The organism is Agrobacterium bohemicum (genome assembly GCF_002896715.1).
GTDB classification, from domain to species: Bacteria; Pseudomonadota; Alphaproteobacteria; order Rhizobiales; family Rhizobiaceae; genus Agrobacterium; species Agrobacterium bohemicum.
In genome coordinates this window covers 1-209,685 of record NZ_PGEL01000017.1, presented here as the reverse complement: position 1 = coordinate 209,685, position 209,685 = coordinate 1, and the positions used below count along the sequence as shown (strand labels likewise).

Below are 209,685 nucleotides of genomic sequence, written 5' to 3'. Positions count from 1 at the left end.
GCCGCAAATGGTTATGGGCACTGAGAACAGATCAAGCCACGGGCAGGCGCTGCCGCGTGAACGGCGAAGCGTGCGTGCAAGGAAGCCACCCCTATGACCGATATTAACATTGTGCATCCGCCTCAAATTTTGCTAGCAGAGGCCAACCGAAANTCCATGACACCGGAAANTAGATATGCCTGATCTTCTGCTTGAACTCCGCTCCGAAGAAATTCCCGCGCGCATGCAGCGGAAAGCGGCTGGTGATCTGAAGAAACTCGTCACCGATGCGCTGGTGGAACGAGGGCTGACCTATGAGGGCGCGCGCGAATACTGGACGCCGCGCCGTCTGACCTTGGATATTCGCGGCCTCAATGCGCGCTCTGCCGATGTGCGCGAAGAGAAGAAAGGCCCACGTACCGATGCCAACGAAAAGGCCATCGAAGGCTTTTTGCGCGGCGCAGGCCTCAGCGATATTTCGCAGGCACAGATCGTCTCCGACCCGAAGAAGGGCGATTTCTACATCGCCATCGTCAACAAGCCCGGTCGTGCGGCGGAAGACATTATTGCAGAGGTGATGCCCGGAATCATCAGGGGCTTCGCATGGCCTAAATCCATGCGCTCCGGCCCGGCTTCCATGCCGAAAGGTTCGAGCTATGGCGGCATCGAGGGCAAGGGGTCTGAAAGCCTGCGCTGGGTGCGCCCGCTGCAATCCATCGTCTGCCTGTTCGGTCCCGAACATGATGAAACGAAAGTCATCCCCTTCGAGATCGACGGCATTGTGGCCGGAAACATCACCTATGGCCACCGCTTCCACGCGCCAGAGGCCATCACCGTGCGCCGGTTCGAGGATTATTCCGCCAATCTGGAAAAGGCCAAGGTCATTCTGGATGCCGAGCGCCGCAAGGACATCATCCTGCATGACGCCAAGGATCTGGCTTTCGCAAACGGTCTGGACCTTGTCGAAGATGAAGGCCTGCTGGAAGAGGTCTGCGGCCTCGTGGAATGGCCGCAGGTGCTGATCGGCACCTTCGAGGAAGATTACCTCGAAATCCCAGCCGAAATCATCCGCCTCACCATCAAGACCAACCAGAAGTGTTTCGTCACCCGCCCGCAAGGCGCGACCGAAGGCCTGTCGAACCGTTTCATTCTGGTTTCCAACATTGAAGCCAAGGATGGCGGCAAGGAAATCATGCACGGCAACGGCAAGGTCGTACGCGCCCGCCTGTCGGACGCCAAGCACTTCTGGACCCGCGACCAGGGTGATCTGCCGGACCTTGATACACTCAAGGACTCCGCTGCGAAATTCGACCTCGACCTGAAAAANCCGCTGGACCAGCGCATGGCCAAGCTCGATGCGCTGAACGTGACCTTCCACGCCAAGCTCGGCACGCAAGGCGAACGCGTGGAGCGCATCCGTGCATTGGCTACCGAGATCGCCCAGGTCACGGGTGCCGATGTCGCGCTGGTGGACCGCGCCGTGGTTCTCGCCAAGGCCGATCTGCGCACCGAGGCCGTCGGTGAATTCCCCGAACTGCAGGGCCTGATGGGCCGCAAATATGCGGCACTTCAAGGCGAAAACGAAAGCGTAGCCGCTGCCATCGAAGACCATTGGAAGCCCAATGGCCCCTCCGACCGTCTGCCGCAAGATAAGGTTGGTCTGACCGTCGCACTCGCCGACAAGCTCGACACCCTAGTGTGCTTCTGGGCCATCGACGAAAAGCCGACAGGTTCGAAAGACCCGTTTGCGCTTCGCCGCGCGGCATTGGGTGTTGTGCGGATGATTTTGGAGCGGAATGTTCGGGCTTCGCTGCGCGAAATCGTTTTGTTTGCACTAACTCGTGTTGAAGACCATATGCGCGATGCCGAAAGTGATGCAGATTTTGAAGCGGCCTCACGTTTGGATGCGGCGGGCGATTCTGAGGCTTTAGAGCGAGTAATAGAGAGAACTTACCTGTCTCGTCTTGATGGCAGCGTTGTCAGCCGAGACCTCCTCTCCTTCTTCCACGACCGCCTCAAAGTCTACCTCCGCGATCTCGGCGCGCGCTACGATCTCATCGAAGCCGTGCTCACGCCCGAATCCGACGATCTCCTGATGGTTGCTCGCCGCGTCGAAGCGCTGACGGCTTTCGTGACGGATCAGGATGGCATCAACCTTTTGGCTGGCACCAAGCGCGCCACCCAGCTTCTGGCTGCGGAAGAAAAGAAGGGTACCGTGGTGGCGAACAGCGTTTCGGAAGAGCTGCTGAAGCTCGATGCCGAAAAGGCGCTTTACGCCGCGATCAAGACCGCCTCTGCCGATGCCGCCAAGGCGGTCGAGGCGGAAGACTTCCGCTCCGCCATGCAGGCGCTCTCCACCCTTCGTGCGCCCGTTGACAAGTTCTTCGAAGACGTCCTCGTCAATGACGAAGACAACGCCATCCGCGCCAACCGTCTGGCCTTGCTCAAGGCCATCCGCGAAGCCACGGGAACGGTTGCGGATTTCTCGAAGATCAGCGGATGAAGTGACAGGGGGTGTCGCACACACCCTCAAACAAAAAACGCCGGAGATGTCTCCCCGGCGTTCTCAACTCCATGATGATGTGAGCGAAGCCTAGCTCGCCCGGCGCATCTGCTGTGCCATGCCGTGCAGGCTGCCATTCTGGGAGCCGGAGACGCGGAATGTGCGGATGAGGTCGAGCAGTTCTTCGGTATCCACGGACAGCGATTCCGCCGATGCCGTGGTTTCTTCCGCCATCGCCGCATTGTGCTGTGTCGCCAGATCCAGCTGGTTCAGCGACGACGAGATGGAGCGCAAGGTCGTGTCCTGCTCGGACGCCGAATGGGCGATCTTGCCGACGATGTCGTTTGCCGATTTGATCTGGCCGGAAATGCGCTTCAGCGCTTCGCCTGCCTCGCCAACCAGACGAACCCCGTTCTGCACCTGACCCGAAGAACGGGCGATCTGGTCCTTGATTTCCTTGGCGGCAGCGGCAGACCGCTGAGCCAGTTCGCGTACTTCCTGGGCCACCACGGCAAAGCCCTTGCCGGATTCCCCGGCGCGTGCGGCCTCCACACCGGCATTCAGCGCCAGAAGGTTGGTCTGGAAGGCAATTTCATCGATGACGCCGATGATCTTTGAAATTTCCGCAGAGGACTGCTCGATGCCGGTCATGGCGCCAATGGCTTCTTCCACCACACGGTCGCTGCGGGTCGCTTCGGTGCTGACCGCACTGACGCGCTTTGCCGCCTCAAGAGCGCCGTCCGCCGTCTGGCGTACGGCAACGGTCAGCTCGTCCAGCGCGGCAGACGTCTCTTCCAGATTGGCGGCCTGACGCTCCGTGCGTTGCGACAACTCGCTGGAAGCCTTGCGGATTTCATCCTTGGAGCCACCAATATCGATGCCCTTGGAATTGACACGGGCCATTGCGGCATCGAGATGCGCAAGCGCCTCGTTGAAATTGTCGCGCAGATCGGCGTAGCGAGTGCCAAGATCGCTGCAACGCACCGTCAGGTCGCCCTGCGCCAGCTTTTCCAGCGCTTCACCGATCGTGGCGACGACACGGGCCTGAAGGTCTGCCTCGTCACGCTGCATATCGAGATTGGTCTGGCGTTCGCCGTCCAACTGGTTCTGTTGCTCTTCCTGGCGGCGCTGCATGTCGTGGCGCTCGCGCACCTTGTGCTGAAGCGCTTCCGTAGCCTTGGCCATCAGGCCGACTTCGTTTCTCATGTCGGTATGCGGAATAGCCATCGCAACGTTCTCGTTGGCCACTTCGCCGAGTGCATTGTGAATCTCGCTCAGCGGTTTGGTGATGCCGCGAATGATGACGATAGCAGCTGCGATTGCGAAAATGAGAATGCCAAAGCCGATGCTGATCGCCTTCCAGATTGCGTTGTTCACTTCGGCTTCAAGGTCGTCCATATAGAGGCCGGTATTGATGATGACGCCCCAGGGCTTATACTCGGCCGCATAAGCGGTCTTGCGGAAAAATGCGTCCTTGTCCGCACCTGGTTTGCTGGCCATGAAGTCGACGCGTCCGCCGCCCTTCATTGCCAGATCGACCAGCTTTTCGCGGTAGAGATTGCCAGTCGGGTCTGGCTTGCCCTTGAAATTCTGACCGACACGCTTGGTGTCGTAGTGGAACAACATGTTGATGTCGCGGTCATAGGCGAAGAAGTAGCCGTCCGGCTCGTAGCGCAGGGAAACCAACAGGTCGAATGCCTGCTTGCGGGCTTCGTCCATCGTCAATTGACCAGCTTTTGCCTTGTCATCGTAAAGTTTCAGAACGGAAATCGCTGTTTCGGTCTCGGTGCGCAGCATCTCGTAACGCTGCTGATAAATCGTTTCGGACGATGACCGGATCTGGAAAAATGTGGCCATGGAAAAGGCAAGGACAAGACCTCCAACGAGGAGGGCAAGCTGCGTGGAAATCTTGAGACGCTTCATAAAGGACCTGCGAACTGCATCAACTAACCGCTGTCAACATCCTCCCGGGAATGCCTCGCATGACAGCAGGCGGTGCTCCGCCAATGCTTGATCGCATCTCGGGAAAATTAGCAGGTGTTTATTAAAAAACGGTACGTCTCTTAAAAGTTGAAGAATATAATGAAAAANTGCATCACAGGGCTGGTCGCAGAGGCACCCCTGCAAGCTGTGGTTCGTTCTGAGGTCCATCAGAATTTGGCGTTACCGGTGACACAGCGGAGGTCTTAACAGCATCAGTGCCTGGCAATGTGTTTTCTGCCGTGCTTGGGATCGATGGTTCTTGAGGCAGCCATACGGCGTTTGAACTCACGAACGTAACGGGCGACCCGCCAAGCCACGCTTCCGTGCGTTGGATTTGTTTTTNCCCATTCACCTCGCGAATGGAAATGTCCTGCGTACCAGCAGCCAAAGATGGGGTGGTTTGTTGCAGCTTTGCTTTTCCTTTAAGCGGCGGGCATGCCGCGCAGGAAACCGGGACGATACTGTCGTTTCCGGTGCGATTTCCTCGGACAACATCAATGGATGAGGCCATGGCGGAACCACTTGCGAGCACAATCGCCACTGTCAGCAAAGTCCTGCCCATGAAAACACCCGTTCCGTCGCTTGAATACAGGTGCGATTTTACTGCGACTTCCTTTCCATAGCGTCAGTAATTTTGGTAAATATTGAGCGAAGTCCGCAGTTTGTTTACCTTGCTTTTTCGCGTGCTACGGCCTGCCAGCCAATATCGCTGCGGCTGAAGCCATTGTCCCACTTCACCTCGGCAGCCATGGCATAGGCGCGGCTTTGCGCTTCCGTCACGGTTGCGCCGAAGGCAGTCACGTTCAGCACACGCCCGCCGGTGGCGACCAGCTTACCGTCTTTCAGCGCTGTGCCGGCATGAAACACCTTGGCGTCCTCACGGGCATCGGGAATATGGGCAATCGGCGTGTTTTTCTCATAGGAAGCAGGATAGCCCTTGGAGGCCAGAACGACGGTCAGCGCCGCATCGTCACGCCACTCCGCCGTCACCTGATCCAGCGTGCCGGTGGCCGTGGCATAGAGGATGGGCAGCAGGTCGCTTTTCAGCCGCATCATCAGCACCTGGCATTCGGGATCACCGAAGCGGACATTGTATTCGATCAGCTCCGGGCCTTTTTTCGTGATCATCAGGCCTGCGAAAAACACGCCGGAAAACGGATTGCCGTCCTTGGCCATGCCCTTGATCGTCGGCTCGATGATCTCTTTCATCGTCCGTTCGACCATATCAGGCGTCATGACCGGGNCAGGGGAGTAAGCACCCATGCCGCCGGTGTTGGGGCCGGTGTCGCCATCGCCCACGCGCTTGTGGTCCTGCGCGGTGGCCAGCGCTAACGCGGTTTTGCCATCGGAAAGGCAGAAGAAGCTCGCTTCCTCACCATCGAGAAACGCTTCCACCACGACTTCCGCACCCGCAGCGCCAAAAGCGCCATCGAAACAATCGTCGATGGCCGACAGCGCTTCGGCTTCGGTCATAGCGACGGTAACGCCTTTACCGGCTGCCAGACCATCCGCCTTGATGACGATGGGGGCGCCCTGTTCGCGGACATAAGCCTTGGCCGGTTCTGCTGACCTGAAGCGTTGGTAAGCCCCTGTTGGAATGTCATAACGGGCGCAGAGGTCCTTGGTAAAACCCTTGGAGCCCTCCAACTGCGCTGCCGCCTTGGAAGGGCCGAAGGTGGCGATGCCAGCTGCATGCAGGTCATCCGCCAAACCTGCCACCAGCGGTGCTTCCGGGCCGACGATGACGAAGTCGATGGCGTTTTCTTTCGTGAAGGCAATGACGGCATCGTGGTTTNCGACATCAAGCGTCACAAGCGTAGCGTGGTCTGCAATGCCGGGATTGCCGGGGGCGGCAAAAAGCTGGGTGAGGCGAGGGGACTGGGCGATTTTCCACGCCAGCGCATGTTCGCGCCCGCCGGAACCGATCAACAGAACTTTCATGGTCAATACCCCTGTCATCTCGCAGTTTACCTTGTTGTTGGGGCGTTAAGGGCCGGGGCGGGAAAGGTCAAGCTCAGCACATGCTTTTCTGTGGAATCGCGGAAGCTTCTTGTTGTCATGCCATAATCAGCATCTATGTTCGGGCAGATTTGAAAACAGCCAGAGAACCATATGTCCGCAGATAATGCCCGCCTTGCTCCCCTGATCGCTTCCGAAATCAACGCCCGCGCCGAGCAGGTGACGGCGGCGATTGCGCTGCTGGATGAGGGCGCAACCGTCCCCTTCATCTCCCGCTACCGTAAGGAGGTGACCGGTGGTCTTGATGACACCCAGCTTCGCACGCTGGCGGAGCGGCTGTCCTATCTGCGCGAACTCAATGCCCGTCGTGCTTCAATCACCGAATCCATCAACGGTCAGGGCAAGATGACCGATGACCTGCTGCGCAAGATCGTCTCGGCCACGACGAAAGCGGAACTGGAAGACCTCTATCTTCCATACAAGCCCAAGCGCCGCACCCGCGCCGAGATTGCCCGCGAGCGCGGTCTTGGACCGCTGGCGCAGGCTATCTGGGACAACCGCAGCGCTGATCCGACGACGCTGGCGCAGTCCTATGTGCAGGGCGAGGTGGCAGACGTGAAGGCAGCACTCGAGGGCGCGCGCGATATCGTGGCCGAAACCATGACTGAGAATGCCGATCTGCTGGGCCGTCTGCGCGATTACATGCGCCGCAACGCCACCTTCCGCGCCAAGGTGGTGGAAGGAAAGCAGGCAGCGGGCGAAAAATTTTCCGACTATTTCGACCATTCCGAAAANTGGGCGACGGTGCCGGGCCACCGTGCCTTGGCCATGCTGCGTGGTTGGAACGAGGAAGTTCTGACGCTGACCATCGATGTCGATGCGGATGATCCATCACCGGTCAAACCGGCGCAGCGCACCATCGCCAACGCCTTCGATATCCGCAGTGGCGGTCCGGCGGATGCGTGGTTGATGGAAGTCGCGGGCTGGACGTGGCGCGTGAAGCTCTCCATGTCGCTGTCGCTCGATCTGATGCGCGAATTGCGTGAGCGTTCGGAAGAAGAGGCAATCCACGTCTTTGCTCGCAACCTCAAGGATCTGCTGTTGGCGGCACCTGCCGGTTCCCGCGCCACCATGGGTCTCGATCCCGGCATTCGCACCGGCGTCAAGGTGGCGATCATCGATGGCACCGGCAAATTGCTGGAAACGACCACGGTCTATCCCTTCCCGCCGAAAAACGACATTCGCGGCACGCAGGCAGAGCTTGCAAGCCTCATCAAGAAACACAATGTCGAGCTGATTTCCATCGGCAACGGCACCGGGAGCCGCGAAACGGAACGACTGGTGGCAGACATGCTGGGGCAACTGACCGGCGCAAAGCCCACGAAGGTCATCGTGTCGGAAGCGGGAGCGTCGATCTATTCCGCTTCAGCGAGTGCTGCTGCAGAGTTCCCCAATCTCGACGTAACCTTGCGTGGCGCGGTTTCCATCGCCCGTCGTCTGCAAGACCCGCTTGCGGAACTGGTGAAGATTGAGCCGAAGTCCATCGGCGTCGGCCAATACCAGCACGATGTCGATCAGGGCAAGCTGTCTCGCTCGCTGGATGCTGTCGTGGAAGACGCGGTGAACGCGGTGGGTGTCGATCTCAACACGGCATCCGCTCCGCTTCTGTCGCGGGTTTCCGGCCTTGGCGCATCGATTGCGGACGCCATCGTGCTGCATCGCGACCAGACTGGACCGTTCGCAAGCCGCAAGGAACTGCTGAAAGTGCCGCGCTTGGGGCAGCGCACATTTGAACAATGCGCAGGCTTTTTGCGCATTCCCAACGGTAAGGAGCCGCTGGATTCGTCCTCTGTTCATCCCGAAGCTTACGGCGTTGCCAAAAAGATCGTCGCTGCCTGCGGTCGCGATCTGCGCTCTGTCATGGGCGATAGTGCTGCGCTGAAATCGCTGGACCCGAAACAATTCATCGATGAGCAGTTCGGCCTGCCGACCGTGAAAGACATTATTGCCGAACTGGAAAAGCCGGGCCGCGACCCACGCCCGAGCTTTAAGACCGCGACATTTGCCGATGGCGTCGATGAAATCACCGACCTGAAACCCGGTATGTTGCTGGAAGGCACAGTCACCAACGTTGCCGCCTTCGGCGCTTTCGTGGATATCGGCGTGCATCAGGATGGCCTTGTCCACGTCTCGCAGCTTGCAGACCGCTTCATCAAGGACCCGCACGAGGTGGTCAAAGCCGGTGACGTGGTAAAGGTGCGCGTGGTGGAAGTCGACGTGAAGCGCAAACGCATCGGCCTCACCATGCGCAAGGATGGCGGCGAGGTTGCCCCCNAGCCGATGCGCGAAAAGGGCAACGCCAATGCCATGCGCCACGCCAGTGCCAAACCCCAGACGCGCACCGAAACAGCGCAACCCGGCGGTGCATTGGCGGCAGCTTTGGCAGAGGCCATGAAAAAACGCTGATCCAAGATTGAAAGCAGTGCCTCCCTCTTGAGGGGAGACACTGCTGCGGCATGAAGTCGTTCAATTTATTTGAAAGTAGAGCCGCTTGAAACTTTGACTGAAAGCGGTAGCTTTACTCCGATTGATAAGTGAGACTTAGCTTGTTGGGGGTAAAATGGCCTCGTCTTTGCATGCTCTTCTTGGAAAANTAGTCAAAACCGGCAATCTTGTCGTGACCGGCCCGGGCGGGCTGCATGTCTATGGTGACGGCACCGGTAAAAAGGTCGCTCTAAACTTCACAGATGATGCGGCGATGGATGAGATTGCCGCCGATCCCGCGCTGAAGCTGGCGGAAATGTTCATGGAAGGCCGCATGGTTGTCGTTGAAGGCGACATCTATGACTTTCTGGCGCTGATCAAAAGCAATACGTTGAGTGAAGCTTTGACCTTCGGCATGGTCTGGCGGGGCATGGCGCGCATCATTGCGTCGCGTATCAAAATGCATCTGCCGGTCAACCACAACAAGGATAATGTCGCTCACCATTACGATCTGAGTGCCAAGCTGTTCGATCTGTTTCTGGACGAGGATTGGCAATATTCCTGCGCCTATTTCAATCCGCCGGGCATCAGCCTTTACGAAGCGCAGGTCGCGAAGAAGCGGCACATCGCGGCGAAGTTGATGCCGCAGCCAGGGCAGCGCATCCTTGAAATCGGCTCCGGCTGGGGCGGCATGGCCATGTATCTGGCCGAAAGCTCGGATGTTGACGTCACAGGCATTACGCTGAGCGAAGAGCAGTTGCGTGTCTCGCGTGACCGGGCGGAGAAGCGCGGGCTGGCGGGCAAGCTGCGCTTCGAATTGCAGGATTACCGTTATCTGCCAGCTTCCAGCAAATATGACCGCATCGTTTCGGTCGGCATGTTCGAACATGTCGGCCCCACGCATTACCGCGAATATTTCACCAAGGCGGCGGAGTTGCTGGACGATAACGGCGTGATGTTGATGCATTCCATCGGCCAGCCTTATCCGGCGCTCGCCACCAATCCTTTTATTGAAAANTATATTTTCCCTGGCGGGTACATTCCGTCGCTCGCGGAGGTTTTGCCCGCAGTGGAGAAATCCGGCCTGCTGGTGCGCGATATCGAGATACTGCCGATGCATTACGCCCATACGCTGCGTAAATGGCGAGAGCGTTTCGTCGCCAACAAGGCAGAGGCCGTTGCGATCTACGACGAGCGTTTCTTCCGCATGTGGGAGTTTTACCTCGCTGGTTCGGAAATGGCTTTCACGCATGAGAACTTCTATATTTTNCAGATACAGCTGGCAAAACGCGCCGATGTGGTGCCGGATAATCGCGACTACATCGCAAGGAACGAAGAACGATTGCTGGAATTCGAAAAAACACGGCCACCGTTGGAAAAAGTCCTGTTTTGAGAGAGTAGGGTGCTGTGCCGAGGTGTTTTGCTTGACGCTTCGTAAACGCCGAGCGTAGAACGCTGGCATGGTTGACCAAGGCGATCTTTCCGGCCGCGTTTCCGACGCGCCATCCAACAATTGGGTCTATCGGATTTTGCCGAGGACGCTTTGGCCCTATGCGCAACTGGCCCGCTGGGATCGCCCCATCGGCTGGGAGTTGCTGATGTGGCCGTGCTTCTGGTCAGCGGCGATGGCAGCCAATGCAGCGATGCATCTCGGCACATTCTCCTGGGGCACCTTGCTCTTTCATCTCTTCCTGTTTTTNGCCGGTTCGGTCGCCATGCGCGGCGCGGGCTGCACCTATAATGATCTGGTCGATCACAAGATCGACATGGCGGTGGCAAGAACTCGCTCGCGTCCTCTGCCATCCGGTCGCGTCAGTCGCAAACAGGCGAAGATTTTCATCGTCATTCAAGCGCTGGTCGGGCTGCTGGTGCTGTTGTGTTTCAACGGTTTTGCCATTGTCGTTGGCCTGTCATCGCTGATCTTCGTGGTGATCTATCCCTTCGCCAAGCGCTTCACCAACTGGCCGCAGTTTTTTCTGGGTCTCGCCTTTTCGTGGGGCGCGTTGATGGGTTGGGCGGGTCAATTCGGGTCACTGTCGATTTCGCCGGTGTTGCTTTATGTCGGCGCTATTACCTGGACGATCGGTTATGACACAATCTACGCCCATCAGGACAGGGAAGACGACACGGCGGCCGGTATCGGTTCGACCGCGCTGTTGTTCGGCGATAAGACACACGGCTGGCTGAGCGGGCTTTATAGCTCAGCGCTCGCCTTTATCTTTCTGGCATTCCTGACGGCGGGCGTTAACTGGCCTGGCTACCTCGGCCTCGCCATCGCGGCATTTTTGCTGTTCCGGCAGGTGACGGTGCTGGATATCAACAATGTCGAGCAGTGTCTTGCTCTGTTCAAATCCAACAATCGCGTCGGCGTGCTGATCTTCGCTGGCCTGCTATTGCCCTTGCTTATTCGCTGATACGAAAAACCCGGCTGCGTCTTTCGACGCGCCGGGTTTTCCATTCATCCGCAGCATGGTGGATCAGCTGCGGGCTATGATTTCCTTGCCCTGAATGCGCATCGTCATGCCCAGCGAACCGGTGCTGCGGCGGACGAGGAAACGCGGGCGGCGGTCTGCGAAATAGGAGTGGCGGCGGCGCGGGCGGGTGGCCTTTGTGCTGATATGGCCAAGATGATCTTCCAGCGGACGGGCGATGCCATCGGCTTCCACCATCAGCATGGGAATGCGATACTTTTCCGACCAGCTGCGCCAATCGGCAGCGATGTCGCACAGGTCGTGCGCCACCAGCAGCGGAATGCAGAGATCCGGATCGTCGTGGTGAAGTTCGAGCGTCACGGTGACCTGTCCATCACCATGGTCGATGGCGCGGGCGGCAACACCCTTGAAGGCGCGGGCCGGAAGGGCAAAGGACAGCGGAAGACCGCTGGAATGAAGAACCTTGCGAAGAACCGCGCCGCGCTCGTCGAGCGTGATAGCCACATCGGCTGAACCCTTGTCCTTGCCGTAGGTGATCTGCTGCGGGAACCGTGTCGGGTCGAGCCGGAGTGTCGCGCCTGCCCATTCGGGCTTCAGAACAGTGTTGGTCATCATGCTATCCTTGTTTNACCTGAGAGCCGTTTCATGGCCTCGTCCGGGACTTTTCGTCCTCTGATAGGGAGAAGATAGCGGCGGCATCTTCGTGACAGCTTAAAAATCGAGGTTAAGAAAACTTTGCATTCCCAAATGGTTAGCAAAACGCAGACCGATAGGGTTTCGAATTCCTGAATTGGCACGGCAGCCTATTCGCAAGCCCTTGTGCCGACATAAGATTTTTGGTTCCTGCCATCAGGAGAATGCGTGTTTGCCGTCCCCACGCGCATCGCCTTGAAAACAGCTAGCACAGAGAAAATCGCTTTCGACAATCGTCAAAGGTGGGAAAGCCAAAAATGGATGGGGATGACGTGCGCGTAGCCCAAAAANGAACAGCGACTTGAGCGCCTGCAGGTGATGCCGGGCGCTCTTTCCTGGGGCTGAAGCGATAAACTCGCCCTAAATTTTAACAACCTTGCCCGGGTTCATCACGCCCGCGGGGTCAAAGGCTGTCTTGATTCGGCGCATCAGTTCCATTTCGATACCGGGGCGGATATCGGCAAGCTCGTCACGCTTTAACTGACCAATCCCGTGCTCGGCGGAGATCGAGCCGCCATGCGACAGTACGATGCCGTGAACGATGTGGTTGATCTCGCGCCAGCGGGCAATGAACTCCGCCTTGTCGGCACCAACCGGCTGGGAGATGTTATAATGGATATTGCCATCGCCCAGATGACCAAAGGCGCAGATGCGCGCACCGGGGATGGCCTGCAGGACGCCTGCCTCCGCTTCGGCCATGAAGTCCGGGATTTTCGAAACCGGCACGGACACATCATGCTTGATGGAGCCGCCTTCCGGCTTTTGCGCATCCGACATGCTTTCGCGCATGTGCCATAGCGCCTGACGCTGCGCTTCAGAGGATGCGATGACCGCGTCCTGCACGATGCCAGCCTCGAAGCCTTGCTCCAGCAGGGTCTCGATCATGGTCTGCGCCGTCTCTGCTTTGTCGGATGTGGAGATGTCGATCAGCGCATACCACGGATGTGGTGTTTCCAAGGGGTCGCGGACGCCGGGAATGTGCTTTGCGGTGAATTCTATGCCGATGCGCGGCATCAGCTCGAAGCCGGTCAGCGCCGCGCCGCAGAGCGTCGAGGCACGGTCGAACAGCGTCAAAGCGTCTGCTGGCGAGTTGAGCCCGGCAAAGGCAACCTGATGTCCTTTAGGCTTGGGAAACAGTTTTAGCACTGCGCCGGTGATGATACCGAGTGTGCCTTCGGAACCGATGAACAGATCGCGCAGATCATAACCCGTATTGTCTTTCTTGAGACGGCGAAGGCCGTTCCAGATTTCGCCCGTTGGCAAAACGACCTCGAGCCCGAGGCACAGTTGACGCATATTGCCGTAGGCCAGAACGGCTGTGCCGCCAGCATTGGTGGCGAGGTTTCCGCCGATACGGCAGGAGCCTTGCGATCCCAGCGACAGCGGAAACATTCGCTCCACTTTCTCCGCCGCCTGATGGACCGTATCGAGAATGCAGCCACCGTCCACAACGATGACATTGGCAACGGGATCGATGTCGCGAACGCGGCTCATGCGTTCCAGAGACAGAATGACATCGCTTGCATCGCTGCGTGGCGTCTGCCCGCCCACAAGGCCGGTGTTGCCCGTCTGCGGCACGATGGCCGTGCCGGTTTCGCTGGCGATTTTCATGATGGCGGCGACCTCTTCCGTCGAGGCCGGTTTCAACAAAAGCGGCGAGGCACCTTTATAAAGGCCGCGATTCTCCACCAGATGAGGAGCTAAATCGGCCTGATCTCGCACGGCGTTCTTGTCTCCGACGATGGACACGAAACGCTGGATCAATTCGTCAGGCAAANTGGTCATCGGCATGAAGTCCTCGTAATGATATTATCAGCTGCGCGGTGCGGCAGCACGTGAGAGCCGGTCGTTGATGGCCTCGCCCAGCCCGGTATTAGGAATGGGCGTGATGGCGATGCTATCCGCACCGCTGGCATCGGCAGTCTTGAGGTGATCGAAANGATTGGTTGCCGCTTCTGCCATATCGCCACTGGCGCTGAGATCAAGAATGATTGCGGCATTGTGTTCATTGGCGACGGGTTGCCCTCCGAAGCGGATCAGCGCTTCGCCATTTTCGACGGAGACCGCGTTCAGTCGCACCGCCGCACCAGGCGCGTAATGGGACGCCATCATGCCGGGAGCCTCGATGGTAGCGGACGCCTTTTCCGGGCGAATAAGTTTGATGCCGATCACATGCTCTATATCTTCAGCAACGAGGCCGCCCGGCCGCAACAGTCGGACGGAGCCATCTTTTTCAACCTTGATAATAGTGGATTCCACACCGACATGTGCCGCGCCCCCATCCAGGATAAGGCCGATTTTCTCACCCAGATCGGCCTCCACATGGGCGGCACTGGTGGAGCTGATCTTGCCGGAACTGTTAGCGCTGGGCGCTGCCAACGGTTTGCCGAAGGTGGCGATCAGATCGCTGGCGAAACCTTCGGGAATACGGATTCCGACAGTATCGAGACCGGCCGTTGCCAGTGAATGGATCGGGCTGTCGGGCTTCAGGGGTAGAATGAGAGTAAGCGGTCCGGGCCAGAATGTTTCCGCCAGCTTTCGCGAAACAGGATCGAAGATCGCGTGATCTTCCGCCATCACGATGCTGGCCATATGGCAGATCAGCGGGTTGAACTGCGGGCGGCCCTTGGTTTCATAAATACGCGTTATGGCAGAAGGGTTGGTCGCATCTGCGGCAAGGCCGTAAACCGTCTCGGTTGGAATGGCGACGGGATAACCGGACGACAGAACCTGAACGGCCTCGCGAAGTGCCGTTTCCCTGTCTTGTTCGATGTGAATATGACGCGCCATGGATGCTTGAGCCTTTCAGGCGTGCCGCCTGAAGCGTCACCCTTTCGCGCGGCATGCTTTAGAGGTTTTCAGCTCGATTGGAAAGCCGTTTGCAGTATGGCTTTACAGGGTGCTGATGAACTTGCGCATTTCGTTGGAGCGAGTGCCCAGCATCAGGACGTTCTTGAGCGCAATCTTCGGATCATGCGTACGAAAAAGCAGGCCATCCCGGTGCATGGTCTTGTCGATCTTCACAGTTTTGTCGGCTGCCATATCCATGGCGACGGCGAAATACATGCGCGAATGGCGGGGATCAATGTTTTCGAAGAACTGTTCGTCGCCACATAGTTCCGAAAAGAAATTGGCGAAATAAAACGACCAGTTGACCTGCTTTTGCATGTCGAAACTGGTGCGCGACGCTGTCACGTGGCAATAGCCCAGATGCGGGCTTGCTTCGATAGTGCGGTGAAACACCATTNGTGGAAAACGGATGGAGCTGTGAAACGAATTCAGTCGCGAATGGGTCATTTCACCGGCGGTTTGCAACTTGCGACCGGTTATTTCCGCGACTTGATCATGCGTCAGATAGCGTGGCTCTCGGGGAACCCACTTTTCTTCATAGCGCGCTATTTTACCGGTGCGCAGAAAATCGGAGTGGGCAGTTTTCGAGCGTGAAGGCGCCGCGATACGGGCATTCGCATCGAAGTAACGAATCTGCGTTCCCTTCTCCATCGGAGAGCTCCTTTTGCCGGTCCACATATTTTTACGGGAAGGGGGTTAAGATTTTCTTGTTGCATGGTTGTGAGTGTTAACAACTGCGAGGACGGCGTTTGTGTCATATTGCGACGGATTTCCCCGGGAAACGACGAATAAGCTGCTGTTTTCGAAACGAAATTACTTGTTCTAGCATTTAATTGCCATGTCGCAATTTGTCGCCAATGCGGAAGCCGATGTCGCTGTATGTGGTGCTGAAGATCATCGCGAATGATTAGATAATTCAATGTAACGCGGCATATGCTTGAAGGCGGACCGCGACTTTTCGAGGACATGGCCATGGATTTGCGTGAAACCGTATTGCGCCAACTGAAAAACCGCCGTGAAGGCTTCACTTTGGAGCAGCCTTTCTACGTGGATCAGGAGTATTTCCAGCTTGATATGGAAANTATCTGGTATCGCGACTGGCTTTTCGTTGCCCATGATTGCGAAGTTCCGAAGGCTGGCAATTATCTCACCGTGCAGATCGGCGACTATGCTGTCGTCATCGTTCGCGGCAAGGATGGCGCCATTCGTGCGTTTCACAACTCCTGCCGTCATCGCGGGTCGCGCGTCTGCAACAGCCAGAAGGGGCAGTCGGCCCGCCTGGTCTGTCCTTATCACCAGTGGACCTATGATCTGGATGGCAAGCTTCTGTTCGCCCGCCACATGGGCGATGATTTCGACAAGGCCAATTTCAGTCTGAAGCCAATCGCTTGCGAATCCGTGGCCGGTTACGTCTTTATTTGTCTTGCAGAACAGCCGCTGGATTTCGCGCCGATGCGCGCCGAAGTCGAAGCCTATATGGCACCGCACCGCATATGGGAGGCCAAGGTCGCCCACGAAAGCACAATTATCGAAANGGGTAACTGGAAGCTCGTCTGGGAAANCAACCGCGAATGCTATCACTGCGCCGCCAACCACCCGGAGCTCTGCCGCACCTATCCTGAAANCCCCAGCGTGACGGGTACCGATGGCGGGGCTAGTGATCCTGAAATCGGTGGTCATTGGGCGCGCTGTGAAGCGGCGGGTCTACCCAGCCGTTTCAAGATCGATCCAATGGGTCAGTTCCGAGTGGCACGCATGCCGCTGATTGGAGAGGCCGAAAGCTATACGATGTCAGGCAAGCGTGCCGTGCGTCGTCCACTCTCCGATGATGTGGCCATCGACCACATCGGTGCGCTACTTCTGTTCCATTACCCCACGACCTGGAACCACTTCCTCGGCGACCACCTCATTTCCTTCCGGGTGCTGCCACTTGGGCCGCAGGAAACGCAGGTCACGACGAAATGGTTGGTGCACAAGGATGCGGTGGAGGGCGTCGATTACAATCTCGAAGACCTGACCCATGTCTGGAACGAGACCAATGATCAGGATCGACGGATTGTCGAGGAAAATGCCTTCGGTATCCGCTCGCCTGCCTATGAGCCCGGCCCCTATTCGATGGAAGACGAGGGTGGTGTCATGCAGTTCGTGAACTGGTATTCCGATTTCATGATCGGCCGTCTCTCAGGCGACAAGCAAAAACTCTCGGCTGTCGCATGACGGCAATGAACATGAAGACGACATACAAGCATATCGATGAGATGAAGCCGTGGAGCGACAAGCTTCACATGCTGGAATGCATTTCAGTCACGCCCGAAACGCCTGACGTGATGACATTCCTGTTTCGCTCGGAAGGCACCAACTGGTTTCGCTATCTGCCGGGCCAGTTTGTGACGCTGGAATTGCCGGTGGGGCCGGAGCCGTTGTTTCGCACCTACACGCTGTCATCCACTCCGTCGCGTCCCTATGCGGTGGCGGTGACTGTGAAGGCGCAGGCCACAAGCGTCGGTACACGCTGGATGTTCGATAACCTCAAGCCGGGCATGAAAATCCGGGCGCTGGGACCGCTTGGAGATTTCTCCTATGTGCGTCATCCCGGCGACAAATATCTGTTCATCTCGGCGGGTTCCGGCGTTACGCCAATGATGTCGATGGTGCGTGATATGAGCGACCGCGCACCGCAGAGCGATATTTCTTTCATCAACTGCTCGCGTTCGCCCTCCGATATCGTCTTCCGGCACGAGCTGGAATATCTCGCCCGCTTCATGCCCAACCTGTCGCTCGGTTTCATCGTCGAGAATTGCGGCCGTACCGATCTCTGGTCTGGGCTGAAGGGCATGGTGGACAAAGCCAAGATCGCGCTGCTGTCGCATGACTTCATGGATCGCACCGTTTTTTGTTGCGGGCCGGGGCCGTTTATGGCCGCGATCCAATCAATGCTGGAAGCCTCTGGCTTCGATATGGACCGCTACCATCAGGAGAGTTTTTCTCCGGCAGCGCCAGTAGTGGTTGGCGAAAGCGATTTGCCTGACGACGGCGAAGTATTGGCAAAAATCGGCTTTACACTGTCAGGCAAGGATGTGCCATGTCAGCCGGGACAAACGATCCTGATGACGGCTCGTGCCGCAGGCGTTCGTATCGGTGCTGCTTGCGAATCTGGCATATGCGGAACATGCCGCGTGCTGAAAATATCCGGCGAAGTGGAAATGAACCACAATGGCGGCATTCTCGATGAAGATATCGAGGAAGGTTACATCCTCGCCTGCTGCTCGCGACCTTTGACAGACGTGCAAGTAGAAGCCTGATTATACTTGGCTCCATTTCGCAGATTCTAACCGTTGAGGTGTCTTTNGTACGTCAAAAANGGCATGGGACGCTACAATGGAACCAATATCGAGTTTNCTCGTTAGTTGACCATCAAAGCGCGGTCTCGACGCGTAGTATCATAACGGAGGAAATCCATGTTGAATTTGCGCAAGACCAGTGTTGCGACAGCCTTTATCATGCTTTNGACGAGCTTTACGCCGTCTCAGGCATTCCAGGCCCCAGTTCCTATGGTAAAGCCTATTCAGTCAACAACGACGACAACGGATAATGTCGTGCAGGTGCAGTACGACGGGCAGCGTCGTATCTACCGCGATCGCAATTTCCGCAACCGCGACCGTGATTTCCGCCGCCCATCGTACCGTCAGGGCTATTACAATGGTCACCGCGGCTACCGTGACCGTCGCCCCGGCTATCGCCAGCACAATGGCATGTGGTTCCCGCTCGCAGCTTTTGCGACCGGTGCAATTATCGGCGGTGCAATGTCGCAGGGCCGTCCGGCTTACGGCAGCAGTCATCAGCAGGCATGTGCAAGCCGTTACCGTTCGTACCGCGCGTCTGACAACACATATCAGCCAAACAATGGTCCGCGCAGACAGTGCATTACCAACTAATCAGTGATTTCAGAAGAGCCCGGCGAGTGTCGGGCTTTNCCTGTTTTATTTATTGAGAGCCCATCAAGTGACTGTGAACGTACTGTTAATGCTGGGTTCAGCTAACAATTTATAATCTGAGTAATATATAAAANGCTCGCATTTCGTGGGTTGGAATACCGAAAGAAGAACATCGTTATTCACAATGCGCCGGCAGAGTAACCGGTCGTGGATGGAGGAAATCAGATGCAAANTTATGTAAAGACCGTTTGGGCTGCAGGCTTCTCGGCGTTGATCGCTGCGGGCTCGTTCGTGCCAGCACAGGCAATGCCGATCAATGTCGCTCCGCCTGTTGTCGACAAGGCTGATAGTGGTGTCGTGAATGTTCAGTACTGGCGTGATCGCGGTTATAGGCGAGATTACGGCGGCGGTTACTACAGAGGCCATCGTGGCTATCGCGACTACCGCCCTGGCTATCGCCACCACAATGGTTACTGGTTCCCGCTCGCAGCATTCGGTGCTGGCGCCATCATCGGCGGAGCGCTGTCTCAGCCGCGTGAAGTCTACCGTCCGGTGCCGGAATATCGTCCACGTCCGGTCTATCGTGCAGCGCCACGCGTCGGCGTGAGCCAGAGCCACGTCAACTGGTGCTTCGGTCGTTATCGCTCTTACGATGCCTATAGCAACACGTTCCAGCCTTATAATGGCCCACGTCAGACTTGCTATTCGCCTTACGGCTGATCGATTGACAGGTTGAAACGACAAACGCCGTCCGGCTCCATCCGGGCGGCGTTTTTGCGTCTAGAGAATACCGGCGCGGCGCAACACGACCCATGCAAAANGGATTGATGCGACGATGAAGCTAGCCGCATAGGTCGTACCGCTCGTGCCTTCGGTGAAGGGAAGGGCTCCGGTGTTCATTCCGAAAAAGCCCGTGACCAGCGTTGGCGGCAACAGAAACGCCGTCATCAGCGACAAAATGTAGAGGTGGCGGTTCGTCTCTGAAGACAATTTGGAATCGACTTCCTCATGCAGCAGGCGTGCGCGGTCCTGAAGTGCATAGACGTCGTGATCGACGGCTTCCAGCCGCCCCGTCAGGCGCGTTGCAACGTCTTCGAAACCGGCTGGCATATCTTCTTCATCGGCTGCGGATACCCTTCGCATCAATGTCAAAACCGTGCGCAGATGCCGATGCAGGCGCACGACGGTGCGCCGTACGGGCGCCAACCTGCGGCGCTCGTCGCGCGGGGTGCTGTCATAGACGATATCTTCGATGGCGTTGAGTTCTTCGGTGGTTTCCATCACGAGTGCAATCAGGCTTCGTTGAAACTCGGCGACCATGCCTTCGAAAACGTGAGAGGGCGTGGAAAACCGCTTGGGGTTTTTGTCGATCGCCGCCCGCAGTCTGTCCACGGAGCGCAGCGGCTGTAGCCGGGTGGTGATGATATAGCGTTCGGTGAGAGCAAAATGCAGCCAGCCAATATCACGTGTCTCTTTATCGAACTCGCGCTGGAAATCCACCAGCGTTCCATAGATCGCGCCATCATCCACGACGATGGACGGGTGGGTTTCATGCGTCGTTAGGCTAGCCTTTACACTCTCGTCAAGGCCCGGCATCGCCTCCAGAAAACCTGTGACGCGCGTGTCTGCCAGATTGAGATGCAGCCAGAAAAANCCGTCTTCAGCCTCCAGCTCGCTAAGCTTCACATCCGGGGATAGGCGGGTGCAAGGCCCGGTGGCTGGACGGAAACGATAGGCCCAGACGAGACCGGGTATGGCGGGAAANGGGATATCCATGGGCGTGATCCTGAAACGGCAATCGCGATGGGGAGCGGCGCAAGGCTCCGCTTATGCGACAGTCTATGCAGACCAGAGTTTTATGACAGTTTGATCACAGTCAGCTGATCCGGCCACGGGATTTTNCAAATTGACGTTTACGTAAAANTCAATTAGCCCCGAAGGTAATCGCATTGCAAGCTGACGCTTCGGGAGGAGGCAGGATGTATATCGCACCGGTAGACGATATTGCTTTNACGCTGAAACATGTGGCGGGTCTGAAATCCGCGCTCGACCAGGGAGCGTTTGGTGAGCTTGATGAAGACACCGTCGATGCCATTCTCCATGAAGCCGGTCGTTTNGCCACCGATGAGGTCGCACCGCTGGGCGATATCGGTGACAAACAAGGCTCCAAGATGGTGGATGGCGCGGTGCGCACACCCGATGGCTGGGCTGACCTTTATCGCCGCTGGGCCGAAGGCGGCTGGAACGGCCTGACCGCACCGGAAGAGTTCGGCGGACAGGCGCTGCCACATCTGTTGAATGTCGCAGCACTGGAAATGTGGAACTCCGGCTCCATGGCCTTTGCGCTCTGCCCGACACTGACGATGGGTGCGGTAGAAGCCATAGCCGCTCATGGCAGCGGAAACCTCAAGGCCGCCTATCTCGAAAAGCTGGTGTCCGGCGTCTGGACCGGCACGATGAACCTGACCGAACCGCAGGCTGGATCGGACCTTGCCGCGTTGAAGTCACGGGCCGAGCGCGTCGGTGATGGCAGCTACCGGATTTTCGGCCAGAAGATTTACATCACCTGGGGCGAGCACGACGCGGCCGAAAACATCATTCATCTGGTGCTGGCACGCCTGCCGGATGCGCCTGCCGGCACACGCGGCATCTCGCTGTTTCTTGTCCCGAAATTTTTGCCCGATGCGGCCGGTAATCCCGGTGAACGTAACGATCTGTTCTGCCACGCGCTTGAGCACAAGCTCGGCATCCACGGATCTCCTACCTGCACGATGATTTNCGGAGATGGCCGTTATGGTGCCGAAANGGGTGCCATCGGCTGGATTGTCGGCGAGGAAAACAAAGGCCTCGCCTGCATGTTCACGATGATGAATAATGCGCGTCTGGCCGTTGGCATGCAGGGTGTCGCGATCTGCGAAGCGGCGACGCAAANGGCAATTGCCTATGCCAAGGAGCGCACGCAGGGCAAGGCGCCGGGCGCCAAGGCGACCGGTATGAGCCCGATTATCGAGCATCCCGATATTGCCAGAACGCTTTTGACGATGAAGGCGCTGACGCAGGGGTCTCGCGCCATTTCCTTCTCTTGCGCCCATGCCATCGACATGAGCCACGCGACAAGCGATCCCGCCAAGGCTAGGTTCTGGCAGGAGCGTGCGGCCCTTTTGACTCCCATTGCCAAGTCCTTTTCCACTGATGCCGGTGTGGATGTTGCCTCGCTTGGCATTCAGGTTCACGGCGGCATGGGCTTCATCGAGGAAACCGGTGCGGCTCGCTACCTGCGCGACGCCCGTATCGCGCCGATCTACGAAGGCACGAACGGCATTCAGGCCATCGACCTCGTCACCCGCAAGCTGCCGCTCTCCGAGGGCGCGCAGGTACGCGGCTTCATTGCCGAGCTAAAAGAGCAGGCCGAGGCAGTGAGAGCGTCGAATACACCGGAGCTTGGCGAAACNGCGCGCTATCTTGACCGGAGCATCATCGATCTCGAAGAGGCAACCGAATGGCTGCTGGATGCCCTGGCAAAGGGCGAAACATCAGCAGCACTTGCCGGTGCTACGCCGTACCAGCGACTGTTTGGACTGGCGCTAACGGGTGCCTATCTCGCCAAGGGTGCTCTGGCATCTGTTGACGACGGGCAGGGGGCAAACCGCACGGCCCTATGCCGCTTTACCGCCGAAAACCTTCTAGCAGAAACCTCTGCCCTGAAGGATCGTGTGATTTCCGGCGCTGCGAGCCTTGAAGCGGCCCGCGCCGTGCTGGGTTGAGGAGTTCCCATGTCTGCCGACCATATTCTCGTTGAACGTCCGCAAGCCGCACCCGGCGTGCAGGTCATCCGATTCAACCGCCCGGATAAGAAGAACGCCATCACGGATGCGATGTACCGCACCATGATCGAGGCATTGCAAGCGGCAGATGCGGATGATGATATCCGTGTTGTCGCCTTTCTTGGCTCCAACGGCTGCTTTTCAGCGGGCAACGACATGGCCGATTTCATGGCTTTTGCCATGTCCGGTGGAAAGGGACGGTTGGCAGCGGGGGATTTCCTGCACGCACTGGTCAGCGTCGGCAAACCCATCGTCTCAGGTGTCGATGGCTTGGCCATTGGCATCGGCACGACACTCAACCTGCATTGCGACTTGACCGTCGCGTCGAGCCGCAGTCTGTTCAAGACACCCTTCGTTGATCTGGCGCTGGTGCCGGAAGCTGCCTCCAGCCTTCTCGTGCCGCGCATTATGGGCCACCAGCGTGCCTTTGCGCTTCTGGCCGCGGGCGAAGGGTTTTCTGCCGAACAGGCGCTTCAGGCCGGTCTGATCTGGAAGGTGGTTCCCGAAGCTGACGTCGAGGCGGAAACCTTGAAGATTGCTGCTTCGCTGGCAGCAAAGCCGCCACAAGCGCTGAAGATCGCCCGTGATCTGCTGCGGGGTGACGGTGCGGATGTGCGGGCGCGGATCGACGCGGAGATCGTGCATTTTGCAGCGCAGTTGCAAAGTGCCGAGGCGAGGGCGGCCTTTGAGGCGTTCATGCGCCGTTAAGCGTCGCTGAAGAAAACTGGCAGTCTTTACGGAACCGGAAGAGATGGCGGTTATTCCCTCGAATAATGTCCATCTCGTAGAAAGCCGCCGCCATGCGCAACCTCGTTTTCACAACGCTTGCCCTCATGTCTTTCGCTAGCTTCGCGGAAGCAGCAAGCTTCCAGCCGCCTCAGATGTCGCAGCCAGCGCAAAGCGATGTCATCGAGGTGCAGAATTTCAACAGCCAGGCTGGGCCGTCGAACCGAAACAACAATTCCGACCGTCGCCACCCGCGCTTCGTCTGCGTGGTAACGCCGCCGGAAAGCGCCAACCGCTCGCGTCCTTACGTCTGCCCCGTGCAGCAGGGCCGCGTCGGCGGACGCTGCCGCTGCAACGGCGTGGTTGGTAATGGCAACATTGATACGGCCTGGTAAGGCCTTACTTCTCCAAGGTCGCGACAGCTTCGACATGCGGCGACCATAAAAACTGGTCGATAGGTGTCACACTGGTAATGCGGTAGCCGCCCTCGACCAGAATGGAGAGATCACGTGCCAGTGACAGCGGATTGCAGCTGACGGCAACGATCTTCTTGACCGAGCTGCGAGCAAGCTCCTTGCACTGGGCTTCGGCACCCGCACGTGGCGGATCGAAGACTACGGCGTCGTAGTTCTTGAGGTCCTTGACGGTCAGTGCGTGGCGGAAAAGGTCGCGCTTTTCAATGGTGACGGGTTTGAGCCCCTGCGTGTTGCGGGCCGCCAGATCAAGCGCCTTCAGCGCTTTTTCTTCGGTTTCCACCGCATGCACTTTACCAAGGCGTGCAAGTCGCAGCGCAAATGTCCCGGACCCACTGAACAGGTCCGCAATGCGTTTTGATTTNCCAACATGGCCCAGCACCAGATCAGCCATGGCATCTTCGGCCTGCTTGGTGGCCTGCGCAAAACCGCCCGATGGCGGCGAGATATTGACGCCGTCAAATTCGATGACAGGTTTCTGCGGCTCGATCAGGATTTCACCTGCGAGTGAAACGCGGGCGATACCGCGCATCGACAGCACGATTTCCGTAACCGACCGTCTCTGTTTGTCACCGGCAGACTTTATGCCCTCGAAAGAAATATCAAGCCCGGACAGCGTCTCCATGACGGTGATACGAAACGGCTCGGCATTGGCGGCGAGTGGCGTAGCGATGGCGCGGATCGCATCCAGACGGGATACGATACCATCGGTCGTGACGGGACATTCCTCGATAGCCACGATGTGATGGCTGTTGGCCTGGCTGAAGCCCAGCAACAGGCCTTTTTCGGTCTTGCGGGCGGTGAAGATGACACGGCGTCTTTCGCCGGGACGACATTGCACGAGTGCGCCGACTTCCACATCCAGTCCCTTGGACTTTAGTGCTGAAACCACAAGGCTGCGCTTAAAGACGTGATAGGGCTCATCGGCAAAGTGCTGCAACGAACAACTGCCGCACGTGCCGTTCTTTCCATCCGGGCCGAAGTGACGGCAGGCTGGCGCGCGCCGCTCCGGTGCCGGGTCAGCAATCGACATGATGGTGCCCTGGTCCTTGACACGGGCAATCGCCACGGTCTCTCCGGGCAAAGCGAACGGCACGAAGACAGGACCATCGGCAGAGTGCACGATGCCGTCGCCCTGCGCCCCGAGGCTTTGTATCTTGACGGTTTGGGCGGTCATGGCTTCCGGCCTCCGAGAAGAAACTCTTCGTTTCCGTCACCGCCCGCGATCGGCGAGGGGATGAGGCCGAGGCTGATCCAGCCCATGTCTTCCACCAGCCAGCGCTCAAGCTCTGCGGCAACCGCAGGTGCAGTTTCCGGTTCCTTGAGGAGACCTGCCTTGCTGATGGCGTCCCGCCCAGCCTCGAATTGTGGCTTTACCAGCAATACGGCCAGTGCGTTTGGCTCTGCCAGTTGCAGGGCAGGTGCCAGCGCCAGCTTGAGCGAGATGAACGACACATCGGATACGATGAAGCTGATCGGGCGATTGTCGATATCGTCGCTGGTCAGAAAGCGTGCGTTGAAACCTTCGATGCTGGTGACGCGCCTGTCGTTTTCGATGCGAGGGTGAATCTGGCCATGGCCGACATCAATGGAAGTGACGTGGGACGCGCCGCGTTTCAGCAATACTTCGGTGAAGCCGCCCGTCGAGGCGCCGACGTCCAGACATTCGCGATTGCGTGGGTCAACCTGAAAATGGTCGAGCGCCGCAACCAGCTTCAAGGCTGCGCGCGAGACATAATCCTGCGCGGGATCGCTGACCTCGAAGACGACATTTCCGGGAAATGTCAGACTGGGTTTGGTGACGACCTTGCCGTTGACGCGCACGGTGCCGCGCGCAACAGCGTCGCGCGCACGGGAGCGGCTGGCGAACAGGCCGCGTGATACCAGAAGCTGGTCCAGCCGGTGATTTNCAGATGAATTAGACATGGCCGTGTCAATGACTGTCAAAAGCCCGGAAAGCAAGCGTTTTGTAAGGCTGCTCCCGTGAGTGGAGCATGAACGGTGATTTCAGCGACGTGTATCCATTATGGTCATTCCGCGCGTTTAAGCGAAAATAAACGGCTTGATGGCATGGTCTCGTAAAGCTGAGTTAAGGCTCAACATTGCCGCCATGAAGGCGGGCCTCCCCAATGCAGTAAGTGGTAGCACAGATCGTTTNACGATCGGTCACACCTGAAGCGTGTCGAAAGAGCTCTCGATGTCTTTGAAAAATCTACCCATCAACTTGAAGCTGGTTGCCACGTTCGTTGCCTTGATGGCGGTATGTCTGGTGGCGTCAGCGGTTGTTTTCCTGCAAACGATAGAAGCCAAGAAAGTTTCCGGGCAGCAGACGAACACAGCTAAGATCATTTCGAACGTCGATGACGCGAAGGCGGCGATGCTGGAGCAGGCGGTCAATCAGCGTGGCTACCTGCTGTTTCGCAGTGACAGCACGTATAATGACGTGTTTGCCCAGCGTGAGCTGATGCTGAAAAANCTGGATGAGGCTCGCGCTCTGGCCGTCGGTCAGCCGGAAATCCTGAAATCCATCGACGACATGCAGGCGACGGCAACCGTATTTTATACACAGCTCGGGCAGCCACAAATGGCGGCCCGAAAGACGACAGAAGCACCGATCTCGGAAATCATCGAAATTGGTCGCAATCAGGCCAAGGGTCAGTTGGACAGCTTTCGTTCTGCCGCTGCAAAGATCAAGGAACAGTTGACTGCGGCTTCAACTGTCCAGGTTGCTATTCAGGAAAACGCTCACCGTAATCTTGAACTGGCACTTCTGGGCGGCGGCGCTGCCGCTGGACTTGTCGCTGTACTGCTCATCTGGGCTTTGTCGCGCGCCATCGTGGCACCGATCGTCGGGATGACGGATGCGATGGGCCGCCTTGCCGGTGGCGATACGACTGTGGACGTTCCTGCGCTCGACCGTGGCGATGAAGTCGGCAAGATGGCCAAGGCCGTTCTGGTCTTCAAGGAAGCCAGTATCGAAAAATCCCGCCTTGCAGATGAAAGCGACCGCATGCGTTCTTCGACCGAAGCCGACCGCCGCCGCAACGAAACGGAAAAGGCACGGGCTGACGCCGAGCAGACTTTTGCCAGTGAAGAACTGGCGAAAGGCCTTCAGTCTCTCGCCGATGGCAATCTGGTCTACCGCATCGAGACGCCGTTTGCAGAATCCATGGAGCCTTTGCGCATCAACTTCAACACCTCGCTGGACAAGCTTCAGGAGGCTCTTCGAAACGTGGGTGAAAATGCATCTGCCATCAATGCTGGTGCTTCCGAAATGCTGTCATCCGCCGACGATCTCTCCCGCCGCACCGAACAGCAGGCGGCATCCATCGAAGAGACGGCCGCTGCGCTGGAGCAGGTCACGACGACTGTCCGAGACAGTGCAAAGGGCGCTGAAGAGGCGAGCGCTCTGGTTCAGCGCGCTCGCTCTGGCGCGGAAAACTCTGGCATCGTCGTTCGCAAGGCTGTGGCAGCCATGCAGGAAATCGAAAAGTCGTCCGGTGAGATTACCAATATCATCGGCGTTATCGATGACATCGCGTTCCAGACGAACCTTCTGGCGCTGAATGCCGGCGTTGAAGCGGCACGCGCCGGTGAAGCGGGCAAGGGCTTTGCAGTTGTGGCACAGGAAGTGCGTGAACTGGCACAGCGCTCTGCCAATGCTGCCAAGGAAATCAAGGCGTTGATCAGCGCATCCAGCACGCAGGTCGAAAACGGTGTGAACCTCGTGGGTGAAACCGGCAAAGCCTTGCAGGCGATTATTACCGAAGTCGAGGAAATCAACTCGCACGTCGCAACCATCGTCACAGCTGCCCGCGAACAGGCAACCGGCCTGCAGGAAATCAACACGGCGGTCAACACCATGGACCAAGGCACGCAGCAAAATGCCGCCATGGTGGAAGAACAGACTGCCGCCAGCCACGCCTTGGCACGGGAAGCCGAAAGCCTGAACGAACTCATCGGTCAGTTCAATCTCGGCAATGGTTCGCGCCCAGCCGCAGCATTCAGACCCGCACCGCATAGCGTACCGCGGTCTGCGTCCGTACCGGCACCAAAGCCAAACTACTCTGCTGCACCGCGTCCGGCCGCAAAGATTGCGCAGCCCACTGCGCGTCCAGTTTCGTCACCCGCGCGTGCACTTGGACAGAGCCTGGCAAAAGCCTTTTCGCCAAAAACCGAGGCCGCTGCCAAGCCGGTTGCTCAGGATTGGGAAGAGTTCTGAGACCAGTTACAGTCTGACAGACAAAACCCGCCGGGATCGCTCCGGCGGGTTTTTNGTTGTCTTGCAAGAAGCCAGAGACTTCATAAAAAGACAATTAACCGGCCACGCCAAGCCCAGCCTGCGTCTGACCCAGCGCATTGAAAACGGTGGAGACGATGCCTGCCCGGTCCAGCCCGGCGTTGGCATACATGATCTCAGGCTTGGCCTGCTCGACCCACTGGTCGGGAAGCGTAAGCGTGCGGACCTTCAGACCGGTATCGAGAAGACCGGCACTGGCCATGAAGTGCAGCACATGCGCGCCAAAACCGCCCGCCGAGCCCTCTTCAATAGTAACGAGCACCTCGTGGTGGCTGGCAAGCTGGCGAATGAGGTCGAGGTCCAGCGGCTTGGCAAANCGCGCATCGGCAACGGTCGTGGAAAGTCCAGCCGCGTCCAGATCTTCCGCAGCAGCCAAGCATTCCGCAAGGCGCGTGCCAAAGGACAGCAGTGCGATTTTTGTGCCCTCCTTGACGATGCGACCCTTGCCGATTTCCAGAATTTCGCCGCGCACAGGCATTTCGATGCCGACACCTTCACCGCGTGGGTAACGAAAGGAAATGGGACCTTCGTCATAGGTGGCTGCCGTGCGCACCATATGTTTCAGCTCCGCTTCGTCCGATGCGGCCATCACCACCATGCCCGGCAATGTGGCAAGGAAGGTCGTGTCGAAGGAGCCGGAATGGGTGGGTCCATCAGCGCCGACGAAACCGGCGCGATCTATCGGGAAGCGGACAGGCAGGCTCTGAATGGCAACATCATGCACCAGCTGGTCGTAACCGCGTTGCAGAAAGGTGGAATAGAGCGCGCAGAACGGCTTGTAGCCGTCGGCAGCAAGGCCCGCCGCGAAGGTCACCGCATGCTGTTCGGCAATTCCAACATCGAAGCTGCGTGTGGGGAAAAGCTCTGCCAGCTTGTCCAGTCCCGTGCCGTTGGGCATGGCGGCGCTGACGCCGACAATCTTGTCGTCAAGCGTCGCTTCCTGGATCAGCGCTTCGGCAAAGACGCTGGTATAGCTCGGTGCATTCGGCTTGGCTTTCGCCTGCGCGCCGGTGATCACATCGAATTTGTTGACGCCATGATATTTGTCGGCAGCGGCTTCGGCTGGCGCATAACCCTTGCCCTTCTGCGTCACGACATGGATCAGCACCGGGCCTTTCTGGTTGTCGCGCACATTGCGCAGCACGGGCAAAAGATGCTCGAACGAATGACCGTCTATGGGGCCAATATGATAAAAGCCAAGCTCCTCGAACAGCGTGCCACCGGTGACATAGCCACGTGCATGGGTCACGGCGCGAGTAATGGCACGATCGATGGTCTTGCCGAGATAGGCCGTCAGCTTCTTGCCGAAATCGCGGAAGCCCATATAGGTGCGACCGGATGCCAGACGCGCGAGATAGGCGCTCATGGCACCCGTCGGCGGCGCAATCGACATGTCGTTATCGTTGAGGATGACGATCAGGCGCGCATCCAGCGCACCGGCATTGTTCAACGCCTCGAACGCCATGCCAGCCGACATGGAGCCGTCGCCGATGACGGAAATCACCTTGCGGTCGCTGCCATCCAGTTCGGCGGCCACGGCCATGCCCAGACCGGCGGAAATGGAGGTGGAGGAGTGACCAGCACCGAAATCGTCATATTCGCTTTCCGCGCGGCGGGTGAAGCCGGAAAGGCCACCCTCTTGGCGTAAAGTGCGGATGCGATCGCGACGACCGGTGAGGATCTTGTGCGGATAGCACTGATGACCGACATCGAAAATTAGCCGATCCTCGGGTGTGTTGAACACCTTATGAATTGCAATCGTCAGTTCCACCACGCCGAGGCCTGCACCCAGATGCCCGCCGGTCGTTGACACGGCGTCGATCATCTCATCGCGCAATTCCCTTGCCAGCTGCGGCAGGTCGCGATCCTCGATCGACTTGAGATCGGATGGGAATTTCACCCGGTCAAGCAATGGTGTCTCTGGCATTCCGGTCAATCGTTCGGCCTTCGTATTTTGATGTTCGATCCGCGCCTCCAGATGGTGTGCACGCTGGACTTCGACAAGACTGAATTCGTTTTAACGAATTTCAACCCTGCGGCAAAGGGACAAACTCCTCTTCATCCCCCGGGACGATGTCGAAGCGTCCGGTTCTCCACTCTTCCTTGGCTTTTTCTATGCGTTCTTTTGATGACGACACGAAATTCCACCAGATATACCGCTTGGAATTGAGTGCCGCGCCGCCAAAAATCATGATGTGGCAGCCAGCTATGCCGCCTTTCAGGGTTATATCGTCACCAGCGCGAAACACGATCAGTTGATCAGCCGCAAACACATCGCCGGCCACTTCAAGGCAACCCGAGAGAATATAGATTGCCCGTTCCTCATGATCGGCGGCGAACGGAAATTTGACGCCCGCACCGAGCGTCAGGTCGACATAGAGTGTATCGGTAAGAGTCTTGACCGGAGACGATATCCCCGCAAATGAGCCTATGACGACACGGCCCGATGCACCTGTCTTATCGATGACAGGCATGGCATCCCGCCCGGTATGTGAAAANTCCGGCGCGATCTCTTCCTTGTTATCGGGCAAGGCAAGCCATGTTTGCAGGCCCGACATGGAAAGCGGATGACCGCGCAGGTTTTCCGGCGTTCGTTCCGAATGGACGATGCCGCGCCCCGCTGTCATCAGGTTGATATCGCCNGGCCGGATGGTAAGTTCGGTGCCGAGGCTGTCGCGGTGCTTGATTTCGCCATCGAACAGATAAGTGACTGTAGACAGCCCGATATGTGGATGCGGTTTCACATCCAGTGCTTCCCCGGCCTTGAGAATGGCAGGGCCCATGCGGTCGAAAAAANTGAACGGACCGACAAGTCGCCGGTCTCGTGTGGGCAATGCTCGTCTTACCGCAAAACCGCCAATATCGCTCGAACGCGGGATGATAAGGTTCTCGATGGCATCACAGGCGAAGGCATCGCCTACGGCGGGATCATTTCCGGGAAAAANCGACATGGTAATCTCCTGCGATGAGCCCGCATATTACCATGATCCGCAGCGTTCGTGAGGAAGCAATAATAAACGGTTTGTTCTAGTGCCGCAGCCACATGGAAGGGCAGGGGCCAGCGAGCTTACTCGCCGTCCAGTGGCTCCACGCCCACCGGCTTGCCCGCACGGTCCAGACGAATTTTCTCGATGCGCTTTNCAGCAGCCGTCAGCAGGGTTTCGCAATGTTTTTNCAGGGCTTCGCCGCGCTCGTAAATGGCGATGGATTCGTCCAGCGCTACGTCGCCGCGCTCCAGACGGGCGACAATGCTTTCCAGCTCGGCGACAGCCTTTTCGAAAGAATAACCGCTGACATCGGCTGTGTTGGCATTTTCCGTCATGTTCAACCCTTCATCATTCTCAAANTATGCATGGCTGCCGATTCCGCCAACCCTTCCAGATCATAGCCACCTTCAAGCAGGCTGACGACCCGGTTCGCGGCGAATTTGTCGGCCATCTCCAGAATTCGCCCCGTTGCCCAATCGAAATCATCGCCCACCAGATTGATCTGCGCCAGTGGATCGCGGTGGTGCGCATCAAAGCCTGCGGAGATAATAATGATATCCGGGGAAAAATCTGACAGCGCAGGCAGCACGCGCGATTTGAACGCTTCGCGAAAGTGGTCGCTACCGGTATTGGGCGAAAGCGGCGCGTTGACAACATTGTTTTTGATGCCGGTCTCTTTTTNATCACCACTCCACGGGTAAAGCGGCATTTGGTGGGTGGAGCAGAACAGAACAGATGTGTCGTTCCAGAAAATATCCTGCGTACCATTGCCGTGGTGGACATCCCAATCAACGATGGCGACACGTTCTGCGCCATGCACCTTCTGCGCATGGCGTGCGGCGATGGCGGCATTGTTGAACAGGCAGAAACCCATGGCCTTCTCGGTCTCTGCATGATGGCCGGGCGGGCGGCTGGCGACGAAGACGTTATCGGCCGCACCGGAAAACACGTCATCCACCGCCGCCATGGCAGCGCCGATGCCGGTCAGCGCCGCTTGCAGGCTTTTGGGTGAGGCATAGGTGTCGGCTTCGATGCGGTTGATCTCGCCGTCGTCCTCGGGAATTTGCCGCATGATCGAAATCAGATGACTCTCCGGGTGCGCCAGCAACACAGCATCTTCATTTGCCTGCGGTGCTTCTTTCCGCTCCAGCCGCTCGAAATTCGGATGCTCCAGCGCGATGTTGAGCGAGCGCAACCGGTCCGGTCGCTCCGGGTGCCCTGCAGGCGTTATGTGTTCCAGGAATATCGGGTGCTCGTAAAGCCGTGTGGCCATGGCGGTGACTCCTGAACTTGGGCAGTTGGCAGCGTTATGCGCGTTGCGGCAAAAGTGGATATCCGGCTATGACAGCGCGGCCAGCCAATGCTGCAAGAACGGCCTTGACGACGTCACCTGGAATGAAGGCCATGGAGCCAAGGAAGGCCTTGTTGAAACCGATACCCGCTGCAAAACCGAGATAGGTGATGCCGAATGCGTAAAGGACGATTACGCCACCGGCAACACTGGCCAGAAAGAAGCTGCCGACTTGTACGAGGCTGGATTGATCTCTGTTGACCAGACGCTCAGACAGATATCCGGTGGTGAAGGCCGCAGCGATCCAGCCGATCAGAAAGCCGGTCGTCGGAGTGTAAAAAATGGAAAGGCCACCGCGACCGCCCGACAGCACCGGCAGGCCGATAGCGGCGATAAGGATGGTGAGCAGCACTGCCAGCGTGCCACGCTTTGCGCCCAGCACCACACCGGCCAACATTACGCCGAGCGATTGGGCTGTGATCGGCACGGGAATGAAACCTAGTGGTATTGGTGGCAACAGGCCAAGCGCGATGATGATGGCTGAAAACAGCGAAATCAGAACGAGGTCACGGGTCTTCATGCAATGGTTTCCCTCTAAATATCCGGAGACGAGGTTTGGCCTCTGAAGCCGCGCGCGTCAATGGCGTCGGCAATGGCATCAGCATCCTTCAACGTCATAATGATGAGCGGCACCAGAATAGTATATGGCCGTACCCTCATCCCGCGAGCGCGATGCGCATCCTGCAACGTCTCGAAACGATTGATGACCTCTGGCACAAAACGAACGACGAGGCCAACCGCGAGGCCAACATCGGCAGCATTTGCGAGCCCCATTTTTNCCAGGGGGCGAAGCGCAAATGCGATCTCATCCATGAACTGCGAAATGCTGACGCTTGCCGTTATAGCCGTTGCTAGCAGCGTTAGCGCCGTCAACCGAAACAGGGCAATCGTCGCATCCAGCGCCGAGATCAGCAGGAAACTGAAAACGGCGATGATGGCGATGGTCAGCAAANCAGGACGCAGGCGCGCCACAGCTTCGCCAAAGCCCAGATGCGCTTGCCACAGTACAAGCCCCGCCAAGGCAACGGCTGCTGACAGGATGAGCGGATCGCGGGTGAGGAATAGAGCGATGCTGAAGAGCGCAAGGCCCGCAAGTTTGATGCGCGGCGAAAGCCGATAGAGCCTGCCTGTTCCTTCGACGTGAAGGCTTTTCATGTCAGCGCCAATTCGCGGTAAAGACGAATGGCGTCAGTGGGCGATGCATCGGCGTGAAGCCTGTTGCCATGGAACAGAAGCACGCGGTCAAAACTCTCCAGCAGCGGCAGATCGTGGGTAATGACGATCAAATCCTCCTCTAGGGCGGCCATGGTTCGCTCCACCAAAGCGCGGTTCTTCAGGTCCAACTGGTTGGTCGGCTCGTCCATAATGAGGATTTTCGGGCTGGTGATAGCCAGCGCGGCCAAGGCCGATAGCTGCAGTTCCCCACCGGAAAGCTCATGTGCGCGGCGCTTTGCCAGATGTTTGATATCGAAACGCAGCAAGGTGGCGTCTACCGCCGCATCGATGGCCGACGTGTTCAGCCCCTTGTTTTTCAGGCCAAAGGCGATGTCATCGCGAATGATAGGCAAGATGATCTGGTTCTGCGGGTTCTGGAAAATGAAGCCGACATCCTTGAGAACGGCTGGCCCGTCCTTGATCGTATCCAGCCCATTGACAGTTACATGGCCGCTGGTGGGCTTGGTCAGGCCGTTGATCATCCGCGCAAATGTAGTTTTGCCTGAACCGTTGAGGCCGATGATGCCGATGCGACTTTCGGTCAGCACAAGCGACAGCGGTTCGACAGCCGCTCTGCCTTCAAACGCCACGCCTGCCTCGTGAAAACGAATATCCAACTGCCGGTCCCCAAAATGCGCTTACCGTTCTATAAACGCAGGGNAGGGTAAACGAAATAAGGAACAAAAAANGAACATTGATTTTTCAGTCCCGCAACCCTAGGCTTTNGCCATGGCGATTCTGATTTCCAACGAAGCAGCACGACGTATTTTTCTGGCGCGACAGGGGCTTTCCGCATCGCCCAGTTGTGCCATGAGCAAAGCCGATCTGCTGAACTTGATCACGAACCTCGGCTTCGTGCAGTTGGACAGCATTGCAACGGTGGAGCGGGCGCACCACCAGATCATCTTTTCCCGCAACCAGACCTACAAACGTCAGCATCTTACAGACCTGTTGGAGAAGGATAGGGCGCTGTTCGAACACTGGACGCATGATGCCTCTATCCTGCCTTCGGCCTTCTACCCCTACTGGAAACATCGCTTCCGCCGTCGGGAGCCAGTTATTCTGGAACGCTGGCGCAGGTGGCAAGGGGAGGGNTTCGATGCGGCCTTCGAGGAAACCTATCGCCGCATTGCTGAAANTGGTCCTGTCATGTCACGGGATATGAAAGCCGAGGGCCATCAATCCGGTGGCTGGTGGAACTGGCACCCGTCCAAGACCGCGCTCGAATATCTCTGGCATACCGGTAAACTGGCCGTGGCTGGCCGGGTGAATTTTCAGAAGGTCTACGATCTCGCAGAACGCGTCATTCCGGCTGAACATCACGATAAAGAGGTCCACCATGACGAGTTCGTGGACTGGGCCTGCCGCCAAGCGCTGGCGCGGCTGGGCTTTGCGACATCAGGAGAAATCTCAGCCTTCTTCGATATCATCTCGCCGCAGGAAGCGAGGCAATGGATCGCAACCCATCGTGAAGAATTGTGCGAGGTTTCTCTGGCGTCCTCAGATGGCGGCAAAGACCGCATATCCTATGCTTTCGAAGGATTTGCCGTTGATGCCGAAGCAGAGATCGCGCCGCCCAACCGCATCCGCGTCCTCAGCCCGTTCGATCCGCTGCTGCGCAACCGCGCCCGAACCGAGCGGCTGTTCGGTTTCTACTACCGCATAGAAGTCTTCGTGCCGGAGCCGAAACGGCAATACGGCTATTACGTCTTCCCGCTTCTCGAAGGGGACAGGTTGATCGGTCGGATGGATATGAAAGCGGAGCGCAAAGGCGGAACGCTGGATGTAAGGCGCCTCTGGCTCGAAAAAGGTGTGCGTCCGTCTTCAGGTCGTCTTGCCAAGCTGGACGCGGAGCTGAACCGGCTGGCTAAGTTTACGGGTGTGGAGAGCGTGCGGTATCTGGATGGCTGGTTGGAGTGATATCGGTCAGCTTCCGCCTTTGGGCACCGGCGGCGCAAAACGGAGGGCCCCGGCAATCCTGTTCCAGGCGCTGATCTGACCAATGGCGACCGTCAGATGGGTCGTTTCGGCGTCGCTGAAGACGGTACAAAGCTCGGCATAGGCGTCCTGTGGAATGGGTTTNGCATCCATCCGCGCCAGATATTCGGCCCAAGCGAGCGCTGCTCTTTCACGGACCGAGAACAGACCGGCATCGCGCCACACGGCCAGCAGGTCGAGTTTGCTGGCGGCGACACCTATCTTTCGCGCTACGTTCAGATGAAGCTGGGTGCAGAAAGCGCAGCCGTTGATCTGGGAAACGCGCAGCTTGACCAGTTCTGTCAGTTCTTTTTCCAGTCCGCTATCATCAATAGCCTTCCCAAGCGCGGCGAGCGCTGCAACGGCGCTTGGAGCGGTTTTTTGAAATGTTTCATAGTTAAACGGAGCGGAATGGCGCGGGGCGGTCATGGTGGATTTCCTCTCGATTGTCTGTATTGTAAGAGTGCTGATAACATATAAGAGTTCTTACAATGAGTCGAAAAACCTTTCAACCGGATTTGCCGCAGCCCGGCGATGGAAAGCGCGGTAGCGACGGTTATCTAGGCTATCTTCTTCGGCAGGCGGCCCATGCCTATCGTGTTCAAGCCGAACAGGCTCTAGCTGATGTCGCTCTGACACTGCCACAGTTTTCAGTGCTGACCATGCTTGCCAGCTATCCTGGCCACTCCAATGCCGATCTTGCTCGTCTAGCTCTTCTGACGCCGCAGACCATGAGTGTCATTGTCGCCAATCTACTCAAGGCTGGATTGGTGGTGCGACAGGATCATGCCGTTCATGGCCGTATTCGCCACATCGTGTTGACGGAGAACGGTCTGACCGTGCTCACTCTCGCCAAGCAGCGGGTTTATGCGATTGAGAATGACATGCTGGAAGGCCTGAGCGACGCAGAGGAACAGACCGTGCGCGACTGGTTGGTCCGAACTGCGAAAGGCTGATCGAGAGGGGAACCGGCAGCCGGATCAGGAAATCCGACTGCCGCAAATGTTCGATTACCCAATATCGGTCGAGCTGATCTTGATACCAAAACCTTCGAGGCCGACATAGTGGCGCTCGCGCGTGGTGAGAAGCTTGATCGAGCTGATGCCGAGTTCCTTGAGGATCTGCGCGCCAAGGCCGATTTCCAGCCATTCGTCATCGCGGGAGCGAGCTTGAGCATGCGCTTCTTCCGGGTCACGGGACTTGCGGCGTCCGGCGACCTGTCCGACGCCGACGGAACCTTCACGCAGATAGATGATGACACCTCGGCCTTCGGCGGCGATCTTTTCCATGTAGTGCTGCACGGGCTGCTTTTTGCCGAAGACGTCGTCGGCCACGTTTNCCGGGTGCAAGCGCACGGGAATATCGACGCCATCACGGATATCGCCGAAAATGACCGCCATGTGCTCCATCGGGTCCCAGGGCAGGGAATAGGTTTGTGCCTTTGCAGGTCCGAATGGCGTATCGAGCGTGAACTCGCTTTCCTTCTCGACCAGCGTTTCCTTGCGCTGTCGATAGGCGATGAGATCGGCCACCGAAACCTGTTTCATGCCGTGCGTCTCGGCAAAGGCCGAAACCTGCGGCCCGCGCATGACGGTGCCGTCGTCATTTACCAACTCGCTGATGACGCCGATTGGTGGCAGGCCAGCCAGCTTGCACAAATCGACAGCCGCTTCGGTATGTCCAGAGCGCATCAACACGCCGCCTTCGCGCGAGACCAGCGGGAATATGTGGCCGGGGCGGGTAAAATCGGCAGCGCCCGCGTTGGGATTGGCCAGATTGCGAACCGTCACGTTGCGGTCGCTCGCGGAAATGCCAGTCGTTGTGCCGTGTTTGAAGTCTACCGAAACGGTAAAGGCAGTGGTGTGGGCGCTGTCGTTTTCCGCGACCATGGCGTTGAGGTTGAGGCGTTTCGCCTCTTCTTTCGGCATGGGGGCGCAAACGATGCCGGAGGTGTGGCGCACGATGAAGGCCATCTGTTCAGGCGTGCAATGCACGGCGGCAACGATGAGGTCGCCCTCGTTTTCGCGGTCGTCATCATCCATGACGACAACAATCTCACCGGCCTCGAAGGCACGAATAGCTTCAACGACACGCTTCTGATCATATGTCATGGTGGCTCATGTTCCTATTTCAGGCGGCCGGTCTGGCCGCGGTCTCTCAGATAATGGTCGGCAACCGTGCATGCCACCATCGCCTCGCCAATCGGCACGGCGCGGATGCCCACGCAGGGGTCGTGGCGACCCTTGGTGCGGACATCGACATTATTGCCATCGGTATCGATGGATTGTCGTTCCGTCAGAATGGACGAGGTCGGCTTGATCGCAAAGCGCGCAACAATGGGCTGGCCAGTCGCGATACCGCCCAGAATGCCGCCGGAATGATTGGAAAGGAAAAGTGGCTTGCCGTCATTGCCCATCCGCATTTCGTCGGCGTTTTCTTCGCCCGTCAGTTCGGCCGCGGCAAAACCTTCACCGATTTCCACGCCTTTGACGGCGTTGATCGACATGAGGTTGGAGGCGATGTCCTGATCGAGTTTGGCATAGATGGGTGCGCCAATACCGGCAGGCACGCCTTCGGCCACAACTTCAACGACAGCACCGATCGAAGAGCCAGCCTTGCGGATGCCGTCCAGATACTCCTCCCAGACAGGAACCATTGCGGCATCCGGGCAAAAGAAGGGGTTCTGATCGACCTGGTTCCAGTCCCAGTTGGCGCGGTTGATCTTGTGCTTGCCGATCTGCACCAACGCGCCGCGAACATCGAGACTCGGCACCACTTTGCGGGCCAGCGCACCGGCTGCAACACGCGCTGCCGTCTCACGCGCAGACGAGCGACCGCCACCACGATAATCGCGAATTCCGTATTTCAGATCATAGGTGAAGTCGGCGTGGCCAGGCCGGAAACTTTTGGCGATCTCGCCGTAATCCTTGGAACGCTGGTCGGTGTTTTCGATCATCATCGACACCGGCGTTCCGGTGGTGATCATCGTCTCACCGTCTTCATCCAACATCACGCCGGAGAGAACCTTGACGATGTCGTCTTCGCGGCGCTGGGTTACAAAGCGGCTCTGGCCGGGTTTGCGCTTGTCCATCCACTGCTGAACTTCCGCGAGCGTGAAGCGGATGCCGGGAGGGCAACCGTCGATGACGCAACCAAGCGCCGGACCATGGCTTTCACCCCAGGTGGAAACACGGAAGAGATAACCGAAGGTATTATGCGACATGTGATCAGACCGAGGCAGTGGCATTCCGCATGCGGAACGCATTTCTAAAAANGAGGCGGACTTTTCATAGTGTAAAAAACAGAGAAGGCAAAAGGCTTTCTTTTGCCATTTCCGTTCCCTTGAAACATGAAATGGCGCGTTTCACGAAACCATGCGCCATTCCTTGGCGGTCGCGAAAGCCGAGAACTCTTCCGGCGGAAGCGGCTTGGAGAAAGCGTATCCTTGCAGCATATCGCAACCCATCTGTCGCAATAAAACGGCGTGATCGTGCGTTTCCACACCTTCCGCGATGGTTTCGACACCCAGCGAGCGGGCAATATCGACGATGGAGCGGACGAGTGACCGTTCCTGCGGGGACGCGATGATGGGCATGACCAGCTGCCTGTCGATCTTCAGACGCTTGGGCTTGAGGCGCAACAGGCTGATGATCGACGTATGACCCGTGCCGAAGTCATCGATTTCGATGTCGATTCCCAGAGCTTTGATGCGCTCGATATTGCTCGTTGCAATATCTTCGTTTNCATCGAGGAAANTGGACTCGACCAGCTCGAATGTGATCTCGCCGGGTTTGATGGCAAGCTCCTTGAGACTGTCGATCAGGTGGTCGTCATGCAGGCGGCGAACCGAGACATTGACGGATATGCGAGGTACATCAATGCCCCTCAGACGCCAGATTTCCTTGTCTTGCAGGGCGTGTTGCAGAACGATCTGATCTATCGTGGACACGACGTTCAGCTCTTCTGCAATTTTCAGGAACTTGTCCGGGGTCAGAATGCCTTTGGCGGGATGGCGCCAGCGGACAAGCGCTTCCACACCGGTCAGTGCGTGTGTGTTGGCGCAAAACTGCGGCTGGTACCAGGCTTCGAATTCGCCTCTCTCCAGTCCAGCCAGAATTTCGTCTGCCGTTCGTTTGTGATTGACGATTTCAGCCTGAAGGTTCTGGGTGAAGAACTCGAAGCGGTTTCGCCCGGTTGCCTTGGCGCGGTAGAGTGCAAGATCGGCGTTGATCAACGTGCGGCGCGCATCCGCAGAACCGGATTCTGCAAATGCAATACCGATCGAAACGCCGCAGCGGCAGGTAAAACCTTCAAAATCGAAGGGGTAGCTGAAGGCCGAGATAATTTTCGTCGCTATCGATTTGACGTTGTCCTTTTCGCCCAACTGGGAGAGGAGGATCACGAACTCGTCACCGCCTATGCGCGCGACGATATCGCCCTCGCGCACGTTGCGGACCAGTGTTTTCGCCGCGTGGATGAGAACTGCATCGCCAGCGGCATGACCGAGCGTGTCGTTGATCTGCTTGAAGCGGTCGAGATCCAGATGGAGAATGGCAAAGCGTTTGCGCTCTCCGGAAGAGGGCGATGACAGGGCATCCAGATGCTGGTCAAGCTTGCGGCGGTTCGCAAGCCCGGTGAGTGGGTCATGGAGAGCATTATGCTCGATGCGGGTTTTCGCCTGTTCAAGTTCTGCGTTTCTGGCTTCCGCTTCGTCTTTGGCGGAGTTGAGTTGTTCCGAGAGCAGGACGTCTGCGGTAACATCGAAGGCGATGCCGACGACCTTTCTGGTGCCGTCGCGGCTGCTGTTAAGCCGCCCGACTGCCCTGACATATCGAAGGCTGCCGTCCGGCAATATGATGCGTTTGGTCGAGATGCGATCTGGACTTTCGCTATCTTTGGACACGCCACCGAAANCCATGGATCGTTCATCAGGGTGGAGACAGGCCAGATAGTCGTCCTTCGTCACATGCCTGCCCGCCTCGGGTGGCAAGCCGTGGAGCTCGCACATACGCTCGTTCCAGATCGCGTTGGAATAGTCGTGGGTCGCTTCCCAAATGCCGCAATTGTAGGAGTCCAGCGCAAGCGTTAGGCGTCCCGACAGTTCCTCCAGCTCATGTTCACGGCTCGATAGCTCGTGGAGAGCCAGTTCGAGTTCGGCGTTCTTGATATCGCTGTTATCTTTCGCTTCGCGCAGCTTTTGCGCCATGATCATGTCTGATGTGACGTCCCACAAAATACCGGTCGTCTGATATGATCCGTCCGGTTTGATGTAGCTGGAGCCGGCAGAACGCAGGTAACGAGTGGCTCCGCCCGGGAGCGGAACCCTGTAGACCTCTGACGAGGTCTGCTGATTGGATGAGCAGTTGAAGAAAAACCTTGCCGCTTTCGAGCGGTCCTCGATCACGAGTGCCGTCAACCACTCGGTCAGGAGCAGACGCCGTTCCAACATAGGGAAGCCATGCAGACCGGCTGCGCGTTCGTCCAGGTAGCAGCGTGATGTATCGTTTNCTATTTCCCAGATGCCGATGCTGGAGGAGTCCATCGCCAGCCTGAAGCGCTGGGAAAGCTCGAGAAGTTTCGTCTCGCGTAGACGAAGTGTTTTTATGTTGCGATTTCTCTCGGAGAGAAGCAGTCCCGCCACGAGAATGGGCAGAAGCATGGAGATCGCTGCGATGGCAAGGGTCGTTCGCAGAGATTTGTAATAGGGCTTGACCGCATCCCAGCCAGAAACAGGTGTGGCGCTTATTTCCCACCGCGATCCGGGCAAATCCACCGCCCTGATGACGGGATCCTCGTGCAATGGTTCCAGCACGCTGCCCACCACTTCATTCGTCAGCGTGTCGCGGATTTCGAACCTGATCTGGCCGGAACTGGCATCGAGCGGCGTCGTGGTGTCGTGGCCGATTGTCTCGAAAAGTTTTCTGCGATCGACGACGGCCAAGACCAGATCGTCTTTCTCGGCGCNGACCGACGAAGCTGGAGGAACGGTCACGATCACCATGATGGTGCCGCCTGCAGCAGGCTCGAAGACTTGCGTTTCCGGCAGGCGATCCTGTGGCGGAAGGGCTGCAAGTTTTGCCAGCCGGTCCCTCAGCATCGTTCCTATCTGGTCTCGGGGAAAATCGGGTACAGATTGCGACGTGTAGAGTTTTNCCAGGTGAAAATCGCGTGCGAACCCGATGGCGATGAAATGATGGGATTGCTGCAACTGGTAGTCGGCGATTTTGTCCAGTCCCGCCGAGGTTTCGCCCGGGGTCAGTGTCGCGTAGTGCCCAAGAGATGTCAGTGTGGAGACATCGTTGTTCAAACGCATGACAAGGCTGTCGTGCAGAACATCGAGCGCATATCGGGTGTGCGTTTCCAGGTCTTCGCGAAGCGACGCCGCGCCCCGGTGGTCGATGAGGTTGAACGCGCCAAGCATCATGCCAGCCATTGCCATCGCCAACAGGGCGGCGACGATCCTGCGTCTGACGATTTCGTTAAGGCGTCCCCCGATATCGGCCCAAGCAGTCACTCAATTTATCCTTTGGCAGTATCGCATTTTTCTCTGCTATACAGCCTAAANTACAATATAATCTGAATCGAAGACTACAGTTCTCATTTTAAATCACTCTAAAGCAACGTTGATGCGGATGAGGCGATCAAAAGGGGTGAGCTCTCTAAAGGCTTGATTAAAGGTTAAAATCCGTTCATCAATTGGATTGAAANTGTCATGCTTGCGGGCGAATTCCGCCACATTCGGGAGGCAAATCTTGTCGCATATGAAGTTTTTCAGCACCTTTAAGAAAGCCATAGCGATGCGTTTGATGATTGCCGCACTTTTGGCCACAGCCGGTCTGTTTGCTCCCTTCAATGCGTTCGCGCAGAGCGTGGATGTGGAATCGACGATCAGCAAGGTTGACGTCAAAGGGCTGACGATCACGCTCGAGGACGGCAAGAGTTACAAGGTGCCGGAAGAATTCAACTTCGATGGCTTGCAGGCGGGTGTGAAGGTTGTGGTGTTCTACACTGAAGTCGATGGCAAGCGCGTGGTTGATGACCTCGAGGTCATCCAGTAGCGATCACGCAGCGGCGTCGATCCACTCGGCAATACCCCGTTCCGTTTCCACTTTTAAAATACGGTCCTGTGGAATTGGAATTTCCGCGGCGATGTCTTTCTCAATGCCGGATACGAGGCGAAACATCGAACGTATCACGCCGCCATGGCAAACGCAGACCGTCTGACGATCAACCGAAGACAGCCAGGCACCGATACGCCACGAGAGAATTTCGTAGCTTTCAGCATCCTGCCCCGGCGGGATGAAATCCCATTTNGCGGCTTTGCGGGCTTTTACTTTCTCGGGTTCGGTGATCTTCAGTTCGGGAAGGGTTTGGCCCTCCCAGTCACCGAAGGAAATCTCCACAAGACGCTCATCCGTGCGGTAGGCTGTCGGGTCCAGTCCCATAGCCCCGCGCAGCAGTTCCATCGTTTCGCGTGTGCGGCCCAATGGACTGGCGACATAATCGAAATCGTTGACGGTCTTGCCAAGGATGCGGGAAAGGGTCTTGCCGTTTTCAGTGGCTTGCGAACGACCGAAGTCGTTGAGGGGAATATCCTTTTGACCTTGCAGTCTGCGGATTGCATTCCAGTCTGTCTGTCCGTGACGGATAACATAGACCAGCAATACTCAACCCCTGTCTTGGTCTTTCGACGATGCGCCGAAGCGCTGCATGTCGCTTTNCATTGCATATCCCGCGCAAAACGACTGTACACGTTTGCGCGAGATATCTGTCATTCAGTCTTTTACAACGGAGATATCAGGGGCGTCCACCGCCTTCATGCCAATCGTATGGTAACCGGAATCGACGTGGTGAATTTCACCCGTAACGCCCGTTGACAGATCGGAAAGCAGGTAGAGGGCGGACTTGCCGACTTCTTCGATGGAAACGGTGCGCTTGAGCGGTGCGTTATATTCGTTCCACTTGAGAATATAGCGGAAATCACCGATGCCTGAGGCAGCCAGCGTTTTGATCGGGCCTGCCGAAACAGCATTGACGCGAATGCCACGATTGCCGAGGTCTACGGCCAGGTAGCGTACGCTGGCTTCCAGAGCAGCCTTTGCAACACCCATGACATTGTAGTTCGGCATGACTTTTTCAGCGCCGTAATAGGTCAGCGTCAAAAGTGCGCCGCCATCGTTCATTACCGGTTCGGCGCGTTTTGCAACCGCAGCCAGAGAATAAACCGAGATATCCATAGTGCGATTGAAGTTGTCGCGGCTGGTATCGAGGTAACGGCCGGTCAACTCATCCTTGTCGGAAAAGGCGATGGCGTGAACGACGAAATCGATCTTGCCCCAATGCGCTTCGATGTTGGTGAAAACGCCATCGATCGTTCCAAGGTCAGTCACGTCGCAATGTCCAGCCATAAACGCGCCAAGTTCCTTGGCCAATGGCTCTACACGCTTCTTCAGCGCATCACCCTGCCAGGTGAAAGCGAGTTCAGCACCGGCATCGGCGCAGGCCTTTGCAATGCCCCATGCGATGGAACGATTGTTTGCGATGCCCATGATGAGGCCACGCTTGCCAGCCATGAGGCCAGATGTCTGAGCCATTCTGTGCTCCCTATTCTTAAATCGAACTTGCCTATGGCATAGGCAGAACGCCTGTTCAAGCAGGGCTGGATCATCTCATGTTAGGGAACGTAACAATGGGTGCGTTGTTCACGCCTTTCGTGAGCAACAAGGTCAAAAAACGCTGAATGCGCTCTACAGATAGAGCCCTTCGCGCATATGGCGCATGAGATCCATGACTTTTGCGTCCGGCGACTCCAGCAGAATGATGCGAAGTTCTACAACGAAATCACCGTAGCCGCCTGATCCGTCCTTCAACCCTTTGCCTTCGACGTGGATCGCGCGATCAGAACCAGACCATGCCGGAACGGTCACTTTCAGCTCGCCATGGGGAGACTGAACCGTAGCTTCACAACCGAGAACAGCGTCCGCCAGTGAGATCGGGAACGTTGTGTGGATGTCGAAATTCCTGATCGAGAATGTATCATTGCGCGAAGCCAAAAGCGTTACCACCAGATCGCCGCGTGCCGATTCGGGTAGTTTCAAGCCTTGCCCTTTCAGGCGAACGACATGACCGTCCGTCATGCCGGGTTCCAGCTGAAAGCGGACTTCACGATCTTCCGGCATGCCGACCGTCACCCATTTCTGCTCGATGAGATCGGAAACGGTTACGATGGCCTCGGCAGTGATATCGGGCGCCTTTTCGGGTACTGTAGTGGTGCCGCGAATGCGGCGCATAAGGGCGCTGAAAAANGCTGCTGGCCTGCGCTGCACGTGCTTCCATCTTCTCGGTTTGCGCAGCAGCACGCTCTTCGGTTGACATGTTCGGATCTTCGGAATTGCTCTCAGGTTTNGTGGAAGCTACCTTCGCCTTTGCGTCGGCGCCGAAAATACGCTCCAGCATGTCCTCGGCTGATTCCGGCTTCGCGTTGTCAGTGTTTGGGTCTGCTTTGCTGGTTCGAGCCTGCGCCTTCTCAAGCTCTTCCATCAGCTTTTCGGCAGCTTTGGCGCGTTGTGCGGCTTCTCTGGCGGCAGCGCGCTGCTGCATGATGGTCTGGTCGCGCTTTTTGGTTTCTGCCACGCGCCGGGCCTGATCGTACAGGCCGCGCTTTTGGGGGTCCTTCAAGAGATCATAGGCTTGGCCGATTTCTGCAAANCGTGCGGTTGCGTCCGGATCTGTCTGGTTGTGATCGGGATGCACGGCTTTCGCTTGCGAGCGCCAGGCTGCTTTTATTTCATCTGATCCGGCATCTCTTTGAACGCCCAGAATAGAGTAAGGATCACGCATCCGAACCACCAATCACCCCAACCGGTGCAGGCCGTATTTTTTCGTCATGAAAAGCCTGCAACATGAAGACCACCCGTCTTGAACGTGCACACAGACTTTGCGTTGCATCGTTCAGTTTGAAATCGGATTTGACTGTCGCAAGAACTTGCTAATCAGACCTTTACAGGGACGTGACTTGGCCGGTCGCCGGGCCTGTAATGATAGACAGGGTAAATGTTTTATTTCTGGCTGAAGCTGGTCATCAACCATTCGCCTGTCTCGGAAAGGCAAGCTTGCCNGCTGTAGCTGGCAACACCTTCAAAGGAATGGCGTGTGGTATTGAAGTTGCGGCAGACGAAACCGGTGTTTCTGTCTTCGCGAATGGCGGTTACAACGCCAGCACTTCCCGTTGCTGCGTTGGCCCATGGAAGGGGAGAATCCGAAATCTTGGCAAGATCGGCAGAGGTGACGGCGTTGCGGATGGTCGCATCATCTGAAAGTGTCTGGGTCGTCTGTTGGTTGGGGACGGAAGCGGTGGACAGGGATTTGTCGACCTTTTCGCCACCAAACAAATCCAGACTGACGCAACCGGTCAATATGACGAGCATGCAAGCAGCGGCGGAAACATCCACGACTGAAGACAAGAAGCTCTTTGTTCGACTGTTCGACTTTGCTATGACGATCACCATCTCTAGGCCAGAATACATTTCTGGTACGCAAATCAGCTCAGGAGCATTTTATTCAATATGTCGGAAAGTCGGTTAACATCCAGTGACTTTACAGAGGAAANTGAACCTTTTGCACTTTTTGCGGATTGGTTGCGGGATGCAACAGCCTCTGAAATCAACGATCCAAACGCCGTGGCGCTCGCCTCGGTGGACGAAGAAGGCATGCCGAGCGTTCGCATGGTTCTGCTGAAACATGCCGATGAACGGGGTTTTGTTTTCTACACGAACTTTGAAAGCCGCAAGGGGTTGGAACTGTTGGGTCAACAGAAGGGCGCCATGTGTTTTCACTGGAAAAGCCTGCGCCGGCAGGTGCGGGTTCGTGGTTCCGTCGCGGTTGTCAGCGACGAGGAGGCAGATGAATATTACACATCGCGTCCACGCGGCAGCCGCATCGGCGCTTGGGCATCCAAGCAGTCCCGTCCTCTGGAAAGCCGATTCGCGCTGGAAAAAGCCGTCGCGACCTACACCGCAAAATACGCGATAGGCGATATTCCCNGCCCCCNGCACTGGTCTGGTTTCCGCATTCAGCCTTTGACCATCGAGTTCTGGCAGGACGGCAAGTTCCGCCTGCACGACCGCGTCGAGTTTCGCCGCGAAACGCCGGAAGGTGAGTGGTCCAAGGTACGGATGTACCCTTGAACACACAAAATAATGCGACGCGGCCGAAACGCCGCGCCGCATTATCGGTATCGACACCCCATCGAAANTATGATCAACATTGCGCATGAACAAAGGAAGAACATATGCTTTCTCAACTCATGCAGCAATTCGAACTCGCCTCGCAAAAATATGCGCTCGCCAATGGTATCGAGCGAGATCCCGACTGGTATCTTCTCAAGCTTCAGGAGGAGGTCGGCGAGGTGACGCAAGCGTGGAACCGGCTGAGCGGACGTGGACGCCGTAAAGGCAAGACCGCAGAGGAAATGCGTCAGGATCTATCGGATGAAACCGCAGACCTTCTCGGTCACGTCTTGCTTCTCGCCCATAATAGCGGGCTTGATCTGGAGGCATCCATCCAACGAAAATGGCGCTTCGAACCGGCTATTTAGCCTCCGCGGATTTCAGAAGTCCCGCGACCTCGAAGAGGTTGTCGCAGATCGCCACGCATTTTTCCCGCATCGCATCCGTTGCTGGTGCGACGTCCGGAACCATAATTGTCTGTGTTCCGGCGCTCCATGCGGACTGGACGCCGTGATAGGAATCTTCAAGCGAAAGACAGTCCTGTGGCGAAAACCCCAGGCGTTTGGCGGCGCTGAGATAGGGATGGGGAGACGGCTTCGGCTCGGCATAGTCTCCACGCGCCAGTATATGATCGAAGCGTCGGGTCAGATCGAATGGCCCCAAGTGGCGGTTGACGGACTCATGGCCGGATGAGGTGGCAATAGCCCGTGGTATGTGCAGTTCATCCAGCAGATCGAGGATTTCGAGGACGCCGTCTTTTAGCGCCACACCATCCGCCATCTGGATTGCCAGGTGCCGAAGCCACGCATCGCGAAAATTATCCATTGGAAAATCTTCGCCATATTCAGAGCGAATGGTTTTCGTGATGACATCCCACGGACTGCCGCAAACCCGCTGATACACATCGACGGCCATGCCGTGCCCACCCTCATCGGAGGCGGCTAAAAACGAGTCCCGATAGTGCTTCTCGCTTTCGATCAGAAGGCCGTCCATATCGAAAATAACGGCTTTCGGCCTGAGCAAAACGTTCTCCATATCAACCGAATCGAAANGGGCGCTCGCCCAGGCTTTCGAAGGGCCGGATGAGATAACCATCAGGGTCCGCTACAATAAACTGCCGGTTGCCGACTTCCGTCTCGCCCCGTCGATACCATTTTTCCTCAAGTGGCAAAAACAACTCGATGCCCGCACGTTGCAAGCGCTCGAGAATGTTTTCCAATGATGGCACAATAAGCTGCAGGTTCATGCCGCGGCCGAAGGGGTATGTAACGGGAACGGTTTCATCCTCGAAGGTTCGCCCGGCACCCATCTGGTCGATCATCAGTTGCGCATCGCCGAGCGCGAGATAGGTGAAGCCTTCTTCCGGTCTTTCGTAAACCACATGAAANCCAATGAGATCACAATAAAAAGAGCGGCTCTTCGGCCAGTCGCTGACGGCCAGTTCGGGAACAAGAGCATTTGCTGTAAAAGTCATGTCGTCCTTGGAATTACCTGGGTGGGTTTTGCCGGGACGTACCAGCGTCGTGGATATTCTGATATCGGGTCAATATGTTGCGTATAAAATCTGTTTTCGCAACTGTGTATGCGTCACCATCGTGCGAGTGGCGTTCGGCCAGCATCTTTTTGAGTGCTGCATAGTCCTGCCTGATGTCATCGTGGAAACGTAAAATGTCACAAAAANGCAAACGTTGTCTGTGTGTTTCGTTTTTGGGCGGACATAGATAGATACGCTGGCCTGGAAGAGGGCTTCGGATCATGAAGGCCCAGACACCATCACCGTGCCTGCTGCCACGCGCTTCGTAACCGGCTTGCTCTAGCAATAAACGACAGGGNTCGATATCTATGATGTCTGAGAGCACAATATCGACATCTATAAAAGGATTTGCATCCAGACCCGGGACGNCAGTACTGCCGATATGGTGGATTTCGGCAATTTTTGAACCCAGCAGGTTTTTCAGTCGGCCCTCGATCATGACGTAGATCGAAGACCAAGAAGGATCGTGGGGGACGATCTTGACTGGTGTTCCCATGCTTGCCTTCAGGCCTTCGTCCCGCCCACCGTGATCTGATCCATGCGAAGGTGCGGTTGGCCCACGCCGACTGGTACCCACTGGCCGGCCTTGCCGCAATTGCCGATGCCGGTGTCGAGCTTCATGTCGTTGCCGATCATCGTCACACGCTTCATTGCATCCGGTCCATTGCCAATCAGCATCGCACCCTTGACCGGTGCGCCAATCTTGCCGTTTTCGATGAGATAGGCTTCCGTGCAGCCGAAGACGAATTTGCCGGAGGTAATATCCACCTGGCCGCCGCCGAACGAAACGGCATAGATGCCCTTCTTGACCGAAGCGATGATCTCTTCCGGCGTCTTGTCGCCACCGAGCATGTAGGTATTGGTCATGCGTGGCATGGGCACGTGCGAATATCCTTGGCGACGTCCGTTGCCGGTGGCTTTCATGCCCATCAATCGGGCGTTCTGCCGGTCCTGCATATAACCGACAAGCTTGCCGTTTTCGATTAGCACATTATAGGCGGAAGGCGTGCCTTCGTCGTCTACCGTCAGTGAGCCACGACGGTTGTCGATTGTGCCATCATCCACTACGGTGACGCCGGGAGCGGCGACCATCTCACCGAGAAGTCCCGCGAAGGCAGAGGTTTTCTTGCGGTTGAAGTCACCTTCCAGCCCGTGGCCGACGGCTTCGTGCAGCATGACGCCCGGCCAACCGGCACCCAGTACCACATCCATGGTGCCAGCGGGCGCATCGATGGCCGTGAGATTGACCAAGGCTTGCCGCAACGCCTCGTCGGCTCCGCGCTGCCAGTTTTCAGTTGTGATGAAATCGCCGAAACCGACGCGTCCGCCAATGCCGTAGGAACCGCTTTCCTGCCGGTCACCTTCCCCCGCAATCACGGAAATATTGATGCGGGTCATGGGGCGGATATCGCTGACACGATGACCATCGGCGCGAAGGATGTCCACGATCTGCCAGCTTGCCGCGACGCTTGCCGTGACCTGACGCACCTTCGGGTCCTTGTCACGCAGATAGGTGTCGATTTCGGTCAGAAGCTTGACTTTTTCCTCAAAACTTGGCGCCCNGATCGGGTTTTCATCACCGTAGAGCTTCTTGTTGGTGCGCTGTGGGGCCGCCGCATAGGAGCCTGCATAGCCCTTTGTGACTGCGCCGACAGCATCGGATGCGCGCCTCAGCGCCGCCAACGATAGCTCGCCCGCATGCGCGTAACCCACTGTCTCACCAGCGACGGCACGAAGCCCGAAGCCCTGGTCGGTATTGAAGCTTCCACCCTTGAGGCGGCCATTGTCAAAGGTAAGCGATTCCGCCTGTGCATGCTCAACGAACAACTCGCCATCGTCAGCACCTGAGAGAGCATCGGCGATCTGGGCGCGCAACCGTCCTTCGTCGCAATCGAAAAGGGTCAAAAGGTCTTGGGTCATCGCGGGCTCCAGTCGTGGCTGTTAACAGCGCATTTAAGTGCTGGAGACCTAAGGCGCAAGATTGATCAGGGAAGCGTGTCGTAGCCTTCGGCAAAGCCGCGCAATTCGATTGGAATGCCGACGCGGTCCTGATCGACGGATTCGCGCAGTGCAAACACGGCATTCTTACCGGCGCGCAGAACCTTCAGCAGCTCGTCATCGATGTCGACTTCCACGTAGCAACCCTCGGAAAAGCAGCGTGTGAAATAGGCACGACCGATATTGTTATTGTCGATATAGAGCTCCATGCCGTCCTTGAGGAGAACACCAAGTGGCGCGAGAATGCGCAGAATACGGGATTTGCGATCCGCCGTTTTCAAGATCACGACGGAAAGGCCGACCTCGGGCCTGTCGTCTGCAATCACGTTCTGCATCAAAGCGCATTGTTCTTCGGAGGCACCGGCAGGTTTGTCACAAATGACGGACCACGCGCCATGCGTCGATTTTGGCGTTCCCGGCTGCTGCGGCTGAACCGGTGCCGGTTGCTGCTGCGCAAAACCTGCGGCTGGAACGATAATGGAGAGACCGGCGGCGATAAAAAANGCGCGCGCAATCGGGGACAGACGCATGGATACCTCAGGATTCGAATCAGTGCGGCTATTTTGACGTCCCGACCGGGAAATGAAAGAGCCATCCTCCTCAATTCCAAGGGAGTGCGGCCAAAATAGGACTTTGCGCATGTGACGTTGCGCGAATGCTGTCTCGCAAGGGCCGCCTAGGGCCGACCGGAAGATGGGATAGGCTGAAAAATCAGACCGTTGCCAACCAAGGCGATATTGCGGCGAAAGACAAACTATGATTTGAGTCATTGATATAAGCATGGATTCTGCGTTTGAGAGTGATCATGATCAAACGCGTGAGGGAGAGGTACCGTGACTAACAGAATTTACGCAAGCTTGGTGGGCATGATCTGTCTACTCACGGCGGTCGGTGCTCGTGCCGATCAGCCGAGAGATTGGCAGATGGGATTGCAGGAGGCGGCAACGCCCATCATGCATGAAATTCGATGGTTCGAACAATATACGCTTTGGTTCATCGTTCCGGTCACGCTTTTCGTGCTTGTCCTGTTGATTGTGGTGGCGGTAAAGTTCCGCGCATCGAAAAGCCCGGTTGCATCCAAGACCAGTCATAACACCGCCATCGAAATCGTCTGGACGCTCGCTCCGGTTCTGATCCTGATGTTCCTGGCATTCCCTTCCTTCAACCTGCTCAACGCACAGCTGACTCAGCCGGAAANTCCGGATTTGACGCTGAAGGCGACCGCAACGCAGTGGCAGTGGAATTACGAGTACACGGCAGCCGAGGGTGTAGAAGCGCTGGCGTTCGACAGCTACATGCTGAAGGATGTTGACCGCGCAGCAGCCGGCAAAGACGATAAGGCTGTCTATCCGCGTCTTCTGGCCGTCGATAACGAAATGGTCGTTCCTGTCGGCAAGACTGTTCGCCTCCTGGTTACAGCGGCACCAACAGATGTCATTCACGCGTTTGCGATGCCAGCTTTCGGCGTCAAGATCGATGCCGTTCCTGGTCGTTTGAACGAAACATGGTTCAAGCCCGAAAAAGTAGGCCTTTATTATGGGCAATGTTCCGAGCTTTGCGGCAAGGATCACGCCTACATGCCAATCGCCATACGGGTGGTTTCCGAAGAGCAATACAAANCCTGGTACGCCGCTGCCGCCTCAGATTTGAGCGGTGCGAACCGGGCGCTCATGGCTTCGGTGGATGGTGCGCAAAGCACCGTTCAGGTCGCCGAAAACGAAACCAAATAACGTAAGGAGTGAGGACAATGGCTGGACATTCCACACACGACGATCATCACTCTGTCGAGCGCGAAGCGCATCATGATGATCACGCGCACCACGCGCACACACCGAGCTTCGCTCAGCGTTGGTTGTTTTCGACCAACCACAAAGACATCGGTACGCTCTACCTGATCTTTGCGATCATCGCAGGCATCATCGGTGGTGGCCTTTCGGTTGTCATGCGTATGGAGCTTCAGGAGCCGGGCATTCAGATTTTCCACGGCCTCGCTGCCATGGTTTATGGTTTTGAGGGTGATGCTGCCATCGATGGCGGCAAGCACATGTATAATGTGTTCACGACTGCACATGCGCTTATCATGATCTTCTTCATGGTCATGCCAGCCATGATCGGCGGCTTCGCCAACTGGATGGTGCCGATCATGATCGGCGCGCCGGATATGGCGTTCCCCCGCCTCAACAATATTTCGTTCTGGCTGATCGTACCGGCTTTCATCCTGCTGCTTCTGTCGCTCTTCGTTGAAGGACCGGCCGGTGCCTATGGTGTCGGCGGTGGCTGGACCATGTATCCGCCGCTTTCAACCAGCGGCATGCCAGGGCCCGCGGTGGATCTCGCAATCTTCGCGCTCCATATTGCCGGTGCGTCTTCCATTCTCGGTGCCATCAACTTCATCACCACAATTTTGAACATGCGCGCACCGGGCATGACCCTGCACAAGATGCCGCTGTTTGCGTGGTCGGTGCTGGTCACAGCGTTTCTTCTGCTCCTGTCTCTGCCTGTTCTGGCGGGCGGCATCACCATGCTTCTGACAGACCGCAACTTCGGGACGTCTTTCTTTGCGCCTGAAGGCGGCGGTGACCCGATCCTGTATCAGCACCTGTTCTGGTTCTTCGGTCACCCGGAAGTCTACATTCTGATCCTGCCCGGTTTCGGTATCATCAGCCACATCATTTCGACCTTCTCGAAAAAGCCGATCTTCGGTTATCTCGGAATGGCTTACGCCATGGTCGCCATCGGTGCGGTCGGCTTCATTGTGTGGGCGCACCACATGTATACCGTCGGTCTGTCGCTGGAAGCGCAGCGTTACTTCGTCTTCGCGACCATGGTCATCGCTGTGCCAACAGGCATCAAGATTTTCTCCTGGATCGCAACGATGTGGGGCGGTTCGCTGACCTTCACGACGCCAATGATCTGGGCGATCGGCTTCATCTTCCTGTTCACCGTCGGTGGCGTGACGGGCGTTCAGTTGGCCAATGCCGNTCTCGACCGTTCTCTGCATGACACCTACTATGTGGTCGCGCACTTCCATTACGTGCTGTCGCTGGGTGCGGTGTTTGCGATCTTTGCGGGCTGGTATTACTGGTTCCCGAAAATCACCGGCTACATGTACAGCCAGAAGATCGGCAATCTGCACTTCTGGGTGATGTTCGTCGGCGTCAACTTGATTTTCTTCCCGCAGCACTTCCTCGGATTGGCGGGTATGCCACGTCGTTACATCGACTATCCGGATGCCTATGCCGGTTGGAATGCGGTGTCGTCCTACGGGTCTTATATCTCCGCCGTGGCCGTCCTCATCTTCCTCGCCGGTGTGTGGGAAGCGTTTGCCAAGAAGCGTGTGGCTGGCGATAACCCATGGGGTGAAGGTGCGACAACACTGGAGTGGCAGCTGTCTTCGCCGCCGCCATATCACCAGTGGGAACAGCTTCCCCGGATCCGCTGAGGCATTTTGTCAGAGCGTGTGTCCCGGCTGAACATGATAGATGTCAGTTTCACGCTCAGACAAAAGACGTAAANGGAGCGCCGCATATATGCGCGGCGTTTCCTATGAAAGCAGGAAAAATGACTGTTATCGACAATCACGACGCGCTGGACATGGATAGCTTCAAGCTGTCCGAGGCGGGCGCGCGCGATTATTTCGAACTGCTGAAACCCCGCGTCATGTCGCTGGTGGTGTTCACCGGTTTTGCTGGCCTCGTCCTGGCACCTGGCAGCATCAACCCCGTATTGGCAGTGGTGGCCATCCTTTGCATCGCGGTGGGTGCTGGCGCGTCCGGCGCATTGAACATGTGGTATGACGCCGATATCGACGCGGTCATGAGCCGTACCGCCAAGCGCCCGATACCCTCCGGCCGCATCCAGCCGGGTGAGGCGCTTGCCTTTGGTCTGACGCTGTCCGTGTTTTCGGTTGCCATTCTTGGTCTGGCCGTGAACTGGTTTGCCGCCGGCCTGCTGGCTTTCACGATTTTCTTCTATGCCGTGGTTTACACGATGTGGCTGAAGCGCTCGACGCCGCAAAATATCGTCATCGGTGGTGCAGCTGGCGCGTTTCCACCCATGCTCGGCTGGGCTTGCGTCACCGGTGGTGTATCGCTGGACAGCACCATCCTGTTCCTCATCATCTTTCTTTGGACGCCAGCCCATTTCTGGGCTCTGGCACTCTTCAAGATGCGCGATTACGGCTCGGTTGGTATTCCCATGATGCCGAATGTTGCCGGTGAACGCTCCACCAAGAACCAGATGATCGCTTACGCAGTTCTGACAGCTTTCGTCGCAGTGGCACCTTACTTTACGGGCCTGGCAGGTGGCGGCTACGGTATCTTTGCAGCCGTTCTCAGCGCCATCTTCATCTACTGTTCCATCTCGGTCCGGCGCATGCCTGACGGAGATGAGCGGATGTTGCAGGCGAAAAAGATGTTTGCCTATTCCGTGTTCTATCTCTTCGCGATTTTCTCGGGGCTTCTTGCCGATCATCTCGCGCCGTCATTTCTGACATTGATTCAAGGGGTGGCATAATGGAAACGATCAAGCTGAACGATGCGCAGAAGCGATCGCGCCGTGGTCGTAACATCGCTCTTGGCGTCGTGCTGGCAGCACTGGTCGTTCTTTTCTACGTCATCACCATTATAAAAATCGGCGACTTTTAAACGCCGGACGGCACGAGGGGGAGGGATATGACAGCAACACAAACATCAGCAAAGAAANCGAGCAACAGCTCGATCCTAGTGCTGTGTCTGGTTTTTGTCTGCGGCATGGTGGGCATGGCCTATGCGTCGGTTCCGCTATATCGCCTTTTCTGCCAGGTCACCGGCTATAACGGCACGACACAGCGCGTCGAACAATATTCGGATGTCATTCTCAACAAGACGATGAAAGTGACGTTCGATTCGAATACCTCCAACGGTTTGAACTGGGATTTCCAGCCAGTTAGCAAATCCGTTGAACCAAAANTCGGTGAAACCGTACAGGTCATGTTCAGGGCGACGAACCGTTCACCGGTGGCTACCACCGGAAGTGCGGTCTTCAATGTGACGCCGATGGAGGCGGGTGCCTATTTCAACAAGGTGCAATGTTTCTGTTTTACGGAAACGACCTTGCAGGCGGGCGAAACGCTTGAGATGCCGGTCGTATTCTTCATCGACCCTGAGATCGTCACTGCTCGGGAAACGAAGAACATCCATACATTGACACTGTCCTACACATTTTATCCGTCGAAGACGGAAAAACCGGTTGCGTCCTTGCCGGTAAAGACTGAACGTGACGAAACGAAGCTTTGAGTGAGGGAGGTACGACCGGTTTTGGTCGTGCTGCATGAGTGGCATCTTAACGGATGCGACTATATTGAGTGACTAGGGAAGAGCCTGCGGGGATCGTTCACATGGCAGAGACACATCAGAAAAAACATGACTACCACATCATAGACCCCAGCCCCTGGCCGCTTTTGGCCTCGGTCGGTGCATTTTTCATTGCCTTTGGCGCCATCTGTTACATTCGTTACCTGAATGGTGGCTCGTTCAAGATGTTCGGTCTGGAATGGGCTAACCCTTGGCTGTTCTATGTCGGCTTGGCCATCATTCTTTACGTGATGTATGCTTGGTGGGCAGATACCGTGAAGGAAGGGCATGAGGGCCACCATACCCGCGTGGTAGCGCTGCATTTGCGCTATGGCATGATCATGTTCATCGCGTCGGAAGTCATGTTCTTCGTTGCATGGTTCTGGGCCTATTTCGATGCCAGCCTCTATCCACATGAGGCTATTCAGGCGTCGCGTCTGGAATTCACCGGCGGGCAATGGCCACCAAAGGGCATTGAAGTTCTCGACCCTTGGCATCTGCCGCTCTACAATACCGTCATTTTGTTGCTGTCCGGCACATGCGTAACATGGGCGCACCATGCGCTCTTGCACAATGACCGGAAGGGCCTGATTTCCGGCCTGGCATTGACGGTGGCCCTTGGAGCGTTCTTCTCCTTCGTGCAGGTCTACGAGTACATGCACGCGCCGTTCGACTTCAAGAATTCCATCTATGGCGCGACGTTCTTCATGTCGACAGGCTTCCACGGCTTCCACGTTTTCGTCGGTACCGTGTTCCTGCTGGTCTGCCTGCTGCGCGCCATGAAAGGAGATTTCACGTCCAAGAATCATTTCGGTTTCGAGGCCGCCGCCTGGTACTGGCATTTCGTGGACGTGGTCTGGCTGTTCCTGTTCTTCGCTATCTACGTATGGGGCGGCTGGGGCGCGCCTCTGGCGGGTTGAGACAGACGCATAGGTTTNGAAAAGGGCGGCGCGTGCCGCCCTTTGCTTTTCTGACACCCCGGGGCAGTGTGGAAACGAGACGACGATGCAAGATGATGACATGCTCTATCCACCTGTAGACCCCGTGAAAGTGGGTCTGCGCGGCTGTTGCCCCCGATGCGGCCACGGTCGGCTTTTCGATGGTTTCCTGAAGCTGAAGCCGCGTTGCAGCGCCTGCGGCCTAAATTATGCGTTTGCCGACGCGGGCGAGGGGCCTGCTGTTTNCGTCATGCTCATCGTCGGGTTTCTCATCATCGGTATGGCGCTGTGGCTCGATGCGCGTTTTGCGCCGCCCGTCTGGGTGCATGCGTTGATCTGGATACCCGCTGCGATTATCATCTCGCTGATTTTGCTGAAGAAGATGAAGGGCATCATGATCGCCTTGCAATATCGCAACAATGCACGCGAAGGCAGCCTTGATCGTGACTGATACGAAGACCACCACCTCCACTCAGCGTAGCCTTTGGTTTGCGGCGCCTTTCGTCCTTCTGGTTCTCGTACTCCTGCTGGCGCTCGGTACATGGCAGGTGAAACGCCTGTACTGGAAAGAAGCGCTGATGGCGGATATCCAGCAGCGTATTCATGCAGCACCCGTTCCGCTTTCAGATATCGAGACACTCGCTGCGTCGGGTGGCGATATCGAGTATCGCACCGTCGCGCTGTCGGGCACGTTCGACCACACGAAAGAACAGCATTTTTTCGCGACGTTTCAGGGGCAGAGCGGATATTACATCTACACACCTCTGCGCCTTAGCGATGGCCGCACGATTTTCGTCAACCGGGGTTTCGTGCCTTACGATATGAAAGAGCAGGCAAAACGGGCGGCGGGCGAAGTATCCGGTGTCGTTTCTCTCGAAGGACTGGCGCGGGCTCGTCTGGCGGCCAAGCCGTCCAGCCTGTTGCCAGACAATGACCGCGCGAAAAATATCTACTACTGGAAAGACCTGGCCGCGATGACCGACAGCGCGGGTATCGAGCCCGGCAACGTGCTGCCATTCTTCGTTGATGCCAATGACGCACCCAATCCAGGCGGTTGGCCGAAGGGCGGTGTGACGCTGATCGATCTGCCGAATAATCACCTTCAATATGCGATAACATGGTACGGATTGGCCGCCGCCCTTGTCATCGTGGCAGGTTTTGCCTATGTCCGGGGCGTAAGAAATTCCAGAGAATGAAGCACCGGGAGGCTGAAGGAGAAGGAATGAATATCGCCGTTTCCAAACCGCCTCTGACGATCAGGCTCTGCGGCCCGCGCGGTTTCTGCGCCGGTGTTGATCGTGCCATCCAGATCGTCGTGCTGGCGTTGAAAGCCTATGGCGCTCCTGTTTATGTGCGCCACGAGATCGTCCACAACCGTTATGTGGTCGAAGGTCTCGAAGCCAAAGGCGCCATTTTCGTTGAGGAACTGAACGAGATTCCCGCAGAGCATCGCCAGCAGCCGGTGGTATTTTCTGCCCATGGCGTGCCGAAATCCGTACCGGAGGATGCGCAGGCCAGAAACCTGTTTNATCTCGATGCGACATGCCCGCTGGTGTCGAAGGTTCATAAACAAGCCATGCGCCATCAGCGCCTCGGTCGCCACGTCGTCCTCATTGGCCATGCTGGCCACCCGGAAGTCATCGGTACCATGGGTCAGTTACCCGAAGGTGCGGTATCGCTGGTGGAGACGGTCGAGGATGCGGCGCGTTATCAGCCCGTCGATACGCGAAATCTGGGCTTCGTGACGCAGACGACCTTGTCGGTGGATGACACGGCTGGTGTCATCGCCAAGCTTCAGGAGCGCTTTCCAGCCATGCAGGCGCCGGCCGCAGACAGCATTTGTTATGCCACCACCAACCGTCAGGATGCGGTAAAGCAGGCGGCACCCGGTTGTGACCTGTTCATCGTCGTCGGCGCACCCAATTCATCCAATTCCAAGCGTCTTGTCGAGGTTGCCTTACGCGCAGGTGCCAAGCGTTCCGTGCTGGTTCAGCGCGCAGCCGAGATCGATTGGGATCAAATCGGTGACGTCCAGACTGTGGGTCTTTCCGCGGGCGCTTCCGCCCCGGAAGTCATCGTCGACGAGATCATCCAGGCTTTCAAGGCGCGTTTCGATACCACGCTGGATTTGGCCATCACGGTCGAAGAGACCGAGCATTTTCTGGTGAACCGCGAACTGCGCGAGATCGAACTGACCACGCAGGACATGGCCTTCGTCAATGGCACCGCAAGTGACGCTTTGCCGCCGAAGCCAGCGTCGGGCTTTTGATTTCAAATAATCCCACATTCTTCAAGAGATCAGACATTGGCAGTTTATACGGATATCAGCGAAGACGATCTGAAGCATTTCCTCGAGCAGTATGATGTTGGCGAGCTGACGTCCTATAAGGGCATTGCCGAGGGCGTGGAAAACACTAATTTCCTGCTGCACACGACCAAGGATCCGCTGATTCTGACGCTCTATGAGAAGCGCGTGGAGAAGTCGGACTTGCCATTTTTCTTAGGCTTGAAGCAGCATTTGTTCGCTAATGGCCTGTCCTGCCCGTTGCCGCTTCCCCGTCACGACGGTGAACTGCTGGGCGAACTGTCGCAGCGGCCTGCCGCCCTGATTTCGTTTCTGGAAGGCATGTGGCTGCGCAAGCCGGAAGCCAAACACTGCCGGGAAGTGGGCAAGGCTCTCGCCGCCATGCATTTGGCCGGTGAAGGGTTCGAGCTGAAACGTCCCAATGCGTTGTCGGTTGAGGGCTGGAAGGTTCTTTGGGATAAATCCGAAGCCCGCGCTGATGAAGTCGAGGCTGGTTTGCAGCAGGAAATCCGTGCCGATATCGATTTTCTCGCCGCCAACTGGCCGAAGGATTTGCCCGCAGGCGTCATCCATGCCGATCTGTTTCAGGACAACGTGTTTTTCCTGGGCGATGAACTGTCTGGCCTGATCGACTTCTACTTCGCCTGCAATGATCTGTTGGCCTATGACGTGTCGATCTGTCTTAACGCCTGGTGCTTTGAGAAGGATGGGTCTTATAACGTCACAAAGGGCAAAGCTCTTCTGGAAGGCTACCAGTCCGTACGGCCCATGAGTGGTGCCGAGCTTGACGCGCTGCCGCTTCTGGCGCGCGGCTCGGCACTACGCTTCTTCCTCACGCGTCTCTATGACTGGCTGACGACGCCGGAAGGTGCGCTGGTCGTCAAGAAAGATCCGCTGGAGTATCTCGGCAAGCTACGCTTTCATCGCAGCATTGAAAACTATGCCGAATACGGACTGGTGGGACGATGAAGCACGTCGAGATTTATACCGATGGTGCCTGTTCCGGCAACCCCGGGCCGGGCGGCTGGGGCGCTGTTCTTCGCTATGGCGAAACGGAGAAGGAACTGTGTGGTGGTGAGGCGGAGACGACCAACAACCGCATGGAACTGATGGCCGCCATCTCATCGCTCAATGCGCTGAAATCCCCCTGCGAAGTCGATCTCTATACCGACAGCGCCTATGTGAAGGACGGGATTACCAAGTGGATTTTCGGCTGGAAGAAAAAAGGCTGGAAGACCGCGGACAACAAGCCCGTCAAGAATGTGGAGCTGTGGCAGGCGCTGGAGTTGGCGCGAGAGCGACACAAGGTGACGCTGCACTGGGTCAAGGGCCATGCGGGCCACCCGGAAAATGAACGCGCCGACGAGCTTGCACGAAAAGGCATGGAGCCTTTCAAACGGCGGTAACAGACAGGTGCTTTACTGGGGTTTGAGGATTGCACTTCCCGGCCTATCTTCACCAAAAAACATAAAGCAGAAGAGGGACACCCCATGATCTTACATTGTGTTTTCGTACGCTTCAAATCCGCGACCGCGACGGCGGAAAAACAGGCGATCTACGAGGCCATCACCGCGCTGAAAGATGTCATTCCCGGGATCATCGACGTGAAGTGCGGACAGAATATTTCGTCCGAAGGCCTCAACGGCAATTTTCTGGATGGCTTTATCGTCACACTGGCAAGCCCGGAAGCACGCGACGAATATCTTGCCCACCCCCAGCATGTGGATGTCGGCGAACGCCTGATCGGATTGACCGATGGTGGCGCGGCGGGCCTTCTGGTTTNCGATATGGCCGTATAAGGTACGACTGCGGCGGTAAGCCGCCGCAGTCGTCGCATCTGTCAGCTTGATTTGCTGATGGCAGCCGCTATCTGTTCGACGTTGTAGCGGAACATCTTTTCGTAGGTCGATGCGGGGCCCTTGGCTTTGGAGAGCGCTTCGACATACAATTCGCCGCCCGGCTCTGCGCCGGTGGCCTTTGCCACCTGCTTCACCAATCGCGGGTCATTCGAGTTTTCGAAGAAATACGTCTTCACATGCTCGGCCTTGATCTGCTCGATCAGCTTGCCGACATCTCCGGCAGACGCTTCTGTCTCGGTGGACACCCCTAGTGGTGACAGGAACGTCACCTTGTATTCGCGCCCAAAATAACCGAATGCGTCATGGCTCGTGAGCACCTTGCGGCGGTCTTCCGGAATGGTGTCAAACTTCGCATGCGCGAAGGCGTCGAGACCATCCAGCGTCTTGAGATAGGCTTCTGCATTTGCCTTGAAATCTGCCTTGTCAGCCGGGTCTGCGGCGGAAAGCGTCGTTTCGATGTTCTTGACCCAGATTTTGACATTGATTGGGCTGTTCCACACATGCGGATCGGTCACCGTCTTGCCGTCCTCTTCCATGCTGCGCGTCTGAATGCCCTCGGAGACAGTGACGGGTGTGCCCTTGTAGCCGGAGGCGGAAATCAGGCGGTCCATCCATCCTTCGAGGCCAAGCCNGCTGACGAAAACGACGTCCGCCGCTTTCAGGCTTTTTGCATCGGCAGGCGATGGCTCGAATTCATGTGGATCGCCATCCGGCTTGACGAGGCTGGTCACGGTCACATGCTTGCCGCCCACTTGTTTGACGACATCGGCAAGCACGGTGAAGGAGGCGACGGCCTTCAGTTCTGCCGCGGATACGGGAGCTGAGAAGGCGATAAGTGCAGAGATGGCAGTAGAGAAAAGTAAAGTGCGGGATAACATTGGCACGTCTCCTGATTAGCCCTTTAGATGCGGGCGGGTGAAATAGCGTCCTGCAAGGCCTGCCGGTGCTGCGATGATGGACAGCCCGTAGAGGCAGGTTGCAGCCATGATGATGGTTGGGCCTGAAGCCAGTTCGAAATGGTATGAAACGACAAGGCCGACATAGCCGGAGATGGCAGCGCTCACGGCTGCAACCACCAGCATGGAGGGAAGATTGCGGGTCCATAGTTGCGCGATGGCTGCGGGTAGCATCATCAACCCCACCGCCATCAGCGTGCCGAGGGCCTGAAAGCTTGCCACCAGATTGATGACGACAAGCACCAGAAAGATGACGTGATACACCGGACCGCGTCCGCCCACGGCTCTCAAAAANCCGGGATCGAAACATTCGGTCACGAGAGGGCGATAGATGATGGCGAGGACAACGAGTGTCAGCGAGGTGATGGCGCCGATCTGATAGAGCGCTGGCGCGTCTATGGCGAGTATCGTTCCGAACAGCACATGCAGAAGATCGACATTCGACCCATGCAGCGAAACGATCAGAACTCCGAGCGCCAGCGAGGCAAGATAGAAACTCGCAAAGCTCGCATCTTCCTGCAACGGCGTGATGCGACTGACGATACCGGAGAGCAGCGCCACGGAGAGGCCAGCGACCAGTCCGCCAACGCCCATGGCGGTCAGTGACAGTGAACCGGCGATGAGATAGCCGATGGCCGCGCCCGGCAGAATGGCGTGGCTGAGCGCATCTCCCATCAGGCTCATGCGCCGCAACATCAGAAACACACCGATCGGGCTGGCACCGGCTGCAAGGCAGAAGCAAGCAATCAGAGCGCGCCGCATGAAGCCGTAGTCCTGAAACGGCGCAAGGAAAATGTCATAGGCCGTCATGCTGCGGGCTCGCAGACATCGCTGGCCTCATCCCAGCGTTCGGCCATGATACGCGCGCGTAACAGATTGACAGGCGACATGACCTGATGTGTCGGCCCCCAGGCGATCAGTTCGCGTGCGATCAGCAGGGTGTCAGGAAAGTGAGCACGCACCTGTTCGAAATCATGCAGAACGGCAACGACAGTGCGCCCCTCACCATGCCAATGTGTGACGATATCCAGAAGGTCGCGTGTCGTGCGCGCATCGATGGCGGTAAACGGCTCATCCAGCAGAATGACGCTGGCATCCTGCATCAGCAGGCGGGCGAAAAGAACACGCTGGAACTGCCCGGCAGACAGCGCCCCTATAGCCCTTTTTTCGAAACCCGAAAGGCCAACCGTTGCCAAGGCTTCTTCAGCCCGCTTTTCATCTTTTNGGGTAACACTTCCAAAGGCGCCTGCGGTCTTCCATGCGCCCAATATCACCGTCTCCAGAACAGAAATCGGAAAACGGCGGTTGATATCCGTCGCTTGCGGGAGGTAACCGAACTCCGCGCGCTTGAGCGCGTGATCGACAGAGCCCTGTGAGGCCTTGATATCGCCGATGATCGCCTTCAGCAGCGTCGATTTGCCCGCACCGTTTGGGCCTGCGATGGCCGTCAGGCTTCCCTTGGCAAAACTGCCAGAGATGTGGTGCACCGCCGGGTGGCGGTCGTACGCCACCGTCAGATTGTCAATTGTCAACACCGCAGCATCGCTCATGACAACACCACAGCCCAGAAGATGGCGAGCCAAAGCGGGACAAGAATACCGAGCACGATGAAAAGGCGTGTGGATATGGATTGTTGCAGGAGGCGCCGAAAAGAAAAGGAATGCAGCATTTGGATGCTCACAATAATGTTATATAATTACTGTGATAGTATAACAATTGCGGCGGAAGAATGACGTGAGAACATGCAACGGGGGGACAAAGGGTCCGGCCGTGGGTGGCGGCATCGAGCAATGCGCGTGGCGGTCTACGAGCGGGAAATACCGGCGTAATCCCGGACTAATGGTCCAAGATCACGCCGAACAGCAGATTAAAGTTGTTCGATCATTGTCGCCGCGGACGAAACCGTTGCCTGACCGGGATTTTCTTCAACATTCAACGACTTAACCACGCCATCTTCAACCAGCATGGAATAACGCTTGGATCGGACGCCGAGGCTGCCAGCGGAAAGGTCGGCATCGAGGCCGAGCGCCTTGGTGAAGGAAGCGTCCCAATCTGCGAGAAAGTGGATTTTGCCCTGTCCGCCAGATGACTGCGCCCAAGCGCCCATGACATGCCAGTCATTGACGGAAATGACGGCGATATCGTCAACGCCGCGCGCAAGAATGGTGTCGCGGTTTTCGAGATAACCGGGAAGGTGGTTCAGTGAACAGGTGGGGGTAAACGCGCCTGGAACGGCGAAAACGACGACCTTCTTGCCGCTGAAANGAGCATCTGTCGTTGTTTCAATCGGGCCGTCAGCCGTCTTTTCCTTGAAGGTCGCGGATGGAAGTTTGTCGCCGATCTTGATGGTCATGATGTCGCTCCTGTGGCAATGATCCGGCGCGACTATAGAGGATGATTTCGAAAAGTCGCCAGCGAATTCAGCGCAACTCACTGCGGAAAATCAAGCGGAGCTTCCATCACTTTCTGACCGGATTTTACCAGAATGGTCCAGCGCTGACCCTTGGGATTATAGGACTTCGGAAGTCCTTTTATGTTCATGTAGAAAGACAGCTTGCGCTTGTCGCGCACCATGTTCTGCGGCTCGAAATAGGCATAGCCGGATGGGCCGGCAACGAAGATTTCCGTTTCCTTCGGCGCATCCTCCGGCAGTCGCAAATCAACACCCAGCAAGGTCTTGTCGGGCGTGATGTGGAAACTCTGCACCCGGAAATCGTCGTTGGCCGGTTCCGGCAGGGCCATATTTGCGGTTTCCACGGCCTGCGTTTCTTCTTCCGTGGCCGCTTTTCCGTGATCCTTGCGGATGTCGAAATTGGCTTCGAATGGAATGCAGATATTGAGACAGACACCGATGAAAGCCGTCAGCCGCGCCTTGTCTTCATCGGAACCAGACTGAGACTGCAACGTGAAAGGCAGGCTGACCGGAGCGTCGTAACCGATATCGCTGATCTCGCCGTTTTCGATGAGTTTGGGCACCGGGAACGCCAGCGAAGTCAGGGCTGCGCCACCTGCGGGATCAAGCATTATTTTTGGCGGAATGCCGGCTTCTCCCGGCTCGCGCCAGTAGGTTATCCAACCGGGTTTGAGATCAATCTGCAAAACTGCATCGATGCGGCCCGTGGCATCGGCAGGCTTGCTGACGATGCGCATGCGCCCGCCTTCACTCGTTTCCCACGTCGTTACATCTGCCTGTGCGAACTTTGGGGGAGATGCCAATGCGAGCGTGAGAGCAAACAATGGCAGGGATGCGCGTAAGAAAAGAAAGAGCGTAGCGTTCATGTCTTCGGTCTAGCCTAACATCTATCAGGGGNCCAGTTACGATTTNCACCCCATCATCATTTNCGGTTGATTGATCGGCCTCTATGTCGCATCCTTCGCTTGAACCAACCCTCATGCCGTACCTCTTCCCACGAGAATAGAGCAGACCGGAGGCAGCCGTGACCTTTTCGACCCTGATGGACAAGAAAGAGCGTGGCTTTCTGGATGGCCATTTTCTCATCGCCATGCCGGGACTGGAAGGTGGTGCGTTCGAGCGTTCGGTCGTCTATATCTGCGCCCATTCCGATGCGGGAGCCATAGGCTTCATCATCAACCGGGCCCAGCAGATTACCTTTACCGATGTGCTTCTGCACCTGAAGATGATGGACCAGAACGATGCCATCATGCTGCCCGACCGCACCCGTCAATTTCCTATCCAGTGTGGCGGGCCCGTCGAGTCCGGGCGGGGCTTCGTGCTGCATTCGGACGACTATAGCAGCGAGTCCAGTATCCCTGTCAGCGACGATATTTCCCTGACGTCGACGCTTGATATCGTGCGTGCCATTTCCGGTGGGCGGGGGCCGGACAAGGCAACCATGCTGCTGGGCTATGCTGGCTGGGGGCCGGGACAGCTTGAAANCGAGATGGTCAACAACGGGTGGCTCAATTGCCCGGCATCGGAAGATCTGATCTTCGACCGCACTCTGGAAANCAAATACGAACGTGCTCTGGGTTTGATGGGTGTGGATCCTAGAATGTTGTCGGCGCAGGCGGGTCATGCTTGAGAGACTTAAATTTTAGCGGAACTAAAATTTGATCCTGACGTTTTTACCTCGGTCGCCAGCGCCACGTCTGGTTAAAAAACTAGGGAGAAATATCATGGGTAGCACATCCGATAAAGTCGCTGGCAAGGCCAACGAAATTGCAGGCAAGGTCAAGCAGGGCGTAGGCAAAGCAACGGACAACGACAGCCTGCGCGCCGAAGGTGCCGCACAGGAAACCAAAGGCAAGATTCAGTCCACAACGGGTAAAGCCAAGGACGCAGTCAAGGACGCGGTAGACCGGGCCTAATCTGCCTGCACGTCAGCAAGCTTGCTGACAGCAGTCCAAATAAAGCGCATGTGTTCTTGAAACACATGCGCTTTTTTATCTGTAATCTCTTATTCCTCTCAGCTCAGAGCCGATTTTACGGTTCGTTTCCAGGAGCGATACATGCGCCTATTCTCATGCGCTGCCTGCGGTCAGCCCGTCCATTTCGACAATCGATCATGTGTCAAATGCGGTCACCGCTTGGTCTTCGTGCCACAGACGCTTTCCATGGAGGCGATAGAGCCTGCCGGTGATCCGAACTGGTCGCTGGTGGCGCACCCGGAGCGTCAGGTCCGCTTCTGCGCCAACGAGGTGAACGACATCTGCAATTGGTCTGTGCCAGCAGAAAGCAACAGCAATTTTTGTCCGGCTTGCAGCCATAACAGGCTCGTGCCAGACGCCGCCACCGAAGAGGGCGTTGAACAATGGCGCAGGCTTAGCCAGGCGCAACGCCACCTTTTCTATTCAATGCTGCGTTTGAAGCTGCCGCATCCCAATCGCGACGTTGATCCCCAAGGCGGCCTCGTCTTCGACTTCCTTGTGGATGAGGTGGCACCTGACGGTTCCATCATTCCCGCCATGACGGGCCATGATGAAGGCCTCATCGCCATCCGCGCTGCCGAGTCTGACGATGCTACGCGCGAGCAGATCAAGAGCAACATGAACGAGCCTTACCGCACCATGCTCGGTCACTTCCGCCATGAAGTCGGTCACTTCATCTGGAACAAGTTGGTGCGTGACGCGGACCGGTTGGAGGCTTGCCGCGCCGTGTTTGGCGACGAGCGCGAGGATTACGGCGAAGCGCTGAAGCGCAATTATGAGCAGGGACCACGCCCCGGCTGGCAGGAAACATTCATCAGTTCCTATGCCTCGGTCCATCCATGGGAGGATTTCGCGGAGTGCTTTGCGCATTATCTGCATATCGTGGATACGCTGGAAACCGCGCATGCATTCGGCATCGCCATCGAGCCCGAAGGCCACCAAGAACTGGAGACAGATGTCGCCTTTGAGCCCTACAGCGCAAGAAGCGCGCAACAACTCGTGGATGCGTGGATACCCTTGACTGTCGCGCTCAACTCCATGCAACGCAGCATGGGCGAGGCGGATCTCTATCCCTTCGTGCTGGCCCCAGCAGTGGTGGAAANGCTGGAATTCATGCACAAGCTACTGCACGATAAAATTCCAGCGAACCAGCAGACCGGTTGGCAGCAGGGTTTTCAGCAGCAGGCGCACCAGAATCAGGCTCTTTTGACCACCTGAAAACGCTCCCGAAGCAGTTTTAGAGCAGCATCGGGTGTATCGGGCGTGCCGAACAGGAAGCTTTGCCCGTAATGACAATTCATGCGGGCAAGCTCAGCAGCATCCTCCGGCGTTTCGATACCTTCGGCAACAACCTGCATTTCGAGCGCACGCGCCATGGCAATAATGGAGCGCAGCAGCACGTTGCGCTTGTCACTGGTGTTGGCGACAAGCGCCTTGTCCAGCTTGATCGTGTCGAACGGGAACCGCGTCAGATAGGCAAGCGAGGAATAACCCGTTCCAAANTCATCGAGCGCAAGGCTCAGGCCGGTTTCCTTGAGCTTGGCCAGAACAAGCCGGGCCTGTTCCGGATTTTCCATGACGACGGATTCGGTCAGTTCCAGCTTCAATTGCTTCGGGTTACAGCGGGTCCGCTGCAACATGCTGCGCACATCCGTGTAAAGCTCGTTGTTGAGAAGCTGTGCGCTGGAAATATTGACAGAGATGAAGATCGGCAGCTTGTCGATGGCGTGCTGCCAGTCCATCAGGTCCGTCGCCGCACGCTCGAGAGCGAACATTCCCAAAGGTTCGATCAGGCCGGACGCTTCTGCCACCGGAATAAACTCACTTGGAGGAATGGTGCCGCGTTTGGGGTGTTCCCACCGCATCAGCGCTTCGAAGCCTGCCAGATCGCCATTATCAAGCTTNATGATGGGCTGATAGGCAAGCGACAGTTCCTTGCGCTCGATCGCGCGGCGCAGATCGCTTTCCATTTGCAGACGGTCGGTGCCGGAAGTGCGGAAGGCCGGGCGGAACGGCTCGACGCGGTTGCCGCCAGCGCGCTTGGCGCGGTACATGGCAAGCTCGGCATCGCTGAGCAGACCAGCCGCGTTTTCTTGCTGATCGATCCATGACACGAGCCCGATGGACGCCGTCAGAATGATTTCGCGATTGGCGAAATTGATCGGCACCATGATGGCTTTGTTCACGGCCTCGGCGAAATCTGCCACGCGCTGTGGGTCACGTTCCGACACCAGGATAAGACCGAATTCATCGCCTGAAAGGCGGGCCAGCGTGTCCTGCGGCTTCAACAAACGACGCAAGCGGCGCGTGAGCGCAATCAGGATGTTGTCACCGGCGGCAATGCCGAGCGTATCGTTGACCAGCTTGTAACGGTCGATATCGATGGCCATTACGGTCGGGCGCACCGTCTCACCCTCGGGTGCTAGGTTGAGGACCGATTGCAGACGGTCAAGGAAGACTTGGCGGTTGGGAAGACCGGTCAGATTGTCGCTCAGCGCATCCTGCAACAGCCGTTCGATGGAATTTTTCTGTTCGGTAATATCAGTAATCGTGCCGACGCAGCGAATGATTTCACCGTTCGAGCCAAGCACCGGCCGCGCCCGAATTTGCAGCCAGTGAAAATGGCCGTCCTCGGCGCGAATACGGAATTCGTGATTGAGACGCCCTTTGCGGTGATCGAGTAGAACGTCCAGCGTCGCCTTGAAGCGATCACGATCATCGGGATGCAGACGCGGAATCCAGTTTCGCGCAGCGCCATGCATCGTGCCGGGATTTAACCCGAGTTTGACCGAAACGTCAGGGGTGGTGACGATGCGGTCGCGTGTCACATCCCAGTCCCACACGGTATCACCGCTGCCTGTCAGAGCCAGCGATTGCCGCTCCAGATCGGAGAACAGCCCTTGCTGGTAAGCGCTACCTGCGAACGCATGCTGAATGACCGTAAAGCCGATCAGCAGCACGATCAGAACAAGGCCGCCCCCGAGGGCCGGCTGTACGATGTCGTTGTCCAGTTGGCCTGTCACCGTCAGCCAGCTTCCAAACAGCCATACGATGATCAGTGCCCATGATGGGACCAGGAGTATGGCGCGGTCGTAACGGTTAAAGCCGAGATAGATGATCAGCACGATTCCAGCGGTCGCCGTCAACGCAAAGGAAAGGCGGGCAATGCCCGATGCGATTGACGGATCATAGATCGCAACGCCAAAAAGCGCGCCAAGCCCGATAATCCACGCAAATGTCGCGTAACCTAGATGTGCGTGCCATCTGTTCAGATTGAGATAGGTGAACAGGAAGACAACGAAACTGGAAGCGAGCGCCACTTCGGCACCCGCGCGCCATATTCGCTCGTCGCTGGAGGTGACGGTGATCAGCTTTNCCAGAAAGCCAAAGTCGACGCAGATATAGGCCAGAACCGCCCACGATAATGCTGCGGACGCGGGCAGCACGGACGTGCCTTTGACGACGAAGAGAATGGTCAAAAGGACCGCCAGCAGACCCGCAATGCCCAGAACGATACCGCGATAAAGCGTGAAAGCGTTGATCGTGTCCTTGTAGGCCTCGGGCTCCCAAAGATAGATTTGCGGCAGTTGCGGCGTGGATAGTTCTGCCACAAAGGTAATCACCGCACCCGGATTGAGTGTGATACGGAACACATCCGCGTCGGCGCTCGGTTGCCGGTCCAGCGCAAAGCCTTCACTGGGCGTGATGGCAATGATGCGCTGCGAACCAAGGTCCGGCCAGAACAGCTTCGAGTTTACCAGACGGAAATGCGGCGCGACGATCACGCGCTCCAACTGTTCTTCGGAGACGTTGGCCAGCGCAAACACCGCCCAGTCGCCTTGATGCGCGGGGGAGGAAGCCCGCACCTCGATACGACGGCGTATGCCGTCAGGTCCGGGCGCGGTCGAAACCTGAAAAGCTTCGCCCTGATTGGCGTAGATATCCGTTGTTGCGGTCAAATCCAGCGCGGTATCGTCACGGGAAATCTTGACCGGCTCAAAGGCATGCGCCTGTGCGGCAAACAGCACATATAAAAACAGCAAGGGTGTAAAGCGCGCGACAGTCACAAGACGTCCAACGACGCGCGACGCAAGGCTAATATATTTCATCTATCCTACTGCGTCCCGGCGGTATTTTGCTTATCGGCAATCAGGGAGAACATAACGTGGTCCCGCCAAACGCCGTTTATTTTCAGATATTCCCGCAAGAGACCTTCCCGCTGAAATCCGGCGTTTTCAAGCAGCCGTATGCTTTTGAAGTTTTCTGGAATACAGGCTGCCTCAATACGGTGCAACTGCAGTCCATTGAAGATGTAGGGTATTACCAGCTTTAATGCGGCAGACATATGGCCTTGGGCCGCATAAGCCTCGCCTATCCAATAACCGATCATGCAACTTTGCGCGGCGCCGCGTCTGATATAACCAATGGTGATGCCGCCCAGAAGCGTTGCATCCTGAGTAAAGAGCAGCAGCGATATGGCCATGCCCGAAGAGAATTCCTGGCCGTTGCGGGTGACACGCACGCGAAACGAACTTTCCGTCAACTCGTCGGCCCGCCATGTCGGCTCCCACGGCTGCAGAAACTGCCTGCTTTCAGACCGCAGCTTGTACCACTGCTGGTAATCTGAATAGCGCGGCAACCTCAACAGATACTCAGCGTTACGAAGTTCCGGTGTATCGCTGTTGCGGGAAAGAAAACGCAGCATGTAAGGTCAGACCTCATCCCCACTTGCCGCGGACATATGCCTTGCCGTCAGCCGTTAGCCTGTATTTNGGTGGATGGCGTTGCCGAAAGCTCCGCCGTGATGTCCGAAAGCGGCAGCAGGTTTTCCAGCGGGCCGATGGCGGATAATGTTGGAACTGTATCGAAAAACAAGCGACCTGCAAGATCGGTCAGACGTTCGGTCGTGATATCGCCCAGACGCTGCATCATCTCGTCATTGGGAATAGGGCGGCCATAGAGCATCATCTGCCGGGCGATCTGTCCGGCACGCGCCGCAGGGCTCTCCTGACCCATCAAAAGCTGGGCGCGGATTTGCGCGCGGGCGCGGTCGATTTCTTCCTGATGGATCGCTTGCGACGATTTGCGGAGCTCATCGAGAATGACGGGAACCAGTTCTGCCAGATCGTTGCTACCAGTCGCAGCATGAATGCCAAAGATGCCGGTATCGGAAAAGCCCCAATGAAACGCATAGACCGAGTAGCAAAGGCCACGAAATTCACGCACTTCCTGAAACAGCCGCGAAGACATGCCGCCGCCGAGGATGTTGGCGAGGATTTGTGAACAGTAAAAATCCCGGGCGTGATAGGCCTTGCCTTCGAAACCCAGCAGCACCTGCGCATCCATCAGATCACGCGTCTCGCGGATTTCGCCACCGGTATAGATGGCTTTTTCCATGACGGGTGTCGCGATCGGAAGCTGTGGCAGACCGGCGAAACGCTCTTCAACCTGTTTGACGAAGCTCTCGTGGTCTACCGCACCCGCCGCCACGACAAACATGCGGTCAGTGGTGTAGTTGCGTGCCAGATAGTGGCGAATTTGACCCGTCGAGAAGGACTGCACCGTGTCAGGCGTGCCCAGAATTGGACGACCAATGGTCTGATCGCGATAGGCAACGCCGGAAAAATTATCGAAGAGCACGTCATCAGGCATGTCGGTCGCAGCACCGATTTCCTGCAGAATGACGTTCTTCTCACGCTCCAGTTCCGCCTCGTCGAAGGCGCTCTCCGTCAGAATATCGGCAAGGATATCGACGGCCAACGGCACGTGGTCTTTCAGGACGCGAGCATAATAGGAGGTGGTTTCGGTGGATGTCGCGGCGTTGACTTCGCCGCCGACATTCTCGATTTGCTCGGCAATCTGCCGCGCTGTGCGGCGGCCAGTGCCCTTGAAGGCCATATGTTCGAGGAGATGCGCGATGCCATGCTCGTCATCGGTCTCGTCGCGCGAACCGGATTTTATCCAGACCCNGAGAGCGACGCTTTCAAGGTGAGGCATTCTTTCGGTAACAACCGTCAACCCGGAAGAAAGCCGGGTTACATTCACACTCATATCAAGTCTTTCCGCGTCACTCACTCTTGGCGCGAGCATGTTTGCCGATGAATTTTTCTACGGCGTCCAGCTCAGCATCCAGAATGTCGAAACGCTCCTCCCGGTTCATCAGATCAGCAAGCCATACTGGAAGCGCCGGATCAATTTCGCAAGCGGATTTTACAGCTGCAGGAAATTTCGCTGGATGTGCGGTGGCCAAAGTTACCATCGGAGTGTTTGATTTTTCGTGCTTTTTCGCCACGAAAACAGCAGAAGCCGTGTGCGGATCAAGCAGGTAACCACTTTCCGAAAAAGTATCGCGAATAGTCGCAGCAACCTGTTTTTCGGTGGCGCGACCCGCACGGAAATCACGCTTGATGAACTTCATCGCCTTGTCGGAAATATCGAAAGCACCGGATTGTTTCAGGCCATCCATGGAGCGTTTTACGGCCCCGGCATCGCGATCATAGGCTTCAAACAGAAGCCGCTCGAAGTTGGACGAAATCTGAATATCCATGGACGGCGACGTCGTGGCGTGCACACCGCGCATTTCGTAACGACCGGTCTTCAGGGTACGCGCCAGAATGTCGTTGTCATTTGTGGCAATCACCAGCTTGTCGATAGGCAGGCCCATCTGCTTGGCAACGTAACCCGCAAAAATATCGCCAAAATTGCCTGTCGGAACCGTGAACGACACCTTGCGGTCTGGGCCACCCAGCGAAAGCGCTGCGGTAAAGTAATAGACAACCTGCGCCATAATGCGCGCCCAGTTGATGGAGTTCACGCCCGACAGTTTGACGCTGTCGCGGAACTTGCCGTCATTGAACATGTCTTTGACAAGGGTCTGGCAATCATCGAAATTGCCGTGAACGGCAATCGCATGCACGTTGGATGCCGTGGAGCTGGTCATCTGGCGCTGCTGCACCGGTGAAACCTTCCCATGTGGGAACAGAATGAAAATATCGGTGCGTTCGCGGCCCGCAAAGGCGTCGATGGCTGCGCCACCGGTATCACCCGATGTCGCACCGACAATGGTGGCGCGTTCGTTACGCTCCGTCAGCGTGTAATCCATCAGGCGGGCGATAAGCTGCATCGCCACGTCCTTGAAGGCGAGCGTCGTGCCGTGAAAAAGCTCCAGAATGAACGAATTAGGGCCAGTTTGTACCAAGGGAACGACCGCCGGGTGGCGGAACGTGGCGTAAGCGTCATCAATCATCGCGCGGAATGCATCGGCCGGAATCTCGCCGCCGGTAAANCGGTACAGAACCTCGAAGGCGACTTCCTGATAGGATTTNCCGCGAAGCGCGCGAATTTCCTTCTTCGACATGGTCGGCCATTTGCGGGGAACGTACAGCCCGCCGTCACGCGCCAAACCCGCCAGAAGCGCGTCGGAGAAACCAAGAGATGGGGCGCTGCCCCTGGTCGATACATATTCCACGAGATAGTCCCTTATCGTCAGCGGCGTCTGCCTGAAAACTTTAGTTTGGCGCGGTGGCGAAGGATTTTGTAAATTTAAAGCAAATCCGAACACAACCAATCGATTTTTTCCAGCGCCGCTGCTATAGACCATCGCCGACGGGCATGAAAGGCCAATAAACGGGTTCTATGGTCCTGCATCGGTATAGTTTTTGAAGGGTTGAACAGAGTGACAGGGAATATTTTGCGTTTGTCCGCCGCCATATCGCTTCTGGCTGTGCTGAGCGGTTGCAACTCTTCCAATCCATCGGACTCGATGGCCGTGAATGCGCCGACCGCCGAGGCGGTGTCCCCGGTCGTTCAGGCAAATTGCCCGGGGATTACCATTCTCGACGCCAACGCCGTCCACCGCGTTTATGCCGGTGGTGGCAATGATCCTGCGAAACTGGTTTATCAGGCGTCATTGTCCGACACGACGCGCTCCTGCAGCATGAGCAACGATACGCTGACCGTGAATGTTCTGGCGCAGGGTCGTCTCGTCCCAGGCCCGCTGTCAAAGCCCGGCCGCGTCAACCTTCCGATCCGCGTGACGGTGAAGGACGGCGACGGCGAAATCTTCTCTCAGGTTACGAATTTTGCTGTCGATGTTCCAGCAGGCGATGCGGGAACGCAATTTATTTNCAACAACCCCAACGTCGCCATTCCCAACGCACCAGGCGGCGCATCACGGCAGACAAATGTCTTTATCTCGTTTGATGAGGGCGGCGCGAAGGCTGGCACGAAGAGGGGTCGGCGCGGGTAGGGCTGGTCTTCGAGAGAAAACCGTTGAACTTAAAGCCCTGCGGCTTTGCGCAGGGCTTCCCCTAGACAGCTTTGCCAGCCTTCTCTGTGTGTCACGCCACGCCAGCCCATTCCGACAGCGCTTCAATTGTCGCGGGCAAGTCCTGCATTCGGGAAATAACCGTTTCCGCACCGGCATCCGTCAGGCGGTCTGCGTGGCTGGGGTACGTGTGTGACGCGCCGGTAAAGCCGATAACGCGCATGCCTGCGGCGCGTGCGCCTCTGATGCCGTGCACGGAATCTTCAATGACGACGGCGCGGTCCGGCGAGACGTTGAACTGTTTTGCGCCATGCAGGAAGATATCCGGCTTCGGCTTGACGCGGTCTGCACCCAGATCCTTGGCGGAATAGACATGGCCTTCGAAATAGGGCTTCAGACCGACCTTGGTCAGCATCATTTCCAGACGGGCGCTGGATGAGTTGGAGCAGATGCAGCGCGGCGTCGTCAGGCGCGATAGCGCAAGTTTGACGCCTTCTATGACCTTTACGTCCCGCTCAAGCCGGGCATCCAGAAGCTTCTCTGACTTTTCCAGCAACGATGCGGACAAAGGGATGCTCGCTTCGCGCTCGACTTCCAGCAGGATGTTTTTCCAGGTCATGCCCGAGAAGCGCTCGCCCATTTCTTCGGTCGAGATCGGATATCCGGCATCCGTCAACAGGCGGGACTCGACCTGTGCGGCGATGATTTCGGAATCGACCAGAACGCCGTCGCAGTCGAAAATAATGAGGTCGAAGCCACTCATGGGCTCTCCTTGACAATTGGGTATGGGAGGAACGGTTGATATTGGAAGAGTTGTGCGCTTTTAGACCATGTGAACCGCAAGCTCAACCAGTGGCACTGCAAACGAGCCCTGCAACAGGCGGCCTTGCTCGACAATGTTTACGCAGCGCTTTATGTCATGCCATGGCCAAGACTCCGAAAACCAAACCTGAAGATACCATCGCCTCGAAAATCAGCCGCATGCTGGCGGAGCGTATCGTGCGTGGTGAACTTGCGCCCGGCGCTCGCCTCCGTCAGGACCATGTCGCCGAGGAGTTTGGTGCGTCGCATGTGCCGGTGCGCGAGGCATTTCGTCGTCTGGAGGCGCAGGGGCTTGCCGTCAGCATCCCACGCCGTGGCGTGCGGGTGGCTGACTTCGGCCTCTCGGATGTGCAGGAAGTGGCGGAAATGCGTGCGGCGCTGGAAGTGCTGGCGCTGCGTCACGCCATTCCCAACATGACCGCGGCCATTCTGGACGAGGCGGAAGCGGCAACGCTGGCGGGTGACAGGGCTATGGATGTGCGCCAGTGGGAAGAGGCGAACCGTCGCTTTCACCGGCTCATCACCGCACCATGCGCCATGCCACGACTGATGGAGGCCATCGACGGACTTCATGCGGCGAGCGCGCGTTTTCTGTTTTCGGCGTGGCGGGCAGGGTGGGAGCGACGCACGGATACCGACCACCGCGCCATCATCGAAGCAATCAGGGAAAACCGTCACGACGAGGCAATTCGCATCCTGACCGGTCACGTACAATGGATCGGCCGCACCGCGATCCGCACGCCGATGGGCACAACGCGCGATGCATTCGCCATCGTCGGCTAAACCAGCGATAGGCTACATCGGCTTTTTGCGGAATATCAGTCTGTGATATTCAGTTCCGTGCGCTCGGCCGCAGTCACCGTCGCATTGACTTCCTTGGGCTCGCGCTTGGTTTTATCGTCGTACGTAATTTTGACCGAATAATTTCCCGGACGCAGGGTTTCCTGGTGCTTCGTGTCGTAACGCCCTGAAATCTCCTTCTGCGTGCCCTGAAGATCCTTGGTCGTTTCGAGAATATCGATGCGCTGTGCGTCTGGTGCCGAAACGGCCAGAACGCCAGCGTCGAGATTGACTGTCAGGTTCGTGCGCTGGCCTGCGGTCACTGTGAATGGTGTCTCCACGCTGACCTGGCCAAGGCGCGCCCGCATGATGAAGTTGCCAGCGGGCATCTGCATCAGCTTGCCGACGCCATAGGTACCGGTCAGCGTCTCGCGGGTTCCATCCAGTGTCTGGTCCGGAGAGACGGTCTCGAAGCGGATGTTGTCGGTCTCAACCGCACGCCCACCTTCCTTGTAGACCGCGCCTGTAACCACAACACCGCTTGGAATGATGAGATCATGGCTGACGATTTCGCCCGCCTTCACGCTGATCGTTGCTTCTGCATGCGCCGGGCCGATGCGGCCCGCCAGCTTCAACTCACCAGCGGGAACGAAAATCTGCTTCGATCCATAAATACTGTCGGTGAAGTTTGATCCCTGCGTTACCTCGACGCGGGCCAGTGGCTCGGCTTCCTTGCTGTCCTGGCTGCGCTTGGGAACGATGGTCAATTGCGCGGCATCGAAATCGGCCTTCACTTCAGCAACCGAACCATCTTTTATCTCGACGGGGATTTCATGGCTGATATTGCCAAGAGCAGCCACCGCCACGTATTTTCCAACCGGAATTTTCTCCTCGAACGTGGCATCGTAAGCGCCGCCAACATTCTCGTCGCTCCGCCCGCCCGTGCTGTCAGCCTTGTAGAAGTCCCAGCGTACCTTGTCGCTGTTGCCCAACGAAGGTCCACCCTTGACCAGAACCGCGTCCGTTTTGACGTTGATCTGCGGTGCGGGAGCAGGTGGCTTGGCGTTCTGCGCAAAGGCAGTGCTAGCGAGAAGTGTGGAAACGACAATGAGAGAAACGCGCATTCTAAATATACCCCTGCAACCCATACCCTTTGGCCCATCCATCTAGATGGCGCGCAAAATTCCGAAATCACAACGTTTAAAGTGAAATCTGGTTCCATTGCGCACCATTGATTATGGGTGAGGTGGCAAATGTGCCCGAAAGGTTCGATCGGCGTTATCGCCCCAACGACGCGTAGCGATCTTAAANCCCGGATTGCTTAACCGCGATAATTTCCCCCTTTNCCCCAGTTCGCGTATTTTTTNACGTACTTAGCGCGATTTAGCATCACTCGTTCAGTGTTTGATAACCAACTTCGGTAACCATAAGGGTCAGTTCAGTCGAGTAAGCGTATGGAGCGAGTACCCATGGCATCAGTGTTTCCGCTGGCCGATTTTCGGCGCGCCGGTTTTGATCTTGCAGGTGAAAGCGATGCCTGGAAAGACAGTATCATAAAGGGCGATTGCGTGGCCGCGCTCGAAGCGCTGCCAAGCCAGTCCGTCGATGCGATTTTTGCCGATCCGCCATATAACCTGCAGCTTGGTGGCACTCTTCACCGCCCGGACCAGTCGCTGGTGGACGCCGTCGACAATGATTGGGACCAGTTTGCATCCTTCGAAGCTTACGATGCCTTTACCCGCGCCTGGCTTCTGGCCTGCCGCCGCGTGCTCAAGCCCAATGGCACGATCTGGGTCATCGGCTCCTATCACAATATCTACCGCGTCGGCTCCATTCTTCAGGACATGAATTTCTGGATTTTGAACGACATCGTCTGGCGCAAGACCAACCCTATGCCGAACTTCAAGGGTCGCCGGTTCCAGAACGCGCATGAAACCATGATCTGGGCCAGCCGAGATGCCAAGGCAAAANGCTACACCTTCAATTATGAAGCGCTGAAGGCATCCAACGATGATGTTCAGATGCGCTCCGACTGGCTGTTTCCCATTTGCAGCGGCGGAGAGCGCCTGAAGGGCGATGACGGCAAGAAAGTCCATCCGACCCAGAAGCCGGAAGCCCTGCTGGCGCGCATCATCATGGCGTCCACCAAGCCCGGTGATGTCGTGCTTGACCCGTTCTTCGGCTCCGGCACCACGGGCGCGGTGGCGAAACGTCTCGGCCGTCATTTCGTCGGTATCGAGCGTGAGCAGGATTATATCGATGCGGCCTCTGCGCGCATCGCTGCTGTCGAGCCTCTGGGCAAGGCGGAACTCACCGTCATGACCGGCAAAANGGCAGAGCCGCGTGTTGCATTCAACGTGCTTCTCGAAAGCGGCCTCGTTCGCCCCGGCCAGGTTCTGACCGATGCAAAACGCCGCTATAGTGCCATCATTCGTGCCGATGGGACCGTAGCTTCCGGTGGCACCGCCGGTTCCATTCACCGTCTTGGCGCCAAAGTACAGGGNCTGGATGCGTGCAACGGCTGGACGTTCTGGCACTTCGAAGACGGAGAGGCTTTGAAGCCTATCGATGATCTGAGAACACTGATCCGTAATGAAATGGCAAAGGCGGGATAAAAGCGATCCACCGCTTTGCCCTTGCCACGAAAGGCGGTCTGACCGCCCTGCATACTTCATCCGGTTTNAGTACCTTCAGTCCCGGGTGAAGAGTAACAGACGCCCGGCGTTCCCTGAACGTCGGNCGTCTGTGTATCCGTTATTAATCATAACAGAATTTTCTTAAATATATCAATTGCATGGCAAGCTTCGAGCAAGTATGGCTCTGTAGCTAGTGCGTCCAAGGGAGCCACTAACAAGCCGCCAACGGGTCTGCCGGGGTGTCAGAAATGATATGCCGCAAAGGACGATCCGAAAATAACAAAGACGGCAATTTCCCGATTGTGAGATTTACAAATCTGGCCGTTCGCGGCCGGACTGGTGCAGGTAGAAGACCGCCATTTTCGCCTGCACCAGACATTCTCGCCTCAGATCTCGATGCCGTGTGCGGCAAGATCGGCTTTCAATTTCTCAGCACCCGTAAAATGCACCGCCTGCCATCCGGCAGCTTTTGCGCCTTCTACATTCGGCAATGAATCATCAATGAAAATACTGCTGGCAGGATCGAGGTCAAAAGTCTGGGCATGCAACTCGTAAATTGCTACATCGGGCTTGATCAGGCCGACATCACCGGACACGGTCACGCCGCGTGACAAGGTGAGGAATGGATACATCTTTNGAGCTTCGCGGAAGGTGTCGGAGGCGAAATTGGTCAGCATCGTAACGTCATAACCTGAGGCGATCAGGCCGTTCAGAATGGCAACCGAATCGTCATAGGAATGCGACACCATTTCGTGCCAGTGCAGGCGAAAAGCGCGGATCGTCTTTTCGTGGTCTGGATGGTCTTGCAAAAGCAGGGCTTCGGCTTCCTCCCATGTGCGGCCCCGGTCCTGCTCCAGGTTCCATTCATGGGTGCAGACGTTTTCGAAGAACCATGCCCGCTCTTCAGCATCGGGGATCAGGCGGCTATAGGGAAGGTTCGGGTCGTAGTGGATCAAAACCTTGCCGATGTCGAAAACGATGTGATTGATCTTGGTCATCAAGTATTCCTGCTTTNATCGAAGGCCAAAGGAATAGCCTGAGATATGGCTTTTTNCATCACCGTTGGCAGAGCTTGAGCATCAAGATTTGTGACCGGCTCCCACCATTCGTCATTGGCGCCGGGTTGCACGCTGCCGGAAATTCTGGCCCGGAAAATGGAAAGACGAAGCTCGAAATGCGTGAAGACATGGACGATTGAGCCTGCTGGCTCCCAATCCGCATCGAAAGGCGCATGGTCGGTGCCGGTGCCGCCATCGATCCGCGCCGTCCATGCCGTGGTCGGCACCTCGGTCATGCCACCGAGGAGCCCTGTTTCGATACGGCGGCGCAGCAGGATTTCGCCCTTGTTATTCACCACAACGAAGGCCGCTCCTACACGCACGGGCTTCTCCTTCTTGGCAGCCTTCACCGGAAAGCGCTCCGGCTCATCTTGAGCTAGCGCCAGACAGTGGCTGTTGTAAGGACAGAGTGCGCAGGCCGGACGTTTCGGCGTGCAGATCGTGGCGCCTAGATCCATCATCGCCTGCGCAAAATCACCAGGACGGTCGGCAGGTGTGATCTCGGCCACCTTTGCCCGCATCACACCCTTAGAGCCGGGCAGGGGAGCGTCGATGCAAAACAGGCGGGAAATCACCCGCTCGACATTGCCATCCAGCACCGCAGCTTGGCGGTTGAATGCAATGGCCGCAATGGCTGCCGCCGTATAATCGCCAATACCGGGGAGCTTCTTCAGGCCTTCTTCTGTATCGGGAAACACACCTTCGTGTTCATTGGCAACGGCTTCAGCGCATTTCTTCAGGTTGCGGGCGCGCGCATAATAACCAAGCCCTGCCCATGCAGCCATCATCTCATCGCTGGGTGCGGCGGCCAGATCCTCGACCCTTGGCCACAGCGCCAGAAACTTGGCAAAGTAGGGCTTCACCGCCTGGACAGTGGTCTGTTGCAGCATCACTTCCGATAGCCAGACGTGATACGGATTGGCCCGTAAACCCTTTGCTGTCATCGGCGGTGAGGTGCGCCACGGCAGGTCGCGGTGGTGCCGGTCGTACCATGTCAGCAGCATGTCCGCATAAGGCGGGTTTTCGATTTTATGAAGCATGGTTTGCTGTGGTCCTCGTATTGCGCCTATACTTGGTTCATCCGCTGGCGTCGATCAAGCCCATCACTTCCGCGCAAAAAAGAGTTCACGAGTAGACAATGAAAAAGCCCCGCAAAGGCGTTATCCAGATTGCCGAAATTGCAAACGGCATCATCGATCCGGTTCTGGCCAAGAGGGCCGGTATCAGCACTGCTTTGCTCGGGTCCTGGGATGAAATTGCGGGTAGCGATTTCGCAGATTGTACGCGCCCGGAAAAGATCACATGGCCGCGCCGTGACGAGGGACCGGACCGTGGCGGATATCAGGCTGGCGTTTTGACAATTGCCTGCGAAGGCGCGCGCGCCCTGTTTCTAACCCATGCGCAGGGCGAATTGATTGCCCGCATCAACGGCTTTTTCGGTTTNCCTGCAGTGCGACAGATCAGGATTGTGCAAAAACCTGTGTCGCAAACGCCCAATCGTCGCCCCAAGCCGCAGCCTTTACGCGGTGATGCCGCAAANCGCCTCGAAGGCATGATGGACGGCATTGAAAGCGAAGCCTTGCGCAAGGCAGTCGAACGCCTGGGGACCGCTGTTTTACAGAAGCGTACGCGTCGCGGCACGATTTGATGCAGCTTAAAGACGCACACTGTCCTTGACTGGTCACAATTCTTTGACAAGAAGAAAAGGAATGGCCGCTTGTTCTGAACACTTGGCCGCTATATCGCAATTGCAGACGATTCCAGTCTTTCACAAACAGGTGCTTGATGCATTTTCCCGAATTTAATATTACCCGCCGCAATCTTCTTGGTGGTGTCGCCCTTGCAGCCGTTGCCGTGGCCTTGCCATTTGCATTGACGCCGGGCGTCGCCTTTGCGCAGGGCTTGCCGGAATCTTCCGGTGACGTCGATATGGCAGCCGTCATGAAGCCAGGCCCGCTTCCAGACCGTGGCCTTGGAGACGTTAATGCACCGGTGAAGATCGTCGAATACATGTCGATGACATGCCCGCACTGCGCGCATTTCCACAACACGACCTTTGACGAGATCAAGAAGAAGTACATTGATACGGGCAAGGTCTATTTCGTGATCCGCGAATTCCCGTTCGATCCGCGCGCTGCCGCCGCCTTCATGCTGGCCCGTTGTGCGCCTGAACAGCAGTACTATCCATTTGTTTCCATGCTGTTCAAACAGCAGCAGAGCTGGGCAACGGCGCAGGACGCACGTGCCGCCCTGCTGCAAATGTCGAAAATGGCTGGTTTTTCACAGGAGACATTCGAGGCCTGCTTGACGAACCAGAAGCTTCTGNATGATGTGAACGCAACGATGCAACGCGGTGCGACGGAATTCGGCGTCAACTCGACCCCGACGTTCCTCATCAACGGAAAGCGCTACACTGGAGATATGTCTGTTGAAANCATGTCGGCTCTTGTCGACAGCCTTCTCTAAAAGACGTTACCGGATCAAAACGGGCGACGAATTTTTTCGTGCGCCCGTTTTTTATGACCGCAGGGCCGCAGCATGAAGTTCAACAAGCTGCGGCTGCTCGGCTTCAAATCTTTCGTCGAGCCATCCGAATTCCTCATCGAGCCGGGGCTGACAGGCGTGGTCGGGCCCAATGGCTGCGGCAAGTCCAACCTTGTCGAAGCGCTTCGCTGGGTGATGGGTGAGAACTCCTACAAGAACATGCGCGCATCCGGCATGGATGACGTGATCTTCTCCGGCTCCGGCAATCGGCCCGCCAGAAACACCGCCGAAGTCGGCCTCTACCTCGACAATTCCGATCGCACGGCGCCCGCTGCCTTCAACGACGCCGATGAAATTCAGGTCACGCGCCGCATTGAGCGCGAGAATGGCTCTGTCTATCGCATCAATGGGAAGGAAGCCCGCGCCAAGGACGTGCAGTTGCTGTTTGCCGATGCCTCCACCGGCGCACGCTCGCCGTCCATGGTCGGGCAGGGGCGGATCGGTGAGTTGATCAACGCCAAACCGCAGGCGCGTCGTCAGTTGCTGGAAGAGGCGGCCGGCATTTCCGGCCTGCATTCTCGCCGGCACGAAGCGGAACTTCGTCTGCGCGCCGCAGAAGCAAATCTGGAACGTCTGGAAGATGTTACGGCACAGCTGGAAAGCCAGATTGAAAGCCTGAAGAGACAGGCGAGACAGGCCAGCCGCTTCAAGATGCTGTCGGCGGATATCCGCGCCCGCGAGGCGACGTTGCTGCACATTCGCTGGGTGGAGGCCAAGCAGGCCGAAGGTGAGGCGGAAAGCGCGCTTAATCAGGCGACAAATGTCGTGGCCGAAAAGGCGCAGCGCCAGATGGAGGCTGCCAAGGCGCAAGGCATCGCCAGCTTCAAGCTGCCGGAACTGCGTGAAAACGAGGCCAAGGTCGCCGCTGCCCTACAACGCCTGCAAATTGCCCGCACACAATTGGATGAAGAGACCAACCGCATTCTTCGCCGCCGCGATGAGCTTGCCCGTCGTCTGACGCAATTGGGTGAGGACATCGAACGCGAAGAGCGCATGGTCTCCGACAATGCCGAAATCCTCGCGCGTCTCGATGCGGAAGAAGCCGAAATCCTCGAAATTCTTGCCGACTCGGGCCGCTACTCGGAAGAAACCCGTGAGGCTTTCGAAGAAGCTGCCGCCAAGCTTGCGGAGAGTGAGCGCGGTTTTGCAGCCCTAACCGCTGAGCGCGCCGAGGCTTCCGCCAACCGTACCCAGCTGGAACGCACCATCCGCGATCTGGCGGATCGGAAGGCGCGGCTGGATCGTCAGGCATCGGACGCCGCTGCCGAAATTGAAAACATCGACGAAAAGCTTTCCGGCCTGCCGGACCCTTCTGAAAAGCGCGAAAGCGTGGAAGCCGCCGAAATCTCCGTCGAAGACGCGTTGATCTTGGTGGAGGAAGCGGAATCGGCGGTGGCCGATGCGCGTTCCGCTGAAGCTTTGGCGCGCGGCCCGGTTGATGCTGCGCGAGGTCGCCTCAATGCGCTGGAAACCGAAGCGCGCACCATCTCCAAAATGCTTGCTGCCGGTGCCGTCTCCGGTTCGTTCACGCCGGTTGCAGAAGAGTTGAGGGTGGATCGCGGCTTTGAAGCGGCTCTTGGCGCTGCCTTGGGTGACGATCTCGAAAGCCCGCTCGACCCTGCTGCCCCGGCCTACTGGATAGCCAATGGCGATGGTGCCGCTGACCCGGCTCTGCCGGAAGGCGTTGCATCCTTGCTTACGCATGTCGTCGGGCCAGAAGCGCTGAAACGCACACTGCGTCAGACCGGTATCGTTGCTAACGTCGATGAAGCCAAACACCTGATGTCGGCGTTGAAACCTGGCCAACGCCTCGTCACCAGGGACGGCGCGCTTTTCCGCTGGGATGGCCATATCACCAGCGCAGATGCCCCCGGCAACGCCGCCCTGCGGCTTGCCCAGAAGAACCGCCTTGCTGAACTGGAAGGCGAGGTGGATGAGGCACGTTACGCCTTGGAGGAAGCTGAAGAGCATCTTGCCGCCAGCACCGATGAAATCCGCCTTGTGGAAAGCCGCCTTGCCGATGCGCGAGAGCGAAGCCGCCTTGCATCACGCCATCTGGTCGAAGCCCGTGATGCGCTCGCCATGGCCGAACGCGCTTCGGGTGATCTTCTGCGCCGTCGCGATATCGTGTCCGAAGCGATCAACCAGATCAGCGGGCAGATCGAAGACATCGCCGTTCAGGAAGAAAGCGCCCGCATCGAGTTGGAGGACGCTGCTGATCTGGCCGATCTCGATCTGCACCTGCGCGAAAGCCAGCTGGAGGTCGCAACCGACCGCAGCCTGCTGGCCGAAGCCCGCGCCAGCCACGAAGGTTTGAACCGTGAAGCAGAAGCCCACCAGCGCCGTATCAATGCCATCGCACAGGAACGCACCACATGGCAGGCGCGTGCAGCCAGCGCCAGTGGCCACATCGCCACGCTGCGTGAGCGCGAGGATGAGGCCCACGACGAGCTTGCCGAGCTCGATATCGCACCGGAGGAATTCGATGAAAAGCGCCGCAATCTTCTGACGCAACTACAAAAGACCGAGGAAGCACGGCGTCTGGCCGCCGACCAGCTGGTCGAAGCGGAAAGCCTTCAACGGGAGGCAGACCGTACGGCCACCATCGCACTGTCCGAACTGGCAGAAGCCCGTGAAAAGCGCGGACGCGCCGAAGAGCGCCTAGTTTCTGCCCGCGAAAAACGCCAGGAAGGCGAACACCGCATCCGTGAGGCGCTGAATGTCGAGCCGCATCTGGCGTTCAGGCTGACGGGTCTCGGCCCTGAAGCGTCGATGCCTGAAATCCGTGATGTCGAGCGTGATCTGGACAGACTGAAAGTCGAGCGTGAACGGTTGGGCGCAGTCAATCTGCGTGCCGAAGAAGAACAGGCAGAGCTTTCTGAAAAGCTCGCGGCGCTGATCAAGGAACGCGACGACATCATCGATGCAGTTCGCAAGCTCCGCGCGGGCATCCATAACCTCAACCGCGAAGGACGCGAGCGTCTGGTTGCCGCCTTCGATATCGTCAATACGCAGTTTCAGCGTCTGTTTACTCACCTCTTCGGTGGCGGCACGGCGGAACTGCAATTGATCGAATCCGACGATCCGCTGGAGGCTGGCCTTGAAATTCTCGCCCGTCCGCCGGGCAAGAAGCCGCAGACCATGACGCTGTTATCGGGCGGCGAACAGGCCTTGACCGCCATGGCGCTGATCTTTGCCGTCTTCCTTACCAACCCCGCACCTATCTGTGTGCTGGATGAGGTGGACGCACCACTGGATGACCACAATGTCGAGCGTTACTGCAACTTGATGGATGAGATGGCTGCTTCCACAGAAACACGCTTCGTCATCATCACCCATAACCCTATAACCATGGCCCGCATGGACCGCCTGTTTGGCGTTACCATGGCTGAGCAGGGCGTGTCGCAGCTCGTTTCCGTGGATTTGCAGATGGCAGAGCGGCTGATCGAGGCCGTCTGACCCGTCAAACGCGATTTTTNGCAGAAGAAAATATAGCCACGCTGGAACGCCGCCACCGGTTACGATCACTTGTCCCGCCACGCCACGCAGTCCGAGCGCCCGGTACAGTCTCCAGCCCGCGCGGTCGGGCCGCAATATTGCCTCAGCATTCAACGGTAACACCGCCTGCGCGTGTCGCGGGCGGTTTTTTGTTGCCGCTTGACGGGCCTGCGCCGCATTTATGCTGCACTGCGGTGACATGGTGGAACGGTGGCCGTTTCCAACACTGTTACAATGCTGTAAAGGGTTGAAAAATAGAACGCTTCTGGGTGGAGAGCGTAGAATGAAAAAATGGGTCTATACGTTCGGTGACGGAGCCGCCGAGGGGCGTGCGAGCGACATCGCCACATTGGGTGGCAAGGGTGCACATCTTGCCGAGATGGCAAGCCTTGGCCTGCCGGTTCCGCCGGGTCTGACGATTATCAGCGAGGCCTGCGCACGTTACCATCAGGGTGGACGGTGCCTCCCGGAAGACCTTAAATTGCAGGTTACCAGCGGCATTTCCGGCATGGAAGCCATTACCGGCTGCAAGTTTGGTTCCGGTTCTCAGCCTTTGCTTTTATCTGTCCGCTCGGGTGCCCGCGCCTCCATGCCGGGTATGATGGATACCGTTCTCAATCTCGGCCTGAATGACGAAACCGTGCAGGCACTGGCGCAAAATTCTGGTGATGCCCGTTTNGCGTGGGATAGCTATCGGCGTTTCATCCAGATGTATGCCGATGTGGTGATGGGGCTGGATCATGAAATCTTCGAGGAAATTCTCGAGGACGAGAAGGGGCGTCTGGGCCACGAATATGATACCGAGATTTCCGCCAGCGAATGGCAGCACATCGTCTCGCTCTACAAAGGCCTGATCGAAGAGGAGCTTGGCGACCCGTTTCCCCAGGACACGCAGGTTCAGTTGTGGGGCGCCATCGGTGCCGTCTTTGCAAGCTGGATGAACCCGCGCGCCGTTACCTATCGCCATCTGCATAATATTCCCGGAGACTGGGGCACGGCTGTGAATGTGCAGGCCATGGTCTTCGGCAATCTCGGCTCGTCCTCGGCAACGGGCGTCGCGTTTACGCGCAATCCCTCCACCGGCGAAAAAGAGCTGTACGGCGAGTTTCTTGTGAATGCTCAGGGTGAGGACGTGGTTGCGGGCATCCGCACCCCGCAATCCATCACCGAAGAGGCGCGCATCGCATCCGGCTCGGACAAGCCGTCGATGGAAAAACTGATGCCGGAGGCGTTTTCGGAGTTCATCAGCATTTGCGGTCAGTTGGAAACCCACTACCGCGACATGCAGGACATGGAATTCACCATCGAGCGCGGCAAGCTCTGGATGTTGCAGACCCGTTCAGGAAAGCGCACAACCCGTGCGGCCATGAAAATTGCCGTCGATCTGGTGGAGGAAGGCCTTATCACCACCGATGAGGCAATCTGCCGGATCGAGCCTTCATCGCTCGATCAGCTCCTCCATCCGACCATCGACCCTTCCATTGAGCGCCCGATCATCGGCTCGGGCCTTCCAGCCTCACCGGGGGCGGCATCCGGTGAGATCGTATTTACCTCCGAAGAGGCCGTCTCGGCGAAAGCCGAAGGCAGGCGCGTTATTCTCGTGAGGATGGAAACCAGCCCGGAAGATATTCACGGCATGCACGCTGCCGAAGGCATTCTGACGACACGCGGCGGCATGACCAGCCATGCGGCGGTCGTGGCGCGAGGCATGGGCATCCCCTGTGTTTCCGGCGCAGGCTCCATGCGGGTGGATATCCGCAGCGGCGTTCTGGTTGGCATGGGCTGCATGTTGAAAANGGGTGATATCATCACCATCGACGGCTCCTCCGGGCGCGTGATGCGTGGCGAAGTTCCCATGACCCAGCCCGCTCTGTCGGGCGATTTCGGCAAGCTGATGAAATGGGCCGATAGCACGCGGCGAATGAAGGTGCGCACGAACGCCGATACGCCAGCAGATGCCCGCGCTGCCCGTTCGTTTGGCGCCGAGGGCATAGGGCTATGCCGCACGGAACACATGTTCTTCGAGGGTGACCGCATTCAGGTGATGCGCGAAATGATCCTTGCCGAGCATGAGGAGGGAAGGCGCGCAGCACTCGATCAGTTGCTGCCCATGCAGCGGCAGGATTTCACCAAGCTGTTTTCCATCATGCATGGTCTGCCCGTCACCATTCGTCTGCTTGACCCGCCGTTGCACGAGTTCCTGCCCAAGACCGATGGTGAAATCGTGGAAGTTGCTGCTGCCATGGGGATGTCGCAAACGCTGTTCCGGCATCGGCTGGATGCTTTGCATGAATTCAACCCGATGCTCGGTCATCGCGGCTGTCGGCTGGCGATTTCCTATCCCGAAATTGCCGAAATGCAGGCCCGTGCCATTTTNGAAGCCGCAGTTGAGGCTGCCCGCCAGACGGGCTCCCCCGTGGTACCGGAAATCATGGTGCCACTGGTCGGCCTGCGCTCAGAGCTGGACTACGTGCGCGCTGTCATCGACAGGGTCGCCGCAGCGGTGGCGGAGGAGACCGGCGTTACCCTCGAATATCTCACGGGCACCATGATCGAGTTGCCGCGCGCGGCGTTGCGCGCCCATGTCATCGCCGAAGCTGCGGAGTTTTTCTCCTTCGGAACCAACGACCTGACGCAGACGACCTTCGGCATCTCCCGTGATGATGCCGCCCGCTTCATCGAAACCTATCAGCGCAAAGGCATTATCGAGCGCGATCCGTTCATCTCGCTGGATTTCGATGGCGTTGGCGAGTTGATCCGGATCGCGGCGGATCGTGGCCGTCAGACGCGCCCGGAACTCAAGCTCGGCATCTGCGGCGAACATGGCGGCGACCCGGCCTCCATTAATTTCTGTGAAGATGCGGGTCTGGATTACGTATCCTGCTCTCCGTTCCGTGTGCCGATTGCCAGATTGTCTGCGGCGCAGGCAACACTGGCTATGGCGGAAAAGCGCGACACGGTTGCCACTTCGAAGGTCGTTCCGCTCAGGGCGATCCCGGCGAAGTTCTAGCGGTTCTGGACGATGATGCGGCGTTCCACCACGACGGGGCGATAGAACATGTCGCGGCTGGACTGCGCTTGCCAGGCACGGGCATCTGCGCGGCGGTCGAGATCGAGATCCAGCAGGCAACCGGCCATCTGGTCCGTGTTGGGGCGGAAGCCATAACCACGGCAGGTCGTTTCGTCCCGCGCGCGCCGCTCCTCCGGCGAAAGTGTCTGGCAGGACGAAAGAGCCAGCATTGTCGCAACGGCGCCAAGAACGATTGAAACACGCATGATGTTAACTCCCTATGATGCCAGTTTGCACTGATCTTGCCGTGTGTTGATTACGCCGGTTTAGCTGTAGGGAAAAGCCTGCTCTGTGGCAAAGGTTGCACATACGGCACGCGCAATTTCTCTCGAACAGATTCCCTTCGACGCCGAAACCCATTATGACACAGTAATGAGCGATTCCCGCTTGTCGTGAACCTATCGGCGAAACGTCTTCGTTGCAAAAACTACAGCATCCGGGTGCCGCTTCATGACTGTGCGTTTCGTTCGACCCGTATCACACGCGGCATATCTTTCCCGATATCTCGGGATTGCCGCCCTGGCACTGTTCGTCATCGCAGCACCATTGCACCGCTTCGGCCCGCTGACGACCCCTGATTTCATTTCGCTGACGCTTCTCTCCGCCGCCATCGCAACCGTGTCGCTTCTGCTCGCCATCATTGGCTTGCAACGCCTCTGGTCCGTGGGCGCGAGAGGCGGAGTGTGGTCGCTTTCCGCACTGCTTTNCTGCGCAGTTCCGCTCGGAACCGTAGCGTTCGGCGCGTTTCTCTACTGGCAAANGCCACAGCTTTACGATGTCTCCACGGATGTTGCCGACGCGCCGAGCTGGTTGTCCATCCCCACCGCCAACCAGCAATGGCTGCCGCGCCCCGCTGTCGTTTCCAAAGCCGACCGCGATCTGCAGGCGGCAGCCTATCCAAGCCTTGCAGGTCACCGTTATGAAGGCGCAATCGACCGCGTTTATACGGCGGCCCGCAAGGTTGCTACAGCACAGCGTACTCGCATCGCCCATACGCAAGGCCTCATCGGTTCGCTACCGGATATACAGCCCGGCATGCCGCCCCAGGACCAGACCGAAGGTGTCACCGACACGCCCATCGAAGAGCTTCCCGCGAATGTGCCCGTACCACTGGCACGACCGGCAGACGCCCCCGCACCGACCTTTTTTGATGGCAGCAGTATCGTGATGTTGCAAGGCGAGACACGCACCCTCATATGGGGCCTGCGTTACGATATCCTCATCCGTCTTCGCGAAGACGCAGAAACCACGCTGGTAGATGTCCGCGTCGCCTCCCGCTTCGGCCCGCATGATCTGGGTATGGGTGCTGAGATCGCAGAGGCCTATCTCGATGCGCTGGATGCTGAGATGCAGGGCCTCAACGACAATTGACGGCTACCCGATAAAGCGCTCGCGTTCCTCGGGCGTTGGCATGCGGCACGCCTGATGCCGTCCTGCAATCGTCATGCGATTGCGTGCCACGAGATCGTAGACGCTGTCCCGAAGACTGCGCGGTACGACGCGTAAAAGTGCCGCAATGCTTACCGCGCCACCCAGAAGCTGGAGCACACGCAACACCCCATTGGAACGGGGATAGGCTATGCCGTTTTCAATCAACAGGCTGGTTTCGTAATTATCGGTTCGGTAGCCGTAGTGCCGCATCAGCGCCGTTCCGAGTTCAGATTGCGCGGGTGTGAAGCGAAACAGCTTTTTTNCATCGTGGCGCAACACGAAGTCGATATCGCGAGAGCAGAAACCGCATTCACCATCAAATACGATGAGCGGCCTGTCATCTGGAAAATTGGGAACAGACGGGTCGTTTCTATAGCTGTAGGCAGCAGGCATCGAAACAGTTCCTATGCAGGAAAATAGAGCCCACCCAGCGACGGCGGGCCGTCCGTCTGTACTTCACCCTTCTCAATCAGGTCTTCGATATGGGCGAGAACGGAAAGAGCCGCCGCTCCGTGCAGGCGCGGATCGGTACTTCTGTAAATGATTTTCACCATGTCCGGGATCGTCCGGTCTCCAGCCTTGATGCGGGCCAGCACCGCCTTTTCCCGCATGCGGCGATGGGTGCGAAGCCCTCGCATGAAAGCGGGCGGGTCGTTCACGCCGCCGCCGTGGCCGGGAAGGAACAGCCGGTCATCTCGGTGCAAAAGCTTTGACAGCGAAGCCATATAATCGCTCATCGAACCATCCGGCGGCGCAACGATGGTCGTTGCCCACGCCATGACGTGGTCGGCCGAAAAGACTATTCCGCTATCATCAAGGGCGAAGGCCGAGTGGTTGGCCGTATGGCCGGGTGTGTGAAGGGCGGTCAGCGTCCAGCCATCGCCGGACAGGCTTTNCCCATCACCAAGAATGACGTCAGGCACGAACCCGGTATCAGAGCTTTCAGCAAATGGATTGCGCTCACCTTCATGCAAAGGCCGTGCAGCACGATGTGGCCCTTCGGCTACGGTCAGCGCACCTGTTGCCTGCTTCAGGCGTGTCGCCAGTGGCGAGTGATCGCGATGCGTATGACTGACGAAGATATGCGTGACCTCGCGGCCTTCCAGTGCCGCCATCAGCGCCTGAAAATGCATGTCGTCCTCAGGGCCTGGATCGATGATGGCAACGGATGTGTCGCCCACGATGTAGCTGTTGGTGCCATGAAAGGTAAAGGCTGACGGGTTGTTGACGGTGATGCGCTGGACGTTTTGCGCCACAGGCACCGCAATGCCATAGGTCGGCTGAAANTCGCGATTGAATTCCGGGTCTTTCATCGGATCAGTCAACGCTCACTTGTATTCGATCTCAATGAACGACATCGGCTCGTTACCTGCATTGACCACATTGTGCGAAACCCCAGCCTCACGTCGGTAAGGCATGCCGCGCGCCGTATCCACCCTGCGGCTACCGCTCTCGTCTTCAATGAGAAATTGGCAATCGGTCATCGGCACCACGACATAACCCAGCCCGTGTGTGTGGTGGCCGGTATCGGCTCCCGGCTCGAAGTCCCAGCGAATGATCCGTACCACGTCGTCGTCCAGCAAAGTCGTTGGTATGGCAGGAGGGCGTGCGCTATATTTGCTCATCGTACTGTCACCGGGAAAAGACCTAAAAATCTGCCTGTTTCCTGACGTAACATGAAGCAATGGCCGGACACACAATAAATATTGCAAATCCGGCAACTTAATCATTGCCGCTGCCGTTCTGCTTTGATAATCAGGCGCCGTTCAGGCAGTGGCGTTTCGCCAATCTGCTCTGTTGGGNCGTCGCCAAGCGGTAAGGCACCGGTTTTTGGTACCGGCATCCCAGGTTCGAATCCTGGCGCCCCAGCCACACACTTTGCAAGTTAGTGATATGAGCGTGTGGCTTGGACGTGTCGGACTGTATTAAGCCGTTGCCGCAGCCTCTGGCAGCGTCAGGCGACCGTTCTCTTCGCCATCCCAATACTCGATCGATGCCGCCGAAACCTTGATGAGAACGATGTCGGGAGTCTCTATACCGTCTGGAAACCAGCGGTCCAGATCGCTGACCCAGTGCGCTTCGAACTGCGACTTGTCGCGGATCAGTAAGGCCTTGCCCTCCACCGAGATAAAGATACCCGGCTTTCCCAAAAGGCTTGGCGCAGCGGTGAAGGTCAGCGTGACGTGATCGTCGTGATCGATCTCTTTGATCTTTCGGGTGTTGTCATAGGTGAAGAACCACGAGTCGCCATCATATTCGACATCGCCGTTGTTGCTCATGGGCCGGGTGGAAATCTGGCCGGATTCGGTGTTGGTACACAGCATGCAGAAATCAATTTTTCTGAGCTGCTTGGACAGGTCTTCCAACGTCATCGATGTCATGAAAATCTCCCGGTTTTGATATGGCAAGCTAACCTTCGAGGTCGTCGTTTGTTCCGGCTTTGCGAGACGAGGGGAGACGGGCGAGATGCCGTTAAATCATGGTGGAGTGGTTCCTAACCGTCTAAAGGTAATGAGGAGCCCAATGATTCCCTATTTTTGATCGTCGATTGCATGGAAACCTCCCTCTACCTTCCCGTAAAAGCCTTTCTGGAGACCGCTGGTTACTCGGTTAAAGGTGAGATCGGCGGGTGCGATCTTGTCGGCATTAACGGCGATGATTCACCCGTCGTGGTCGTGTGCGAGCTGAAATTGACCTTCAATCTCGAACTGATCCTCCAGGCGGTCGACAGGGCTTCCATATCCGACGAAGTTTGGATTGCCGCGAAGGTCTCTGCCAAGGGCAGGGGGCGGGAATCGGACAAGCGCTATCGTGATCTCTGCCGTCGGCTGGGCATCGGTATGCTCGGCATTTCGGATCGCGGCGACGTCAGCGTTATCGTGGCCTCCGTAACGCCCATGCCGCGAACCAACCCCAAGCGGCGCTCCAGGCTGGTGCGTGAACACCAGAAAAGGCGGGGTGATCCCGTGCTTGGGGGCAGTACACGCACGCCCATGATGACGGCCTACCGCCAGCAGGCGCTGGGTTGCGCGGCACTCCTGTCCGCAGGGCCCTTGCGCGTCCGCGACGTGAGGGCGGGCGTTCCAGACGCCGGAAAGATACTGCTGTCGAACGTCTATGGCTGGTTCGAGCGTCTGGAAAAAGGCGTGTATGGGCTCACTGATGCCGGACGGGAAGCGCTCATCCGGTGGCCCCAACCATTACCATGACGTCTAGGATGCGACGGCAGGCGGCGCCATTTGCAGTCGCGGACGGCCCACTTTTCGCGCCACCACCACCAGCTCACGGGGTTTGGTTTGCGTCAGAGCCAGCTTCACAGCCTCGTTCAGCGATGTCGTAATGAAATCGGCGCTGATATCCGCGGCGTCTATTTGCGCGTAATTCTGGCCGTTCGCGGTGGGAATGAGGATGCCGACCCGCATCGCGGGTTTGATACGCTTTAAACGACGGATGATCTGACGTGCGTGAGATTTGGAATTACCGTTGAGGAACGAGACCACTGCGGTATCGATGCCATCAAGACTCACTCTTTGCGATGCTCTTCCCGCCAGGTCTCTATAACTTGCCGAGGAAACCGTGGCCCCCTGAATTTCGATGATCTGCGCCAGCATTGCGGATGCGGCGTCGTCTATGACGCCTCGCCCGCCCATACATAAGACCGATTGGCCTCTTCCATCCGGCAGATCTGTCTCATCGACAGATGTAATGAGCGCTTCCGTCGCCTCTGTTTCTTCCTCGTTTTCCTCTTCGTCGGCAATATCGGAAAGATTATCGACCAGCGTCAGCGAACTGGACGAAAAAAGTTCGATCTGTGATTCCGACATGACCCCGCGCTGCCTGTCCATTTCACCCAGCAAGAGAGCCGGAAGTCCGACCTTGTCATAATAATCAACGAGGTACTCCTCCCTCAGATATTCCTCCGCATTGTCGGTCGCCTCGTTCGGATCGCCAGCGAGCAGCCTTTGGTAGAGCTTTTCGTGCAGTTCCAGAACCGGCTCATTGCCTAGGAGAACGTCGAGGAAACCAAACTGCGGCACGTGGCGGCCCAGAACGACGAGGCAAACGGTGAGCGGCGTGGAAAGCATGAGGCCGATTGGCCCCCAGAGCCACGACCAGAAAATTGCCGAAACGATGATCGCCAGCGGAGACAATCCCGTATGCGATCCGTAAAGCCAGGGCTCGACAACATTGTTGCTGATGAGTTCCGTCGTCACGAAAAGCGCAGCCACCCAGGCAACGAGCGACCATCCCGGTGCAATCGCGAGCGCCAGAAACAGCGGGAGGATCATGCCGATGACAGGGCCGATATAGGGTACGAATCTCAGAACCAGCGTGAGCAAACCCCAAAGGATTGCATTGGGGATGCCAAGAACCCATAGGCCAATTGTGATCGGCAGCGCATAGAGGGCATTCACGACCAGTTGCATGAGCAGGTATTTGCCGACCCGCTTGCCAGCGTCCTGAAGCGCTGCGGTGGTGCGATGCAGGTCGCTGAGACCGACGAGGCGAATGAACCTGTCGCGCAGNTCCTCACGCTCCAGCAGCATGAAGACAACGAGAACGATCACGAGGCCCGCCGTCGCAAACGGGCTGATCAGGGGTAAGATCAGGTTACCGAGTGTCTGTAGCGGATTGGTGCGTGAGATAATTTCGACAGGCATCGGCTCCCGTGTCGGGATTTCCGGCGCGGCCGTATCCTGGCTTTCGGTTGCTCTCGTCTGTATTTCGGCACCCATCTTTTCCACCACCTTGCTCAGGTGTTCCAGCACGCCACTGCCAGAGCCTGCTTGGGCCAGAACCTGGACCTTACTGACGATGTTTCGCTGATAGGTGGGTATGTTCTCGGCCAGGTTCGCAACCTGGGTGGCGACGATGAAGCTGAAAACCGCGATTGCGCAGAATGCGGAGATAACGGCGAGGATCACCGCCAGAATCTTCGGCACCGACCGCTTGCGAAGGAAGGATACGATGGGGGCAAGCGTGAAGGACAGTAGCAGCGCAAGCGCAAGCGGAACGAATATTTCCTGTCCCACCCGAAGCAGAAATGCCACGCCGATGAGGATGAGCACCGTTCGTCCAGATAGCATGGTGTTCGAGGCGATATCCGGGTTCGGATAGCTCGCCCGCGCCGTCACAGGGCCGATTGATTTTGGAAGTTCCATGTTGTTTCCCGCCATATGCCCATCAGCTTCACTTCTGTGGACCGAGGCGACAAAGAGAATCAGCGGTTATGCTATTGCTTTGGCGGGCAGGTCGACCAAGTGACGTACAGTCAGCGTATGATCGCCGCATGCGACGCGGTGAACGCGCGTACTGATTTCCGGTTCCTTATATAAGCTGGCGAACAGCAATGAGCGCTGCCAGCGAAATCGCCGCCTCTACAAATCCCTAGCCCTGACCGGCCTTTCTCATTGGCATACGGTCAATCAGGTCAAATATTTCGACATCGCTGACAATATCCTTGCTGCGGAATTTGACGCCGCCGTCCTTGCCCACCAGAATGACTTGGAAGTCGTTGTCATCGATCTTTGCGTCTGTTCTCAGTTTGTCAGCATTCAGCGCGATTTCTGTCCCATAAACCGCACGCGCTTCATTGCCGGTAATGCGGATGACGATCAACGCCCGGTCAGCGAGTTCAGCTTGCTTCGCCTTCAGAGCGTCGATCTGCCTCTCGACTTTCCGGTCTGTGGCCTTACCGAAANCCAGAACAACGCGGTTTTTCCATTCGTAGTGTGAAAGACTCTCCATTGCAAAACCCTGACTGATGGACGTTAGCGCGACGACGAGCGAANGGATCAGCACTCTCATCTGTTTCTCCTCTTTGAACACGCTAAACGAAGGAGGAAGGCATCCGTTCGATCCTTGCTTAAACGATGTCGTGACCTCAGGATTGCCTGTCGATGTCCGCTCTCGAGGATCAAACCGTCTGTTTCGACCTTATACTTGCCAAGGTCCTCGCTTAGCAGACGCTTGTGTCCGCAAGGCGTCTTATGTCAGAGGATAATATTGCTTGGAGACTGACGCATGATGAAAACGATATTGGCCGGCNGGCTGTCGAAAACCCTGGTATTGGCCGCATCCCTTTCGGCACCTGCCAACGCCACGCCCGTGCTGGTTGTCGATACCGCAAATCATCAGATTCTCTATCAGGAAGATGCCGGTGTGCCTTGGTATCCGGCGTCCACCACCAAGCTCATGACGGCGCTGGTTGTTTTCGAAGCGCTTCGTGCGGGTGAGGTGACGCTGACGACGCCCGTCATGATGACGCGCAACGCGACAAAACAGGCTTTCCTCGAGTCGGGTCTGACCTTCGGGCGAACGATGACCTTGGAGGACGCGCTGTTTGCTGCGCTTACCGCCTCGGCAAACGATGTCGCCGTTGCCCTTGCAGAAACGGTTACATCCGATGAAGCCGTGTTCGTGCAGCGAATGAATGCGGAGGCCGCGCGCCTTGGCATGACAGGAACGCATTTTGCCAGCCCCAACGGCCTGTTTAACAAAAGCAATTATTCCACCGCCCGTGATCTTGCGATCCTCGGGATGGAAATCGACCGGGTGTTTCCGGACTATCAACGCTTCTTTCAAGGATCGGCTGTCAGAATCGACGGTAAAGAAATCAAATCCAACAATACGTTGCTGACCCGTTTCAACGGCACGGTTGGAATGAAGACGGGCTTTCTATGTGCATCTGGACGCAATTACGTCGGCCTTGCCACGCGTGATGGCAAGCGCGTGATGGTGGTGATACTGGGCGCAACGACAGAGCGGGAGCGTAACGAGCGATCTGCGCAATATTTGACGCAAGCGTTCGAGGGGCAGTTGAACCCATCCGGTGCTGTCGAAAATGTGCAAANCCGCACCGATGTCGCGCCGCAGGATATGCGCCTCAAGCTCTGCACCGACAAAAGCGTTGCCTATGAGGCGGAACGCGAAGCGCTTTATCCGATGGGGTTGCCGGGCCATGAAACGTTTCTGAAGGATCAGATCGAGGGCCAGATTCATGTGATAACCACATGGCCCAGCGACAATTCGGTGGATGTGCCGGTTCCAGCCAGCCGCCCCGCCCCGCCGCCCCCGCAAACCGGATCGGCTGGATAAAACGGTTTTGACAGGCCGCCGCCGGCGTCATTGGTCTCAATAAAAAGGCACGCCCTGAGCGTGCCTTTTCTGTTCGCGCTGAGGTTGTCCGGTCGCCTTAAGGTGCGAGATCGCCGACCGGCTTTGCCGGTGCATTCTCCGAAGCCGGTGCCGCAGGGGCGGCCACTGCCGCCGCTTTTGAAAGCGACGCCATATCGATCTGTGGCGGTGTGGGAAGCTGCAACAACTCGCTGGTATAGACCCACTCTTCATGTGCCTTTTGCGGATCGGCGTTCAGCTTGGTGCCGTAGCTTGGAACAATCTGGTGGATCTTGGCCTGCCATTCCGGGCTTGCCAGTTTTTCCGCAAACACCTTTTCCAGAACCTGCAGCATGATAGGTGCGGCCGTGGAAGCGCCCGGCGAAGCACCGAGCAGGGCTGCAATGCTGCCATCCTTGGCGCTGACGATTTCCGTGCCGAGTTTCAGAACGCCACCCTTGTCGGCGTCGCGCTTGATGATCTGCACGCGCTGGCCAGCCTGCCACAAGCGCCATTCATTCTGTTTGGCGCCGGGGAAGTATTCCTGCAAGGCTGCGAAACGGTCGTCATCAGACAGCATCAGCTGACCGGCCAGATATTCCACCAGTGGATATTCGTCCATGCCAACGCTCATCATCGGCCATGCATTGCTCATCGTCGTCGAGGTCAGCAGGTCGAAGTAGGAACCTTCCTTGAGGAACTTGGTAGAGAAGGTCGCGAACGGCCCAAACAGCACCACACGTTTGCCGCCGATGACGCGCGTGTCCAGATGTGGGACGGACATGGGTGGAGAGCCGACAGACGCCTTGCCGTAGGCTTTNGCCAGATGCAGCATCGTGACATCGGGGTTTTCGTTGACGAGGAAAGAACCACCGACGGGGAAGCCCGCGTAGTCGTCACCTTCGGGAATGCCGGACATTTGCAACAGATGGATGGCACCGCCGCCCGCACCCACGAAGACGAACTTGGCGTCGACCGTGCGCTCCGAATCGTCCTTGAGGTTGCTGTAGGTGACGCGCCATGTGCCGTCCGAATTACGGTCGATGGCAGTGACTTCACTGGAAACCTTAAGGTTGAAGTTCTCTTGGCTTTTCAGATGGGCCACGAACTGGCGTGTAATTTCGCCAAACTCCATGTCGGTGCCAAGCGGAGACCATGTCGCGCCGATCTTCTGGCCCGGGTCACGGCCTTCCATCATCAACGGAACCCATTTTTTGATCTGTTCCGGGTCGCTGGAATATTCCATGCCGGCAAACAGCGGGCTGGCTTTCAGCGCCTCGTAGCGCTTTTCCAGATAGGAAATGTTCTCATCGCCCCACACGAAGCTCATATGCGGCGTGTGGTTGATGAAGGAGCGCGGGTTCTTCAGCACGCCGTTGCGGACCTGCCACGCCCAGAACTGGCGCGAAATCTGGAACGCTTCGTTGATTTCGATGGCTTTGGAAATGTCGATGCCGCCATTGGCGGTCTCAGGCGTGTAGTTGAGTTCCGCCAGCGCCGAGTGGCCCGTGCCGGCATTGTTCCAGCCATTCGAGCTTTCCAGCGCTACGGCATCCAGACGCTCCAGCATTTCGATCGACCATGTCGGTTCCAGTTCATGCAGCCAGACGCCAAGCGTGGCACTCATGATGCCGCCGCCGATCAGAAGGACGTCGACTTTTTNATCGGCAGTCTGCGCCAGCGCGGGCGCACCCGGCACGGTAGCCGCGGCAAGGCCTGCGAGCGCCGTGCCCAGCACCTGGCGTCGGTTCATGGTAAAGGTATCGTGCGAAAATCCGTCGGTTGGGCCAGTGCCCTTGTCGTTTTTAATCACGTCTTTTCCTAAACTTTGATGATTTTCAAATTTGTGCGGCGCAATAACGTATGCACAGCTGTAAGACAACTCTTGCGGCACGCGCTCAACAGCCTCGGCAAAGAGTTTAGCCGTATGGACCTCGCTCTGGCGCCCGCCCAAATCCGGTCACAGAAAAACACCAACTGCGACATTTTGCCTTATTTTTCCGCGCGGTACGCTGTGGCCGATACTGAAATGGCACGAGGGNCTGAAGCCGATCTAATCGGTTATATCCACCGTTATGCGTGAAGTGCATAACAGATGTGCGGGCTGGAATTGAGCCATGCGCTGGGGTGTTGGCCAGCCAAATGAAGACCAGTGCTCAACAAAAAGCCCGCCGGGAGAATCTCGGCGGGCTTTTTAACATTGTCGATATCAGGTCTTATTCGCCGCCAAGAAACTCTGCGCAATAGCTCGGGCCGTTTACACCCGGGCGGTCGGAGACGGTGCGGATCGAGCGTATCTTGTAGTCGCCGCCAACGGTAATCTGCACGGTGCAGGAGAGATATACTTTGCGGGCAGACGACGTCTGGCGGCCACGCTTGCCATCCTTGGTCTCGTCATATTTCGCCGGGATAGTCGTGGTTCTGTAGCCACCGCGCCAGTTGTAAGTCGTCGTGCCGCCGGAATCGACATCGCTCAAGGGCGGACCGTATTTGGCAAAGAACACGCCAGCAGACTGACCCACCCAACGGGTTTCCACTGCGTTCTTGGGAGAAAGCGAAGGGGCCGTGGTGGTGCAAGCGGAAAGGGCAATCGCCAGCCCTGCCAATGTTACGCTGCGAAATCGCATGTCGAGATATCCTTGTTGTGCCGTTTCCGGTGTTTTNGCGGGAGATATGTTCCCCTAGCAGATTTGTGGCAAAGCGGCAGGGGCGGCAGACACTGGAATGCATATTTTCTGCCACAATTGCTTTTTNGTAACGATCCAGCGTATTTTGAACGTGGCGTTACGTGAATGGGAAGGGTCGTCGCAGGGGCGAATCTTCTCCACGCTGACTAAATTTAGCGGTCAGAACCCGGGCGTCGCCCATTTTTCACGGCAGATACTGCTGTAATATTTCTGCGAAACGCATATTCTTGCTGAAAACCCGCAGTTTGTTTGGGCGATTTACGAGACTTTTTTNGGTTTAAGCGCAAAGTCCATCACTTTTAACGCGAAAGTCGTGGGGGAACGTTGCTTAGAGGCTATAGTTTATTAGCAAAACTGATAGTGTCTCGGGTCTCGGTTCACTTCAAAAANTGCAGGCTGTAACGTTGTAGTCTATCCCTTTNCCCCGTTCGACAGGCCAAGGTGCAGGATGCCGCACACACGCAGACGGAAATCTATCGTAAAGGTCACTTTGCAGGATGTTGCAAGGGAAACAGGAGTGAGTGCAATCACGGTTTCCCGCGCTCTTCGAGAGCCGGACAAGGTATCAGATGCTTTGAGAGACCAGATTTTAAGCGTCGTGGACAAAATGGGTTACGTCCCCGACCTGAACGCCAGAGCCTTGGCCAGCGGTACCAGTACCTTCATCGGCGTTCTCCTGCCATCCCTGTCACATTCCGCTCTCAGCGCCGTGTTGAACGGTATCGAGGCGCGGATCAGAGGGTCAGATTACCGCATTCAATATTCGAATACACATTATGACGCCGGGGCAGAGGTCAAACAGGTGCGAGCCTTTACGGCGCACAGCCCGGCTGGCGTCATCGTTGCCGGCACGGAACGGCTGGAAANCCTGGAGGCAATCGTCAACGAGGCGGGCTGCCCTGTCGTCCAGACCATTGACGCAACCCTGCAAATGAGAGGGATTGCTGTTGCTATCGATCATAAAAAAGCGGCGATGGTCGCCACACGTCATATGCTGTCTCAAGGGTACCGCCGAATAGCCATATTGGGTTGCGGCCATGACATCAGGGTGCGCCTTCGTCAGGAAGGGTATTGCGAAGTGATGCAGCAGGCGGGTCTGTTGGATGAAAGCATGATTATCTGGCAGGACGCGCCACCCAGTATTCATGTGGGTTCTCGACTTATTCGCCGCCTTTTAGAAAAAAGGCCGGATATCGATGGAGTGTTTTGCCACAGCGATGATCTGGCTCTCGGCGTCATATTTGAATGTCAGAGATTGGGCATTCGCGTCCCCGAGGATTTTGGTATCTGCGGTTTCAATGACCTGGAATATGCAATGACGACCGAACCGCCCTTGACCACCATACACGTCCCGCGTTTCGACATAGGTTATACGGCGGCAGATATTCTGATCACCTTGGGNCAGGGCGGGGTTATCAAGGAGCGCAATCTGGATTTGGGGTTCGAACTGGTCGAACGCCAGACCACAAGGCGGTCCAAAGTTTCCGCCTCGACCGATAGTTCAGCACCACTCGCGGTCGCCGACCCGTAAAGCCTCGAACGATATTTTCCTCAAGGAACCTTTGCCACAAGCCAGCGTNAGGTGAGCAAGGTGAAAAGGAGAAAATTATGCTAAAAGCTGTGGTTTNATGGGCAATGGGTGTCCCTCTTGTCGTCGTTGTCCTGATCTGGATGTTCTTTTTTNAAAAGACAGAGGCAGCCAGTCTGAGATATTCGGATGAGGGTTCCGTTAGACAATGTCTGATACGCGTGTGGGGATGTCGATACGGTGTGGAACCGCAATCGATCATCCCNACAGGCATTTATAGAGTGCGGTCAGGTTTTGACGAGACTGTCCGAAACGCCGAAAAGCCACAGCATCGTGCTGGCATTCAGCCTCGGCGTCGCAGGACGCGGCAGAACCACGCTCCTGTTCTTGGCGCGACCCCCAAACAGAAAATCCGCATAGCTCTGCTCAAGATGGCGTTCATAGTCATCAACGAAANCATGCGTCGCGTTCGTGGCAACTAAGGCAGTCCACACCAGCGGCAGGGCGCGACCGGGGAGGTTCGGCAGATAACCCATCGGTCCATCCACCAGAATGACATCCCATGATCTTGATTTGACGCTTTCCGGAAGTTCGGCGCTGCGCACGAGCGCTGCCGGGTCGTCCATGGATTGTGCCACGGTCGTCGGATAATCCATATGCTCGACATTGAGGTCGGGATGCTGGCTTTTCACCTTCGCAATCCATTGCGGAGCATTTTCGAAGAAAAGTGTGTAGCCATCGTGGTTCAGGTTTGCCCAAAGCGGGCTGTCATTTCCAAGGCCAAAGACCAGCATGTTGCATTTGGGTCCGCGTGACCGGATGGCTGCCGAAACAGCCTCGATCTGGATATGCGACATCTGGGCGTCATGGCTGTAATTGTCGCGAAGCACGGCATTGAGAAAACTCTCGCGGTGTCCGTCTCCATGGTCTTCAACGTCATTCTGGCTGTCGAAACGAACTGGCATCGAAAATATCTGGTTCACGGTCTCTGCCTCATTTNCTCTTATGGTTAGACATGCTGCCAACGCGACGAACCTATTGTCCGCCCACAACCAGCAAGCCCGAGCCGCCGATGGCGTTCACGCAAAAGCGCAATCCGCTTCCGATAGCGCCCCATTTCGTTGCGGCAAGTGCTTCCGTGTTTTNGTCCGCAGCCAGGAGGCAAAGCGCAAAACCACGCGGTTCGAGGTTCGGCGCGAGCGCAGAAAGCGAAACGATGGCGCTGGTGTGAGGAACGGACTTGGAAAANTCGACAACGACCATATCGAATTTGGTGTCGGCATCCAGTTCACGCGTATCCGGGAAGCTGCCATTGACCTGATCGAAATTTATATTGACCGGCTCGGCAATCGTAATCGTCACCTCGTCGCGCGTTCCGCAAAGCCTCAGCCGCAGATCAAGCTCATCCGCTTCGGAACTGGACGCGCATAGGCATGTCAGTTGGCGTGCACTACCCGACATCAGGCATGCCAGTGCCAAGGCGGAACGCGTGCTGCCCACGTGCAGGACATTCGCGGCCTCCTGCCGGGTGGAAATGATGCCACGCAGCGCCCAGACCTGTTCAGGTGTCAGGCGTGTCGGACCGCAATATGCCATGGCGTTGATAATGCCAGGAGTGTCCGCAACGACGAGATTGCCGGTGATGTCACTCCAGGTCTGCGCAGAGTTTGGTGTTGTCATGGATGATGGCCCATTTGGAATATTGGCTTTTGGCTTTGCGGCAGCCGGTTCCGGTTGCTTGGATGGCGTTTCCACCAACGGACGTGTCAGAGGTAGCGGCGTTTTGCGCATCACGTCTTGTGCCGATTTTTGTTGGATGGTGGAATTCAGCCCAACCGACTGGCTATCGAGATTATGGTGCGATTGCGGGTTGGTTGCCGTGTAGAGATACGCATTGGCGGATAGAAACTGGTAGCGCCGCGTCTGATCGAGGATCGGCATGGCGATTGCAATATCGCAGGCCGCCTGCAGCCAAGCACCCTCGCTATCCTGAAAATACTCTTCCGGTACATTTCCGAATAGTTCGGCGCGGAAGCTGAAGAAATGGCTTGTTTTCCAACCCTGTTGGCGCGGCGAAATATTGGGGTCAAGCGCCGCGTTGCAGCCGACGTGACCATTGTCCATGGCAAANTTTGTCCAGACGACATCCTTGCCGGCATTGTAGAATGCCAGCAAGGCTTCGAGAACGCGCGGCTCTATCAACTGGTCGTCGGCATCGACCACGCCGATGAACTTGGCATTCGCGCTCAAGGGGCGGAGATGCTCCCAGGCATTGCGAGCCTTGCCAAAGCGCGTGTCGTTGGTAACGAGAGTATATTTNCCGGGAAANTGTTCTTCCAGAGCCTGATGCGCTGTATTGCCGGTTTCGTCATCGGACATGTCATCCACGAAGAGGATGTGAACGTCTTTCAGTGTCTGCTTTGCAATGCTTTGCACAGCGCGGGCGGTGTACTGGGCGCAGTTTCGGCCAGTCATGAATATCAGGGCTTCGACGGATTGCATTCTGGCCGACTCTCAAAANGATGTAATCTTCTTTCTGCTTAATCGTTGAAGCTGTTTCGAGCCTTGTCACAACGGCCTTCGCTTTGCAGCGCTTCGCCAAAAGCAAAAAGGCACCGGTGCTGACCGGTGCCTTTCATATTCATGTGGTCGACATTTTAATCCAGCCCATCCAGCAATCTCGATGCCGTCGCGGCACTTGTGCGGCGGATTTCGATTTCGTCTCTTCGGCTGGAAAGCTGTTCGCTGGCCAGAAGCGCTTCGGCCAGATCCGCTGGAAGCGAGATCAGCACCCGTTCGCCGCTTGAAATCTTGCCGGTATCTGCGCGCTTGCCAAGGATCATGCCGCCCGCAACGGTATTGTTGGTATCGGGGTCAATCAGAATGAAGGAGCCGGTGGAACGGTTTNGCTCATAGGGATCAAAGATCGCCAGTTCGTCGAAGGACAGGCGAACCTTGCCGATGGCGTTCATCGGAAGCGTGTCTGCATGGGCCAGCCACTGACCATTTTNCAGGTCGAGCTGTGTCGTTGGCTGAACGCTGACGCGCTGGCGGCGGCTGCCGCTTTTCAACCAGTAGCGCTTGCCCGACTCGATACCCCCCGGTTGAAGCGCCACGAGTTGCGCGTCGAAGGCGTGGCCCGTCTGCGGTTGCGCCTCGATCGACACGATCATGTCGCCGCGCGACACATCCACCTGACGGTCGAGAACCAGCGTGATGGCATCGCCGGAAACGGCGGCATTTCGGACCAGATCGAAGGTGACGATCTGCTTGACGTTGGCAACCATGCCCGATGGCAGGATAACAACGGAATCACCGGGTTTAACAGCGCCACCGGCGACTGTGCCCTGATAGCCGCGGAAGCTTTCGCCGGGGCGTGATACGCGCTGCACCGGTAGACGGAAGCCGCCAGTCTGCGTCGAGCGCGCGGTTGCCAGCTCCAGCGTTTCAGCCAGCGTTTGTCCTTCATACCACGGCATGGAAGACTTGCCCGAGAGAACGACGTTTTCACCCTTCAGGGCGGACATGGGGATGGCGGTAATCTGTTTGATGCCGAGCGACTGCGCAAACTCGCGGAAGTCGTGGGCAATCAGCTCGAAACCGGCCTTGTCGTAGTTGGTCAGATCGATCTTGTTGACGGCCAGCACGAACTGGCGAATGCCCATCAGGGCCGCAATCGTTGCGTGGCGGCGGGTCTGTTCGAGAATGCCGGTGCGGGCATCCACCAGCAGCACGGCGAGGTCGGCAGTGGAGGCGCCGGTCGCCATGTTGCGGGTATATTGCTCATGGCCGGGCGTGTCGGCAACGATGAAGGCGCGCTTGTCGGTGGCGAAATAGCGATAGGCGACATCGATGGTGATGCCCTGTTCGCGCTCGGCCTGAAGACCATCCAGCAACAGCGCGAAGTCGGGCAGGCCGAGATCGTTCTGCTTGCCGCTGTCGCGGTGCAACGTGGCTGCCTGATCTTCCTTGACCGCCTTGGTATCCCATAGCAGTCGGCCGATCAGTGTGGATTTNCCGTCATCGACACTGCCGCAGGTGATCAGTCGCAGCGGGCGGGTGTCTCGAACGAACTTTGTCGGCTCAACGAAAGGCAGAATGGTGGCGGATTGAGCTGTCGTGTTCTGGGTCATCAGAAATAGCCCTCACGCTTTTNCTTTTCCATGGAGCCGGACTGGTCGCGGTCGATAGCGCGGCCCTGACGTTCGGAAACAGTTGCAATTTCAAGCTCCGAAATCACCTCGTCCAGCGTCGTCGCCTGCGAGGTGATCGCGCCGGTCAGCGGGAAGCAGCCCAGCGTGCGGAAGCGGATCATGCCATGCTGGATCTCTTCGCCGGGCAGCAACTCCAGCCGATCGTCTTCAGCCAGAATCATCATACCGTCGCGTTCGACATAGGTGCGCTCTGCGGCGTAATAGAGCGGCACGAGCGGAATGTTTTCGGCCTGAATGTAACGCCAGACATCGACCTCGGTCCAGTTGGACATCGGGAAAGCGCGAACGCTCTCACCCTGACGAACCATGCCGTTATAGATGTTCCACAGTTCCGGGCGCTGGTTGCGCGGGTCCCATTTATGATCTGGCGTGCGGAAGGAATAAATGCGTTCCTTGGCGCGGCTGGCTTCCTCATCGCGGCGCGCACCACCGAAGGCAGCATCGAACTTGCCCGCGTCCAGTGCCTGGCGCAACGCTTCCGTCTTCATGATGTCGGTATAGAGCGCCGAACCATGCGTGAACGGCGTCACGTTTTCCGTCGCTCCGCGCGGGTTGGTGTAGGAAATAAGGTCGAGATCGTATTCCTTGACGATATTGTCGCGGAACGCGATCATCTCCTTGAACTTCCAGCCAGTGTTGACGTGGAGAAGCGGGAAGGGGATGCGACCGGGGAAGAATGCCTTGCGCGCCAGGTGCAACAGCACGGATGAGTCCTTGCCGATGGAATACAGCATCACCGGATTTTCGAATTCCGCCGCAACTTCACGGAAAATATGGATGGCTTCGTTTTCGAGGGCTTTCAGATGAGGATCAAGCGGCTGCTTTGGTGTGCTGACACTTGTGCTTTCCGTTTCCGGAACTGCATTGGACATTGTAAACTCCGGCAATCTATGGATTTNCAATTATCGTTGTGAGGCGGCTGGTAGGGGAGATGCTTGCGCTGCCTCGGCCACGTGCAGGCCGCATTCGCGCTTCTCGTCATTTTCCCACCACCATCGACCGGCGCGTTCTGGTTCGCCGGGCTTGATGGCGCGGGTACACGGCTCGCAGCCGATGGAGGGATACCCGCGGGCGTGGAGGGGATTGACGGGAATGTTTNCCGCTAGAACATGCGCCTTGATCACATCGATATCCCAATCCGCGATAGCATTGATCTTGATCAGATTGCGCTCAGCATCAAACTCGGCAAAGGGCGTCGTTGCCCGGTTGCCGGACTGGCCACGGCGAAGACCGGTGATCCAGAAACTTGCGCCATCCAGCGCCTTGGCCAGCGGCACCAGCTTGCGCACATGACAGCAGGCGTGGCGCGCTTCGACGCTATCGTAAAAGCCGTTGAGGCCGAATTTTTCGGCATAGGCGTCGATATCGTCCTGAGCAGGGTAGAAACGCTTGATAGCGATGTCGTAGCGTTCTTCTGTCTCGTGGATGAGATTGACCGTCTCCGCAAACAGACGTCCGGTCTCTAACGTGGCGACTTCGACGGGAAGACGATGTGTACCGATAGCGGCCGTAATGACCTGATCTTCGATACCAAGGCTCGTCGTGAACACCGCCCGCCCGCCCAAACCTGCGACAAATGCCAGACGCCCCGCCAGATCGAGACTGGCCAGCGTATCGTCTAGCGATGAAACATCGTGGCTGGAAAGGACATGCGAGGGGGTATTGAGGGTCATTCCATGGGTTCCGAATTCCTATATTCGGAATATCCCTGAAATCAGCGCTATTTTACAGGAATGGCTATGCTTGTGTGGATCGTCAGAGAGCAAATATCTCTCGTTGACGCACAATATGCGCAAAAGACACCCACAGACGCGGTAATGACGCATCGTCGTACCGACATAAAATCGGTTCGACGTCAAAAAGCAAGAACAATTTGCGATATATTCGCTAAATTTTGTAGATTTCTATTTTCCATGGACGGAAGGGTGATTGACGGAGGGTGTAGAGTGCCGCCTGTTAAGAAAAACATTCCGGTCATTCAAAAAATCTGCGTCTCCGTGGCTGAAATATGGTAAAAATACGAACTGGTTTTGCGTTTAACGCCGGTTTTCCACGCGTCCTGTTGCGTGTTCTGAGTGACTTGCGGCGTGTTTGTTGCTGTTCAGACAGCCGCAATGGAAACACTTTTGCGATTGGATTGCGCCTGATTGACCCACGGGCGGTTCCAAGTAGTGTTAAGCGCACTGCATCTAGGAGGGATACCGATGTCGAAACTTCTTTCCAGCCTCAGCGCTGTCGCGCTTAGTCTTTCTGTCACTCTGGGTGCTGTCGGAACGGCCACGGCAGATACGAAACTGCTGAACGTGTCCTATGATCCGACCCGCGAGCTTTATAAGGACGTCAACGAAGCCTTCGCGAAAAAATGGAAAGCCGATACGGGCGAGGATGTCACCATCCAGCAGTCGCATGGCGGTTCCGGTAAACAGGCCCGCTCGGTCATCGATGGTCTTGAAGCCGATGTCGTCACGCTGGCACTTCAGAGCGATATCGACGCCATCGTCAAGAATAGTGGCAAGATCAATGCCGATTGGCGCACGCGCCTTCCGAACAACTCCGCGCCTTACACGTCCACCATCGTCTTTCTGGTGCGCAAGGGTAATCCGAAGGGCATCCATAACTGGGGTGATCTCGTGAAGGGTGATATCCAGATCGTCACACCGAACCCCAAGACATCAGGCGGCGCACGCTGGAACTACCTCGCAGCCTGGGCATGGGCAAACGAGGAGTACAAGGGCGATCAGGCCAAGATTAAGGCCTATGTCGGCGAACTCTACAAACGTGCTCCAGTGCTCGATACCGGTGCACGTGGCTCGACTGTGACATTTGCACAGCGCCAGATTGGTGATGTGCTGCTGGCCTGGGAAANCGAGGCCTATCTGGCTGGCGAGGAATTCGGCAAGGACGAGTTCGAGATCGTCGTTCCGCCAATCTCCATCCTCGCAGAACCACCTGTCGCCGTCGTCGACAAGAACGTCGATGAGAAGGGCACGCGCAAGGCTGCCGAAGCCTATCTGCAATATCTCTATTCCGACGAGGGTCAGAACATTGCAGCCAAGCACTTCTACCGTCCGTCCAACCCTTCGGTCGTCTCCAAGGACTTGCTGAAGCAACTGCCTGATATCAAGCTCGTCACCATTGATGATCCCCAGTTCGGCGGTTGGGCAAAAGCGCAACCGGAACATTTCGGTGATGGCGGCATCTTTGATCAGATTTACAAGCCGGCCAAGTAAGTGGATGATGTAACACGCCAAACAGGCCGCAGCATCGCGTTCTGTTTGGATTGGAGACAAGATCGACCGGCCACGAGCCGGTCGATGGCGCATAAGAGGGCGGCTGACGATGGCCCCCGTTTTACCCGGAGCCTTGATGAGCAATACCCCATCGCCAACCAAGTGGAAGTGGCGTCAATCCAGCGTCCTGCCGGGATTCGGCCTGACGCTCGGCTACACCATCACCTACCTTTTNCTTATCATTCTCATCCCGCTGGCCGGTCTTGTGTGGTCCACTGCAAAACTCGGTTTTGCGGATTTTTNCGCNATCGCGATGGATAGCAGAACGCTCAATGCACTGCGGGTCAGCTTCGGAACAGCGTTCCTCGCCGCTTTGGTCAATGCCGTCTTTGGCGTTCTCATCGCCTGGGTGCTGGTGCGCTACCGCTTTCCCGGTCGACGGTTCGTGGATGCCATCGTGGACTTGCCCTTTGCGCTGCCAACGGCCGTTGCCGGTATTGCGCTGACGGCGCTCTATTCCAACCGTGGCTGGGTCGGGCAGTTTTTCGAGCCCTTCGGCATCAAGATCGCCTTCACACCGTCCGGCATCGTCATCGCGCTGATCTTTATCGGTCTACCCTTCGTCGTGCGTACCGTTCAGCCGGTCATGGAAGAGATCGACCGTCAGGTCGAGGAAGTCGCCGCGACGCTCGGCGCCAACAGATTCCAAACCATCACCCGCATTCTGCTGCCCGGCCTCACGCCCGCTATCCTCACCGGCTTCGCGCTGGCCTTTGCGCGCGGCGTCGGCGAATATGGTTCCGTCATCTTCATTGCTGGCAACATTCCCTACGTCTCTGAAATCGCACCGCTTTTGATCGTCATTCGGCTGGAAGAGTTCAACTACCCAGCCGCCACCGGCATTGCCACCATCATGCTGATCATCTCCTTTGCCATGCTGTTCATCATCAATCTCATTCAGGCCTGGAGCCGCAAGAGGTACGGTTATGCCTGATAACGCGCGCACCATATCATCCAGACCCTTTCGTGATCCCGCGAGCGAAACGCTGCCAGCCAAGCTGGTGCTGATCGGCCTTGCATTCCTGTTTCTGGCGCTGTTTCTTGTCCTGCCGCTGGTCGCGGTCTTTGTGGAGGCTTTCCGCAAGGGCGCTGAATCCTTTTGGGAAGCGATCATCGAGCCTGATGCGCTCTCCGCCATCCGCCTCACACTTCTCGTCGCCGCCATATCCGTGCCGCTCAACGTCGTCTTCGGCGTTGCTGCCGCATGGGCCATCGCGAAGTTCGAGTTCAAGGGCAAGGCGTTTCTGATCACCCTGATCGACCTGCCATTCTCCATCTCGCCGGTTATCTCTGGCCTCGTCTATGTTATCCTGTTTTCGTCCCACAGCGTGCTCGGACCGTTCCTGAAAAGCTACGGCATCGAAATTCTCTTCGCCGTGCCGGGCATCGTGCTCGCCACCATCTTCGTGACCTTCCCTTTCGTCGCGCGTGAATTGATCCCGCTGATGCAGGATCAGGGAACGGGCGATGAGGAGGCGGCGATTTCGCTTGGCGCATCCGGCTGGCAGACCTTCTGGTTCGTCACCCTGCCCAACATCAAATGGGGGCTGCTTTACGGCGTTCTGCTGTGCAACGCCCGCGCCATGGGCGAGTTCGGCGCGGTATCGGTGGTCTCAGGCCATATCCGCGGCGAAACCAACACCATGCCGCTGCATGTCGAGATCCTCTACAACGAATACAATATCGGTGCGGCCTTCGCGGTGGCAACATTGCTTGCCGGATTGGCGCTGGTAACGCTCGTTCTCAAAACCATTCTTGAAATACGCTTTGGCGCGGGCAACGCCGCCGGCAAGCATTGAAGGGCATGTCCATGGACGTCAAAGTCACCAACATCACCAAGCAGTTCGATCGCTTTCCCGCCTTGGACAATGTCTCGCTAGATATTCGTTCGGGTGAGTTGATCGCGTTGCTCGGGCCGTCCGGCTCCGGCAAGACGACACTTCTGCGCTTGATCGCAGGTTTGGAACAGCCCACAGGTGGCCAGATTTTCTTCGGCGATGAAGACGCTTCGCATCGCTCTGTGCAGGAGCGCAATGTCGGCTTCGTGTTTCAACACTATGCGCTGTTTCGCCATATGACGGTGGCCGATAATATCGGCTTCGGTCTGAAAGTCCGTCCATCTTCAAGCCGCCCGGCGAAATCCGAAATCCGCAAGCGCGTCTCCGATCTGCTGGATATGGTGCACCTCTCCGGTCTTGAAAGCCGCTATCCCAACCAACTCTCAGGCGGTCAGCGTCAGCGCGTGGCGCTTGCTCGCGCCGTTGCCATCGAGCCCAGGGTTCTGCTGCTGGATGAGCCCTTCGGCGCTCTGGATGCGAAGGTCCGCAAGGAACTGCGCCGCTGGCTGCGCGAGTTCCACGACCGTACCGGCCACACCACGGTGTTCGTCACCCATGATCAGGAAGAGGCGCTGGAACTGGCAGACCGTGTGGTGGTCATGAGCCAGGGCAAGATCGAACAGGTCGGCACCGCCGATGATGTCTACGATACCCCCAACTCGCCCTTCGTCTTCTCCTTCATCGGAGAATCATCGAACCTGCCGGTGACGATCCGCGATGGGCATATGCTGTTTCAGGGAGAAANCATCGGCATCCGCGATGCCTGCGAGGGTGACGGCGATCTGTTCTTCCGCCCGGAAGACGTTGTCCTGACCGATGACCGCGATGCGCTCTACGGCAAGGTCACCATCTGCCGCCGTCTGGCCGGGACGCGCATTGCCGAACTCGACATTGCCAACAACGGCCACGAACCGCATCACCTGGAAATCGAAGTTCCGCTGGATGCCACCGTTGCTGTTGGCAACGAAGTCCGCTTTCGCCCTACACGCTGGAAAGTCTTCCGTAAGTAAGACCGAGAATAGGAAAAGGGCCGCTTGTGGCGGCCCTTCCATGAGTTTGGTCTCGTTTCAGACCTGGAAACGTTTAGCAACGTCCCGCTGGAAGGCGGATCAAGCCGAGGGCTGCCTCGTCGAAATCAAATCCTTTCCATTGCCTGCTACGAAGACCGAAATCTCATTAGACATTGGATCACCTTCCTTTCACTACGTTGAACATGAGAAGAAGGTAATACGATTCGGCGAGATTGCAAGGGGTGGACTGCAGAGTTCGCTGCAAGCCATTACGCTTACGAAACCCGCATCACAATCTTGCCGATATGGCTGCTCGATTCCATCAGCCTGTGGCCATCTGCGACTTGGTCGAAATCGATGATATCGTGAATGACCGGCCCGATTTCGCCCGCTTCCAGCAGCGGCCACACCTCCGCTACCAGCTCATCGCGGATGGCGCGCTTTTCGTCGGCGGTGCGGGGGCGCATGGTGGAGCCGGTCACTGTCAGGCGCTTGACCATGATGGGGCGCAGATCAACCTTGTCGGCGATGTTGCCGCCAAGAAAAGCGATCATCGAGAGGCAGCCGTCCTTGGCAAGCAAGGACAGGTTTTTCTCGAAATAGGAGGCACCGATCATGTCGAGGATGACATCGACGCCCTTGCCGCCGGTCTCTGCCTTTATGACGTCGGCAAANTCTTCCTCACGGTAATTGATAGCTCTTTNGGCGCCAAGCTTTTCGCATGCCTCGCATTTTTCCTTGGACCCTGCTGTGGTGTAGACCTCGGCGCCGAACGCCTTTGCAAGCTGAATGGCCGTTGTGCCGATACCACTGCTACCGCCGTGTATCAGCACACTTTCGCCTTCCGTCAGTCCCGCCATCTGGAACAGATTGGCCCAGACAGTGAAGAAGGTTTCCGGCAAGGCCGCCGCTTTGACCGCGTCATATCCGTTTGGAAAGGGCAGGGCTTGTCCCGCAGGCACAACGCAATATTCCGCGTAACCGCCACCATTCGCCAGAGCACAGATATGGTTCCCAATTTCGAATTCACTGACCCCTTCGCCCAGTGCCACCACTTCCCCGGCAATCTCCAGGCCCAGCACAGGGCTCGCATCCTTGGGCGCTGGATAGGCGCCTTGGCGTTGTGCCACGTCTGGACGATTGATGCCCGCTGCCTGCACCTTGACGAGGATTTCGCCAGCCTTTGGCGTGGGTAAAGGCCCGGTCGCGAAGGTCATGACGTCAGCTGCGCCGAAGGTTGGCAGGTCAACGAATTTCATTGTTTCTGGCAAAGTCATGTGGGCCTCCGTCGGGTTTTCATTGCCCTGAACTTAGGTCACCTCTGTCGCACTTAAAAGAAGGCGCATTGTCGCTGATATCAAATAGTGTCGCCATAGGTCCGCAGGACGAGGCCTAAGTCGCTTTCCTTGGCAGCCTTTTTGATCGTAGCAATTTCGCCGCCGATCCGCTCCGGGTCGCCAATAATCAAGCCCTTGGAAAGTTGAAGAACGCCGATGGAGCAGCGCATCAGCGCAAAGTCCCGCTCATTGCCAAACCGGTCGTGGCCTTTGATCTGTCCTGCGGCACGGTCTTCTTCCGAATAAAGCCCGACGACATCATCATGGAAATCGCTGAGCAGCCTTCCTAGAATTTCCGTGACCTCGTCCATCGTCCAGCCACGCACGCCAATGAAGAAGTCATCGCCGCCGATATGGCCGAGGAAGCAATCGCCTGAGAAGAAATAGCGCTTCATCAATGCTGAAAACAGCGTGATGGCGTGGTCACCGACATGGAAGCCGTATTTATCGTTGAAGGGTTTGAAATTGTCGAAATCGCAATAGCAGAAAAAGCGGTTGTCGTCGCTATCGCTGCAACTGTCTTCGATAAAGCTGCTGATGGCGCGGTTGCCGGGCAGGGCCGTCAGCGGGTTTTGTTCTTGCGCTAGCTTCAATTGCTTTTCGTTGATGACCTTGATCAGCGATGCAGCGGAGACAACGCCGATATAGCGCATGTTTTCGGTCAGAATAACGCAGGCACTGCCGCCCGTATTGGCAAACACATTCATCAACTGGTCCGCGTCCGCATCCAGCCCGACGATGGGCGCTCCATCCACGAAATGGGAAATCGTTCGCTCATAGACTTTGTTTTNCAGCAGGTCGCGACCGAAGGGCTGGTAGATATATTCCTTAAGATGATGCTCGTTGATGACACCGCGCGGCTCGCCATTGGCGTTGAGAACCGGAAAAAACGCCTGCGCCGGGTTACGACGAAACAGCTCGAACACGCTGTCGATGCTGTCGTTTTCGTAAACCGTCGGCAGACGCTCGATCTGACGGCGGATGAGAATTTCATCCAGCGTCTGGCTGCTGCGGCGGGTCTCACCAAGATGCTGGAGATGTGGAAAGCCAGTCTGCAATTCGCTAACGAAGGTCGTTGGTCGCGAAATGAACCAGCCCTGCACCAGATCGACACCGTGTTCACGGCACGCCAGAAACTCGGCCTCGGTCTCGATGCCTTCTGCAATCACCCGAACGCCCAGAACATGGGCGATGTTGACGATGTTCTTCACCAGGTGGCGCTTGCGCGGATTGCGGTCCACACCTGAAATAAAGTAGCGATCGATCTTCAGATAATCGACCGGGAAGTCACATAGAAGCTTCATCTCGCCGTGGCCGACACCGAAGTCGTCGATGGCCAGCTTGAAGCCCTCCTTGCGCATGCGGGCAATCAACGCGTTGAACTCCGGCACGCTGGTATTGTCGAAACGTTCGGAAAGCTCGAAGCAGATGGATGATGGTGGAATAGACGCTTTGGCCAGATGTTCCAGCAGCTTGTCGAGAATGGTATTGCCGTGCGGGATGAGCCTGACGTCGAGATTGAGAAAGAGGGTGGCCGATGCAAATTCCGGCAATGTCGAGAATTTTGCCAGCGCCCGCCCGACCAGCATCTGCTCCACCGTCAGCAATTGCCCATCGGCTTCTATATGGTCCAGAAGGTCGAGAGGGCTGGAAAAGCCGATGCGGTCAAACCCGCGCATGAGAGACTCGTAACCAAATACGGTTCCGGTTGTTGCCTCGACAATGGGTTGAAATGCGGTTTCCAGCACGAGCTTCGCCATGGATGCCATTTGCCCGCTGGCAAACCGCCGTATGACATCTGGGTCGATCGCCGTCGACATGATAATCTTCTCCACCGACGCGCCCATTTCTGTGATTTGGCAGGCGCTTTTGGGTGGGACAATGGCGAATAGTCATCAACAAACACTTTATTGTTGATGAAGCTTTTTNGAAATTTTTATGACGCGAACGCGAAGTGCTAAAACAGCCATCGCAAAGGTGCTTCGGGGTGTCAGCCGTGTCGTCTTTTTGCGCTGTGTGCGGCGTAAAGTTCTGCAACGTTCAGATGCTCGCTCATTGGCGAGGAATGGTCCTGGCGCTTTGAAACGTCGCTTCTGACCGCAGTCTCCACCCAAAGGCGAAGGGCTGCACGAACGACTTCACTTCCGGAAGCATACTCCCCGCTATCGACCGCGTCGCGCATCTTCGCTGCCTGCTCTGGGGAAATGGATACAGTTACCATCGGCATCGTGTTTCTCCCTGTTTGACAGTTATCGCCCGGCAATCATGTCCGAGGCAAATCCATCATGGCCATCTTAAATGCTCGTCACTGGCCAGTCGTGAACGGGCTTTATTGTTTGTATATTAGCACAGATGTGTGGTGCACCCGAAGGAACGCCCATCTCCGTTTTAGGTTCCAGATGAATGTTCGTTTTGCGAAAGTAAAAAATACGGAAAAAACCGCCGTGTGACCAAAGGGCGTGCGCTGGTGTCACCGAATATCGAGCGAATGCCAAGGATCATGCTTGCGACCTATCATTNGCCAGTGATCGCAGACTAACACATTTGCAGTATCGGGCAAGTTTCAAGGAGACAATGAAATGGCGCAAAGAACACATTTGCGTGTCGCATTTATTATTGATTGATCAGTCAATCAATAATAAATTGCCACCAAAGGAGAGTGGTGATGCCGAAACTTGGAATGGAGCCTTTGCGCAAGAAGGCCCTGATGGATGCAGCATTACGCACCATCGGGCAGCAGGGTTCATTGAATGTGACAATGTCGGACATCGCACGCGAGGCGGGGGTATCTGCGGCACTCGCACATCACTATTTTGGCAGCAAGCAACAGCTTTTGCTCGAAACCATCCGCAGTCTGCTGCGCGCTCTTCACCACGATGCCGTTGCCGCGCTCGGCCAGTCCTCGGGGCCACGCGCACGGTTGAGCGCCATCGTGCGCGTGTCATTCCAAAGCAATCAGTTCACCAATGAAACGGTCGCGGCCTGGTTGGCCTTCTACGTGGAGGCGCAACGCTCCCACCAGATGCGCCGCCTGCTTGTCATCTATAACAGACGTTTGCGGTCCAACATTGTGGATAGTCTTAACCGACTCTGCCCACCTGATGATGCTGCCCGCATTGCAGAGGGAGCCGCAGCCCTGATCGACGGCCTCTATATTCGACACAGCCTTCAAGCTGCGCCACTTGGTATTTCCGCCGCACCTGCGCTGGTGGAGAATTACTTCGACACGCAGCTCAAACCTTTCGTTGACGCCAAGCCGTCCATTCGCATTTNGTAAGGATCCTATCATGACATTGAGAGCCCAGCCGAAAGCATCGCATTTCATCGATGGAGATTATGTCGAAGATGGCAATGGTGCGGTTTTCGACAGTCTCTATCCTGCGACAGGTGAGGTCATCGCAAGGCTGCACGCAGCCACTCCCGCCATCGTGGAGCGCGCCATCGCTTCCGCCAAGCGCGCGCAGAAGGAATGGGCAGCCATGAGCCCCACCGCGCGCGGCCGCATCCTGCGCCGGGCCGCCGATATCATCCGTGAGCGTAACCGCGCGCTGTCTGAGCTTGAAACGCTGGATACCGGCAAGCCCATTCAGGAAACAATCGTCGCGGATTCGACCTCCGGCGCAGATTGTTTCGAGTTTTNCGGCGGCATCGCGCCCTCGGCACTGAACGGCGATTACATTCCTTTGGGCGGCGATTTCGCCTATACAAAGCGCGTGCCGCTGGGCGTTTGCGTTGGTATCGGTGCATGGAACTACCCGCAGCAGATCGCCTGCTGGAAGGCGGCGCCTGCGCTGGTTGCCGGCAACGCCATGGTGTTCAAGCCTTCGGAAAACACGCCGCTTGGTGCGCTGAAAATCGCTGAAATTCTGGTGGAAGCCGGTTTGCCCAAGGGTCTGTTCAACGTCATTCAGGGCGACAGGGACACCGGCCCTCTGCTGGTCAATCACCCGGATGTCGCCAAGGTGTCGCTGACCGGTTCAGTTCCCACGGGCCGCAAAGTGGCCGCTGCGGCTGCCGGACATCTGAAGCACGTCACGATGGAACTCGGCGGTAAGTCTCCGCTGATTGTGTTCGATGATGCCGATATCGAAAGCGCCGTCGGCGGGGCGATGCTGGGCAATTTCTATTCGTCCGGCCAGGTCTGCTCCAACGGTACCCGCGTTTTCGTACAGCGGGGCGCAAAGCAGCGCTTTCTCGAAAACCTCAAANGCCGCACCGACGTGATGGTGATCGGCGATCCCATGGATGAGGCAACACAAATCGGCCCGCTGGTATCCAAGGCGCAGCAGGAAAAGGTGCTGGCCTATATGGAAAAGGGCAAGGCAGAGGGTGCCACGCTCATCACCGGTGGTGGCATTCCCAACAATGTTGCGGGTGAGGGTGCCTATGTGCAGCCCACGGTCTTNGCCGATGTGACCGACGACATGACCATCGCCCGCGAGGAAATCTTCGGGCCGGTCATGTGCGTTCTGGATTTCGATGATGAAGACGAGGTCATAGCCCGCGCCAACGCCACCGAGTTCGGCCTGGCCGGGGGCGTTTTCACCGCCGACATCACCCGCGCCCACCGCGTTGTCGATCAACTGGAGGCGGGCACGTTGTGGATCAATACCTACAATCTCTGCCCCGTTGAGATGCCTTTTGGCGGGTCCAAGCAATCAGGGTTCGGACGTGAAAATTCTGCGGCAGCGCTTAGTCATTATAGTGAATTGAAGACGGTTTACGTGGCGACGGGCAAGGTGGATGCGCCGTATTGATTTGGTTGTTGGAGGGGGTGAGCTTGCGCAGACCTTCGATTGTGGAAAGAACTTGAAATGCAAAACGCAGATTTCGTTATCGTCGGTTCCGGTTCCGCAGGCTCTGCGTTAGCCTATCGCCTGTCAGAAGACGGCAAATATTCGGTCATCGTCATTGAGGCGGGCGGTTCAGATTTCGGACCGTTTATTCAGATGCCAGCAGCCCTTGCATGGCCGATGAGCATGAAACGCTACAATTGGGGTTATTACTCGGAGCCGGAGCCGAACCTCAACAACCGCCGCATCACCGCGCCGCGTGGCAAGGTCATCGGTGGGTCGTCTTCCATCAACGGTCTTGTCTATGTTCGCGGCCACGCGGAGGATTTTAACCGGTGGGAAGAGCTTGGCGCCCACGGCTGGTCCTATGCGGATGTGTTGCCATACTTCAAACGCATGGAACACAGCCATGGCGGCGAAGAGGGCTGGCGTGGCACGGATGGACCGCTTCATGTGCAGCGCGGGCCAGTTACGAACCCGCTATTTCATGCCTTCGTACAAGCAGGGGCGCAGGCCGGTTTTGAACTGACGGAAGATTATAACGGCTCCAAGCAGGAGGGCTTTGGCCTGATGGAGCAGACCATCCACAATGGTCGCCGCTGGTCTGCCGCCAACGCCTATCTGCGGCCCGCACTGAAACGCGGCAATGTTACGCTGGTGCGTGGCTTTGCGCGCAAGGTGGTCATCGAAANTGGTCGTGCCACCGGTGTCGAGATCGAGCGCCGAGGCGTGGTGGAAACGATACGCGCGAACCGTGAGGCCATCGTTTCTGCCTCATCCTTCAACTCACCCAAGCTGCTGATGCTCTCGGGCATCGGCCCGGCGCAACATTTGCGGGATATGGGCATCGAAGTGAAGGCGGATCGCCCCGGCGTAGGGGCAAATCTTCAGGACCATATGGAGTTTTATTTCCAGCAGGTCTCCACCAAGCCAGTGTCGCTCTATTCTTGGTTGCCATGGTTCTGGCAGGGCGTTGCAGGTGCGCAATGGCTGGTGACGAAGGGTGGGCTGGGCGCTTCCAACCAGTTCGAGGCCTGCGCCTTTCTGCGCTCCGAACCGGGTTTGAAACAGCCAGATATCCAGTTCCACTTCCTGCCCGTCGCCATCTCCTATGATGGCAAGGCGGCCGCGAAAAGCCATGGTTTTCAGGTGCATGTCGGCTTCAACCTGTCGAAATCACGCGGCGATGTCACGCTGCGTTCGTCCGATCCGAAAGATGATCCAATCATCCGCTTCAACTATATGAGCCACGCCGAAGACTGGGAAAAATTCCGCCATTGCGTGCGCCTGACACGGGATATCTTTAGCCAGAAGGCGTTCGATGATTATCGCGGACCAGAGATCCAACCGGGAGAAGCTGTGCAGTCCGATGAAGACATCGACGCTTTTCTGCGAGAACATTTGGAAAGTGCCTATCACCCTTGTGGCACCTGCAGGATGGGCGACCGCAACGATCCGATGGCTGTGGTCGATCCCGAATGCCGGGTCATCGGCGTGGATGGCCTTCGAGTAGCAGACAGCTCGATTTTCCCGCATGTCACCTATGGCAACCTCAACGGCCCTTCGATCATGACCGGTGAGAAAGCAGCGGACCATATTTTGGGGAGACAGCCGCTGCCGCGCTCCAATCAGGAGCCGTGGGTTAATCCGCGTGCGGCGGTGAGCGACCGGTAGGACTTAGTAGTAATCGTCTTCGCGCTGGTGGCGAATGGTAAGGATGGAGACGGTTTCTGTGTCCTCGATTTCGATAAGGGCAATATAGCCTGATGAACCAAAGGGTATCAAAAGCTCTCGACGCCGCCCGTTGTCGCCAATAGTTTTTCGTGTCGCGAAAGGAAATTCCTTGAGGCTTTCTATGGTGCTGATTATTTTATCGAGGGCTTTTTCCGCTGTGGAGAAATCTTTTTCCAGAAGAAATTGATAGAGCCGCGTGATGTCGTCTCTGGCGGAGATCGTGTATCGAAGATTGAAACTCAACGGCCAAGCTCTGCCTTTTTAGCTGCAAGCATTGCCCGCAACTCCGCATGAACTTCATCTGCTGAATAATAAACGCCTGTTCGTTCGGCCTCTTCCAATGACGCAAGCCCGCGCGCGATGAACTCAGCCTGAGATTTCCGTATTTCGACCTGACGTCGTACCGAATCCTCCACGAACGACGAGAGCGTTTCACCCTCCTTCAAAACGCTTTCGGCTGCTTCGCGAAAATCCGAGGTTACCCTCAGTGACGGTATCGTTGAGCTTTTCATAGCTGGCTCCATGCATTGCAATTGCGATGCGTGATCCTGCGCTATTCCCGGGCGATTGTCAAAGACGAGGTTGCAATCGTGGTCTGTCAGTCCGATAAGTGAGCCCTCTCCCCGGACGACAGAAAAGTTGCCATGCCTTCCAAATACAAGAAAATGAAAATGTTTCGCCGCTCCCGCGTCATGTGGGGTTCGTGGCGTGTGTGGAAACCGCGTGCTGTGTTCTGGACCGGCGCTCTGGCCGTCGGTGTCATCAGCGTCGCTTTCGCGAAGATGGCGGATTGGGCGCAGCATCTGTTCTTTTCCGTCACCTCGTCGGGAGAGTGGGCCTTTCTTCTACCGCTGATCATCACGCCGCTCGGCTTTGCACTCTGTGCGTGGCTTGCGATCACAGTGTTTCCAAACTCCGGCGGCAGCGGCATTCCGCAGGCGATTGCGGCGCGGCACTTTCATGATGACGAGGACCGGTCACGACTGCTGTCTCTGAAACTCGCCGTTGGCAAANTCGTGCTGACGATTGCCGGGCTTCTCTCTGGCGCATCCATTGGGCGTGAGGGGCCAACCGTGCAGGTGGGCGCATCGATCATGCTTCAGGCGGCACGCATCGGCGGCATGGCGCAGGCGCGGGGATTGATCCTCGCCGGTTCCGCTGCGGGCATCGCCGCCGCGTTCAACACGCCCTTGGCTGGTATCGTTTTCGCCATCGAGGAAATGAGCCGGACCTATGAGGCGCGCTCCAACGGTCTGGTCCTGACCGCCGTCATCCTGTCCGGCTTGGCGTCGCTGGGTCTGGTCGGCACCTACACCTATTTCGGCACAAGCACCGTTGTAGCCCAGACGGCGGCGGATTGGGGGCTGGTGCTGGTCTGCGGCATCGGTGGCGGTGTGTTCGGCGCGCTGTTCAGCGCCGGTGCGCTGAAAGCATCACAACGGGTTCGTCGCTGGAGCCATAGCGTGCCGCTGAAGCGGATGTTGATCGTTGCCGCCGGTTGTGGCCTTGGCTCCGCCATCATCGGCGTGGCAACGGGTGGTGCGACCTTCGGCACCGGATACGAGCAGGCGCGTGCCGCAATCGAGGGGCAGGGCGCTCCAACTTTCTTCTTCCTCGAAAAGCTGGCTTCTACGTTTCTGGCCATGATGTCGGGCATTCCCGGCGGTATTTTCGCGCCCTCGCTATCCGTTGGGGCAGGTTTCGGCAGCACGGTCGCGTCCGTTCTCGGCACCAGTGTCGGGCTAGGAGCGATCCTCGGCATGGCCGGATATTTCGCCGGCGTCGTACAGGCACCGATGACGGCTTTTGTCATTATTCTTGAAATGACCGGCAATCATGAGGCCGTCATCCCGATCATGGCGGCATCGATGCTGGGGTATTTGACATCGCGGATGATCTCAGCAGAGCCACTTTATCACGGCCTGTCACGCATTTTNATCGCACAGGGCATCCGTGCCAAGCGCGCGCACCGCGCGGCAGAAGATCACACACCCAGCTGAGAACCCGTGCCGAAGTAGCCCAGCCCCGGTATTTTGATGCCGGGGTTTACGATGTCGATCCCTGCGACGAGGCCAAGGAAATTCACCTCAAGGCCGCTTCTGGCACCTGCGGAGACGCCGAAGAAACCGCCAAGCGAAATGCTGACGTCTTTCCAGTCGTCCGCGACGTGGATAAATTCTCCATTGGGCAGATAATCGCGCCCGACGGCATCGGGCGGCAGCACGACGCCCAGTTCCGGCACTTGGCGCAACACATGCGCCACGAAGGTGTTTGAGTTTGGACCCGGATAAATGCGGTAGCCGCCTGGCTTTCCATAGGGGTAATCGGCGATGGCCTGCTCGACTTTCGGGATCAGCCGTTCGGCTTCATCGCCGTGTAATTCCAGGACACGCCGCGGCATGTTGGAATACCAGTATGCATCGGGCGCATAAGCGTTGCGGCGTATCGGCGTGCCCCATCCAACCTTGTCGTAGCGCTCGTAGCTGGATGCCCCTTCTTTTTNCACCACGATCCAGGCATGGCTGGCAAGCGAGCCCTTAAGGCCGCCGGTCATTGCCGAATAGACGTAGATCGCAGCCGGTTTGTCCGCTGGCGCTTCCGGGAGAATACCCGCAGATGACCAGCGCGCGTTGCGATAGCCAGTCGGGTGCTCCTTCATGGCCCAAAGCCCGGCCGAGGCCAGCGCGGGCAGGAGGTAGATGACGAAAACAGCAATTAAAAAGCGTTTGGCGAATTTCAATGAGGCAACCTCGTGCATCGGTGCGGCGATTCATCTAAACAGCGATTTCAATTTCGTATTTTTTGAGGCCGAAGCCATGCACAACCCCGTTACCGTCGAAGTCCTCAGAGGAAATCTCGTTGAAAGCCGCCATCGCGGCATGGCCGTGGTGATGGATGGCGCAGGCGATGTCGTGTTCTCGGCAGGTGACGTGGATGGCGGCGTGTTTCCACGCTCTGCCTGCAAGGCGATGCAGGCGCTTCCTCTGGTAGAAAGCGGCGCGGCGGATGCCTATGGCTTCGGGGATAGAGAACTGGCGTTCGCCTGCGCGTCCCATTCGGGTGAAGATGCCCATGTGCAGCTTGCGGCAAGTATGTTGGCAAAGGCGGGTAAGGACGTGGAGACGCTGGAGTGCGGCGCGCATTGGTCTTCCGATCAGAAGACAATCATCCACCAGGCCCGCACGCTGGAAAAACCATCGGCACTTCACAACAATTGCTCGGGCAAGCATTCCGGCTTCATCTGCACCTGTGCCCACACAGGCATGGAAACGAAGGGCTATGTCGATTACGACCATCCCNTGCAGGCCGAAATACGCTCGACGATGGAAAGCCTGACGGGCGCCGCTATCGGTCATGACAATTGCGGGGTCGATGGCTGCTCTATTCCGACCTACGCCATTCCGCTGAAAGGTCTGGCACATGGCTTTGCCAAGATGGTGACGGGGCAGGGGCTGGAACAGGCGCGCGCAAAAGCCTCACGCCGGTTGATCGACGCTTGCATGGCCCAACCCTTTTACGTGGCTGGAACGGGTCGGACCTGCACGAAGCTGATGGAAATTGCTCCGGGTCAAATCTTCGCCAAAACCGGTGCTGAGGGCGTGTTCGTTGCCGCCCTGCCGCAGCAGGGCATCGCGATGGTGGTCAAATGCGAGGACGGTACGACGCGCGCGGCAGAAGCCATGATTGCGGCTTTGCTGGCGCGTTACTTTGAAANGGACAGCTCGGAACAGCAGGCGCTGTTGAGCATGGCAAACCGTTCCATGAAAAACTGGAACGGCATCCATGTCGGCGACATCAGAGTGACCACCCGCCTGTAGACGGGGTCAGGCTGCTTCGATGTTGCGAGCGTCCCACATGGCCCTGAAGGCGGGGCGGGACTGGCAGCGTTCCAGCCAGGCCTTGACCGATGGGTTGGCATCGAACAGGGCAGGATGCCCCTGCGCGTAGCGCACGACCTCGGCGGCATTGATATCGGCGACGCTGAACCGGTTGCCGACCAGATAGTCTGTGCTGGAAAGATGCTGCTCGAGAACCTTGAACGGTCGGCGCAACATGCGCGCTGCCACTTCGATCACGGTCTGGCCGGCTTCGCTGTTTGCCAGTCCTTCCGCAACCGTGGAAGAAATCTTCAGGGCGTTCGTCTCGATTTCGGTTGCTGAGAAGAAGGACCACTGCATCATTTGCGCGTCCTCGACCAAATCTGCCGGGGCAAGCGGTGTGCTATACTTGCGCGCCAGATACAGGTTGATCGCCATTGACTCGTAGAGAACCATCCCGTCATCGTCTATGCAGGGAATGGTGCCCATGGGGTTGATGGCAAGATAGGACGGCGTCAGCGTGTTGACCGGTGCATCCGTGGCGAGCGGATCGCTGAGGCGTCTGGCCTGAATGACCGGCATATGCTTGAACTCAAGCCCGAGTTCTCCAGCCAGCCACAGCGTGCGGGTGGCACGGGAGCGATAAACGCCATAGATCGTCAACATTCGCAATTTCCTCTTGTTTCTGAGGGTAACCTATTGCTGCGATTTGCAAAACGGAAGCTGGAATATCACGGCCTCGTGTGATTTTTNCTGATTACTTGATGCATCTTTNGATTGCATTTGAAGTAAAATAGAGTTATTTGCGGTTATATTGCACCCATGTTGTTCAGGTATAAATCTACTTCCAAATGCGGACAGTGTTACGGCTTATTTTAATCGAGCATAAGTACGTTTGCTCTATTGTCGTCATGGCTGATCGATGTCTGTGAACTATGGTTTACTGCCGATCGGAGCAATGAAAANTGGGGAAGAGTAGCGTTGGTGGGGGTCGTTGCGCAATGCGTGAAGAAAATGGCGCTCGTTCACTGAACGTGCAAACATTGGCGACGGATTTGCTCAAGACTGGCCTGTCCGATTCGAGATTATCATACCTGCTCGACAACATACCCGAGATGGTTTTCATTAAAGATATTGAAGGCCGTTACAGCTACATGAATGCGGCTGCATTTGCTTGTCTTGGCCACGAGGTGGACTTCATCCAAGGCCGACAACTGACCATATTCGATATGGCCCCGCCGGATGTCGCGCGTCGTATCGACGCGATGGACAGCCAAATCATGGCAACGGGTCAAGGGCTTTACGATGCCGAAGAGCGCGTCGCCAAGGACGGGCACGTTCGCTGGTACTCGGGAACTCGTATCCCCATCCGCAATGACAGAGGCGATGTTATCGGCCTGGCGGGCATTTCACGCGATATTACCGCCGCAAAATGGCAGGAAACCCTGCGCCGCAGCCACGCTGCACTTCTGGAAATGATCGTGCATGGTGAGCCATTGCCAAACATACTGGAAGCCATCGTTACGACGGTAGAAAACCTGCTGGATAATCTTACGGGCTCCATTCTACTTGTAGAGCAGGATCGGCTGCGAACCGGCGCTGCACAATCTCTTCCGCAAAGCTACACATCGGTGATCGACGGTTTGGAGATTGGCCCCATGGTCGGTTCGTGCGGGACAGCGGCATGGCGCCGCGACGCCGTCTATGTCAGCGATACGTTTCAGGATCCGCTTTGGAAGGATTTCGTTGAAATCGCCATGCGCCACGGACTTCGTTCGTGCTGGTCAACGCCAATCATGGGGAACAACGGCGTGTTGCTGGGCACATTCGCGCTTTACTCCGGCATGGTGCGGGAGCCGTCCGCGATCGAAAANGAAATCATCGAGATGGCAACCAATATCGCTGGCATTGCGATAGACCGTCGTCGCATCGAAGAGCGCGTCCATTACATGGCGCATCACGACCCGCTGACGGGGCTTTCCAACAGAAACGTGTTCTGGACGCAATTTCGTCGCGCCATTCATGAGGCGAAGCGCGAAANCAGGCTGGTGGCCATCACCTATATCGATCTCGATAATTTTAAGCAGATCAACGACCTTTATGGGCACGCTGCCGGAGACGAGGTTCTACGCAATCTGGCTGCGCGCATCACCGGTTGTATCAGGGCGTCCGATATTGCCGTGAGGCTGGGTGGTGACGAATTTGCGATCATATTCAGCAATCCCAGACATGACGAGCACGGCATAATGCGGAGGCTCGAAAGCATCCGTGAACGTGCGGCTGAGCCGATTGCACTGGAGAACAGCTCCATCACCGTCACCTGTTCATCCGGTACTGCTTTCTATCCAGGTGATGGCGAGACGCCGGAAGCCCTGCTGGCAAAGGCCGACGCGGCCATGTACGAAGCCAAGAAGAACGGCCGCAACACAGTGCGCGTCTTCGAACAGTGTTTCGGGGCAGGTATCTGACAAGGAACAAAAACTGCGGCTTAGCGTAGATTGTCGGGTTTTGCTGCGGCCATCAACGCCATGACATCGGGAGCAAGGCGCTTTTCGAACTTCTCGATAAAGCGATCGAACAATCTGGCAAATTCCGCAACATCCTCGCTTGGCCAGTCGCTGACCACTTCGCGGATAATACTGATCTTTGCGTTGCGCATCTCCTCCAGAATGCTTTGGCCAAGTGGTGTGATATCGATGACGCTGCGTCGTCCGTCTTCCTGAGAAGCCTCTCTTTNGATCAGGCCGCGTCCCACCATTTCGGCCACCACACGGCTGCCGCGAGACGGGTCCAGCCGCATCGCTTCGGCTATTGCGCCCACCGTCACCACCCCGCCCGCACGGTGGACGATATCCAGAACATCGATATGCGACAGCTCCAGCTCTGGCGCCAGCTTGGCAATGGCCATGCGTCCAATGACGCGACGACCGATCATCAGGCGCATGCGGCCCATGGTCTGACTGATCGTCAGAACCTCGTCACGGTCAGTCGGTTCCTGTTTCGAAAGCGATGTCAGCGCATTCATTTCTGCAATTCCCCTGGAGAGTTTGCGAGAGAATATCACAGATTGAGAAATATGCCATTGACACATATGTGCGAAAGGCACATAAATTTCTCATCAAGTGTGAGACCTTCCCATGAATATGGCCGTTACGCCTGTGGCGCCTCTGGTTCCGGATCGCCGCCGCAGGCTCGTTGTGTTTTCTTTCCTCATGTTGGCCATGTTCATGGCGACGCTCGATAACCAGATCGTGTCGACGGCGCTACCGACGATCGTCGGTGAATTCGGCGCGCTGGAACGGTTCGGCTGGATCGGCTCCGCCTATCTTCTCGCCACCAGCGCCGTCATGCCCGTTTACGGAAAACTGGGTGACCTGTTCGGGCGCAAATACGTCATGATGTCCGCTATCGTCATCTTCACGCTGGGCTCACTGGCCTGCGGATTGGCATGGTCGATGGACTCGCTGATTGCCGCCCGTGTGCTGCAAGGGCTTGGTGGCGGTGGCATCATGGTGTCGATCTTTTCCGTCAACGCAGACCTGTTCGAGGCGCGCGAGAGGGCGCGTTACCAGAGCTATTCTAGCCTCGTCATCATGGCATCGGGCAGCGTTGGCCCCATCCTCGGCGGTACGATGAGCGATCTCTTCGGCTGGCGCTCTATTTTCCTCATCAATCTACCCATCGGCATTGCGGCTCTGATCGGTCTTGCGCTGATGCTGCCCTATCGTCGCCCGGAACGTCAGCCCAAGATCGATTATCTCGGCGCGGTTCTGTTGGCTCTGACGATTTCCAGTGTCGTTCTGTGGGCAGATAGTTCGCAGCTCTTCGGTTCGATATTCGCCTGGGAGAGCCTCTGCATCGTCGCCTTTGCCGTTGTCACCGCCTATCTGTGGGTGCAGGTGGAGCGTCGTGCGCTGGAACCCGTGGTGCCGTTACGGTTGTTCAAGGACAGCACATTTCCGCTGTTCATGATCATCTCGTTGATAAGCGGCGGGCTTGGCATCGGCATGGTCAATTATTACGCGCTGTTCTTGCAAACGACGACCGGCCTTTCGCCATCATCTGCCGGGCTTTTCTTCATCGCCATCACCGGCGGCATCGTCATGGGCTCGCTGACGGCGGGCCGCCTGATTTCGATCACGGGCAGTTACAAGATATTCTCGGTCATCAGTCTTTNCATAGGGGTTGTCGCAATGCTGTCTCTTTCGCAGATGCACGCCGGCACACCGCTCTACATCATAGCGATCATTCTGTTTGCGCAGGGACTTGGCGTGGGTTTAGGACAGCAGGCTCCGATCATTGCGGTTCAGAATTCGGCTCCGAAAGCCGACATCGGTGCGGCAAGCGGGGCGGTGGCGTTGACACGCATGGGCGGTGCTGCAATTGCAATCTCCGTCTATGGTGCCATCATTTCCTCCAACCTCAAGGGCGGTGGTGTCGATATTCCGGGCGTGGGCAAGATTCAGGAATTGACGCCGAAGATGCTGTCCGAACTTCGCGCAGCCTCACAAAGCGCCGTTGCAAGTCTTTATGCGGGCGCCTTCACGCCGCTATTTTACGCAGCAGCAGCGACAGCGGCCATCGGGCTGATCGCGGCGTTGGCCTTGAAAAACGTCAAACTGCCAGCGGCAGCCGTCGAAAAGCCTGCTGCCGCGGTTGAGTAACGGCAAGCGCTGAAAATCTTACGGGGCGAGGAACGTGTCGCTGCGGCAAGCGTTTCCTCGTCCAAAGCCGTGAATGATTGCGCATATGAAGCCAGAGAAACTTCTCAGCCCGACGCCAAAAGGGCTCTACTGCCCTGTCGGCGATTTCTATGTTGATCCTGTGCGGCCCGTGCCACGGGCGCTCATCACCCACGGTCATTCCGACCACGCCCGAGCCGGTCATGAAAAGGTTCTGGCGACGCGCCAGACGCTGGATATCATGCGCATCCGCTACGGCGACGACTTCACCTGCAGCGAGCAGGCCATCGGCTTTGGCGAGACGGTAGAGATCAACGGCGTCACGGTTGGCTTTCACCCCGCCGGCCACGTTCTTGGTTCGGCGCAGATTTCCATCGAACATGACGGCATGCGTATCGTTGCATCCGGTGATTACAAGCGCGGTATCGACCCCACCTGCGCGCCATTTGAGCCGGTGCCGTGCGATGTCTTCATTACCGAAGCGACATTCGGACTACCGGTTTNCCATCATCCCAAACCCGGGCGCGAGATGGCCAAGCTTCTGACATCGATCAAGCAGTTCCCGGAACGCACCCATCTCGTCGGTGCTTACTCGCTCGGCAAGGCGCAACGGGTGCTGCGGCTGTTGCGAGATAACAGATATTCCGAGCCGGTTTATATTCACGGCGCGCTCGCCAAGCTGTGTGACTATTATGTTTCCCAAGGCATCGACCTCGGAGATCTGCGTCCCGCCACGCTGGAAANGAGCAATCCGGCCCAGTTCAAAGGTGCCATCGTCGTCGGCCCACCGTCCGCTTTNCAGGAGAAGTGGGCCCGCCGCTTCAACGAGCCGCTGATTTCCTTTGCGTCAGGCTGGATGATGGTGCGCCAGCGCGCCAAGCAAGGCGGGGTAGAGTTGCCGCTCGTCATCTCTGACCATTGTGACTGGCCCGAACTGCTGGAAACCATCAAGGAAGTTGCGCCGTCTCAAGTCTGGGTCACGCATGGCCGCGAGGAGGCTTTGGTGCGTTGGTGCGAGTTGCAGGGCATTCCGGCACGGCCTCTGCATCTGGTGGGCTATGAGGATGAGGGGGATTGATGGTGCAGAATTTGCGGCTTACCCCCNTCTGTCCTGCCGGACATCTCCCCTACAAGGAGGGAGATCAGCCAATCGTATGCTCCGCACTTAATTCGCAGCCTTCAAGATGGGCGAAAGGTTTCAACGAGTCGATCTCCCCACCTGTGGGGGAGATGTCCGGCAGGACAGAGGGGGGTATCCCACCCACAGTTCCCAACGTCGGGGAGCGCCACCTCCCATGAAACCCTTCGCAACCCTCCTCGACCGCCTCGTCCTTACCCCATCCCGAAACGGCAAACTCAAGTTGCTGACGGACTACTTCCGCGACACGCCAGACCCCGACCGCGGTTACGGTCTTGCCGCCATTGCAGGCACGCTCGACCTCAAGAGCGTCAAGCCCGCCATGCTGCGCGAGCTGGTGCTGGAGCGCATGGACGATGTGCTGTTTCGTTATTCCTACGATTACGTGGGCGATCTGGCCGAAACCATCGCGCTGGTCTGGGACACCAGCCAGAATGCCGACGTACCGCAGGCGGATGATCCCGGCCTTGGTGAGATCGTTGACCTGATGAACTCGCTGGGCCGAACCGAGGTTCGCTCTGCCGTGCGCGATTTACTGGACAGGCTGGAAACATCCTCTCGGTTTGCTTTTCTCAAGCTCGTCACGGGTGGTTTACGTATCGGCGTATCCGCTCGTCTGGCCCGCCAGGCGCTGGCGGATTTCGGGGGCAGGGATATCACCGAGATCGAAACCTTGTGGCATGGCCTGACGCCCCCNTATGAACCTCTATTTGCCTGGCTGGAAGGCGAGGCAGAGCGCCCCGTTCTGGCCACACCTGCCATTTTCCACTCCGTTATGTTGTCCACGCCGGTTGGCGATAACGACCTGCAAANTCTCGATCCACAGGACTTCGTTGCCGAATGGAAGTGGGATGGCATCCGTGTTCAGCTGTCCCGTTCCGGCGAAACGAGGAAACTCTACTCCCGCTCCGGCGACGATATTTCGGGCACGTTCCCCGATGTGCTGGAACGCATCAATTTCGAAGGCGTGATGGATGGCGAGTTGCTGATCGGTGGCACGGCACGTTCCAACATCGCCACGCGCACATTTTCCGATCTCCAGCAGCGATTGAACCGCAAAACGGTCACGGGTCGCATGCTGGAGGAATATCCCGCCTTTATCCGCGCCTATGACCTTTTGTTCGAGGGCGAAGAAGACATCCGCGCACAGACCTTTCTTAAGCGTCGCCAGAAGCTCGAACACATCATCGAAAATGCCCNGCATGACCGATTCGACCTGTCGCCGCTGGTGCCCTTTTCCAGCTGGGATGAGCTGGAAACCCTGCGGAAAGCCCCGCCCGATCCCGTCATCGAGGGCGTCATGATCAAGCGCAAGGACAGCGTCTATCAGGCTGGTCGTGCCAAGGGACCTTGGTTCAAATGGAAGCGCGATCCCTTCAATATCGATGCCGTGATGATGTATGCGCAGCGCGGGCACGGCAAACGTTCCAGCTATTACTCGGATTTCACCTTCGGCGTCTGGGCAGACAATGATGGAGGCGAGCAACTGGTGCCTGTTGGCAAAGCCTATTTCGGCTTTACCGATGCGGAACTGGAAGTGCTCGACAAGTTCGTGCGCGACAACACGGTCGAGCGCTTCGGCCCCGTTCGTGCCGTTCGCGCTACCCCGGAATTCGGCTTCGTACTTGAAGTGGCCTTTGAAGGCATCAACCGCTCCAATCGCCACAAATCCGGTGTCGCCATGCGGTTTCCCCGCATTGCAAGGCTGAGGGCCGACAAATTACCGTCCGAAGCTGACAGGCTCGCCACACTTATGGCGATGATTGATGAGAAATCCGGATAGATTGTCGTCCATTTNCTCGAAACAGGGAGTGGACAACTGAATAGGTCGATGGTGAAATTGAAATGTGCGCAACGTTGTTCCGGGTCATCGCATATGCCAGATAAATGCTCTCTCTCTTCCGATGTCGTTTCCAGACCCATCACGCGCCGCACGCTTCTGGCGGGTGCAGCAGGATTTTCGGCCTCGGCATTTCTCGTTCCGCAGGCCCATGCCAGCCTGACGATGCCTGCTACAATGCCGCTGGAAGATATTGATTACGCGGCCGCACGCAGGCGGTTCCGTACGCACCTCTTGCGCAAGATTTCCGCGCCGGAGAAATCCTCGCCGCTCGGCACGCCCCAGAATGGTGTGCGCGTGACGTATCCCGGAGGGCCGAACGGCTCCATCGAGCTTGTCGCGTGGCTGTCGAATTATACGCCGTCCAAAACGCTGAAACCCGCAGTCCTTTTTCTTCATGGCGGCAACGCGACGGGTGACGGTCACTGGGCGTTGATGAAGCCCTATTGGGAGGCGGGCTTCGTCGTGCTGCTGCCGTCTTTCCGGGGTGAGAATGGCCAGAAAGGCAATTATTCCGGCTTTTACGATGAGACATCCGATGCGCTGGCGGCGGCGTCCTATCTCGAAAATCTTCCGGGGATCGATCAGGACCGCCTGTTCCTCGCGGGCCATTCCAACGGCGGCACCCTCACGCTGCTGGCCTCTATGACACGCAAGTTTCGCGCTGCCGTGCCAATGTCGGCGGGCGTCAATTCCTGGCGCTATTTTAATCGTTATTCTGACGAGCTTTGCTTCGATGATGGCAACCCGCAAGAGTTCATCATGCGCTCGTCGGTCTGTTTCGGACCCAGCCTGAAATGCCCGACCTTGCTGTTGCGTGGCACTGAGGAACGCCCCTTCGATGCCGACCATAAGCTTTTGATGGAGCGCGTCCGCTCGGCAGGAATGCAGATCGACCACAAGCTTTTGCCGGGCAATCACAATGGTGTTGTGCCGGGTGCGGTGGTGGAGAGCATTCGTTTCTTCAACCAGTTTGCCTGATAGCAACCCGAACTGACCATTCCTCCAGCTTCGCGCCAGCCGGGCACGTCATTGTTGCGCCAACGATGACTCCCTGTGAAGCGGTTCAATGACAGTTCTATCCCTTAAAAACTGCCGTCGCCTTGCGTCTTTTGCTGTGCTGGCGCTTCTTCCGCTTCTGGGCGGCTGCCTTTTCGTGACCGACACGAGCCGGATGAACCCGGATGTGTTCGTGCGCGAAACCGCGCCTGTGTTCAATTACAACAATGTCGGCTCCATTCCGCGCCCGCCGTTGCCGCCGACACCCGGTTCGATTAACAGCCGTCCGCCGGATCTTTTCCGTTCGCAATTCCAGCAGCTTTACGGTCCTCCGTCCACCGCACGGCCAACGGGTTCCGGTCTGTCTCCTGCCTATAGCGGTAACACGGTCGGTTATGGCCTGCCGGTTTCCAATCCGTTGCATCGCGCCATATATGGTCAGGTCAGCGATGAAGGTCACACGCTGCCTGCCATTCCCTATGCTCGCGTCGATCCACGCTTTCTGCGCCAGGAAGTCAGCTACCAGACAGCCGAAGCGCCCGGCACGATCGTGGTCGATACCAAGCAGCATTTCCTTTATCTCGTGCAGTCGGGCGGCACCGCCGTTCGTTACGGTGTCGGTCTTGGTCGAGATGGTTACGCCTGGGCCGGTCGCGGCAAGATACAATGGAAAACGAAATGGCCGCGCTGGACGCCGCCGGATGAGATGGTTCAGCGGCAACCGGAGCTGGCTTCGATTTCCGCTGCCAATGGCGGCATGATCCCCGGCCTCAACAATCCGCTCGGTGCCCGGGCGCTTTACATTTTCAAGGACGGCAAGGATACGCTTTATCGTGTCCACGGCACGCCGGACTGGCAGTCTGTCGGAAAGGCAACGTCATCCGGCTGCGTGCGCATGCTCAATCAGGATGTCATCGATCTCTATGATCGCGTGCCGCAGGGCGCGCCGATTGTGGTTATTTGATCACGCGCCCGAAGAATGGTCGACAAATAGGGCTATGTTGCAGACGCGCAACTGGCCTTTAGGTATGTATTAACCACTATACCAATACTTGATCTGTCGCGGAACAAACGACGTACAGCGAGATTGATGGATGGTTCTGCAAACCCGCGTAACATCCGCCCCAGTCGCTTCGATGTGAGAAAAACGGCCTTATGATGAGCACCGACACTGACTTTTCCAGACGTACCTTCCTTTCCCTTCTTGGCCTCTCCTCTGCATCGCTTCTGGCGGGCTGCGCCTCTTCCGGCGTCAGACCCTTCAACAGCGTTGAGCCGGGCAGCCTTGCCAGTAACTTTGCGGGCGATTTCCGCTCGATGTTCGCTGGCGGCATTTCCGATGCAGAGCTTGCCGTCATGTACGGTACCGTCGAGGATGGCGGCTATGTCATTCCCGCGATTCCCTACCAGAAGATCGATCGTCGCTATTATCGCCAGCGCGTTGTCGATCCGACCGGCGAGCCAGCAGGCACCATCGTCGTGGATACGCGCTCGCGTTTCCTTTACGTGGTCGAACCCGGTGGTTCCGCCATGCGCTACGGCGTCGGCATCGGCCGCGAAGGTTTCGCATGGTCGGGCGAGGGTGTCATCCAATGGCGTCAGAAGTGGCCAAAGTGGACACCACCAGACGAAATGGTGGCCCGCCAGCCAGAACTGGTCAAGTTCTCCTCTAGGAACGGTGGCATGCCACCAGGCCTGAAGAACCCGCTCGGCGCGCGCGCGCTCTACATCTTCCAGAACGGCAAGGACACGCTGTACCGTCTCCACGGTTCGCCGGAATGGAACTCCATCGGCAAGGCCGTCTCTTCCGGCTGCGTGCGACTGATGAACCAGGACATCATCGACCTCTACGAACGCGTGCCGAACAAGGCGCGGGTGGTTGTCTGGCAGTAAANCGGTTTNGTTATTTTGACGACATAGAGCCGCAGGCGATCAAACATCGTCTGCGGTTTTGTTTNCCATCATATTTCAAATGGATTTAAACCGGTCTTACTCGGTCACAGCGCGTCGTTCTTCCGGGATTGGATATTGTCTGCCATCATAGATCAGACGCAGTTTCTGCGGCTTATCCGTTATGCTTGTTTCGTCACAAGCCCTGTCTTTTCCAACAAAATTGGTTGTTGTGGTGTTGGTCTCCACCGCCGAGATATCCGCAAANCCATGGTTGGTGGTGGGCGCCATCGAAAGCGTGGTCTGCCTCGCCTTAAACTCAGTAGCGCAATTTGTATCCGATTCGCCCGTCGTTTCCGAAACGACCATCCCGTCAACGACCGGACGTATCGAACTGCCTTCAAGGACATAAAGCCATAGGCTCACTCCATTATAGGGGTTTGCCCTAGAGTTGTTGCTTGCCGATATGCGCAGACCAAAGGCAGCCTGCTCTTTNGTCAGTTTGTAGCGCGCAGTGTCGAATTCGAGTGACCTGATAGCGATGGCATCGTCATTCATTCTGTTGGCAAGAAGCAGGCGCTGTTTTACCGCGAGACTGCTGGTATCAACCACCAGAAGTTCCAGATCGCCTACAGTCCCGTCTTCGTTTGCGGACTTGATCAACGGCACGGCGACCAGCGTGAGGTGCGGATTTGCTGGCCAGACGCGGCATGTCATCATGTGCGGTGCGTCGATACCGGTTTCACTGTTGTTGATCGAGATTGTCGATGCGCCAACCTGGAATGTTTCGTCGTCACTCTTTGTGGCATCAGGGTAGGTGTTGTGGACTATAACTTCAGCACGGTCACCGCAACTCGTGTTCTCTCCAGCCTCCGCCCTGTCGAGTGCAAGGAAGCTCATGATTGCGAATAATATTGTCCTCGTAAATTGCGCAAACATTTGGTCAATTCCATGAGGCTTGATTGGCCGTGCGCGTGACATTATCGCGGTTACGCCATGTTTCAAACCTAGTCTTTCACCAAATTCTCCTTCAGGGCATTCAACCGATCTCGCAACTGCCCAAGCTCCTCTAAACTGCACCCCGTCGCTTCACCAATCGAGCGCATGACGTTGGCGGCTTTTTTCTTCATGTCGGCACCTTCTGGCGTCAGCGCGATCAGCACCTGACGCTCATCCACAGTGCCGCGTTTGCGGGTAATCATGCCCGCTTGTTCCAAACGCTTGAGAAGCGGGGAGAGCGTGCCGGAATCGAGGCCGAGCATTTCACCCAACACTTTCACCGTTGCCGTTTCCTTTTCCCATAGCGCCATCAAANCGAGGTATTGGGNATAGGTCAGACCTAGAGGGTCGAGCAGCGGCTTATAGGCGCGGTTGAAGGCGTGCGCTGCGCCGTAAAGCGCAAAACATATTTGCAGGTCGAGCCTCAAAAGGCCTTCCATCGTTCCGTCATCCATTGTGTGGGCTCCAAATATGCGGCTGGAGAGGGAACAATCTATCCCGTCACTCGGTTCCTGCCACATGCAAAAGGCAACGCAATCTTCAAAATTGTTATGTCAGACATTGAAAANTATCTCAATGTGCAAAATTATATTGCGCACAATTCAATTGTGGGCTATATGAAACTCAACATCAACCGAAGGAAGTGAATGACATGGCTATTCTCTACACCACCCAGGCAAGTGCAACCGGCGGCCGTGCAGGCAACGCCAAGTCCGTAGACGGCGTTCTGGACGTCACCCTGACCGTTCCAAAGGAACTCGGCGGCGATGGCGCAACCGGCACCAACCCTGAGCAGCTTTTCGCAGCTGGTTACTCTGCCTGCTTCCTCGGCGCGTTGAAGAACGTCGCTGGCAAGGAGAAGGTAAAGATCCCCGAAGACACGACTGTGACAGCAAGCGTTGGTGTTGGCCCGCGTGATGACGGCACCGGTTTCGGCATCGACGTATCGCTAAAGGTCAACATTCCCGGCCTCGACAAGGCAACAGCAGAGGATCTGGTCAAGAAGGCGCATATCGTTTGCCCTTACTCCCACGCACTGCGCACCTCCACCGAGGTTCCGGTTTCCGTCGCTTAAGCTGATCCCCGGCGCTTTCGACACAACAAGGGCTGGCATATTGCCAGCCCTTGTTGCTTTCAGAAATAAAACGACTATATTCTTTCCATGGAANGGATATGCACATGAATATCCAGATCAAACCCGTTGCCGATCCCGCTGAATACGGGAGGGTCGTCACCAAGGCGGTTGTCTCAGCCGCAGAGCGTCTCGGCCTGAATGCGGCGCGCATCGCCGATATTCTCGGTGTTTCGGCGCCGACCGTTTCGCGTATGAAGAGGCTTGATTTCATTCTGGAGCCCGGCAGCAAAGCCTTCGAGCTTTCCGTGTTGTTGATCCGCGTCTTTCGCTCGCTCGATGCTATCGTCGGCGGGNATGAAACGGTGGCCCGCACATGGCTGCGCAATCACAATGATGCGCTGGCGGCCATACCCGCAGAAAAACTCACAACGATCACCGGATTGCTCGATGTCCTCACCTATCTGGACGCAAGACGCGCTCCAATCTGAAAAGCGCGACATATCAGGCCCTTGGTGGCGGCTTGTGGAAGCGCAACATCAGGTTTCCACCATGAAGCTCGTCGATACCGTAGCCGAGCAATCCCTGCTGGAAGATATTCTGGAAGGCAGCAAGCGACGTTTCCCGCCGGAATGCGCTGGCCTCGATTATCTACTGGCGACACCGTTCCGCTATGACTCGGCTTATCCACACGGCTCGCGCTTTCGCCGGGCAGGGTGGAGCAAGGGGGTCTATTATGCTGCCGCGAGCGTAGAAACGGCACTGGCCGAAATGGCCTTCTATCGCCTGTTGTTCTACGCGGAATCCCCCACCACACCGCTGCCCGCCAACGCGGCTGAGTACACCGCCTTTTCGGCCGAGATCGCCACATCCTTCGCGATCGATCTAACGAAGCCAAGCCTGTCTAAGGATCAAGCCGTTTGGACGCATCCAACCGACTACGAACCGTGTCAGGCCCTTGCAGACGTGGCGCGGGCGGCGGATATCGAGGCCATCCTTNACCAATCCGTGCGCGATCCCGATAGCGGACTGAATATCGCACTTCTCACTCCACTGGCCTTTGCCCGGAAACAACCGGTGGAGCGTGTCAGCTGGCGCATTCGGCTGGCGAAAACCGGAATACAGGCGCTGTGCGACTTCCCCATGCGGCGCATTGGGTTTGCGGTGGAGGATTTTGCGGGAGACCCGCGCATTGCGAAACTGTTGAGCGTTTAACCCAGGCTGACCAAATCCTGCCGCAGCCGGTCTGCGTCGCCGCTGTCGATCTGCGCCTCTACCTCGCCATGCGTTTGAATCCAGATGGGAACGGCGGATGCCAGTACCGCCATGCCTTCGTCGGTCAGTTTCAGTCGCTTGCCGCGCTTGTCTTTCGGGTCAGGTTCGATGGAGAGCAGACCGCGCTTTTGCAGCGGCTTCAACGCCGCCGTCAGCGTCGTGCGGTCCATGGCCAACAGGTTCGCCACTGGCCCCATGGGCGGTGGCTCTGGCCGATTGAGCGACATCAACAGGGAAAATTGCCCGTTCGTCAGGCCCACCGGCTTCAAGGCCATGTCGAAACGGCGTGCCAAAGCGCGTGCGGCCCGCTGTGCGTGCAGGCAAAGGCACGTATCGCGGACCAGAAGTGTGGTTGAAAAAGGAATCGCCGTTGGATTTGACATGGCTAATATATGTTGATATCAACGTAAATAGTCAAGAAAATTCGTTTTCGGTGCCTGGGCCATTTTACACGCCAATCAAACCGAGGCCGCGTACCGAGCGTTTTTNGCAGATGATAGATCGAGGAGGATCAGATCATGCCGCATGCTGTCGTTTCCAGAGAGGAGTGGCTGGAGGCCCGCAAGGAGCTTCTGGCAAAGGAAAAGGAATTGACCCGCGCCCGTGACAGGCTGAACGAAGCGCGCCGCGCGCTGCCTTGGGAGCCGGTGACGAAGGAGTATAGTTTCGAANNCCNGTCCGGGGCGAAATCGCTCAGCGAGTTGTTCGGGGATTGCAGCCAGCTCATCGTCTATCACTTCATGCTGGCGCCGGATTGGGAAGAGGGCTGCGTCGGCTGCTCGTTTCTCGCCGATCACGTCGATGGCGCAATCGCGCATCTGAAGGCAGGCGATGCCGCCTTCGTGGCTGCTTCCCGCGCGCCGCTGGACAAGATCGAGGCTTACAAGGCCCGCATGGGCTGGAAATTCCCCTGGGTTTCCGCTGGCGACAGTGATTTCAATTACGATTATCAGGCCTCGTTCCGTGATGAAGACGTCGCGTCCGGCACCATCCACTACAATTACACAGAGATGCCTGCCATGGGCGATCTGAAGGATCTGCATGGCACCAGTGTTTTNGCGAAAGGTGAGGATGGCAGGATTTACCACACCTACTCCACCTATGCCCGTGGTGCCGAACAAACACTGACGACACTGATGCTGCTCGATCTGGTGCCGAAGGGTCGCAACGAGGAGGGCACCATGAACTGGGTGCGCCGCCACGACCAGTACGAGGATGCGCCCAAGACCGCGAGTTGCTGCCACTAAAGTTTCGAGGGAGGAGACACCAATGGAAAGTGCAAAACCACAAAAGGAACACGCGTTTCTTGAGCGCCTCGTTGGCGAATGGGTGATGATCTCTAGCACGTCCGATGAGGGATACGACCCTGATGATGCCGAGCAGCGTTTNACTGAAACCATCCGCTCCGTTGGCGGTCTCTGGGTCGTCAGCGATGGCAAGGGCAAGATGCCGGATGGTTCGCCGATGGAAGCGATTATCACGCTGGGTTTCGACGCGGCCAAGGGCCATTACGTCGGTTCGTGGATCGGCTCCATGATGACGACACTCTGGGTCTACAAAGGTTGGCTGGAGCCGGACGGCAAGACGCTGGTGCTGGAGGCGCAGGGTCCGAAGTTCGACGGCAGCGGCGAGAGCGCCACCTATCATGATGTTCTTACATTGCACGACGATAATAACCGCACTTTCTCCGGCAGCGTGCTGCAGCCGGATGGAAGCTTCAAACAGTTCATGTCGTCGGAATTCCGCCGCAAGCAATAACGGGAGCGAACCAATGTCCACTTCGCATGGAAAATTCATCTGGGTCGAATTGATGACGCCGGACAAGGATGCCGCGGGCCGTTTTTACGGCCATGTCGTCGGCTGGGATATCAAGGACTTCGGTTCACCGGAGATGGACTATAAAATATTCGAGGCCAACGGAGATGGCGTCGGTGGCATGATGGAGCTGACCGAAGAGCACAAAGGCGAGGGCATTCACCCCAACTGGACACGCTATGTCGCGGTCGATGATGTGGATATTACGGCAAAGCGGTTTGAGGAAAAAGGCGGCACAATCATGCGCCCGCCAAGCGATATTCCGGAAGTCGGCCGCTTCGCCGTGGTGACGGACCCATCAGGAGCTGTCCTATGCATCATGAAGCCTTTGCCGATGGACATTAGCGGCTTTCCGGAAGACGCCGACGCACTCAACGGCCATGTCGGCTGGAATGAGCTTTNCACCGATGATGTCGATAGCGCCATGGCCTTCTATGGCGATGTCTTCGGCTGGACCAAGGATCATGATTTCGACATGGGCGACATGGGGCCATACCGGATGTTTGCGCATAACGGCAAAACCATCGGCGGCATCATGAAACGCTCGCCACAAGTCCCGGTCTGCCATTGGGGTTATTATTNCAATGTCGATGGCCTGGAGGACGCCATCACCCGTGTCAGCGTCGGCGGCGGCAAGGTCGTCAACGGCCCTATGGAAGTTCCCGGCAACACATGGATCGTCAATTGCCAGGACCCGCAGGGTGCGTATTTTTCGCTGGTGTCGCAGCGGAAGTAGCGGGCCTGCCAAATACTGGCCTGCCGGATCGGCAGGTCAGTTTCCCNTCGACAATCGTACATGATCGATGAATGCCCGCAACTTGGGCGCCAGATTGCGGCGGCTGGGGTAATAGAGATAGAAGCCTGCAAAGTGGTGGCAGTACTCCTCCAGCATCGGAACGAGTTGACCCCGTTCTATGTAGGGACGGAATGTTTCTTCCATTCCAAAAGTAATGCCCGCACCGGCGCAGGCCAGTTTGATCATCAATTGCATATCGTTGGTGGTGAATTCCGGTTGAACGGCGACGGCGAATTCACGGCCATCTTCCATGAATTCCCACCTGTACGGCGCAACGCCGGGGCGGGGACGCCAGCCGATGCAGCTGTGGCCAATCAATTCCGCTGGGTGCGAGGGCAGGCCGCGCCGATCCATGTAGGCCGTGGAACACACCGGAAGTTGTCGCTGCTCGACGGAGACCGGCACCGCGATCATGTCCTGCGCAATCAACTCGCCCAACCGCACGCCCGCATCATATTGCTCGGCGACGATATCGAATTCCTCATCGGTCACGACAATATCCAGCTGAACTTCCGGATAGCCCTCGGCAAAACCGGCAAGCAACGGGCCGGAGAGGAAGCGTTCAGCGATGGAGGAGACCGCCAACCGCAATTGCCCGCGCACGGTGCCTGACAGCGACGATGCCGCGAGGGCTGCTTGAGCCAGGTTGGCAATGGATGGGGACACATCCGCGTAAAGCTGCTGCCCCGCTTCGGTCAGGCTGACACTGCGGGTGGTGCGCTGAACCAGCGCGATGCCCATGGTCTCCTCAAGCTTGCGGATGGTCTGGCTGACGGCTGATCGCGTAACGCCCAGACGGTCGGCTGCGGCTCGAAAATTGCGCTCGTCTGCCACCATGCAGAATATGGAGAGTGCGTTGAGGTCGATGTTCATTGGTTAGATTTTCTACCCATTGAGGTAATGATTGAGGCGCTTATCACGACAATGTCAAAGCTTTATCTCTGTTGCAACGGCGCTGCCCGACAAAACATGGCAGGTCGCAACATCCAAGGAGATCAAGTCATGGCATTGAACAAAGTCGTTCTCATCACGGGTGCATCGAGCGGTATTGGCGAAGGCATTGCGCGTGAACTCGCAACAGCGGGCGCAAAACTCGTTATCGGTGCTCGCCGCATGGATCGTCTGGAAGCGCTGGCCGAAGAGCTGCGTCAGACCGGCGCAGAGGTCATCGCCCATCCGTTGAACGTGACGGACAGGGACAGCGTTGCAGCCTTCGCGGAAGCGGGGCGTAAGGCTTTCGGCCCCATCGATGTCATCGTCAACAATGCCGGCATCATGCCGTTGTCGCTGATGTCATCGCTGAAAGTCGATGAGTGGGACCGCATGATCGACGTCAACATCAAGGGTGTGCTGTACGGCATCGCCGCCGTGTTGCCGGAGATGACCAGCCGCAAATCCGGCCAGATCATCAACATTGCCTCTATCGGGGCGCTGGCGGTATCGCCCACAGCGGCGGTCTATTGCGCTACAAAGTTTGCGGTGCGTGCCATTTCAGATGGTTTGCGCCAGGAAANCAAGGACATTCGCGTGACCTGCATCCATCCCGGCGTGGTGGAAAGCGAATTGGCCGGAACGATTACAGACCCCGCCGCTGCCGAGTTGATGAAGGGCTACCGAGCCATCGCGCTAAAACCCGATGCCATTGGCCGCGCCGTGCGCTACGCCATCGAGCAGCCGGATAATGTTGATGTCAACGAAATCGTCGTTCGTCCGACCTCTGCCTGAAGGAAGCAACCCATGAACATGGTCTCGACATCGGTTGCCATCGCACTGGCAACCGCCGCCCTTGATGGCATTTCACCCACGACCAATTCCACCCGGGAGGTACAGATGACGAACTCAACATCCCAAAACCAAAGTCACCCCTATCTCGGCATGTGGGTGACGGGAGACGGTCAAATCCGCCAGGAGCTGTTGCCGAATGGACGATATGACGAAGCGCGTGGCAACCGAAAAAGCGCCTATCAGGGGCGCTATGAGGTCAAGGGCGATCATATCGACTATTGGGACGATACGGGTTTTACCGCCGATGGGGAGTTTGTGGACGATGTGCTATATCACGGCGAAATGATTTTTNATCGGGAGAGGTGAAGGCCACCCTATCGTCATCCCGTATCAAGGACGGGATGACGGAAGTGGAGGACACCCTACCGCCGCAAACTTCCCAGAATACCCCGCACCAGCGCCCGCCCGACTGAACTCGCAACAGTCCGGGCTGCACTCTTCATCGCCGCCTCGATCACCGTTTCGCGCTGATAGCCCCCAGCCTTGCGTTTTGTCCCGGTGGTGGAAGCCTGTGTCGGCTCTTCATCGCCAAAGCCCGGCAGTTTCCAGCGGCTCGCGGCGCTGTCGGCTGGCTGATTGTCCTGTTCTTCGGCGGCACGTTTGGCCGCTTCCGCATCCGCTGCTTTCTGCGCACGAGCGGCCAGCAGTTCGAAGGCCGATTCGCGGTCCAGATCCACGTCGTAAATACCCGCAACCGGGCTTGAAGCCATGATGCTTTTGCGTTCATCGTCGCTGACAGGGCCGACCNGGCCGGATGGTGGGCGCACCAGCGTACGCTCCACGATGGATGGCGCACCCTTGTCGCCAAGTGTCGAAACCAGCGCTTCGCCGGTGCCAAGCGTGGTAATGGCATCTGCCGTGCTGAAAGCGGGGTTCTGGCGGAATGTATCGGCAGCGGTTTTGACGGCCTTCTGTTCACGCGGCGTGTAGGCGCGCAGCGCGTGTTGCACCCGGTTGCCNAGCTGGGCCAGCACGGTTTCCGGCACGTCCAATGGGTTTTGCGTCACGAAATAAACGCCGACACCCTTGGAGCGAATGAGGCGGACAACCTGTTCCACGCGCTCCGTCAGCACCCTCGGCGCATCGTTGAACAGAAGGTGGGCTTCATCGAAGAAGAAGACGAGCTTTGGTTTGGTCGGATCACCCACTTCCGGCAGTTCTTCGAACAGTTCCGACAACATCCACAGCAGGAAGGTGCCATACAGGCGCGGGTTCATCATCAGCTTGTCGGCAGCCAGAACCGAAATCGTGCCGCGTCCGTCAGATGTGGTGCGCATGATATCGGAAATCTTAAGCGCCGGTTCGCCAAAGAAATGTTCGGCGCCCTGCTGTTCCAGCACCAGCAAACCGCGCTGTAGCGAGCCGACCGAGGACTTGGAAATCAGGCCGTATTGGTTGGAAAGTTCCGACGCATGTTCGCCCATATAGTTGAGCAGCGCCTGTAAATCCTTCAGGTCCAGAAGCGGCAAACCGCCCTGATCGGCTATCTTGAAGGCGATGTTCAGCACGCCTTCCTGCGCTTCCGACGCATCCATCAGACGCGCCAGCAGCAAAGGCCCCATCTCCGCAATGGTGGCGCGAACGCGGTGGCCTTTTTCGCCGTAGAGATCCCAGAAAATCACCGGAAACTGCTCGAAGGCAAGGTCTGTGAAGCCGATCTGCTCGGCGCGCTTCGTGACCCAGTCTTTCGCTTCGCCCTTGGCTGCAATGCCGGACAAGTCGCCCTTCACATCGGCGCAGAAAACCGGCACGCCCGCCTTGGCAAAACCTTCTGCCAGCACCTGAAGCGAGACAGTCTTGCCGGTGCCGGTCGCCCCGGTGATGAGCCCGTGGCGGTTGCCGAATTTGAGATCGAGATATTCGCCCTTGTTCAGGCTGTCGTCGGCGTTGCGGCTCGTGCCGATATAGAGCTTTCCGTCCTGCAGCATCTGGCGATTTCCTCCGGTATAGCGGGCAGTGGCTGCCCTTTATCCAATCTTTGCAATATACTTATAGGAACTGTTGGAAGGCTCAACAACTGTTTGATAAGGCTGCCAAAGCGCTGGCTGTAAACTTTAGTTGCGTCGCAATTTCCCACCTTGTGTCCAAACTTCAGTTGTTTTACGTTGACGTTAACGTCATTTATTTGTTCGGAGGAAAAACTATGAGCGATATCGTCACCCAGGTAGCCGAAAAGGTTGGTATTGAACACGACAAGGCCGAAAAAGCTTTAGGCATGATGCTGGGTTTCCTTCAGCGCGAGGCGGATGATGCGCCTGTTGCGAAGATGATCGAATCCATCCCCGGCGGCCCTGATCTCGTTGCGCGCTTCAACGGCGAAGGCCAGGGCGGCGGCGGTCTGCTCGGTGGCCTTATGAGCGCCATCGGTGGTGGTGGTATCATGGGTCTTGGTCAGCAGCTGATGAGCCAGGGCCTCGGCATGAGCGAAATTTCCGCGCTGGCCAAGGAAACCATCGCGATCGCTCGCCAGCACGCAGGCGACGAGACCGTAGATCAGGTCATCGCATCCGTTCCGGGCCTTAGCCAGTTCGCCTGATATGTTAGTTTAGACTGCCGGGCGTGGAGGGTGTTCGTTGAACAGTTTCCGCGCCTTTTCTATATCCGCATGGTGGGTTTCGGCCCATATCCAGACGCCACAGAAAGCGCTGCCGAGACTTTTTCCAAGTGCTGTGAGACTGTAGTCCACATGCGGCGGAATGACCGGGTGGATGACGCGTTTCACCAGCCCGTCGCATTCCATCTGCCGCAACGTTTTCGTCAGCATTTTTTGGCTGATGCCGCTGACATGGTGGCCGATTTGCGTGAAGCGCAAGGTGCCGTTCTCTTCCAGAACCTCCAGAATCAGCATCGTCCACTTGTCCGCCACCTTGGCGATGATATCGCGTACCAGCGCCTCGATCACGGGATCGGTTTCTTCCGGCGGCGGCAATTTGCGCTTTTCTTCAATGATCTCATCGGCCAGATGCCTTTTCATGCCGACACTCTCCTTCGGGTAAGTATAAATCTTTTGGGTGCCTACTACCCTCTGGAGAGCAATCTACCTAGATTTTATTCAGACAACAAGGAAAGGCATTCCCATGAACGTCACAGGCAACACGATCCTCATCACCGGCGGCGGCACTGGCATTGGCAGGGCGCTGGCGGAAGCGTTCCACGCGCTCGGCAACAAGGTCATCATCTCAGGTCGCCGCGAGGCGGTCTTGAAAGAGGTCGCGACCGCAAATCCAGGCATGGCATGGGCCACGATGGATGCGGCGGATGCCGAGGGCATCAGCGCCTTTGCCGGTAAGCTCATCGCCGACCACCCTGATATCAACGTGGTCATCAACAATGCCGGCATCATGAAGAATGAGGATATCAAGGCTGCGCCTGACTATCTGGTAACCGCCGAAGAAACCATCACCACCAATCTGCTGGCTCCCATCCGGCTGACGGCAGCACTGCTGCCGCATTTTCTCAAGAAGCCGAAAGCGGCGGTGCTGACCGTCTCATCCGGTCTCGCTTTCGTGCCCATGGTGGCGACACCAACCTACAGTGCCACAAAATTCGCCATCCATGGTTATTCGATGGCTATCCGCGAGCAACTCAAAGGCACGTCGGTCGATGTTATCGAAATTGCGCCACCTTACGTCCAGACGACGTTGCAAGGTGACCATCAGGCCACCGACGAGCGCGCCATGCCGCTCGACGCCTATATTTCGGAAGTCATGGACATTCTGACCAACCAGCCAGACGCGACCGAAGTGGTGGTGGAGCGCTGCAAGCCGCTGCGTTTCGCAGAGAAAAACGGCAATTTCGATCAGGTGTTTGCGATGGTGAATGGGTCACATTCTTGAGGAAGTGGGAGTGGCCGCATAGGCCACTTCCTTTATGGGTGTAATCTTTGCTTTACCTCAGACCTACTTATCCCATTCCGGTGCGAGATGACCCGGATTGACGATCCGACCATCTGCCTTGGCCAGCGCGAAAATCGCCTGCATCTCTTCGCTCGACAATTCAAAGTCAAAAATGTCGTAGTTTTCCTTCAGTCGGCTTTCCGTCGCTGTCTTGGAAAGCGCGATGACATCCGGCTGCTGCACGGCCCAGCGCAGGGCGACTTGAGCTGCGGTCTTGCCGTGTTTTGCGCCGATGTCCTTCAGCACCGCATCGCCTGGCACCTTGCCGTCCGCCATCAGGTAATAGGCGGTGACAGAAATGCCGTTCTTGCGGGCTGCTTCGATGACTTTCGTCTGGTCGAGGTAAGGGTGGTATTCGATCTGGTTGTTGGCAACAGGCGCGTCGGAAAGCTTCACGGCCTCGTCCATCAACGCGACGTTGAAGTTGGAAATGCCGATGTTGCGGACCTTTCCGGCCTTATGGACCTCGTTCAACGCGCCGATACGCTCTGCCAGCGGGACATCGCTTTTTGGCCAGTGCAGCAGCAGAAGGTCGACATAATCGGTCTTCAGCTTCTTAAGGCTCTCATCTACGGATTTGATGAAATCTGCGTGTTTGTATTGATCGACCCAAACCTTCGTTGTCAGGAAAATATCGCCGCGCGCAATGCCTGAATTTGCGATGACATCGCCCACCGACGCCTCGTTCTTGTAGATCTGTGCCGTGTCGACATGGCGAAAGCCGAGCTTCAAAGCTTGGGGGAGGATGCGGTGGACATCGTCATCTGGCATACGGAACGTTCCGAAGCCGAGAGCCGGAATATTTGCGCCATTGGCGTTCACTGTGTGCATGGTTTTNCTCCGTTGTGGGAGTTGGCCCCGCATGGTGGCGGGGCAGGAATGTCACAGGGATAAGTGTGTTGGCTGCGGTTTTGTTCAAGCCGCCTACGCAACATTAGCCAAATGACAGACCGTCGCGCTGCTTTCAATCTTGGAGTCCAAGCTGGCACGACAAGGCCAAACGCAAGATGCGGGCATCAGGCCCGCATCCGCATTTTTAGCGATCGTTTCTTTGTCTGGCGTGTTAGCTCGTCAGGCGTGGCGACGTAATGACCCGCTTGAACAGAGCGGACATGGCGTCCGTTATGCCTTCCGTAGGGCTCACTTCGAAGAACAGGCCGGGCGATGCGCATTCCTGCATTTTGGTGCTGATCTGCGACTGGAAAGGGCTGATCCAGGTCTTGTACCAGTCATTGGTTGGCAGTGGCAGATAGGTGGTGTAAAGCACCGCAATCCTGTAGCCCTTGTCTTTCAAAGCCACGCAAAGTTTCGTGTCGATTGGCTCCTGACAGCGGCCACCCGTCAGCTTCTTGGTGCAGCCGGAGGGCTTGTAGCTGTCGCCGACGCCATCAGATACGAAGAATATGACCTTGTCCGGGCTGGCAGAACTGGTGCCGTTACCGGGGGTGCCGATCTTGTCGCTGATTTGCGTCATCGCCCGGTCGAAGTCGGTCATCTGGTCGTTATTGTAGCTCTGGTACGGAATGGACATGAGGTCGATGGCGCTCGCCTTCTTTTTGGCGGTGGCGAGATCGGCGCTCAACGGGGAGACTTCCAGAAGTTTGGTGTCCTCTGCCTTTTCACCAAAGGTGTAAACGGCCATTCTATACTGGTTGACGTTCTTTCTGGTGGCGACGGCGGTGTCCATAAGGCTCGCGGTTGCTGTCGCGACCACGTTGATGCGCGTTGTCACGCCCAGTTGTTTCGCTTTGAAATAGTAGCTGTTCTGGTCGGCCACGCCATCCTTGACGATGTGACAGGCAAACGCACATTTGTCGCTGGTGTTGGCAACAAGCTTGGCAACGTCGTTGGGTGTCGCGCCAACGCCCATCGAAGGCGTATTGTCGAGCAGCAGGTAGAAATCGCTGTACATTTCCGTTTCGTACTTCGCCGTGGCTTTGCCGGACACGGTAACGAACTCTTTGCCGAGTATGCGTGTCAGCGATGTGTTGACCGTTGCCTTAAAGGTGACAGCGGCCTGAACCACGTTTCCGACCTTTTCAACCGACAGCTTGACGGAGTCGACATCGAAATCGTCACGGCCCACGGCATCTTTGTTGAAGAAGTCCATCGCTTCACCATTGGGAAGTTCGATGGAGCCATCGGCCGACATTTTTCGGGCCGCTTCGACATAGGCGGACATCTTCGCCACAGAAGACAGCACGGCTGCATCCGCCGCTTGCTGCAGATCGGCCTTCACGGCCATAGCCTGGCTGATATCGAGCGCTACACCGGCTGTGCCGAAAATAGGTACAACCATAAGCGCTGTAAGAATACCGAAGTTACCTGCCTTATCGTGCCAGAAATTTCGCACGTTCCACCCTCTCGCGTTAATATGCCGCGAAGCATAGACAAGCAGGATTGAGAACTCGTTTCCCGAGATAACTAACGTCTGATGAATATATTATATCAATCTACTGATATCATAGGTAATCGAGCAAAACCCAAGCAACGCCGTCCACGAGGAAAAGCCTTTGTCCCGCTCTCAACGCCTGCTCGACCTTTTACAGATTTTGCGTACCCACCGCAGACCTGTCAGCGGCGCGGAGCTGGCACGCGCCACGGCGGTCAGTCTGCGCACGCTTTACCGGGATATCGCTACGTTGCAATCGCAGGGCGCCAATATAGAGGGTGAGGCGGGCGTTGGATATGTCTTGCGGCCCGGTTATCTGCTGCCACCACTGATGTTTACCGAAGCCGAAATCGAGGCGCTGGTGCTGGGGTCTCGCTGGGTCGCGGGCAGGGCGGACGGCCCAATGGCGGATGCGGCACGGGCAGCGCTTGCAAAGATATCCGCCGTGGTTCCCGATGAACTGGGTGAAGAGCTGGAAANTTCCACATTGCTGATTGGGCCCGGCAAAGTGCTGGACATGAACAATGTCGATCTTGGCTCGGTGCGCACNGCCATCCGCAGCCAGTCGAAAGCGCAGATCGATTACGGCGATGAAGCCGGGCGCAGTTCTAAGCGTACGATCTGGCCCTTCGCGCTGGCATTTTTCGATCAGGTGCGGGTCATTGTGGCATGGTGCGAGCTGCGGCAGGATTTTCGCAGCTTTCGTGCAGACCGCGTCATGGCTTTTCATGCCCTCGCCACGAGATATCCGCGCAATCGGCAATCGCTTCTCAAGGAATGGCGCGCGCTGCAGAAAANGACTGCTGACAAAAACTGACAGCAGCGGGGTCTAGGTTCGCTTCATCATCAAAAAGGAGACAAGCGATGACCCAACCCAACTTCACGATCCTGTTCGTCGATAACGTCACGAAAAGCGCCGAATTTTATCAGGATCTCTTCGGTATCAAGCCGGTCGAGGCGTCCGAGACCTTCGGGCAGTTCATTCTGCAAAATGGCCTGAAATTCGGCCTCTGGTCACGTCACACAGCGCAACCGCCCGTTACGTTTACAGGCGGCGGTGCGGAAATCGTCTTTCAGGTGGAAAAGGACGGAGACGTGGATGCGTGGCACCGCGACTGGAAGGCAAAAGGGCTAGCCATCCAGCAAGAACCGACCGAGATGGATTTCGGTTACACCTTCGTTGCCGCCGATCCCGATGGTCACCGCCTGCGGGTTTACGCCGTCCACGACTAGGCTTTGACCGCAACGACGAACAGGCGAGGAAAACGCAGCAACCGCTGCCCGTCCGCCGTGGGCGGGTATGCGGCGTCGATGCGCTGCAGATAATCCGCCAGAAAGGCGGCACGGTTTTCTTCGCCTGCCGCCTCCAGATAAGGGCGAAGGCCGGTGCCCTTGACCCACTCGACGATAGCTTCTGCATTTCGCATCGGATGGTTATAGATCGTGTGCCAGATATCCACGCGCGCGGACTTTGGAGATAGCCGCTCGAAATAGGTAAGCGGAGAGGGCAAATTCGGTCTGCGTAGCCTGTTGCCCTCGAAGGCCGCTTTCCATGGCCCTGCGGCCCCGGTTTCCTGCATCGCAACATGCGTCGGTTCACCCATATTATCCGGCATCTGCACGGCCAGAACGCCACCGGGCTTGAGGTGATCCATCAGCGACACGAGAATGTCGAGGTGATCAGGCAACCACTGAAAAACGGCATTGGCGTAAAACAGATCCGCCTTCTGCTTCGGCCGCCATGTGGCGAGATCAGCCTTTTGGAACTCGGTATTCGGTAGTCTAAGCCGCGCTTTTTCCAGCATATCCGCATCGCTGTCGACGCCGGTTATGACATTGACGCCGTAGCGTTCGGCCAGCAGCTCGGTCGAGTTGCCTGGGCCGCAGCCCAGATCGTAGCCCGCGGTCAGCCGTTCCAGCGGCACTTGCGCCAACAGGTCGCTGGCGGGGCGGGTGCGCTCGGTTTCAAATTTCAGATATTGCTGCGCGGACCATGCCATGATGCACTCCTCTAAAGACACGAAACATCGCATGGCGGCATCCAGCGGGCCAGAGGCTCACTCATCAAAAANCGTGATGGGTCTATCGATAGTGGTTTNGAGATCGCGCAATAAATCCATGATCCGAGCCAGTTTTCCGTAACTTTCCATCAATTTCCGATATTGGTGGAATTTGGTCTTGACGCAAAAGGTGCGGAGGCATTCATTCCCGGCATATGCATAAGGAGAATGCCATGTCCGTCGATACAGCACCCCGTTCCCCCACCTGGACCTATGTCGATGGTCAATGGCTTCCCGGCAACCCGCCGCTGATCGGGCCGACCTCCCACGCCATGTGGCTGGCATCCACGGTGTTCGATGGCGCGCGTTGGTTTAACGGTCTGGCACCGGATCTCGACCTGCACTGCAAGCGCGTCAATCGCTCTGCCATCAGCATGGGCATGAAGCCGACCATGACGCCGGAGGAAATCGAACAGCTTGCGCTGGAAGGCGTGACGAAATTTGACGGCAACGTGGCCATCTACATCAAGCCGATGTATTGGGCCGAACATGGCATGCCCGGCAGCATCGTTGCCCCGGATGCCGCATCCACCCGCTTTGCGCTGTGCCTGTTCGAAGCACCGATGGATGCGGGCGCATCCGTAACGCTCACCGTCTCGTCCCTTCGCCGCCCATCGCCGGAAACGGCCATGACGGATGCCAAGGCCGGTAGCCTTTACCCCAATAGCGGCCGCGCTATTCTGGAAGCCCGCGCCCGCGGCTTCAGCGGCGCTCTGATGCTGGATATGAATGGCAATGTCGCGGAGACGTCTTCGGCCAACGTCTTCATGGTCAAGGACGGCGTCGTCTTCACGCCCGTTCCCAACCGCACCTTCCTCGCTGGTATCACGCGCTCCCGCGTCATGGGCCTTTTGCGTCAGGCCGGGTTCGACGTGCGCGAAGCGACGCTTTCCGTTCAGGATTTCCGCGAGGCCGACGAGATTTTCTGCTCCGGCAATTATTCCAAGGTGTCGCCGGTGACCAAGCTGGATGACCGCGAATTGCAGGCCGGTCCCGTGGCGCGCAAGGCGCTGGATTTGTATATGGAGTGGGCTACGGATTTGGTTTCTGAGGAGTGAGGGTTTAGCCTTTTAGGGAAAGACCCCCTCTGCCTGCCGGCATCTCCCCCACAAGGGGGGAGAAGGCTGGAAGCACAACCTCGTGCTGTTTCGAGCTTATGATATTGGCAAAAANTGAGCCACAATCTGTCTCCCCNTTGTGGGGNAGATGCCGACAGGCAGAGGGGGCTTCTTGCTCACCCCTGCACCAACACACCCCGCGCCACATCCACCACTGCCTGCGTCATCGGTTTCAACCTCTCCGCAGCCAGCTTGTTCACCTGCCAGTACAGCGGAATGTCCAGCGCCGTTTCCGCTACCAGTTCCACGAGTTTTCCCGATGCCAGATGATCACGGACCAGCATTTCAGGGTTCATGCCCCAGCCCATACCCAAGAGCGCTGCGTCTACGAAGCTTTGCGTGGAGGGCAACCAGTGGGTGGGGTGGACGACTGGCGCACCGAAAACACTTGACAACCATTGGTGTTGCAGCCGGTCTTTCTGGTTGAAGGTCAAGGCTGGTGCCTGCGAAAGACGCGCCTCGGTCACGCCAGCGGCAAAATGTCGGGCGATGAAATCGGGGCTGGCAGTGGCGCGGTAGCGCAGGGAGCCGAGTGGCGTGACCCGGCAACCCTGCACCGGCTTTTCAAGGCTGGTAACTGCCGCCAGAACCCGGCCGCGCTGTAGCCAGTCAGCGGTGTGGTCCTGATCGTCCACCGCGATATTCATCAGATAGTTTGAGCCGGTGGAAAAGCCGGAAATCGCTTTCAGGAACCATGTGCCAAGGCTGTCGGCGTTGGTGGCTATGTGTAGCGTCACCTTCTCGCCCGGTTGGTCCGGCGCAAGAAGGGCTGGCAATTGACCAAAAAGCTCCGTTTCCAGCATGCCGACATGCTCCATATGACGGCAGACCCATTCGCCCTTTTCGGTTGCTGTGCACGGGTTGCCGCGCAGGATCAATACGGCTCCGAGCCGTTCTTCCAACTGCTTGACCCGCTGCGAGATCGCAGAGGGCGTGACATGCAGGGCAAGCGCCGCCCTCTCGAAGCTGCCCGTCTGCACCACCATCATCACTGCGCGGAGCGCTGCATAATCCAACATGGAAATTAGCCTGCCTTAATCGGAATTAGAAACATTAACTGGATTAATGTACACGCGCTACCTATTCAGGGCCTTAAATGAAGGGCAGGGGCATGAATTTTTCGACCTATATGACGGGCGTGACGATGGGTCTGACACTGATCGTCGCCATTGGTGCGCAAAACGCTTTCGTGCTGCGGCAGGGTTTGCGCGGAGAGCACGTCTTCGCCGTGGTGTTTGCCTGTGCATTGTCGGATGCGATCCTGATCACTATCGGGGTAACGGCCTTCCGCCAGATTGCCGCCGTCCTGCCCGCCCTGGAGCCTGCCATGCGCTATGCGGGCGCGGCATTTCTATTCTGGTATGGCGCGAAAAGCCTGCAGTCGGCGCTTGGTGCTTCGAATGTTCTCGCCGCCGCATCCGGCACCGTGACCTCGCTCGGGTCGACACTCGCCACTTGTCTCGCGCTGACATGGCTCAACCCGCACGTCTATCTCGACACGGTCGTTCTGCTCGGCACGATCTCCACCCAGTTTCCAGGCGCTGAAAANGGCCTTCTGGGCGGGTGCCGTTACCTCGTCCTTCCTGTTCTTTTTCTGCCTCGGTTACGGCGCCCGCTGGTTACGTCCCATCTTCGCCAATCCGCGAAGCTGGCGCGTGCTGGAAGGCGTCATCGCGCTTACCATGTGGCTGATCGCCATCAAGTTGTTGACCGGTGGGTGAGCGTTGAATTTAGGTTTGAAATGGAGCAGGGACCGTGCACATTGTCTCTGTAAATATTCAGGATATTGAAATGCATTCCCAGCCAAAAACCGTTGTCACCATCCGCCCCTGTGAAGAAGGCGATATTGCCGCAATTACGGAAATCTATCGCCACGCGGTGCTGCACGGTACGGCCAGTTTTGAAATCGAGCCGCCTTCCGCAGACACCATGATCGAGCGCAGGCAGGCTTTGATTGCAGGCGGCTTTCCCTATGTGGTGGCAGAGGTGGAGGGGACTGTCGCGGGTTATGCCTATGCGGGAGCGCATCGGGCACGCCCCGCCTATGGCGCGACTGTTGAAGATTCCATCTATGTCGATCCTGAGCGCAAGGGCTTGGGTATCGGCAAGACCCTGCTTCTATCGCTGATCGATGAGGCGACCGTACGGGGCTTCCGCCAGATGGTTGCCGTCGTCGGAGACGCCGACAATGCGGCGTCCATAGGCGTTCATCGCGCCGCCGGTTTCGAGATGGTCGGCACACTGAAATCCATTGGCTGGAAGCACGGGCGCTGGCTTGATATCGTGCTGATGCAGCGCCCGCTGGGCGAGGCTGATACGACACCCCGCTTCTAATCGGAACCATAGGGGTCAGCGCGCGGCCGCGCCGGGAATGTCAATCTTTACGGCGTCTCGGGGCAACTCGCCGCCAATTTCGACGGTCTTGTTTTTCTTGTCGAAAACGCAGATCTGGCTGATCTCCGTCTTCGTACCCTTCGCCTTGCCGGTGATGATGGCAAGGCCGTAGCTCTGGCTGCCGAAGGGATCGACGACGATCTTCGGCTTTTCCATAACGCCCTCGATTGCGCCCAGGCAACGGGCCTGAACCTCCGCTGAAAATTCCTTCCAGGCATCGCCGGAAGACGCTGCGGCGGGCAGGGCGATGAGGCTTGCGATGCAAGCAGCTAGAAACTGTCGTTTCACGGCAATATCCTTCCTGTATCGTCGCTGGCGAAAGCGAACGGATTTTCTTGAATCGGTACGCAAGCTTGGCATGAAAAGTGTTTTTCCAAGGGCGCCGGGAAGAATTTTCTCTTTTGCTGGAACATTTTAACATTTAGCAGGTTGCCTCTCATGACGTCCGCTCTTATGGTCCGGGCACAGGTTTCAAGGAGCGGCCCTGCCGCTGCAACAAGGAGTAAACACCATGGCCTTCGAACTTCCCGCACTGCCTTACGATTACGATGCACTTGCGCCTTACATGTCTCGCGAAACGCTTGAGCTGCACCACGACAAGCACCACAAGGCCTATGTGGACAACGGCAACAAGCTTGCCGCCGAAGCCGGTCTCGCAGACCTTTCGCTGGAAGAAGTCGTCAAGAAGTCGTTCGGCACACATGCTGGCCTTTTCAACAATGCCGCCCAGCACTACAACCACGTCCACTTCTGGAAGTGGATGAAGAAGGACGGCGGCGGCAACAAGCTTCCGGGCAAGCTGGAGCAGGCATTCGCGTCTGATCTCGGCGGCTACGACAAGTTCAAGGCTGATTTCATCGCTGCTGGCACGACACAGTTTGGTTCCGGCTGGGCATGGCTGTCTGTCAAGGACGGAAAGCTCGAGATTTCCAAGACTCCGAACGGTGAAAACCCGCTGGTTCACGGCGCAGAGCCGATCCTCGGCGTCGACGTATGGGAACACTCCTACTACGTGGATTACAAGAACCTGCGTCCGAAGTACCTCGAAGCTTTCGTCGATAATCTCATCAACTGGGATTACGTTCTGGAGCGCTACGAAGCTGCTGCCAAGTAAGGTTTTACGCTTTCATTGATATCAACACCCGGCCTCAGCGCCGGGTGTTTTCATTTNGTCATATGGCTGTCATTGCCCCGTCCTATGCGGAGGCATCATGACAGAAAAANCTGCACCGCTTTTCTCCTTCGGCATTGTCGCCGATCCACAATACGCCGATGTCGCGCCGCGCCCGGATATGGGCCGCTACTACGCGCAGAGCCCTCAGAAGCTGGATGAGGCCATCGCCGCTTTCAACAGCCAAGACCTCGCCTTTGTCGTCACGCTGGGTGATATCATCGATCACGGCTGGGAAANTTTCGACATCATTCTCAACTGTTACGACAAGCTGCGCCACCGTAGCGTGATGCTGCCGGGTAATCATGATTTTNCGGTCGCGCCGCAGCATCTCGGCACAGTCCATGAACGCCTGTCGATGCCATCACCATGGTATGATTTCACGGTCGGCCATGTTCGTTTTGTGGTGCTGGATGGCAGCGATGTCAGCCTGTTTGCGCCCCCACAGGGTGATCCGCGTCGTGAACTGGCTGCGCAAAGGCTTGACGTGCTGAAACAGGCCGGTGCCATCAATGCCCAGAACTGGAATGGTTCTTTCAGTCCGGAGCAGGTGGCATGGCTTTCCGATACGCTGGACGCGGCTGAAAAGGCGGGCGAAACCGTCATCATCTTCTGCCACTATCCGCTCTATCCTGATAATGCCCACAATATGTGGGACGCGCCTCAAACCCTGGAATTACTCAGTACACGACGATGCGTGAAGGCGTGGTTCTGCGGGCATAATCACGTTGGCAATTACGGGCAGGTGAGCAGCACGCATTTCATGAATTTCAAAGGCATGGTCGATACCTTGGACGAAAACACTTTTGCCATTGCAGATATCTTTGAAGATCGCATTGAAATTCGTGGCTTCGGCCGCGAAGATAGCCGGACGTTGCTACTGTCAGCCTTGACAGACCGGCAGCAGGTCGCGGTGGCGCGGTGATAAAAGCCGACGGCCAAAGGCAACTTTATATACCTGATTTCGCTTTACAAATCACCGGAATGTGACTTCTTTTNGCCATGTGAAGCAGGCATCTTCGTCCACGCTCGCTCCAGCATGTCGGGCGGGTGGGACGCTGTTTTGCGATGACGACATGCGAGAACACAGAGCAGACACCCCTCCGGCGCGCNGGTTTCAGGAGAGAGAAACGATGAAGCTTAGAACCATTGCCGCTTCCATAATGATAGGCTGTCTTTGCGCCGGTGCGGTTTCCGCAGCTGGCGAGGTTGAGAAGCGCGAAGGCTTGATGAAGGGTATCGGCGGCGCCATGGGTGCGCTTGGCGCCATTGCCAAGGGTGAAAAGCCTTACGATGCGGCTACCGTCAAAACCGCTGTTACCACCATCAGCACCAATGCCAAGGCCTTTCCGGACCAGTTCCCGGCTGGTTCCGAGGGCGGCGCTGCGGCTCCTGCCATCTGGCAGAACTTCGTGGACTTCAAGTCCAAGTCCGAAAAGCTCGGTTCTGATGCCGATGCGGTTCTGGCGCAATTGCCGACGGATCAGGCCAGCGTTGGTGCTGCCATGAAGACCCTCGGCGCAGATTGCAGCAGTTGCCACCAGACCTACCGTCTCAAGAAGTAGTCGGTACCAGCCAAGGTCCGCCACCATACCGGCGGACCTTTTCGCATTGTAAATTCGGACGAATCGGAGAAGGCGATGGCTTCCATCTGGGCGAAGCTGGCGGGCGGTGCTGTTATTGCGGGTGCCGTCGGCCTTGGCGTTTTCATGTGGGTAACCGCGCCGCAACGCCAGCCACCAAGCCATTGGGCCAATCTGGGTGAGCCGAACCTTGCCAATGGTGAAACGCTGTTCTGGGCGGGCGGCTGCGCAAGCTGCCATGCCGCGCCGAATGCCACGGGCGACGCACTGAAGACGCTGTCCGGCGGGCAGGCCTTGCCAAGCCCGTTCGGCACCTTCCACATGCCCAACATTTCTTCTGATCCGCAGCACGGCATCGGCGCGTGGACAGTGGGGCAATTCGGCGATGCGATGACGCGCGGCGTCGGCAAAGACGGCGAGCATCTCTACCCGTCATTCCCTTACAACTCCTATGCGCGGATGACGCCGCAGGATGTGAACGATCTTTTCGCCTATTTGAAAACACTGCCGGCCAGCACCAATGATGCGCCGGGCCATGATCTGCCATTTCCCTTCAATATTCGTCTTGCTCTGGGTGGCTGGAAATTCCTGTATTTCGACAAGGGCAAGCCGCGCGTGCAGCTTGCCAATGCCGATGCGGAAGTCCTTCGCGGGCAATATCTCGTGGAAGGCCTCGGCCACTGCGGTGAATGCCACACCCCGCGCGATGCACTGGGTGGGTTCCTGAAGAACCAATGGCTAGCCGGTGGACCCAACCCGGAAGGTGAGGGGCGTATTCCCGATATCCGGCCTGAGTCCCAACCCATCGGTTCATGGTCGCAAGCTGATATCGCCAATTATCTCGAGACCGGCTTTACACCGGATTTCGATAGCGCCGGCGGTTCCATGGTCAAGGTGCAGCAGAACATGGCCCGCCTTCCCGCCGAAGATCGCAACGCGATTGCGGCCTACCTGAAGGCATTGCCGTCTCCGTGATCAGCCATTGACTCGGATCAGCTTCCGCCGGATAACGGTTGTGTGATGGTCTTTTCGGGTTCGCCCGGAAAGTGAAANGGGAACACGATAGAAGCGCGAGCTTTGATTCGTGGCTGCCCCCGCAACTGTGAGCGGATAGCCTGAAAACGAAAAGCCACTGACTGCAAAGTTCGGGAAGGTGTTTTCAAGGTTACGACCCGCGAGCCAGGAGACCTGCCATCACGTGAGTGTCGTCAATACCGGCGGGGTGTCCGGAACAGCACGGTTGGCAGGTCGGTTCTCCGGCCTTCAAGACCTTGTGTCTCTTTCCCCGTGGTGAATGTTGAATGCGGTCGTGCGGCTTTTGATCAGCAATGCGCCCACCCGCTCAGGAAGGGATCACCATGTCTATCCAGCAGAATACGGCCACATCAGCCGTATCAACCAAAACATCGAAGATTGCGCAGTCGTTGACAGCCGCCGCACTTGGCCTGTTCATCGTCGGTTTCGTGGGCTTTTCGCATGTCGAAGCGGTGCACAATGCCGCCCATGATACGCGTCATGCCAATGCCTTCCCTTGCCATTGAGGGAAACAGAGATGCCATTTTTCCGTAATATCGTTTTTACCGCCGTTCTGGTGGGGCTGATTGCCGGTCTCGCCGTCAGCGTCATGCAGGCTGTCGGCACCACGCCTCTCATCCTTCAGGCGGAAACCTTTGAAAATGCCGGCGGCGAGGCTGCTCCCGCTCACGCCCACGATGCCGCAACACCGGCCGACCATCATCATGATGCCGAAGCCTGGACGCCTGCCGATGGTTTCGAACGCAACGCCTACACCATCGCCGCCAATGTGCTGACCGCCATCGGCTACGCGCTGGTCCTGACGGCGTTGATTTCGCTACGCGGCTCAGAAGGCGGCTGGCGCGAAGGCATCTTCTGGGGTCTTGCGGGTTTTGCCGCCGTCATGCTGGCACCCATGATCGGTCTGCCACCGGAATTGCCGGGCACGCCCGCCGCCGCTCTCGGCGCACGTCAGATGTGGTGGATCGCGACGGTCGCCGCAACGGCGGGTGGTTTGGCGCTGCTCGTCTTCAGACGGGGTGAGCCATGGGCTGCGGTTCTGGCCGTCATGCTCATCGCCGCACCACACGTCATTGGCGCGCCGCTGCCGCCGGAGGGCGAACACGCTTTGGCACCTCTGCCACTCGAGCGCCGGTTCATGGTGCTGGCAACCGTTACCAGTTTTGTGTTCTGGATCATTCTTGGTTCGCTGAGCGGGCTTTTCTTCAAGCGTTTCGACGCTGCCCGATAAGATGAAAAATGCAGTCGAGTGGAGCGATGAACTCGATGCGCTGCGTTTTTCCGTCCCCGGTCATGGCGCGCCTTGCGCCATGCACCGCCTCGCTTTCAAAGCGCTGCTGCGGCAAGAGCCTGAAAAGGCAGCGTGCCTACAGTTTTNCGAGAGTAATAGCCCGGCCTTCTTGACGGCCGCCGCAGCCAAGATCGCCCGTCTTGCTTTGCCAGTCGACCGCAGCCTGCACCTTAACAGTCGGGATTNGCGCCGCGCAATGACGTCCGATGACACGCAAGGACCAGCACGTGCCTGCCGCATTCTTGATCGAAGCTGAGTCTACCGATGTTCCGCCGAAANCACGGTGATTTCGGCCTCCGCCTCCGGTCCCCAGAGGTCGAGTGCTTTCAACACCTCTGCTGCAAATGTCACCGGCGCGCTGCCAGGTGCGGTAATGATGCCCTTGTCGCTGACGGCTTGCGGCTGGTCGCGGTAGTGTTCCGCGCCTTGATAGCTCTCGTATCTGCTATGTGAACTCACCGAATTGCCGGTATGGGCCACGTGGTTCAGCACGCCGGTTCCCGCGAGCGCACTCGCCGCCGCACAGATGCCTGCCACTACGCGGTCCTGCGCGCGAAAGCGGTGGACGAGGTCGGTAAAATCCGGTGCCACACCCTTTTCCCAGATCAGCCCACCGGGAATGACCAGCGCATGGATCATATCAGGGTCCAACGCATCATAGGCCATATCAGGGGTGACTTTCAGGCCGCCCATGGAAACGACGGGCGAACCATCAGGCGTTGCGGTCAAGATGTCGACGCCCAGATACCCACGTGCCGCCGCAGTCAACAATGCGGGTTCCCAATCGGCAAAATCCTCGGTTAGGGCCAGCGCAATACGAGGCATTCTCTTCTCCTGCAATCAACCACGTTGAAACACTAAACCGAAACAAGACCATGCCAAAAGCCTGACCGGCACGGTCGGTTCCGTTGTGTCTATCGCACTAAGCTAACGCCTGCATGAAACGCATGCCGGTCACGGGGCGTGGTATGAAATCCATGTTTTCGTAGAATTTGTGCGCAGCGAAATTGCCGGTTGCGGCACCCACCGAAAGGAAGTCGCAGCCACAACGCTTGGCAACATCACGAGCGCGCCCCACCAGATGCTGGCCGGTGCCATGGCCACGGTGGCCATCACGCACGAAAAGATGGTGCAGTTCCATGCCGCGACGGCCTTCCTGCGCACGGTAGAGCGGCAAGAGAATGGCGTATCCGATCAACTCGCCATCGGCTTCGGCAACCAGCGCCGTAATCCACGGCACCTGGCCAAACAGGTCGCGCTCCAGCTTTTCAGCCGTAATCGCTGCCGCATCGCCATGGTGGGCGGCAAGCAACGTGATCATCTCGTTAAGCTCAGGCAAATCGGCCTTGCGCGCACCGCGAATGGTGACAACGGGTGGTCTCGGTAGGGTCAGAAGGCTGTCTTCGGTCATTTTCTCGTCCTTCGGGTTCTGGTTTAGCCGTCAGGACATTTGAAAACAACAAAGCCGCCTGACGGCGGCTTGTTGACAAAGTGATCTGTCGAGCCGCCCTTAAAGGAAGGCCCAAAAATACGTGCAGGAAATGGGTGCGCGTGCGTTGATCATGCGAGGTTCAATGCGCTCGAATCGTAATTGTGTCAAGGCCAGATTTCTGGTTTATGCAGAAGCTGTCATACGAAGCGACTTCGTCGCGATTGCTGCCTCTGCAATATTTGCCAGCGTTGTTTTCGAGTAGGCCTTTTTCAACGCGGTTTCAGCTGGTCTATGCGGCACGTTCGATAGGATAATTGGGGTGGTCTTTTTATAATGATGCGAGGAGCATTTCACCTCCGACTAAAACGGTCTGACCATGAAGCATCCTTGCAAGACGATCATTGCTTTGCCGAGCACTGAAGTGCCACAAAAATGATGACGACCATATTGCTGGTGCCAGTCGCGGCATTGTAGATTCGTTTGCTTTGCAAGCTTATCGGAGTGAGTATCTAGTGATGAAAAATACCGCCAACGTAATCGCCGTAGATCACGCAGGGTTCGTTGTATCCTCGTTGGATGAATCCATTCGGTTCTGGACAGACGCGCTTGGGTTCACGCTTGAACGGCAGTCTGAGATGGGGGGAGACTTCCTACATCAGGTAACAGGTGTCGATGATCCGAATGTGCGGACGGCGATCGTGAGATCGGAGGGCGGCTTCGTGGTCGAATTATTACAGTATTCCAAGGGCCAGCAGAACGGAACCGTGGCAAATAGCGCAGGCGCGATCGGTGCCGCTCATCTCGCGCTGACCGTCCGCGACATCCATGCCGCCATTGCTCACGTTGAAGCTGCAGGATGGAAGGTAAAGGGAAGTCCACAGGCCATCCCAGGCGGTCCGAGAAAGGGAACGATGACAGCCTATGTTTCAGGCCCCGACCATATTACGATCGAGTTCATGCAACCGCCTGCCATTGATGGGGCTCAGTAGCCTCCCCGATTAACCACCTATCCCGCCCGTCTGATCGTTCGCAACCGGGAACCGTCGCGATGATGCGGGTGGACTATTAGAAAGTCTGCCGGAGCCCGCTGCTTAACAGGCTGGCTCCCCACCCACGAACTCTTCCCTCAATGCTCATGCTCACACAGATCATGGTTCGACAGCGCCCGGATGACATAACAATCCTCGATCGAATGGCCGTCGCAATGGGAAACGATGCGCTCCAGCTCGTGTTCCAGCTTCTTCAGCTTGGCGATCTTTTCGCGGACGGTCGTAAGATGGTCGGCGGCGATGCGGTCGGCGCCGGCGCAGGGCATTTCCCGGTGCTGACTGAGCGCAATCAGTTCGCGGATGGCATCTATGTTTAGGCCGAGGTCGCGGGCGTGGCGCACGAAAGCGAGGCGTTCCAGATCAGATTTTTCATAGCGGCGCTGATTGCCTTCGGACCGTTCCGCCGCACGCAACAGACCCATCTGCTCGTAATAGCGAATGGTCGGCACTTTGACGCCGGTGTTTCGGGAAAGATCGCCGATGGAATACATGGTCGCGCCTCATATCTCTAGTTTCTAGAGATATAGCGATCGGCTGATCGGGTGACAAGCCGTGTCGGGCGGAGCTTGCGAAGTTCTGCGCCTCCCTATAATATACCCCCCTATACTATATTGAGAAAGTACCATGTCACACACTATCGAGAACAAGGACAAGCTTCTGGCCCGCATTCGTCGCCTTAAAGGGCAGATGGAAGCCGTTGAGCGTGCGCTGGAAAGCGGCAAGCCGTGCGGGGAGGTGCTGCAATTGCTGGCATCCGTGCGCGGTGCGCTGTCCGGGCTGACCGGTGAGGTGATGCAGGATCATCTGCATGAGCATGTGCTTCATGCGGAAAACGACGAAGAGCGTGCCCGCGCCACGGAAGAGCTGGCGCAGGTCTTGAAANCTTACATTCGATAAAGGTGCGGCATGACGACGACAACCGAGCATCCTGACGCCCGCGGCACCCACAGCCACGTCTTTCTGGGGCGGGATCACGAGCGCAATGAGCGCCGCGTATGGACGGTGATTGCGTTGACGGCTGCAATGATGGTGGCGGAAATCACGGCCGGGAGCTGGTTCGGCTCTATGGCGCTGACCGCGGATGGCTGGCACATGGCCACCCATGCCGGCGCGATGCTGATTTCTGCGCTCGCTTATCTCTACGCTCGCAGGCAGGCCAACAATGCCCGCTTTACGTTCGGAACGGGAAAATTTGGCGATCTGGCCGGTTTTGCCAGCGCTGTGGTGCTGGGCGTTGCCGCGGTGATGATTGCCTGGGAAAGCCTGCTGCGCTTCTTTGCGCCCGTGCAGATCGATTTCAACCAGGCCATCGCGGTGGCGATGATCGGCCTCGTCGTCAATCTCGTCAGCGCGTGGCTGCTGAAGGACGACCATCATCACGGGCATGACCCTGGTCACTCACATGGCGGCCACGCTCACCACGGCGATCATGCCCATCATGGCACGCATGCTCATCATGGAAGCCATGGGGGTAAGGACAATAATCTGCGCGCCGCCTATCTGCACGTCCTTGCGGATGCGCTGACATCCGTTCTGGCGATTGTCGCTTTGCTGTTGGGCAAATGGAATGGTTGGACGTTCCTTGATCCTGCCATGGGCATCGTCGGCGGCATTGTCATTGCCCGCTGGTCATGGGGGCTGTTGCGCTCTGCTGGGGCTGTGCTGGTGGACGCTGTTCCGCAGGGCGACGCTTTGGCGGGTAAAATCCGCCGTGCCGTTGAAACCGAGGAAGAGCGTATCACCGATCTGCATGTCTGGCAGGTGGGGCCGGGGCACCACGCCGCTATTGTCGCGATCAAATCGCCATCACCGCAGGCTCCGGCTTTTTATCGACATAAGCTGGCCGCTATCCATGAGCTGTCACATATCACCGTCGAAATCGACGCTGCGGAGCTGGTCTGAGCGTGGTGTGATGAAAGCATCTGCTCGTGCAGAGTTTGAAACTATAGAGCCGCCTTTGCGCGGCTTTTTCTGAAAATTAATCAGATATCAATCATAAATATGGTTGTTGAACGCGTCGTGAATCGTCGAGAGACAATGTATGTCAGTGTTCGGTGTAGGCCTGCCGAAGCCACTCAGCTTCCAACTGCATGCTGGTTCCACCAATGCTTTGCGTCGTGGCGCTCTCGGCGGAAACGTCGTTGTTGACCGTCCACAAAACATTGGCAAGCGACGTGGATTGCAGAGCGTTCACAAACGAAATCTTGCCGCCGCTCAGCGTCGTCTCTTGCTGTTCCGGCGTCACGGTTTCCGTCTGGCGCTTTTCGATATGCTGAGATCTGCTGTGCTGTGCAGAGCCTCCAATATTATTATCGATATTCATCGCAAGCCCTTTCTCTGACCCGTTAATGAAGTATTAACGGTCGAAGCTTGCGCGAAGCTTGCGTCGTCGCGGTTGAGGAGGTGTTCACCGCTTGACAGGCGTGAAAGTAGTGCTTCGTTTTTGCATTTTAGGGGCTTGCAAAACAGGAAATGGCTCAGTTCTGCCGATTCCCCAACGTAAAACGCCCTTCGCAACGTGAGTCGCGAAGGGCTGGGAGAATCACGCGATGCGCTTTTCCGGTTCTGTGACCACCGCTGGCGGTGGGGTTACGTCGGCAGGCGGTTCATCATCNTGCGTGGCGGGCGTCACCATGGCCGCCATCAGCGTTTCGATGCCGATGCTGCCGACAGTCTTGCCATCCTCGTCCACCACATGCGCGGTGGTTTCGTTGGCGTCGGTCATGTCGCGGGCAATATTTTCCAGCGTGTCGGTTTCCAGAACCGATAGGTTCTCCGGTGCGGCGGTTGCTGGCTCCATGACCGTCGTTGCCTGCAACACGCGGCCACGGTTTACATCCCGCACGAAGTCGCTGACATATTCATTGGCCGGGTGCTGGATGATGCTCTGGCCATCACCCTGCTGCACCATCTCGCCGTCCTTCAGGATTGCGATATGGTCGCCAAGCCGCAAGGCCTCGTCCAGATCGTGCGTGATGAAGACGACCGTCTTCTGCAACTCCTGCTGAAGGTCGAGCAGCATGGTCTGCATATCGACACGGATGAGCGGGTCTAGCGCCGAATAGGCCTCGTCCATCAACAGAATGTCCGCATCATTGGTCAGCGCGCGGGCCAGACCCACACGCTGCTGCATGCCACCAGACAACTGGTTGGGGTAGTTGTCCTCGTAACCGTCGAGGCCGACCCGTTTCAGCCAGTAACGGCCCTTCTCGATGCTGTCCTTCCGCGCGACGCCTTGGATATCGAGGCCATAGACGCTGTTTNCCAGCACAGTGCGGTGCGGCAGCAGACCGAACTTCTGGAACACCATGGCCGTCTTGTGGCGACGGAAATCACGCAGGCTGGAACCGTTCATGGAGCAGATATCCTGCCCGTCATAGAGCACTTCACCCGCGCTGGGCTCAATCAGCCGGTTGATGTGGCGGATGAGCGTCGACTTGCCGGAGCCCGACAGCCCCATGACCACGGTAATCTTACCGCCTGGCATGGTGATGTTGATGTTGTTGAGACCGAGAACGTGGTTGTGCTTGTCGTTCAGTTCGGTCTTGCTCAAACCGTTTTTAACGGCCGCAAGATGTCTCTCAGGGTGCTTGCCGAAGATCTTGTAAAGTTGGCGGATTTCGATGTCCTTAGCCATGTTGCACCTCGCGATATTTTNGCAAACGCTTGCCGAAGGCCTGGCTGGCACGGTCGAACATGATGGCAATGGCCACCAGTGCAAAGCCGTTCAGAAAGCCGATTGTGAAGAACTGGTTGTTGATCGCCTGAAGCACGTTCTTGCCCAGACCGCCGACGCCGACCATTGAGGCGACAACGACCATGGCAAGCGACATCATGATGGTCTGGTTGATGCCGGTCATGATGGTGGGCAGCGCCAATGGCAGTTGCACATTGAACAGCTTCTGGGTGTTGGAGGAGCCGAAGGCATCGGCCGCCTCCAGCGTTTCCCGGTCCACCATGCGAATGCCCAGATTGGTCAGGCGGATCATCGGCGGTATCGCGTAGATGACGACCGCAATCAGGCCCGGCACCTTGCCTATGCCGAAGATGACGACAACGGGGATGAGGTACACGAAGCTCGGCATCGTCTGCATCACATCCAGACCCGGATTGATGAAACGCTGCAACCGCTCGGACCGCGCCATGAGAATGCCCAGCGGCAGGCCGATGGCAACCGCGATCAGGGTCGCAATCGCCACGATGGACAGCGTCGTCATCGCATCGCGCCACAGGCCGACCGCGCCGATCAGACACAATGAAACGGCAGTGCCAAGCGTGATGCGAAAGCTGCGCCCGGCCAGATGGACCATGGCCAGCAGACCGAGAAAGATGATGATCCACGGCGTCTGCGTGAAAAAGCGTTCGGATGAATTCAAGAATAACTGCAACGGGTGCGTGACCGTATCGATGACATCGCCGTAACTGCGAACGATATCGCGAAACCCGTCATCGATAGACTTGCGCGCCACGCGCATGGTGCTGTTGCCAATGGCCGGAAACTTGCAAAGCATATCCGGCAGAAGATTACAGAGGGCCATTATTGTTTTTTNCCCTTAGTTTTTNGTGGAGGGGCTTGTGGGTGTGGCTCACCCCCNTCTGTCCTGCCGGACATCTCCCCCTCAAGGGGGNAGATCGGCAAGACGCTCAGAGATCGCCAAAGTTGCGACGTTTGAGTTGATCGAGAGGTCACCACGGGTCGATCTCCCCCNTTGAGGGGNAGATGCCCGGCAGGGCAGAGGGGGGTGAGCCAAGACCACTAGGGATCATGGCTGCCTCCTCACATCACATCGAAGCCTTGATCTTCTCAGCCACCTCAGGCGAAACCCACTTCGTCCAGATGTCCTCGTTATTCTCGAGGAAATACGCCGCACCGTCTTCGTTGGTGCCCTGGTTTTCGTCCATCCATGCCAAANTCTTGGCCAACGTATCGTTGCCCCACTGGCGTTTCTTGACGTATTCAGCGGATGGGCCAGCCTTTTCGGCAAACTCCTTGGTCACGACGGTGTAGACGTCAGCGACGGGATAGGCGTTGGGCTTGGGGTCGGCGCAATCGGCCTTGGCGATGCAGGTGTCGTAGGCTTCGCGGTCCAGCGGCACGCCGTCATCCAGCTTCACCATGTCGTATTTGCCCATGATGGCCGTTGGTGCCCAGTAATAACCGAGCCAACCCTGCTTCTTTTCATAGGCGTTGGAAATGGAACCATCGAGGCCCGCAGCCGAGCCGGTATCGACTAGCGTGAAGCCCTTTTCATCGGCCTTGCGCGCCTTGAAAAGATTTGCTGTCGTTGGCTGGCAGCCCNAGCCGGGAGGGCAGCCGTAGACCGCACCTTTGCTGGCATCCTCAGGTGCCGGGAACAGTTCGGGGTGCTTCAACGCATCTTCAACTGTCTTGATATCAGGGTGTGCATCGGCGAGGTATTTCGGAATCCACCATCCCTCGACACCACCGTCGCTCAGGATTTTTACGTCCTGAATGAGGTTGCCGGATTTGACGGCCTCCTCGTAAGGTGCGCCCAGAGTGTTCACCCACATTTCAGGCGCCATGTCAGGCTGGCCTTTTTCATTCATGGAGGTGAAGGTCGGTGTAGTGTCGCCGGTCACGATATCGACTGTGCAGTCGTAACCGTTTNCCATGATGAACTTGTCGACGNAAGCGGCAACGCCTGCGGATGCCCAGTTCATTTCAGCGATGGAGATGTTGCCGCAATCTTCTGCGGCGTTGGCGGTACTTGCAGCAGCAGCGGCGAGTGTGAAGCCTGTGACAAGAATGGTCGAGGCGAGGAGTTTCTTCATTGTAAGACCCCCAAGTCTAATGCAGTGTTCATGTGAGGCATACCGGGGCACTGCAAAGCCCGGCCTGCCAAAGCGCCGGCGCGAAATCGTATCCGCAGCCAGAACGCAGAGCTAAAGCCATGGAGCGTGGATTTCGCTAGGTGCAGCGAAAGCTCCATGTCGAATGACACGCGCGGAAAGACGAACGAGAACCCGTCAAAGAAAAGCCGCTACGAAGCGACGAAGAGAGCCGCAGTCACAGCGGCGAAAAAGCGCATAAATATGTCAACGCTTTCTATAATACGGCGAGAAGATGATATTGCAACGCAAAATGCCGCATCGCAGCCATGCGCGGGGTGGCGGAACCATTTCGCATAATTCGCAATACTGTTGGATGTCGTATTTTTACTGATGAAATTCAGTGTTTAACTGAATAAAAAATTAAAATGCAATTAACTTTAAATATATATTCAAATAACCAGTGGTTTCGATTTTTNGTGGAAAAAANCATCGAAAAANTCATTTCGGGAAGTATTTTTCTCCAATAAATCCCATGTCGTCATCCTCGGGACAAGCCCGAGCATGACGATCCACACGTTTTAGCGTCAGACAGATGCCTTGCCAGCCACCTTCAGCGCAAACGCATATTCGAAGGCAATCTCCTCCAACCTCTGGAAGCGTCCCGACTTACCGCCATGCCCCGCCGCCATATTGGTCTTCAGCAGGATCGGCGCTTCGCCCGTCGTATACTCACGCAGTTTCGCCACCCACTTTGTCGGCTCCCAATAGGTCACGCGCGGGTCGGTCAGGCCGGAGATGGCGAGAAGCGGCGGATAGGGCTTCGCGGCCACATTGTCGTAAGGCGAATAGGCGGCGATCCACTGGTATTCCTCCTCCGACTCCAGCGGGTTGCCCCATTCGGGCCATTCCGGCGGCGTCAGCGGCAAGGTGTCGTCCAGCATGGTGGTCAGCACATCCACGAAGGGAACGGCAGCGATGATGCCCGCGAACTTTTCCGGTGCCATGTTGGCAACAGCGCCCATCAGCATGCCACCGGCAGAACCGCCTTCGGCAATGATGCCTTTGTAGGAGGTGAAGCCATCCTTCACCAGATGGTCAGCCGCGGCGATGAAGTCCTTGAACGTGTTCTGCTTTTGCTCCATCTTGCCGGTTTCATACCATTCGAAACCCTTGTCCTTGCCACCACGAATATGGGCTACGACATAGATAAAGCCGCGATCGGCTAGTGACAGGTTGTTGGTGTTGAAGGCAGCCGGAATGGAAATACCGTAAGCGCCGTAACCGTAGAGAAGGCAGGGCGCGGAACCATCCAGCGGCGTATCTTTCCGGTAGAGCAGGGAGACCGGCACCAGCGCGCCGTCATGCGAGGTCGCCACGATGCGGCGGGTCACGTAGTCGTCAGGGTCGTGGCCGGATGGCACTTCCTGGGTTTTCAGCAAAGTGCGTTCACGCGTCACCATGTCGTAATCGAACAGCTGGCTCGGCGTGGTCATGGAGGAGTAGCTGAAGCGGATGACATTGGTGTCATATTCGGCAGCGCCATGCAGACCCAGCGAATAGGCCTCTTCGTCAAAGGCAACGCTGTGCTCCTCGCCGCTCACGCGGTCGCGGATGACGATGCGTGGCAGGCCGTCGCGGCGCTCCAGCCAGATCAGATGGCGGGCATAGGCGTCGATATCGAGAATGAGGCGGCCCGGCTCGTGCGGCACGACTTCCGTCCAGTTGTCCTTGCTCGGAGCCGTCACCGGCGTCTGGCAGATGCGGAAATCCTTTGCGTCGCCATCATTGGTCAGAATGTAGAAAACGTCGCCGCCCTCGCACAGCGAATATTCGATGCCTTCCTCACGCTCCGCCACCACCTGCGGCTCGGCGGTCAAATCCTTGGTGGAGAGAAGGCGGTATTCGCTGGTTTCGTGGTCGTGAATGTCGATGAAGATGAAATCATCCAGCACGGAAGCGCCCACACCCATGAAGAAGCCGGGGTCTTTTTCCTCATAAACCAGGCGGTCGGAGGATTGCGGCTCGCCGATGATATGGTGGAAGACCTTGGAGGGGCGGTGGTTTTCGTTCTGAAGCGAATAGAAGAAACTATTGCCATCCGGCGCCCATGCGCCGCCGCCAGCGGTGTTCTCGATCACATCGGCCAAGTCTTGACCGCTTTCCAGCTCGCGGATGCGCAGCGTGTAATATTCCGAACCCTTGTCGTCATAACCCCAAATGCCGCGACTGTGATCGCTGGTCTGGTCGAGACCGGCGAGGCGGAAATAATCCTTGCCTTCGGCTTCCTTGTCACCATCGAGCAGCACATGCTTTTCGCCGCCACCGCGAGGTGTGCGGAAATAATGCGGCTGCTCGCCACCCGTCACAAACAGCGTGCCATAGGCATAGGGACCATCATTGACCGGGACGGACGAATCATCCTGCTTGATGCGGCCCTTCATTTCTTCGAACAGCTTCTCCTGAAGCGGCTTTGTGTCGGCCATCGCCGCTTCCATATAGGCGTTTTCGGCCTCCAGATGGGTGCGAATGGCGGGGTCGAGCAGGGTAGGGTCCTTGAACATGGCCTGCCAGTTGTCCGCCCGAAACCACGCATAATCATCGGTACGGGTCACGCCGTGATGCGTGTCGGTAATCGGCTTCTTTTCCGCAACGGGTGCCGGGGGCAGGTTTTTGAAAATGGACAAGATATACTCGCTTTCATGGGAAATCGGTCTGCGTGTGAAGAAGATGTAGAGTGCCACTGATGGTCGTTCAAGCTGGAAATGGTCCCGCTCAAAAGAAGCGTCCAGCACAATTTGGCCCGTTTTCGATCACAATTTGAGACTAGATCGCACATCTGACACATCCGTACGGATGACCAAAANGCAATGGATTTGCGCTGCGAATCAAAAAAGAACAAACGAAAAGCCGACAGGAAACCATGCACAAGCTTACGCCCGTTGCCCTTCTCGCAGCCCTTCTCGCCCTACCATCNGCCATGCCTGCCATGGCGATAGACGCCAACGTCCTGCGTCAGTTGAACGTTCTGGCACCAGAAGAACGCCTTGAGCAGCGTTGCGATATCGAAGCCATGGAACGCATCGCCAAGGAACAGAAGGGCATGAAGCCTGACAAGGTCATCGCCTATGCCTTCGGCGATCCCGATGTGACCTCCGATAGCATCAAGGCTGGCGGTGCGGTTTTCAGAAGTTCCGGTGAGTGGTTCCGCCTGCGTTACAAATGCCAGATCACACCCTCGACGCTTGGCATCAAGGACTTCGATTATAAGGTCGGAGAAAAGGTGCCTGAAGCACAATGGGCCAAACATTATCTGTATGATTGAGGCGCCGCTGCCCTCATCCCTGTCACAAGGACAGAAATGAGGGCGCACAGCCTGCCCGTTGCCAATCCGCAACGATATCTAACTGATTTCTTATTGATATTGCCGCCTGCTGATTTGCCGCTTAATCCTTTTCTCAGAGGGTTTTGGGGATAGGTCTATGGATGTGGGTTTNCACGGGCTTTCGGCGTTTCCGCTGACACCGGCAGATGAAGACGGTGTCGTCGATGTCGAGGCTTTGTCGCGGCTGATCGAGCGTCTGGATGCGGCTGAGGTCGATACGATCGGCCTTCTGGGCAGCACTGGAAGCTATGCCTATCTTTCCCGCAGCGAACGCCTTCGTGCCATCAAAGCCGCAGCGGAATGCGTGAAGGGCAAGAGGCCGCTCATTGTCGGCGTCGGAGCCCTTCGCACCAGCGAATCCGTTGCGCTGGCAAAGGATGCGGAAGCTGCCGGTGCCGATGCGCTGCTGCTGGCCCCGGTTTCCTACGTGCCGCTGACGCAGGAAGAAGCCTATCATCACTTCGCAGCCGTCGCCGGTTCAACCAGCCTGCCGCTCTGCATCTACAACAATCCGTCGACCACGAAGTTTGCCTTTGGTGACGAGTTGCTGGTTCGGCTTGCCTATATTCCGCACATCCGCGCCGTCAAAATGCCGCTGCCATCAGACACGACATTCAAAGACGAACTGGAACGCTTACGCCCAAGGCTGGGTGAGGGCTTTGCGATAGGCTACAGCGGAGACTGGGGCGCGTCGCAGGCTGTGCTTCAGGGTGCGGATTGCTGGTATAGTGTCATAGGTGGGCTGTTGCCGGTTCCGAGCCTTCGCCTGCTGCGCGCAGCGCAAGCGGGTGACACGGCGGAGGTGCAGCGGATTGAGGCATATTTCCAGCCGCTCTGGTCGCTGTTTCAGGAATTCGGCAGCTACCGCGTCGTCTATGCGGCGGCAAACCTGTTGTCGCTCACCCACCGCCAGCCGCCCTTGCCGATCATGCCGCTCAGCCTCAGCGATTGCGCACGCGTGGAAGAAGCGCTGGCAAAGCTCTCAGAACTCGATGGCCTTCCCGCCGCCACGCCATAATTCCGGCGTCTTGCGGGCAGATTGGCCTTGGGCTCCAGATCAAACAAGGCATCCGATATGCTGAAGACAATTGCTTTTGCCGTATTGACGGCCGCGTGCGCGTCCCCCGTTTTNGCAGGCAACGGCCTGCTTGAGCCGACGCTGAAAATGCAGCCGAGCAAGGCCCATGCAACACGCGTGGCTATCACGCTCGATGCCTGCATGGGCAAGACGGATTTTCGCATTCTCGATACGCTCGTCAACGAGAAAATACCGGCCACCATTTTCGTCACCGCCCGTTGGCTGAAGCACAACCCCGAAGCGCTTGCGATCATGATGTCGCATCCGGATCTGTTCGAGCTGGAAAACCACGGTGAAAATCACATTCCGGCTGTCGACAAGCCCGTCTCCATCTACGGTATTGCAGCGGCAGGCTCGACAGCAGCGGTGGCGCAGGAAGTCGAAGGCGGCAGGCTCGCCGTCGCTAACGCCACCGGCCATCAGCCGCAATGGTTTCGCGGTGCGACCGCCAAATACACCAACTCTTCCATGGCCACCATCAACCAGTTGGGAGAGCGCGTCGCAGGCTTTTCGATCAACGGCGACGGCGGCTCGCTGCTGGGCGCTGGTATGACGGCCAAGCACATCGCCTCCGCCAAAGACGGCGATGTCATCATCTCTCACATCAACCAACCCACCCATGAAGCAGGTGAGGGCGTCGTGCGCGGACTGATGGCGCTGAAAGCGCGCGGCGTTATTTTCACCCGCCTTGATGACCCGGCCTTCAACGCGCCCTCCAACTGATCAAGCCGGCAGGTTCGGCACCACGCGGCGGGAAGGAAAGAGCTCGCGGGCTATGGTCATGCCGATGAGCGAGAGCGGCAGGGCGAGCATTGCACCTGCGGCACCCCACATCCATGTCCAGAAANTAATGGCGACGAAANCCAGGAACGGATTGATTTCCATGTTCTTTCCCACCACAGCCGGGAACGCCAGATTTTCCATCAGCAGGTGAATGGTGAAGAAGACGAGCGAGGGCAAAAGCGCAAACAGCATGCTGTCATGCGTCAGAATGCCTGCGATTGCCAGCGATAGCGTCATGGCGGTGATGCCCAGGAAAGGCACGAAGCTGGACAGGAATGCGAACAATCCCCACAAAAACGGCATGGCGAGGCCGCCCGCATAGGCGATGATGACCATGATGACGCCCAGCCCGGCATACATCAGCGAGGCGGTTGCAAANTAGGAACTCAGCACATGTTCGATGGAGGCGATGGTGCGGATGGTGCGCAGACGCTGGTGTCTTTGTGGAAAGGCCATGATCATGGCTTTGCGCAGTCTGATGCGGCTGTAGAGGAACAGAAGCAAAGCGGCGAAGAAGATCAGGCCCTGAATGATGGCGGGGGTCAGGTTCGATCCGATGACCGAAATGATGTCACCGCTTCGCGATATGACGGATTCCAGCGAGATCGAACTCAAGCTGAAGGTCGCCGCCGAAAAATTCAGCCATCGCAGGCTTTGCAAATAGGGCACGAAGCGATCAATGGCTTTTTCGACAATGCCCGGACCTTCCGATGCCAAAGTGGACAGCGGATCGATCAAGGAGTTGATCACGAGGAACAGCACGAAAGCAACCGCTGACGACAAAATGACCGCCACCGCAAATCCGGGAATGCCGTAGGAGTTGAGCTTGCTCGCGGCAACACCGAGGATCATGCCCACAACGATGGCCATCACAACCGGGATCAGAATGATCGACAGTGAGTGTATGACGCCCATCAATATGATAAAGAAGATGCCGACGATGGACCACGCCACCGCCACATCCAGCGCTTCACGCCCCAGCGGTTGCTGGCTTCTTTCGTCGTCCTGTGCTGAGCCGAGCGCCCCACGCATGATCACGTCGGCCGTTATGGTTCCAGCACTGTGTTTNCGGTTCGTCACCGCTTGTTCATTCATCCAGCAGTCCCCCATTAGACCACATAACGCTCGATAGATATCGCGGTTCCAAGGGGCGAAAGATTTACGTGTGTAGAACGTTCGCCGTGCAACCTCACGCCGACAGCTTCAGGCCAATTCCCCAGGGGTCTTTCAGCACGACGCCGTCGCTCTGCCGTTCGGTGTTGATTTCCATTTNGTCGATCGCAGCCAAAGCCTTGTCGAATTCGGCGCGCTCATTGAACTTGAGCGAGTAGCCGGAAAGTCCCGTCATATTCTCGGTCCGGGCCTGCGCGCCACGGCTGTTCCATATGTTGGCCGCGACATGGTGGTGGTAAGCACCGGAGCCGAAGAAGCTGGCACCGGGGTACCGCGCCATGATCTTCAGTCCCAGCACGTCCTGATAAAATGCATCGGCCTTTGGAATGTCGCCCACCTGCAAATGGATGTGGCCAATGGCTGTGCCGTCCGCAGCCTTTGCAAAGGTTGCCTTCGGGGCGCTGTCGTAAAGCGCCTGCAGGTCCAGTCGTTCGGTGGCCATGGCAACGGTGCCATCTGGCTGGTAGGCCCATTCTTCCGGCAATCGGTCGCGGTAGACCTCGATACCGTTGTTCTCAGGATCGGCCAGATAGATCGCTTCGCTGACCAGATGGTCGGAAGCGCCCTGAAGCTGCACATTGTTGTGCGCCACATGTGTCAGCCACAAGGCCAGGTCGCTGCGGCTCGGCATCAGGAAAGCGGTGTGGAAAAGACCAGCCGCGCCGCTGGGCGCTCGCGCTGCGTTCTGCGATGTCGTCAGCGTCAGAAGCGGCTTACCGCTGACGCCCAACACCTGCCCATTCGGGGATTTCTCGATCACCGAGAGACCGATGATCTTCTGGTAGAAATCGGATACCCGGTCCAGATCCCGCACGACGAGATGGGCCTGGCCAACATAGGCGGGCCTTGTCAGCGCAAACTGCTTGTCATCACTCATTCGCTCTACTCCGATTTCCGTGCCACATGCGGCTATTGAAANCCAATATGCGCGCGATCCATCGTTCAGAAAAGATGCTGGTTAGGCGATTCACTGTGCAATATTTGTTGACAATAAAGTGGTTGCAGCTTGATGCGGATCAATTCCCTCCGGGCGCACTTCGTGCAAATATAGCCGCATCGAAAGCAAGAGTAGGATGTGGGAGAGACTGATGTATAGCAAANTCCTCGTTCCGGTCGATCTGAGTGCCATTCACAAATCCGAAACGATACTGAAGAAAGCCGAGGCGCTTCTGGATGAAGGCGGCCAGATCGTGCTGCTGAACGTTGTCGAGGATTTGCCGGGTTATCTCGCCATCGACATGCCGGCAGACCTGATCAAAANTGCGATAGACGACGCACGGCAAAAGCTGGCCGCGTTGCAGCAGACATCGGCGCGTATTGCTTCCGCTGAAATTCGCAGCGGTGCGCCCGCCCGTGAAATTCTGGCTGCGGCGGAAGACCTGGGCGTCGACCTTATTATCATCGCCTCGCACACACCTGATATCACCAACTATTTCATCGGTGCCACAGCCGACAGGGTGGTGCGCCACGCCAAGTGCTCGGTTCTGGTGGATCGTTAGTGGTCGTCTGACGATAGGTTGAAGCACGTTCGACTTTTGCAACACAGGCGAACGCAAAGTGATCATCTTTGTCGCCGCTGGTCTTGTTCCCGTCTCATATTGCCTGCATGATCTGCGAACTATTACGCGGGAACAGATTATGAGCGAGCTTTGGCGCTTCGGACGCCGGTATGACCTTCATGAAATCGTGGCAGACGGCATCGTGCATGGTGTCGGAATCGTCTTCGCGCTGATTGGCGCGACGGCCCTTATCTTTTACGTCACGCTCTGGGATAGCATCAGCGCTATCGCTGCCGTCTGGATCTATGCGCTCGGGCTCGTCCTGTGCCTCTCCATCTCCTTTACCTATAACATCTGGCCGCATTCCAATGTGAANTGGTACCTGCGCAGGCTGGATCACTCGGGCATCTTCATTCTCATTGCCGCAACCTACACGCCTATCCTGCAGCGAGGCATCGAAGATCCTCTGATCGCCGTAACACTCGCGGGCATATGGCTGGCGGCACTGTCCGGCATCATGCTGAAATGTTTTTTCCCGGGCCGGTTCGATCGTCTGACGATCCTGCTTTATCTCTGCATGGGCTGGAGCGGCGTCATGGTGGCAGATCGCCTGTCGTATCACCTGCCACCCCTCAGCCTGTGGCTGATCGTCATCGGCGGCATCATTTATTCCATGGGCGTCATCTTCCATGTATGGGAACGTCTTCGGTTCCAGAATGCCATCTGGCATGGCTTCGTCGTGGTTGCCGCTGCCGTGCATTATACCGCGGTCATGACCAGTTTCAGCATGGCGCCCGTCACCGCGTAAAATCGCTGCACAGTTTNGCGACATGCTTTATGGTTGCCGGACATTGATTTGCAGCGGACATAAAGCATGACAATCGAACTACGCGACGCCACCGCCGAAGACCTTCCCGGCATCATGGACATCTATAACGATGCGGTCTTGAACACGACCGCGATCTGGAACGATATTCTGGTCGATATCGAAAACCGCAAGGAGTGGTTCAAGCTCCGCAAGGATCGCGGTTTCCCTGTCATCGTTGCCGTCAAGGACGGAGCCGTTGCCGGTTATGCATCTTATGGCGATTGGCGCGCCTTCGATGGCTACCGCCACACCCGCGAACATTCCATCTACGTCCAGAAAGATGCACGCGGCTCAGGCATCGGCAAGCTGTTGATGCAGGCGCTGATCGACCACGCCGCCAACAATGACGTTCACGTCCTCATCGGTGCCATCGAAGCAGAAAATACAGCGTCTATCCGTCTTCACGAAGCGCTCGGCTTTCGTGTCGTGGGCCGCTTTTCCGAGGTTGGCACCAAGTTCGGTCGCTGGCTGGACCTGACCTGCATGGAACTCAAGCTTCCCGTGGCATGACGGTTTNCGCGCCGAAACGTTCGCGGTACGCAGCGGGCGTCGTGGAAANCTGCTGCCGAAAATGGTGCCGCAGATTGGCGGCACTGCCGAGACCGCTTGTTTCGGCGATGGCTTCCATGCCCAGCTTCGATGTTTCCAACAAATCCTTTGCCTTGGATAGGCGTTGCAGCAGCAGCCATTTGGCGGGCGTCGTGCCGGTTGCGGCCTCGAACCGGCGCAGAAAGGTGCGGCTGCTCATACCCGCCATGTTTGCCAGCCGCGCCACGGTATAGTCTTCCGTCAGTGTCGCCTGCATCCTGTCCAGCACGGGGCCAAGCCGCGCCTTTTCATGCGCTTCGGGAACCGCCTTGTTGATGAACTGTGCCTGCCCGCCATCGCGGTGCGGCGGCACCACCAGTCGGCGCGCCACCATATTGGCGGCTTTCGCGCCAAAATCCCGGCGGATCAGGTGCAGGCAAAGGTCGATGCCCGCTGCGCTTCCGGCAGACGTCAATACCGTGTCGCTATCAACATACAGCACGTCCGGCAGCACCTCGATCTCGCCGAACCGAGCCTTCAGGGCATCGGTGTAGCGCCAGTGGGTGGTGGCTTGTCGACCATTGAGAAGTCCCGACGCCGCCAGCACGAAGACCCNTGAGCATATGGACAAAAGCCGTGCGCCGTTCTCATGGGCTTGGCGCAAGGCGGCGCATAAATCTTCTGGCACCGGTGCATCGATGCCGCGCCAGCCCGGCACGATGATCGTTCCAGCCTGCGCGATCAGGTCGAGCCCACCATCGGCAGTAAAGCGCACGCCGCCGGTTGCTCGCATCTCGCCTTCATCGACAGCGGCCACTGCGAAGCGATACCAGTCCTCACCCATCTCCGGCCGCGCCAGCCCGAAAACTTCAACGGCCACGCCAAATTCGAATGTGCAAAGGCCGTCATAGGCGAGCGCGACGACGAGGCGGTTGGGTGAGGGCGGTGTGTCGTGTTTTGGCATGATCTTTACGATATATGGCAATCGTGCCATCTGCCAGTTTTTTNCCTGCGGGCGTAAGATCCTTTCAACAGAGGTAAAGGAGACGCCCCATGAGCTACGTCACAGACATTCCCGCCGCACCGTCACAGACCGCCATTGACCATTTTTCACAGCGGCTTTCGCTTGAAACGGATTGTGCAGATGTTTCCGCATCTTTGAGAAACGGAGATCAGGATTTCGTTCTCCTGCACGTCGTCGGTTCTGCTGATATGTTTGCCTCCAGGCACATTCCCGGTGCCACTCACTTGCGGCATGTGGACATGACGCGCGAACGCATGGCGCAGTGGCCGCATGACACCCTGTTCGTGGTCTATTGCGCTGGCCCCCATTGCAACGGCGCCGACCGTGCCGCGCTGAACCTCGCCCGCTTGGGCCGCCCTGTCAAANTCATGATCGGCGGGATCACCGGGTGGGAGGATGAAGGATTCGAATTTGCGTCCAGTCAGGCGGCGTGAGCAAAGAACGGGCGAGGAACGGCGCAACGCCGCTCCTCGCATGTCAAGCGGCCGAAGCAGCACTTTGCTGCCGTTGCAGCGGACCGATGGCCGCCAGCAATTCCGCATCCTCGCCAATCCCAGCATTCGGTGTCGTCAGCAGCGTATCACCGTAGAAGATGGAGTTCGCGCCAGCCATCAGACACAGGATTTGTGCCTCGCGGTTCAGGCTAGAGCGACCTGCGGACAGGCGCACAGTGGAGTGCGGCATGACGATGCGAGCAGTTGCCACCATGCGGACCAGTTCTAGCGGATCGATGCGGGGGCGCTTGGCCAGCGGTGTGCCTTCCACCGGTACCAGCGCATTGATCGGCACACTCTCGGGGTGCGGTGCAAAGCCCGCCAGCACCTGAAGCATGGCCGCGCGGTCTTCAACGCTTTCACCCATGCCGATAATGCCGCCGCAGCAAAGCTCGATGCCCGCCGCCCGCACGGTAGAAAGTGTTTCCAGCCGGTCGTGATAAGTACGGGTGGTAATGATACGGCTGTAAAATTCCGGGCTGGTATCGAGATTGTGGTTATAAGCGGTCAATCCGGCCTTCGCCAGACGTTCCGCCTGGTGCGGTTTGAGCATTCCCAAGGTAACGCAGGCCTCCATGCCAAGGCCGCGCACGCCTGCCACCATCTCTATGACGGCATCGAATTCCTTGCCATCCCGCACCTGTCGCCATGCCGCCCCCATGCAGAAACGCTCGGCACCCGCCGCCTTGGCGGTGGCGGCCATGGCGATCACCGTCTTGGGCTCCATAAGCATGTCGCGAGTGAGGTCCACTTCCCGGTGATGCGCCGATTGCGGGCAATAGGCGCAATTTTCAGGACAGCCACCGGTCTTGATGGATAGCAGGCTTGCCTTTNGCACATGGTTGGGGTCGTGGAACTGTCGGTGCACCGCATTGGCGCGCCCGACCAGTTCCAGCAGCGGCAATTCGTATATTGCCGCAATCTCACCAATGCTCCAGTCGTGGCGGATGATGCCGTCCTGCGCCGTCATGTGTTGCTGTCCACGCGTTCGTGTTTGCTCAGCATGAGAGAACCGAGTGCAACGATGCCGATCTTGACGAGATCGCCCATGAGGAAGGGAAGCACGCCCGCGGCGAGCAGCTTGTCTGCGGGTACATAGAGCGCAAGCCAGGCAATCCCAAGCGCATAGACAACACCGAGACCTGCGAGCATTGCGCCGAAGCGGCCGATGACGCCTTTGCCAGCCGCCAGCCATCCCGTCAGTCCGCAGGCAACGAGATATCCCGCGAGATAACCGCCGGTCGGCCCCATCATATAGGCAATGCCGATGCCCCGTTCCGGCGTGCCTGAAAAANCCGGGAGCCCTGCTGCACCCGCAGCCAGATATCCAACGAAAATGGCGGTGGCCATGCGCGGCCCCAGCACGACCGCAAATCCCAAGGCGGCCATGCTGTGCAGCGTCATCGGAACGGGCCAGAATGGTATCTGAACTTTTGCCGCAAGCGTCATCAAGGCTACGCCTGTTATGACCGTCAAAAATGTCCGGGAGAGTGCGATGCTTTNAGAGGCATCCTGCTTCGAGGCTGAAAAACTCATCTGCGATCCTTAAATTATAGATAATTTGGCGATACAATAAGCTTATGAAANTGGATGATGATGAGTCAAGGCGATAAAATTCATTGATAAACGAATTTTATCTATAAAANTTGAAANCAGAATAGCTTTGTAGATTGTGGGAGTGCTACTCAGACCTGTAAAGACGTGCGGTCACAATAAAAANGGCCACGCCACCCGGTGGGCGGCGTGGCCTGTTATGCAGATACAAGCAAACTCAATCCTGTGGTTCGAACACCATCGAGTGGCCGTTGATGCAGTAACGCAAACCGGTTGGCGGTGGGCCGTCCGGGAAGACGTGGCCCAGATGTCCATCACAGGTGGCGCAGCGAATTTCCGTACGAACCATGCCGTGAGCCGTGTCGCGCAGTTCGATGACCGCATCCGGTTTGACCGGTTCGAAATAGCTCGGCCAGCCACAACCGGCATCGAATTTCGTGTCGGAGATGAACAGAGGCTCATCGCAGGCGGCGCAACGGTACAAGCCCTTTTCAGTGCTGTTCCAGTAGGGGCCGGTAAACGGGCGTTCCGTGCCGTGTTCGCGCAGAATACGGTATTGATCCGCCGTCAGCTCCTCGCGCCATTGCGCATCGGACTTGGTGATTTTGGGTGATTTGAGATCGCTCATGACGAGATCCTTTCGTTTGTCCCCAAGATAGTGCTTCGACCGCACGGTTAAAAGAGGATGCCGCTTTAGCGGGGGATAAAGACGTTGTGACCTCGGATGCAATCGAAAAGAGTTGAGGCGCATGTCTCCATGCCCTAATTGAGAGATAACAAAACGAGGCCGTAAAAATCGGCAGGGCTGGGAGACAAAATGATAGGAAATGTCACGCTGCTGACATTCATAGTGCTGTTTTTGCCCTTTGTAGCAGCTTTGTGCGCGCCCTTGGCGGTCGGCAGGCTGGGCCATAACGCCGCCTGGTTGCTTGCGCTTGCGCCCGCATTGGCCTTCGTCCACTTCCTTGGCTTCATTCCCGAAATCGCAGCGGGCGAGATCGTCACCGGTGGTTATGCCTGGGTGCCCAGCTTCAATCTCAGCTTTTCGTGGTTCATCGATGGCCTGTCGCTGACCTTTGCACTTCTCATCACCGGCATCGGCACGCTGATCGTCCTTTATGCGGGCGGTTACATGAAAGGCCATCCGCAGCAGGGCCGTTTTCTGGCTTTTCTACTGCTGTTCATGGGTGCGATGCTGGGCGTCGTGGTGTCGGACAGCCTCATGATGCTGTTTGTCTATTGGGAGCTTACCTCGATCACCTCCTTCCTGCTGATTGGCTTTGACCACAGGAAAGAGGCCGCCCGCCGCGCCGCCTTGCAAGCACTGGTGGTCACGGGCGGTGGCGGTCTGGCACTGTTGGCAGGCATCATCTTCATCTGGAACATCAGCGGCACCACGCAGCTTTCCATGCTCGTTCACGGCGATGACGTGCTGCGCCAGAGCCCGTTTTACTTCGCCACTCTGCTTCTGGTTCTAGGGGCAGCCTTTACCAAATCGGCGCAGTTTCCGTTTCACTTCTGGCTGCCCAACGCCATGGAAGCGCCGACGCCGGTGTCGGCCTATCTCCACTCCGCAACCATGGTGAAGGCGGGTGTCTATCTGTTGATGCGGCTCAACCCTGTCATGGGCGACACGGCGGCATGGGAAATCCTGCTGCCCTTCTTCGGCGGGCTGACCATGCTGACTGGCGCGTTTCTCGCCATTCGCCAGACCGATCTGAAACTGATGCTGGCCTATACCACGGTCTCGTCGCTTGGCCTGCTGGTCATGCTAACGGGCTTTGGCACGGAGCATGCCATCGAGGCGGCGGTGCTGTATCTCGTGGCGCATTCGCTGTTCAAGGGTGCGCTGTTCATGGTCGCGGGCATCATTGATCACGAGGCGGGAACGCGGGATGTGACGAAGCTCGGCGGTCTGCGCAAGGCCATGCCTGTCACTTTCGCGGTGGCGATGGCTGCTGCGCTGTCCATGGCAGGCCTGCCACCCTTCCTCGGCTTTCTGGCGAAGGAAGAAATCTATTATGCGCTCGCCCACGCCAATCCCCGTGCCATTCTCTTCACCGGCATCGCCATAACAGGCAACGCCCTGATGCTGGCAATTGCGTTTGCAGTAGCGCTGAAACCCTTCATCGGAAAGCAGGTGAAGACACCGAAACACGCCCACGAAGGCCCGGTCCTGCTTTGGCTCGGCCCCGCCGTTCTGGCGTTTGGCGGTCTGCTTGCAGCGCTGTTTTCTGACGCATTTCATGCCCGCATCTCGACACCCATGGCTACCGCAATTGCCGGAGAGGGCCGCCTCGTTGACATGTCGCTTGTGCCCCATATCGGCATGCCCTTGGTGCTGTCACTCTTTACCGTGGCGCTCGGCGTATTGGTCTATACGAATCTGTGCAAGGCGCGCCAATTCATGACCCGCATGCTGGATGCTGCCGGACCGGGNCCGGACAGGGCGTTCGATGGTATCATCTCAACGCTGGTGAAACTGTCGTTTCACATAACCCGCATGATCCAACCGGGCAGGTTGNAATTTTATGTAACAGTCACCTTCGCCATTATCGCGCTGGTGCTGCTGGTGCCGCTCTTTGCCTATGGCGAGTTGCCCGCCTTGCCGCTCTGGCCAGCGGATATGCAACTGCATGAACTCACCTTCATCATCATCGCCATTATCGGGCTCGTCGCGGTGCTGACGGCGGCAAGCCGTCTGACCGCCATCGTCGCACTTGGCATTCAGGGTTTTGCGGTCGCGATGCTGTTCCTGCTGTTCGGAGCGCCTGATCTGTCGTTCACGCAGTTCATGGTCGAAACGCTGTCGGTGGTCATTCTCACGCTGGTCATGACGCGGTTGCGCCTTTCGCCGTCTGATCACCGCAAGCGAGGTCAGAAACTGCTGGATGGCACCATTGCACTGTCCTGCGGTACGGGCTTTGCGCTGATGCTGCTGAAATCCACCGAACAATCCTTCGATACCAACCTCACGCAGTTCTTCAGCGCCTATTCCAAGCTCATCGCCCATGGAAACAACGTGGTCAACGTCATCATCGTGGATTTCCGTGGCACCGATACGCTGGGCGAAATCGCCGTTGTCATGATCACGGGCCTTGCCATTCTGGCGCTCATCCGCGTCCGCAGCGGCTCGAAACCAAAGGATGAGGGCAGGGCATGAATACGCTGATCTTCCGCACCGTCGCACCTGTCATCGTCAGCCTCATGGTGCTGTTTNCAATCTTCATTCTGCTGCGCGGACACAATGAGCCCGGCGGCGGTTTCATCGGCGGGTTGATTGCGGTTTCGGCACTGGCAATCTTTGCCGTGGCTTACGGCGTTGCCGCGGTGCGCCGCGCCATTGTCTTCCATCCGCTGTCCATCGCAGGCTTCGGCCTTCTGCTCGCCACGCTGTCAGGCATGGCCTCAGTGTTTACAGGCGTGCCATTCATGACAGGTCTGTGGGTCACTCCAAGCCTGGCGGGTTTCGAGGTGCCGCTGGCAACAGTGATGTCCTTCGATATCGGCGTCTATCTCGTCGTGGTCGGCGGCTTCTCGTCTATTGCTCTGGCACTGGAAGAAAGGGACGATAACTGATGGAAGCCGTGTTTTCCGTTCTCGTCGGCGTGTTCTTTTCCGTGGCGATCTATCTCATGCTGTCGCGCCACAGCGTGCGCGTGCTGCTCGGCGTCGCCATTCTTGGCAATGCCGTTAATCTGCTGCTGTTTGCGGCAGGCAGGCTGACACGCGCAGTGCCGCCCATCATCAGTGCTAACGAGGATGTGCTGGCACCGAGCGCCGCCAACCCGTTGCCTCAAGCGCTCATTCTAACGGCCATCGTCATCTCCTTCTGCTTTTTCTGCTTTCTGCTGGTGCTGGTGTGGCGGGCATTTCGAGAGCTGAAAACAGACGACACCAACGAAATGCGCGCCGCAGAACCGCAGCGCGAGCCGCTTCCGCCGCTTGGATATTGAGAAACGGATAAGACACATATGGCCGCTTCCGCTTCTCCCACACTCGATCTTTCCGCTGCGCTCGTCATGCAGCCGACGGCGTTTGCCGACTGGTTGATCGTGTTGCCCGTGGCGCTCTGCATCAGCGTCGGCGCGGTCCTGGTAATGGTCAGGCACTCCACCCGCCTTCACGCGGCAATCGCCATCCTCGGACTGTTCCTGTTGGTTGTCATAGACGCGGTCCTGTTGTGGAAGGTGGCGATCCATGGCCCCTTCACCATGGTCATGGGCCGTTGGTTACCACCCTTCGGCATCGCTTTCACGGCGGATTTGACCGGCGCGGCTTTGGCGCTGGCAGGCGCCATCGCGGCCCTTGCCTGTGCCATCTATGCTATCAGCGATATCGATGACGTCGGTCAGCGCTACGGCTTCTACCCGTTTCTGATGCTGCTGATGGCAGGTGTGAGCGGCGCGTTTCTGACCGGCGATATCTTCAATCTCTACGTCTGGTTCGAAGTGTTGCTGATTTCGTCCTTCGGCCTCATCGTTCTGGGCTCGACGAAAGAGCAGATCGATGGCGCGTTGAAATATGCCGTTCTCAATCTCATCGGCACCACGCTGTTTCTCATCACCGTCGGTTATCTCTATGCCATCTTCAGCACCCTCAACATGGCCGATATCAGCAGGCGCGTGACAACGGTGGATAGTGAAGCGCCGCTGATGACGCTGGCTGCCCTCTTCACGCTGGCATTTGCCATGAAGGCAGCGGCGTTTCCGGTTAATTTCTGGCTGCCTGCTTCTTATCATACGCCTAAAATCGTCGTGTCCGCTCTGTTCGGTGGTCTCTTGACGAAGGTCGGAATCTACGCGCTGCTGCGCGTCATGATCATGTTGTTTCCGGTGCAGCGTGAAGAACTGAGCTTTGTCATCGCCATCGTGGCGGCACTCACCATGATCCTCGGTGCCATGGGCGCGTTGGCGCAGAACGACATCAGGCGTATGCTGGGCTATGTCGTCATTTCCGGCATCGGCACCCTGCTGGCAGGTGTCGCCATCGGCTCACCATCNGCCATCGGGGGCGTCGTCTTCTATGCGCTGAATTCCGTGGTGGTCATGACGGCGCTCTACCTTGTCATCGGTCACGCCGCGCGCCTCGGCGGGGCATGGACATTGTCCGACCTCAGTGGCCTATACGCCAGGGCACCGTGGTTTTCAGGGCTGGCTCTCGCGTTGTTTTTCGCAGGCTCCGGCCTGCCGCCATTTTCCGGCTTCTGGCCAAAGGCCATGCTGACGAAATCCGCCATCGACATCGGCGCCTGGTGGCTGGCGGCCTCGATCCTCATTTCCGGCTTCCTCTGCACCATCGCTTTCGCCCGCATCTTTCTGCTGTGCTTCTGGCGTCCATCGCCTGCGGGCATGAAGGCCGTGGTAGCTGATACCAATCCGCCAAGCTTCGCGCCGGTGGTGGCGCTGACACTTGTTATCATCGGGGTTGGGCTGTTTCCCGAACAGATCATGAAGCTCAGCCAGCAGGCGGCGGATGGCCTGTCCGATCCATCAGCCTATATCCGTTCCGTCTTCCCAGAAGGGACTGCCAGATGAGCCGATATCCTCTTGGTGCGCTGTTCGTCGTCGTTTGGCTCGCTATTTCCGGCAGTTTTACCATCCCNAATATGCTGCTGGGGGTGCTGGTCGCCGCCCTGTCGCTCGCCCTTGTCCGCGGCCAGTTGAAAGACACCCAAACCTATTGGAGACGCGTTCCCGCCATTCTGGCTCTAGCCTTGCTGTTCTTCAAGGAGCTTGCGCTGTCGGCATGGACGGTGGCCTTGCTGGTCATCAAGCCGAAGATCATGCTCAAGCCCGGAATATTCGCCTATCCCCTGAGGCTCACCAGCGATTTCGAGATCACCCTGTTGGCCAACCTCATCACGCTGACACCCGGCACACTCTCCGTAGATGTCTCCGAAGATCGTGCCATTCTCTACGTCCACGCCCTGGATTGTAGCGATATTGCCGCCACCAAGCGGTCGATCGCCCAAGGTTTCGAGAGGAAGATCATGGAGGCGTTTCGCAAATGACACCGGAATCACTGGTCTCGATGGCGACCATCGCCGCCTCCCTTATTCTTTCCGTGGCCTTCCTGTTGACTGTGTACCGCGTCATCATTGGCCCAACGCTACCGGACAGGGTTATCGCGCTGGATATGCTCGTCGGCATCGCCACGGGCTTTATCGCCGTCATCGCTATCCGCACCGGCTTTGATCTCTATGTCGATATTGCTCTGTCCCTGTGCCTCGTCGGCTTTCTTGCAACGGTTGCATTTGCGCGGTTCGTGCTTTCGCGCAAGGCAACGCCAGGGACATACGGCGCAGGTGGACTTGATGGCACCGAGGGGTTGCCGGCAACTGCCAAGTCCCGACGGAAAAAGTCCGCCAAGACGACAGGCAGGAGACAGAGAAANTGAGTTGGTTCGTTGCTTTACCCGTTGTCGTTTTATTGCTCGGCGGATCGTTGTTCTCATTGGCTGCGGCCGTGGGAATAAACCGCTTTCCCGACCTTTATACTCGCATGCATGCTGCGTCGAAGGCTGGAACTGTTGGTTCGGGTCTTCTTCTTCTCGCGGTCGGTATCAATTCACTTGAAGTTTCTATTCTGGCGCGCTCTCTGGCTGCATTCTGTTTTGTTGTGTTGACTGCCCCAGTATCCGCACATTTGCTTGCCAAAGCTGCTTACCAGATGGGATATCGCTTATCAGCAACGACGGATATCGATGAGTTTAAAGCAGACCGTAAGTTGAATTGACATGTTGCTCTGCGGTTAACTTCGTTGCCGTTCAGACATACATCCTTATTTTGTTACCTGTGATTTCTTATAGATAGAATATCCATTTCTTGCTCTGAAATAGTAATAATAATAATTGGACTTTTTTNGGTTTGGTGCTATCCACAACAGGTAAAGAAGCTAACGTTGATTTGCGTTCTGCGTGATTGATAATCCGGTCGACCATTTTACTGATGGCTAAACTATCTCTTTCGGAGAGTGTCTGGATATCTTTTCCGTTTGACGCAGTTGCTGCAAGAAGTCTCGGCTCTCTCTGTGTAGATCGCAGAAGTAGCTTTGCTTTTAGCGAATGCAGATCAGTGGGCTTGGGGTTAACTTCAGTTTACTGGCAGGCGGCCCGCGCCGATGCCAGGGAAGACATGATTAGGAGACACTTATATGACTGAAACTACATACGGCGGCGCTCAGGATCTGCTGGTCGAGCTGACTGCGGATATCGTTGCTGCCTATGTTAGCCACCACGTCGTTCCGGTCACGGAGCTTCCCGGCCTTATTTCGGATGTTCATACAGCGCTCAGCGGCACCTCCACGCCCGTCGTGCCCGCCGTGAATGTTGAAAAGCAGAAGCCTGCGGTGTCTGTCCGTAAATCGGTTCAGGATGACCAGATCATCTGCCTGGAATGCGGCGGCTCTTTCAAGTCGCTCAAGCGTCACCTTACGACGCATCACAGCATCACACCGGAAGAGTATCGCGAGAAGTGGGACCTGCCGGTGGATTACCCGATGGTCGCCCCCGCCTATGCAGAAGCGCGTTCGCGCCTCGCAAAGGAAATGGGCCTTGGCCAGCGCCGCAAAGCTGCACGCTGAATTCGCCTCATTGGTAAATGTCAAAAGCCGGTCCCTGTGACCGGCTTTTTTNATGGCTACCCGGAGAGTTATATTCGCCCCTCCCGGATTTTAGGAAGTTAGTCCAGTATTCATCCGTATATTTTTACATCTCTGGCTGGATTGCGTACGACTTCATCGTGATATATGAATTAATTCCTATTTNATGAGGAGTGATGTTCATGCCCGTGAGTCTCCAGCCATCAGGACCGATATCGACCGTCGGTCATCGTTTTTTCGCCTGCCACGCCGTTCCGTCATCATCAGTACCCGCGTCGCATCGTATGGCGTGCCAGCAGGTGCGCCAGATAACCTGCACGGTCTTCGCGGACATCGTCGATCGTGAGATGGTCCGCCGCGACCGGCGCCATGCCATGTCCCACATCCGCCAGATCGCGCTCTATGTCAGCCATGTCGCTTTGTCCCTGCCTTTGTGGGAGGTGGCAATCTGCTTCGGTCGGGATCGTTCCACTGCCAGCATCACCTGCCAGCGGGTGGAAGACCGCCGTGATGATCCCGGTTTCGACGCTTTCGTCACAGCCGTCGAGCAGGCGGTACAGCCCGTTCTCGAAACACTTCAGGCAGGTGCAGAATGACAGAGAATGGAGAACGCGGGCTCGTGCGCCTGCTGCGTTTCATCGGGAACGGACNTGCGCAGGTCAGGGATGTCGGCGATGACTTCGAAATCACCATTGAGGGCGCAGCAGCATCTCGGAAAGTCGGAAAAATCGCAATGAAACAAGCGATTTCTACCGGTTTATTGCGGAAGGAAGGGAACACGCTTTACGTTCAGGACACCGCAAGAGCCTTCATCAAACGCGCGATGGTCAAGGAACGGGACGAAATCTTTCAGGAACAGCATCGCCTGTGCGAAGTCGTCTCCGTGGAAATTGAAGGTGAGCGTTACAATGCAAAGCGCAACGAATTGTCATCACCAATGCTTGCACTTTCACGATTGAAAGACCGCGATGGCCAAGGCTTCTTTNCCGCCGATGCGCTTGAGGCAGGTGAACGGCTGGCCAGCGACTTCCACCGCGGCCACCTCAGCCCCCGCATCACCGCATCCTGGGAGCCGCGTCTTGCGAAGCGAGGCAAGGGGCAGTCGAATGGCGCGCAGGACATAAGCGATACCGCGATGTCCGCCCGCATGCGGTTTTCCACGGCAGCAGAGGCGATGGGCCCGGAACTGGCAGGTGTCGCCATCGACGTCTGCTGTTTCGAAAAGGGTCTGGAACTGGTGGAGCGCGAACGTCAATGGCCTGTCCGCTCGGCCAAACTCATGCTGCGCACCGCACTTCTGGCTCTGGCCAGACACTACTCACCACCGCCACCCACCACCCGCAAACGCGAAACGCATCATTGGGGCGCGGAGGGATATCGGCCGGTGGTGTAGCCGCCGTCTGTAACATATCAAGCAGCCAGCACTTGTGCTTCGGCCCTGATACGGTTGACCATGGAGCGAAGGCCGTTGGCGCGTTGGGAGGACAGGTGTTCGACGAGACCGATCTTGCTGAACACGTCGATGGCATCGAGGGCGGCGATGTCGGAGGCTTTTTNGCCGGAATAGACGGCCAGCACGATGGCGACGAGGCCGCGCACGATGTGGGCGTCGGAATCGCCTTCGAAGGTCAGAACAGGATCACTGTCGTTATCGCTATGGCTGACAACCCAGACCTGGCTCGCGCAGCCCTGCACCTTGTTTNCAGCGATCTTCTTTTCGGCGGCCAAATCCGGCAGCTCTTTGCCGAGTTCGATCACATAGCGATAGCGATCCTCCCAGTCATCAAGAAAGGCAAAGTCGTCCATGATCTTGTCGAGAGAGGCCATTTATCCGTTATCCGTTCGTTTCAGGCTGCATGCTTGCTTCCTCATTCCTATGACAGGCACAGGATGAGGTGAGTGAGACCTACCGTCGCTTTAACCTCGATATAGGCCAAACCATCCCCGAATTGAACCGCCATGCTGACGAAAAAANGCCCTGCGACGAACGTTGTTCATGCAGGGCTTTGAGAGTCGGGCAGTCAGGCGGCTCAGTGATGAGCCGCAAGTTGTGAAAAAAGGAAATCTTCAGAGCGCGGGGCGGCGCTGTGGCAGGGGGACGTAGGGCTGGGATTTGATGGTGCCGGTCTTGATGTCATCGCTCTCCTGCGCAACATCCACAGTGGCTGCGGGGATGGTAACGGCGGGTGCTGCGGCATCCGCAAGCTTTGCAGGCTCTTCGCTGCCAGCCAGTTGCGCGTCTATCAGTTGATAGGCAACCTTTGCGCCTTCACGGGCTCTTTCACCCAGGGCATGAAATGTTTCCGCGCCCTTGACGCAGACATCCGGTTTTNCCACGCAGATGGCACTGACGTAACGATAGGCTTCGCTGGCTGCCGAAACGGCGCCGGCGACGTTCATCTGCGATGTCTGCGAATTGCTGTCGCTCGAACTACCGAAGTAGGACAGCGCCACCAGAACCAGCGAAAAGAAGATCGATGACTTGATCAAAAACCACATTGTGAAACTACCCTGTTTAACCGTCGCCCTTTTCGGGTCATCCGTGTTTGCCCTGTTCTCCGGGCTTGGCATCACCCTATCCCCAACAGACCAACAGCGATTTGCAAAAACCGGCAGAATTTAATTCAAATTGTAGCTATTTGTTCCGTCGCAGGATCGAAGATCGTATTTCGTTAGAGTTTTAACTGTTGATGTTAAGCATAATTGCGGCGGTCCCCAACAAATGCAGGGGATAGCGCCGGTGCAGACTGCCACAAAGATTAACGCAAACAGAAAAATATAACAAAATCCTTTGCTTACCCGTCATTAACCATGAAATGCAAAGTCTGGCCCAAATGCTTCGAAATGAGACTCTGAAGGGTTTTAACGGCCTTTGGCGTCATCGCTTTTAGCCTTTCCTTAAGCCGGTGGCTCCTATTGTCAGGCATGGTTAAGGGCTGTCCGGCCCATATGGATTCGGTGTTCAAGTATTGCGTAATATAACGGAAAAAGCGGTTGCGTTGATCGATCATGCCACGAGCATGTGGCTGTCGCGCATGGAAGAAGACGAAAGCGCGCGAACCGCAACGGTTCAGGCCTTGCGTCGTCTCGTGGCATTCGGCCTCGCTGCATTTTTTGTCGTCCCAGCAGTTTTTNGCCTCATCGTTCCTGTCTCCGTCGCGCTGCCTCTGGGCGTTGCGACCGTTTTTGCCGTGTTTCTTGCCGCCGCCGTATCGCTCCTGGCCCTGCGCAAACCGGTAAAGTCGGAGGTCGCCGCTCCCGCGATCACACAGAATATGGTGCTGGCAACGCAGGTACCCGGCCTGCTGGTGGTGTTTGATGAGCACGGCGTCGTCAAAAGTGTGTCCGGTCGCGATCTCAAGCAATTCCCGGCGCGTTTTCAGAATTGCACTGGCCATTTCTTTGCGGAACTGGTGCATGTCTCGGATCGTATTGGGCTTATGCAGGCCTTTGATGCGCTGCGGCAGGGCGAGGACAATGCCATTGCCGATCTGCGCTTTGAAAACGGCACTGCGGCCCGCCAGACCCAGTTCATTCATGGCCGTATGGACATCACCGCCGAGCGCGATCGCTTCGGCAGGTTGGTTGCCGTCGTCGGGCAACTGCGCGATATCACCGAAANGGAAATCCTGCGCAAGGAAGTTGCCCGCAAGGTAGCGGAAGCCGAGTCGGCAAATGATGCCAAGTCGCGCTTCCTTGCTGCCGTCAGCCATGAATTGCGCACGCCGCTGAATGCCGTTCTCGGTTTTTCGGATATTCTGGCGGGTGAGTATTTCGGCAAGCTAGAAAACGACCGCCAGCGCGAATATGTCTCGTTGATACGCCAGTCCGGCGCGCATCTTCTGTCGGTGGTCAACACCATGCTGGATATGAGCAAGCTGGAAGCGGGCCATTACGAGTTGATGATGGAGCCGTTCCGCATTTCCGATGCCATCAACACCTGCGAAGGCATGCTGGGCCTTCAGGCCAAGCAGAAGGGTCTGACCCTGACCAGCCGCATCCAGCGTGACATGGGCGAAGTCGTCGCAGATCAACGCGCCATTCAGCAGATTCTCATCAATCTTGCCGGCAATGCCATCAAGTTTACCGAATCGGGTGGTGTGGTCTCCATGGATGCAGCGCTGGAAGGCGGCATGCTGAAGCTGACCGTCAGCGATACCGGCATTGGTATCGCCGCAGACAAGATCGCGCTTCTTGGCCAGCCTTTCATGCAGGTCCAGAACGAATATACCCGCCGCTACGAGGGCACGGGCCTCGGCCTTGCTCTGGTCAAGGGACTGGTAGAGTTGCACGGTGGCACTGTCACTATTACCAGCCGCCCCGGCGAAGGCACGATGGTTACGATCCTGATGCCGGCAGATGGCTCCGGCCAGACAGGCATGGATCGGGAAGATACGAGAGAGCCGGTGGAGTTTCCACCGCGTCTCAAGCCACAGACACCTGTGNTCGAAACGACGAAGGGGGATGTTGCGGATGGCCGCGCCAAAGCGAAAATCGCCTAGGAAAACATCGGTTCGCAAGGAGCCGGGGTTCTTTTCCGTGGCCGCTCTCGCCATGGGAAACCAGCTTCTGCGTCATCCAAAACTCGTCGGCGGCTGCACCGCCTTCATGGTCGTGTTCGGCTTCGTTGCCGCCAATGCGTTGTGGTATCAGCCAGGCCATCACCCGTCGCCATTCCTGCGCACCCGGGATGAGGAAAATCCCAACGGCATTCCCGGATATCGCCTGGCCTCGGGGCTGGGAGAACACGGCAACGTCACCACCTTCCGCATAGAGCGCCAGACCGATACGCCAGTGAACGCCCCGGCTCCGGCCCAGCCTGCTATGCAGCCTGCCGCGAGTGTTGCTCCCTCTGATCCAGCCGTGCACCAACCTTCGGAACTGGTTGCCGAGATCCAGCGGGAGCTTGCCCGCCGTGGCCTTTACGAAGGCGTGGCAGATGGCATGCCCGGACCCCGCACCACGGCTGCCGTGCTGTTCTTTGAAGAAACGGTTGGCATGGAACAGACCGGCGAGCCCACGAGCCGCATTCTCTCTGCGCTGAAAATAGACAGCGCTACCACGGTTGCCGCAATTCCCAAGGCTCTGCCGAAAGACCGTCCTGCTGCGGCCAATTCCGGTGGCGTGGCGATCGATCCCGTGGCGGCTGCCATTCGCAATGCAGAGACCAATCCGCCCAAGGCGCAGCCGGTGTCGCTGACATCAGGACCATCGGCCAAGCCTGCCGAAAAGGACCTTGTAGCAAAAATTCAGCAGGGTCTCGTCAACATCGCCTATGCCTCGGTGAAGGTGGATGGTGTGCCGGGCGAACAGACGCGCACCGCCATCCGCAACTTCGAGAAGCACTACCGCCTGCCGGAAACCGGCGAACCCAATGAAGCGGTGCTGAAAAAGCTGAAATCCATCGGCGCTTTGTGATATCCACAGAGCCTTTCCAGGTTAGATTGAAGCGTTAGGGTGGAGCAGGTTTTCGTCAGGGCAACGGTGATTGGCGAAGAGCGTACTCCAAGGTACGATCGAGACAATCGCCGTTGAGCCTGACGGAAATATGCCCGCCATCACGTTTTAATCTGGCCTGGAAAGGCTCTAATATGCGTCTTAAATCCGAGATTTTCGTTTCAGCCCTCGTTCGTCGCGTGTTCTCCGCAGGCGATTTCGCTGCCATCGAGCGCAAGGGCGCGGACGCCGCTGGCGCAATTTTCATCCGTCAACGCTTGCGCAACGGCCTGGAAAACCTTTATGGCCCGGCACCGCAAAGCTTTTCCGATGACGAAGAGGTGAGGGCGGAACGCCGTTTCGAGCTGCGTCTAAGACAGGCAGATGCGGGGGAGGCGGAGGCGCTTCTGGATAAAGAGAGCCGGTTCGATAGCGATCTATGGGTGGTGGAGCTGGAGACCGAGACGGTGGAAGGGCTGTTTACTGTCGTCTCTGATTAAGAGCACGCGCCGGATAGGCCCGTTCAGACGCTCCGCCTATCGCCTCACCACCATCTGCTCCCGTTCGTCTTCCCGGACAACCGAACCCTCACGAGCCGGATCAACCGTATAGCGGTCGGCACGGCGCCAGCTTTCGATGCGGTCCTCGCACTGGCCGGGGTTCAGCGTGTCGAGCATGGTTTCGGCGCGTGTCATGTCGCCATCGCGCACCTTGAGGTGCGGATAGAAACATTCCAGCACGAAAGCGGCATCGGCGAAGTCCATGCCGAGGCCGATCATGGTGGTGGCCAGTTGCTGGCCGGAAATATCCAGCATCACCCGTTCCGACAGCCAGTGGCTTGCCGAAAGGGAATCCGAAAGCGCCATGGAGAACTGCCGCGCATTGCGTTCACGCGCAAAGCGCACCAGTAGGGCTTCCTGCACATCCGTAAGGCGGCGCGCACCCAGATTGTCGCTGACAGGACGTTGGAGCTGACGTGCCATGGTGCGGAGCTGGCGACGCAGGTCTTCCTCGCGTTCTGCAATCGTCCGCTCCATGGTGCGTGACACGTTGGCGGCATTGGCCTGCCGCTCGTCAGTCGAGTGTTTGGGCGTCTGGTGTGAATGCCGCAGACCCACCAAGGCATCGATGACGGTTGGTGAAAGGTCTTCACGACGAACGATAGCCCGCGCATGCGCACCGCCCTGGGTGCGTGCAACAGCAATCAACGTATCGTCATCCAGGCATTTGGAGGAGACGAGGAACGGTGCAGCGAGGCCGATTGGCTGGCTTGCGATGAAAAAGGCGACCGCCGAGGGGATGTTGGGATTTTGCGACAGGGCTGCCACGGCTTCCCGTTTCGCTTCTGCCGTACATGCCGAAAACAGCGGCATGAACAGTTCTGCAAACTGGCGAAGCTCAGATTTGGACGGATGAGATAGCCCCTCAAAACTCGATACGGTGGCCATGAGCACCACGTCCTTCTTTCTGTCGGCGCTTGGCCTTTCTAGCTCTCGAAACCGGTCGGTCAACGCAATACCCAATGTGACGCAAAACAAAACGATCCGTTCAAGTTATAACAAACGTGTTGACGCCCTGTTAACCAGCGCGGACGCAAAGCGGTTTTTNGCCTCTATGCACAGCAAATTTTAAGACTTGGATTTGGGGGCGAAGGTGAACCTGACAGTGGTTCACGCGCCTGAAGCGCTAGCGGGGACTCGCCCGCCTTGCCGATGACATGGAAAGACGAGCCCCTGACCGCTATCATGGCGGCTGATTGCCCTTAGACATTACGAAAACGACAACCGTCAAACATCTAAGGGTCGAAAGTTTAACCCTCGATTTTCTGGATGTCTGGAATTGGTTATTAAATACAACGGCTTTGCCGAAACGGTCATTAAACAGTTCACACAAGTGTGAGCCTGGGCTTTACGAAACACTGATTTCGTAGAGACAATTTTAATGGCATATGTGTCGATGGAAGAATATTAGTATTAACGAATGATTAACCAATACATGTTTGTAATGCGATAGGCAGTCTGCAGATTCGGTACTAGTTTNCAGAATTGAAATGTAGCGAATACTGCAGCAAGTAATATGCTTGCAACGGCTTCTTGCCTCCCATGCCAGTCTGTGGACTGGAACTGCACAATGTTGTGGTGAATGGCATTCCCGCGCGCTTTCAACGCATTCGCGCGATTGATTCAACAACTAAGCGTCATGCCCCCTGAGAGGAGAAGACTATGACGGAAGTGATTTCGTTTTATGCGGCGTCCCGCCGCCTCGGCAAACCAGCAGACACGCCAAGACCGACAGGCGGCCCTGCGCAGCTTCTGTTTTTTACCGGCGTTCGCTACGAGCGGGCCGCGGTCGACATACAGATTGAAGCGCAGAAGAAGCCACGCAAGCGCAAGGTCATTGCTACCGCGGACGCTGCCGTCGGTTCCTGATCCGATCGAAAACGATGCCGCCTAAGGCCACTGCGTCTGCTCGCATTTTGCTTCGCTGAGAAACCGTGTCGCTTCCTCCGAGAAGCTTGGCTGCGGCACCATGGTTCGCAACACGGCATAACCCTTGCTCTGCCCTGCCTCCACCAGAATGGACTTGGAAAGACCTTCCGGTTGCGCCTTGCGAAGTGCGGCGAGCTGCACCTGATTGGCAACCAGAATATCCATTTCGCCGCCCGCAGACGTGCGATCATTCATGCTGAAGATTTCGTTGGACGCGCTGTCGAAAACCGACACCGACCAGAACGGCACCACGCCGAAAGCCGCCAGCCGCGTCGGTTTCTCAGCCACATCAAACGTGCAGACGGCAACCCGCATGAAGGGATCACCGCTGCTCAGGCTAGTCTTTTCACGGTTCTCGTTCAGCAGATGAAAGAGGTTCGGCGCGCCTTGCGCCAGGGAACGCGTATAGGCGTCGCGGTTGGAAAAATGCGGCGTCGACAGCAGAATGATCAGATGCAGAACAGCGGCACCGACCAAACCGACGAAGACTGCAAAGACGAGCTTAAGCATTTCCGCACCCTGTCTTCTGGATGTCCGGCATCTTGATGTCGATCAGGCCCGTGCTGCCGGCAACCGGCGTATCCAACAGTGTCAGCACCAGTTTGAAATTGGCCCCTGCTGGCACGGCAAGCCAATTATAGGTCTGCGCTACCGCTGCAACGCTGATGTCCATGCCGCCATCGGGGCCGTGCAGAAGCGTGCGGGAATTCAGCGCCATGGGGCGACCAGACCCATCATCCAGCAGATTTCCCTGCTGGTCAGCAGCATAGAGCGTCCAGAAGCGGGAAGGGGGTACCGAGCCGGTCAGCCTGTATCGGCACTCACCCGTCAGACGCTGCCCGCTGCTGTCGTTCGCGGCGGTAAAACTCAGGCCTTCGGCTGTTCCGTACAGCAGCTTACCGGCATCTGCCCGGTGCGATTTNGCATAAGGGTCCGCCTCGGTCGTCTGCGCTTCGGGAAAAGCATCCCACGCACCGATCTTGATCGAACCAAAACCATCGGTCGCCTCCAGAGCCGCAAGCGTGGATAATATTCCGCCGCCAAAGGCGATGATGAGCGAAATGGCAACAAGGAATGGAACTCGGAACACGCTGTTTNCCCGTTTTGGAACAGGTGAGCGTTAGCATTGATTCCGTTTCGGGGAAATGGGCAGAACGACGCCGAGGCGGGCTTTGCATAAATCTCCACGACCTTTGCTGACGATGTGCTGAATTAGCGTTCACACATCGCAAACACGCTTGGACGGTGTCGGCTTGATGACCCCAAGGCGGCTTGGGGGCGAGCCCCCACTACCACCCGTCATTGAACAGGTTGCGTTGTGGCCGGTGCGGATGGCGCGGCCGGTACTGCCGCCGCTACGCCAGACACATCGTCAGTCGCAACAGGTGCTGGTGTCATCTTGCCATCCGCTGCGGCCACACGCCAGACCGTATTCCCGGCATCATCAGCCACCAGCAAAGCCCCGGTACCATCGATGCCGACTCCCACGGGACGGCCTCTCGCTTTGTCGCCCTGAATGAACCCGGTCACCACATCCTGCGTCTTGCCGGATGGTTTGCCGTTTTCGAACGGCACGTAGGTCACGCGGTATCCATTGAAGGCATTGCGGTTCCAGCTTCCGTGTTCGCCGATGAAAGCGCCGTTGGCATAGGCGGTTGGCATGGCGGAGTTCAACGTAAATGTCAGGCCGAGCGCTGCGACATGGCTGGACAGCGCATAATCCGGCTTGGTCGCCTTGGCCACCATATCAGGGCGCGGCGGGTGCACACGGGCATCGACATGGTTGCCATAATAACTCCAAGGCCAGCCATAAAAGCCATCTTCCTTGACGGATGTCATATAGTCGGGAACGAGGTTCGGCCCAAGCTCATCACGCTCGTTGATGACGGCCCAAAGCTCCTTGCTCTCAGGATTGAAGGCCAGACCGTTGGGGTTTCTAAGGCCGGATGCGAACAGCTTGAATGCCCCTGTCTGCCGGTCCACCTGCAAANTCGCGGCGCGGTTCTTTTCCGCTTCCAACCCGTTTTCGACGATATTGGAATTGGAGCCAACCGATGCATACAGGAACTTGCCATCCGGGCTCAGCGCCAGATCCTTGGTCCAGTGGTGGTTGATCGGCCCGCCGGGAAGCTGGGTCAAAACCCGTGGCGGCGCCGTAATCTCGTTCTGTCCGAGTTGGTAGGGGTATGCGAGGATTTGGTTCGATGTTGCCACATAGAGCGTGTTGTCGGCAAAGGCGAGGCCGAAGGGCGAATCCAGTTTTGTCAGCAGATCATGTCGTTCATCGACCGTTCCATCGCGGTTGGTATCGCGCAGAAGCGTGATGATGTTGCTTTCCTTGACCTCGCCGGTTTCACCGTGGGAGATGGCCATGATCCAGCCGCGAATGATATCCTTGGGCCGTGTCGGCGCCTGTCCCTTCGGGCCGCGCGACTGCACCACCAGCACGTCACCGTTCGGCAGCGTATGCACGGTTCTCGGATTGACCAGATCCTTCTGATAGGCGGTAATTTTCAATCCTTCCGGCACGGTCGGCATCTCGCCATCCTTCCAGCCAACCACCTCCGCCACCTTCAGATCGGGCAGAAAGCTGGTTGATGGTTCCGGCAATACGGGGTCTGCGCCGATCTGCTGCGAAAGGTCGAAATTATCGTTCTGATCGCTGCATGCGGGCAGGATAATGGCAACGCTGCCCAGAAGAACGGCAGTACGGAAAAAGCGTGTCGCGACCATCATACTCTCCAAGCCAGTCTTGCATATTTGCGGGTAGAAGCAGCAACCGTCATCAGCGAAACAACAAAGGTAACGAGCGATAGCAGCAGCCCATAAGGCACAACCGCCGTCCATCCATCACCTGCGTGGACAAGACTGTTGGTAAACGCCAGAACCAGCATCACCAGAANCAGAATGATCGCGAAAAACGAAGGCCGCATCGGCCGCGTGCGGACCCGCAACAGATCGATCAACCCCGCCAGCACCGCCAAACCGCCAAACACCAGCCCGGCAAACAGCAACCAAGCCGAAAAATTCTGCCACATCACCTCCGCCGTCTGCCAAAACGCAATATCCGTCCCCAGCGCCAGTGAAAAGCACACGAAAGGAAACGGGACGAAGAGGGATTGAAAGGGATAGGCAGAGGCATCTCTGCGAGGCTCGTCACTCATGGATGGCTCCAGCCGGGGGTATGGAAAGGTGGAAGTGTGGTTTTTGGAAATTTAATACAATAACCAAACGGATGGACCGAGTATTGGTTGCAGACCGTGTGGCCGTCTACTCTTTNGAGCGATAGCGAACCAAAATCGCCGTAATTATAAAACACGCCGTGGTTGAAGAAAAGTGATCAGGAGGCGTCGATGATTCTGGAAATGCCTGAAAAAGTCAGACTCGTTTNCCAAGAGATAAAGTTGGCAAGTGCTGATGATTATGAAGCGTTGTCTGACATCCGAGCCAAATTTCATACGCTTATGGATGATGATCCTTCGCTTATCAAAGCGTTATATGATGTTTATTTTCACTGCCTGCGAATTGCGCTGACACATGAAGCCGACGAAAATATTGAAGAGACGCACGCCTACAAATTCATAATGCTGTTTTCGTCTCCATCAACATCTATGCCAGGCAGAGCGCGTGAAGGGNCTTTCCGGGTGCTTATCGAACGGCATCAGGAGCACAAAGCGCTGCTAGAGGTAGCGCTGACATCGGCTGATCGACTGGTAAGCACAGTCCATAGCCACATGGATACCGGCAATTTAGGTGACATCCCGACAGCGATGTTGGAATTATACTGCTGGCATCGGCCTCACAATGTGCAGACGCCAGAGATCGAGGCAGAGCTTCATCCAATGGTGTTGAGGCTATTCCGAGCATTTCCAGCCCAGAAAAGTTTGGTTCTCGGTGAGATGCTTATGAATAATTCTGAGGGAGCAGTCCTCGTGAGTGATCTCCTACGTTTTTATGCATTGGAGCGACGCAATTTGGGAGAGGGCCCAATACCCCACATTGCCTCGAACATGCTGGGTCACCATGCTTGGAAAACAGATTTTCTCTACGTAAANTCTGCAGATATTCTGGTCCTGACGCTTCGGGACTCAAAGTCCTGGCCGCCGGAAACAGTGGCTGCGTTTGTGGAGAAGCTTATCCTCACGCCTCTTGCCGTGCAAACAACCACGCAAGCCACCGAAATCGCGCGCGCGCGAGATCAGGTTGCTAATGCTGAACAGCGCATAGCATCGAAAAANTACAAAAGTGAACGCTGGGCATCTGCGGAAGATGTGAAAAAGCACGATATCGAGTTTCTGGAAAANTACCGTAAAGAGTTAGCGCTGATAGAAAGCGATTTTGAAAGCTGGAATGAGCAGCGATGGAAACAAGCCGTACGCCGGGTCGCAGTTTCAGCCGTGACACGCAAGGCGCTTAAAGTTTCAAGCCAGCAACTGCCTTTGGGCAGCAGCGAAAAANTAGTGGCGTTGCTACGCGACGCCTTGGACTACAAAANTAAGCCAAAGACATTTCCAATGCCAAAGGCCGCGGACAACAGGTTCAGGGACTTTGGCCTCAAGCTTCTCGTCATAGAGGAGTTGATGTATCGGCGGAAAATACTGACGCCTGTGTTCGACATTCACGAGTTTGCAAANGAGTACGAAAAGCGTGAAATCGACATAGAGTCGGATGGATATGAAATCATTCCGGAGGCAAAGACATATTTCCAGAACCTCGCGATTCCCGACGACCTTCTGTACCAAGTCGAAACCTTACATCAATCAAGCGGCATCGATGGTGGTTCGCGTTTTCTCGATAACTTGTTCCCCTTCTGGGACCCTGGTGCTGGCGATGAAGTCATAAAAATTACCAACAAGGCAATTGATGACCTCGCCCTTTTACCAAACTTGAAACGCTTAAGCGGTTTGGAAAACAGCAAGTCAGGCCCCAAGCTTCTGAAAGCATTGAAAGACAGAGGCGTCCAACTTCTCGATGAAGAAAGCGCTTGAAAGGGCAGAGGTACAGAATGTGGAATTTGCGTGGCGCGATGCGCGGCTGACACGTTAGTGTCGAGAAGTAGTGTAGGCTGGGAGCGCAGGCTGGCGAAAGGCAGTAAAACTACCGCTTTACGCCGCCATCTCCACCAACCTCGGCCACTTTCTGCACCGTCAAAGAAGGCGCGGAGGCGTCCCTCAACTTCTTGCCAATCGAACGGATAACCCGCGTTGCCTCTGCGGATAGAGACCGGGGGCGGGTGAGGGCTGGTAGGGCGTTGGCGTCTGTGGAGGCTACTTCGGCGCCTGTGGCGGGACGAGGGCGGGAGCCTGATGGCAGCGGGTTCTGGATGCCGGGGATGGGGCGCAGTTCCATGCCCTGGTGGGCGTAGTCCATCAGCCGCTTGAACGTCATGGCGGGCAGCGCGCCGCCGGTCATGTTGTTCATAGAGGTGAAGTCGTCGTTTCCGAACCAGACGGCAGTTGTGTAGTTGCCGGTAAAGCCGACATACCAGGCGTCGCGGTAGGATTGCGACGTGCCGGTCTTGCCACCGGAGACGATGCCGTTATCCAGTGCGCCGCGCCGCGCCGTTCCCTCGACGGGGATGGTCACCAGCATGCGGTTCATCTTGGAATTGGCTTCTTCGGACAGCACGCGCTGGGCGGGCGGTTCGTCACGGTCGAAATCGTAGAGAACCTTGCCTTCGTAATCCAGCACCTGCGCGATACCGTGGCGGCGCGATTGCATGCCGTCGGCCGGGAACACGGCGTAGCCCGTGGCCTGATCCAGCACGGTGACTTCGGAGGTGCCGAGCGGAATGGTCTTGTCGGTGCGCAGCGGTGTGGCAACGCCCATGGCCTTCGCCGTATCGGCAATCACCTGCGTGCCCAGCACATCCTTGGCAAGGCGCACCGGCACGGTGTTGTAGGATTTGGCAAGTGCGGTCTGCAATGTCACCTTGCCCGCATAGGAGCGGCCATAGTTTTGCGGCGACCAGCCGCGCCATGTTACGGGCGCATCTGAAATCAGCGTTTCCGGCTTGTAACCCTTCTCCATGGCGGCGGAGTAGGTGTAGACCTTGAACGAAGAGCCGGGCTGGCGAAGGGCAGCGGTTGCGCGGTTGAACTGGCTTTCACCATAGTCGCGACCACCGACCATGGCGCGGATGCCGCCACCATTTTCGATCATCACCATCGCGCCCTGCTTCACCTTGTAGCCTTCGCCGAACTCGCGAAGACTGCCTTCCATGGCCTGTTCAGCCGCCTGTTGAAGGCCGCTGTCGATGGTAGTGCGAACGACCACCGTGTGGTCCTTGATCTTGCCGTCCTTGGCCAGCTTCTGCACCTCGTCAAAGGCCCAGTCGAGGAAATAGTCCGGCGCTTTCACGTCTTCGCGGTCGATGACGGTGGCCGGGTTGCGGCGTGCGCCGACGACTTGACCCTCCGTCATCAACCCGCCTTGCACGAGGTTTGAGAGCACGGTGTTGGCGCGCGCGCGCGCGGCAGGAAGGTTGACGTGCGGTGCATATTTNGCGGGCGCCTTGAACAGGCCGGCGAGAATGGCGGATTCCGCCAGCGTCACATCCGTCAGGTTCTTGCCGAAATAAAACTGCGCCGCTGCCGCTGCACCAAAGGTGCCACCGCCCATATAGGCGCGGTCGAGGTAAAGGCTGAGGATTTCCTTCTTGGACATGTTGGCTTCCAGCCACAGCGCCAGAAAGGCTTCCTTGATCTTGCGTTCCAGCGAACGTTCATTGGTCAGAAACAGGTTCTTTGCCAATTGCTGCGTCAGCGTCGAGCCGCCCTGCACGACGCCGCCTGCGCGGGCGTTTTCGCTCATGGCGCGGGCAAGGCCGATGAAATCGATGCCGAAATGGTCGAAGAAACGACGGTCTTCGGTCGCCAGAACGGCCTTGATGAAATGATCCGGCATCTGGTCGATCGGCACGGAATCTTCGTGGATAATGCCACGATGGCCGATGGTGTTGCCATAGCGATCCAGAAACGTGACGGCGAAATCACCGCGATAACGCCAGTCCTTCTTGGTTTCCTCGAAGGCGGGAAGTGCCAGCGCCAGCATCAGCACCGTACCGGCGGTCCCCACCGTCAGGGCGTCATCGGCGATGTTGATGAGAAATTTCTTCCAGCCGCGCACGTGCAGCTTGCGGGACGCGACGGTGACGTCTTCCCAGAAGTCGAAAAAGCGGGATGCAGAGGTCCAAAGGCCGGAATCGATCCATGAATCGATGCGCAGCAGAATATGGCGTTTACGGCGCGCCTGTTTCTTGTTCTTATCTTCCTGCACGTAAAACGAATTCCTGTTCGATATTTCGAGCGTCTGCTTGACGCGGCAACCTTGCGCGGGTCATTCCCTCAACACTACTCCGCCAGATTTAAGGATTATCTTATAATCTGGAAGATTGCGACACGACAAAACGGGCCGGGCCATGTTGCCGCCCGATGATGCAAANTGGAACGGAAATGTTAACGATGAGTGACGCGCCATTCTGGAAAACGAAATCGCTGGCGCAAATGAGTAACACCGAATGGGAAAGCCTGTGCGATGGCTGCGGCCTGTGTTGTCTCAACAAGCTGGAAGACTGGGACACCGGCGACGTGGTCTTCACCTCCGTTGCCTGCCAGTTGCTGGATGGCGACAGCTGCCAGTGTTCGGATTACCCCAACCGGTTCGATACGGTGCCTGACTGTATTCAGCTCAACCTCAAGCTGGTCAATGAAATCGGCTGGCTGCCACCGACCTGCGCCTATGCGCTGGTGCGTGATGGCGAAGACCTCTACTGGTGGCATCATCTCATCTCGGGCGACCCTGAGACGGTGCATATCGCAGGCATCTCCGCACGCGGACGGACAGTGAATGAAAAGCAGGTCGATGTGGATGACTTTGAAAATTATGTGGTGGACTGGCCGCTGACGGTGGGGGAGCAACCGAAGGCGCAGCAGAGGTGAGGTCGTCGGAGTGGGTGTCGTCCTATTCCTGCCCCATCTGCCCGTTATTAAAACGGATAATCCATCTCAGACGTCCGCTGCCCGCTGTCATCGCGGTGATACATTCAAGGAAAATGCATGCTGCCCCGCTGCGCCGTTCTTAAAGCTCTGTGCCTAGCCGCTTTCGGCCTGTCGCCCGTTTGGGCTCATGCCGCAACACAGCCTTATGAATGCACCTTCGTGACATCGGTGGAAACCGGTGCCGTCATCACCCAGCAGGGCACCTGCGACAAGCGCGTATCTCCGTCCGCCACCTTCAAGGTGCCACTGGCGCTGATTGGTTATGATTCCGGTATTCTGCTCGATGAGTTCAATCCCGTCTGGGAGTGGCAAAAAGGCATGGAGGCACAGCCGCAGGAGCGCAAGAAGGTTGACCCGACAACGTGGCAGAAAGAATCCATCCGTTGGTATTCGCGTGAAATCACCAGCCGTCTCGGCCAGGAAAAATTTGCCGCCTATGTTAAGCGTCTGGGTTTNGGTAACGCGGATGTGGCGGGCGAGGCTGGCAAGGATAATGGTCTGACGGACGCCTGGGTTGACACGTCGCTTGCCATTTCCCCGGTGGAGCAGATCGGCTTCATGCGCCGATTGCTGGCCAACAATCTACCCTTCTCCCGCGATGCGCAAAACAAGACCAAGGCCATCATTCCCGTCTATGACGGCGCCGAGGCCTGGAGCGCCCACGGCATCACAGGCACCGGTACGCTCAAAGGCGATGACGGCAAAGCAGACCCCAACCGCCCCTATGGCTGGTTCGTGGGCTGGGCAGAACGTGAAGGTCAACACATCGTTTTCGTGCGCTTCCGCGTGGCGGACAAACCATCGGACAAGCCCATGGGGCAGGTGGTGCGCGAGGAGTTTTTGAGGGACATCCCGAAGTTTTCGGTGCATCGGTAAAGGCGAGTGGCGTGACGGCAAAAGCTGGCGAGTAAAACATTCACCTGACCCAAGTCTCAGATAAATAATATGTCTCCCTTGACCTTCCCATCATGGGAAGCATTACATAAAGTCTCGAAAGGGGAAATCCCATGAACGAGACAGTCAAGACAATACCCGTAGCCGAGCCGATTTCGGTGTCCGTGGAAGGCATGACCTGCGCGTCCTGCGTGCGTCGCGTTGAGACCGCCGCGGCCAAGGTGCCGGGGGTGGTGACGAGTTCGGTAAATTTTGCGACGAAGAAGCTGACGGTTGACCGAACTGAAGGCTTTTCCGCGAAAACGCTTGCCGCAGCGGTGAAGAAGATCGGTTATGAGGTCACGCCGCAGATCATCGAACTGGCAGCGCATGGCCTTAGAGGTGCAGATGATGCCGCACGGCTGAAGGGCGTGCTGGAGGCTGTTGCGACGACTGTTGGCGCTGAGGTGAACGCAGAAAGCGGTGCCGTGATCATCGAAAACATCGGTGGCGGTCGTCAGCGTGAAGTGCTGGTGGAAACGGCAAGGCTTGCCGGTTTTACGTTGAACGCCCCTACATCCTCTGCCCACGATCACGCGGCACACAGCCATGAACACATGCACCATGCCGGTGCCGAAACGACGCTGAAACGCGATGTAATGCTCGCCGCCATCTTTACCGCGCCGCTTTTCATATTGGAAATGGGCGGCCATGTTTACGAGCCGATGCACCATTGGCTGATGAGCGTCATCGAGACGCAGACGCTTTATTACGTCTATTTCGCACTGGCGACGGTGGTGATTTTTGGGCCGGGATGGCGCTTTCTGAAATCGGGTTTTCCGGCATTGGCGCAGGGTGCGCCGGAGATGAATTCGCTGGTGGCGCTTGGGGTAAGTGCGGCCTATCTCTATTCGCTGGTCACGACCTTTGCGCCCGGTCTGCTGCTTGACAATGCCCGGCATGTCTATTATGAGGCCGCCGCCGTCATCGTCACGCTCATCCTGACCGGGCGGTTGCTGGAGGCTCGCGCCAGTGGCAAANCAGGCGATGCCATTCGCAAGCTGGCAAGCCTTCAGGCCAAGACGGCCCGGGTGGAGCGGAGCGGGCAGGTGCTGGATATCGCAGCTGACGAGGTTGCCACGGGCGATATCGTCATCATTCGCCCTGGGGAACGCTTGCCCGTAGACGGCGAGATGGTGGAGGGCGCATCCTATATCGATGAATCGATGATATCAGGCGAGCCGGTGCCGGTGGAAAAGACGACGGGCAGCCATGTCACGGGCGGCACCATCAACAAGAATGGCACGCTGAAATTCCGCGCCACCAAGGTCGGGACCGATACCATGCTGGCGCAGATCATCGCTCTGGTGGAGCAGGCCCAAGGCGCAAAGCTGCCCATTCAATTGCTGGTGGACCGGGTTACGGCCCTGTTCGTGCCTGTCGTTATCGCCATTGCCCTGCTGACCTTTGCAGTCTGGTCGGTATTCGGGCCTGAGCCCGCTTATACCTACGCGCTGATCAGTGCAGTCGCCGTGCTTATCATAGCCTGCCCCTGCGCCATGGGACTGGCCACGCCGACATCGATCATGGTCGGCACGGGCAGGGCTGCGGAGCTCGGTGTTCTCTTCCGTAAGGGTGAGGCTTTGCAGGCGCTGCGTTCCGCGGAGATCGTGGTGATGGACAAGACTGGAACGGTCACCAAGGGTAGGCCGGAACTGACCGATCTGGTCGTGGCTGAGGGTTTTGATGAAAGCGAAGTTTTGAGGCTGGTGGCAGTGGTTGAGAGTAGGTCGGAGCATCCGATTGCTGAGGCCATTGTGCGGGCGGCCGCTGCTAAACACATGACGCCCTCTACAGGGCTTGAATATTCCATCACCAACTTCGAAAGCGTCACCGGCTACGGCATCTCTGCCACCGTCGATGATCGCAGGATAGACGTCGGCGCAGACCGCTTCATGGAAAAGCTCGGTCTTTCCGTCGCACCGTTCGCACAAGCCGCCGAGCGGCTGGGCGATGAGGGCAAGACGCCGCTTTACGCCGCCATCGATGGCAAATTGGCGGCGGTGATTGCCGTTTCAGACCCGCTGAAACCGTCGAGCATCGAAGCTATCAGAGCGCTGAAAGCCATGGGCATCGGTGTGGCAATGGTAACGGGCGACAATGCCCGCACAGCAAGGGCCATCGCGCTACAGGTGGGCATTGAAACGGTGGTGGCAGAGGTATTGCCGGAAGGCAAGGTGCAGGCGATCCGTGATCTGCGTGAAGGCGGCAAAAGGCTGGTCTTCGTGGGGGATGGCATCAACGATGCGCCAGCGTTGGCGGAAGCCGATGTCGGCATCGCTGTAGGGACTGGCACCGATGTTGCCATCGAAAGTGCCGATGTGGTGCTGGTGGGTGGTGATCTCATGGGCGTGGTCCATGCGATAGAAATGAGCCGCGCCACAATGCGCAACATACGCCAGAACCTGTTCTGGGCTTTCGGGTACAACGCGGCGCTCATTCCCGTCGCGGCTGGCGCGCTCTACCCNGCTTTCGGCATCATGCTGTCTCCGATGATCGGGGCAGGGGCCATGGCAGTGTCCTCGGTCTTCGTTCTCGGCAACGCGCTGAGACTCAAAACGATAAGGGTGGCTTGATGAATATCGGGGAAGCCTCGCAGGCATCGGGCGTATCGGCCAAGATGATCCGTTATTACGAGCAGATCGGCCTCATCACGCCACCGGCCCGGACGGGCAACAACTACCGTACCTATGGCGATGATGACGTGCACAATCTGCGCTTCATCAAGCGGTCCCGCACGCTGGGTTTTTCGCTGGAAGAGACAGAAACCCTGCTGAAACTCTGGCAGGACAAAACCCGCGAAAGCGCAGCCGTCAAGGACATCGCGCTGGCTCACATCGCCGATCTGGAACGCAAGATCGCAGACATGAAANGCATGGTGAAAACGCTGTCCCATCTCGCCCATTGCTGCGGCGGCGACCACCGGCCCGACTGCCCCATTCTGGACGATCTGGCAGGTATCGACGCGTCGGTTGCGGGAAAATGAAACGCCTCAGCCTGTTGAAAATAAGAAGGAAATCGAAATGACCACAACCTTCGCAGTACCCGACATGACCTGCGCACACTGCGAGAAAACCATTCGCGGCGCGCTGGCGGATGTGCTTCCCGGCGCGGATGTAAGCGTCGATCTAAGCACCCACCATGTAAGTGTTTCCGGCGACGCTTCGACCGCGGAGGAAGCGATGCGCGAGGTGGGGTATAGCCCGGAACGGGTGGGGTAAAGAAAAAGGTGATCTGGGATCACCCTTTTTGACGATCATACCTCGTCGAACGTTCCGCCTTCGCGGGACGGGTTGCGGTCGATGACTTTTTCTTCGAGGTCATCGGGCAAGGCGTCGTCGCTTTCCTGATAGGGGTCGTCATCGGTTTCGGCTTCTTCGTCTCGCAGTTCCTGCTCGACCTGCTGCGGGAGTTCGCCTTCTTCGGGTAGGTCGCTGACGTCCAGGTCTACGAGTTCCTGATCGAGTGCATCTTCGTTTNCTGTCAGGGGCTTGCGCGGGTCCATGGTGGTTTCCTATCGGGTTTGTGGAAGCGTGTCGGCGTTTGTCGGCTTTATGACTGGGTCGTCATCACCACGACCATCGCCAGATAGATGACGAAGGCCATGATGCCGACACCTGCGATCACGAGGATGATGCCGCGTCCGGCGCGCTTTTTTTGAACTTTGTTTTCGTTTGCCTCAGACGGAAATAGAACGGGATCGGTTTCCTGAGTTTTGGGCACGGAGCTCTCCTCTGGATATTTCTGTTATCCAGAGAACTGGCCAGCGGGAGGAATGTTCCTGCGCGATTACTGTTTNAGCGCCCAGATGGTGGCATGTGCCACCGCTCCATCAATGCTTTTCAGGTGAGCGGCGCGCACCGGCTCGAAGCTCTCTATGCGCTTGGTTCCGACGTAACGGCCATGGTCTGCGAAGACCTCGATGGAGCCGTAATCGAGGAAANTTCGCAGTCGGAAGGGGCGGGCGCCTTCTGAAATATAGCGTGGTGACGGGCTGCCTCGGCCATCTTCGTGACGAATCCACAGGCCGGTGTCATCGCAGACGACGCCGAGTTTGGCGCTGGGGTGGTCCAGTTCCAGTTCGAAGGGAAGGCCAGGTTTGGTCAGTTCGAACAGCAGTTCAACAGCCCCGGTGGAGAACTCCACCCGCTCTCCCGCCGCCAGGCGGGTTCTGTCCAGAATGCGGTGACGAAGGCTTTCCGCCGCCCCGATGGGTGGCGTCAAAAGCGCGCCGTGGGAAAAATGCATGCGGCGGGGCAGCGTCATTGCCGTGGGNAAATCGATTTCCGGCGTTGCATCCGCCCAGTTGGCCAGCCAGCCGATGCCGACGATGGTGTCTCCATCCAGAAACGCCTGGAAGGCGTAATTGTCCGTGCCGAAATCCAGTTCCTGGCCGAATTCCTTGACGAATGTCTTGCCATCGAACCAGCCGACATCTGCCATCGTCAGGTTCTTGCGGCCCGTCGCGGCATCTTCCGAATGCATGAGGCCATAGGTCAGCACCCAGCGCGTGGAGCGCGCATTGGCGGGGCCATCAAGGGGCAGCAGGCAGGGGCATTCGATGGCCGTGGTCTTATAACGCGTTTCTACCCAAAGCTTGCCAACATATGTCCAGCCGGATGCAGCCGTCGGGTCCTGTGTTTCGTAGAGCAAAATGACGCCGCCGCCATCGCTCTGGCTTCCCAACAGCATCTTCCATAGGCCATCCGGGCCGCGCACCACATAAGGATCGCGGAAGTCCGTCGTCAGTCCCTGTCCATCGGGGCGGTTGCCGAGGATCACCTCAGCTTGACCTGCCATGATGAGATCCGACGAAGTTGCGGTCAGTTGAATCTGCTGTTCCGGGACCCGGTCCTGCACCTGCTCGGTAAAGAACACACGAATCCCCGTACCTTCCACCAGTGGAATGGTGGAGCCGGAATAGGCACCACCGCGCTTGTCCGGCCGTGTCGTCAGGTCTTCGGACGGGAAGAGGAAAATCGGCAGATGCCGCCAGCGCAGATAATCCGAAGAGACCGCATGGCCCCAATGCATGGTGTTCCAGCGCAACCCGTGGGAATAATGCTGATAAAACAGATGCGGGCGTCCCTCGAAACGGCCAAAGCCGTTGGGGTCGTTCATCCAGCCAAAGGGCGGGCGGAANTGGTAGCTCTCCGGCAGGTCGGGAGCGGCATTGTCAGGCTTGGTATGGACCACGGTGATGCCGGTTTCCAAGACGTCCGAGGCGATGAACCAGTACATGACCGAAACGGCAGTCGTGACCGTATCATAGCTCAACTCGACGCGACCGCCGCCGAAAACCTGATAGATACGAAANTTATACTCATCCAGATTGGTGCTGGAGACTTCGCCGAATTTGCCGTTGTGGTTCGAAAAGGACACCGAACCCGGCTCGTCGTCTTTTTTNGCCTTGAGCCAGACGTGGAACGTGGCATTGACCGGAAGATCGGTTTGTATGGTGCGAATGGCGCTTNCGATCTCTACGGGCGATGCGGTATCGTTCATTCCACTATCCTTTCATCTCTGTACGGTGACAGGATAACAACGAAAGTGGCAGGTTAAAGTTCAACGCCGACAGAGTGAACTGCACCCCATTTCGACCGGACAGTCGGCATAAGCAGAAAGGCTCAAGCACAGGCTTGAGGACAGGCTTATGT

General features: G+C 57.2%; 205 protein-coding genes, 1 tRNA gene, 4 pseudogenes and 1 riboswitch. Of the genes and pseudogenes, 110 read left to right on the top strand and 100 right to left on the bottom strand.

Annotated features, from left to right (window positions below):
* Nucleotides 1-175: 175 nt before the first annotated feature.
* Complete coding sequence (gene glyS / locus CUC55_RS03825; protein WP_103087011.1) at nucleotides 176-2,482, top strand: glycine--tRNA ligase subunit beta; 2,307 nt, start codon at nucleotides 176-178, stop codon at nucleotides 2,480-2,482.
* Nucleotides 2,483-2,572: 90 nt separating this feature from the next.
* Here glyS and CUC55_RS03820 read toward each other — a convergent pair whose 3' ends face one another.
* The 3 genes from CUC55_RS03820 to purD form a co-directional block, all read right to left on the bottom strand.
* Nucleotides 2,573-4,405, bottom strand: a complete 1,833-nt coding sequence (locus CUC55_RS03820; RefSeq protein ID WP_067651428.1) for a methyl-accepting chemotaxis protein — start codon at nucleotides 4,403-4,405, stop codon at nucleotides 2,573-2,575.
* A gap of 172 nt (nucleotides 4,406-4,577) precedes the next feature.
* Nucleotides 4,578-5,027 carry a plant virulence effector HPE1-like domain-containing protein gene (locus CUC55_RS23515; RefSeq protein ID WP_103087010.1) on the bottom strand — a complete coding sequence of 150 codons (450 nt, stop codon included), beginning with the start codon at nucleotides 5,025-5,027 and terminating at the stop codon, nucleotides 4,578-4,580.
* Between the two features lie 104 nt (nucleotides 5,028-5,131).
* On the bottom strand, nucleotides 5,132-6,406 hold the full coding sequence (gene purD / locus CUC55_RS03810) for a phosphoribosylamine--glycine ligase (RefSeq protein ID WP_103087009.1): 1,275 nt from the start codon (nucleotides 6,404-6,406) through the stop codon (nucleotides 5,132-5,134).
* Nucleotides 6,407-6,577: 171 nt separating this feature from the next.
* Between purD and CUC55_RS03805 the strand changes: the two genes are divergently transcribed.
* From CUC55_RS03805 to ubiA, 3 genes are all read left to right on the top strand, one after another.
* Nucleotides 6,578-8,890: a Tex family protein gene (locus tag CUC55_RS03805; RefSeq protein WP_103087008.1), complete on the top strand. Its 2,313-nt coding sequence runs from the start codon at nucleotides 6,578-6,580 to the stop codon at nucleotides 8,888-8,890.
* Nucleotides 8,891-9,044: 154 nt separating this feature from the next.
* Nucleotides 9,045-10,301 carry a cyclopropane fatty acid synthase gene (locus CUC55_RS03800; RefSeq protein WP_103087007.1) on the top strand — a complete coding sequence of 419 codons (1,257 nt, stop codon included), beginning with the start codon at nucleotides 9,045-9,047 and terminating at the stop codon, nucleotides 10,299-10,301.
* Nucleotides 10,302-10,368: 67 nt separating this feature from the next.
* Entirely contained in the window at nucleotides 10,369-11,322 is a 954-nt protein-coding gene (gene ubiA / locus CUC55_RS03795) for a 4-hydroxybenzoate octaprenyltransferase (protein ID WP_103087006.1), read from the top strand.
* A 63-nt stretch (nucleotides 11,323-11,385) separates the two neighbouring features.
* Here ubiA and CUC55_RS03790 read toward each other — a convergent pair whose 3' ends face one another.
* The 4 genes from CUC55_RS03790 to CUC55_RS03775 all read right to left on the bottom strand — a co-directional run bounded on the left by CUC55_RS03790 (nucleotide 11,386) and on the right by CUC55_RS03775 (nucleotide 15,534).
* A complete protein-coding gene (locus tag CUC55_RS03790; protein ID WP_067651951.1) occupies nucleotides 11,386-11,952 on the bottom strand; it encodes a DUF6101 family protein in 567 nt (188 codons plus the stop codon).
* 441 nt (nucleotides 11,953-12,393) lie between these two features.
* A complete protein-coding gene (locus CUC55_RS03785) occupies nucleotides 12,394-13,824 on the bottom strand; it encodes an FAD-binding oxidoreductase (RefSeq protein ID WP_103087005.1) in 1,431 nt (476 codons plus the stop codon).
* A gap of 21 nt (nucleotides 13,825-13,845) precedes the next feature.
* Entirely contained in the window at nucleotides 13,846-14,823 is a 978-nt protein-coding gene (locus CUC55_RS03780) for an L-threonylcarbamoyladenylate synthase (RefSeq protein ID WP_103087004.1), read from the bottom strand.
* 102 nt (nucleotides 14,824-14,925) lie between these two features.
* The gene (locus tag CUC55_RS03775) at nucleotides 14,926-15,534 is read right to left on the bottom strand and encodes a DUF6656 family protein (protein WP_103087003.1); all 609 of its coding nucleotides are present in this window, start codon (nucleotides 15,532-15,534) and stop codon (nucleotides 14,926-14,928) included.
* A 321-nt stretch (nucleotides 15,535-15,855) separates the two neighbouring features.
* Here CUC55_RS03775 and CUC55_RS03770 point away from each other — a divergent pair, with 321 nt between their 5' ends.
* The 4 genes from CUC55_RS03770 to CUC55_RS03755 all read left to right on the top strand — a co-directional run bounded on the left by CUC55_RS03770 (nucleotide 15,856) and on the right by CUC55_RS03755 (nucleotide 19,538).
* Entirely contained in the window at nucleotides 15,856-17,100 is a 1,245-nt protein-coding gene (locus CUC55_RS03770) for an aromatic ring-hydroxylating oxygenase subunit alpha (protein WP_103087034.1), read from the top strand.
* Nucleotides 17,101-17,111: 11 nt separating this feature from the next.
* Entirely contained in the window at nucleotides 17,112-18,185 is a 1,074-nt protein-coding gene (locus tag CUC55_RS03765; RefSeq protein WP_173645946.1) for an FAD-binding oxidoreductase, read from the top strand.
* Between the two features lie 156 nt (nucleotides 18,186-18,341).
* Complete coding sequence (locus CUC55_RS03760) at nucleotides 18,342-18,818, top strand: BA14K family protein (RefSeq protein ID WP_103087002.1); 477 nt, start codon at nucleotides 18,342-18,344, stop codon at nucleotides 18,816-18,818.
* A gap of 225 nt (nucleotides 18,819-19,043) precedes the next feature.
* Entirely contained in the window at nucleotides 19,044-19,538 is a 495-nt protein-coding gene (locus CUC55_RS03755) for a BA14K family protein (RefSeq protein ID WP_103087001.1), read from the top strand.
* Nucleotides 19,539-19,598: 60 nt separating this feature from the next.
* Here CUC55_RS03755 and CUC55_RS03750 read toward each other — a convergent pair whose 3' ends face one another.
* Entirely contained in the window at nucleotides 19,599-20,594 is a 996-nt protein-coding gene (locus CUC55_RS03750; RefSeq protein ID WP_103087000.1) for a transporter, read from the bottom strand.
* 203 nt (nucleotides 20,595-20,797) lie between these two features.
* On the opposite strand from CUC55_RS03750, the gene CUC55_RS03745 reads away from it, so the two are divergent.
* The 3 genes from CUC55_RS03745 (at nucleotide 20,798) to CUC55_RS03735 (ending at nucleotide 23,763) form a co-directional block, all read left to right on the top strand.
* Nucleotides 20,798-22,582 carry an acyl-CoA dehydrogenase family protein gene (locus CUC55_RS03745; RefSeq protein ID WP_103086999.1) on the top strand — a complete coding sequence of 595 codons (1,785 nt, stop codon included), beginning with the start codon at nucleotides 20,798-20,800 and terminating at the stop codon, nucleotides 22,580-22,582.
* 9 nt (nucleotides 22,583-22,591) lie between these two features.
* A complete protein-coding gene (locus tag CUC55_RS03740; protein ID WP_067651466.1) occupies nucleotides 22,592-23,350 on the top strand; it encodes a crotonase/enoyl-CoA hydratase family protein in 759 nt (252 codons plus the stop codon).
* A 92-nt stretch (nucleotides 23,351-23,442) separates the two neighbouring features.
* A complete protein-coding gene (locus CUC55_RS03735) occupies nucleotides 23,443-23,763 on the top strand; it encodes a hypothetical protein (protein WP_067651472.1) in 321 nt (106 codons plus the stop codon).
* Nucleotides 23,764-23,767: 4 nt separating this feature from the next.
* On the opposite strand, the gene CUC55_RS03730 is transcribed toward CUC55_RS03735, so the two are convergent.
* Together CUC55_RS03730 and CUC55_RS03725 are read right to left on the bottom strand one after the other, a co-directional pair.
* A complete protein-coding gene (locus tag CUC55_RS03730) occupies nucleotides 23,768-25,018 on the bottom strand; it encodes a class I SAM-dependent RNA methyltransferase (protein ID WP_067651474.1) in 1,251 nt (416 codons plus the stop codon).
* Nucleotides 25,015-25,767 carry a TlyA family RNA methyltransferase gene (locus CUC55_RS03725; protein WP_103087033.1) on the bottom strand — a complete coding sequence of 251 codons (753 nt, stop codon included), beginning with the start codon at nucleotides 25,765-25,767 and terminating at the stop codon, nucleotides 25,015-25,017. The genes CUC55_RS03730 and CUC55_RS03725 overlap by 4 nt, the downstream gene beginning before the upstream one ends.
* Before the next feature lie 271 nt (nucleotides 25,768-26,038).
* Between CUC55_RS03725 and CUC55_RS03720 the strand changes: the two genes are divergently transcribed.
* Nucleotides 26,039-28,063 (top strand): methyl-accepting chemotaxis protein, encoded by a 2,025-nt coding sequence (locus CUC55_RS03720; RefSeq protein ID WP_103086998.1) that lies wholly within the window; start codon nucleotides 26,039-26,041, stop codon nucleotides 28,061-28,063.
* Nucleotides 28,064-28,157: 94 nt separating this feature from the next.
* Here the strand turns inward: CUC55_RS03720 and dxs are convergent, their stop codons facing one another.
* The 7 genes from dxs to CUC55_RS03685 form a co-directional block, all read right to left on the bottom strand.
* On the bottom strand, nucleotides 28,158-30,077 hold the full coding sequence (gene dxs, locus CUC55_RS03715; protein WP_067651480.1) for a 1-deoxy-D-xylulose-5-phosphate synthase: 1,920 nt from the start codon (nucleotides 30,075-30,077) through the stop codon (nucleotides 28,158-28,160).
* Nucleotides 30,078-30,168: 91 nt separating this feature from the next.
* The gene (locus CUC55_RS03710; protein WP_103086997.1) at nucleotides 30,169-31,092 is read right to left on the bottom strand and encodes a pirin family protein; all 924 of its coding nucleotides are present in this window, start codon (nucleotides 31,090-31,092) and stop codon (nucleotides 30,169-30,171) included.
* Nucleotides 31,093-31,208: 116 nt separating this feature from the next.
* Nucleotides 31,209-31,463, bottom strand: a complete 255-nt coding sequence (locus CUC55_RS03705; protein ID WP_103086996.1) for an exodeoxyribonuclease VII small subunit — start codon at nucleotides 31,461-31,463, stop codon at nucleotides 31,209-31,211.
* 2 nt (nucleotides 31,464-31,465) lie between these two features.
* Complete coding sequence (locus tag CUC55_RS03700; protein ID WP_103086995.1) at nucleotides 31,466-32,401, bottom strand: histone deacetylase family protein; 936 nt, start codon at nucleotides 32,399-32,401, stop codon at nucleotides 31,466-31,468.
* Nucleotides 32,402-32,435: 34 nt separating this feature from the next.
* On the bottom strand, nucleotides 32,436-32,999 hold the full coding sequence (locus CUC55_RS03695; RefSeq protein ID WP_067651488.1) for a biotin transporter BioY: 564 nt from the start codon (nucleotides 32,997-32,999) through the stop codon (nucleotides 32,436-32,438).
* 14 nt (nucleotides 33,000-33,013) lie between these two features.
* On the bottom strand, nucleotides 33,014-33,634 hold the full coding sequence (locus CUC55_RS03690; RefSeq protein ID WP_103086994.1) for a CbiQ family ECF transporter T component: 621 nt from the start codon (nucleotides 33,632-33,634) through the stop codon (nucleotides 33,014-33,016).
* Nucleotides 33,631-34,311: an energy-coupling factor ABC transporter ATP-binding protein gene (locus CUC55_RS03685; RefSeq protein WP_067651493.1), complete on the bottom strand. Its 681-nt coding sequence runs from the start codon at nucleotides 34,309-34,311 to the stop codon at nucleotides 33,631-33,633. The genes CUC55_RS03690 and CUC55_RS03685 overlap by 4 nt, the downstream gene beginning before the upstream one ends.
* Nucleotides 34,312-34,423: 112 nt before the next feature.
* On the opposite strand from CUC55_RS03685, the gene CUC55_RS03680 reads away from it, so the two are divergent.
* Nucleotides 34,424-35,614: a winged helix-turn-helix domain-containing protein gene (locus CUC55_RS03680; RefSeq protein WP_103086993.1), complete on the top strand. Its 1,191-nt coding sequence runs from the start codon at nucleotides 34,424-34,426 to the stop codon at nucleotides 35,612-35,614.
* A gap of 6 nt (nucleotides 35,615-35,620) precedes the next feature.
* Here CUC55_RS03680 and CUC55_RS03675 read toward each other — a convergent pair whose 3' ends face one another.
* Nucleotides 35,621-36,100: a carboxymuconolactone decarboxylase family protein gene (locus CUC55_RS03675; RefSeq protein ID WP_067651497.1), complete on the bottom strand. Its 480-nt coding sequence runs from the start codon at nucleotides 36,098-36,100 to the stop codon at nucleotides 35,621-35,623.
* A 62-nt stretch (nucleotides 36,101-36,162) separates the two neighbouring features.
* On the opposite strand from CUC55_RS03675, the gene CUC55_RS03670 reads away from it, so the two are divergent.
* Nucleotides 36,163-36,627 carry a MarR family winged helix-turn-helix transcriptional regulator gene (locus tag CUC55_RS03670; protein ID WP_067651498.1) on the top strand — a complete coding sequence of 155 codons (465 nt, stop codon included), beginning with the start codon at nucleotides 36,163-36,165 and terminating at the stop codon, nucleotides 36,625-36,627.
* A 54-nt stretch (nucleotides 36,628-36,681) separates the two neighbouring features.
* Here CUC55_RS03670 and ribB read toward each other — a convergent pair whose 3' ends face one another.
* The 3 genes from ribB to CUC55_RS23510 all read right to left on the bottom strand — a co-directional run bounded on the left by ribB (nucleotide 36,682) and on the right by CUC55_RS23510 (nucleotide 40,589).
* A complete protein-coding gene (gene ribB / locus CUC55_RS03665) occupies nucleotides 36,682-37,782 on the bottom strand; it encodes a 3,4-dihydroxy-2-butanone-4-phosphate synthase (protein WP_103086992.1) in 1,101 nt (366 codons plus the stop codon).
* Nucleotides 37,783-37,796: 14 nt separating this feature from the next.
* Nucleotides 37,797-38,894 (bottom strand): chorismate synthase, encoded by a 1,098-nt coding sequence (gene aroC / locus CUC55_RS03660; RefSeq protein WP_067651964.1) that lies wholly within the window; start codon nucleotides 38,892-38,894, stop codon nucleotides 37,797-37,799.
* A gap of 141 nt (nucleotides 38,895-39,035) precedes the next feature.
* On the bottom strand, nucleotides 39,036-40,589 hold the full coding sequence (locus CUC55_RS23510; protein WP_425352729.1) for a putative bifunctional diguanylate cyclase/phosphodiesterase: 1,554 nt from the start codon (nucleotides 40,587-40,589) through the stop codon (nucleotides 39,036-39,038).
* 1,879 nt (nucleotides 40,590-42,468) lie between these two features.
* Between CUC55_RS23510 and CUC55_RS03650 the strand changes: the two genes are divergently transcribed.
* Complete coding sequence (locus CUC55_RS03650) at nucleotides 42,469-42,729, top strand: DUF1344 domain-containing protein (protein WP_067651511.1); 261 nt, start codon at nucleotides 42,469-42,471, stop codon at nucleotides 42,727-42,729.
* 3 nt (nucleotides 42,730-42,732) lie between these two features.
* On the opposite strand, the gene CUC55_RS03645 is transcribed toward CUC55_RS03650, so the two are convergent.
* The 4 genes and pseudogenes from CUC55_RS03645 to CUC55_RS03625 form a co-directional block, all read right to left on the bottom strand.
* The gene (locus CUC55_RS03645) at nucleotides 42,733-43,335 is read right to left on the bottom strand and encodes a histidine phosphatase family protein (RefSeq protein ID WP_067651514.1); all 603 of its coding nucleotides are present in this window, start codon (nucleotides 43,333-43,335) and stop codon (nucleotides 42,733-42,735) included.
* Between the two features lie 111 nt (nucleotides 43,336-43,446).
* Complete coding sequence (fabI, locus tag CUC55_RS03640; protein ID WP_067651516.1) at nucleotides 43,447-44,265, bottom strand: enoyl-ACP reductase FabI; 819 nt, start codon at nucleotides 44,263-44,265, stop codon at nucleotides 43,447-43,449.
* Between the two features lie 153 nt (nucleotides 44,266-44,418).
* A pseudogene (locus CUC55_RS23070) lies at nucleotides 44,419-45,511 on the bottom strand (DnaJ C-terminal domain-containing protein).
* A gap of 218 nt (nucleotides 45,512-45,729) precedes the next feature.
* Nucleotides 45,730-46,098: an RT0821/Lpp0805 family surface protein gene (locus tag CUC55_RS03625; RefSeq protein ID WP_170063818.1), complete on the bottom strand. Its 369-nt coding sequence runs from the start codon at nucleotides 46,096-46,098 to the stop codon at nucleotides 45,730-45,732.
* Between the two features lie 138 nt (nucleotides 46,099-46,236).
* On the opposite strand from CUC55_RS03625, the gene pdxH reads away from it, so the two are divergent.
* Both pdxH and CUC55_RS03615 read left to right on the top strand, forming a co-directional pair.
* Nucleotides 46,237-46,857, top strand: coding sequence for a pyridoxamine 5'-phosphate oxidase (gene pdxH / locus CUC55_RS03620; protein ID WP_103086990.1), 621 nt, complete (start codon nucleotides 46,237-46,239; stop codon nucleotides 46,855-46,857).
* Between the two features lie 104 nt (nucleotides 46,858-46,961).
* Nucleotides 46,962-47,267 carry a pyrophosphohydrolase domain-containing protein gene (locus CUC55_RS03615; protein WP_067651520.1) on the top strand — a complete coding sequence of 102 codons (306 nt, stop codon included), beginning with the start codon at nucleotides 46,962-46,964 and terminating at the stop codon, nucleotides 47,265-47,267.
* Here CUC55_RS03615 and CUC55_RS03610 read toward each other — a convergent pair.
* From CUC55_RS03610 to CUC55_RS03590, 5 genes are all read right to left on the bottom strand, one after another.
* Nucleotides 47,260-47,922, bottom strand: coding sequence for an HAD family hydrolase (locus CUC55_RS03610; RefSeq protein ID WP_245304007.1), 663 nt, complete (start codon nucleotides 47,920-47,922; stop codon nucleotides 47,260-47,262). The two genes, CUC55_RS03615 and CUC55_RS03610, sit on opposite strands and share 8 nt — an antisense overlap.
* Nucleotides 47,923-47,935: 13 nt before the next feature.
* Entirely contained in the window at nucleotides 47,936-48,373 is a 438-nt protein-coding gene (locus tag CUC55_RS03605) for a bleomycin resistance protein (protein WP_067651527.1), read from the bottom strand.
* 13 nt (nucleotides 48,374-48,386) lie between these two features.
* The gene (locus tag CUC55_RS03600; RefSeq protein WP_103086989.1) at nucleotides 48,387-48,929 is read right to left on the bottom strand and encodes a GrpB family protein; all 543 of its coding nucleotides are present in this window, start codon (nucleotides 48,927-48,929) and stop codon (nucleotides 48,387-48,389) included.
* Nucleotides 48,930-48,937: 8 nt separating this feature from the next.
* The gene (gene tldD / locus CUC55_RS03595; RefSeq protein WP_103086988.1) at nucleotides 48,938-50,353 is read right to left on the bottom strand and encodes a metalloprotease TldD; all 1,416 of its coding nucleotides are present in this window, start codon (nucleotides 50,351-50,353) and stop codon (nucleotides 48,938-48,940) included.
* A 65-nt stretch (nucleotides 50,354-50,418) separates the two neighbouring features.
* Nucleotides 50,419-50,961: an invasion associated locus B family protein gene (locus tag CUC55_RS03590; protein ID WP_067651543.1), complete on the bottom strand. Its 543-nt coding sequence runs from the start codon at nucleotides 50,959-50,961 to the stop codon at nucleotides 50,419-50,421.
* A 336-nt stretch (nucleotides 50,962-51,297) separates the two neighbouring features.
* Here CUC55_RS03590 and coxB point away from each other — a divergent pair, with 336 nt between their 5' ends.
* The 12 genes from coxB to CUC55_RS03530 all read left to right on the top strand — a co-directional run bounded on the left by coxB (nucleotide 51,298) and on the right by CUC55_RS03530 (nucleotide 60,806).
* Nucleotides 51,298-52,161 (top strand): cytochrome c oxidase subunit II, encoded by an 864-nt coding sequence (coxB, locus tag CUC55_RS03585; protein WP_103087029.1) that lies wholly within the window; start codon nucleotides 51,298-51,300, stop codon nucleotides 52,159-52,161.
* Between the two features lie 17 nt (nucleotides 52,162-52,178).
* A complete protein-coding gene (ctaD, locus tag CUC55_RS03580) occupies nucleotides 52,179-53,873 on the top strand; it encodes a cytochrome c oxidase subunit I (RefSeq protein WP_103086987.1) in 1,695 nt (564 codons plus the stop codon).
* A 119-nt stretch (nucleotides 53,874-53,992) separates the two neighbouring features.
* Nucleotides 53,993-54,946: a heme o synthase gene (locus CUC55_RS03575; protein WP_067651547.1), complete on the top strand. Its 954-nt coding sequence runs from the start codon at nucleotides 53,993-53,995 to the stop codon at nucleotides 54,944-54,946.
* A complete protein-coding gene (locus CUC55_RS23295) occupies nucleotides 54,946-55,077 on the top strand; it encodes a hypothetical protein (protein ID WP_103086986.1) in 132 nt (43 codons plus the stop codon). The genes CUC55_RS03575 and CUC55_RS23295 overlap by 1 nt, the downstream gene beginning before the upstream one ends.
* Nucleotides 55,078-55,104: 27 nt before the next feature.
* Nucleotides 55,105-55,707, top strand: a complete 603-nt coding sequence (locus CUC55_RS03565; protein ID WP_103086985.1) for a cytochrome c oxidase assembly protein — start codon at nucleotides 55,105-55,107, stop codon at nucleotides 55,705-55,707.
* A 101-nt stretch (nucleotides 55,708-55,808) separates the two neighbouring features.
* Entirely contained in the window at nucleotides 55,809-56,684 is an 876-nt protein-coding gene (locus CUC55_RS03560) for a cytochrome c oxidase subunit 3 (RefSeq protein WP_067651552.1), read from the top strand.
* 85 nt (nucleotides 56,685-56,769) lie between these two features.
* A complete protein-coding gene (locus tag CUC55_RS03555; protein WP_103086984.1) occupies nucleotides 56,770-57,153 on the top strand; it encodes a DUF983 domain-containing protein in 384 nt (127 codons plus the stop codon).
* A complete protein-coding gene (locus CUC55_RS03550; RefSeq protein WP_067651555.1) occupies nucleotides 57,122-57,898 on the top strand; it encodes an SURF1 family protein in 777 nt (258 codons plus the stop codon). Before CUC55_RS03555 ends, CUC55_RS03550 begins: the two co-directional genes overlap by 32 nt.
* Before the next feature lie 26 nt (nucleotides 57,899-57,924).
* The gene (gene ispH / locus CUC55_RS03545) at nucleotides 57,925-58,971 is read left to right on the top strand and encodes a 4-hydroxy-3-methylbut-2-enyl diphosphate reductase (protein WP_103086983.1); all 1,047 of its coding nucleotides are present in this window, start codon (nucleotides 57,925-57,927) and stop codon (nucleotides 58,969-58,971) included.
* Between the two features lie 36 nt (nucleotides 58,972-59,007).
* Nucleotides 59,008-59,976 carry a homoserine kinase gene (locus CUC55_RS03540; RefSeq protein WP_067651559.1) on the top strand — a complete coding sequence of 323 codons (969 nt, stop codon included), beginning with the start codon at nucleotides 59,008-59,010 and terminating at the stop codon, nucleotides 59,974-59,976.
* Complete coding sequence (rnhA, locus tag CUC55_RS03535) at nucleotides 59,973-60,413, top strand: ribonuclease HI (protein WP_067651561.1); 441 nt, start codon at nucleotides 59,973-59,975, stop codon at nucleotides 60,411-60,413. Before CUC55_RS03540 ends, rnhA begins: the two co-directional genes overlap by 4 nt.
* A gap of 84 nt (nucleotides 60,414-60,497) precedes the next feature.
* Nucleotides 60,498-60,806: a Dabb family protein gene (locus CUC55_RS03530; RefSeq protein WP_103086982.1), complete on the top strand. Its 309-nt coding sequence runs from the start codon at nucleotides 60,498-60,500 to the stop codon at nucleotides 60,804-60,806.
* 41 nt (nucleotides 60,807-60,847) lie between these two features.
* Here the strand turns inward: CUC55_RS03530 and CUC55_RS03525 are convergent, their stop codons facing one another.
* The 5 genes from CUC55_RS03525 to CUC55_RS03505 form a co-directional block, all read right to left on the bottom strand.
* A complete protein-coding gene (locus CUC55_RS03525) occupies nucleotides 60,848-61,744 on the bottom strand; it encodes a metal ABC transporter substrate-binding protein (RefSeq protein ID WP_103086981.1) in 897 nt (298 codons plus the stop codon).
* A 15-nt stretch (nucleotides 61,745-61,759) separates the two neighbouring features.
* Nucleotides 61,760-62,632, bottom strand: a complete 873-nt coding sequence (locus CUC55_RS03520; RefSeq protein WP_067651570.1) for a metal ABC transporter permease — start codon at nucleotides 62,630-62,632, stop codon at nucleotides 61,760-61,762.
* Nucleotides 62,629-63,372: a metal ABC transporter ATP-binding protein gene (locus CUC55_RS03515; RefSeq protein WP_103086980.1), complete on the bottom strand. Its 744-nt coding sequence runs from the start codon at nucleotides 63,370-63,372 to the stop codon at nucleotides 62,629-62,631. The genes CUC55_RS03520 and CUC55_RS03515 overlap by 4 nt, the downstream gene beginning before the upstream one ends.
* A gap of 317 nt (nucleotides 63,373-63,689) precedes the next feature.
* Entirely contained in the window at nucleotides 63,690-64,175 is a 486-nt protein-coding gene (locus CUC55_RS03510) for a peroxiredoxin (RefSeq protein WP_103086979.1), read from the bottom strand.
* Nucleotides 64,176-64,252: 77 nt separating this feature from the next.
* A complete protein-coding gene (locus CUC55_RS03505; RefSeq protein ID WP_067651577.1) occupies nucleotides 64,253-65,101 on the bottom strand; it encodes a protein-disulfide reductase DsbD domain-containing protein in 849 nt (282 codons plus the stop codon).
* A gap of 158 nt (nucleotides 65,102-65,259) precedes the next feature.
* Between CUC55_RS03505 and CUC55_RS03500 the strand changes: the two genes are divergently transcribed.
* The 3 genes from CUC55_RS03500 (at nucleotide 65,260) to CUC55_RS03490 (ending at nucleotide 67,429) form a co-directional block, all read left to right on the top strand.
* The gene (locus CUC55_RS03500; protein ID WP_103086978.1) at nucleotides 65,260-65,865 is read left to right on the top strand and encodes a YqgE/AlgH family protein; all 606 of its coding nucleotides are present in this window, start codon (nucleotides 65,260-65,262) and stop codon (nucleotides 65,863-65,865) included.
* A 94-nt stretch (nucleotides 65,866-65,959) separates the two neighbouring features.
* Nucleotides 65,960-66,151 (top strand): CsbD family protein, encoded by a 192-nt coding sequence (locus CUC55_RS03495; RefSeq protein ID WP_067651580.1) that lies wholly within the window; start codon nucleotides 65,960-65,962, stop codon nucleotides 66,149-66,151.
* Between the two features lie 141 nt (nucleotides 66,152-66,292).
* Complete coding sequence (locus CUC55_RS03490; protein WP_103086977.1) at nucleotides 66,293-67,429, top strand: zinc-binding metallopeptidase family protein; 1,137 nt, start codon at nucleotides 66,293-66,295, stop codon at nucleotides 67,427-67,429.
* Here CUC55_RS03490 and CUC55_RS03485 read toward each other — a convergent pair.
* The 5 genes and pseudogenes from CUC55_RS03485 to CUC55_RS03460 all read right to left on the bottom strand — a co-directional run.
* A pseudogene (locus CUC55_RS03485) lies at nucleotides 67,408-70,224 on the bottom strand (EAL domain-containing protein); the annotation flags it as partial. The gene CUC55_RS03490 and the pseudogene CUC55_RS03485 overlap by 22 nt on opposite strands.
* Before the next feature lie 101 nt (nucleotides 70,225-70,325).
* Nucleotides 70,326-70,916 carry a GNAT family N-acetyltransferase gene (locus CUC55_RS03480; RefSeq protein WP_067651589.1) on the bottom strand — a complete coding sequence of 197 codons (591 nt, stop codon included), beginning with the start codon at nucleotides 70,914-70,916 and terminating at the stop codon, nucleotides 70,326-70,328.
* Nucleotides 70,917-70,963: 47 nt separating this feature from the next.
* Complete coding sequence (locus CUC55_RS03475) at nucleotides 70,964-72,262, bottom strand: M16 family metallopeptidase (protein ID WP_103086976.1); 1,299 nt, start codon at nucleotides 72,260-72,262, stop codon at nucleotides 70,964-70,966.
* A 16-nt stretch (nucleotides 72,263-72,278) separates the two neighbouring features.
* Entirely contained in the window at nucleotides 72,279-73,679 is a 1,401-nt protein-coding gene (gene thrC / locus CUC55_RS03470) for a threonine synthase (RefSeq protein WP_067651981.1), read from the bottom strand.
* An 871-nt stretch (nucleotides 73,680-74,550) separates the two neighbouring features.
* On the bottom strand, nucleotides 74,551-75,240 hold the full coding sequence (locus CUC55_RS03460; RefSeq protein WP_067651595.1) for an HAD family hydrolase: 690 nt from the start codon (nucleotides 75,238-75,240) through the stop codon (nucleotides 74,551-74,553).
* A gap of 161 nt (nucleotides 75,241-75,401) precedes the next feature.
* Between CUC55_RS03460 and CUC55_RS03455 the strand changes: the two genes are divergently transcribed.
* Complete coding sequence (locus tag CUC55_RS03455) at nucleotides 75,402-76,082, top strand: GntR family transcriptional regulator (RefSeq protein ID WP_067651600.1); 681 nt, start codon at nucleotides 75,402-75,404, stop codon at nucleotides 76,080-76,082.
* Nucleotides 76,083-76,117: 35 nt separating this feature from the next.
* Here CUC55_RS03455 and CUC55_RS03450 read toward each other — a convergent pair whose 3' ends face one another.
* Complete coding sequence (locus CUC55_RS03450; RefSeq protein WP_245304009.1) at nucleotides 76,118-77,203, bottom strand: hypothetical protein; 1,086 nt, start codon at nucleotides 77,201-77,203, stop codon at nucleotides 76,118-76,120.
* A 345-nt stretch (nucleotides 77,204-77,548) separates the two neighbouring features.
* Here CUC55_RS03450 and CUC55_RS03445 point away from each other — a divergent pair, with 345 nt between their 5' ends.
* Nucleotides 77,549-78,694: a site-specific DNA-methyltransferase gene (locus CUC55_RS03445; RefSeq protein ID WP_103086973.1), complete on the top strand. Its 1,146-nt coding sequence runs from the start codon at nucleotides 77,549-77,551 to the stop codon at nucleotides 78,692-78,694.
* A 407-nt stretch (nucleotides 78,695-79,101) separates the two neighbouring features.
* Here the strand turns inward: CUC55_RS03445 and CUC55_RS03440 are convergent, their stop codons facing one another.
* Together CUC55_RS03440 and mutY are read right to left on the bottom strand one after the other, a co-directional pair.
* Complete coding sequence (locus tag CUC55_RS03440; RefSeq protein WP_103086972.1) at nucleotides 79,102-79,713, bottom strand: HAD family hydrolase; 612 nt, start codon at nucleotides 79,711-79,713, stop codon at nucleotides 79,102-79,104.
* Nucleotides 79,713-80,777 carry an A/G-specific adenine glycosylase gene (mutY, locus tag CUC55_RS03435; RefSeq protein ID WP_425352728.1) on the bottom strand — a complete coding sequence of 355 codons (1,065 nt, stop codon included), beginning with the start codon at nucleotides 80,775-80,777 and terminating at the stop codon, nucleotides 79,713-79,715. The genes CUC55_RS03440 and mutY overlap by 1 nt, the downstream gene beginning before the upstream one ends.
* 134 nt (nucleotides 80,778-80,911) lie before the next feature.
* Between mutY and CUC55_RS03430 the strand changes: the two genes are divergently transcribed.
* From CUC55_RS03430 to ppdK, 4 genes are all read left to right on the top strand, one after another.
* Nucleotides 80,912-81,421 carry a DUF721 domain-containing protein gene (locus tag CUC55_RS03430; protein ID WP_103086970.1) on the top strand — a complete coding sequence of 170 codons (510 nt, stop codon included), beginning with the start codon at nucleotides 80,912-80,914 and terminating at the stop codon, nucleotides 81,419-81,421.
* Between the two features lie 137 nt (nucleotides 81,422-81,558).
* Nucleotides 81,559-82,239 carry a DsbA family protein gene (locus tag CUC55_RS03425; RefSeq protein WP_103086969.1) on the top strand — a complete coding sequence of 227 codons (681 nt, stop codon included), beginning with the start codon at nucleotides 81,559-81,561 and terminating at the stop codon, nucleotides 82,237-82,239.
* 72 nt (nucleotides 82,240-82,311) lie between these two features.
* The gene (smc, locus tag CUC55_RS03420; RefSeq protein ID WP_067651622.1) at nucleotides 82,312-85,776 is read left to right on the top strand and encodes a chromosome segregation protein SMC; all 3,465 of its coding nucleotides are present in this window, start codon (nucleotides 82,312-82,314) and stop codon (nucleotides 85,774-85,776) included.
* Nucleotides 85,777-86,098: 322 nt separating this feature from the next.
* Nucleotides 86,099-88,825, top strand: a complete 2,727-nt coding sequence (gene ppdK, locus CUC55_RS03415) for a pyruvate, phosphate dikinase (protein WP_103086968.1) — start codon at nucleotides 86,099-86,101, stop codon at nucleotides 88,823-88,825.
* On the opposite strand, the gene CUC55_RS03410 is transcribed toward ppdK, so the two are convergent.
* Nucleotides 88,822-89,091 (bottom strand): hypothetical protein, encoded by a 270-nt coding sequence (locus tag CUC55_RS03410; RefSeq protein ID WP_067651628.1) that lies wholly within the window; start codon nucleotides 89,089-89,091, stop codon nucleotides 88,822-88,824. The genes ppdK and CUC55_RS03410 overlap by 4 nt on opposite strands.
* Nucleotides 89,092-89,335: 244 nt before the next feature.
* Here CUC55_RS03410 and CUC55_RS03405 point away from each other — a divergent pair, with 244 nt between their 5' ends.
* Complete coding sequence (locus CUC55_RS03405) at nucleotides 89,336-90,256, top strand: DUF1499 domain-containing protein (RefSeq protein ID WP_103086967.1); 921 nt, start codon at nucleotides 89,336-89,338, stop codon at nucleotides 90,254-90,256.
* 3 nt (nucleotides 90,257-90,259) lie between these two features.
* Here the strand turns inward: CUC55_RS03405 and CUC55_RS03400 are convergent, their stop codons facing one another.
* From CUC55_RS03400 to CUC55_RS03390, 3 genes are all read right to left on the bottom strand, one after another.
* Complete coding sequence (locus tag CUC55_RS03400; RefSeq protein ID WP_103086966.1) at nucleotides 90,260-90,709, bottom strand: thiol-disulfide oxidoreductase DCC family protein; 450 nt, start codon at nucleotides 90,707-90,709, stop codon at nucleotides 90,260-90,262.
* A gap of 11 nt (nucleotides 90,710-90,720) precedes the next feature.
* Nucleotides 90,721-91,629: an MBL fold metallo-hydrolase gene (locus CUC55_RS03395; protein ID WP_103086965.1), complete on the bottom strand. Its 909-nt coding sequence runs from the start codon at nucleotides 91,627-91,629 to the stop codon at nucleotides 90,721-90,723.
* 15 nt (nucleotides 91,630-91,644) lie between these two features.
* Nucleotides 91,645-91,941 carry a cupin domain-containing protein gene (locus tag CUC55_RS03390; RefSeq protein ID WP_067651639.1) on the bottom strand — a complete coding sequence of 99 codons (297 nt, stop codon included), beginning with the start codon at nucleotides 91,939-91,941 and terminating at the stop codon, nucleotides 91,645-91,647.
* A gap of 173 nt (nucleotides 91,942-92,114) precedes the next feature.
* Between CUC55_RS03390 and CUC55_RS03385 the strand changes: the two genes are divergently transcribed.
* Nucleotides 92,115-92,188: transfer RNA gene (locus CUC55_RS03385), tRNA-Gln, on the top strand.
* Between the two features lie 53 nt (nucleotides 92,189-92,241).
* Here the strand turns inward: CUC55_RS03385 and CUC55_RS03380 are convergent.
* Nucleotides 92,242-92,697 (bottom strand): pyridoxamine 5'-phosphate oxidase family protein, encoded by a 456-nt coding sequence (locus CUC55_RS03380; protein WP_067651642.1) that lies wholly within the window; start codon nucleotides 92,695-92,697, stop codon nucleotides 92,242-92,244.
* A 171-nt stretch (nucleotides 92,698-92,868) separates the two neighbouring features.
* Between CUC55_RS03380 and CUC55_RS03375 the strand changes: the two genes are divergently transcribed.
* Nucleotides 92,869-93,525 (top strand): DUF2161 domain-containing phosphodiesterase, encoded by a 657-nt coding sequence (locus tag CUC55_RS03375; protein ID WP_067651645.1) that lies wholly within the window; start codon nucleotides 92,869-92,871, stop codon nucleotides 93,523-93,525.
* A gap of 3 nt (nucleotides 93,526-93,528) precedes the next feature.
* Here CUC55_RS03375 and CUC55_RS03370 read toward each other — a convergent pair whose 3' ends face one another.
* Both CUC55_RS03370 and CUC55_RS03365 read right to left on the bottom strand, forming a co-directional pair.
* Nucleotides 93,529-95,403 (bottom strand): AI-2E family transporter, encoded by a 1,875-nt coding sequence (locus CUC55_RS03370; RefSeq protein ID WP_245417682.1) that lies wholly within the window; start codon nucleotides 95,401-95,403, stop codon nucleotides 93,529-93,531.
* 301 nt (nucleotides 95,404-95,704) lie between these two features.
* Nucleotides 95,705-96,064, bottom strand: coding sequence for a DUF4174 domain-containing protein (locus tag CUC55_RS03365; protein WP_425352727.1), 360 nt, complete (start codon nucleotides 96,062-96,064; stop codon nucleotides 95,705-95,707).
* Nucleotides 96,065-96,340: 276 nt separating this feature from the next.
* Here CUC55_RS03365 and CUC55_RS03360 point away from each other — a divergent pair, with 276 nt between their 5' ends.
* On the top strand, nucleotides 96,341-97,414 hold the full coding sequence (locus CUC55_RS03360) for a D-alanyl-D-alanine carboxypeptidase family protein (protein ID WP_103086963.1): 1,074 nt from the start codon (nucleotides 96,341-96,343) through the stop codon (nucleotides 97,412-97,414).
* A 97-nt stretch (nucleotides 97,415-97,511) separates the two neighbouring features.
* On the opposite strand, the gene mqo is transcribed toward CUC55_RS03360, so the two are convergent.
* On the bottom strand, nucleotides 97,512-99,185 hold the full coding sequence (mqo, locus tag CUC55_RS03355) for a malate dehydrogenase (quinone) (RefSeq protein ID WP_170063816.1): 1,674 nt from the start codon (nucleotides 99,183-99,185) through the stop codon (nucleotides 97,512-97,514).
* 463 nt (nucleotides 99,186-99,648) lie between these two features.
* Nucleotides 99,649-100,059, bottom strand: coding sequence for a hypothetical protein (locus CUC55_RS03350; RefSeq protein WP_067651650.1), 411 nt, complete (start codon nucleotides 100,057-100,059; stop codon nucleotides 99,649-99,651).
* Nucleotides 100,060-100,567: 508 nt separating this feature from the next.
* Between CUC55_RS03350 and CUC55_RS03345 the strand changes: the two genes are divergently transcribed.
* Entirely contained in the window at nucleotides 100,568-101,650 is a 1,083-nt protein-coding gene (locus CUC55_RS03345) for a LacI family DNA-binding transcriptional regulator (RefSeq protein WP_103086962.1), read from the top strand.
* A 284-nt stretch (nucleotides 101,651-101,934) separates the two neighbouring features.
* On the opposite strand, the gene CUC55_RS03340 is transcribed toward CUC55_RS03345, so the two are convergent.
* The 5 genes from CUC55_RS03340 to CUC55_RS03320 form a co-directional block, all read right to left on the bottom strand.
* Nucleotides 101,935-102,504, bottom strand: coding sequence for a hypothetical protein (locus CUC55_RS03340; RefSeq protein ID WP_425352726.1), 570 nt, complete (start codon nucleotides 102,502-102,504; stop codon nucleotides 101,935-101,937).
* Nucleotides 102,505-102,682: 178 nt separating this feature from the next.
* Entirely contained in the window at nucleotides 102,683-104,122 is a 1,440-nt protein-coding gene (locus CUC55_RS03335; RefSeq protein WP_425352725.1) for a glycosyltransferase family 2 protein, read from the bottom strand.
* A gap of 182 nt (nucleotides 104,123-104,304) precedes the next feature.
* On the bottom strand, nucleotides 104,305-105,780 hold the full coding sequence (cysN, locus tag CUC55_RS03330; RefSeq protein ID WP_103086959.1) for a sulfate adenylyltransferase subunit CysN: 1,476 nt from the start codon (nucleotides 105,778-105,780) through the stop codon (nucleotides 104,305-104,307).
* Nucleotides 105,780-106,733, bottom strand: coding sequence for a sulfate adenylyltransferase subunit CysD (cysD, locus tag CUC55_RS03325; RefSeq protein WP_103086958.1), 954 nt, complete (start codon nucleotides 106,731-106,733; stop codon nucleotides 105,780-105,782). Before cysD ends, cysN begins: the two co-directional genes overlap by 1 nt.
* A 30-nt stretch (nucleotides 106,734-106,763) precedes the next feature.
* Nucleotides 106,764-107,534 (bottom strand): phosphoadenylyl-sulfate reductase, encoded by a 771-nt coding sequence (locus CUC55_RS03320; RefSeq protein WP_103086957.1) that lies wholly within the window; start codon nucleotides 107,532-107,534, stop codon nucleotides 106,764-106,766.
* 531 nt (nucleotides 107,535-108,065) lie between these two features.
* Here CUC55_RS03320 and CUC55_RS03315 point away from each other — a divergent pair.
* The 4 genes from CUC55_RS03315 to CUC55_RS03300 all read left to right on the top strand — a co-directional run bounded on the left by CUC55_RS03315 (nucleotide 108,066) and on the right by CUC55_RS03300 (nucleotide 111,999).
* Nucleotides 108,066-109,091 carry a sulfate ABC transporter substrate-binding protein gene (locus tag CUC55_RS03315; RefSeq protein WP_103086956.1) on the top strand — a complete coding sequence of 342 codons (1,026 nt, stop codon included), beginning with the start codon at nucleotides 108,066-108,068 and terminating at the stop codon, nucleotides 109,089-109,091.
* Between the two features lie 136 nt (nucleotides 109,092-109,227).
* Nucleotides 109,228-110,085 carry a sulfate ABC transporter permease subunit CysT gene (gene cysT, locus CUC55_RS03310; protein WP_103086955.1) on the top strand — a complete coding sequence of 286 codons (858 nt, stop codon included), beginning with the start codon at nucleotides 109,228-109,230 and terminating at the stop codon, nucleotides 110,083-110,085.
* Complete coding sequence (cysW, locus tag CUC55_RS03305; protein ID WP_067651678.1) at nucleotides 110,078-110,950, top strand: sulfate ABC transporter permease subunit CysW; 873 nt, start codon at nucleotides 110,078-110,080, stop codon at nucleotides 110,948-110,950. The genes cysT and cysW overlap by 8 nt, the downstream gene beginning before the upstream one ends.
* Before the next feature lie 11 nt (nucleotides 110,951-110,961).
* A complete protein-coding gene (locus CUC55_RS03300; protein WP_103087026.1) occupies nucleotides 110,962-111,999 on the top strand; it encodes a sulfate/molybdate ABC transporter ATP-binding protein in 1,038 nt (345 codons plus the stop codon).
* A gap of 275 nt (nucleotides 112,000-112,274) precedes the next feature.
* On the opposite strand, the gene CUC55_RS03295 is transcribed toward CUC55_RS03300, so the two are convergent.
* From CUC55_RS03295 to CUC55_RS03285, 3 genes are all read right to left on the bottom strand, one after another.
* On the bottom strand, nucleotides 112,275-113,276 hold the full coding sequence (locus CUC55_RS03295; protein ID WP_170063814.1) for an NAD(P)H-quinone oxidoreductase: 1,002 nt from the start codon (nucleotides 113,274-113,276) through the stop codon (nucleotides 112,275-112,277).
* Between the two features lie 80 nt (nucleotides 113,277-113,356).
* Nucleotides 113,357-115,156 (bottom strand): GGDEF domain-containing protein, encoded by a 1,800-nt coding sequence (locus tag CUC55_RS03290; protein WP_425352722.1) that lies wholly within the window; start codon nucleotides 115,154-115,156, stop codon nucleotides 113,357-113,359.
* Nucleotides 115,157-115,326: 170 nt separating this feature from the next.
* Nucleotides 115,327-115,563 carry a ribbon-helix-helix domain-containing protein gene (locus tag CUC55_RS03285; protein ID WP_067651685.1) on the bottom strand — a complete coding sequence of 79 codons (237 nt, stop codon included), beginning with the start codon at nucleotides 115,561-115,563 and terminating at the stop codon, nucleotides 115,327-115,329.
* Between the two features lie 438 nt (nucleotides 115,564-116,001).
* Between CUC55_RS03285 and betI the strand changes: the two genes are divergently transcribed.
* The 3 genes from betI (at nucleotide 116,002) to betA (ending at nucleotide 119,803) form a co-directional block, all read left to right on the top strand.
* Nucleotides 116,002-116,613: a transcriptional regulator BetI gene (betI, locus tag CUC55_RS03280; protein WP_103086954.1), complete on the top strand. Its 612-nt coding sequence runs from the start codon at nucleotides 116,002-116,004 to the stop codon at nucleotides 116,611-116,613.
* 16 nt (nucleotides 116,614-116,629) lie between these two features.
* Nucleotides 116,630-118,093, top strand: a complete 1,464-nt coding sequence (gene betB, locus CUC55_RS03275) for a betaine-aldehyde dehydrogenase (RefSeq protein ID WP_210200654.1) — start codon at nucleotides 116,630-116,632, stop codon at nucleotides 118,091-118,093.
* 57 nt (nucleotides 118,094-118,150) lie between these two features.
* On the top strand, nucleotides 118,151-119,803 hold the full coding sequence (gene betA / locus CUC55_RS03270) for a choline dehydrogenase (protein WP_103086953.1): 1,653 nt from the start codon (nucleotides 118,151-118,153) through the stop codon (nucleotides 119,801-119,803).
* Nucleotides 119,804-119,806: 3 nt separating this feature from the next.
* Here the strand turns inward: betA and CUC55_RS03265 are convergent, their stop codons facing one another.
* Both CUC55_RS03265 and CUC55_RS03260 read right to left on the bottom strand, forming a co-directional pair.
* On the bottom strand, nucleotides 119,807-120,106 hold the full coding sequence (locus CUC55_RS03265) for a type II toxin-antitoxin system RelE/ParE family toxin (RefSeq protein ID WP_067651696.1): 300 nt from the start codon (nucleotides 120,104-120,106) through the stop codon (nucleotides 119,807-119,809).
* Nucleotides 120,103-120,375 (bottom strand): YlcI/YnfO family protein, encoded by a 273-nt coding sequence (locus CUC55_RS03260; protein WP_067651699.1) that lies wholly within the window; start codon nucleotides 120,373-120,375, stop codon nucleotides 120,103-120,105. Before CUC55_RS03260 ends, CUC55_RS03265 begins: the two co-directional genes overlap by 4 nt.
* Nucleotides 120,376-120,507: 132 nt before the next feature.
* Here CUC55_RS03260 and CUC55_RS03255 point away from each other — a divergent pair, with 132 nt between their 5' ends.
* Nucleotides 120,508-121,863 (top strand): chloride channel protein, encoded by a 1,356-nt coding sequence (locus tag CUC55_RS03255; RefSeq protein WP_170063813.1) that lies wholly within the window; start codon nucleotides 120,508-120,510, stop codon nucleotides 121,861-121,863.
* Here the strand turns inward: CUC55_RS03255 and CUC55_RS03250 are convergent.
* Nucleotides 121,848-122,603: a DUF3750 domain-containing protein gene (locus CUC55_RS03250; RefSeq protein WP_170063812.1), complete on the bottom strand. Its 756-nt coding sequence runs from the start codon at nucleotides 122,601-122,603 to the stop codon at nucleotides 121,848-121,850. The two genes, CUC55_RS03255 and CUC55_RS03250, sit on opposite strands and share 16 nt — an antisense overlap.
* A 76-nt stretch (nucleotides 122,604-122,679) precedes the next feature.
* Between CUC55_RS03250 and CUC55_RS03245 the strand changes: the two genes are divergently transcribed.
* Entirely contained in the window at nucleotides 122,680-123,681 is a 1,002-nt protein-coding gene (locus CUC55_RS03245) for an asparaginase (protein WP_103087021.1), read from the top strand.
* A gap of 6 nt (nucleotides 123,682-123,687) precedes the next feature.
* Here the strand turns inward: CUC55_RS03245 and CUC55_RS03240 are convergent, their stop codons facing one another.
* Nucleotides 123,688-124,347, bottom strand: coding sequence for a glutathione S-transferase family protein (locus CUC55_RS03240; RefSeq protein WP_067651708.1), 660 nt, complete (start codon nucleotides 124,345-124,347; stop codon nucleotides 123,688-123,690).
* 335 nt (nucleotides 124,348-124,682) lie between these two features.
* On the opposite strand from CUC55_RS03240, the gene CUC55_RS03235 reads away from it, so the two are divergent.
* On the top strand, nucleotides 124,683-126,149 hold the full coding sequence (locus CUC55_RS03235) for a sensor domain-containing protein (protein ID WP_103086951.1): 1,467 nt from the start codon (nucleotides 124,683-124,685) through the stop codon (nucleotides 126,147-126,149).
* A gap of 20 nt (nucleotides 126,150-126,169) precedes the next feature.
* Here CUC55_RS03235 and CUC55_RS03230 read toward each other — a convergent pair whose 3' ends face one another.
* Complete coding sequence (locus CUC55_RS03230) at nucleotides 126,170-126,706, bottom strand: MarR family winged helix-turn-helix transcriptional regulator (protein ID WP_103086950.1); 537 nt, start codon at nucleotides 126,704-126,706, stop codon at nucleotides 126,170-126,172.
* Between the two features lie 112 nt (nucleotides 126,707-126,818).
* Here CUC55_RS03230 and CUC55_RS03225 point away from each other — a divergent pair, with 112 nt between their 5' ends.
* The 6 genes from CUC55_RS03225 (at nucleotide 126,819) to CUC55_RS03195 (ending at nucleotide 134,233) form a co-directional block, all read left to right on the top strand.
* Nucleotides 126,819-128,345 (top strand): MDR family MFS transporter, encoded by a 1,527-nt coding sequence (locus CUC55_RS03225; protein WP_170063811.1) that lies wholly within the window; start codon nucleotides 126,819-126,821, stop codon nucleotides 128,343-128,345.
* A gap of 85 nt (nucleotides 128,346-128,430) precedes the next feature.
* On the top strand, nucleotides 128,431-129,441 hold the full coding sequence (locus tag CUC55_RS03220; RefSeq protein WP_103087019.1) for a ligase-associated DNA damage response exonuclease: 1,011 nt from the start codon (nucleotides 128,431-128,433) through the stop codon (nucleotides 129,439-129,441).
* A 217-nt stretch (nucleotides 129,442-129,658) separates the two neighbouring features.
* Nucleotides 129,659-131,284 (top strand): cisplatin damage response ATP-dependent DNA ligase, encoded by a 1,626-nt coding sequence (locus CUC55_RS03210; RefSeq protein WP_103086948.1) that lies wholly within the window; start codon nucleotides 129,659-129,661, stop codon nucleotides 131,282-131,284.
* Nucleotides 131,285-131,377: 93 nt separating this feature from the next.
* On the top strand, nucleotides 131,378-132,322 hold the full coding sequence (locus CUC55_RS03205) for an alpha/beta hydrolase family protein (protein ID WP_067651722.1): 945 nt from the start codon (nucleotides 131,378-131,380) through the stop codon (nucleotides 132,320-132,322).
* Nucleotides 132,323-132,410: 88 nt separating this feature from the next.
* Nucleotides 132,411-133,304: a L,D-transpeptidase gene (locus CUC55_RS03200; protein WP_067651725.1), complete on the top strand. Its 894-nt coding sequence runs from the start codon at nucleotides 132,411-132,413 to the stop codon at nucleotides 133,302-133,304.
* A gap of 191 nt (nucleotides 133,305-133,495) precedes the next feature.
* The gene (locus CUC55_RS03195) at nucleotides 133,496-134,233 is read left to right on the top strand and encodes a L,D-transpeptidase (RefSeq protein ID WP_082760303.1); all 738 of its coding nucleotides are present in this window, start codon (nucleotides 133,496-133,498) and stop codon (nucleotides 134,231-134,233) included.
* Between the two features lie 96 nt (nucleotides 134,234-134,329).
* Here the strand turns inward: CUC55_RS03195 and CUC55_RS23740 are convergent, their stop codons facing one another.
* Entirely contained in the window at nucleotides 134,330-134,947 is a 618-nt protein-coding gene (locus CUC55_RS23740) for a PA3715 family protein (RefSeq protein ID WP_483415112.1), read from the bottom strand.
* A 290-nt stretch (nucleotides 134,948-135,237) separates the two neighbouring features.
* Complete coding sequence (locus CUC55_RS03185) at nucleotides 135,238-135,684, bottom strand: MarR family winged helix-turn-helix transcriptional regulator (RefSeq protein WP_103086947.1); 447 nt, start codon at nucleotides 135,682-135,684, stop codon at nucleotides 135,238-135,240.
* A gap of 197 nt (nucleotides 135,685-135,881) precedes the next feature.
* On the opposite strand from CUC55_RS03185, the gene CUC55_RS03175 reads away from it, so the two are divergent.
* From CUC55_RS03175 to CUC55_RS03165, 3 genes are all read left to right on the top strand, one after another.
* Complete coding sequence (locus tag CUC55_RS03175) at nucleotides 135,882-136,304, top strand: organic hydroperoxide resistance protein (RefSeq protein WP_067651738.1); 423 nt, start codon at nucleotides 135,882-135,884, stop codon at nucleotides 136,302-136,304.
* Nucleotides 136,305-136,408: 104 nt separating this feature from the next.
* Nucleotides 136,409-136,792 (top strand): MbcA/ParS/Xre antitoxin family protein, encoded by a 384-nt coding sequence (locus CUC55_RS03170; RefSeq protein WP_103087017.1) that lies wholly within the window; start codon nucleotides 136,409-136,411, stop codon nucleotides 136,790-136,792.
* Nucleotides 136,752-137,516 carry an RES family NAD+ phosphorylase gene (locus CUC55_RS03165; RefSeq protein WP_170063810.1) on the top strand — a complete coding sequence of 255 codons (765 nt, stop codon included), beginning with the start codon at nucleotides 136,752-136,754 and terminating at the stop codon, nucleotides 137,514-137,516. Before CUC55_RS03170 ends, CUC55_RS03165 begins: the two co-directional genes overlap by 41 nt.
* On the opposite strand, the gene CUC55_RS03160 is transcribed toward CUC55_RS03165, so the two are convergent.
* Nucleotides 137,513-137,959 (bottom strand): MarR family winged helix-turn-helix transcriptional regulator, encoded by a 447-nt coding sequence (locus CUC55_RS03160; protein WP_067651743.1) that lies wholly within the window; start codon nucleotides 137,957-137,959, stop codon nucleotides 137,513-137,515. The two genes, CUC55_RS03165 and CUC55_RS03160, sit on opposite strands and share 4 nt — an antisense overlap.
* 135 nt (nucleotides 137,960-138,094) lie before the next feature.
* Here CUC55_RS03160 and CUC55_RS03155 point away from each other — a divergent pair, with 135 nt between their 5' ends.
* The 3 genes from CUC55_RS03155 (at nucleotide 138,095) to CUC55_RS03145 (ending at nucleotide 140,127) form a co-directional block, all read left to right on the top strand.
* A complete protein-coding gene (locus CUC55_RS03155) occupies nucleotides 138,095-138,823 on the top strand; it encodes a DUF899 domain-containing protein (protein ID WP_103086945.1) in 729 nt (242 codons plus the stop codon).
* A 22-nt stretch (nucleotides 138,824-138,845) separates the two neighbouring features.
* The gene (locus CUC55_RS03150) at nucleotides 138,846-139,334 is read left to right on the top strand and encodes a DUF1579 domain-containing protein (protein WP_103086944.1); all 489 of its coding nucleotides are present in this window, start codon (nucleotides 138,846-138,848) and stop codon (nucleotides 139,332-139,334) included.
* Between the two features lie 13 nt (nucleotides 139,335-139,347).
* Complete coding sequence (locus CUC55_RS03145; protein ID WP_103086943.1) at nucleotides 139,348-140,127, top strand: VOC family protein; 780 nt, start codon at nucleotides 139,348-139,350, stop codon at nucleotides 140,125-140,127.
* A 36-nt stretch (nucleotides 140,128-140,163) separates the two neighbouring features.
* On the opposite strand, the gene CUC55_RS03140 is transcribed toward CUC55_RS03145, so the two are convergent.
* Nucleotides 140,164-141,060: a LysR family transcriptional regulator gene (locus CUC55_RS03140; protein WP_103086942.1), complete on the bottom strand. Its 897-nt coding sequence runs from the start codon at nucleotides 141,058-141,060 to the stop codon at nucleotides 140,164-140,166.
* 129 nt (nucleotides 141,061-141,189) lie between these two features.
* Between CUC55_RS03140 and CUC55_RS03135 the strand changes: the two genes are divergently transcribed.
* Both CUC55_RS03135 and CUC55_RS03130 read left to right on the top strand, forming a co-directional pair.
* Nucleotides 141,190-141,912 (top strand): SDR family oxidoreductase, encoded by a 723-nt coding sequence (locus CUC55_RS03135; RefSeq protein ID WP_103087016.1) that lies wholly within the window; start codon nucleotides 141,190-141,192, stop codon nucleotides 141,910-141,912.
* Nucleotides 141,913-141,924: 12 nt separating this feature from the next.
* On the top strand, nucleotides 141,925-142,278 hold the full coding sequence (locus CUC55_RS03130; RefSeq protein ID WP_103086941.1) for an Atu4866 domain-containing protein: 354 nt from the start codon (nucleotides 141,925-141,927) through the stop codon (nucleotides 142,276-142,278).
* Between the two features lie 56 nt (nucleotides 142,279-142,334).
* Here the strand turns inward: CUC55_RS03130 and CUC55_RS03125 are convergent, their stop codons facing one another.
* Nucleotides 142,335-143,900: a helicase HerA-like C-terminal domain-containing protein gene (locus CUC55_RS03125; RefSeq protein ID WP_103086940.1), complete on the bottom strand. Its 1,566-nt coding sequence runs from the start codon at nucleotides 143,898-143,900 to the stop codon at nucleotides 142,335-142,337.
* Between the two features lie 215 nt (nucleotides 143,901-144,115).
* On the opposite strand from CUC55_RS03125, the gene CUC55_RS03120 reads away from it, so the two are divergent.
* Nucleotides 144,116-144,508, top strand: a complete 393-nt coding sequence (locus CUC55_RS03120; protein ID WP_067651762.1) for a DUF937 domain-containing protein — start codon at nucleotides 144,116-144,118, stop codon at nucleotides 144,506-144,508.
* Between the two features lie 9 nt (nucleotides 144,509-144,517).
* On the opposite strand, the gene CUC55_RS03115 is transcribed toward CUC55_RS03120, so the two are convergent.
* Nucleotides 144,518-144,946, bottom strand: coding sequence for a winged helix-turn-helix transcriptional regulator (locus CUC55_RS03115; RefSeq protein WP_067651765.1), 429 nt, complete (start codon nucleotides 144,944-144,946; stop codon nucleotides 144,518-144,520).
* Between the two features lie 103 nt (nucleotides 144,947-145,049).
* Here CUC55_RS03115 and CUC55_RS03110 point away from each other — a divergent pair, with 103 nt between their 5' ends.
* Nucleotides 145,050-145,808: an SDR family oxidoreductase gene (locus tag CUC55_RS03110; RefSeq protein ID WP_067651767.1), complete on the top strand. Its 759-nt coding sequence runs from the start codon at nucleotides 145,050-145,052 to the stop codon at nucleotides 145,806-145,808.
* Nucleotides 145,809-145,871: 63 nt separating this feature from the next.
* Here CUC55_RS03110 and CUC55_RS03105 read toward each other — a convergent pair whose 3' ends face one another.
* Together CUC55_RS03105 and CUC55_RS03100 are read right to left on the bottom strand one after the other, a co-directional pair.
* The gene (locus tag CUC55_RS03105; RefSeq protein WP_067651770.1) at nucleotides 145,872-146,699 is read right to left on the bottom strand and encodes an aldo/keto reductase; all 828 of its coding nucleotides are present in this window, start codon (nucleotides 146,697-146,699) and stop codon (nucleotides 145,872-145,874) included.
* Between the two features lie 232 nt (nucleotides 146,700-146,931).
* Nucleotides 146,932-148,221 (bottom strand): pilus assembly protein TadG-related protein, encoded by a 1,290-nt coding sequence (locus CUC55_RS03100; protein ID WP_067651773.1) that lies wholly within the window; start codon nucleotides 148,219-148,221, stop codon nucleotides 146,932-146,934.
* Nucleotides 148,222-148,381: 160 nt separating this feature from the next.
* Between CUC55_RS03100 and CUC55_RS03095 the strand changes: the two genes are divergently transcribed.
* Together CUC55_RS03095 and CUC55_RS03090 are read left to right on the top strand one after the other, a co-directional pair.
* Entirely contained in the window at nucleotides 148,382-149,077 is a 696-nt protein-coding gene (locus tag CUC55_RS03095; protein ID WP_103086939.1) for a helix-turn-helix transcriptional regulator, read from the top strand.
* Nucleotides 149,078-149,124: 47 nt separating this feature from the next.
* Nucleotides 149,125-149,493 (top strand): VOC family protein, encoded by a 369-nt coding sequence (locus CUC55_RS03090; RefSeq protein ID WP_067651781.1) that lies wholly within the window; start codon nucleotides 149,125-149,127, stop codon nucleotides 149,491-149,493.
* Here the strand turns inward: CUC55_RS03090 and tam are convergent.
* Complete coding sequence (tam, locus tag CUC55_RS03085; protein WP_067651784.1) at nucleotides 149,490-150,260, bottom strand: trans-aconitate 2-methyltransferase; 771 nt, start codon at nucleotides 150,258-150,260, stop codon at nucleotides 149,490-149,492. The genes CUC55_RS03090 and tam overlap by 4 nt on opposite strands.
* A gap of 233 nt (nucleotides 150,261-150,493) precedes the next feature.
* Between tam and CUC55_RS03080 the strand changes: the two genes are divergently transcribed.
* Nucleotides 150,494-151,378, top strand: coding sequence for a branched-chain amino acid aminotransferase (locus CUC55_RS03080; RefSeq protein WP_067651787.1), 885 nt, complete (start codon nucleotides 150,494-150,496; stop codon nucleotides 151,376-151,378).
* A gap of 176 nt (nucleotides 151,379-151,554) precedes the next feature.
* Here the strand turns inward: CUC55_RS03080 and CUC55_RS03075 are convergent, their stop codons facing one another.
* Entirely contained in the window at nucleotides 151,555-152,457 is a 903-nt protein-coding gene (locus tag CUC55_RS03075) for a LysR family transcriptional regulator ArgP (protein ID WP_067651789.1), read from the bottom strand.
* A 92-nt stretch (nucleotides 152,458-152,549) separates the two neighbouring features.
* Here CUC55_RS03075 and CUC55_RS03070 point away from each other — a divergent pair.
* Together CUC55_RS03070 and CUC55_RS03065 are read left to right on the top strand one after the other, a co-directional pair.
* Nucleotides 152,550-153,159 (top strand): annotated as a pseudogene (locus CUC55_RS03070) (LysE/ArgO family amino acid transporter).
* A gap of 70 nt (nucleotides 153,160-153,229) precedes the next feature.
* A complete protein-coding gene (locus tag CUC55_RS03065; RefSeq protein WP_067652012.1) occupies nucleotides 153,230-153,772 on the top strand; it encodes a GNAT family N-acetyltransferase in 543 nt (180 codons plus the stop codon).
* 15 nt (nucleotides 153,773-153,787) lie between these two features.
* On the opposite strand, the gene CUC55_RS03060 is transcribed toward CUC55_RS03065, so the two are convergent.
* On the bottom strand, nucleotides 153,788-154,120 hold the full coding sequence (locus CUC55_RS03060) for a hypothetical protein (RefSeq protein WP_245304011.1): 333 nt from the start codon (nucleotides 154,118-154,120) through the stop codon (nucleotides 153,788-153,790).
* Nucleotides 154,121-154,343: 223 nt separating this feature from the next.
* On the opposite strand from CUC55_RS03060, the gene CUC55_RS03055 reads away from it, so the two are divergent.
* From CUC55_RS03055 to CUC55_RS03030, 6 genes are all read left to right on the top strand, one after another.
* Nucleotides 154,344-154,946 carry a superoxide dismutase gene (locus CUC55_RS03055; RefSeq protein WP_067651793.1) on the top strand — a complete coding sequence of 201 codons (603 nt, stop codon included), beginning with the start codon at nucleotides 154,344-154,346 and terminating at the stop codon, nucleotides 154,944-154,946.
* Between the two features lie 97 nt (nucleotides 154,947-155,043).
* Nucleotides 155,044-155,928, top strand: a complete 885-nt coding sequence (locus CUC55_RS03050) for a metallophosphoesterase (RefSeq protein ID WP_103086938.1) — start codon at nucleotides 155,044-155,046, stop codon at nucleotides 155,926-155,928.
* A gap of 208 nt (nucleotides 155,929-156,136) precedes the next feature.
* On the top strand, nucleotides 156,137-156,568 hold the full coding sequence (locus CUC55_RS03045) for a c-type cytochrome (protein ID WP_067651799.1): 432 nt from the start codon (nucleotides 156,137-156,139) through the stop codon (nucleotides 156,566-156,568).
* A gap of 75 nt (nucleotides 156,569-156,643) precedes the next feature.
* A complete protein-coding gene (locus CUC55_RS03040; protein WP_067651802.1) occupies nucleotides 156,644-157,561 on the top strand; it encodes a cytochrome c in 918 nt (305 codons plus the stop codon).
* Nucleotides 157,562-157,590: 29 nt separating this feature from the next.
* Nucleotides 157,591-157,796, top strand: a riboswitch (cobalamin riboswitch).
* 148 nt (nucleotides 157,797-157,944) lie between these two features.
* Nucleotides 157,945-158,127 carry a CbtB domain-containing protein gene (locus tag CUC55_RS03035; protein ID WP_067651805.1) on the top strand — a complete coding sequence of 61 codons (183 nt, stop codon included), beginning with the start codon at nucleotides 157,945-157,947 and terminating at the stop codon, nucleotides 158,125-158,127.
* An 11-nt stretch (nucleotides 158,128-158,138) separates the two neighbouring features.
* A complete protein-coding gene (locus CUC55_RS03030) occupies nucleotides 158,139-158,852 on the top strand; it encodes a CbtA family protein (RefSeq protein ID WP_067651808.1) in 714 nt (237 codons plus the stop codon).
* 318 nt (nucleotides 158,853-159,170) lie between these two features.
* Here the strand turns inward: CUC55_RS03030 and CUC55_RS03020 are convergent, their stop codons facing one another.
* Both CUC55_RS03020 and CUC55_RS03015 read right to left on the bottom strand, forming a co-directional pair.
* Nucleotides 159,171-159,737: a type 1 glutamine amidotransferase family protein gene (locus tag CUC55_RS03020; RefSeq protein ID WP_103086936.1), complete on the bottom strand. Its 567-nt coding sequence runs from the start codon at nucleotides 159,735-159,737 to the stop codon at nucleotides 159,171-159,173.
* Nucleotides 159,738-159,834: 97 nt separating this feature from the next.
* Nucleotides 159,835-160,323, bottom strand: coding sequence for a GNAT family N-acetyltransferase (locus CUC55_RS03015; RefSeq protein ID WP_067651816.1), 489 nt, complete (start codon nucleotides 160,321-160,323; stop codon nucleotides 159,835-159,837).
* Between the two features lie 536 nt (nucleotides 160,324-160,859).
* On the opposite strand from CUC55_RS03015, the gene CUC55_RS03010 reads away from it, so the two are divergent.
* Nucleotides 160,860-161,333, top strand: a complete 474-nt coding sequence (locus tag CUC55_RS03010; protein WP_082760304.1) for a VOC family protein — start codon at nucleotides 160,860-160,862, stop codon at nucleotides 161,331-161,333.
* Nucleotides 161,334-161,470: 137 nt separating this feature from the next.
* Here CUC55_RS03010 and CUC55_RS03005 read toward each other — a convergent pair whose 3' ends face one another.
* Nucleotides 161,471-161,884 carry a MerR family transcriptional regulator gene (locus tag CUC55_RS03005; protein WP_067651818.1) on the bottom strand — a complete coding sequence of 138 codons (414 nt, stop codon included), beginning with the start codon at nucleotides 161,882-161,884 and terminating at the stop codon, nucleotides 161,471-161,473.
* 133 nt (nucleotides 161,885-162,017) lie between these two features.
* Here CUC55_RS03005 and dmeR point away from each other — a divergent pair, with 133 nt between their 5' ends.
* Together dmeR and dmeF are read left to right on the top strand one after the other, a co-directional pair.
* Entirely contained in the window at nucleotides 162,018-162,290 is a 273-nt protein-coding gene (dmeR, locus tag CUC55_RS03000) for a Ni(II)/Co(II)-sensing transcriptional repressor DmeR (RefSeq protein WP_103086935.1), read from the top strand.
* A gap of 9 nt (nucleotides 162,291-162,299) precedes the next feature.
* Entirely contained in the window at nucleotides 162,300-163,295 is a 996-nt protein-coding gene (dmeF, locus tag CUC55_RS02995; RefSeq protein ID WP_067651825.1) for a CDF family Co(II)/Ni(II) efflux transporter DmeF, read from the top strand.
* A 142-nt stretch (nucleotides 163,296-163,437) separates the two neighbouring features.
* Here the strand turns inward: dmeF and CUC55_RS02990 are convergent, their stop codons facing one another.
* The 5 genes from CUC55_RS02990 to CUC55_RS02960 form a co-directional block, all read right to left on the bottom strand.
* Nucleotides 163,438-163,716 carry a hypothetical protein gene (locus tag CUC55_RS02990; protein ID WP_067651828.1) on the bottom strand — a complete coding sequence of 93 codons (279 nt, stop codon included), beginning with the start codon at nucleotides 163,714-163,716 and terminating at the stop codon, nucleotides 163,438-163,440.
* Nucleotides 163,717-163,935: 219 nt separating this feature from the next.
* Nucleotides 163,936-165,030, bottom strand: coding sequence for a quaternary amine ABC transporter ATP-binding protein (locus tag CUC55_RS02985; protein ID WP_103086934.1), 1,095 nt, complete (start codon nucleotides 165,028-165,030; stop codon nucleotides 163,936-163,938).
* Nucleotides 165,023-165,931, bottom strand: a complete 909-nt coding sequence (locus CUC55_RS02980) for an ABC transporter permease (protein WP_103086933.1) — start codon at nucleotides 165,929-165,931, stop codon at nucleotides 165,023-165,025. The genes CUC55_RS02985 and CUC55_RS02980 overlap by 8 nt, the downstream gene beginning before the upstream one ends.
* A gap of 244 nt (nucleotides 165,932-166,175) precedes the next feature.
* A complete protein-coding gene (locus CUC55_RS02970) occupies nucleotides 166,176-167,186 on the bottom strand; it encodes an ABC transporter substrate-binding protein (RefSeq protein ID WP_103086932.1) in 1,011 nt (336 codons plus the stop codon).
* A 584-nt stretch (nucleotides 167,187-167,770) separates the two neighbouring features.
* Nucleotides 167,771-169,870 (bottom strand): S9 family peptidase, encoded by a 2,100-nt coding sequence (locus CUC55_RS02960; protein WP_067652021.1) that lies wholly within the window; start codon nucleotides 169,868-169,870, stop codon nucleotides 167,771-167,773.
* A 236-nt stretch (nucleotides 169,871-170,106) separates the two neighbouring features.
* Between CUC55_RS02960 and CUC55_RS02955 the strand changes: the two genes are divergently transcribed.
* The 3 genes from CUC55_RS02955 (at nucleotide 170,107) to CUC55_RS02945 (ending at nucleotide 172,369) form a co-directional block, all read left to right on the top strand.
* Nucleotides 170,107-170,508 carry a DUF930 domain-containing protein gene (locus CUC55_RS02955; protein WP_067651843.1) on the top strand — a complete coding sequence of 134 codons (402 nt, stop codon included), beginning with the start codon at nucleotides 170,107-170,109 and terminating at the stop codon, nucleotides 170,506-170,508.
* 157 nt (nucleotides 170,509-170,665) lie between these two features.
* A complete protein-coding gene (locus CUC55_RS02950; protein ID WP_103086931.1) occupies nucleotides 170,666-171,586 on the top strand; it encodes a dihydrodipicolinate synthase family protein in 921 nt (306 codons plus the stop codon).
* Nucleotides 171,587-171,643: 57 nt separating this feature from the next.
* Nucleotides 171,644-172,369, top strand: a complete 726-nt coding sequence (locus tag CUC55_RS02945) for a polysaccharide deacetylase family protein (protein WP_103087014.1) — start codon at nucleotides 171,644-171,646, stop codon at nucleotides 172,367-172,369.
* Here CUC55_RS02945 and CUC55_RS02940 read toward each other — a convergent pair whose 3' ends face one another.
* Both CUC55_RS02940 and CUC55_RS02935 read right to left on the bottom strand, forming a co-directional pair.
* A complete protein-coding gene (locus tag CUC55_RS02940; RefSeq protein ID WP_103086930.1) occupies nucleotides 172,370-173,524 on the bottom strand; it encodes an AI-2E family transporter in 1,155 nt (384 codons plus the stop codon).
* A 94-nt stretch (nucleotides 173,525-173,618) separates the two neighbouring features.
* A complete protein-coding gene (locus tag CUC55_RS02935; RefSeq protein WP_103086929.1) occupies nucleotides 173,619-174,479 on the bottom strand; it encodes a VOC family protein in 861 nt (286 codons plus the stop codon).
* Nucleotides 174,480-174,690: 211 nt separating this feature from the next.
* Between CUC55_RS02935 and CUC55_RS02930 the strand changes: the two genes are divergently transcribed.
* The 3 genes from CUC55_RS02930 to CUC55_RS02920 all read left to right on the top strand — a co-directional run bounded on the left by CUC55_RS02930 (nucleotide 174,691) and on the right by CUC55_RS02920 (nucleotide 176,479).
* Entirely contained in the window at nucleotides 174,691-175,101 is a 411-nt protein-coding gene (locus CUC55_RS02930) for a universal stress protein (protein ID WP_103086928.1), read from the top strand.
* Between the two features lie 139 nt (nucleotides 175,102-175,240).
* A complete protein-coding gene (gene trhA, locus CUC55_RS02925) occupies nucleotides 175,241-175,909 on the top strand; it encodes a PAQR family membrane homeostasis protein TrhA (RefSeq protein WP_103086927.1) in 669 nt (222 codons plus the stop codon).
* Nucleotides 175,910-175,975: 66 nt separating this feature from the next.
* The gene (locus CUC55_RS02920; protein ID WP_067651860.1) at nucleotides 175,976-176,479 is read left to right on the top strand and encodes a GNAT family N-acetyltransferase; all 504 of its coding nucleotides are present in this window, start codon (nucleotides 175,976-175,978) and stop codon (nucleotides 176,477-176,479) included.
* Here CUC55_RS02920 and ftrA read toward each other — a convergent pair.
* Complete coding sequence (gene ftrA / locus CUC55_RS02915; protein WP_210200653.1) at nucleotides 176,460-177,461, bottom strand: transcriptional regulator FtrA; 1,002 nt, start codon at nucleotides 177,459-177,461, stop codon at nucleotides 176,460-176,462. The two genes, CUC55_RS02920 and ftrA, sit on opposite strands and share 20 nt — an antisense overlap.
* Nucleotides 177,462-177,550: 89 nt before the next feature.
* Between ftrA and CUC55_RS02910 the strand changes: the two genes are divergently transcribed.
* The gene (locus CUC55_RS02910) at nucleotides 177,551-177,955 is read left to right on the top strand and encodes a rhodanese-like domain-containing protein (RefSeq protein ID WP_103086925.1); all 405 of its coding nucleotides are present in this window, start codon (nucleotides 177,551-177,553) and stop codon (nucleotides 177,953-177,955) included.
* Between the two features lie 43 nt (nucleotides 177,956-177,998).
* Here the strand turns inward: CUC55_RS02910 and bioB are convergent, their stop codons facing one another.
* The 3 genes from bioB to msrB all read right to left on the bottom strand — a co-directional run bounded on the left by bioB (nucleotide 177,999) and on the right by msrB (nucleotide 180,197).
* Nucleotides 177,999-178,985 carry a biotin synthase BioB gene (bioB, locus tag CUC55_RS02905; RefSeq protein WP_103086924.1) on the bottom strand — a complete coding sequence of 329 codons (987 nt, stop codon included), beginning with the start codon at nucleotides 178,983-178,985 and terminating at the stop codon, nucleotides 177,999-178,001.
* The gene (locus tag CUC55_RS02900; RefSeq protein WP_425352724.1) at nucleotides 178,982-179,464 is read right to left on the bottom strand and encodes a biotin transporter BioY; all 483 of its coding nucleotides are present in this window, start codon (nucleotides 179,462-179,464) and stop codon (nucleotides 178,982-178,984) included. The genes bioB and CUC55_RS02900 overlap by 4 nt, the downstream gene beginning before the upstream one ends.
* A gap of 322 nt (nucleotides 179,465-179,786) precedes the next feature.
* Nucleotides 179,787-180,197, bottom strand: a complete 411-nt coding sequence (gene msrB / locus CUC55_RS02895; protein ID WP_067651872.1) for a peptide-methionine (R)-S-oxide reductase MsrB — start codon at nucleotides 180,195-180,197, stop codon at nucleotides 179,787-179,789.
* Between the two features lie 189 nt (nucleotides 180,198-180,386).
* On the opposite strand from msrB, the gene CUC55_RS02890 reads away from it, so the two are divergent.
* From CUC55_RS02890 to CUC55_RS02850, 10 genes are all read left to right on the top strand, one after another.
* Entirely contained in the window at nucleotides 180,387-182,732 is a 2,346-nt protein-coding gene (locus tag CUC55_RS02890) for a putative monovalent cation/H+ antiporter subunit A (protein WP_103086922.1), read from the top strand.
* Nucleotides 182,729-183,148: a Na(+)/H(+) antiporter subunit B gene (locus tag CUC55_RS02885; protein WP_103086921.1), complete on the top strand. Its 420-nt coding sequence runs from the start codon at nucleotides 182,729-182,731 to the stop codon at nucleotides 183,146-183,148. Before CUC55_RS02890 ends, CUC55_RS02885 begins: the two co-directional genes overlap by 4 nt.
* Nucleotides 183,148-183,525 (top strand): Na+/H+ antiporter subunit C, encoded by a 378-nt coding sequence (locus tag CUC55_RS02880; RefSeq protein ID WP_067651881.1) that lies wholly within the window; start codon nucleotides 183,148-183,150, stop codon nucleotides 183,523-183,525. The genes CUC55_RS02885 and CUC55_RS02880 overlap by 1 nt, the downstream gene beginning before the upstream one ends.
* Nucleotides 183,526-183,543: 18 nt before the next feature.
* Entirely contained in the window at nucleotides 183,544-185,106 is a 1,563-nt protein-coding gene (locus CUC55_RS02875; RefSeq protein WP_067651884.1) for a Na+/H+ antiporter subunit D, read from the top strand.
* Complete coding sequence (locus CUC55_RS02870; protein WP_067651887.1) at nucleotides 185,103-185,582, top strand: Na+/H+ antiporter subunit E; 480 nt, start codon at nucleotides 185,103-185,105, stop codon at nucleotides 185,580-185,582. The genes CUC55_RS02875 and CUC55_RS02870 overlap by 4 nt, the downstream gene beginning before the upstream one ends.
* A complete protein-coding gene (locus CUC55_RS02865) occupies nucleotides 185,579-185,968 on the top strand; it encodes a cation:proton antiporter (RefSeq protein WP_103086920.1) in 390 nt (129 codons plus the stop codon). Before CUC55_RS02870 ends, CUC55_RS02865 begins: the two co-directional genes overlap by 4 nt.
* Nucleotides 185,965-186,306, top strand: a complete 342-nt coding sequence (gene mnhG / locus CUC55_RS22665) for a monovalent cation/H(+) antiporter subunit G (RefSeq protein ID WP_067651890.1) — start codon at nucleotides 185,965-185,967, stop codon at nucleotides 186,304-186,306. Before CUC55_RS02865 ends, mnhG begins: the two co-directional genes overlap by 4 nt.
* 417 nt (nucleotides 186,307-186,723) lie before the next feature.
* The gene (locus CUC55_RS02860; protein WP_067651892.1) at nucleotides 186,724-187,152 is read left to right on the top strand and encodes a Ros/MucR family transcriptional regulator; all 429 of its coding nucleotides are present in this window, start codon (nucleotides 186,724-186,726) and stop codon (nucleotides 187,150-187,152) included.
* 200 nt (nucleotides 187,153-187,352) lie between these two features.
* Complete coding sequence (locus CUC55_RS02855) at nucleotides 187,353-187,766, top strand: hypothetical protein (RefSeq protein WP_157940899.1); 414 nt, start codon at nucleotides 187,353-187,355, stop codon at nucleotides 187,764-187,766.
* Nucleotides 187,763-188,563, top strand: a complete 801-nt coding sequence (locus CUC55_RS02850) for a DUF6456 domain-containing protein (RefSeq protein WP_103086918.1) — start codon at nucleotides 187,763-187,765, stop codon at nucleotides 188,561-188,563. The genes CUC55_RS02855 and CUC55_RS02850 overlap by 4 nt, the downstream gene beginning before the upstream one ends.
* Nucleotides 188,564-188,580: 17 nt before the next feature.
* Here CUC55_RS02850 and CUC55_RS02845 read toward each other — a convergent pair whose 3' ends face one another.
* Together CUC55_RS02845 and CUC55_RS02840 are read right to left on the bottom strand one after the other, a co-directional pair.
* The gene (locus tag CUC55_RS02845; protein WP_103086917.1) at nucleotides 188,581-188,997 is read right to left on the bottom strand and encodes a SufE family protein; all 417 of its coding nucleotides are present in this window, start codon (nucleotides 188,995-188,997) and stop codon (nucleotides 188,581-188,583) included.
* A gap of 240 nt (nucleotides 188,998-189,237) precedes the next feature.
* Entirely contained in the window at nucleotides 189,238-189,570 is a 333-nt protein-coding gene (locus tag CUC55_RS02840; protein ID WP_425352723.1) for a DUF5330 domain-containing protein, read from the bottom strand.
* A gap of 578 nt (nucleotides 189,571-190,148) precedes the next feature.
* On the opposite strand from CUC55_RS02840, the gene CUC55_RS02835 reads away from it, so the two are divergent.
* The 3 genes from CUC55_RS02835 to CUC55_RS02825 all read left to right on the top strand — a co-directional run bounded on the left by CUC55_RS02835 (nucleotide 190,149) and on the right by CUC55_RS02825 (nucleotide 193,106).
* The gene (locus CUC55_RS02835) at nucleotides 190,149-191,672 is read left to right on the top strand and encodes a sensor histidine kinase (protein ID WP_103087013.1); all 1,524 of its coding nucleotides are present in this window, start codon (nucleotides 190,149-190,151) and stop codon (nucleotides 191,670-191,672) included.
* Nucleotides 191,644-192,588: a peptidoglycan-binding domain-containing protein gene (locus CUC55_RS02830; protein ID WP_067651905.1), complete on the top strand. Its 945-nt coding sequence runs from the start codon at nucleotides 191,644-191,646 to the stop codon at nucleotides 192,586-192,588. The genes CUC55_RS02835 and CUC55_RS02830 overlap by 29 nt, the downstream gene beginning before the upstream one ends.
* A gap of 173 nt (nucleotides 192,589-192,761) precedes the next feature.
* Nucleotides 192,762-193,106, top strand: coding sequence for a DUF1491 family protein (locus CUC55_RS02825; RefSeq protein WP_067651908.1), 345 nt, complete (start codon nucleotides 192,762-192,764; stop codon nucleotides 193,104-193,106).
* Between the two features lie 36 nt (nucleotides 193,107-193,142).
* On the opposite strand, the gene CUC55_RS02820 is transcribed toward CUC55_RS02825, so the two are convergent.
* Nucleotides 193,143-194,054, bottom strand: a complete 912-nt coding sequence (locus tag CUC55_RS02820) for a DUF2336 domain-containing protein (protein ID WP_082760312.1) — start codon at nucleotides 194,052-194,054, stop codon at nucleotides 193,143-193,145.
* 774 nt (nucleotides 194,055-194,828) lie between these two features.
* On the opposite strand from CUC55_RS02820, the gene CUC55_RS02815 reads away from it, so the two are divergent.
* Complete coding sequence (locus CUC55_RS02815; protein ID WP_067651911.1) at nucleotides 194,829-195,035, top strand: hypothetical protein; 207 nt, start codon at nucleotides 194,829-194,831, stop codon at nucleotides 195,033-195,035.
* 21 nt (nucleotides 195,036-195,056) lie between these two features.
* On the opposite strand, the gene CUC55_RS02810 is transcribed toward CUC55_RS02815, so the two are convergent.
* The 4 genes and pseudogenes from CUC55_RS02810 to CUC55_RS02795 form a co-directional block, all read right to left on the bottom strand.
* Complete coding sequence (locus tag CUC55_RS02810; protein ID WP_067651914.1) at nucleotides 195,057-195,605, bottom strand: DUF1254 domain-containing protein; 549 nt, start codon at nucleotides 195,603-195,605, stop codon at nucleotides 195,057-195,059.
* On the bottom strand, nucleotides 195,598-196,185 hold the full coding sequence (locus CUC55_RS02805) for a DUF1214 domain-containing protein (protein ID WP_067651917.1): 588 nt from the start codon (nucleotides 196,183-196,185) through the stop codon (nucleotides 195,598-195,600). The genes CUC55_RS02810 and CUC55_RS02805 overlap by 8 nt, the downstream gene beginning before the upstream one ends.
* Before the next feature lie 230 nt (nucleotides 196,186-196,415).
* Nucleotides 196,416-197,828 (bottom strand): annotated as a pseudogene (locus tag CUC55_RS02800) (PQQ-dependent sugar dehydrogenase); the annotation flags it as partial.
* The gene (locus CUC55_RS02795; RefSeq protein WP_103086914.1) at nucleotides 197,828-198,259 is read right to left on the bottom strand and encodes a DUF2231 domain-containing protein; all 432 of its coding nucleotides are present in this window, start codon (nucleotides 198,257-198,259) and stop codon (nucleotides 197,828-197,830) included. The pseudogene CUC55_RS02800 and the gene CUC55_RS02795, both read right to left, overlap by 1 nt.
* A 189-nt stretch (nucleotides 198,260-198,448) precedes the next feature.
* On the opposite strand from CUC55_RS02795, the gene CUC55_RS23505 reads away from it, so the two are divergent.
* Nucleotides 198,449-200,083: a DUF6892 domain-containing protein gene (locus CUC55_RS23505; protein WP_103086913.1), complete on the top strand. Its 1,635-nt coding sequence runs from the start codon at nucleotides 198,449-198,451 to the stop codon at nucleotides 200,081-200,083.
* A gap of 109 nt (nucleotides 200,084-200,192) precedes the next feature.
* On the opposite strand, the gene CUC55_RS02785 is transcribed toward CUC55_RS23505, so the two are convergent.
* The gene (locus CUC55_RS02785; RefSeq protein ID WP_067651926.1) at nucleotides 200,193-202,373 is read right to left on the bottom strand and encodes a transglycosylase domain-containing protein; all 2,181 of its coding nucleotides are present in this window, start codon (nucleotides 202,371-202,373) and stop codon (nucleotides 200,193-200,195) included.
* A gap of 185 nt (nucleotides 202,374-202,558) precedes the next feature.
* Here CUC55_RS02785 and CUC55_RS02780 point away from each other — a divergent pair, with 185 nt between their 5' ends.
* The 5 genes from CUC55_RS02780 (at nucleotide 202,559) to CUC55_RS02760 (ending at nucleotide 207,249) form a co-directional block, all read left to right on the top strand.
* Nucleotides 202,559-203,035 carry a YcgN family cysteine cluster protein gene (locus tag CUC55_RS02780; RefSeq protein ID WP_067651930.1) on the top strand — a complete coding sequence of 159 codons (477 nt, stop codon included), beginning with the start codon at nucleotides 202,559-202,561 and terminating at the stop codon, nucleotides 203,033-203,035.
* Nucleotides 203,036-203,152: 117 nt separating this feature from the next.
* Nucleotides 203,153-203,971: a class D beta-lactamase gene (blaOXA, locus tag CUC55_RS02775; RefSeq protein WP_103086912.1), complete on the top strand. Its 819-nt coding sequence runs from the start codon at nucleotides 203,153-203,155 to the stop codon at nucleotides 203,969-203,971.
* A 131-nt stretch (nucleotides 203,972-204,102) separates the two neighbouring features.
* The gene (locus CUC55_RS02770) at nucleotides 204,103-206,604 is read left to right on the top strand and encodes a heavy metal translocating P-type ATPase (RefSeq protein WP_170063809.1); all 2,502 of its coding nucleotides are present in this window, start codon (nucleotides 204,103-204,105) and stop codon (nucleotides 206,602-206,604) included.
* Nucleotides 206,604-207,014, top strand: a complete 411-nt coding sequence (cueR, locus tag CUC55_RS02765) for a Cu(I)-responsive transcriptional regulator (protein WP_103086911.1) — start codon at nucleotides 206,604-206,606, stop codon at nucleotides 207,012-207,014. The genes CUC55_RS02770 and cueR overlap by 1 nt, the downstream gene beginning before the upstream one ends.
* Before the next feature lie 37 nt (nucleotides 207,015-207,051).
* Nucleotides 207,052-207,249 carry a heavy-metal-associated domain-containing protein gene (locus CUC55_RS02760; protein WP_067651942.1) on the top strand — a complete coding sequence of 66 codons (198 nt, stop codon included), beginning with the start codon at nucleotides 207,052-207,054 and terminating at the stop codon, nucleotides 207,247-207,249.
* A gap of 331 nt (nucleotides 207,250-207,580) precedes the next feature.
* Here CUC55_RS02760 and CUC55_RS22825 read toward each other — a convergent pair whose 3' ends face one another.
* Both CUC55_RS22825 and CUC55_RS02750 read right to left on the bottom strand, forming a co-directional pair.
* Nucleotides 207,581-207,751, bottom strand: a complete 171-nt coding sequence (locus CUC55_RS22825) for a hypothetical protein (protein WP_170063808.1) — start codon at nucleotides 207,749-207,751, stop codon at nucleotides 207,581-207,583.
* Between the two features lie 66 nt (nucleotides 207,752-207,817).
* Nucleotides 207,818-209,533 carry a GH32 C-terminal domain-containing protein gene (locus CUC55_RS02750; protein WP_103086909.1) on the bottom strand — a complete coding sequence of 572 codons (1,716 nt, stop codon included), beginning with the start codon at nucleotides 209,531-209,533 and terminating at the stop codon, nucleotides 207,818-207,820.
* Nucleotides 209,534-209,685: the final 152 nt, after the last annotated feature.

Bases quoted from the DNA above. Each gene is read 5' to 3' on its own strand.
- CUC55_RS03285 (WP_067651685.1), bottom strand. From the start codon at position 115,563: ATGCCGATGGTAACTGTATCCATTTCCCCAGAGCAGGCAGCGAAGATG.
- smc (WP_067651622.1), top strand. From the start codon at position 82,312: ATGAAGTTCAACAAGCTGCGGCTGCTCGGCTTCAAATCTTTCGTCGAG.
- CUC55_RS03015 (WP_067651816.1), bottom strand. From the start codon at position 160,323: ATGACCGAAGACAGCCTTCTGACCCTACCGAGACCACCCGTTGTCACC.
- CUC55_RS03670 (WP_067651498.1), top strand. From the start codon at position 36,163: ATGAGTCGAAAAACCTTTCAACCGGATTTGCCGCAGCCCGGCGATGGA.
- CUC55_RS03110 (WP_067651767.1), top strand. From the start codon at position 145,050: ATGAACGTCACAGGCAACACGATCCTCATCACCGGCGGCGGCACTGGC.
- CUC55_RS03380 (WP_067651642.1), bottom strand. From the start codon at position 92,697: ATGACATCGATGACGTTGGAAGACCTGTCCAAGCAGCTCAGAAAAATT.
- CUC55_RS02880 (WP_067651881.1), top strand. From the start codon at position 183,148: ATGGAAGCCGTGTTTTCCGTTCTCGTCGGCGTGTTCTTTTCCGTGGCG.
- CUC55_RS02990 (WP_067651828.1), bottom strand. From the start codon at position 163,716: ATGAATATCGATAATAATATTGGAGGCTCTGCACAGCACAGCAGATCT.
- tam (WP_067651784.1), bottom strand. From the start codon at position 150,260: ATGGCATGGTCCGCGCAGCAATATCTGAAATTTGAAACCGAGCGCACC.
- CUC55_RS02760 (WP_067651942.1), top strand. From the start codon at position 207,052: ATGACCACAACCTTCGCAGTACCCGACATGACCTGCGCACACTGCGAG.
- cysW (WP_067651678.1), top strand. From the start codon at position 110,078: ATGCCTGATAACGCGCGCACCATATCATCCAGACCCTTTCGTGATCCC.
- CUC55_RS03160 (WP_067651743.1), bottom strand. From the start codon at position 137,959: ATGTCAAATCCAACGGCGATTCCTTTTTCAACCACACTTCTGGTCCGC.
- CUC55_RS03695 (WP_067651488.1), bottom strand. From the start codon at position 32,999: ATGAAGACCCGTGACCTCGTTCTGATTTCGCTGTTTTCAGCCATCATC.
- CUC55_RS23295 (WP_103086986.1), top strand. From the start codon at position 54,946: ATGGAAACGATCAAGCTGAACGATGCGCAGAAGCGATCGCGCCGTGGT.
- CUC55_RS03560 (WP_067651552.1), top strand. From the start codon at position 55,809: ATGGCAGAGACACATCAGAAAAAACATGACTACCACATCATAGACCCC.
- CUC55_RS02860 (WP_067651892.1), top strand. From the start codon at position 186,724: ATGACTGAAACTACATACGGCGGCGCTCAGGATCTGCTGGTCGAGCTG.
- CUC55_RS03375 (WP_067651645.1), top strand. From the start codon at position 92,869: ATGGAAACCTCCCTCTACCTTCCCGTAAAAGCCTTTCTGGAGACCGCT.
- aroC (WP_067651964.1), bottom strand. From the start codon at position 38,894: ATGTCGCATAATACCTTCGGTTATCTCTTCCGTGTTTCCACCTGGGGT.
- CUC55_RS03455 (WP_067651600.1), top strand. From the start codon at position 75,402: ATGGCCAAGACTCCGAAAACCAAACCTGAAGATACCATCGCCTCGAAA.
- CUC55_RS03495 (WP_067651580.1), top strand. From the start codon at position 65,960: ATGGGTAGCACATCCGATAAAGTCGCTGGCAAGGCCAACGAAATTGCA.
- CUC55_RS03040 (WP_067651802.1), top strand. From the start codon at position 156,644: ATGGCTTCCATCTGGGCGAAGCTGGCGGGCGGTGCTGTTATTGCGGGT.
- CUC55_RS03200 (WP_067651725.1), top strand. From the start codon at position 132,411: ATGACAGTTCTATCCCTTAAAAACTGCCGTCGCCTTGCGTCTTTTGCT.
- CUC55_RS03790 (WP_067651951.1), bottom strand. From the start codon at position 11,952: ATGACCAACACTGTTCTGAAGCCCGAATGGGCAGGCGCGACACTCCGG.
- CUC55_RS03575 (WP_067651547.1), top strand. From the start codon at position 53,993: ATGACTGTTATCGACAATCACGACGCGCTGGACATGGATAGCTTCAAG.
- CUC55_RS03175 (WP_067651738.1), top strand. From the start codon at position 135,882: ATGGCTATTCTCTACACCACCCAGGCAAGTGCAACCGGCGGCCGTGCA.
- CUC55_RS03240 (WP_067651708.1), bottom strand. From the start codon at position 124,347: ATGTTGACGATCTATGGCGTTTATCGCTCCCGTGCCACCCGCACGCTG.
- CUC55_RS02830 (WP_067651905.1), top strand. From the start codon at position 191,644: ATGGCCGCGCCAAAGCGAAAATCGCCTAGGAAAACATCGGTTCGCAAG.
- CUC55_RS02815 (WP_067651911.1), top strand. From the start codon at position 194,829: ATGACGGAAGTGATTTCGTTTTATGCGGCGTCCCGCCGCCTCGGCAAA.
- CUC55_RS03120 (WP_067651762.1), top strand. From the start codon at position 144,116: ATGAGCGATATCGTCACCCAGGTAGCCGAAAAGGTTGGTATTGAACAC.
- CUC55_RS03115 (WP_067651765.1), bottom strand. From the start codon at position 144,946: ATGAAAAGGCATCTGGCCGATGAGATCATTGAAGAAAAGCGCAAATTG.
- dmeF (WP_067651825.1), top strand. From the start codon at position 162,300: ATGACGACGACAACCGAGCATCCTGACGCCCGCGGCACCCACAGCCAC.
- CUC55_RS03065 (WP_067652012.1), top strand. From the start codon at position 153,230: ATGCATTCCCAGCCAAAAACCGTTGTCACCATCCGCCCCTGTGAAGAA.
- CUC55_RS03010 (WP_082760304.1), top strand. From the start codon at position 160,860: ATGAAAAATACCGCCAACGTAATCGCCGTAGATCACGCAGGGTTCGTT.
- fabI (WP_067651516.1), bottom strand. From the start codon at position 44,265: ATGGCTCAGACATCTGGCCTCATGGCTGGCAAGCGTGGCCTCATCATG.
- CUC55_RS02920 (WP_067651860.1), top strand. From the start codon at position 175,976: ATGACAATCGAACTACGCGACGCCACCGCCGAAGACCTTCCCGGCATC.
- CUC55_RS03410 (WP_067651628.1), bottom strand. From the start codon at position 89,091: ATGCGTGTTTCAATCGTTCTTGGCGCCGTTGCGACAATGCTGGCTCTT.
- CUC55_RS02825 (WP_067651908.1), top strand. From the start codon at position 192,762: ATGCGTCTTAAATCCGAGATTTTCGTTTCAGCCCTCGTTCGTCGCGTG.
- CUC55_RS02780 (WP_067651930.1), top strand. From the start codon at position 202,559: ATGAGTGACGCGCCATTCTGGAAAACGAAATCGCTGGCGCAAATGAGT.
- rnhA (WP_067651561.1), top strand. From the start codon at position 59,973: ATGAAGCACGTCGAGATTTATACCGATGGTGCCTGTTCCGGCAACCCC.
- CUC55_RS03030 (WP_067651808.1), top strand. From the start codon at position 158,139: ATGCCATTTTTCCGTAATATCGTTTTTACCGCCGTTCTGGTGGGGCTG.
- CUC55_RS03090 (WP_067651781.1), top strand. From the start codon at position 149,125: ATGACCCAACCCAACTTCACGATCCTGTTCGTCGATAACGTCACGAAA.
- CUC55_RS03075 (WP_067651789.1), bottom strand. From the start codon at position 152,457: ATGTTGGATTATGCAGCGCTCCGCGCAGTGATGATGGTGGTGCAGACG.
- CUC55_RS03260 (WP_067651699.1), bottom strand. From the start codon at position 120,375: ATGAAAAGCTCAACGATACCGTCACTGAGGGTAACCTCGGATTTTCGC.
- CUC55_RS03350 (WP_067651650.1), bottom strand. From the start codon at position 100,059: ATGCGATTTCGCAGCGTAACATTGGCAGGGCTGGCGATTGCCCTTTCC.
- CUC55_RS03480 (WP_067651589.1), bottom strand. From the start codon at position 70,916: ATGCTGCGTTTTCTTTCCCGCAACAGCGATACACCGGAACTTCGTAAC.
- CUC55_RS03205 (WP_067651722.1), top strand. From the start codon at position 131,378: ATGCCAGATAAATGCTCTCTCTCTTCCGATGTCGTTTCCAGACCCATC.
- CUC55_RS03615 (WP_067651520.1), top strand. From the start codon at position 46,962: ATGCTTTCTCAACTCATGCAGCAATTCGAACTCGCCTCGCAAAAATAT.
- CUC55_RS03055 (WP_067651793.1), top strand. From the start codon at position 154,344: ATGGCCTTCGAACTTCCCGCACTGCCTTACGATTACGATGCACTTGCG.
- CUC55_RS03105 (WP_067651770.1), bottom strand. From the start codon at position 146,699: ATGCACACAGTGAACGCCAATGGCGCAAATATTCCGGCTCTCGGCTTC.
- CUC55_RS03550 (WP_067651555.1), top strand. From the start codon at position 57,122: ATGCACGCGAAGGCAGCCTTGATCGTGACTGATACGAAGACCACCACC.
- msrB (WP_067651872.1), bottom strand. From the start codon at position 180,197: ATGAGCGATCTCAAATCACCCAAAATCACCAAGTCCGATGCGCAATGG.
- CUC55_RS03735 (WP_067651472.1), top strand. From the start codon at position 23,443: ATGCGCAACCTCGTTTTCACAACGCTTGCCCTCATGTCTTTCGCTAGC.
- CUC55_RS03045 (WP_067651799.1), top strand. From the start codon at position 156,137: ATGAAGCTTAGAACCATTGCCGCTTCCATAATGATAGGCTGTCTTTGC.
- CUC55_RS03650 (WP_067651511.1), top strand. From the start codon at position 42,469: ATGCGTTTGATGATTGCCGCACTTTTGGCCACAGCCGGTCTGTTTGCT.
- CUC55_RS03460 (WP_067651595.1), bottom strand. From the start codon at position 75,240: ATGAGTGGCTTCGACCTCATTATTTTCGACTGCGACGGCGTTCTGGTC.
- CUC55_RS03080 (WP_067651787.1), top strand. From the start codon at position 150,494: ATGTCCGTCGATACAGCACCCCGTTCCCCCACCTGGACCTATGTCGAT.
- CUC55_RS02810 (WP_067651914.1), bottom strand. From the start codon at position 195,605: ATGCTTAAGCTCGTCTTTGCAGTCTTCGTCGGTTTGGTCGGTGCCGCT.
- CUC55_RS03820 (WP_067651428.1), bottom strand. From the start codon at position 4,405: ATGAAGCGTCTCAAGATTTCCACGCAGCTTGCCCTCCTCGTTGGAGGT.
- CUC55_RS02820 (WP_082760312.1), bottom strand. From the start codon at position 194,054: ATGGCCACCGTATCGAGTTTTGAGGGGCTATCTCATCCGTCCAAATCT.
- CUC55_RS03740 (WP_067651466.1), top strand. From the start codon at position 22,592: ATGTCTGCCGACCATATTCTCGTTGAACGTCCGCAAGCCGCACCCGGC.
- CUC55_RS03505 (WP_067651577.1), bottom strand. From the start codon at position 65,101: ATGAACGCTACGCTCTTTCTTTTCTTACGCGCATCCCTGCCATTGTTT.
- CUC55_RS03005 (WP_067651818.1), bottom strand. From the start codon at position 161,884: ATGTATTCCATCGGCGATCTTTCCCGAAACACCGGCGTCAAAGTGCCG.
- CUC55_RS03390 (WP_067651639.1), bottom strand. From the start codon at position 91,941: ATGAGCAAATATAGCGCACGCCCTCCTGCCATACCAACGACTTTGCTG.
- CUC55_RS02855 (WP_157940899.1), top strand. From the start codon at position 187,353: ATGCCCGTGAGTCTCCAGCCATCAGGACCGATATCGACCGTCGGTCAT.
- CUC55_RS03035 (WP_067651805.1), top strand. From the start codon at position 157,945: ATGTCTATCCAGCAGAATACGGCCACATCAGCCGTATCAACCAAAACA.
- CUC55_RS03765 (WP_173645946.1), top strand. From the start codon at position 17,112: ATGAAGACGACATACAAGCATATCGATGAGATGAAGCCGTGGAGCGAC.
- CUC55_RS03195 (WP_082760303.1), top strand. From the start codon at position 133,496: ATGATGAGCACCGACACTGACTTTTCCAGACGTACCTTCCTTTCCCTT.
- CUC55_RS03450 (WP_245304009.1), bottom strand. From the start codon at position 77,203: ATGCGCGTTTCTCTCATTGTCGTTTCCACACTTCTCGCTAGCACTGCC.